Source organism: Pseudoalteromonas sp. CO109Y (genome assembly GCF_004208935.1).
GTDB lineage: Bacteria > Pseudomonadota > Gammaproteobacteria > Enterobacterales > Alteromonadaceae > Pseudoalteromonas > Pseudoalteromonas shioyasakiensis.
In genome coordinates, this window is the sequence record NZ_SGPD01000042.1 from 1 (window position 1) to 230,686 (window position 230,686).

210 protein-coding genes (1 of these 210 cut by a window edge) are annotated in these 230,686 nt (G+C 41.0%); 91 read left to right on the top strand and 119 right to left on the bottom strand.

Annotated features, from left to right (window positions below; all coding sequences use genetic code 11):
* Positions 1-79: 79 nt before the first annotated feature.
* From EXT43_RS17775 to EXT43_RS17785, 3 genes are all read right to left on the bottom strand, one after another.
* The gene (locus tag EXT43_RS17775) at positions 80-604 is read right to left on the bottom strand and encodes an RNA methyltransferase (RefSeq protein WP_130167587.1); all 525 of its coding nucleotides are present in this window, start codon (positions 602-604) and stop codon (positions 80-82) included.
* Entirely contained in the window at positions 604-1,101 is a 498-nt protein-coding gene (locus tag EXT43_RS17780) for a YcgN family cysteine cluster protein (protein WP_054552059.1), read from the bottom strand. Before EXT43_RS17780 ends, EXT43_RS17775 begins: the two co-directional genes overlap by 1 nt.
* Before the next feature lie 343 nt (positions 1,102-1,444).
* On the bottom strand, positions 1,445-3,268 hold the full coding sequence (locus EXT43_RS17785; protein WP_130167588.1) for a DUF885 domain-containing protein: 1,824 nt from the start codon (positions 3,266-3,268) through the stop codon (positions 1,445-1,447).
* Between the two features lie 147 nt (positions 3,269-3,415).
* Between EXT43_RS17785 and EXT43_RS17790 the strand changes: the two genes are divergently transcribed.
* Positions 3,416-4,684: an amidohydrolase family protein gene (locus tag EXT43_RS17790; protein WP_130167589.1), complete on the top strand. Its 1,269-nt coding sequence runs from the start codon at positions 3,416-3,418 to the stop codon at positions 4,682-4,684.
* A gap of 196 nt (positions 4,685-4,880) precedes the next feature.
* Positions 4,881-7,292 (top strand): TonB-dependent receptor, encoded by a 2,412-nt coding sequence (locus EXT43_RS17795; RefSeq protein WP_130167590.1) that lies wholly within the window; start codon positions 4,881-4,883, stop codon positions 7,290-7,292.
* 419 nt (positions 7,293-7,711) lie between these two features.
* Here EXT43_RS17795 and EXT43_RS17800 read toward each other — a convergent pair whose 3' ends face one another.
* The 6 genes from EXT43_RS17800 to adhP all read right to left on the bottom strand — a co-directional run bounded on the left by EXT43_RS17800 (position 7,712) and on the right by adhP (position 12,842).
* On the bottom strand, positions 7,712-8,110 hold the full coding sequence (locus EXT43_RS17800; RefSeq protein ID WP_063529930.1) for a hypothetical protein: 399 nt from the start codon (positions 8,108-8,110) through the stop codon (positions 7,712-7,714).
* Between the two features lie 129 nt (positions 8,111-8,239).
* On the bottom strand, positions 8,240-8,542 hold the full coding sequence (locus EXT43_RS17805) for a hypothetical protein (RefSeq protein WP_130167591.1): 303 nt from the start codon (positions 8,540-8,542) through the stop codon (positions 8,240-8,242).
* Positions 8,543-8,650: 108 nt separating this feature from the next.
* On the bottom strand, positions 8,651-8,896 hold the full coding sequence (locus EXT43_RS17810) for a hypothetical protein (protein WP_130167592.1): 246 nt from the start codon (positions 8,894-8,896) through the stop codon (positions 8,651-8,653).
* Positions 8,897-9,123: 227 nt separating this feature from the next.
* Positions 9,124-9,699 carry an MFS transporter gene (locus EXT43_RS17815; protein ID WP_130167593.1) on the bottom strand — a complete coding sequence of 192 codons (576 nt, stop codon included), beginning with the start codon at positions 9,697-9,699 and terminating at the stop codon, positions 9,124-9,126.
* A 408-nt stretch (positions 9,700-10,107) separates the two neighbouring features.
* Entirely contained in the window at positions 10,108-11,445 is a 1,338-nt protein-coding gene (locus tag EXT43_RS17820; protein WP_130167594.1) for a hypothetical protein, read from the bottom strand.
* A 386-nt stretch (positions 11,446-11,831) separates the two neighbouring features.
* Positions 11,832-12,842 carry an alcohol dehydrogenase AdhP gene (gene adhP / locus EXT43_RS17825; protein WP_054563854.1) on the bottom strand — a complete coding sequence of 337 codons (1,011 nt, stop codon included), beginning with the start codon at positions 12,840-12,842 and terminating at the stop codon, positions 11,832-11,834.
* Positions 12,843-13,093: 251 nt separating this feature from the next.
* Here adhP and EXT43_RS17830 point away from each other — a divergent pair, with 251 nt between their 5' ends.
* Both EXT43_RS17830 and EXT43_RS17835 read left to right on the top strand, forming a co-directional pair.
* Positions 13,094-13,651: a MarR family transcriptional regulator gene (locus EXT43_RS17830; protein WP_054552053.1), complete on the top strand. Its 558-nt coding sequence runs from the start codon at positions 13,094-13,096 to the stop codon at positions 13,649-13,651.
* Between the two features lie 297 nt (positions 13,652-13,948).
* Positions 13,949-14,362 (top strand): hypothetical protein, encoded by a 414-nt coding sequence (locus tag EXT43_RS17835; RefSeq protein WP_130167595.1) that lies wholly within the window; start codon positions 13,949-13,951, stop codon positions 14,360-14,362.
* 239 nt (positions 14,363-14,601) lie between these two features.
* On the opposite strand, the gene EXT43_RS17840 is transcribed toward EXT43_RS17835, so the two are convergent.
* Positions 14,602-15,627: a lytic murein transglycosylase gene (locus tag EXT43_RS17840; protein WP_130167596.1), complete on the bottom strand. Its 1,026-nt coding sequence runs from the start codon at positions 15,625-15,627 to the stop codon at positions 14,602-14,604.
* On the bottom strand, positions 15,620-15,901 hold the full coding sequence (locus tag EXT43_RS17845) for a YcgL domain-containing protein (RefSeq protein ID WP_054552050.1): 282 nt from the start codon (positions 15,899-15,901) through the stop codon (positions 15,620-15,622). Before EXT43_RS17845 ends, EXT43_RS17840 begins: the two co-directional genes overlap by 8 nt.
* 156 nt (positions 15,902-16,057) lie before the next feature.
* Here EXT43_RS17845 and minC point away from each other — a divergent pair, with 156 nt between their 5' ends.
* The 3 genes from minC to minE are packed head-to-tail and all read left to right on the top strand — an operon-like array spanning position 16,058 to position 17,842.
* The gene (gene minC / locus EXT43_RS17850) at positions 16,058-16,762 is read left to right on the top strand and encodes a septum site-determining protein MinC (protein ID WP_054552049.1); all 705 of its coding nucleotides are present in this window, start codon (positions 16,058-16,060) and stop codon (positions 16,760-16,762) included.
* 5 nt (positions 16,763-16,767) lie between these two features.
* Positions 16,768-17,577, top strand: coding sequence for a septum site-determining protein MinD (minD, locus tag EXT43_RS17855; RefSeq protein WP_054552048.1), 810 nt, complete (start codon positions 16,768-16,770; stop codon positions 17,575-17,577).
* A gap of 1 nt (position 17,578) precedes the next feature.
* Entirely contained in the window at positions 17,579-17,842 is a 264-nt protein-coding gene (gene minE, locus EXT43_RS17860; RefSeq protein WP_054552047.1) for a cell division topological specificity factor MinE, read from the top strand.
* Positions 17,843-17,881: 39 nt separating this feature from the next.
* Here the strand turns inward: minE and EXT43_RS17865 are convergent, their stop codons facing one another.
* Complete coding sequence (locus EXT43_RS17865) at positions 17,882-18,298, bottom strand: GNAT family N-acetyltransferase (protein ID WP_130167597.1); 417 nt, start codon at positions 18,296-18,298, stop codon at positions 17,882-17,884.
* Positions 18,299-18,371: 73 nt separating this feature from the next.
* Positions 18,372-21,161, bottom strand: coding sequence for a TonB-dependent receptor (locus EXT43_RS17870; RefSeq protein WP_130167598.1), 2,790 nt, complete (start codon positions 21,159-21,161; stop codon positions 18,372-18,374).
* A 390-nt stretch (positions 21,162-21,551) separates the two neighbouring features.
* Here EXT43_RS17870 and EXT43_RS17875 point away from each other — a divergent pair, with 390 nt between their 5' ends.
* Both EXT43_RS17875 and EXT43_RS17880 read left to right on the top strand, forming a co-directional pair.
* Positions 21,552-22,280: a copper homeostasis protein CutC gene (locus EXT43_RS17875; RefSeq protein WP_130167599.1), complete on the top strand. Its 729-nt coding sequence runs from the start codon at positions 21,552-21,554 to the stop codon at positions 22,278-22,280.
* A 2-nt stretch (positions 22,281-22,282) separates the two neighbouring features.
* The gene (locus tag EXT43_RS17880) at positions 22,283-23,143 is read left to right on the top strand and encodes a BadF/BadG/BcrA/BcrD ATPase family protein (RefSeq protein ID WP_130167600.1); all 861 of its coding nucleotides are present in this window, start codon (positions 22,283-22,285) and stop codon (positions 23,141-23,143) included.
* On the opposite strand, the gene EXT43_RS17885 is transcribed toward EXT43_RS17880, so the two are convergent.
* Positions 23,140-23,865 carry an AraC family transcriptional regulator gene (locus EXT43_RS17885; RefSeq protein WP_063528960.1) on the bottom strand — a complete coding sequence of 242 codons (726 nt, stop codon included), beginning with the start codon at positions 23,863-23,865 and terminating at the stop codon, positions 23,140-23,142. The two genes, EXT43_RS17880 and EXT43_RS17885, sit on opposite strands and share 4 nt — an antisense overlap.
* A gap of 162 nt (positions 23,866-24,027) precedes the next feature.
* On the opposite strand from EXT43_RS17885, the gene EXT43_RS17890 reads away from it, so the two are divergent.
* The 7 genes from EXT43_RS17890 (at position 24,028) to EXT43_RS17920 (ending at position 31,557) form a co-directional block, all read left to right on the top strand.
* Positions 24,028-25,188, top strand: a complete 1,161-nt coding sequence (locus tag EXT43_RS17890; RefSeq protein WP_063528961.1) for a Gfo/Idh/MocA family oxidoreductase — start codon at positions 24,028-24,030, stop codon at positions 25,186-25,188.
* Positions 25,189-25,194: 6 nt separating this feature from the next.
* Positions 25,195-26,247, top strand: coding sequence for a sugar phosphate isomerase/epimerase (locus EXT43_RS17895; protein ID WP_130167601.1), 1,053 nt, complete (start codon positions 25,195-25,197; stop codon positions 26,245-26,247).
* A 34-nt stretch (positions 26,248-26,281) separates the two neighbouring features.
* Entirely contained in the window at positions 26,282-27,502 is a 1,221-nt protein-coding gene (locus tag EXT43_RS17900) for an MFS transporter (protein WP_130167602.1), read from the top strand.
* 24 nt (positions 27,503-27,526) lie between these two features.
* The gene (locus EXT43_RS17905) at positions 27,527-28,219 is read left to right on the top strand and encodes a DUF1080 domain-containing protein (RefSeq protein WP_130167603.1); all 693 of its coding nucleotides are present in this window, start codon (positions 27,527-27,529) and stop codon (positions 28,217-28,219) included.
* Position 28,220: 1 nt separating this feature from the next.
* Positions 28,221-29,900: a GMC family oxidoreductase gene (locus EXT43_RS17910; RefSeq protein ID WP_062565634.1), complete on the top strand. Its 1,680-nt coding sequence runs from the start codon at positions 28,221-28,223 to the stop codon at positions 29,898-29,900.
* Between the two features lie 2 nt (positions 29,901-29,902).
* Positions 29,903-30,658, top strand: a complete 756-nt coding sequence (locus EXT43_RS17915; protein WP_130167604.1) for a gluconate 2-dehydrogenase subunit 3 family protein — start codon at positions 29,903-29,905, stop codon at positions 30,656-30,658.
* A 68-nt stretch (positions 30,659-30,726) separates the two neighbouring features.
* The gene (locus tag EXT43_RS17920; RefSeq protein WP_130167605.1) at positions 30,727-31,557 is read left to right on the top strand and encodes a sugar phosphate isomerase/epimerase; all 831 of its coding nucleotides are present in this window, start codon (positions 30,727-30,729) and stop codon (positions 31,555-31,557) included.
* 80 nt (positions 31,558-31,637) lie between these two features.
* On the opposite strand, the gene EXT43_RS17925 is transcribed toward EXT43_RS17920, so the two are convergent.
* Positions 31,638-31,889, bottom strand: a complete 252-nt coding sequence (locus EXT43_RS17925; RefSeq protein WP_130167606.1) for a hypothetical protein — start codon at positions 31,887-31,889, stop codon at positions 31,638-31,640.
* An 854-nt stretch (positions 31,890-32,743) separates the two neighbouring features.
* On the opposite strand from EXT43_RS17925, the gene EXT43_RS17930 reads away from it, so the two are divergent.
* Positions 32,744-33,190, top strand: a complete 447-nt coding sequence (locus EXT43_RS17930; protein ID WP_130167607.1) for a hypothetical protein — start codon at positions 32,744-32,746, stop codon at positions 33,188-33,190.
* 41 nt (positions 33,191-33,231) lie between these two features.
* Here the strand turns inward: EXT43_RS17930 and rnd are convergent, their stop codons facing one another.
* The 3 genes from rnd to EXT43_RS17945 all read right to left on the bottom strand — a co-directional run bounded on the left by rnd (position 33,232) and on the right by EXT43_RS17945 (position 37,041).
* Positions 33,232-34,362, bottom strand: a complete 1,131-nt coding sequence (gene rnd, locus EXT43_RS17935) for a ribonuclease D (RefSeq protein ID WP_062565640.1) — start codon at positions 34,360-34,362, stop codon at positions 33,232-33,234.
* 48 nt (positions 34,363-34,410) lie between these two features.
* The gene (gene fadD / locus EXT43_RS17940) at positions 34,411-36,072 is read right to left on the bottom strand and encodes a long-chain-fatty-acid--CoA ligase FadD (RefSeq protein ID WP_130167608.1); all 1,662 of its coding nucleotides are present in this window, start codon (positions 36,070-36,072) and stop codon (positions 34,411-34,413) included.
* Positions 36,073-36,189: 117 nt separating this feature from the next.
* Positions 36,190-37,041 (bottom strand): alpha/beta hydrolase, encoded by an 852-nt coding sequence (locus tag EXT43_RS17945; protein WP_063527641.1) that lies wholly within the window; start codon positions 37,039-37,041, stop codon positions 36,190-36,192.
* A gap of 110 nt (positions 37,042-37,151) precedes the next feature.
* Here EXT43_RS17945 and EXT43_RS17950 point away from each other — a divergent pair, with 110 nt between their 5' ends.
* Positions 37,152-38,441: an alkaline phosphatase gene (locus EXT43_RS17950; RefSeq protein ID WP_063527640.1), complete on the top strand. Its 1,290-nt coding sequence runs from the start codon at positions 37,152-37,154 to the stop codon at positions 38,439-38,441.
* An 81-nt stretch (positions 38,442-38,522) separates the two neighbouring features.
* Here EXT43_RS17950 and EXT43_RS17955 read toward each other — a convergent pair whose 3' ends face one another.
* The 5 genes from EXT43_RS17955 to EXT43_RS17975 all read right to left on the bottom strand — a co-directional run bounded on the left by EXT43_RS17955 (position 38,523) and on the right by EXT43_RS17975 (position 45,787).
* Positions 38,523-38,846 carry a hypothetical protein gene (locus EXT43_RS17955; protein ID WP_062565644.1) on the bottom strand — a complete coding sequence of 108 codons (324 nt, stop codon included), beginning with the start codon at positions 38,844-38,846 and terminating at the stop codon, positions 38,523-38,525.
* Between the two features lie 88 nt (positions 38,847-38,934).
* The gene (gene tsaB, locus EXT43_RS17960) at positions 38,935-39,627 is read right to left on the bottom strand and encodes a tRNA (adenosine(37)-N6)-threonylcarbamoyltransferase complex dimerization subunit type 1 TsaB (RefSeq protein ID WP_063527639.1); all 693 of its coding nucleotides are present in this window, start codon (positions 39,625-39,627) and stop codon (positions 38,935-38,937) included.
* Positions 39,628-39,637: 10 nt separating this feature from the next.
* Positions 39,638-41,554, bottom strand: coding sequence for an ATP-dependent DNA helicase (locus tag EXT43_RS17965; RefSeq protein WP_054563876.1), 1,917 nt, complete (start codon positions 41,552-41,554; stop codon positions 39,638-39,640).
* A 104-nt stretch (positions 41,555-41,658) separates the two neighbouring features.
* Entirely contained in the window at positions 41,659-43,494 is a 1,836-nt protein-coding gene (locus EXT43_RS17970) for a M28 family metallopeptidase (protein WP_130167763.1), read from the bottom strand.
* Positions 43,495-43,591: 97 nt separating this feature from the next.
* Positions 43,592-45,787 (bottom strand): pre-peptidase C-terminal domain-containing protein, encoded by a 2,196-nt coding sequence (locus tag EXT43_RS17975; protein ID WP_130167609.1) that lies wholly within the window; start codon positions 45,785-45,787, stop codon positions 43,592-43,594.
* Positions 45,788-46,175: 388 nt separating this feature from the next.
* On the opposite strand from EXT43_RS17975, the gene EXT43_RS17980 reads away from it, so the two are divergent.
* Together EXT43_RS17980 and EXT43_RS17985 are read left to right on the top strand one after the other, a co-directional pair.
* Positions 46,176-47,255 carry a mechanosensitive ion channel family protein gene (locus tag EXT43_RS17980; protein ID WP_130167610.1) on the top strand — a complete coding sequence of 360 codons (1,080 nt, stop codon included), beginning with the start codon at positions 46,176-46,178 and terminating at the stop codon, positions 47,253-47,255.
* A 225-nt stretch (positions 47,256-47,480) separates the two neighbouring features.
* Positions 47,481-48,764, top strand: coding sequence for a sodium:proton antiporter (locus EXT43_RS17985; RefSeq protein ID WP_130167611.1), 1,284 nt, complete (start codon positions 47,481-47,483; stop codon positions 48,762-48,764).
* A gap of 27 nt (positions 48,765-48,791) precedes the next feature.
* On the opposite strand, the gene EXT43_RS17990 is transcribed toward EXT43_RS17985, so the two are convergent.
* Together EXT43_RS17990 and EXT43_RS17995 are read right to left on the bottom strand one after the other, a co-directional pair.
* On the bottom strand, positions 48,792-49,757 hold the full coding sequence (locus EXT43_RS17990) for a sensor domain-containing diguanylate cyclase (RefSeq protein WP_130167612.1): 966 nt from the start codon (positions 49,755-49,757) through the stop codon (positions 48,792-48,794).
* Positions 49,758-49,847: 90 nt separating this feature from the next.
* Positions 49,848-50,081 (bottom strand): hypothetical protein, encoded by a 234-nt coding sequence (locus EXT43_RS17995; RefSeq protein WP_054563880.1) that lies wholly within the window; start codon positions 50,079-50,081, stop codon positions 49,848-49,850.
* 356 nt (positions 50,082-50,437) lie between these two features.
* Here EXT43_RS17995 and hisG point away from each other — a divergent pair, with 356 nt between their 5' ends.
* The 8 genes from hisG to hisIE are packed head-to-tail and all read left to right on the top strand — an operon-like array spanning position 50,438 to position 57,505.
* The gene (hisG, locus tag EXT43_RS18000; RefSeq protein WP_062565651.1) at positions 50,438-51,337 is read left to right on the top strand and encodes an ATP phosphoribosyltransferase; all 900 of its coding nucleotides are present in this window, start codon (positions 50,438-50,440) and stop codon (positions 51,335-51,337) included.
* A 6-nt stretch (positions 51,338-51,343) separates the two neighbouring features.
* Positions 51,344-52,645: a histidinol dehydrogenase gene (gene hisD / locus EXT43_RS18005; protein WP_062565652.1), complete on the top strand. Its 1,302-nt coding sequence runs from the start codon at positions 51,344-51,346 to the stop codon at positions 52,643-52,645.
* Positions 52,635-53,732 carry a histidinol-phosphate transaminase gene (gene hisC / locus EXT43_RS18010; protein WP_130167613.1) on the top strand — a complete coding sequence of 366 codons (1,098 nt, stop codon included), beginning with the start codon at positions 52,635-52,637 and terminating at the stop codon, positions 53,730-53,732. Before hisD ends, hisC begins: the two co-directional genes overlap by 11 nt.
* Positions 53,729-54,790 carry a bifunctional histidinol-phosphatase/imidazoleglycerol-phosphate dehydratase HisB gene (gene hisB, locus EXT43_RS18015; protein WP_054563884.1) on the top strand — a complete coding sequence of 354 codons (1,062 nt, stop codon included), beginning with the start codon at positions 53,729-53,731 and terminating at the stop codon, positions 54,788-54,790. The genes hisC and hisB overlap by 4 nt, the downstream gene beginning before the upstream one ends.
* Positions 54,787-55,377: an imidazole glycerol phosphate synthase subunit HisH gene (gene hisH / locus EXT43_RS18020; RefSeq protein WP_062565654.1), complete on the top strand. Its 591-nt coding sequence runs from the start codon at positions 54,787-54,789 to the stop codon at positions 55,375-55,377. Before hisB ends, hisH begins: the two co-directional genes overlap by 4 nt.
* Before the next feature lie 27 nt (positions 55,378-55,404).
* Positions 55,405-56,139 carry a 1-(5-phosphoribosyl)-5-[(5-phosphoribosylamino)methylideneamino] imidazole-4-carboxamide isomerase gene (locus EXT43_RS18025; protein WP_062565655.1) on the top strand — a complete coding sequence of 245 codons (735 nt, stop codon included), beginning with the start codon at positions 55,405-55,407 and terminating at the stop codon, positions 56,137-56,139.
* Positions 56,121-56,900, top strand: a complete 780-nt coding sequence (hisF, locus tag EXT43_RS18030; protein WP_062565656.1) for an imidazole glycerol phosphate synthase subunit HisF — start codon at positions 56,121-56,123, stop codon at positions 56,898-56,900. The genes EXT43_RS18025 and hisF overlap by 19 nt, the downstream gene beginning before the upstream one ends.
* On the top strand, positions 56,891-57,505 hold the full coding sequence (gene hisIE / locus EXT43_RS18035; protein ID WP_062565657.1) for a bifunctional phosphoribosyl-AMP cyclohydrolase/phosphoribosyl-ATP diphosphatase HisIE: 615 nt from the start codon (positions 56,891-56,893) through the stop codon (positions 57,503-57,505). Before hisF ends, hisIE begins: the two co-directional genes overlap by 10 nt.
* Positions 57,506-57,538: 33 nt before the next feature.
* On the opposite strand, the gene EXT43_RS18040 is transcribed toward hisIE, so the two are convergent.
* A complete protein-coding gene (locus EXT43_RS18040) occupies positions 57,539-58,429 on the bottom strand; it encodes a LysR family transcriptional regulator (protein ID WP_062565658.1) in 891 nt (296 codons plus the stop codon).
* Positions 58,430-58,540: 111 nt separating this feature from the next.
* Between EXT43_RS18040 and EXT43_RS18045 the strand changes: the two genes are divergently transcribed.
* Together EXT43_RS18045 and EXT43_RS18050 are read left to right on the top strand one after the other, a co-directional pair.
* On the top strand, positions 58,541-59,728 hold the full coding sequence (locus EXT43_RS18045; RefSeq protein WP_062565659.1) for an MFS transporter: 1,188 nt from the start codon (positions 58,541-58,543) through the stop codon (positions 59,726-59,728).
* A 195-nt stretch (positions 59,729-59,923) separates the two neighbouring features.
* Positions 59,924-60,886: an alpha/beta hydrolase gene (locus EXT43_RS18050; RefSeq protein ID WP_058584162.1), complete on the top strand. Its 963-nt coding sequence runs from the start codon at positions 59,924-59,926 to the stop codon at positions 60,884-60,886.
* A gap of 107 nt (positions 60,887-60,993) precedes the next feature.
* Here the strand turns inward: EXT43_RS18050 and EXT43_RS18055 are convergent, their stop codons facing one another.
* A complete protein-coding gene (locus tag EXT43_RS18055) occupies positions 60,994-61,908 on the bottom strand; it encodes an AraC family transcriptional regulator (RefSeq protein ID WP_062565660.1) in 915 nt (304 codons plus the stop codon).
* Between the two features lie 176 nt (positions 61,909-62,084).
* Here EXT43_RS18055 and EXT43_RS18060 point away from each other — a divergent pair, with 176 nt between their 5' ends.
* Positions 62,085-62,576, top strand: a complete 492-nt coding sequence (locus EXT43_RS18060; RefSeq protein WP_105181850.1) for a cupin domain-containing protein — start codon at positions 62,085-62,087, stop codon at positions 62,574-62,576.
* A gap of 14 nt (positions 62,577-62,590) precedes the next feature.
* Complete coding sequence (locus EXT43_RS18065; protein WP_062565934.1) at positions 62,591-62,938, top strand: cyclophilin-like fold protein; 348 nt, start codon at positions 62,591-62,593, stop codon at positions 62,936-62,938.
* 69 nt (positions 62,939-63,007) lie between these two features.
* Here the strand turns inward: EXT43_RS18065 and EXT43_RS18070 are convergent, their stop codons facing one another.
* From EXT43_RS18070 to EXT43_RS18080, 3 genes are all read right to left on the bottom strand, one after another.
* Positions 63,008-64,387 (bottom strand): serine hydrolase, encoded by a 1,380-nt coding sequence (locus tag EXT43_RS18070; RefSeq protein ID WP_130167614.1) that lies wholly within the window; start codon positions 64,385-64,387, stop codon positions 63,008-63,010.
* Between the two features lie 165 nt (positions 64,388-64,552).
* Positions 64,553-65,734, bottom strand: coding sequence for an NAD(P)-dependent alcohol dehydrogenase (locus tag EXT43_RS18075; protein ID WP_054563894.1), 1,182 nt, complete (start codon positions 65,732-65,734; stop codon positions 64,553-64,555).
* 11 nt (positions 65,735-65,745) lie between these two features.
* Positions 65,746-66,168 carry a cupin domain-containing protein gene (locus EXT43_RS18080; protein ID WP_054563895.1) on the bottom strand — a complete coding sequence of 141 codons (423 nt, stop codon included), beginning with the start codon at positions 66,166-66,168 and terminating at the stop codon, positions 65,746-65,748.
* Between the two features lie 188 nt (positions 66,169-66,356).
* On the opposite strand from EXT43_RS18080, the gene EXT43_RS18085 reads away from it, so the two are divergent.
* From EXT43_RS18085 to EXT43_RS18100, 4 genes are all read left to right on the top strand, one after another.
* Positions 66,357-67,094 (top strand): DUF4097 family beta strand repeat protein, encoded by a 738-nt coding sequence (locus EXT43_RS18085; RefSeq protein WP_062565662.1) that lies wholly within the window; start codon positions 66,357-66,359, stop codon positions 67,092-67,094.
* A 152-nt stretch (positions 67,095-67,246) separates the two neighbouring features.
* Positions 67,247-67,759: a hypothetical protein gene (locus tag EXT43_RS18090; RefSeq protein ID WP_055021702.1), complete on the top strand. Its 513-nt coding sequence runs from the start codon at positions 67,247-67,249 to the stop codon at positions 67,757-67,759.
* A 36-nt stretch (positions 67,760-67,795) separates the two neighbouring features.
* The gene (locus EXT43_RS18095) at positions 67,796-67,981 is read left to right on the top strand and encodes a DUF1289 domain-containing protein (protein ID WP_062565663.1); all 186 of its coding nucleotides are present in this window, start codon (positions 67,796-67,798) and stop codon (positions 67,979-67,981) included.
* Between the two features lie 64 nt (positions 67,982-68,045).
* Positions 68,046-68,840: a glycosyltransferase family 25 protein gene (locus tag EXT43_RS18100; protein WP_062565664.1), complete on the top strand. Its 795-nt coding sequence runs from the start codon at positions 68,046-68,048 to the stop codon at positions 68,838-68,840.
* A 20-nt stretch (positions 68,841-68,860) separates the two neighbouring features.
* Here EXT43_RS18100 and EXT43_RS18105 read toward each other — a convergent pair whose 3' ends face one another.
* Positions 68,861-70,642, bottom strand: coding sequence for a PDZ domain-containing protein (locus tag EXT43_RS18105; RefSeq protein ID WP_062565665.1), 1,782 nt, complete (start codon positions 70,640-70,642; stop codon positions 68,861-68,863).
* A gap of 202 nt (positions 70,643-70,844) precedes the next feature.
* Between EXT43_RS18105 and EXT43_RS18110 the strand changes: the two genes are divergently transcribed.
* From EXT43_RS18110 to ilvN, 9 genes are all read left to right on the top strand, one after another.
* Complete coding sequence (locus tag EXT43_RS18110) at positions 70,845-72,380, top strand: GGDEF domain-containing protein (protein ID WP_062565666.1); 1,536 nt, start codon at positions 70,845-70,847, stop codon at positions 72,378-72,380.
* A gap of 71 nt (positions 72,381-72,451) precedes the next feature.
* Complete coding sequence (ppnN, locus tag EXT43_RS18115) at positions 72,452-73,795, top strand: nucleotide 5'-monophosphate nucleosidase PpnN (RefSeq protein ID WP_062565667.1); 1,344 nt, start codon at positions 72,452-72,454, stop codon at positions 73,793-73,795.
* Positions 73,796-73,806: 11 nt separating this feature from the next.
* Positions 73,807-74,580 carry a flap endonuclease Xni gene (gene xni, locus EXT43_RS18120; protein WP_062565668.1) on the top strand — a complete coding sequence of 258 codons (774 nt, stop codon included), beginning with the start codon at positions 73,807-73,809 and terminating at the stop codon, positions 74,578-74,580.
* A gap of 71 nt (positions 74,581-74,651) precedes the next feature.
* On the top strand, positions 74,652-75,035 hold the full coding sequence (locus EXT43_RS18125; protein WP_054563904.1) for a DUF3192 domain-containing protein: 384 nt from the start codon (positions 74,652-74,654) through the stop codon (positions 75,033-75,035).
* Positions 75,036-75,041: 6 nt separating this feature from the next.
* Positions 75,042-76,739 carry a hypothetical protein gene (locus tag EXT43_RS18130; protein ID WP_138519533.1) on the top strand — a complete coding sequence of 566 codons (1,698 nt, stop codon included), beginning with the start codon at positions 75,042-75,044 and terminating at the stop codon, positions 76,737-76,739.
* A gap of 215 nt (positions 76,740-76,954) precedes the next feature.
* Positions 76,955-77,962, top strand: coding sequence for an isocitrate dehydrogenase (locus EXT43_RS18135; RefSeq protein ID WP_054563906.1), 1,008 nt, complete (start codon positions 76,955-76,957; stop codon positions 77,960-77,962).
* 232 nt (positions 77,963-78,194) lie between these two features.
* Positions 78,195-79,169 (top strand): transposase, encoded by a 975-nt coding sequence (locus EXT43_RS18140; protein WP_062565670.1) that lies wholly within the window; start codon positions 78,195-78,197, stop codon positions 79,167-79,169.
* A gap of 784 nt (positions 79,170-79,953) precedes the next feature.
* Entirely contained in the window at positions 79,954-81,678 is a 1,725-nt protein-coding gene (locus EXT43_RS18145; protein WP_062565671.1) for an acetolactate synthase 3 large subunit, read from the top strand.
* The gene (gene ilvN / locus EXT43_RS18150; RefSeq protein WP_054551998.1) at positions 81,678-82,175 is read left to right on the top strand and encodes an acetolactate synthase small subunit; all 498 of its coding nucleotides are present in this window, start codon (positions 81,678-81,680) and stop codon (positions 82,173-82,175) included. The genes EXT43_RS18145 and ilvN overlap by 1 nt, the downstream gene beginning before the upstream one ends.
* Positions 82,176-82,257: 82 nt before the next feature.
* On the opposite strand, the gene EXT43_RS18155 is transcribed toward ilvN, so the two are convergent.
* The 15 genes from EXT43_RS18155 to EXT43_RS18225 all read right to left on the bottom strand — a co-directional run bounded on the left by EXT43_RS18155 (position 82,258) and on the right by EXT43_RS18225 (position 93,470).
* Positions 82,258-82,533 (bottom strand): HU family DNA-binding protein, encoded by a 276-nt coding sequence (locus EXT43_RS18155; protein ID WP_004586404.1) that lies wholly within the window; start codon positions 82,531-82,533, stop codon positions 82,258-82,260.
* 204 nt (positions 82,534-82,737) lie between these two features.
* The gene (locus EXT43_RS18160) at positions 82,738-83,271 is read right to left on the bottom strand and encodes a DUF3833 domain-containing protein (RefSeq protein ID WP_130167616.1); all 534 of its coding nucleotides are present in this window, start codon (positions 83,269-83,271) and stop codon (positions 82,738-82,740) included.
* Complete coding sequence (locus EXT43_RS18165; protein ID WP_130167617.1) at positions 83,264-83,761, bottom strand: chalcone isomerase family protein; 498 nt, start codon at positions 83,759-83,761, stop codon at positions 83,264-83,266. The genes EXT43_RS18160 and EXT43_RS18165 overlap by 8 nt, the downstream gene beginning before the upstream one ends.
* 55 nt (positions 83,762-83,816) lie before the next feature.
* The gene (locus EXT43_RS18170) at positions 83,817-84,311 is read right to left on the bottom strand and encodes a DUF2878 family protein (RefSeq protein ID WP_130167618.1); all 495 of its coding nucleotides are present in this window, start codon (positions 84,309-84,311) and stop codon (positions 83,817-83,819) included.
* Entirely contained in the window at positions 84,289-85,551 is a 1,263-nt protein-coding gene (locus EXT43_RS18175; RefSeq protein WP_130167619.1) for a cyclopropane-fatty-acyl-phospholipid synthase family protein, read from the bottom strand. Before EXT43_RS18175 ends, EXT43_RS18170 begins: the two co-directional genes overlap by 23 nt.
* Positions 85,552-85,555: 4 nt before the next feature.
* Entirely contained in the window at positions 85,556-86,305 is a 750-nt protein-coding gene (locus EXT43_RS18180) for a DUF1365 domain-containing protein (RefSeq protein WP_062565675.1), read from the bottom strand.
* Positions 86,298-87,554, bottom strand: a complete 1,257-nt coding sequence (locus EXT43_RS18185) for an FAD-dependent oxidoreductase (RefSeq protein ID WP_130167620.1) — start codon at positions 87,552-87,554, stop codon at positions 86,298-86,300. Before EXT43_RS18185 ends, EXT43_RS18180 begins: the two co-directional genes overlap by 8 nt.
* Positions 87,551-88,261, bottom strand: coding sequence for an SDR family NAD(P)-dependent oxidoreductase (locus tag EXT43_RS18190; protein WP_063528406.1), 711 nt, complete (start codon positions 88,259-88,261; stop codon positions 87,551-87,553). The genes EXT43_RS18185 and EXT43_RS18190 overlap by 4 nt, the downstream gene beginning before the upstream one ends.
* Positions 88,261-88,707, bottom strand: coding sequence for a nuclear transport factor 2 family protein (locus EXT43_RS18195; RefSeq protein ID WP_130167621.1), 447 nt, complete (start codon positions 88,705-88,707; stop codon positions 88,261-88,263). Before EXT43_RS18195 ends, EXT43_RS18190 begins: the two co-directional genes overlap by 1 nt.
* Position 88,708: 1 nt before the next feature.
* Positions 88,709-90,100 carry a deoxyribodipyrimidine photo-lyase gene (gene phrB, locus EXT43_RS18200; RefSeq protein WP_130167622.1) on the bottom strand — a complete coding sequence of 464 codons (1,392 nt, stop codon included), beginning with the start codon at positions 90,098-90,100 and terminating at the stop codon, positions 88,709-88,711.
* Complete coding sequence (locus EXT43_RS18205) at positions 90,100-91,053, bottom strand: DUF523 and DUF1722 domain-containing protein (protein ID WP_063528409.1); 954 nt, start codon at positions 91,051-91,053, stop codon at positions 90,100-90,102. The genes phrB and EXT43_RS18205 overlap by 1 nt, the downstream gene beginning before the upstream one ends.
* Before the next feature lie 10 nt (positions 91,054-91,063).
* Positions 91,064-91,714 (bottom strand): ChrR family anti-sigma-E factor, encoded by a 651-nt coding sequence (locus EXT43_RS18210; protein ID WP_130167623.1) that lies wholly within the window; start codon positions 91,712-91,714, stop codon positions 91,064-91,066.
* On the bottom strand, positions 91,707-92,330 hold the full coding sequence (locus EXT43_RS18215) for a sigma-70 family RNA polymerase sigma factor (RefSeq protein WP_054562364.1): 624 nt from the start codon (positions 92,328-92,330) through the stop codon (positions 91,707-91,709). Before EXT43_RS18215 ends, EXT43_RS18210 begins: the two co-directional genes overlap by 8 nt.
* 62 nt (positions 92,331-92,392) lie before the next feature.
* On the bottom strand, positions 92,393-92,971 hold the full coding sequence (locus EXT43_RS18220; RefSeq protein WP_130167624.1) for an LON peptidase substrate-binding domain-containing protein: 579 nt from the start codon (positions 92,969-92,971) through the stop codon (positions 92,393-92,395).
* Between the two features lie 220 nt (positions 92,972-93,191).
* A complete protein-coding gene (locus EXT43_RS18225; RefSeq protein WP_054562366.1) occupies positions 93,192-93,470 on the bottom strand; it encodes a hypothetical protein in 279 nt (92 codons plus the stop codon).
* A gap of 258 nt (positions 93,471-93,728) precedes the next feature.
* On the opposite strand from EXT43_RS18225, the gene EXT43_RS18230 reads away from it, so the two are divergent.
* The gene (locus EXT43_RS18230) at positions 93,729-94,358 is read left to right on the top strand and encodes a hemolysin III family protein (RefSeq protein ID WP_130167625.1); all 630 of its coding nucleotides are present in this window, start codon (positions 93,729-93,731) and stop codon (positions 94,356-94,358) included.
* On the opposite strand, the gene EXT43_RS18235 is transcribed toward EXT43_RS18230, so the two are convergent.
* On the bottom strand, positions 94,355-94,663 hold the full coding sequence (locus EXT43_RS18235) for an MGMT family protein (RefSeq protein ID WP_062565681.1): 309 nt from the start codon (positions 94,661-94,663) through the stop codon (positions 94,355-94,357). The two genes, EXT43_RS18230 and EXT43_RS18235, sit on opposite strands and share 4 nt — an antisense overlap.
* Entirely contained in the window at positions 94,647-95,558 is a 912-nt protein-coding gene (locus EXT43_RS18240; RefSeq protein WP_055021070.1) for a LysR family transcriptional regulator, read from the bottom strand. The genes EXT43_RS18235 and EXT43_RS18240 overlap by 17 nt, the downstream gene beginning before the upstream one ends.
* 117 nt (positions 95,559-95,675) lie before the next feature.
* On the opposite strand from EXT43_RS18240, the gene EXT43_RS18245 reads away from it, so the two are divergent.
* Together EXT43_RS18245 and EXT43_RS18250 are read left to right on the top strand one after the other, a co-directional pair.
* Positions 95,676-96,761: an efflux RND transporter periplasmic adaptor subunit gene (locus EXT43_RS18245; RefSeq protein WP_062565682.1), complete on the top strand. Its 1,086-nt coding sequence runs from the start codon at positions 95,676-95,678 to the stop codon at positions 96,759-96,761.
* Positions 96,761-99,832, top strand: a complete 3,072-nt coding sequence (locus tag EXT43_RS18250) for an efflux RND transporter permease subunit (protein ID WP_062565683.1) — start codon at positions 96,761-96,763, stop codon at positions 99,830-99,832. Before EXT43_RS18245 ends, EXT43_RS18250 begins: the two co-directional genes overlap by 1 nt.
* Before the next feature lie 129 nt (positions 99,833-99,961).
* On the opposite strand, the gene rluF is transcribed toward EXT43_RS18250, so the two are convergent.
* The 11 genes from rluF to EXT43_RS18305 form a co-directional block, all read right to left on the bottom strand.
* The gene (rluF, locus tag EXT43_RS18255; protein WP_062565684.1) at positions 99,962-100,906 is read right to left on the bottom strand and encodes a 23S rRNA pseudouridine(2604) synthase RluF; all 945 of its coding nucleotides are present in this window, start codon (positions 100,904-100,906) and stop codon (positions 99,962-99,964) included.
* A gap of 89 nt (positions 100,907-100,995) precedes the next feature.
* Positions 100,996-102,087, bottom strand: coding sequence for an ABC transporter substrate-binding protein (locus EXT43_RS18260; protein ID WP_062565685.1), 1,092 nt, complete (start codon positions 102,085-102,087; stop codon positions 100,996-100,998).
* A 43-nt stretch (positions 102,088-102,130) separates the two neighbouring features.
* On the bottom strand, positions 102,131-103,213 hold the full coding sequence (locus EXT43_RS18265) for a DUF418 domain-containing protein (RefSeq protein WP_082710912.1): 1,083 nt from the start codon (positions 103,211-103,213) through the stop codon (positions 102,131-102,133).
* Positions 103,214-103,220: 7 nt separating this feature from the next.
* Complete coding sequence (locus EXT43_RS18270; protein WP_130167626.1) at positions 103,221-104,435, bottom strand: HDOD domain-containing protein; 1,215 nt, start codon at positions 104,433-104,435, stop codon at positions 103,221-103,223.
* Between the two features lie 91 nt (positions 104,436-104,526).
* A complete protein-coding gene (locus EXT43_RS18275; protein ID WP_130167627.1) occupies positions 104,527-106,065 on the bottom strand; it encodes a glycogen/starch synthase in 1,539 nt (512 codons plus the stop codon).
* 123 nt (positions 106,066-106,188) lie between these two features.
* The gene (glgC, locus tag EXT43_RS18280; protein ID WP_054562381.1) at positions 106,189-107,490 is read right to left on the bottom strand and encodes a glucose-1-phosphate adenylyltransferase; all 1,302 of its coding nucleotides are present in this window, start codon (positions 107,488-107,490) and stop codon (positions 106,189-106,191) included.
* Positions 107,491-107,508: 18 nt separating this feature from the next.
* Entirely contained in the window at positions 107,509-110,031 is a 2,523-nt protein-coding gene (locus EXT43_RS18285) for a glycogen/starch/alpha-glucan phosphorylase (protein ID WP_062565688.1), read from the bottom strand.
* On the bottom strand, positions 110,024-112,081 hold the full coding sequence (gene glgX / locus EXT43_RS18290; RefSeq protein WP_130167628.1) for a glycogen debranching protein GlgX: 2,058 nt from the start codon (positions 112,079-112,081) through the stop codon (positions 110,024-110,026). Before glgX ends, EXT43_RS18285 begins: the two co-directional genes overlap by 8 nt.
* Complete coding sequence (gene glgB, locus EXT43_RS18295) at positions 112,071-114,308, bottom strand: 1,4-alpha-glucan branching protein GlgB (protein WP_062565690.1); 2,238 nt, start codon at positions 114,306-114,308, stop codon at positions 112,071-112,073. The genes glgX and glgB overlap by 11 nt, the downstream gene beginning before the upstream one ends.
* Entirely contained in the window at positions 114,308-116,284 is a 1,977-nt protein-coding gene (gene malQ / locus EXT43_RS18300; protein ID WP_130167629.1) for a 4-alpha-glucanotransferase, read from the bottom strand. The genes glgB and malQ overlap by 1 nt, the downstream gene beginning before the upstream one ends.
* Before the next feature lie 8 nt (positions 116,285-116,292).
* A complete protein-coding gene (locus EXT43_RS18305) occupies positions 116,293-116,592 on the bottom strand; it encodes an isoamylase early set domain-containing protein (RefSeq protein ID WP_054562386.1) in 300 nt (99 codons plus the stop codon).
* Positions 116,593-117,784: 1,192 nt separating this feature from the next.
* On the opposite strand from EXT43_RS18305, the gene EXT43_RS18310 reads away from it, so the two are divergent.
* Both EXT43_RS18310 and EXT43_RS18315 read left to right on the top strand, forming a co-directional pair.
* Positions 117,785-119,707 (top strand): bifunctional diguanylate cyclase/phosphodiesterase, encoded by a 1,923-nt coding sequence (locus tag EXT43_RS18310; RefSeq protein WP_062565692.1) that lies wholly within the window; start codon positions 117,785-117,787, stop codon positions 119,705-119,707.
* Between the two features lie 42 nt (positions 119,708-119,749).
* Positions 119,750-120,673 carry a hypothetical protein gene (locus tag EXT43_RS18315; protein ID WP_062565693.1) on the top strand — a complete coding sequence of 308 codons (924 nt, stop codon included), beginning with the start codon at positions 119,750-119,752 and terminating at the stop codon, positions 120,671-120,673.
* Here EXT43_RS18315 and EXT43_RS18320 read toward each other — a convergent pair.
* Positions 120,667-121,830 (bottom strand): hypothetical protein, encoded by a 1,164-nt coding sequence (locus EXT43_RS18320; RefSeq protein ID WP_062565694.1) that lies wholly within the window; start codon positions 121,828-121,830, stop codon positions 120,667-120,669. The two genes, EXT43_RS18315 and EXT43_RS18320, sit on opposite strands and share 7 nt — an antisense overlap.
* 71 nt (positions 121,831-121,901) lie before the next feature.
* Complete coding sequence (locus EXT43_RS18325) at positions 121,902-122,330, bottom strand: Lrp/AsnC family transcriptional regulator (RefSeq protein ID WP_054554593.1); 429 nt, start codon at positions 122,328-122,330, stop codon at positions 121,902-121,904.
* A 204-nt stretch (positions 122,331-122,534) separates the two neighbouring features.
* Between EXT43_RS18325 and EXT43_RS18330 the strand changes: the two genes are divergently transcribed.
* The 6 genes from EXT43_RS18330 to EXT43_RS18355 all read left to right on the top strand — a co-directional run bounded on the left by EXT43_RS18330 (position 122,535) and on the right by EXT43_RS18355 (position 129,519).
* Positions 122,535-123,740 (top strand): aspartate aminotransferase family protein, encoded by a 1,206-nt coding sequence (locus EXT43_RS18330; RefSeq protein ID WP_062565695.1) that lies wholly within the window; start codon positions 122,535-122,537, stop codon positions 123,738-123,740.
* 46 nt (positions 123,741-123,786) lie between these two features.
* Positions 123,787-124,821, top strand: a complete 1,035-nt coding sequence (gene astA, locus EXT43_RS18335) for an arginine N-succinyltransferase (protein ID WP_062565696.1) — start codon at positions 123,787-123,789, stop codon at positions 124,819-124,821.
* 18 nt (positions 124,822-124,839) lie between these two features.
* Positions 124,840-126,312 (top strand): succinylglutamate-semialdehyde dehydrogenase, encoded by a 1,473-nt coding sequence (gene astD, locus EXT43_RS18340; protein WP_130167630.1) that lies wholly within the window; start codon positions 124,840-124,842, stop codon positions 126,310-126,312.
* Positions 126,313-126,352: 40 nt separating this feature from the next.
* Positions 126,353-127,156 carry a DUF1338 domain-containing protein gene (locus EXT43_RS18345; protein ID WP_130167631.1) on the top strand — a complete coding sequence of 268 codons (804 nt, stop codon included), beginning with the start codon at positions 126,353-126,355 and terminating at the stop codon, positions 127,154-127,156.
* Positions 127,157-127,211: 55 nt separating this feature from the next.
* Positions 127,212-128,042 carry a hypothetical protein gene (locus EXT43_RS18350; RefSeq protein ID WP_130167632.1) on the top strand — a complete coding sequence of 277 codons (831 nt, stop codon included), beginning with the start codon at positions 127,212-127,214 and terminating at the stop codon, positions 128,040-128,042.
* Positions 128,043-128,301: 259 nt separating this feature from the next.
* Positions 128,302-129,519, top strand: a complete 1,218-nt coding sequence (locus tag EXT43_RS18355) for a type III PLP-dependent enzyme (protein ID WP_130167633.1) — start codon at positions 128,302-128,304, stop codon at positions 129,517-129,519.
* Positions 129,520-129,609: 90 nt separating this feature from the next.
* Here the strand turns inward: EXT43_RS18355 and EXT43_RS18360 are convergent, their stop codons facing one another.
* Positions 129,610-130,890: a flavohemoglobin expression-modulating QEGLA motif protein gene (locus EXT43_RS18360; RefSeq protein ID WP_130167634.1), complete on the bottom strand. Its 1,281-nt coding sequence runs from the start codon at positions 130,888-130,890 to the stop codon at positions 129,610-129,612.
* A 79-nt stretch (positions 130,891-130,969) separates the two neighbouring features.
* Positions 130,970-131,836 carry a redoxin family protein gene (locus tag EXT43_RS18365; protein ID WP_130167635.1) on the bottom strand — a complete coding sequence of 289 codons (867 nt, stop codon included), beginning with the start codon at positions 131,834-131,836 and terminating at the stop codon, positions 130,970-130,972.
* 201 nt (positions 131,837-132,037) lie between these two features.
* Between EXT43_RS18365 and EXT43_RS18370 the strand changes: the two genes are divergently transcribed.
* The 6 genes from EXT43_RS18370 to EXT43_RS18395 all read left to right on the top strand — a co-directional run bounded on the left by EXT43_RS18370 (position 132,038) and on the right by EXT43_RS18395 (position 137,702).
* Positions 132,038-132,298, top strand: a complete 261-nt coding sequence (locus EXT43_RS18370) for a DUF3081 domain-containing protein (RefSeq protein ID WP_054554528.1) — start codon at positions 132,038-132,040, stop codon at positions 132,296-132,298.
* Positions 132,299-132,305: 7 nt separating this feature from the next.
* On the top strand, positions 132,306-132,605 hold the full coding sequence (locus EXT43_RS18375; protein ID WP_130167636.1) for a hypothetical protein: 300 nt from the start codon (positions 132,306-132,308) through the stop codon (positions 132,603-132,605).
* A 77-nt stretch (positions 132,606-132,682) separates the two neighbouring features.
* On the top strand, positions 132,683-134,278 hold the full coding sequence (locus EXT43_RS18380; protein WP_054562399.1) for an AbgT family transporter: 1,596 nt from the start codon (positions 132,683-132,685) through the stop codon (positions 134,276-134,278).
* A 112-nt stretch (positions 134,279-134,390) separates the two neighbouring features.
* Positions 134,391-135,356 carry a Solitary outer membrane autotransporter beta-barrel domain gene (locus EXT43_RS18385; RefSeq protein ID WP_130167637.1) on the top strand — a complete coding sequence of 322 codons (966 nt, stop codon included), beginning with the start codon at positions 134,391-134,393 and terminating at the stop codon, positions 135,354-135,356.
* 164 nt (positions 135,357-135,520) lie between these two features.
* A complete protein-coding gene (locus EXT43_RS18390; RefSeq protein WP_205990972.1) occupies positions 135,521-137,164 on the top strand; it encodes an amidohydrolase in 1,644 nt (547 codons plus the stop codon).
* A gap of 19 nt (positions 137,165-137,183) precedes the next feature.
* Entirely contained in the window at positions 137,184-137,702 is a 519-nt protein-coding gene (locus EXT43_RS18395) for a protein tyrosine phosphatase family protein (RefSeq protein ID WP_062565706.1), read from the top strand.
* 18 nt (positions 137,703-137,720) lie between these two features.
* On the opposite strand, the gene EXT43_RS18400 is transcribed toward EXT43_RS18395, so the two are convergent.
* From EXT43_RS18400 to dapA, 25 genes are all read right to left on the bottom strand, one after another.
* On the bottom strand, positions 137,721-138,227 hold the full coding sequence (locus EXT43_RS18400; RefSeq protein WP_062565707.1) for an Sbal_3080 family lipoprotein: 507 nt from the start codon (positions 138,225-138,227) through the stop codon (positions 137,721-137,723).
* A 24-nt stretch (positions 138,228-138,251) separates the two neighbouring features.
* The gene (locus tag EXT43_RS18405) at positions 138,252-140,498 is read right to left on the bottom strand and encodes a carbohydrate binding family 9 domain-containing protein (RefSeq protein WP_130167638.1); all 2,247 of its coding nucleotides are present in this window, start codon (positions 140,496-140,498) and stop codon (positions 138,252-138,254) included.
* Between the two features lie 208 nt (positions 140,499-140,706).
* On the bottom strand, positions 140,707-142,008 hold the full coding sequence (locus EXT43_RS18410; RefSeq protein ID WP_062565709.1) for a DEAD/DEAH box helicase: 1,302 nt from the start codon (positions 142,006-142,008) through the stop codon (positions 140,707-140,709).
* A 67-nt stretch (positions 142,009-142,075) separates the two neighbouring features.
* Positions 142,076-142,507, bottom strand: coding sequence for an excinuclease ABC subunit A (locus EXT43_RS18415; protein WP_130167639.1), 432 nt, complete (start codon positions 142,505-142,507; stop codon positions 142,076-142,078).
* Positions 142,508-143,338 (bottom strand): MipA/OmpV family protein, encoded by an 831-nt coding sequence (locus tag EXT43_RS18420; RefSeq protein ID WP_130167640.1) that lies wholly within the window; start codon positions 143,336-143,338, stop codon positions 142,508-142,510. It lies immediately after the preceding gene.
* Positions 143,335-144,561: a beta-ketoacyl-ACP synthase gene (locus EXT43_RS18425; RefSeq protein WP_130167641.1), complete on the bottom strand. Its 1,227-nt coding sequence runs from the start codon at positions 144,559-144,561 to the stop codon at positions 143,335-143,337. Before EXT43_RS18425 ends, EXT43_RS18420 begins: the two co-directional genes overlap by 4 nt.
* Complete coding sequence (fabG, locus tag EXT43_RS18430) at positions 144,561-145,286, bottom strand: 3-oxoacyl-ACP reductase FabG (protein ID WP_054562409.1); 726 nt, start codon at positions 145,284-145,286, stop codon at positions 144,561-144,563. The genes EXT43_RS18425 and fabG overlap by 1 nt, the downstream gene beginning before the upstream one ends.
* Entirely contained in the window at positions 145,283-145,738 is a 456-nt protein-coding gene (locus EXT43_RS18435; protein ID WP_062565713.1) for a hotdog family protein, read from the bottom strand. The genes fabG and EXT43_RS18435 overlap by 4 nt, the downstream gene beginning before the upstream one ends.
* Entirely contained in the window at positions 145,725-146,888 is a 1,164-nt protein-coding gene (locus EXT43_RS18440; protein ID WP_130167642.1) for a beta-ketoacyl-ACP synthase, read from the bottom strand. The genes EXT43_RS18435 and EXT43_RS18440 overlap by 14 nt, the downstream gene beginning before the upstream one ends.
* A gap of 2 nt (positions 146,889-146,890) precedes the next feature.
* A complete protein-coding gene (locus EXT43_RS18445; RefSeq protein ID WP_130167643.1) occupies positions 146,891-147,442 on the bottom strand; it encodes a DUF3261 domain-containing protein in 552 nt (183 codons plus the stop codon).
* A complete protein-coding gene (locus tag EXT43_RS18450) occupies positions 147,430-148,671 on the bottom strand; it encodes an NAD(P)/FAD-dependent oxidoreductase (RefSeq protein WP_130167644.1) in 1,242 nt (413 codons plus the stop codon). Before EXT43_RS18450 ends, EXT43_RS18445 begins: the two co-directional genes overlap by 13 nt.
* 3 nt (positions 148,672-148,674) lie before the next feature.
* Positions 148,675-150,894 carry a transporter gene (locus tag EXT43_RS18455; RefSeq protein ID WP_130167645.1) on the bottom strand — a complete coding sequence of 740 codons (2,220 nt, stop codon included), beginning with the start codon at positions 150,892-150,894 and terminating at the stop codon, positions 148,675-148,677.
* The gene (locus EXT43_RS18460; protein ID WP_130167646.1) at positions 150,891-151,409 is read right to left on the bottom strand and encodes an outer membrane lipoprotein carrier protein LolA; all 519 of its coding nucleotides are present in this window, start codon (positions 151,407-151,409) and stop codon (positions 150,891-150,893) included. Before EXT43_RS18460 ends, EXT43_RS18455 begins: the two co-directional genes overlap by 4 nt.
* Positions 151,409-151,834, bottom strand: coding sequence for an acyl-CoA thioesterase (locus EXT43_RS18465; protein WP_130167647.1), 426 nt, complete (start codon positions 151,832-151,834; stop codon positions 151,409-151,411). The genes EXT43_RS18460 and EXT43_RS18465 overlap by 1 nt, the downstream gene beginning before the upstream one ends.
* Complete coding sequence (locus EXT43_RS18470; RefSeq protein ID WP_171037138.1) at positions 151,827-153,371, bottom strand: aromatic amino acid ammonia-lyase; 1,545 nt, start codon at positions 153,369-153,371, stop codon at positions 151,827-151,829. The genes EXT43_RS18465 and EXT43_RS18470 overlap by 8 nt, the downstream gene beginning before the upstream one ends.
* A gap of 1 nt (position 153,372) precedes the next feature.
* Positions 153,373-154,341, bottom strand: coding sequence for an acyltransferase (locus EXT43_RS18475; RefSeq protein WP_063527228.1), 969 nt, complete (start codon positions 154,339-154,341; stop codon positions 153,373-153,375).
* Positions 154,341-155,078 carry a glycosyltransferase family 2 protein gene (locus tag EXT43_RS18480; protein ID WP_130167649.1) on the bottom strand — a complete coding sequence of 246 codons (738 nt, stop codon included), beginning with the start codon at positions 155,076-155,078 and terminating at the stop codon, positions 154,341-154,343. Before EXT43_RS18480 ends, EXT43_RS18475 begins: the two co-directional genes overlap by 1 nt.
* A 3-nt stretch (positions 155,079-155,081) precedes the next feature.
* Positions 155,082-155,435, bottom strand: a complete 354-nt coding sequence (locus tag EXT43_RS18485) for a thioester dehydrase (protein WP_054562418.1) — start codon at positions 155,433-155,435, stop codon at positions 155,082-155,084.
* Positions 155,419-156,777: a class I adenylate-forming enzyme family protein gene (locus EXT43_RS18490; RefSeq protein ID WP_130167650.1), complete on the bottom strand. Its 1,359-nt coding sequence runs from the start codon at positions 156,775-156,777 to the stop codon at positions 155,419-155,421. The genes EXT43_RS18485 and EXT43_RS18490 overlap by 17 nt, the downstream gene beginning before the upstream one ends.
* Entirely contained in the window at positions 156,764-157,330 is a 567-nt protein-coding gene (locus tag EXT43_RS18495) for a hypothetical protein (RefSeq protein ID WP_130167651.1), read from the bottom strand. The genes EXT43_RS18490 and EXT43_RS18495 overlap by 14 nt, the downstream gene beginning before the upstream one ends.
* An 8-nt stretch (positions 157,331-157,338) precedes the next feature.
* Positions 157,339-157,584: an acyl carrier protein gene (locus EXT43_RS18500; RefSeq protein ID WP_054554554.1), complete on the bottom strand. Its 246-nt coding sequence runs from the start codon at positions 157,582-157,584 to the stop codon at positions 157,339-157,341.
* A gap of 25 nt (positions 157,585-157,609) precedes the next feature.
* Positions 157,610-157,867: a phosphopantetheine-binding protein gene (locus EXT43_RS18505; protein WP_054554555.1), complete on the bottom strand. Its 258-nt coding sequence runs from the start codon at positions 157,865-157,867 to the stop codon at positions 157,610-157,612.
* On the bottom strand, positions 157,864-158,649 hold the full coding sequence (locus EXT43_RS18510; protein ID WP_062565723.1) for a lysophospholipid acyltransferase family protein: 786 nt from the start codon (positions 158,647-158,649) through the stop codon (positions 157,864-157,866). Before EXT43_RS18510 ends, EXT43_RS18505 begins: the two co-directional genes overlap by 4 nt.
* Complete coding sequence (locus EXT43_RS18515; RefSeq protein WP_130167652.1) at positions 158,639-159,349, bottom strand: beta-ketoacyl synthase chain length factor; 711 nt, start codon at positions 159,347-159,349, stop codon at positions 158,639-158,641. Before EXT43_RS18515 ends, EXT43_RS18510 begins: the two co-directional genes overlap by 11 nt.
* 106 nt (positions 159,350-159,455) lie before the next feature.
* Positions 159,456-160,370 carry a 4-hydroxy-tetrahydrodipicolinate synthase gene (gene dapA, locus EXT43_RS18520; RefSeq protein ID WP_062565937.1) on the bottom strand — a complete coding sequence of 305 codons (915 nt, stop codon included), beginning with the start codon at positions 160,368-160,370 and terminating at the stop codon, positions 159,456-159,458.
* Between the two features lie 160 nt (positions 160,371-160,530).
* Here dapA and EXT43_RS18525 point away from each other — a divergent pair, with 160 nt between their 5' ends.
* A complete protein-coding gene (locus EXT43_RS18525; RefSeq protein ID WP_062565724.1) occupies positions 160,531-161,184 on the top strand; it encodes a DUF6058 family natural product biosynthesis protein in 654 nt (217 codons plus the stop codon).
* A gap of 236 nt (positions 161,185-161,420) precedes the next feature.
* Complete coding sequence (locus EXT43_RS18530; protein WP_062565725.1) at positions 161,421-165,197, top strand: S8 family serine peptidase; 3,777 nt, start codon at positions 161,421-161,423, stop codon at positions 165,195-165,197.
* Positions 165,198-165,266: 69 nt separating this feature from the next.
* Here EXT43_RS18530 and EXT43_RS18535 read toward each other — a convergent pair whose 3' ends face one another.
* The gene (locus EXT43_RS18535) at positions 165,267-165,536 is read right to left on the bottom strand and encodes a hypothetical protein (RefSeq protein WP_054554596.1); all 270 of its coding nucleotides are present in this window, start codon (positions 165,534-165,536) and stop codon (positions 165,267-165,269) included.
* Positions 165,537-165,743: 207 nt separating this feature from the next.
* On the opposite strand from EXT43_RS18535, the gene EXT43_RS18540 reads away from it, so the two are divergent.
* Positions 165,744-165,995 carry a type B 50S ribosomal protein L31 gene (locus tag EXT43_RS18540; protein WP_058584106.1) on the top strand — a complete coding sequence of 84 codons (252 nt, stop codon included), beginning with the start codon at positions 165,744-165,746 and terminating at the stop codon, positions 165,993-165,995.
* 17 nt (positions 165,996-166,012) lie between these two features.
* The gene (ykgO, locus tag EXT43_RS18545) at positions 166,013-166,150 is read left to right on the top strand and encodes a type B 50S ribosomal protein L36 (RefSeq protein WP_058584105.1); all 138 of its coding nucleotides are present in this window, start codon (positions 166,013-166,015) and stop codon (positions 166,148-166,150) included.
* A gap of 52 nt (positions 166,151-166,202) precedes the next feature.
* Here the strand turns inward: ykgO and EXT43_RS18550 are convergent, their stop codons facing one another.
* Positions 166,203-166,589, bottom strand: coding sequence for a cytochrome b562 (locus EXT43_RS18550; protein WP_062565726.1), 387 nt, complete (start codon positions 166,587-166,589; stop codon positions 166,203-166,205).
* 312 nt (positions 166,590-166,901) lie between these two features.
* Between EXT43_RS18550 and EXT43_RS18555 the strand changes: the two genes are divergently transcribed.
* Both EXT43_RS18555 and EXT43_RS18560 read left to right on the top strand, forming a co-directional pair.
* Positions 166,902-169,748 (top strand): TonB-dependent receptor, encoded by a 2,847-nt coding sequence (locus EXT43_RS18555; protein WP_130167653.1) that lies wholly within the window; start codon positions 166,902-166,904, stop codon positions 169,746-169,748.
* Between the two features lie 149 nt (positions 169,749-169,897).
* Positions 169,898-170,941, top strand: coding sequence for an ABC transporter substrate-binding protein (locus EXT43_RS18560; protein WP_062565728.1), 1,044 nt, complete (start codon positions 169,898-169,900; stop codon positions 170,939-170,941).
* Between the two features lie 12 nt (positions 170,942-170,953).
* On the opposite strand, the gene EXT43_RS18565 is transcribed toward EXT43_RS18560, so the two are convergent.
* The 5 genes from EXT43_RS18565 to upp all read right to left on the bottom strand — a co-directional run bounded on the left by EXT43_RS18565 (position 170,954) and on the right by upp (position 177,707).
* Positions 170,954-172,723, bottom strand: a complete 1,770-nt coding sequence (locus EXT43_RS18565) for a sugar phosphorylase (protein WP_062565729.1) — start codon at positions 172,721-172,723, stop codon at positions 170,954-170,956.
* A 12-nt stretch (positions 172,724-172,735) separates the two neighbouring features.
* Positions 172,736-173,956: a hypothetical protein gene (locus EXT43_RS18570; RefSeq protein ID WP_054562434.1), complete on the bottom strand. Its 1,221-nt coding sequence runs from the start codon at positions 173,954-173,956 to the stop codon at positions 172,736-172,738.
* On the bottom strand, positions 173,949-175,691 hold the full coding sequence (locus tag EXT43_RS18575; RefSeq protein WP_062565730.1) for an HAD-IIB family hydrolase: 1,743 nt from the start codon (positions 175,689-175,691) through the stop codon (positions 173,949-173,951). The genes EXT43_RS18570 and EXT43_RS18575 overlap by 8 nt, the downstream gene beginning before the upstream one ends.
* 138 nt (positions 175,692-175,829) lie before the next feature.
* A complete protein-coding gene (locus EXT43_RS18580; protein WP_062565731.1) occupies positions 175,830-177,068 on the bottom strand; it encodes a uracil-xanthine permease family protein in 1,239 nt (412 codons plus the stop codon).
* A gap of 9 nt (positions 177,069-177,077) precedes the next feature.
* Positions 177,078-177,707 (bottom strand): uracil phosphoribosyltransferase, encoded by a 630-nt coding sequence (gene upp, locus EXT43_RS18585; protein WP_054562437.1) that lies wholly within the window; start codon positions 177,705-177,707, stop codon positions 177,078-177,080.
* A 192-nt stretch (positions 177,708-177,899) separates the two neighbouring features.
* Between upp and EXT43_RS18590 the strand changes: the two genes are divergently transcribed.
* A complete protein-coding gene (locus EXT43_RS18590; protein WP_130167654.1) occupies positions 177,900-178,718 on the top strand; it encodes an ABC transporter substrate-binding protein in 819 nt (272 codons plus the stop codon).
* Here EXT43_RS18590 and EXT43_RS18595 read toward each other — a convergent pair.
* The 11 genes from EXT43_RS18595 to EXT43_RS18645 all read right to left on the bottom strand — a co-directional run bounded on the left by EXT43_RS18595 (position 178,715) and on the right by EXT43_RS18645 (position 189,385).
* Positions 178,715-179,686 (bottom strand): Gfo/Idh/MocA family oxidoreductase, encoded by a 972-nt coding sequence (locus tag EXT43_RS18595; RefSeq protein ID WP_130167655.1) that lies wholly within the window; start codon positions 179,684-179,686, stop codon positions 178,715-178,717. The genes EXT43_RS18590 and EXT43_RS18595 overlap by 4 nt on opposite strands.
* A 2-nt stretch (positions 179,687-179,688) precedes the next feature.
* Positions 179,689-180,636 carry an aminoglycoside phosphotransferase family protein gene (locus EXT43_RS18600; RefSeq protein ID WP_062565734.1) on the bottom strand — a complete coding sequence of 316 codons (948 nt, stop codon included), beginning with the start codon at positions 180,634-180,636 and terminating at the stop codon, positions 179,689-179,691.
* A gap of 145 nt (positions 180,637-180,781) precedes the next feature.
* Positions 180,782-183,037 (bottom strand): acyl-CoA dehydrogenase, encoded by a 2,256-nt coding sequence (locus EXT43_RS18605; RefSeq protein ID WP_054562441.1) that lies wholly within the window; start codon positions 183,035-183,037, stop codon positions 180,782-180,784.
* A 253-nt stretch (positions 183,038-183,290) separates the two neighbouring features.
* A complete protein-coding gene (locus EXT43_RS18610; protein ID WP_130167656.1) occupies positions 183,291-184,823 on the bottom strand; it encodes a phospholipase D family protein in 1,533 nt (510 codons plus the stop codon).
* A 158-nt stretch (positions 184,824-184,981) separates the two neighbouring features.
* Entirely contained in the window at positions 184,982-185,176 is a 195-nt protein-coding gene (locus tag EXT43_RS18615) for a (2Fe-2S)-binding protein (RefSeq protein WP_054554573.1), read from the bottom strand.
* A gap of 304 nt (positions 185,177-185,480) precedes the next feature.
* Positions 185,481-185,954 (bottom strand): type II toxin-antitoxin system YhaV family toxin, encoded by a 474-nt coding sequence (locus EXT43_RS18620; protein ID WP_130167657.1) that lies wholly within the window; start codon positions 185,952-185,954, stop codon positions 185,481-185,483.
* Between the two features lie 2 nt (positions 185,955-185,956).
* The gene (locus EXT43_RS18625; RefSeq protein WP_062565737.1) at positions 185,957-186,286 is read right to left on the bottom strand and encodes a type II toxin-antitoxin system PrlF family antitoxin; all 330 of its coding nucleotides are present in this window, start codon (positions 186,284-186,286) and stop codon (positions 185,957-185,959) included.
* A 413-nt stretch (positions 186,287-186,699) separates the two neighbouring features.
* Complete coding sequence (locus EXT43_RS18630; protein ID WP_062565738.1) at positions 186,700-187,194, bottom strand: S1 RNA-binding domain-containing protein; 495 nt, start codon at positions 187,192-187,194, stop codon at positions 186,700-186,702.
* Between the two features lie 452 nt (positions 187,195-187,646).
* Positions 187,647-187,985, bottom strand: a complete 339-nt coding sequence (locus EXT43_RS18635; RefSeq protein WP_062565739.1) for a hypothetical protein — start codon at positions 187,983-187,985, stop codon at positions 187,647-187,649.
* Positions 187,986-188,181: 196 nt separating this feature from the next.
* Entirely contained in the window at positions 188,182-188,607 is a 426-nt protein-coding gene (locus EXT43_RS18640; RefSeq protein ID WP_062565740.1) for a hypothetical protein, read from the bottom strand.
* A gap of 181 nt (positions 188,608-188,788) precedes the next feature.
* Positions 188,789-189,385 carry a hypothetical protein gene (locus tag EXT43_RS18645; protein ID WP_062565741.1) on the bottom strand — a complete coding sequence of 199 codons (597 nt, stop codon included), beginning with the start codon at positions 189,383-189,385 and terminating at the stop codon, positions 188,789-188,791.
* Positions 189,386-189,942: 557 nt separating this feature from the next.
* Between EXT43_RS18645 and EXT43_RS18650 the strand changes: the two genes are divergently transcribed.
* Positions 189,943-190,641 (top strand): hypothetical protein, encoded by a 699-nt coding sequence (locus EXT43_RS18650; protein WP_062565742.1) that lies wholly within the window; start codon positions 189,943-189,945, stop codon positions 190,639-190,641.
* Between the two features lie 57 nt (positions 190,642-190,698).
* Here the strand turns inward: EXT43_RS18650 and EXT43_RS18655 are convergent, their stop codons facing one another.
* On the bottom strand, positions 190,699-191,115 hold the full coding sequence (locus tag EXT43_RS18655) for a hypothetical protein (protein ID WP_062565743.1): 417 nt from the start codon (positions 191,113-191,115) through the stop codon (positions 190,699-190,701).
* Between the two features lie 297 nt (positions 191,116-191,412).
* Here EXT43_RS18655 and EXT43_RS18660 point away from each other — a divergent pair, with 297 nt between their 5' ends.
* Entirely contained in the window at positions 191,413-193,686 is a 2,274-nt protein-coding gene (locus tag EXT43_RS18660) for a CHRD domain-containing protein (protein ID WP_082710914.1), read from the top strand.
* A gap of 86 nt (positions 193,687-193,772) precedes the next feature.
* On the opposite strand, the gene EXT43_RS18665 is transcribed toward EXT43_RS18660, so the two are convergent.
* The 4 genes from EXT43_RS18665 to EXT43_RS18680 form a co-directional block, all read right to left on the bottom strand.
* Positions 193,773-194,432 carry a hypothetical protein gene (locus tag EXT43_RS18665; protein WP_062565744.1) on the bottom strand — a complete coding sequence of 220 codons (660 nt, stop codon included), beginning with the start codon at positions 194,430-194,432 and terminating at the stop codon, positions 193,773-193,775.
* Between the two features lie 29 nt (positions 194,433-194,461).
* Positions 194,462-194,947: a DUF6436 domain-containing protein gene (locus EXT43_RS18670; RefSeq protein ID WP_082710915.1), complete on the bottom strand. Its 486-nt coding sequence runs from the start codon at positions 194,945-194,947 to the stop codon at positions 194,462-194,464.
* A 13-nt stretch (positions 194,948-194,960) separates the two neighbouring features.
* Positions 194,961-196,427 carry a methyl-accepting chemotaxis protein gene (locus EXT43_RS18675; RefSeq protein WP_062565746.1) on the bottom strand — a complete coding sequence of 489 codons (1,467 nt, stop codon included), beginning with the start codon at positions 196,425-196,427 and terminating at the stop codon, positions 194,961-194,963.
* 76 nt (positions 196,428-196,503) lie between these two features.
* Positions 196,504-197,058, bottom strand: coding sequence for an isochorismatase family protein (locus tag EXT43_RS18680; protein ID WP_062565747.1), 555 nt, complete (start codon positions 197,056-197,058; stop codon positions 196,504-196,506).
* Between the two features lie 253 nt (positions 197,059-197,311).
* Between EXT43_RS18680 and EXT43_RS18685 the strand changes: the two genes are divergently transcribed.
* Entirely contained in the window at positions 197,312-201,763 is a 4,452-nt protein-coding gene (locus EXT43_RS18685; protein WP_082710916.1) for an EAL domain-containing protein, read from the top strand.
* Here the strand turns inward: EXT43_RS18685 and EXT43_RS18690 are convergent.
* The 4 genes from EXT43_RS18690 to EXT43_RS18705 form a co-directional block, all read right to left on the bottom strand.
* Entirely contained in the window at positions 201,738-204,524 is a 2,787-nt protein-coding gene (locus EXT43_RS18690) for a response regulator (RefSeq protein WP_240701535.1), read from the bottom strand. The genes EXT43_RS18685 and EXT43_RS18690 overlap by 26 nt on opposite strands.
* Positions 204,525-204,587: 63 nt before the next feature.
* Positions 204,588-205,481 carry a cation diffusion facilitator family transporter gene (locus EXT43_RS18695; protein ID WP_055198783.1) on the bottom strand — a complete coding sequence of 298 codons (894 nt, stop codon included), beginning with the start codon at positions 205,479-205,481 and terminating at the stop codon, positions 204,588-204,590.
* Positions 205,482-205,741: 260 nt separating this feature from the next.
* Positions 205,742-207,676, bottom strand: a complete 1,935-nt coding sequence (locus EXT43_RS18700; protein ID WP_130167658.1) for a methyl-accepting chemotaxis protein — start codon at positions 207,674-207,676, stop codon at positions 205,742-205,744.
* Between the two features lie 229 nt (positions 207,677-207,905).
* Positions 207,906-208,871 carry an AraC family transcriptional regulator gene (locus tag EXT43_RS18705; protein WP_062565751.1) on the bottom strand — a complete coding sequence of 322 codons (966 nt, stop codon included), beginning with the start codon at positions 208,869-208,871 and terminating at the stop codon, positions 207,906-207,908.
* Positions 208,872-208,968: 97 nt separating this feature from the next.
* On the opposite strand from EXT43_RS18705, the gene EXT43_RS18710 reads away from it, so the two are divergent.
* The 11 genes from EXT43_RS18710 (at position 208,969) to EXT43_RS18760 (ending at position 220,013) form a co-directional block, all read left to right on the top strand.
* Positions 208,969-209,289: a DUF962 domain-containing protein gene (locus tag EXT43_RS18710; protein ID WP_054562470.1), complete on the top strand. Its 321-nt coding sequence runs from the start codon at positions 208,969-208,971 to the stop codon at positions 209,287-209,289.
* Positions 209,290-209,298: 9 nt separating this feature from the next.
* Positions 209,299-210,048 (top strand): class II aldolase/adducin family protein, encoded by a 750-nt coding sequence (locus EXT43_RS18715; protein ID WP_062565752.1) that lies wholly within the window; start codon positions 209,299-209,301, stop codon positions 210,046-210,048.
* A gap of 9 nt (positions 210,049-210,057) precedes the next feature.
* Positions 210,058-210,945, top strand: coding sequence for a bile acid:sodium symporter family protein (locus EXT43_RS18720; RefSeq protein ID WP_130167659.1), 888 nt, complete (start codon positions 210,058-210,060; stop codon positions 210,943-210,945).
* A 256-nt stretch (positions 210,946-211,201) separates the two neighbouring features.
* Positions 211,202-212,107 carry a GGDEF domain-containing protein gene (locus EXT43_RS18725; protein WP_062565753.1) on the top strand — a complete coding sequence of 302 codons (906 nt, stop codon included), beginning with the start codon at positions 211,202-211,204 and terminating at the stop codon, positions 212,105-212,107.
* 122 nt (positions 212,108-212,229) lie between these two features.
* Positions 212,230-213,183, top strand: a complete 954-nt coding sequence (locus EXT43_RS18730) for a slipin family protein (RefSeq protein ID WP_054562473.1) — start codon at positions 212,230-212,232, stop codon at positions 213,181-213,183.
* Between the two features lie 8 nt (positions 213,184-213,191).
* A complete protein-coding gene (locus EXT43_RS18735) occupies positions 213,192-213,644 on the top strand; it encodes an activity regulator of membrane protease YbbK (RefSeq protein ID WP_062565754.1) in 453 nt (150 codons plus the stop codon).
* Between the two features lie 103 nt (positions 213,645-213,747).
* Positions 213,748-214,584 carry a patatin family protein gene (locus tag EXT43_RS18740; RefSeq protein ID WP_062565755.1) on the top strand — a complete coding sequence of 279 codons (837 nt, stop codon included), beginning with the start codon at positions 213,748-213,750 and terminating at the stop codon, positions 214,582-214,584.
* Between the two features lie 88 nt (positions 214,585-214,672).
* The gene (locus EXT43_RS18745; protein ID WP_062565756.1) at positions 214,673-216,871 is read left to right on the top strand and encodes a hypothetical protein; all 2,199 of its coding nucleotides are present in this window, start codon (positions 214,673-214,675) and stop codon (positions 216,869-216,871) included.
* 200 nt (positions 216,872-217,071) lie between these two features.
* Entirely contained in the window at positions 217,072-218,697 is a 1,626-nt protein-coding gene (locus tag EXT43_RS18750; protein ID WP_062565757.1) for a methyl-accepting chemotaxis protein, read from the top strand.
* A gap of 36 nt (positions 218,698-218,733) precedes the next feature.
* A complete protein-coding gene (locus tag EXT43_RS18755; protein WP_062565758.1) occupies positions 218,734-219,540 on the top strand; it encodes a transporter substrate-binding domain-containing protein in 807 nt (268 codons plus the stop codon).
* Positions 219,541-219,542: 2 nt separating this feature from the next.
* The gene (locus EXT43_RS18760; RefSeq protein WP_062565759.1) at positions 219,543-220,013 is read left to right on the top strand and encodes a DM13 domain-containing protein; all 471 of its coding nucleotides are present in this window, start codon (positions 219,543-219,545) and stop codon (positions 220,011-220,013) included.
* 100 nt (positions 220,014-220,113) lie between these two features.
* Here EXT43_RS18760 and ahpF read toward each other — a convergent pair whose 3' ends face one another.
* The 4 genes from ahpF to EXT43_RS18780 all read right to left on the bottom strand — a co-directional run bounded on the left by ahpF (position 220,114) and on the right by EXT43_RS18780 (position 224,180).
* Positions 220,114-221,694 (bottom strand): alkyl hydroperoxide reductase subunit F, encoded by a 1,581-nt coding sequence (gene ahpF / locus EXT43_RS18765; protein WP_062565760.1) that lies wholly within the window; start codon positions 221,692-221,694, stop codon positions 220,114-220,116.
* Positions 221,695-221,849: 155 nt separating this feature from the next.
* Positions 221,850-222,419 carry an alkyl hydroperoxide reductase subunit C gene (ahpC, locus tag EXT43_RS18770; RefSeq protein WP_054553958.1) on the bottom strand — a complete coding sequence of 190 codons (570 nt, stop codon included), beginning with the start codon at positions 222,417-222,419 and terminating at the stop codon, positions 221,850-221,852.
* A gap of 208 nt (positions 222,420-222,627) precedes the next feature.
* The gene (locus tag EXT43_RS18775) at positions 222,628-223,131 is read right to left on the bottom strand and encodes a 2,4'-dihydroxyacetophenone dioxygenase family protein (RefSeq protein WP_054562481.1); all 504 of its coding nucleotides are present in this window, start codon (positions 223,129-223,131) and stop codon (positions 222,628-222,630) included.
* A gap of 47 nt (positions 223,132-223,178) precedes the next feature.
* On the bottom strand, positions 223,179-224,180 hold the full coding sequence (locus EXT43_RS18780) for an NAD(P)-dependent oxidoreductase (RefSeq protein ID WP_130167660.1): 1,002 nt from the start codon (positions 224,178-224,180) through the stop codon (positions 223,179-223,181).
* A gap of 148 nt (positions 224,181-224,328) precedes the next feature.
* Here EXT43_RS18780 and EXT43_RS18785 point away from each other — a divergent pair, with 148 nt between their 5' ends.
* The 8 genes from EXT43_RS18785 to EXT43_RS18820 form a co-directional block, all read left to right on the top strand.
* On the top strand, positions 224,329-225,348 hold the full coding sequence (locus tag EXT43_RS18785; protein ID WP_130167661.1) for an AraC family transcriptional regulator: 1,020 nt from the start codon (positions 224,329-224,331) through the stop codon (positions 225,346-225,348).
* A 97-nt stretch (positions 225,349-225,445) separates the two neighbouring features.
* Positions 225,446-226,126 carry an SDR family NAD(P)-dependent oxidoreductase gene (locus EXT43_RS18790; protein ID WP_130167662.1) on the top strand — a complete coding sequence of 227 codons (681 nt, stop codon included), beginning with the start codon at positions 225,446-225,448 and terminating at the stop codon, positions 226,124-226,126.
* A 9-nt stretch (positions 226,127-226,135) separates the two neighbouring features.
* Positions 226,136-227,671 carry an AMP-binding protein gene (locus EXT43_RS18795; protein WP_130167663.1) on the top strand — a complete coding sequence of 512 codons (1,536 nt, stop codon included), beginning with the start codon at positions 226,136-226,138 and terminating at the stop codon, positions 227,669-227,671.
* 98 nt (positions 227,672-227,769) lie between these two features.
* Positions 227,770-228,189, top strand: coding sequence for a DUF3429 domain-containing protein (locus EXT43_RS18800; protein WP_130167664.1), 420 nt, complete (start codon positions 227,770-227,772; stop codon positions 228,187-228,189).
* 54 nt (positions 228,190-228,243) lie between these two features.
* Positions 228,244-228,615 (top strand): hypothetical protein, encoded by a 372-nt coding sequence (locus tag EXT43_RS18805; RefSeq protein ID WP_130167665.1) that lies wholly within the window; start codon positions 228,244-228,246, stop codon positions 228,613-228,615.
* Between the two features lie 4 nt (positions 228,616-228,619).
* Positions 228,620-229,420, top strand: coding sequence for a class I SAM-dependent methyltransferase (locus EXT43_RS18810; RefSeq protein WP_130167666.1), 801 nt, complete (start codon positions 228,620-228,622; stop codon positions 229,418-229,420).
* 2 nt (positions 229,421-229,422) lie between these two features.
* Positions 229,423-230,409 (top strand): Gfo/Idh/MocA family oxidoreductase, encoded by a 987-nt coding sequence (locus EXT43_RS18815; RefSeq protein WP_130167667.1) that lies wholly within the window; start codon positions 229,423-229,425, stop codon positions 230,407-230,409.
* Between the two features lie 160 nt (positions 230,410-230,569).
* Positions 230,570-230,686, top strand: the 5' portion of a protein-coding gene (locus tag EXT43_RS18820) for a methyl-accepting chemotaxis protein (protein ID WP_130167668.1). It continues 1,560 nt past the right edge of the window; the window shows 117 of its 1,677 coding nt (coding positions 1-117); its start codon is at positions 230,570-230,572; the stop codon falls past the right edge of the window.

Sequence of the window (230,686 nt, forward strand, 5' to 3'; positions counted from 1 at the left end):
CAAGAGCGATAAAGCCTAAGCCATCAAAGTACCCACATAAAAAAAGAAATGCCAGTCAGCTTAACTGACTGGCATTGCGCTATTTAGCGCTCTTTTTTTGTTGCCATTTAAGTGAGTTGTTAGTGTCTCGACTATTACAAATTGTGTCGTTTGAACTCTCAATACCACCGAGCTTTGCAAGTCGGTCGTAAAGCACAACATTGCAGGTTGCGGCTAGGTTCATACAGCCTATGGTTGGCACATACACTACTTCATCACACCATTTCAGCACGTCTTTACTAACCGAGCCATCTTCAGGGCCAAACACATAAAATGCGTTTTCAGGGTGTTTAAATTCAGGCAGTGGCGTTGCACCTTCAACAAGCTCAATCACCACCATTGTGGCACCTTCAGGCTTTGCTTGCTCTAGGCTTTCAACTTGCGTAAGTGGAATATGCTCAAGCACATTTTTGGTATCGGTGTGGTACTTATTAGCGCGTAAATAGCGGCTACCAGTAAAAAGCACCTGCTTAGCGTTGTAACAACCCGCGGCACGTAATACCCCACCCACATTCGTTGGGCTTTTTGGGTTTAACAAGCCAATGCTTGCTTTAAGGGCGCTCATTAATCAATGTCTCTGGTTGGCCACTCGGCCACGTAAAGGTCAAAGTCATCTAGGTCTACATCACAGTCTTTTACTGTTTTGTCACGCACAGAAATACCCAGCTCATGCATCATATCTTTACTACCACCGTTCAGTAGCGGGTGCCAAGATGCAAGGCCACGGCCTTCGTAAAGGCGGCGGTAGCTACAGCTTTGCGGCATAAAAAAGATATCTTTGAGGTTTTCTTTAGTGAGCTTTACACATGAAGGCACCAAGGTTTGGCGATTCGCATATTCGCTACACCCACAGGTGTCGTTGTCTAGGTATTGGCAAACGATATTAGTGAAGATCAGTTCTTCACCCTCGCGAAGTTGATCCGTTGCGGTAAATTCATCTTCGTCTTCACTGTCGATAAATGTGTTTAAACAACATTTACCACAGCCGTCACAAATGGCTTCCCATTCGGGTTGTGACATTTGCTCAAGCGAGCGCTTAAGCCAAAATTGATCTTCTAACATGGTATTACTCAAAGCCCCTAAACAGCGCGCATTCTAGCGTAAAGCCAGCATGCGCGCAAAGTTTAGCGAGTTTGGGCGATACCCAAGCCATCTCAAGATGCAGAATTCAGCGTTTCACAGGTGCCTTAATATCAAGGCGTTACTTTGCAAGAATGGCATTCCCTTTTAAGAAGTAACAACGATGAGAGTAAGTGCCTGTGAAGCGCCCAAGGGGTTGGTTTAAAAGCGACTTATGCTGCGTTATTGATTTTAACAATAGAACCACTATTATTTGCAATCAATGCCTTGCCTAAATCGCTTTTAATTCCAACTGAAACTCGCACCTTGAGGTGGTTTGGGTATTTTACTTTTGCTCGTTAACCCAACGCTTAATTTTCTCTTCAAGAATTGGCATAGGTAATGCGCCATCAATCAGAACTTGCGTATGGAAAGCTTTAATGTCGAACTTATCGCCTAGCTCTTTGCTCGCGTAGTCACGTAGTTCTTGAATTTTGAACTGACCTAACTTGTACGACAGCGCTTGGCCCGGCCATGCAATGTAACGCTCAACTTCGGCAATAATGTCACTTTCGGCCATTGATGAGTTAGCCAACATGTAATCAATACCTTGTTGACGTGTCCAGCCTTTTGCATGGAAACCTGTATCAAGCACTAAGCGCATTGCACGTAATTGCTCATCTGATAAACGACCGTACCACATGTAAGGGTCGGTAAATAAGCCAAGCTCTTTTCCTAAGCTTTCTGCATACAATGCCCAACCTTCTGCAAATACCGTGTAGCCACCAAATTTACGGAATAGTGGTAATCCTTCAATTTCTTGTTGCAAGGCAATTTGAAAGTGGTGACCCGGTGCGGCTTCGTGAATAGACAGGGTTTCTAGTAAAAACTTAGGCTGTGCTTTTAGGTTAAAGGTATTGATATAGAAAATACCTGGGCGCGAACCATCTGGCGCTGGCGACTGGTAAGATGCACCCGCAGCTGATTCAGCGCGGAAATCTTCAACTGCTTTTACAACGTATGGCGCTTTTGGCGCAATATCGAACATTTGCGGCAGCTTAGCATCAATCTTTTCTTTTACAGCTTCGTACGCGGCAATTAACTCTTCTGGCGTATCGTAGTAAAACTCATCTGAGGTTCTTAGGTGTTCAAAAAACGCTTTTAAATCGCCTTCGAAACCGACTGTCTCTTTGACTTTTTTCATCTCAGATAAAATACGCGATACTTCGCTTAAACCAATGTCATGAATTTCATCGGCGTTTAAGCTCAGCGTTGTATGCTGTTTAATTTGGTACTCATACCACGCTTTACCATTTGGCAGGTCGCTGTAACCAATGCTTTCACGGGCATTTGGAATGTACTCATTCGCTAAAAAGTCAGCCATTTTTTGATACGCAGGCACTAAACGCTCGCTGATCATCGCCGTGTACGCGCTTGTTAGCTGTGCTTTTTGCTCGTCGCTGAAAGATTCAGGTAACTGAGCAATTGGCCCCCAGAATAATGACTCTTCTGGTTTTTCTACGATATGAGTTTGAAATTGCGGTAACAGTTTTTCAGCAAGCGGTTTAGGAAGAACCACTTTGTCTTTCATTCCTTGGCGCATTGATTGTTCAACACTGTCTAACCAAGCGATGAAACCGTCAGCACGTTTTTCAAATGCTTGATAATCTTCAACCGTGTTAAAAGGTTGTGCACTTTGTCCAGAACCTAACGCAGCAAAGGTATTATGCGCCCCGCCCATTTGGTTAATTGGCATTAAGTAACTTGGAAACTGAGCGCCTTCAATCGCAAGGTCTAAATCGCGGGCTAGAATTTCGTAGCTCAATAAAGACTGACCCGTTAATTGCGCTTTGTCGATATTTGCTAGTTTGTTTTTGTATTCTTTAACAAAGTTAAGCTGCTCGTCGCGGTTTGCTTTACTGATAGGTGCAATAAATTGGTCGTTATATTCGCTGCGACCAATGTAAGTACCACCAATTGGATTAAACTTTAGGCCTGCTTCAAAGTAGTCTGCTAGTAATGTATCAAGTTGCTCTGTGGCTGACGTTGCGCTTGGTGCTTGTTTGCTTACTTCTTGAGTTGGTTTTTCGTTGCTTGGCGTTGATTCATTACAACCAAGTAATGCAAACATCACCGCCGAACTAAGTAGTGCTAGTTTTACGTTTTTCATTCTTTCCCTGCCCTTATATTAAGTACGCGTAAATTATGAAGGTTTAGTTCCCTATTTAGCAAGTATCGCTGCAACTTATCGCAGTTTATTTACACTTTGTAAGCTGATTGCTAGAGTGGCGGCTCGACTTACCAATTTTGAATAAAAATGAAAAAGACAGCTCTTGCTATTAGCCTAGGCCTAGCTTGCCTAACCTCTTTAAATACCTACGCAACCACCTACTTATCGGCAAAAGCCATGGTAGATGTAAATTCAGGTAAACTGATTAAATCACCACTTATTAGTATAGATAATGGTCAAATTACAGCTGTACAAAGTAATAAACAGCCTAGCTTAAAAGACGGCGATAAGCATATTCAATTACCAGAACTGACTTTGGTGCCAGGCTTAATGGATATGCATGTGCATTTAACAAGCGACCCTACCGTGCCGCGCAGTGAGCGAATTGGTCAATCGATTCCGCGCAAAGCAATTAAAGCAGCGCACTTTGCCGAAAAAACACTGTATGCAGGTTTTACAACGCTGCGTAACTTAGGCGCAGAAGGCTACAGCGTGATTGCAGTACGCGATGGCATTAACGCAGGCGATATTGTTGGCCCACGTATTTGGGCGGCTGGCCCGTCTTTAGGTGTTACAGGCGGTCACTGCGATAACAACCGTTTACCACCAGAAATGAAATACACCGCAGAAGGCGTTGCTGATGGCCCTTGGGCTGTGCGCGCTAAAGTGCGTGAAAACATTAAGTACGGTGCCAATGCCATTAAGTTTTGTGCAACAGGCGGCGTATTTTCAAAAGGCACAAAAGTCGGTATTCAACAATATAGCCAAGACGAAATGAACGCCATTGTTGACGAAGCTCATTTACGTGGCCTAACCGTTGCAGCCCATGCGCACGGTACCAGTGGTATTAAAGCGGCCATTGTTGCCGGTGTAGACAGTGTTGAGCACGTTAGTTTTGTTGATGACGAAGCCATTAAACTTGCGAAAAAACACGGCACTTGGTTCTCAATGGATATTTACAACACTGAGTACACTCTTACCTTTGGTGAACAAAACGGGGTTGCAGAAGAAAACCTTAACAAAGAACGCCAAGTATCTAAAAAGCAACGTGATAGCTTTAGCCGTGCAGTAAAAGCAGGCGTAAACATGGTGTTTGGTACCGATGCAGCCATTTACCCTCATGGCGATAACGCAAAGCAGTTTTCACGTATGGTTGAGTTTGGTATGACACCGCTGCAAGCATTGCAGTCTGCTACCATCAATAGTGCCAAACTACTTAAAGCTGATGATCAACTTGGCCAAATCAAAAGCGGTTTCTTAGCCGATATTATCGCCGTAAAAGGCAACCCGCTTGAAAACATTGCAGTACTTGAAGATGTACAATTTGTTATGAAAGACGGTATAGTTTTTAAATAAGCTATTATGCTGGCTTTGCATTAGTGAAGTCAGCAATCTTCCTTTGTATCTATATTGTAAACAAAATTACCAACCATAAAATCAGTTGTTAGCAACTTGTATCTAAACAAAGAAATTACCCAAAACAGATAAATAAAACTTGAAATGAAAATAGCTCGCATTATCATTGCCGAAAAATTTCGACAATTTACCTATAATGACGACACATAAATACTCAATTTTAGCTCTAGCCTGCTTAAGCGCATTCAATGCAACCGCCAACGATTTAGATTCAGTTGAACGTATTACCGTTTACGACAAACAAAACCGAGTAGTACTTGAATCTGGCCTTGCCACTAAATCAAATATGACCCTAATGGAAACGCCAGCCCCGGTTGTGGTTGTTGATCAAGAGCTTATCAACTCGCAAGGTGCGACAAACTTACAAGACTTAGTGCGTAACATCAGTGGTGTTACCCAAGCCGGTAATAACTACGGTATTGGCGATAACTTAGTGATCCGCGGTTTAGGTGCAAACTACACTTACGATGGCATGTACGGCGGTGCAGGCCTAGGTAACACTTTTAACCCAACACGCTCAATGACCAACGTTGAATCTGTAGAAGTTCTTAAAGGCCCAGCAACGGGCTTATATGGTATGGGTAGCGCAGGTGGTGTTATCAACCTTATTGAAAAGAAACCGCAATTTACTGAGCAGCACACCGTTAATGCAGAGCTTGGTCAATGGGATAGCTACTCATTAGGCTTTGATAGCACAGCAGCATTAACCGACAATCTTGCTTATCGCGTTAACGCAAAAACTGCTCGTAGCGATGGTTACCGCGACTTAAAAGACGACCGTGATGAAATTTATGGCGCGTTAAAATATGTATTAAGCGACAAACAAGACATCATGATTTCGGCCGCTTATATCAAAGATGCCATTGCCGTTGATTCAATTGGCCACCCTATTCGTATTTTTAACAGCGACTCAGTGAATGGCAAAACCGCAGGTGCAGTAACCGCTGCCGATTTAATTAACGATGCAACGGCACAAGGCCTGCAACTAACCGATCAGCAACGCCAACAATTAGCTGACTCACTGGCAGCAAATGATGGCCTAACACCTTACACCTTTGGTCATAACGGTATTATCTCGCCGATGGCAAATGATAACGAAGGCGAAGAGCTACGCTTTAAGTTAACCCATAACTACTTCATTACTGATAATTTATTTTTAAATCAGCAACTACAATACCGTAATTACGAATCAAGCTTTGCCCGCCAAACGGGTGCTTATAACTATGTTTATTGGAACCGCAGAGGCGTGATCAATGCTGATCCGCGCGCTCCTTTAGTGGTTGATGACGTACTTTACCCATTTGCAGCGCGTCGCCAAGAATACCGCCAAGTAGAAGCTGACGAAAAATCATGGCAATACTTTGCTGACTTGCGTTATGACTTTAGCTTTGCCGGAATTGATAACGAACTACTGGTAAACGCCAACTACGAAGACCGCGATATTCGTTTTAAACAATACTCAATTTACGATGCCGACAAGGTCATTAAAAACAAAGATGGAGAGGTTATTTACCAAGGTCAATTACCTTACATTTTTGATATTCGTAACCCGAACTGGGGCGAAGGCAGCTTTTTTGATTACGACCCGCTAAAAACCAGCGATTACAATAAAAAGGTTCAGGCTTGGGGTGTGGGTATTCAACATGTTGCCTATATTCACGACACTTTCACAACCCGAGTAGGCGTTGCCTTTAACCGTATTAAACAAAGCTACGAACACTTTGGTGTAGATGCGCGCTACCGCGCCAGTGCCGCCGAGCCAACGCCAGAAGTAGATACATCAGACAGCGGTATGACCTACAACCTAGGTGCAACCTACAAACTGAGCGATGATATTTCGTTCTTTGTAAACCACTCTAAAGGCCGTACAGCCTACAGTGTACTTGGTAGTGTGTCAGGTAACGAAGCAGACCGCGATGACGCCGAGTCAGTCAGTAACGACATTGGTATGCGTGTAAAAGCCTTTGACGATCAACTACTAGCCTCACTTGTGGTGTTTGATAGTGCCCGTACAAACCTTGAGTATGCCAACCCAGATTACGAAGCCGGTGTATCTGATGCCTCAGTACCAAAAAGTTTTTACGATGGTGAAGAGCAAACCAAAGGTGTTGAACTTGATTTAAATGCCGATTTAAACGAGCAGTGGAAACTTAACGTAAACGCGGTTTATCAAGACGCCCGCGATAAGAAAAACCCTAACTCATCATCTTTCGATACTCGCCAAAAAGGTGTGCCTTATGTAACAGCAAGCAGCTGGTTAAGCTATGACGCTAAATGGTTTAATTTAGCCGAGCCACTTACAATTAGCGCAGGCGTGCAATATGTTGATGATCGCAGCACAAACTCAACCTCGTTTGGTATTCCTGATGGCTACGTACCTAGCTACACAGTTTACGACGCTGCAATTCAATACCAAACAGATGATTGGAAACTACAGTTAAACCTAAATAACTTGTTTAACAAAACCTATTACTCAAAAGCAATGTTCTTAGGTGGTATGCCAGGAGAAGAGCGTAATGCTAAATTAACCTTTAGCTACACACTTTAATTGTGAATTGATAGCAAAAAGCGCGGCTTAAGTAAGCTGCGCTTTTTTGTTTGGATTTTGATATTAAATATAAGATGATAGATTTTAGATGAAAGATGATTTTGCAGGGATTTTGTGAGTTTAAAGGCAATTTTTCTAGTTGCAACGCTAGTTTCATTTAAAGGAATCGCAATGGAAAACACATACTTCACATGGGCGGAGTTCTCCAAAAATTATAACAACGAAATCAATAGTGCAGATTCTGTTAATGCACTACTATCGGAATACTGCAGGAGTTAGATAGGCTATCAGTAATTCGCTTCAGTGCTTCCATGGATAACTCTCTCCTAATTAATAAATTTATAGTTCGCTGACACTGTTGAATACGGTGAAAACAGCCAACTGTTAATTTACCCACATACTGTCTTGTTATATAGCCTTTACTTACCTGTTCTTATTTGAGGGAGTTGTATTTGCAATATAACAAATGCAGGAATCAATGGTAAAAAAGCCAACCAAGATAATGGATTAACAACCCAAAACCAGATGAACCAAGCTTCTGCGATAATTAAAAGAAGTAATTTATTAACGCGCTTGAAAAGAATGCAGTCACCGATAGCTAATAAAGGTAAACCAAAACATAACGAGCCAAATAAGACTATAAATGGGTGCGGAGCCTCAATTTGAATGTTTTTTATCACAGAAAAGTAAAATTCGCTCCCATAGCTAGACAACAATGGGCTCATTAGTAAAAACACCCAAACTGCGCTCCAGCTAGCATTACGCTGATGCTTAGAGTGGATTTTATTTTTTTCTTGAAGCTTGCTCAATGCATCCATTTAACTCAGGCTCTCTCTAAGTAGATAACGAAAAACTATGTGCTACTATGTTTGGTTAAAATTAGTCACGAGAGCGCACGCCAAGGTTTTGCGTCCCAACGAGCGGTAGCTAGTGCCATAACTTGTTTGTTATAAGGCACTACTAACTACCAGACAAATCACAATAAAGAGGATTACCACGAAAGCTTGCTTTAGATCTGACTTCGCTTTTTTAATATACGGGTCTAGTTCTGGTCGATAAATGCTATAATTATCTGGTTTTCCGAAAATCAAACCCCAAAACTGGTCAAAGTATTTCAATTGGTTCTCGATTTGCTTAACAAGTCCCTCTTCACCAAGAGCTTTATTAAACAACTGACCTAAACTTATACTAGCCCTTATCCAAAGCCCAAATCCAATGCTAAAAAATATTAAGAAAAGAATAATTTCCAAATCATTGTTCCTTATAGCACCCTAGTAAGGAGCTGAAAATTCTTGGCTAAAAATCAGCGAGGAAGGAGCGTCAGCCAAGCTTTAGACGTCCCATAAATGATTGCTTTGTTATGTTTCGTGCATATTTTCACAAAAACTCTCAGTATATTTAAACCCTTTACTTACTTGAGCTGAATCACCTAACGTAAATAAAGCACCATCTTCAATGATTACATCAAATTTTATAGTTAAGTTTTGAGCTAAAGTAACACCTAAATTTTTTGCCCGCTTCCTAATTTGAGCGAAATCAGCTTTAAAATGGCAAGTTAACTCACCACAGCAGTATGTATGATTTTTTAAAAAGCTTAATTTCACCGTTACCAGAGAGTTTAAATTACTTAATGAAGTAACTTACACCCCATAATTATTTTCGAAATCTTTGCCAGTAAAATAGTTTACGAATAAGTCATTAATGGTTGCGACTTCAGGTTGCATAATTTTTTCAAGAAACATAACACCCCAAGAAGGGGTAATTACATGTGGGCTAAAATACGGAGCGCAGCGACGGGAGCCCACATGTAATTGTCCCACTTGCTTGGCTGTTATACGTTTTTTAACTTAATAGTTTCAAATAAAACCGGTAAGGCAGAACCGTCGTCAAAAGTACAGCTAGCTTTCACTGCGGCAATAGCTATTTCTTCGGATGTTTTTGTAGTTCCATAAGCGCAATGCAAGGCGCCTAGAGCATATCGCCTTCCAGAGCCTAGTGCCCAATATTTGGAGTATTCGTCAACGGCACGATAACTATCAAATTCATAGATTCCATTGGGGCTGATAATTAGACCGTCTATTTGTGAGGATTCGACTGGTTGCTCGTCATCTTCTCTGGTTTCTATGAAATATTCATCTTTCATTTTTTGATGAATCTTTAAAAGTGAATTAAAGATTTTAGACCTATCGGAGAATTCTAACTCCACAGACTTATCTTTCAGGATGTTTTCTAAAATATTATTGAAATTGTTCCAACCGACTAAACCAACATATGAATCACCGTGTTTAAAAAATTTATGGTTATTCACTTTGTTTTCAGGGCAAACCGTAGTTGAACCATCCGTAGAAAGTGAATCACATGCAATGGTCGCGTATCCGTTTTTTTTAACAACTACCAATGTACTCATGTAGCTCCCTTAACGTATAACAATTCAATAGTGCGCAAATCGCGCATATTTCTACCACGCAACTGCTCACTTTTATGATTACTACGTTTTTATCAAATTAGCTAACCTATTGCTAGTCAACAAAATACTTTAAATTAGTAAAGTGGTCTTACGACAAGAAAGTGCAAATTGCTCATTTTTTTGAATATAGGGGAAAGTTGTAAATTTTGAATATAAAGACTGTATCAAAAAAAATTTTCAATCTTCGTTTGAGGCAGAGCTCTAGAGCAGTTACGTTAACTCATTTTGGGGCAAGGCGAGTTATATTTATAACCCGTCTCTGGACAAAAACGTTTTAGGTAGCCGACTGAATTATATGAGTTTCGCATAAAAATTATCTACAGGCTAACGTCAGTTCGCGGGCCCCTTTTATGCATTGGTTGCCTCAACTTTCCAATTAATATAGAACTTGAATATTAGGTCTGTTAGGTAGAGGGTACTATCATTTACATATAGTATTGGCTTAGTTGCATTAGATGAAAGATTATCATTAATCTTATCAATGGCATTTTTAACCTGTGTGTTTACAGAGCTTTTAAATGACTGTTCGCTTTTGTAAGTACCATTATCAATGTATTTTTGTATTTTATCTGCAGGCATATTCGTCCAGGTAGTCGTTGATATAGTTCTATAGCCTATGCCTTTTTCTAGATCTTCAATAGTGAAAAACTTGATCGCTTTTAGAACTTCTTCATACTGGTTGAATGCCTTTGTTTGCTGCTGTGCTCTAGTTCCTGAAGCAATGGTGTTATATATACTCGAATAATCTGAATCAAGTTTTTTAGCAATCTCAATACAAGCTCTATCTACATCTTTAGGGTCTGAAATGATAATTTTATCTGGAGCAGTCTTTTTCACATTTTTTGATAAAGCGAGAATTCTGCATATATACTGAACTAAATACGCATTCTTCATAGAGCAATTTATTATTTGTTCTACTACATCTTCTTGAAAAGATATATTCAACAACTTACCACCGGCAGAGACAACACTCTTGACTTCTTCTCTAGAAAGATAATCAAAACTAATATGCCCCATGCGACCAGATAAATCAGGATTGTTTCTTAATGCTCTATTCGGACTACTCGGTATACCTATTAACAAAAATAAAATTTCTTCATCAAGAAAATGCTTTAAATCCTCCGATAGTATCTTATTAAATTCATTATCTACTAAATGATAATCTTCGAGCACGACTAAAACATTTTTTCTAGATAGAGTGTTACAGAGAAAATTGATATCTATATCTGATGTTGAAACATCAGAAGTTACATTAATCGAATTTTCGGTGGTGTCTACTCTTTTATCCCGCACATGACCTATATTTTTATTGCCTACTTGCTCTTCTTCTTCACGTTGATAAGAATTTGACCGTGTTTGCTGTAATTCCTTGACCTGAATTAAGCCAAGCTGGGTCGCTATTTGCTTGTATAGATCTGGAATAGTAGATTTGTTATTTCCACGATAAGTGACTAGTTTGAATCCTTTATCTTCAATATGCTTTTTACGAAATACCGTTTTTCCTGACTTTGAATATCCCAAAAACAGAAGAACACCATCTTTCGATTCTAAGTGCTCATCAATTTCCTCAGATAACATTTCTCTTTCGACGAAGGTATGTTCTGGAACACCGCTAATTTTAAATACTGTATTTGTTGATAATATGGGCTTATCTTCTTCTTTTTGCCCAAAAAATTTCATAATCATATAGTCTCAAGTTCCTTATAAATTCTGATACTTCTTTACATAAAATTTTAGTATTTATGCGACTCGTAGATTGTGTTGCATAATCGCATGTTGGGCTTAGGCACTAACTACTCAATGCATCAGAGTTGGTTATGTTTTTGCTTCGGGAATTTGATTTAGGTGGTTTTAAATTAGCTATTATTTCAGCACTCCCTGCAACGCTCAGCGTATGTTCAGTTATCATTACACCTAACTTTGGCTAGATATGCAATTTTATTTTAACCATTATGTAAATATTAGTTCGTAATTAAACAAGTTAACTTATTGATGCATCAGCACTATGAAAAACTGTCAGATTCAATTGAATCACTTAACCAAACCTGACAGTACTTAATAATAAACTCAGCTTAAAGCGTCATCACAATTCGACCTGTGATATCGCCTTTAAGCATGTCGTCAAAAATATCGTTGATATCTTCTAGGCGTTTTTCTTCAATAATGGCTTTAACTTTACCTTTGGCAGCAAAGTCGAGGCATTCTTGTAAGTCTTTACGCGTACCAACGATTGAGCCTACAACAGACACCCCATTTAATACGGTATCAAAAATTGGCAGTGGCATATCTTCTGGTGGTAAACCTACAAGCACACATTTACCGCCACGGCGTACGCTTTTATAAGCTTGCTCAAAACCGGGTTTTGATACAGCAGTACACACAACACCATGTGCCCCACCCACTTGTTCAAAAATGGTTTCTGAAGGCACTTGCTTCATAAAATCTATGGTGATGTCTGCACCAAGCTCTTTGGCCAGTGCCAACTTGCTCTCGCCGGTATCAACGGCAATCACATTAAAGCCCATTGCTTTTGCGTATTGCACTGCTAAGTGACCAAGGCCGCCTACACCGACAATTGCAACCCAGTCGCCTGCTTTTGCATCAGTCACTTTAAGCGCTTTATAGGTTGTAACCCCAGCACAAAATAGTGGTGCGGCTTCTGCAAAGCCTAATCCTTCAGGAATTTTAACCACGTAATCACCATGGGCTACACAGTACTCGGCGTAACCACCATCGACTGAATAACCTGTGTTGTGCTGCTCAAGGCATAAGGTTTCTTTACCTTCTAAACAAAACTCACAATGACCACAGGCACTGTATAACCAAGGAACACCGACACGGTCGCCTACTGATAAGTGTTTAATGTTTGCACCTACTTTTTCGATAGTACCTACCCCTTCATGGCCCGGTACTAATGGCATTTTCGGTTTGACTGGCCAATCTCCATGACAAGCATGTAAATCTGTGTGGCACACTCCACACGCGGCAATTTTAACTAGTACATCGTTAATTCCTACCTCTGGGCATGGGATATCTTCGATAGTTAATTTACCTTTGTACTCTTTATTTACTGCAGCTTTCATAACGTTCCTCCATGGTATAAATTGCGATTCAGCCTATACGATAAACTTATTAACTGTCACTATTATTGATCCACATCAAATAGCTAATCACTGCGGCATTTAATTAAACTATTATTTAAATTCAATAACTTAAATTTAAATAATCGCGTATCTACACTTTAGTAGTAGCAGATTGCATAGTGGCTATTTCTTTTAGTTATACCCCGAGCGTGCTAGCATTTAATTTCTGAAATTTTTGAATACTAAAAATTATGAGCCTATCTGAAAAAAACTTAGCTTTTGTTATGCACTGCGGTGAAATGGGTAGCCGTTGGGGCTTTAACCGCACCATTGGTCAAATGTGTGGATTATTAACCATTACTAAAGAGCCAATGACCGCCAATGAAATTGCCGATACCTTAAGTATCTCGCGCGGAAACGTCAGTATGGGCATTAAAGAGCTACAGTCTTGGCGCTTGATTAAAGTACATCATATTCCGGGTGACCGTAAAGAATACTACGGCCCTGCTGGCAGCATTTGGGATATGGCCAACCGCGTATTCGAAGAGCGTAAAAAACGCGAGATAGACCCAACCCTTAGCCTTCTTCGCGATAACATTTTAGAAGAAGCCCACAATGATGATGAGCGCTTTGCTCAACAGCAAATGCAAGAAATTCACGACCTACTTGAAACCGTTACTAAGTGGTCAGCAGAGCTACAACGCTTAAGCCCTGAGCAGCTTCAAAGCCTAATGAAACTAGGTTCAGGCATTGGTAAAGTGCTTGATTTTAAAGACAAGATTTTGAAAAAGCCGGGGAAAGGGGAATAAGTTAGCGAGTTACAAGGGGAAAGTTTCGAGTTACAAGAGTAAAGTTTGCAAGTTACAAGAGTAAAGTTTGTAGGAGGCGTTTTAACGCCGAACATGAAGCAGCGATTTTATATCGCGTCCCAGAGCCTAAATCCTAGAGCCTAATGTTTTCTATCTTAGGCGTGAAACTTGTTTCGCGCGCTCTCTTGTAGGTCGTGCTTTAGCGCGTTTTGAACGCGGCAATCATAACTACACTTGCCTTTGCTATACTAATAATTAAGTGTTTATTTACGTTCAGACTTAAAAGGATATTAATCTATGTATAAACAGACAGAAATAAATTACTCGTTAATTGTTATTTTATTAGTGATTAGTGTCTTTATAATTTTATCGCCTGAACTGGCTGACCTCAAAATAATTATATTATCGATAAACCTGCTTGTTACTTTGTTGTTCTTTTCACTAACAATAGTCATCAATGAGCAAACGCTTCGTTGGTATTTTGGGTTTGGGATTATTAGCAAAGATGTTGAATTATCTCAGATTGCAGAGACCTCAGCTTACAAAACAAAGTGGTATCAAGGAATTGGCATTCGTATGCTAAATGATGGCTGGTTATACAATGCGTCAGTTGGACAAGCCGTTAAAATAACTTTAACTGACGGAAAAAACATATACCTTGGCTGTAAAAACGTTGATGCACTGCAACAAGCACTCAAAGTTAAGGTTTAAAAATTGTATCGAGGGGAAAGTTTGCGAGTTTGTAGGAGGCGTTTCAACGCTGAACATTTAAAGATTCACGGCTGAAGCCGTTCCTACAAAAAATGTTCAAGATTGTGTCGCCATAAATAACGACCTACACCAATACAATTTCTCGACGTAGGAGGCGTTTTAACGCCGAATAAGTTAGCAAGTTGCTCGGGTAAAACTTGTAGCTTTACCCTTGGACCTTGCTAACTTTTATTACTCAATTACTTAATCGCTGGGTAACCGATGCGATCTGATAAGTAACCAACACTGGTTGCAAAGTAATACGAGCGATTCCAGTGCATAAGTGCTTTGTAGTTATCGTAGGCTAGATACATACGGCCGTTTACGTCATCTGGCATTACCATTGCAGCGGTAACATCAACGTTTGGTAGGTCACTACCATCCATTTTACGAACACCGATTGCTTGCCAATCAGCAAGGCTGCGCTCTGAATCTTTCCAATACTCTAACCATTGGCTGCGCGTTTTAGTGCCACGCTTAAGAATATTTGAGTTATCAAAGCCTTCAGGTAATTTAACTTGGCGACCCCAGGTTAAATCATCGTTCCAACCTGCTTGTTTTAAGTAATTTGCAATTGACGCAAATGCGTCTTCTTCTGTGGTCCAAATGTCTTTGCGGCCATCACCGTTGTAATCAACAGCGTAAGCGTTAAATGAGGTTGGCATAAACTGCGTTTGCCCCATTGCACCAGCCCATGAGCCTTTGAACTTATCAAGGGTAATGTGACCCTCTTTTAAGATATCAAGTGCTGCCCAAAGTTGGTTTTTGTACATGGTTTCGCGGCGACCATCAAAAGCAAGTGTAACTAATGATGCAATTACACTGTGACCACCTTGGATTTTACCAAAGTTACTTTCAAGGCCCCAAAGTGCAACAATAAAGCGTGCTTGAACGCCGTATTCTTTGGCTACTTTTTCAAGAACCTCTTGGTTTTCTTTGTATAGCTTACGCGCGCGGTCAATTTTCCATTGCGGCACACGTTTTGGTAAATAAGTTTCGAGGGTTTCTTTTACTTCTGGCTGATTTTTATCAGCTGAGATCACTTTCTTTTTGAATTTAGCTGTTGCAAGTGCTTGATCAACTAAGGCTTCATCATAGCCTTTTTCAAGTGCTTCTTTTTTTAATGCTGCAACGTAAACGTCAAAATCAGCTTGTGTCTTTTGTTCTGCCAATACTGAAGTACTTAGTGAAGCACTGAGTAAAATGACGGCAAGTTTTTTAATCACTCTCAACTCCCTTGTCTTTTTTAAATTGGGTTAACAGATTTTCTTCCGGCGGAGGTAATTGCAAGTAGAACCCTTGGTCAATTAACGCTTGCTTAACCGCATCTAAGTCTGCCACACCTAACTTTTCGCGGCTTGCTAGATTAATCATCATCACGTACTTAGGTTGACCAAACGTTTCTAGTAATGGTTCAGGTACGCGTGAGAAATCATCTCTTTTTTCTACAAAAAGGTATGTATCCGCTTTTTTAATACTTTTATACACCGCAGTTAGCATTATGGCCCTATAATATCTTGCTTAACGAAGGCGCACACTATAACATGAGTGATATAATAAGTTAGAAAAAATAGATTAGATTTTTACTGTATATGCCTTGTTCAGCCTGTGTTTATACTTAAATGATGCTAATCCAGACAATTCAATTGAGCGTGTATGTCGGAACAAATTTTTGAATTAAAAGGGAACCTTTTTACGTTATCTGTTTTACATTTATTTTCAGCAGATACAGCCCTTTTAAGTAAGCAGTTAGATGAGAAAATCGCCCAAGCACCTAAGTTTTTTGCCGGTGCGCCTATCGTAATCAACTTAAGCGACGTACAAGATGAAGCGCTTGATTTCTCTTTCTTAAAATCAATGTTAAGCGGCCTTTCGTTAAACCCTGTTGGGGTTTGTAATGGCTCTCAAGAGCAAAACGAAAGCGCAAAAGCTGCGGGCCTGTCGGTGTTAAATTATTCACAAGACGTTAAGGGTGCAACCGCTAAACAACAAACAAATACATCTATCGTTGAAAAAACCGTTCACCTGCCTGCGCAAGTTATTCATGGCACTGTACGTTCGGGCCAGCAAGTGTATGCAAAAGACCGCGACCTAATCGTAATTGGTGCTGTAAGTCATGGCGCCGAAGTGATTAGCGACGGCAACGTGCACATTTATGGCACCCTTCGCGGCCGTGCAATTGCAGGGGCTAAAGGTTACAACGAAGCAAATATATTTTGCCAAAAATTAGAAGCAGAACTTGTTTCGATTAATGGTAGTTATTGGATCAGCGACTCTCTACAAGGTGAACACTGGGGCAGCGCAGTACAAATCCAACAAAAAAATGATTCATTAGAAATTTCAGCTTTGGTTAAAGGATAAATCTCATGGCAAAAGTGATTGTCGTTACTTCTGGTAAAGGTGGTGTTGGTAAAACCACATCGAGTGCTGCGATTGGCACAGGTTTAGCGCTTAAGGGCTTTAAAACCGTTATTATCGACTTTGATATTGGTCTACGTAATCTTGACCTTATCATGGGTTGCGAACGCCGTGTTGTTTATGATTTCGTAAACGTAATCAATGGCGAAGCTAACCTAAATCAAGCACTTATTAAAGATAAGCGCGTTGATAAGCTACATATTTTACCTGCCTCACAAACCCGTGATAAAGACGCCCTAACCCGTGACGGTGTTGAGCGCGTATTAAACGAGCTGAAAAAAGATTTTGATTACATTGTGTGTGATTCTCCAGCGGGTATCGAAGCTGGTGCAATGATGGCAATGTACTTCGCTGATGAAGCGATTGTAACAACGAACCCAGAAGTATCATCAGTACGTGACTCTGACCGTATTCTTGGCATTTTACACAGCAAATCAAAACGTGCTGAAGAAGGCCTTGAAAGCGTAAAAGAACATCTACTATTAACTCGCTATAATCCTGAGCGTGTTGAAAAAGGCGAAATGCTTTCGGTAGAAGACGTACAAGAAATCTTAGCGATTAAACTACTGGGCGTTATTCCTGAATCACAAGCTGTACTTAGTGCATCAAACTCTGGTCAACCGGTAATCCTTGATGGTGAATCGGATGCAGGCCAAGCATACACAGATGCAATCAATCGTTTATTAGGCGAAACTGTTGATTTTCGTTTCTTAGACGTAGAGAAAAAAGGCTTATTTAAACGGATTTTTGGAGGTTAATGTGTCTTTACTTGACTACTTCCGCTCAGAAAAGAAAAGCAGTGCGTCATTAGCAAAAGAGCGATTGCAGATCATTGTCGCGCACGAACGTTCACAGCGTGGTACACCAGATTACCTACCACAGCTAAAACAAGACATCCTTGATGTTATTCGTAAATACGTGAATGTAAACACTGATGCTGTTCAGGTGCAGTTTGACCAAAACGAAGATGACTTAGCAGTACTTGAGCTAAACGTCACCTTACCTGACGAAGAAAAGAAATAGTCAAAATTGGGCGCTTAGTTTTTATAACAGCGCCCTTTTTTATTTCTGCCACTGCATATGAAACTCATAGTCGTCTTCGCCTAGAGTTTTAAACCCTGCCCGTTGATATAGCCCATAAGCTGGGTTCGCTTTTAGCACCGTTAAATTTATCTCTGCTGTTTGCGCTTTAAGTGCATCTAACACCTTAGTGCCTAACCCTTTGCCCTGCTCTTTAGGTGCAATTTGTAGCTGTAATAAACTGATTGCTTGGTCACTCACGATGAACTTTGCTGCACCTACACATTGCCCATCATTTAACACTAAATGACTGTGCTCAAAATGCTCAGCCACTCTTGCTTGATGTTGCTCAAGTGATAAAAATAACCCTTGATTCTCTAAGTGCTCAACCATGGTATTTAATCTTAAGTCGAGTAAATAGGCTTTGTCTTGCTCCGTTGTTTTTACAAATTCAATCATTATTGTCTTAAAAAAGAAAAAGGTACTTTAATAAAAGTACCTTTTTAGGTTGCAACAAACAACATCTCTTGGGTTAGAAATTATAATTTGCGCCTAGGTAAAAACGGCGGCCTGAATATTGGTTATAGGTAAAGCGATTGCTTTGTTTCCAATATCCTTCTTCTATTTCTTCTGTTAGGTTCACCACTGACGCGGTAAACGAAAGATCCTCTGTTAAGTTATACGAGGCATTCACATCTAGCTGACCATAGTCTTTGGTATATAAGTTGTAGCCTTGGTGAATACCGTTGGCACGGTCATCTTTCCAGTTGTAAGACGCACGAACACTAAAGTCGTCATTCTCAAAGTACACCGACACATTATATTGGTGCTTAGCGGTGCCTGGTATTTCGGCCTCTGTTTTTTGCCCGTCTGTCGAGACTTCGCTAGTGCTGGTATCTGTGTAGGTATAGTTAGTTAAAATACCAAAACCATTATCAAATGAGTGCTGGAAGAACAGCTCTAAGCCTTCTGATTTTGCATCACCCCCACCCACTTTGGTGTTCATTTCGACTTCGATTGGGCCGTTACAACAATCGTGTTCTCGCTCTACAATTTCTACTGTCGAGATTGGTAAGTTAGAAATATCTTTAGAGAATAACGTAGCGCCCAGTGCAGAACCATCGCCGTAATACCATTCAATACCTAAATCAAATTGGTCAGATAACATAGGTTCAAGGCCTGTGTTTACCGAGGTACCATTACCACGGCCTGTCCATGAATCTGGCGAGTTAATATTAACTGGAGGACCGTAAGACTCTGCTTGGCTTAAGTCTGAATAGCTCACTCTTGCCATAGTGCGTGCTGCAGCAAAGCGCACCACAAGATCTTCGGTTGCATCCCATGCAAGGTTAAAGCTTGGTAGTACTTCACTGCCATCGCTACTGCGCTCGTTTGGATCGGTATCGTCATCGTCTTGACCAATGACATCATCGTAGGTCAAGGTGCTAAGCTCTGTATTCACATAACGCACACCAACATTACCGCGTAAATCTTGCCATTCAAAATCAGCTTGTGTGTAAACAGACCAAATTTTTTCTTCTAGGGCGTACGTGCCCGAAAGTGTTGGCACCACTGTTTGGCTAAAGTTTTCTTTTAAGTAATCATCCAGCGCTCTAAAATCAAACGCTAAAAAGTTAAATGCGCCTGTATCACCCGCGCTGTTATCAACTACATAGTCGCTCACCAATGTTGGCGCATCTGGATGAAAATCTGGATTATGGAACCACTCAGTGCCTGGTAAGTAGCCGCGGTAACCGCCGTTGTCAGCGATGCCGTCATCCCAACGAAAGTCGTTACGAATACCTTTAATTTCGTGGTCGCGGTATTTAGCACCTACATACACACGGGTGAAAAAGTTGCCATCGAGGTCAAATTTTACATCTGTTTGAATGTAATCTTCTGAGTCTTCATTTTCAGATGAGTAAGAGTCAAACCAATCATAATACTGATATGCTTCTTTATCGGTGGCTAAATCAGTCGACACTTCGTAGCTTGGTTTACCGTTCTCAATTGACCATAACCAGCTGTTTACTGAGCCTAAACGCGCATCAATATTGGCGTAGGTTTCTTTTGAGGTGCCGCCTTCAGCCTCAGTATGACCCAGCTTTAATGTAACACTATAAGTATCACCATAATAAGTGCCTTCAAAATCATAGGTATTTGATTTTGACTCGCCAAAACGCTCACGCCCTGTTAACTGCGGTGATAACAAACCACGGCGAACAGCCACACCACCATTTACATCGGCATCACCCCAGTTATTATCATTGAGTAAACCATTATCGCCATTACCGTAGGCAACCACAGTATCGCCATCAAGCACAATGCAGTAATACGGGTTGTGGTTATCATTCCACTCGGCAAAAGTAATGGCTTGACTAGATTGGTCGTAACCTAGCTTGGCACCAAAATAGTTAAAGTTTAAATCAAGTCTGTCACTCGGTGCCCACTGCACAGCGACTTGATAACCATCGCGTGTACGGTCTTGGTTTGAGTTATTAACACTCATCGCACGAGGCGCCCATACATTGTTGTACACTTCGCCAGTGGCTTGGTCTACCAGCGCTGGACGCTCTGCCCCTTCAACGGTATCTGAGTGAAAACGCCAGTGTGATGCGTTGTTAGTGATAGTGGTTACGGTACGATCTTGACGAGTAAAACCGGCCAGTACACCAAAGTTTTCGTCGTCATTTTTCCATGAATACAGCACATTAACTTGCGGCTTAGTGTCTTCAGACACATCATCGTAAGTCACCTCTGCACTTAACGCCCCTGAGTTTGCTTCCATCTCAAGAGGTTTACGGGTGTGTAAAATAACTGTACCACCAATACCGCCTTCATCGATCCGTGCTTCAGCACTTTTGTACACTTCTACACTTTTGATCATGCTTGAAGGCAATAACGTGTAATTAAAACTACGGGTAGGAGTACCTGAACCTGATGAAGCAATATAGTTACCGTTTAATTGGGTGAGAGTCCAATCTGGTGACGTACCACGAATACTCACGCGGCTACCTTCGCCACCGTCGCGGTCAATCAAAACGCCCGATACACGTTGCAATGAGTCAGCGACGTTTTTATCGGGAAACTTACCAATATCCTCTGCGGTGATTGCATCAACTGTTGCCGTTGAAAGTCGTTTTATTGCTAAGTTTTCTGCGGTTGAAGAACGAATACCTCGAACTTCAATCACTTCTACATCATCATTTGCTTGCTCTGCTGCATAGCTTGTATTGATTGCCGCCAGTAGCGAAATCAAAATTGCATTACGCTTAAAATGCCTTCCTTGCCCTTTTGTTTTTATTACAGTTTGCTTGCCCATGCCTATCTCCAGTTGTGTGTTCTGTTTTTGTATAAGAGGTTTTAGCCCCTGCAAAAACGATTTATTGTTGTCGGTTTTTAAACTGATTATTGGTAGTTAACAGCTTGTTAAACTCAAACTCAGAATAGGGTGAGTGGTCAAAAAGTGATAATAAAAATTCGGTGAGAGATATGACAAAATCGGCGTTAGGAATATTTTATATTCATTTTTATACTTTCTGAATTATAGTTAAGCTCAGCGAATTTGAGTTAACTGGCTCAGCAAGACAAACTCAAAAATACATTTAAAATATTGATAATAAATAATAATTTAACATATTGCGTATTTATTGATGACTCAGAAATTGAGTGACTAAAAAATAGGTGTAATAGATATGGTAAAAACACGCCCATGAAAAATGGTAAATTTCTTGAAGTATGCCTAAACGAAGGGTGCTTTAAGCAGCTCGCTAACAACATTTCAATGGCTAGTAACTTAGGCGCAAAGCGCTTTGAATTGTGCAGTAATTTACACCTAGGTGGCTTAACACCAAGTGTTAATGCGATTGATTGCGCTGTAAAAAGCCTGACTAATAGTGCAGAGTTAGTGGTGATGATACGCCCCAAAGCAGGTAATTTTATTGTTTGTGCTGAGTGCCACCAAGTTATGCAAAAACAAATAACAATGGCAGCGAGTGCGGGAGCGCATGGCGTGGTATTTGGGGCAGTTAAACACGGCGAACTTGATTTAGAAGTGACCCGCTCTTTAGTTGCCACAGCCAAACAGCATGGCCTGATGGTGACCTTTCACCGTGCATTCGACACCCTAACAAACCCGTTAAGCGCACTTGATAAACTGATTAGTTTAGGAGTTGACCGCGTATTAACAGCAGGCACGCCGTGGCAAAGCGGCCAAAGTGCTGTTGATGGCCTAAATCAGCTCAACACATACTTAGTGCACAGCGCTAATCAGATAGAAATTGTTATGGGGGGTGGTGTGACCATAGAAAACGCTGAAGCTCTTTGGCAATTAATAAAAAACCATTCAGCCAATGCAGCTGTGCATGTACACTCATGTGTGCACAACGAAAACGGTGCAATTAACGCTGAGGCTATCAATAAGCTTCTTTCAAAGGATTAATCATGGCAACGTATTTTTTAGGTATCGATGGCGGTGGCAGTAAGTGTAAAGTTCGTTTAGAAAACGAAAATGGCTCACTACTTAGCGAAGCCATAAGTGGCTCAGCAAACGTGGCCACCAGCTGCCAACAAAGCCAAGAGTCAATACTTCACGCTACTGAACTTGCTTTTCATGAGGCAGGGCTTGCCTTAAGCGAGCTGAAAAACACTTATGCGCATGCAGGGCTTGCCGGTGCTAATATCGACTCTGCCTATCAAGCTATGACCAAATGGGAGCATCCTTTTGCCAAGTTTACCCTCTCAACAGACATGCTAATTGCCTGTAAAGGCGCACATCAACACCATGATGGCGCAGTGATTATTCTTGGTACGGGCTTTTGTGCGGGTTACCAACAACAAAACCAATTTAGCGAATTAGGTGGTTACGGATTATTACTGAGCGATGGTGCCAGTGGTGGTTGGTTAGGCTTACAACTTTGCCGAAAAGCATTTGCAGTACTTGATGGTGTTGCGCATAGTTCAGCGGCTATAGATGCCCTACTCACCCAACTTAACTGCCACTCAAGCCAAGCGTTAAGTCAGCGTTTAATATCAGCGCGCCCGGCTGAGCTTGCCAAATTTGCACCGCTTGTTTTTAGCCATTCTGACGACGCTTTTTGCCAGCAATTAATCAATGAAGCGTGCGCATACATTACCCGCTATATCGCTTACTTTGAAAAGCAAGGTATTGAAAACGTTACTTTGATGGGCGGTATTGCTAGTGCTATCACGCCTTACTTAACTGATGCTAGTAAAGCGCATTTAACCCCCGCCCTTGCCAGTGCAGAGCAAGGGGCTATTTTAATGGCAAGAGCTGCAATTTAATCAGCTAATTGCGAGCGCATTTGTGAAGGGATTTCACCAAACAAACGCCGAAATTGTTTACTGAAGTAACTCGGTTCAGAAAACCCGCACTGGTAGGCCACTTGTGAAATGGGCAGTTGCGTTTCAATCAGTAGCTTGCGGGCATTTTCGAGACGCACTTCGTTTATAAATTGATTAGGTGTTTTTGCTAAGTGTTTTTTAAAACGGCGCTCTAAAGCACTTACCGACAAGTGTGCAAGCTCAGCTAATTCATCAATGCTGATCTGACGATGATAATGCTCGCGAATAAATTTTACCGGCTCTTCAATTGCCCTTACATGAGAAAGCGCTTTTGAGGTTTTTTGTAAATGTCGGGTCACTCCGTAAGTGCCAATCACATTGCCATCGTGATCTTTTAAAGCATGCTTTGATGTAGAAAACCAACCAAGCTCACCTTGCTGGGTTTGGTTAAGCTCTAAACGGTCAGTCACTATATAGCCTTCCATCACTCGTTTATCGTCATTGACGTACTGAAACGCAAGGTGCTTTGGTGAAAAATCGAAGTCTGTTTTTAGCAATATTTGCTCCAGTGTTTTATAACCCTGATGCTCAATAAAATGCTGATTACAATGCAAGATTCTACTATCTGTGTCTTTTACCCAAAAGAGGATATCTGGCAGTAAATCAAATGCAGCAATTAGCTGATTTACGCCAGCTTTTTTTATTATTTCTTGAATATCCATCGCTTAATTTTGTCTCAATAAAGAACAGCCCTATATATTTTAAACGCCGATTTTGTTGCATTGTCAACCGAATTTTTATTAGCGCTTATTGGCTAAGCTTTCCTATTATCAATAACATGATATTAACAGTAGCAAACGCTATTTAAATTAGGAGCGCTTAAGATGAGCAAAGCTAAGATCCGCATGGCAATGGTAGGCGGTGGCGATGGTGCCTTCATTGGCGCTATTCATCGAATTGCAGCGCGATTAGACGGAATGATTGAGCTTGTTGCAGGCGCATTCAGTTCAGACGCAAACAAATGTAAAGCAACTGGCGAACTACTTGGGCTTGATAGCAGCCGTTGCTACGACAGTTACCAAACGCTTTTTGCCGAAGAAGCAAAATTACCTGCTGATGAGCGTATTGATTTTGTGGCTATTGTCACGCCAAACCACTTACATTTTCCGGTCGCGAAAATGGCGCTTGAACATGGTTTTCATGTGCTCTCAGATAAACCTGCAACGCTTACTCTCGCAGAAGCAGAGCAATTACAAAGCATTATTGCAAAACAGCAAGTTTTATATGGACTGACCCATACTTATACCGGTTACCCTATGGTCAAAGAAGCCAAGCATCGCGTTAAAGCTGGTGAGCTTGGCACCATACGTAAAGTAATTGTTGAGTACACTCAAGGCTGGTTAGCTCAAAGTGAAGACGAGGGCTCAAAGCAAGCGAGCTGGCGTCTAGACACCAGTAAGGCTGGCATTAGTTGTTGTATGGGCGATATTGGCGTGCATGCAGCTAACTTAGCCGAGTATGTCTCTGATCTCGAAATCACCGAGCTTTGCGCCGATTTAAATCATGTGGTTGAAGGCCGAGCCCTCGATGATGATGGCACTGTGCTGCTTAGATTCAATAATGGCTGTAAAGGCGTTTTACTGGCAAGCCAAATTGCTGTTGGCGATGAAAACAACTTACGCCTGCGTATTTATGGCGATAAAGCCAGCCTTGAATGGTCGCAACTTGAGCCTAATAGCTTATGGCTACGAGGCCACAATCAAGCTGCAACATTACTTAGAGCGGGCGTAGGTGAGTTACACCCTGACACGCAAAATGCCCTGCGCGCCCCTGCCGGTCACCCAGAAGGCTACCTTGAAGCATTTGCCAACATTTACAGCAATTTTGCAGCGCAGATCCATGCTTTTAAGCAAGGCGATAACGCAACAAATTCAGCATTTGATGTGCCAGGCATCAATGAAGCTGTACGTGGTATGGCGTTTATTGAGCATGTTGTTGCTTCATCGAAGCAAGATACAAAATGGCACAAATTACAGATTGGATAATAAAGAATGAATAAAATCAAAGGGCCAGCAATATTTTTGGCGCAGTTTATTTCAGAGCAAGCCCCCTTCAATAGTTTTCGTGGTTTATGTGAATGGGCAAGCGGTTTAGGTTACAAAGCGATTCAAGTGCCAACCTCAAACCCTGAAATTTTCGATTTAGAAAAAGCAGCTCAAAGCCAGCATTACTGCGATGAAGTCACTGGTATTGCCATGGAATATGGACTTACAATTTCAGAGCTATCAACACATTTGCAAGGCCAGTTAATTGCTGTGCACCCTGCCTACGATGAAATGTTCGATAACTTTGCCGCAGAGCATGTAAAAGGCAACCCTGCAGCGCGAACAAAATGGGCAACAGAGCAACTGATGATGGCTGCTAAAGCAAGTAAAAACCTTGGTTTAACAACCCATGCGACGTTCTCGGGATCTTTTTTATGGCATACCTTTTACCCGTGGCCACAGCGTCCACAAGGACTTGTTGAACAAGGCTTTAGTGAACTTGCTAAGCGTTGGTTACCCATTTTAGATTGCTTTGACAAGCATGGCGTGGACGTGTGTTATGAATTACATCCGGGTGAAGACCTGCATGATGGTGTGACATTTGAGCGCTTTTTAGCAGCAACCAATAATCACCCACGCGTTAATATTCTTTATGATCCGAGCCATTTTGTATTGCAACAGCTCGACTATTTAGCGTTTATCGATATTTATCATTCGCGCATTAAGGCGTTTCATGTCAAAGATGCCGAATTTATCGCAAATGGCCGCTCTGGTGTTTATGGCGGATTTCAAAACTGGCAAGACCGACCAGGGCGTTTTCGTTCTTTAGGTGATGGCCAAGTAGATTTTAAGCAAATCTTCAGCAAGTTAACTCAATATGGTTTTGATGGTTGGGCTGTACTTGAATGGGAATGCTGCTTAAAGCACCCAGAAGATGGGGCAAGAGAAGGCGCTGAGTTCATTAAAACACACTTAATAAACCCAACCGACAAAGCCTTTGACGATTTTGCCAGTGGCGCAACAAACACAGAGCGTAATAATCGAATTTTAGGTTTATAAAACCGACAACAATAGAACACACAGGACACACAATATGGACAACAATAATTATAACCGCATTGTCTTTCGGCTTTGCTGTATAGCACTGATTGTGACCTCTATGACCTTTGCCATTCGTGCTGGTATTTTAGGTCAACTTGGCAGTGAGTTTGGCTTAACCGACACCGAATTAGGTTGGGTTAATGCCATGGCATTTTTAGGCTTTCCGGTCGCGACTATGGTCGGCGGTATTATTTATAATGCCATTGGCGCGAAAAAATTAGTGGCGTTAGCGTTTATTTGTCATTTACTTGGCCTTGTTTTAACCATCACTGCTGATGGTTTTTGGGGCTTACTGGTTTCTACCTTTTTAATTGGTTTTGCCAACGGCGCTGTTGAAGCTGGCTGTAACCCACTAATTGCAGAAATGTACCCTAAAAACACCACCACTATGCTAAACCGTTTTCATGTTTGGTTCCCAGGTGGCATTGTAATTGGCGCACTTGCGTCGAACTTTATGTCGGGAGCGGGTTTAAACTGGCAATGGCAAGTAGCGTTAATTTTAATTCCTACTGTTATCTATGGCGCTATGCTGATCAAAGCACAATTTCCACGCTTTGATACGCGTACTCACTCTACCAGCAGCAATATTCGCCACTTATTTACGCCGTTATACATCTTTTTAATTGCCTGTATGACGTTTACCGCAACTACTGAATTTGGCACACAACAATGGATTGAGCGTATTTTAGGTTCATCGGGTGCATCTCCTATGGTGGTATTAGCCTTGATCACTGGCCTAATGGCGGTTGGTCGCTTCTTTGCAGGCCCTATTGTGCATAAGCTCAACCCTACCGGTGTATTACTTGGCTCTGCCATTTGTGCAAGCTTAGGTATCTTCATGATGAGCCAAGCCGAGGGCAGCATGATTTATATGGCAGCCATATTATTTGCACTTGGCGTTACCTACTTTTGGCCAACCATGCTTGGCTGCGTTGCTGAATACATTCCAAAGTCAGGGGCGCTGGGTATGTCGTTAATGGGCGGTGCAGGCATGTTTGCTATGAGCATCTGGAACCCTGTAATTGGTAGCTGGATAGATACGGCACGCTCATCGGCAGTAGCAAGTGGCGCAAGCGCTGAACAAATTGAAATTTTAGCCGGACAGGCTGTATTACAAAACCTACTGATCTTCCCAATTATTTTAATCGTCGCATTCATTGGGTTGCATCTAGTAATTAATAACAACAAACGCACCGAAAAATGTGCGTCTTAAGCAAGTAAATCGTCGAGGAACACTATGTTTAAATCTCTTAAAGCACTGACTTTAATGCTCACCGTTAGTAGCTGTGCACTCGCTAATGCGGCTGATAATCAGCTTACAAAACAAGAAAAGCAAGCTGGCTGGCAGTTATTGTTTGACGGCAAAGATATGTCGCAGTGGCGTAACTTTAAAAGCGAATCTTTAAATCCTGCATGGGTCGTTGAAGATGGCGCTATGACATTAACCAAAGGTGGTGGCGACCTACTAACTAAAAAGCAGTACCAAAACTTTGAATTACAGATCGATTGGAAAATCTCTACCAAAGGCAATAGCGGTATTTTTGTATTAGCTGATGAAACCGGACAGATGATTTACTCTCATGCACCTGAAATTCAAATTATCGATAACGAAGAACACCCAGATACCGAAATTGACTCGCACTTAGCTGGCTCAATTTACGATTTATTTGCAGCGCCAGTTGCGGCGCACAAACCAGCAAATAGCTGGAACCATGTACGCATTAAAATGCAAGACAACCACTTACAAGTTTGGCAAAACGGTATTAGCACCACCAGCATTGTGATTGGCAGTACAACATGGAACACCCTTGTTAAAGGCAGTAAGTTTGCAACTTGGAAAAACTTTGCAACGGCTGAACAAGGTCATATCGGGCTTCAAGACCATGGTGACAAAGTGTGGTTTAAAAATATAAAAATCAAGGAGCTATAAGATGTCTGATTTTAAACATAAGGTATTAGTTGTTGGCTCTGGTGCTGGCGGTGCAATGGCCGCATATACGCTAACTAAACTTGGCCACAAAGTGTTATTACTTGAAGCAGGCCGTAATTATGACCCGAAAACAGAAAGCCCGATGTTTCGTCGTAACAACGAGGCCCCACTTATGGGTGCAGGTAACAAAGACAAAAACTTTGGCTTTTACGATGCAACCGTTGATGGCGGCTGGCAAGTACCTGATGAGCCATACACCAGCGCCAAAGGAAGCGACTTTTATTGGTGGCGCGCACGTATGTTAGGTGGTCGAACTAACCACTGGGGCCGCTATTCATTACGCTTTAGTGAGCACGATTTTAAAGGCAAAAGCCGTGATGGTCATGGTGCCGACTGGCCATTTGAATACGCTGATTTAGCACCTTGGTACGATAAAACCGAAGAACTTGTGGGTGTATGTGGCACCAATACAGGCCATGAAGATATGCCAGATTCGTCACCGGGTATTTTACAGCCGCCACCAAAGCCACGTGTTCCAGAGCTTTTAATTGCTGCTTCTGCAAAGAAAATGGGCATTCAAGCAGTGCCGATGCATCGCGCGGTATTAACTCGCCCTAAAGATGATCGCATGGCCTGTTTTTATGCGACGCCTTGTGGCTCTGGTTGTTCAATTGGTGCTGCTTTTCAAACTACGACATCACTACTGCCTATGGCAAAAGCCACCGGCAACTTAAAAGTTATTACCGATGCCATGGTTAAATCAGTCAAAGTTGATGAGCAAGGTAAAGTTACTGGCGTCACCTATGTTGATAAACACACAATAACCGAACATGCTATTGATGCCGATGTGGTTATCCTAGCCGCCAGCGCCTGTGAATCAGCGCGTATTTTATTAAATTCAAAGAATAAAAAGCACCCTAAAGGCCTTGCTAACTCAAGTGGCCAAGTAGGTCGAAACTTAATGGATTCGACGGGTGCATGGTTAGGGGCGCAAATTCCAGCACTTAAAGGTCGCCCACGTTATAACGAAGATGGACATACCGCTAATCACTTATTTATTCCTTGGTGGGGTCATCAAGCACAAGCTAACAATGAATTAGATTTCCCACGTGGTTATCACTTTGAAATTGGCGGTGGCTTTAGACAACCAGGCTCGGGTGTATCGGGTGATAAACAAGGCTATGGCCCTGCCCTTAAACAGCAAATTCGTGATGCATATGGCTCTTACGTCGGTTTTGCTCTGCGTGGCGAGATGTTACCGAACAAAGATACCTACATGGAAATTGACGAAAACGTTAAAGACAAATGGGGTATTCCGGTATCAAAATTCCACTTTAAGTGGTCTGACAGAGAATTAAAGCAAATCGAACATGGTTTAAAAACCGCGAAACAAATTCTAGAAAACATGGGGGCGACCGTTGGCGAACTCCCGCCTGCTGAAAAAGCAATTTCAAAAGGTGGCGAAATCATTCACGAAGTGGGCACCACACGAATGGGCAGCTCAAAGAAAGACTCGGTCACCAATCAATGGGGTCAAACATGGGATTGTAATAACCTATTTGTAATGGATGCGGGCGTATTTGCTTCTAACCCTCATAAAAACTGTACGCTCACCATCATGACACTGGCAATGCGTAATTCAACTTGGCTTGCTCAACAAATTGATAACGGGGTACTTTAATTATGCATCATCGTAACGAACACGACTCATATAACTATGTTTCTAACATGAGCCGCCGAGAGTCTTTAAAATGGCTTGGCTTATTAGCAGCAGGCTCAGCGGTTGGTTTAACTGCAGGTTGCACAAAAGCACTTGAAGATGACGGTGCAGTCTCTGCAAAAGAGCATTGGCCTGATTTAGATATTAAGCCTGTGACCGCTAAAGGCTATGGTCAAGACCCTAATTTGGTGATGCCACCAGAATCACCTTGGCCACTAACCTTAACCGCAGACGAGCTTACGTTAGTAGCGCTATTAGCTGATTACATTGTGCCACGCGAGGGCGCTATTCCTTCAGCCAGTGAGCTAGAAGTACCAGCCGTTATTAATGAATGGGTGAGCGCGCCTTATGAAGGCCAACAACGCGATAGAATTAAAATTTTAAATTCATTAGCGTGGCTTAACGATGAAGCGCAGCTTCGCTTTAAAAAGCAATTTGTTGCACTTAATGAAAAGCAACATCGCGCTATTTTAGACGATATTGCGTTTTTAAACGAGCAAACACCTGCGCAATTTCAGCGTATTGGTAAAGCCTTTTTACGCTTTAAAGAGTTAGTGCTTGCTGCCTTTTTCTGTACGCCTGAAGGCTGTAAAGACATTGGTTACCTCGGTAATGTGCCTATTGCAGGTGATTACCCTGGCCCTTCTGATGAAGCAAAAGCCCATTTAGATCAAGTTTTAGCTGAGCTTGGTTTAAGCGAGTACGCCTATACCGATTAACTTTCCCCCTTGTGTTATTTGTAACACAGTGCAGGGGGTCACTCCCCTGCTTTTTTTAGGATTTAAGTATGTTTAAAACCCGCATTTTATTGCTCATTATTAGCCTTGTATTTAGTGGTCAATTATTCGCAAAACTGCCAGTGAGTGTGCAATTGTGGTCAGTCAAAGACACCTTAAAAAATGACTTTAATGGTACGCTTAAATCACTTGCCGAAATGGGATTTGACGGCGTTGAGTTTGCCGGAGATTTTGGCCCTTATTCTGATAACCCAGCGGCCTTAAAAGCAAAGCTCTCTGAATTAGGTTTAGTTGCCAGTAGTGCCCACATCGGCTTTGATGCTCTCACCGAAAGCACTATTGATAGCACACTGCTGTTTTACAAAACCCTTGGTGTTACCACACTCTATGTACCTTGGGATGAGCGAGCATGGCATCCTGAAGGGGTTAAGTCACTGGTTAAAGAGCTCACTAAAGTTAGTGATTATGCAACTCGTTTTAATATGAAGATCGGTTTTCACAATCATAATAAAGAGTTTAATGCATTTAATAACGCTACATTTTGGGATTATATTGCCAGTAACACTCCCAAGACCATGCCATTGCAGTTAGATATTGGCTGGGTTAATTACGCAGCTAAAGATCCAATCTACTTTATTAAAAAGTACCCTAACCGCACGCTTGCTACGCACATTAAAGTTCGTACGATTGAGGGTAGCAACATGAGCCCGATAATCGGCGAAAACAACATTGATTGGCCTGCCATCATCGATACTTTAGAGTCGCACGGCAACACAAAATGGTTAGTGCTTGAGCAAGAAGAATATCCAAGCGGATTAACCCCACTACAAAGCGTTGCTAAATCAAAACAAAACTTAGATAAGATTTTACTTGGTTTGTAGGGTTATTTTAGGAATGAGCTCGCTTTAAACACGTGAGCTCATGGCTTGGATTTAAAAAGTCGTTCTCTCATAGCTCTATATTAAGGTTCATCTTGCCAAGAGCTACTACCTTCAGTACGTTTTGCAAAGCTTTCTGGTTTCCTAATTGGTTTATCTATGCTTTTATAGAATATCAAGATTCCAGCTCCACCTATGACGGGGAGTAACCAAACCAGAACTATTTGTGCTACTTTTTGAAAAGTTTCAAAATCATTTCTTTTATAAATTACTAAACTAATCAAAATATTGAACACTATTAGCAACCCCAAGCCTGCTAGTGCATAGTTTTCCATATCTTAATCCTATTGATGTCAAAAACATTCAGTAAAAACGACCGAACGACGGCTTAAATTGTTTGTTATACGCTTTAAAACGAACAGCTAATCGTCCTTTCTTCGGTGTTTAAAGATAAATCGCCCAAATTGAAAACACAAAACTAAAAATACAATGAGAAATATAAGTCCATTTACCCACTCAGGCAAAAACTCCACAATCTTCGGAGCAATGAGTTTTAGAATACCGAAAACTGCTACGATGAGAAGAATGAATGCAGTCCCTTTCACAAAAGCACTCCTAAATTTCCGTTCTATGCATCTGTTTATATTTTAAAATACCAACGTCAAAATTAATTGCGGGAATATCCTTAAATGTACCACCCATCTAGCATAGGGACAAAAAGGATGGCTATATTAACAAGCGGGGACGATTCACATTCTTTAATCCCAGCATGTTCCTCCCAGATCTACAGCGGTTGGTTATGTGGCTTACCTCTTTGATATAGTTTTAACAAATTACTTAAGGCATTGCTATCACAAGTTTTTTAAAATCTTTTATGTAAAGTTAAATACATTAATATGCTCGCGTCGATCATTTTAATAAAAATATGTGCAAAGAACAGCTTGGCAGTTTTCAATGGCTCATTATCCTTAATGAAGATATATAACGGCTTATTCTACCAAGCTATTTTACATTCATTATTATCTCTTTTACCGTTCAACATCTTATTTAATTTCAATAAGCTAAATAAAACAAAGCATTAAAAATTAATAATAAAATATTAAAAATTGTGTTTACTTTCATTTGTTCGGCAGATTGTTTTATCTAAGTAGCGAAGTACTATATTAAAAAAACCTCTCAAGGACTGAGAATGAAAGTATTGAATTTAAGGAAGAGCTCTGAGAAAAGCACACTTGCGTTCCTCGTGACTTTAGCTGTTTTAACATTGTCTATTCTAAAAGCGACATCCCAAAAGCATCCGCTCTATGAGCTACTTTTGCTGGCTTTTATGCTTACATCGTTAATAATTATTTTATTGGTATTGAGCAGTAAAAATGAGCTGACTATATGTCGACACGGTATTTTTTATAGCTCAGCGTTTGGAAATGTTCATATTGAACCAAACAAAACTAAACTAATTAAACAATACTCTAAATATGGTTTTAATTGTGTAGTAATCATTGGCCATGGCTACTTTATATTCGCGCCATTTTATTATTTAACGTCGAAACAAAAACAACGATTAAAACGATATGATAATAACTTACTGCATTGGTTAGAGGTTACGCGTAAACGCAGTAAGTTTCAGGGCTTTTAATGCAAGTCAAAGCATAAAAAGCCCTTTAAAAAGTTAGTTACTTAGTTTTGCCACTCTTTAAGTACGTCTTTCACATACTCATAGCGCCATGAGTTAAACAGATCTGGCTTTGATGCAGCTTTACGCTCATCAGCATCGAGCTTCCAATTCCAGCTGATCAGTTGGTTAATCTGTTTTTTAGAGGCCAATACATCTTCAGGAATACCCTGCTCTTTTGCAGCTTTGGTAATTTTTTGTTTAATATCTTTAGCCGCTTTTTTGTATGCCGGAAAATCAATTAAACGTTTTAATTGTGCAGGTTGTTCGCTATCAGGAACGGCTTTACCACGCTCAATACATTTTAAAATTTCAACACCCGAACGGTTCACTTCCATTGGCTCAACACCCGGTACTCTGCGTAACGCATTTAGACTTGCAGGCTTACGCTTAGCAATTTCAACCATGTTATGCTCTTTTACCACGAAGTTAAGCGCGAGGTTTTTGCGCTCTGCCTTTTCACGGCGCCATGCGGCAAGTTCGCGTAATACTGCTAAGTCGTGCGGTCGTAATTGCCAAGCATTTTTAATATCTTTATAAAGCTGATCTGCTGGTGGTTGGTAAGCACGTTTTTGCGCGACTAACTCGCTTTCGCTGATCACGATGTCAAAAAAGCCAGCTTCATCAATTTGTTTTTTAATAATTTCAAAACAAGGCAGTAAGTGATACGTATCGGCAGCGGCATAATCTAGTTGTTTTTCTGTTAGCGGTCGCTGTAACCAGTTAGTGCGCGATTCGCTTTTATCAATTTCGATATCAAGCAACTCTTTAACCATGTGGGCAAAGCCCATGCAGTTACCATGACCTAATATTTGCAGTGCAAATTGAGTATCAAACAGCGGTGTTGGTACAAAGCCAGCGTATTTTTGAAACACTTCAATATCTTCTGACGGTGAATGCAATACTTTTAACACCTCTGGGTTTTTAAGTACTTGCCAAAAATCAAAAAGCGACAACTCAGCCAGAGGGTCGATTAACGCTAAATGCTCACCATCATATACTTGAATAAGTGCAACTTCAGGGTAAAGCGTACGACGACGCATAAACTCGGTATCAATTGCCAGTACCGGTTTTCCTGTTATTTTTTCTACAAAATCATTTAATTGATTTTGCGTTTCGATCAGTTGATATTGCACTTATACCCCTTTCTTTACCATAAAAAAGCCGGCTAATGCCGGCTTTAATTATTTTTCTTCGTCCTTTAAGGCTCTTCTTAGAATCTTACCAACGTTTGTTTTTGGTAGTTCATCTCTAAACTCAACGAGTTTAGGCACCTTATAGTTCGTTAAATTATCACGACAGTGCTTTATTATATCTTTTTCAGTTAAAGATTGATCTTTTTTCACGACAAAAACTTTAACTTGTTCGCCACTGACCTCATGAGGGATACCAATAGCTGCCACTTCAAGCACGCCTTCGTGCATAGCAACAACTTCTTCGATCTCATTTGGGAACACATTGAAGCCAGATACAATAATCATGTCTTTCTTACGATCAACAATATAGAAGAAACCTTCATCATCGTAAGTTGCAATATCACCCGTTGCAAACCAACCGTCTTTTAAGCATTCGGCTGTTGCATCTGGGCGGTTATAGTAACCTTGCATAACTTGTGGGCCTTTAACCCAAAGCTCGCCTGGCTCACCTTTCGCTGCTTCTTCACCATTTTCAAGCATAAGCTTAATATCAGTGCTAGGAGCAGGTAAACCAATTGAACCGTTATAACCTTCAAGGTCGTAAGGGCTAACAGTTACAAGTGGTGCACACTCAGTTAGGCCATAACCTTCCATTAATTTGGTTTTCGTTACAGCTTGCCATTTTTCAGCAACTGGGCGCTGTACCGCCATACCACCACCAAGCGACATTTTTAGGCTTGAGAAATCAAGTTCAGCAAAACCTGGGGTATTTAGTAAACCGTTAAATAGCGTATTTACACCTGTTACCGCAGTAAATTTGTGTTGTGATAACTCTTTTACGAAGCCCGGCATATCACGAGGGTTTGTAATAAGTACGTTTAAACCACCGTATTTCATAAATGTTAGGCAGTTCGCTGTCAGAGCAAAGATGTGATAAAGCGGCAGTGCCGTAATAACCACTTCTTTTCCGCGATCTAACACGTTATCTAGACAACCTGATACTTGTTCAAGGTTACCAACCATGTTGCCATGCGATAGCATTGCACCTTTAGATACACCGGTTGTACCGCCTGTGTATTGCAAAAATGCTAAGTCGTTTAAATCAACATCTGGCTTTTTATAGCTTGCTTCGTTACCAGCAAGTGTATCGGCAAATTTGATTACATTTGGCAATGAGTAGCTAGGCACCATTTTCTTAACGTGCTTAACCACAAAGTTAACGATGTGCTTTTTAAGGCCGCCCACCATGTCACCCACTTGGGTAACCACAATGTGCTTAACGTTGGTTTTTGGTAATGCTTTTTCTAGGGTATCGGCAAAGTTAGCAAGAATGAAAATTGCTGATGACTCTGAGTCATTTAACTGATGCTCTAATTCACGCACGGTGTAAAGTGGGTTTACGTTTACCACTACACAGCCTGCACGAAGAATACCTAAAATAGTCACAGGCGTTTGCAGTAGATTCGGCATCATCACCGCTACTTTATCGCCTTTTTTCAGACCAAGATCATTTTGAATGTACGACGCAACACGTTTTGTAGCACTGTCTAACTCACTATAGGTCAACACTTTACCCATGTTGGTAAAGGCTGGAAGGTCACTATAGTCAGCAAAACTTTTTTCAAACAAGTCGAGTAGCGAGTGATAATGCTCAGGGTCGATTGTTTCAGGCATACCTTCTGGGTAGCGTTTAAGCCAGATTTTTTCCACTCTTAGCTCCTGTTTATAATTATATTTTTTAATAACCTTAATCTAACTAAGGCCGTTTCTCAATGGAGTAAATACTCTAATGGTGCAGATAATCCCACATTTGGTGCAATTATACAATTAACTTGCTTTATACTGCCCAATAAATGCATGAATGTGCTCTAAGGTTAATGCAGGACTTTGCATATGGCAATGGTGACCTCCAGGTATCTCATGAATTTTTAACTCCTTGTAATATTTACCATATGCCTCTAGGTTATCCCTAACGAAAGGGTAACCCTTATCCCCTAGGATAAGCTGACATGGTGCGTTAATTTGTTTGATGGTTGCAATACATTGCGCCTCATCAAAGCGAAATCCTGAGTGATTTTTAAGCTTAGGATCGGTTGTTAAATACCACTTACCTGCTTTTTCGTAACTATTTCGTGTCATTAATAGCTCTGCTTGTGGGTAATCAAGGTCGCCACTTGCAAGCCTTGCACTAATAATGTGCGCTATTGAGTCAAATGCACGAGGGCCTTTGCTGTTTACCCGCGCTCTATTTAATATCGCTTTACGAAGTTGGCTGCTCATTTCATTGCTGTTAGTTGTAACGCAGCCAATTCCCTCAATAAAGTTTACCGATGCTACCATTTCAGGGAAGCAGCTCGCAAAAACGCCAGCGACCATGGCGCCCATAGAATGGCCAACTAAATGCACTTTCGTTACATCAAGCGACTCAATAAACTTATAGACGTCATCAATGTAGTCAATAAAGTAATAATGGGCGTCACTACTTCGCCAATCAGATAAACCATGGCCAGGAAAATCAAGGCAATACCAACGCTGATTTAACTGCGCGTTTTGTAACATAGGTATGTAACTATGTGCGTTATCAAGCCAACCATGTAAGGCAATCACAACCTCTTCGCCATGACCAAAGGTTAGGCCATGCATTGCCTGAGTGCCAGTTTGAAAAGAAAAAGGTTGCACAATTGCTCCTATTTATTAAGCGTTTCAACTTAAAGGCGTTTATTTATCGTCTGGCTAGTATACAATAATCCTCGCAGTATAAATAAGGGCACAATAATAAGGTTACATCAATGAAATTAAAATTAAGTCTTTTAGCATTATTATGCTCAGCAGGCTCAGTAATGGCTGAATCAGCACCAAAAAACATCATTTATATGATTGGTGATGGTATGGGCCCGGCGTACACAACTGCATATCGTTACTTTAAAGATGATCCAAATACTAAAGTTGTTGACCCAACTGTTTTCGATACTATTTTGCGTGGTATGGCACATACCTACCCTGACGATCATACCTATGTAACAGACAGCGCAGCAGGTGCAACAGCACTGAGCAGTGGTCATAAAAGTTATAATGGCGCAATTGCCGTTGATACTGATAAAAAACCAGTAAAAACCATGCTTGAGGTTGCTAAAGAGCGTGGCATGACAACAGCACTCGTAGCTACTTCGCAAATCAATCACGCTACACCAGCAAGCTTTGCTTCACACAACGAATCACGCCGTAACTACGACGAGATTGCTAACGACTATATCGATAACAAAATCGCAGGTAAATTACCGGTTGATTTAATGCTTGGTGGCGGCACGAAATATTACGTTCGTGAAGACCGTAATCTAGTGGAAGAGTTTAAAGCGGCTGGCTATCAGTACAGCGATGACTTCGCAGCAATGAATGACTTAAAGCAAGTTCCAGCACTTGGTTTATTTGCTGAAGTTGGTTTACCGTTTGCGCTTGACGAAAATCCAACGCGCCTTACGCAAATGACAACTAAAGCACTTGATTTACTTGATGGTCAAAATGACAAAGGTTTCTTTGTGATGATCGAAGGTAGCCAAATTGACTGGTGTGGTCATGCAAACGACATTGCATGTGCAATGGGCGAAATGGATGACTTTGCTAAATCGATTGAACAAGCAAAAGCGTATGTAGATAAAAACCCTGATACCCTGCTTGTTATCACTGCCGATCACTCAACAGGAGGCTTAACACTCGGTGCTCATGGTCAATATAAGTGGGAAACTGACGTTGTTAAAGGTGTTAAAGCAACAGCTGGCACTATCACAAAAGATCTACTTGAAAGCGATGACTTAAAAGCAGTATGGCAAAAGTATTCTGATATCGAGTTTACTGATGCAAACAGCATTAAGCTTAGCCAAGCTAAGAAAATGGGCGAGAAAGCGTTGCTACTTGCAGTAAAAGATATTATCAATCATGCCAGCTTCACAGGTTGGACTACTGGCGGCCACACCGCTATTGATGTACAAGTATTTGCCTATGGTAAACGTGCAGAAGATTTCTACGGTTCGCAAAACAATACTGCGATTGCCGACAAGCTGATTGATTTTATTAAGCAGTAATTTATATTGAATTCTGTCCAATCATAAAAAAGCCTAAACAATTTGTTTAGGCTTTTTTGTGAATTCAGTTTTACCAATTAGCTAAGCATATACATCAACGCCAATAAGGCTTTGCACTTCGGCGCGGCGTTCTAAGTTAGCAAATTCTGTATAGGTTGAAATAGCGCGACTAGTTTTTGGGTTGCTTGGTTTATCATAAATTGTTTGCTGATAGCTTTGCGACTCAGCTTTAAATTCATCAGCAATAGCAACAGCTTGAGGGCTTGATTTAACATACTCTGTTGACGATTTTTGCTCAGCCGTTTGGTCTGATATCGCTTTAGGCTTATCAGTAACGGTATTTTTACGGCTATATTGACCGGGAATGTCACCGGTATAAAAGCCTGAGCCAATAGGTAAAGTCAAACTCGTAATTCCACATCAAACATGACTAAATTATGTGCCATAACTGACGGGCACGCAAGTCCCGTTATTCTCTCAGTTAATATCTCAGTTACTCTCGGCCTGGTAGCTTTTTCCAAGTCACTGTATCACGAACATATTTAGGCTGCGCATTAGCTGCAGTCACTGTATCACCGTGAGCATAAGCAGTGGCAACCGAGGCCAGCATGTACTTCGCATCAGGCAGTAAAATGTTTTCATTTAAACTTACATTTGCTAGTTCTGTAACAAGTGCAGGATAGGTCTGCCAACCCGTACCCACCGCTGCCGCCGTTGTTTCAGGTAACGTTAGCAACTCAGGTTTAATGACTTGCTCTTCATCAACAAGCGTCATTAAGCCATTATCATCAGCTTTATAATGAGCGTAATAAATCTCACCCATACGTGCATCAATGGCAGAAAACACATCGCTGGCTTGGTCTTGTTCAAACGCTTGTTGCGCCATCATCTGCAATGTTGATACGCCAACCAAAGGTAAGCGTGCGGCATAAGCTAAACCTTGTGCAATCGCAACACTGATACGCACACCCGTAAAGCTACCCGGTCCTTGACCAAAACCAATTACATCTAAATCGGTTAGTTTACATTGCGCCTTTGCGAGTAACTCATCAATTAAAGGCAAAATCTTTTGGCTGTGCTGCTGAGGGCACTCTTCAAAATGATGAAATGTTTGCCCTTGATAATGTAGCACCAGCGATAAAGCTTCAGTTGATGCATCTAAGGCAAGAATATTGTGTTTAATCATCTAAGTTACTCTAATTGATCTGTTCTAAAAACGCGTTTGCCATTGCTAAGTCGCGCGTGCGGCGCATGGGTGGCAAACTTTTTAAAAATACTTGGCCGTAATGGCGTGTTACTAGGCGGTTATCGCAAATAACCAACACACCTTTATCTTTACTATCGCGAATAAGTCGCCCTACCCCCTGCTTTAATGCAATGACCGCTTGAGGTAATTGAATGTGTGCAAATGGGTCTTTGCCTTGTAACTGGCAATCTTGCATTTTTGCTTGCAATAATGGGTCATCTGGTGCGGCAAACGGCAATTTATCAATGATAACACAACTTAATGTGCTGCCTCTAACATCTACGCCTTCCCAAAATGAGGCTGTGCCGAGTAAAACGGCATTTCCATGACGGGTAAACTTCTCAAGGATAATGCGTTTAGACATTTGCCCTTGCATATAAACCGGATAATCCATTTGTGTGGTTAAACCTTCCGCCACTAAATGCATCATACGATAGCTAGTAAAGAGCACAAAGCAGCGACCTTTTGCTGATTTAATCAACTCAAGGGTCAGCTTGATAATAGCATGAGGCATATTATTCGCATGAGACTCAGGTAAGTAGCGTGGCAAACAAAGTAACGCTTGTTGTTGGTAATCAAACGGACTTTCAACAATCATGCTTTGCGTTGGTTTTAAGCCAAGGCTAGCGTTAAAGTGTTCTAATTCGTTATCGACCGATAAAGTCGCCGATGTAAACACAAAACCTGCTCCTGTGTCTTTCATCATCTGAGCGAATTTAGCCGATACATTAAGCGGTGTAATATTCACAGTTAGGTATCGGCGAGTGGTTTCGTACCAATAACTATAGCCCGTTTGTGCGGTATCAAATACCCGCTCTAACTGACCTTTAAAGGCCAATGTACGCTCAAACGGATGCTCTATTTTTTCACTACGGTCTAAGCATAACTTTAATACTTGATATAAAAAGTCGAGGTCGCTAATGACCCGGTGCAGTGCTGCACAAATATCTTTATCAGCCAGCTTTTCACGCCAATCACCTCGGCTACCATCAACCCCAAACTGCAAGCGTAAATCTGCCACGCTGGTTTCTAACTTGTTGAGGGTTTTACCTAATTGCAGCATATCAGGGATATCGGCACGGTAAATTGCTCGTAAGTCATTAATTAAATCCACCAGCTTTTTGGTGCTAACACTTTCACCAAAATAGTCACTGGCAATTTCACTGAGCTGATGAGCCTCATCAAAAATATAGGCGTCTGCCGTAGGCATTAATTCAGCAAAGCCTGTGTCTTTTACAGCCATATCTGCAAAGAATAAATGATGGTTGATCACCACCACGTCAGCTTCCATGGCATTTAAGCGGGCTTTACGAATATAGCAATCTTGAAAATCGGGGCACTCTTTACCTAAACAGTTATCAGCCGTTGAGCTAACATAAGGCAGTACTTTGGCGTCTTCTTCTATGCCAATACAATCTGCTAAATCGCCTGAACGGGTTTCACTGGCAAACTTTGCCACCATCGCGAGTTGATGCATTACATCAGGATCATCTGTTGGAACATGCGCAACATGCTGACTTAAGCGATAGGTACACAAATAATTCGCGCGTCCTTTCAAAAGGGCGACTTTTTTAGTGGCGCTCAGTGCTTTGACTAAGTTGGGTAAATCACGGTGAAACAACTGCTCTTGTAGTGCTTTTGAACCCGTTGAGATGATGGTTTTGCCTTTTGATTTTAACGCAGGCGCTAAGTAAGCATAGGTTTTACCCGTGCCTGTGCCCGCCTCAACCACTAATTGGTGACGTTTTTTTAAGGCATCGTCAACTGCAACAGCCATGTCAATTTGTGGCTGCCGAGGAGTATATCCATCAAGAGAAAGTGCAAGGGGGCCAGTGGCACTGAAAAGTTGTTTGATAAACTTCGCCAATAGATTAAAAGTGATGGGCAGATTTTACGTAACTGACTTGCCAAGGGCAAGACTAAATGAGGAAGCAAGGCTTCCTCATGGTTAAAAGTATGATTGGGTTTAAATCATTGTCCTTGAATCGTTAATGTAACGCCCGATGCAGCTCGGTAACCTTGTAAATCTATGTACCAAGTGCCAGCTTGTGGGTTATCAAATTGACAACTTTCTTCGTTACCATTTTTGTACGGCCGACATAGATAATTTGAACTTGTTGACGCTGAGCCATAGTTAACATACAAATCTGCATCGCCACTACCGCCTGAAATAGTCATTGTTAAATTACTTAGGCCTGCGGGTATTTGTTGAGTAAAGCGCTGCCAACTTCCGGTAGCCACACTCACGTTTGTCTCAGTTCGGTCAACGTTTTCGCCGCCACCTGAGGTGCTATAACTTCCCGTGAGTGACACATTCGAAATCTCATTCCACGCTTCAACCATAACATGATACATGCCAGTTTGAACTGACGAGATCACACAACTTTCATTACTTGTAGAGGTTGTACTTTTACAATCAAAGTCCTGTAAGGTCGGCTTACTACCAAATTTAACGTATAAATCGGCATCGCCCGAGCCGCCCTCGGTGACAAACTCAAGGTTACTGCTCATTGCAGGTACCTCAAGCGTAAAGAATAACTGATCTTTTGCTGCGCCCGACAAACCTGTTTTAGCTACGCCATTTTCAAGCTGATTAGTCGGCTCAGTTACCACATCACCAGCGTTCTTTGCCATTTCAGCAACATAGCTCACTGCCAATTTTGCAAATTTACTCGCGTGAGCCGCATCAAATTGGCCATCATTTGATGTGTGGATCAATGGGTTAATATCACTCATTGTTGATTCAAATGGCATTGAGGCGGCAAACCCTTGTTGATACCAAGAGGCATGATCTGAGCAGCCATAACCACATTGATCAAAGCCATAGCTCACTGTGGGCTGGTAAGCATCGAGCAACTGCGATAAATACTGATTTTGCGAAGAGTTTGTGTAATCGGTCATCATCACAATATCTGTGCTGCTGCCGTTATTGCCAGTCATATCAAACTGCACCATACCTACAACATTCTTACCCTGAGTTTTATAACTCTGAGCAATATCTTTTGAGCCCCTAAGGCCCACTTCTTCAGCGGCAAACCCCATAATTTGAATGGTTCGCTGAGGTTGGTAGTTATTTTCCACAATTGCTTTGAGGGTTTGTGTGAGCACTGCAATACCCGAGGCATTATCATCTGCACCAGGAGCTCGACCATTACTTGGATTAGACTGATTGATTGAGTCTAAATGACCACCAATAACGACGATTTCATCTGCTTTTTCTGCACCAGGAATGGTCACAATAACTGATGATTGCGAAAAACTATGGTTAAAATACTCCACGCTTATATCACTGCGGCTACTGGCTATTTGCTGCCAATGGCTCTTTAACCAATCAGCTGCATCAACACCACTTTGCACTGAATAATATCGGTTATGAAAGTTCATCATGCTATTAACCGTATCGCTCAGTTCGCTACTATCAATCGATGATATTAGTGCGTTAACTGTCGCGGCATTATCAATACTGTAGTTTACTAGGCTCGCATTCATAGCTGTCTGAGCTACAGTATTTAATTGCTGAGTATAGAGCTCGGCATCTGCTAATGAGTCATGGGCTACAAAACCACCGCAGCGATGATAGTTATCGTGCATAAACTCACTTAATCCAGCGATATCCTGCTTGTTAACGCGCATAAAATTAACTTGATTCAAAGCCGATTTTTGCATCGCAAAATTACTGCTTTGTTTACGTTTACTTACTGTATCTTGTTGAAAGTGCTCTGCAGCAAGGGCATCAATGGTGACCCAAATTGTTTCGTCTTGCGCTGCATAACTTAGTTGGCTCAGTGACAGTGTGGCAAAGCCCATTAAGCACTGTGTTAGACGGGTTGTCATAATCAATCCTTTTATGATTTGCATTTTAATGAAAATAAAAAAAGGGAGCCGAAGCTCCCTAAAAGGGTGGCTAGTTAGCCGAAATGGTGAGTGTTACACCACTTGCAGCGCGATAGCCGCGAAGGTCGATATACCAAGTACCCGCTTGTGGGTTTGTAAATGTGCAGGTTTCGCTATTGCCGTTTTTATAAGGACGGCAATCATAGCTAGATGTTGTCGATTGCGAACCAAAGTTCACATACAAGTCAGCATCACCAGAGCCACCAGAAATAGTCACATCAAGTGATGAATAACCCGCATCTAGCTCTTGCGTGAAACGAGTCCAGCTATTTGTGCCAACACTTAAGTTAGACTCAGTACGGTTTATTGGTGTTACACCACCACCGCTGCCCGAATCAAAGCTACCTGTAAGTGATACACCAGAAATTTGATTCCACGCTTCTACCATTACGTAGTAAGTACCCGCTTGCACATTACTAATAGCGCAGCTTTCTGTGCTAGTAGATGAAGTACTTTTACAATCAAAGTTGCTCAGTGTTGGTTTTGCGCCATACATAACGTAAAGGTCTGCATCACCACTTCCACCAGTTGTATTGAATTGTAAATTCGTTGCACCTGCTGGCACTTCAAGAGTAAAGAACATTTGATCTTTCGCCGCACCACTGATCCCAGTGCGTGCAACGCCATTAGTTAGTTCTTCATCACCGCTTGGAGGTGGCTCAGTCGTACCACAGCTACTACCCGCACTTAAGCTTGAAGTCACACCCACCGCCGCAAGTGCCGCTTGAACATCGGCTGGGTCATAGCTTAAATCACACGCCGCATCCATCACGCCATTACCTGCTAAATCCCAGTTTGTGCTGGCTGTCCAGTAAAGTTGGTTAGCACGCGCCATCACAACAAACGCCTTTTGCGTATCCCAACCTGGTGTGGTTGCAAGGTTATAAAATGCCTTGTTGAATACACCTGAGCTGTAATGTACATCCATACCAGAGTAATAGTTGTTTTGATGATCAATTGAGCTGCCATCTTGGGTTGGGTTATTCATGTAACGTAATGCACCGTTACCTTTAAAGATTTCCTGACCCACTAACCAGTCATTTGAGCCTTTCATGTAAAACTCGGCCGCTTCACCTGCCATATCAGAGAACGCTTCGTTCAAACCACCTGATTTACCAGAATAAACGAGGCCTGAGTTTTGTTCGGTAAAACCATGGCTTACTTCATGCGCTGATACGTCAAGACTAACCAGTGGATAGAAGGTATTTTGACCATCACCAAAGGTCATAGCACTACCATCCCAAAACGCATTTTCGTAATTACTGCCGTAATGAACGCGCATTTTTAATTGGAAAGTTAATGGTGCAGTGCCTACCCAATCGTTATACATATTAAAAATTACATTACCGAAATAATGCGCATCATTTAAAGGCGAGTACGCACCATTAATCTCTTTGAAGGTATTTTCAGGACATGTAAACGAATACGCTGTTGAACCACTTGTATTTCCATTTAAGTTAATGGTTCTTACATTGGCGTTATTCATCGTACAAGTATTGCCAGATTGGGTAACATCTAGACTATCAAAGTCAGTACCATAGATGTATTTACCGGTTTTTAAGTTACCACCTGGTCCTGTTGCACTGGCATGTTGTAAGTTATCGAAGCTAAATAAAACTTCACCGCTGTTGGCATCAATAATTTGATACGGACGAGATGGGTTATCACCATAAGTCACATAAGATACTTCATACACTAGGTGTGCAACGCTGTCTTCATCAAGCCAAATTGCTAAACGTGACTGTTCATTATGCTTTTTTAACCCAACCGATTTAATTCCAGCAGGTGAGTTCGCAAGGCCTTTCGCCATTGCTTTTTTCTTGTTAAGTGCCGGAGACACTGAGTCGATGTCGGCGGCGATATCATACACTGCTGCACCATGTGCACGTTTTAATTGGCCATTACCATCAAATGTTAGGCTAACCGTATCGCCGATAACTGGTAGACCTTGATACATCTGCTGATAACGACGCGTAGTGTTGCCGTTACTGGTTTTGATTTCTTTTAATACAACTAAATCATTCCCTGCACCTAAACCAACTAACTGATTTGGATTTGCACTCAATACTGATGACGCATTGGTTTGCAAAGCTTGGTTAATCCCTGTTTGTTCGTTTAGGTATTTCTTGTTCGCAGCTACTGCACTTGTTGCTTGAGTCAAAGCAAAAGCAGCAAGAGTTGCTAATGTGATTTTAGATAAATTCACGTTTACGCTCCGTTAGATTGTTATGTATTTAATATTTTCCTAGTAACCGGACTGCACTGTTCCCGATTAGTGACCAGCCTAGATTGAATGGAGCGAAATTGAAAATGAAACAAAAAATTTACAAATAAAGTATTAGCTCTAAAATAAAATTCCTTAATTAACAGTAGGATAATAAATTTTAAGTTTATTAATTGTTAACAGATAAGCCGACTGTGTAAATTTATTGATACAAAATAATAACATTTATTAAACATTTGTACCTTTTATTTGTTTTTATTTTGCTTACCTTATTATTTTTGATTCACAGCTAAAAGGATTAGATATCCATAAAAAAGTCTGGGTACATAACTTGCAGCAATGCCAAGTATCTAGGATTTAAGGACTAAGCATGATTACTGATCTGATACAAAACGAATGGCTAAATGAGCCATGGCTGGTCGTCATTGGTGGTACTGTATTAGCCGCCACAGCTTTGTTTTTATTAAAGTTTGTGATCATCTATTGCTTAAAGAAATGGACCCAACGAACCGACTTTGTTTTCGACTCGTTACTGGTTGACTCACTGTCTACACCATTGACCTTGTGCACAATGATGGTGCTTGTGATCATTTTTGGTCAGTTATTAAACACCACCGGCTTTATGGCTGAGCACCCCTTACCTATTGCAGCCACCGCTAAAGCCATTTGTATTTTTGCCTTAGTGTTATTTTTAGATCATTTCTTATTTGGTACCGTTGATTATTACAGTGCCCGCTCAGTAGTGGTTTCGAATAGTCATAGCATCATTAAAGGATTAATCCGCTGCGCAATTGTGTGTGTTGGCTTATTGGTGTTATTAGGCACGTTGGGTATATCAATCACTCCGATTATTGCCTCTTTGGGCATTACCTCTCTTGCCGTAGCTTTGGCTTTACAACCGACACTCGAAAACTTCTTTTCTGGCGTTCAGTTGGTGATTGATAAACCGATTCGGGTCGGCGACTTTATAGAGCTTGAAAGTGGCGATCAAGGCTTTGTTGAGAAAATCGGTTGGCGCTCAACCTGGGTAAAAATGTTGCCAAATAACATGATAGTCATCCCCAATAGTCAGCTGTCTAAATCGCGCATCATTAACTATTTTTACCCAGAAAAAGAGCTCAGCGTCCCCGTTGAAGTGGGTGTTCATTATGGCTCTGACCTTGAAAAAGTTGAGCAGGTTACGTTGGATGTTGCTAGGCAGATATTAAAAAGCCATGAATGGGGCGTTGATGATTACGAAACCTTTGTGGTCTTTCATACATTTGATCAATCAAGCATCAACTTTACAGTCATGTTAAGAGTAAAAGAGTATTTTAACCGCTTTTGGGTAAAATCAGCTTTTATTAAAGCATTACACCAACGTTACGCAGAAGAAGGAATTGTTATTCCTTATCCAATTAGGGCAATTAATACCAGCCAAGAATCAGCCCAATTTAAACAGACTGATTGACCTAACTGAACTTATCACTATTGCGCTTTTATCAGGTTTATTTTGTCTCTTTTGAGACATTATTAACAGCGATTATACATATGCAATCAGCGCCTTGAATTTTTACTCTAAAATGTCATAAAAATCGCATAAACACTGTGACATACCTATTTTAGAGGCGTACTATATGCGCCCAGAAAGTGACAGCTTTCTGCGTCTTGTTATACAAATATTTAAGGTCAAACAATGAATGCTTGGTACCTCATTTGTTTTCTTTCAGCATTAGCTATTTTTATTGCTTTTGCTAACCAATACATCCTCAAAATGCAAACCACGATTGCTATAACAACAGGCTCTGTTGTTATTTCTTTACTACTTATTCTTGCCGTTAAAATGCTTGGCGATACTACCGCCCTCGAAATGACCCAAATTGTTTCTAGTATCAACTTTAATCAGTTGCTATTAAAAGGCATGCTCGGGTTTTTACTGTTCGCAGGTGCGCTGGAAATCAACTTAGCAGCCCTTCGTAAGCAACGCTGGGAAATTACCGCATTAGTGTTATTTTCAACCATAACCTCAACGGTCATTGTTGGTTACTTAAGCTATTATTTGTTTGCTTTTGTTGGCTGGCCAGTACCGTTTATTTATTGCTTGTTGTTTGGTGCTTTAATCAGCCCAACTGACCCGATTGCAGTTTTAGCCATTATTAAACAAATGCGAGCCCCAGAAGGTATTTCTGTGCAAGTTGAAGGTGAGTCTTTGTTTAATGATGGTATTGGTTTGGTGATTTTCACAACGATATTTTCAGTGGCCTTTTATGGCACCGAAGCCACCTTTACTGACGTTGCTGAATTGTTCTTAGTTGATGCAATTGGCGGTATCGTGTTTGGTCTCGTGATTGCGTTAGTCGGGCATTTTTTAATTATTAATAGCCGCGATGTGAACATTCGTTTGCTACTAACCTTGACCATTCCAACAGCCGGCTTTGCAGCAGCGAATATTTGGGAAATCTCAGGTGCGCTTGCTATGGTCACCAGTGGTATTTTACTTGGCAATATTACTCGTTCAAAAGCAACAGAGCGTACGGGGCCTGAAGATACTCGCTACGTAAAAGACTTTTGGCATGCCACCGATAGCTTTTTAAATGCCTTGCTGTTTTTGATTATCGGTATGCTAATTGTCACTATGCCGATTACTCTTGAAGAAATTGGCTTAGGTTTACTGATGGTACCTGTGGTGTTGCTAGCGAGATTTATAAGTGTAGGTGCGCCATTTGTATTCTTTAAAAAGTATCGCCAATACGATAAGCACTCGGTGAAAATACTCACTTGGGGTGGCTTACGGGGTGGTTTAGCACTAGCAATGGCAGCTGCTATCCCACGCGATCAAGTGATGATTGCAGGCTCAGATCTTCACAACCTAATTGTTATTGTCACCTACGTGGTAGTGATTTTCTCGATTATCGTACAAGGTTTAACAATTTCGCCGCTGATCCAAAGTAGTATTCAATCAGCAGAAGCGAAAAATTAAGCACTGTTTTTTATTTTAAAGGCTCGTTTATCGAGCCTTTTTTTGTGCTTTTTCTGCATACATTCGCGCGTCTGCAACAGACAGCAATTTAGTCAGCGAGCAAGGCTGCTGATCAGAAAAATCAGCAATGCCATAAGAGAAACTAAGCTCAATTTGATTATTAAAGCTATTAGGTAAGTGACTGAATGATAATAACAAGCGCTGCATTATAGTGTCGCATTCACTGCTATTTAAATCTGTAAATAAAATCACAAACTCATCACCGCTCAAACGAGCAAGTAAATCCGCTTTGCGACAACAGTTCTCTAGTAATCCTGCAAAATCTTTCAGTACTCTATCGCCAGCGGCATGACCAAATTTATCGTTAATTGTTTTAAAATTATCTATATCAATAAACACTAATTTTGCTTTTAAGTGCTGGCGAATACATAAATCAAGGTAATGCTCTGCAGTGCCAATAAAGCCGCGACGATTAGGCAATAAGGTAAGCTCATCGGTAGTGGCTAACTGCATAATTGCAAACTCTCGCTCGACGATTGCAGCAAAGTCTATTAGCGCTTTAGTTTCTTGTTTGCTAAAACTGCGCGGTTGATGATCGATAAGGCACAAAGTGCCAATTCTATTTCCTGATTTAAGTGTAATTGGGCAGCCCGCATAAAAGCGAATATTTGGGTCACCCATTACCAGTGGGTTGTCTGCAAAGCGCTTATCGTTTAAAGCATTTTCAACCACAAGCGGGTCTTTGTATAAAATAGCATGGGCGCAAAATGAAATGTCTCTTGCGGTCTCTGTTACATCAAGCCCTACACATGACTTAAACCACTGTCTGTGCTCGTCAATTAAACTGATAACACAAATTGGTACAGAGAAAAATTGCTGGGCAAGGCGAGTGATTCGGTCAAAGGCGGGTTCACTTTGAGAGTCTAAAACATCTAATGAGCGAAGCTCTTCAAGCCTAGCTTGCTCATTTAATGGCACTGAGGGTCGTTCCATTGAATTGCCTTGTAAGTTACAACACAAGTGTTTCTTAACGTTAGCAGAAAAAACCGCACAGTTGCATAAAAACAAATTTTATATTGAGTATTAAGCCCATGTATCTAGGTGTTTATTACCCTCTTCATCTTCTTCTATGGCACTTTTGTTGCCTTTATCTTCTTTTTTTGCAGCTTTTTTACGGCGTTCTATTTCACGTTTTTGACGCTTTTCAAGCTCAATTCGCTGCACGTTCGCATCTTTTACGCCCGCAATATGAAACGCACCTTTACTTTCCAACTGTAAGCGCGTAATTCGACCTAAAAAGGGGATCATGATATCCATTTGTACCTCCTGCTGTACCTCCTATCTAACCATTATATATCGGCAGTTATAAGATATACTTTAATTTCGAAAAAAAATGCTTGCCAAAGATTAGCAAAGCATGTTTATCTATATACGTAACTTATTTAAACAGATATACGCACTGGTTTACAAAAACGAGTGCAATACAGGAAAAATTATGCGCTTCAATCTGACAACTATCCATCATCACCATCATTCACCGGAATAGCCTGTCAGGTTTTTCGCTGAGAGGTTATTCCTAAAAGGAACCTCTGGCGAGTAATCAACCAAATTATTTATTTTCGCCCTGAGGTTCCCTCGGGGTTTTTAGTTTTTGAATTAAAGGAAAATGAATAATGAGCAATACCAACCGTTTACGAATCGCCATCCAAAAAGGCGGCCGCTTATCAAAAGACTGCCAAGATTTACTAAAGCAACTTGGTGTTAAATTAAATCTTCGTGAACAACGTTTAATCGCACACTCTACCAACATGCCAATTGACGTACTACGCGTGCGAGATGACGATATTCCGGGCCTAGTAATGGACGGTGTGTGTGACCTAGGTATCGTTGGTGAAAACGTACTTGTTGAAGTTCAAGCCGAACGCGAACGCCAAGGCGTGGCATTCGAAGTAAACAAACTTTCTAAACTTGATTTTGGTTACTGCCGCCTAGCACTTGCATGGCCACAAGAACTTGGTCCACAAGATAAAAGCTGGTTTGAAGGTAAACGCATTGCCACTACCTACCCAGAAATCTTAAGCCAATACCTAAAACGTGAAGGCATTAATGCAAGCACCGTCATGTTAACAGGCTCTGTTGAAGTCGCACCGCGTGCTGGTTTAGCTGATGCAATCTGTGACCTAGTGTCTACCGGTGCAACCTTAGAAGCTAATGGCTTAATGCAAGGCGACACCATCTTAGAATCAAATGCATGTTTAATTCAAAACAAAGACCTTACTGATCAAAGCAAACTTGATTTAATCAACACGTTAATGCCGCGTTTACGTGGTGTGCGCCAAGCAAAAGAAAGTAAATACATCATGCTACACGCACCAAAAGCAAAGCTTGATGAAGTATGCGACTTACTACCAGGCACAGGCCAACCGACTTTACTATCGCTTGCTGGTAGCGACGATTATGTAGCACTACACATGGTTAGCAGCGAAACCCTTTTCTGGGAAACAATGGAACAGTTAAAAGCACTGGGTGCCAACTCAATTCTTGTTATGCCAATTGAAAAAATGATGGAGTAATTATCCATGTTTCGCTGGAATGAGGAAAATCAACAAGCACAGCAGGCGGTTCTTACCCGCCCTGCTGTTACTGCAAGTAAAGAGGTTGAAGCAATTTGTATCGACATCTTAAATGCAGTTAAAACTGAGGGTGACGCAGCGTTATTAAAAATGGCAAAAGAGTTTGATAAGCGCGAAACACCTCGCTTATTAGTGCCAATTGAAGAAATTAATCAAGCTGAGCAGTTATTATCAAACGAGTTAAAAGCCGCCATCGAAACGGCCTATGCCAATGTAAAACGTTTTCACCAAGCACAATTACCAAAAGACATTAAGTTAACAACGCAACCTGGCGTATTGTGTGAACTTAAATATCAAGCCATTGAAGCGGTAGGCATTTACGTGCCAGGTGGCAGTGCGCCACTGCCATCGTCAGTGATTATGCAAGGGGTACTTGCACAGTTAAGTGGTGCACAAACCGTTGTGCTTACTACACCTGTAAAAGCCGATGAAACTATCAACCCAGCCATTTTATATGCGGCAAAACTATGTGGTATTAAAACCATTGTAGAAAGTGGCGGCGCCGGAGCGATTGCAGCAATGGCATACGGTACAGAATCAGTGCCTAAGGTGAACAAGATTTTTGGCCCGGGAAATAGCTTTGTCACCATGGCAAAACAACTTGTTGCGCAAACTATTCCGGGCATGGCGATTGATATGCCAGCGGGCCCTTCTGAAGTGCTAGTGATTGCTGATGAGCGTGCAAACCCAGAGTTTATTGCGGCAGATTTATTATCGCAAGCAGAGCACGGTGCGGATTCACAGGTTATTTTACTGTGTAACAGCGAACGCATTATTGAAAAAACACAGCAAGCATTAACAGAGCAGCTAGCAAAGTTGAGTCGTAAAGACACTGCCGAGCAAGCCCTTGCTAACTCAAGCTTGATATTAGTCGACTCGGTTGAGCAAGCCTTTGCAGTGTCTGCTGAATATGGCCCTGAGCACCTTATTCTTCAGCTTGCTGATGCGCAGCCTTATTTAAGCTTAGTGAAAAATGCCGGCTCAGTATTTGTAGGTGATTACACTCCGGAGTCTGCCGGAGACTATGCATCGGGTACGAACCACGTACTACCAACGTATGGTTACAGTGCGACCTATTCGAGCTTAAACTTACTGGACTTCTTTAGAACTTACACAGTGCAAACCATCAGTAAAAATGGCTTACGTGAATTATCTAAAGCAATTTTACCTTTAGCTGCAGCAGAGGGGCTTGATGCTCACGCTAATGCTGTTTCAATTCGTCTTGAGGCTATGAACAATGAGCGATAATTCAAAAATAACAACGCTGTTGCCAGATAACATTGCAGCGCTTACAGCCTACAGTTCGGCGAAAAGTGAAAAGCTGACAGGCACAACCTGGTTAAATGCCAATGAAAGCCCTTATTCTCGTACGCCAAATATCAATTTAGCTGATTTAAATCGCTACCCAGATCCGCAGCCTCAGCAAGTGATCAATCGTTACGCTTGCTATGCTAATTTAGAGCCAGAGCAAGTACTGATGACTCGTGGCGCTGATGAAGGTATTGAGCTATTAGTACGTACTTTTTGTAGCCCAGCTAAAGAAAGCATCGCACTCTTTTTGCCAACTTACGGCATGTACAAAGTCACTGCTGATACCCACAACATTGCGATTAACGGTTTAACTCAAGAGCTGTTATTAAAAGGCACGGTTGATGAAATTGTCACTGCAGTTGCTGATTCAAAGCTGGTGTTTATTTGTAACCCAAATAACCCTACCGGCAGCATGACAAGCTTAGACAAAATCAGAAAAATCACCCAACAACTTGCGGGTAAAGCGATTGTAGTGGTTGATGAAGCTTATATAGAATTTTGCCCAGAACAAACAGCGGCAAGCCTAATCAACGAGTTTAGTAACCTTGTGGTACTAAGAACCTTATCAAAAGCATTTGCACTTGCAGGTTTAAGAACAGGCTTCACGCTAGCCAACAGCGAGCTGCTTGCACCTATTCGTAAAGTGATTGCGCCTTACCCTGTATCAACGGTGGTGGCGAGCATTGCAGCAGATGCATTAAGTAGTGACAACATCGCTTCAATGCGCCGTCAGGTGACTATTCTAAATAGCTTAAAAGGCAAACTGAAAAGCTGGCTTGAGCAATCACCTGCCGTTATCAAAGTACTGAGCGGTGAAGGTAACTTCGTCACCTTAAAACTAAAAGACAAACAATCATTTAATATCGCACTTGAGCAAGGACTCGTGATGCGTGCCTTCACCTTATATGGTGAAAATGATTGGTTACGAATTTCTATCGGTAACGAGCAAGAACTAGAACAAGTAAAAATTTGGTTAGATGGTTTATCACTGACCAGCAAAACAGTAGAACAGGAATTATCATGAGCAACCCGTATTTATTTATTGACCGCGATGGCACGATTATCGAAGAGCCTATCACCGACAAACAGGTTGATAGCCTAGAAAAATTAGTGTTCTTGCCGAATGTGATCCCTGCTCTATTACAACTTCAAGCGGCAGGTTACCGCCTTGTGATGGTTTCAAACCAAGATGGTTTAGGCACTGATAGCTTCCCGACAGCTGATTTTGATATTGCCCAAGACAAGATGATGGATATCTTAAACAGCCAAGGGATTAAATTTGATGAAGTTCTGATCTGCCCTCACTTTGATGAGCAAAATTGTGACTGCCGTAAACCAAAAACTGGTTTACTTACTGAGCTGATGCGCTCAGGTAAAGTCGATTTAGCACGCTCATTTGTGATTGGCGACCGCCAAACAGATATCGGACTTGCTAATAACTTATGCTGCGAAGGTATTTTGTATGATGGCAGTTGGGATGCCATTGTCACTAAGCTGACAACCGCGAACCGTGAAGGCCGTGTCACTCGCAATACCAAAGAAACGCAAATCGATGTGCAAGTTAATTTAGACCAAACAAAAAATGGCGAAATTAGCACTGGCCTTGGCTTTTTCGACCACATGCTTGACCAAATTCGTACACACGCCAATATCGGACTTAATATTCAAGCCACTGGCGACTTACACATTGATGAGCACCACCTAGTTGAAGATATCGGCATTGCACTTGGCCTTGCCCTTAAACAAGCGCTAGGTACAAAAACGCAAATTGGTCGCTATGGTTTTGCACTCCCTATGGATGAATGTAAAGCAGAAGCGCAAATTGACTTATCGGGCCGTGCCTCGTTTGTATTAAATGCTGATTTTAGCCGTGAAAAAGTCGGCGACTTAGACGTACAAATGGTTGAGCACTTCTTTAAAAGCTTAAGTGATAATGCCGCCATGAGCTTAATTCTGTCGGTTAGCGATGGTAATTGTCACCACCAAGTTGAAGGCCTTTTTAAAGCGTTTGCAAGAGCACTTCGCGCTGCGATTGCAAAAGATGCTTCGCAACAAACAGCAAGCTCTAAGGGGTGTTTATGATTGCCATAATTAATACCGGTTGCGCCAACATTAACTCTGTTCGTTTTGCCTTTGAACGCTTAGGAAAAACGCCTGAGGTTATCACCTCACCTGAGCAACTAAAAGGCTTTGAACGTGCCATTTTACCCGGCGTAGGTCATGCTTCTGTTGCCATGAAACGCTTAAAAGACGGTGGTTGGCAACAAGCAATTGATGAATATCAGCGTCCGTTGATGGGCATTTGTTTAGGCATGCAATTACTTTGCGACAGCACTGAAGAAGGCAATGTTGATTGCCTTGGCAAAATTCCAGGTATTGTTAAGCACTTAGATGTGGGCACATTAACTTCACCGCACATGGGCTGGAACGACCTAAGTGTATTAAAAGAGCATGCCCTCACCAAAGGGTTATCAGCGCAAGATCAAGTGTACTTTGTGCATAGCTTTGCTCACACAGTGAACGATGCCACCCTAGTTAGCGGTGAATACGGGCAAGCTTTTTCAGCAATTGTTGCCAAAGATAACTACGCAGGCATGCAGTTCCACCCAGAGCGAAGCGCCAAAGTAGGCACACGACTTTTACAAAACTTTTTAGATTGGCAGCTGTAAGCGCAGCAAAAAATAAGAGAAATAAACGTGATTATTCCAGCACTCGATGTATTACAAAACCAAATTGTGCGCTTATACCAAGGTAAGTATGATACCGCACAATTTTACCCTTACGAACTTGGCCCACGCTTACAAGAGTACGCAAATAGCGGCGCAGGCAAACTACACTTAGTTGATTTAGAAGGCGCACGCGATCCAAATAAAAAACAGTGGCAGCATATTCAAGCTGCAACCAAAGCGCTTAATGTTCCTTATCAAGTTGGCGGCGGTATTCGCTCTGAACAAGATGTTGCTGACTGGCTTGAAGCCGGTGCTAATCAAGTCGTGATCGGCTCAATGGCCGTTGAAAAACGTGAGCAAGTACAGGCCTGGATTGAAAAGTTTGGCAGTGAACACTTTGTTATCGCACTAGATGTTAATAAAACTGACAACGGCTGGGCACCAGCAACACATGGTTGGTTAAGTGAATCTGAGTTTGGCTTGTTCGAACTTGTTGATTTTTACGTGGCACTGGGTGTGGTTGATTTTCTGTGTACTGACATCAGCAAAGACGGCACCATGACCGGCCCTTCGTTTGCACTTTATGAAGATTTAACTAACCACAACAGTGAGATTAAAGTTCAAGCATCAGGCGGTGTAAGCTCACTGGATGATATTGCAAAGCTGAAAAAACTGGGTGTTGGCGGTGTTATCTTAGGTAAATCATTACTCGATGGTGCCTTTAATGTTGAGGAGGCGCTAGCATGTTATCAAAACGCATAATCCCTTGTTTAGATGTAAAAGACGGCCAAGTCGTTAAAGGCGTTAAATTTAAAGGCCATGAAGTGGTTGGTGATATCCTAACGCTTGCCAAAGCCTACAGCGATGCCGGTGCAGATGAACTGGTGTTTTATGAAATCAGTGCCAGCGTCGAAAAACGCCTACTTGATGTTAATTGGGTAGAGAATATTGCACGCCACATTGATATTCCATTTTGTGTAGCGGGCGGCATTAAATCTGTTGCTGATGCAGCACGTGTTTTAGAGCGTGGCGCAGATAAAATCAGTATTAACAGCCCTGCAATTGCTCGCCCAGAGCTTATCAAAGAATTACACGATGAGTTTGGTAAACAATGCGTGGTTGTGGGTATTGATAGCTTTTATGATGAAAACACTGACGAGTATTTAGTGTATCAGCTGACTGGCGACCCAAATGCATCAAGCCGTACTCGCTACAAAACCGAAGAATGGGTTAAGCGTGTGCAAGACCTAGGCGCTGGTGAAATCGTGCTCAATTGCATGAACCAAGACGGCGTGCGTAAAGGCTACGACAATGTTCAGCTATCAAAAATGCGTGCACTGTGCGATATTCCACTAATTGCATCGGGCGGCGCAGGTACGATGCAAGACTTTGTTGATGTGTTTCAACAAAGCCAAGTTGATGGCGCGCTCGCTGCCAGCGTATTTCACAAGAACGTCATTGATATTGGCGAACTAAAACAATTTTTAACTGATAATAATGTAGCGGCTAGACTATGCAATTAACCAAAGACACTCTTTCTCAAGTCGATTTTGCCAAAAGCGAGTTGATCCCAGCTATCGTGCAAGATGCACGCTCTGGGGTGATTTTAATGCAAGGCTTTATGAATCAAGATGCATTAGCTGCCACTTTCGACAAACAAAAAGTAACCTTTTACTCGCGCTCTAAAGAGCGTTTATGGACCAAAGGCGAAACATCAGAAAACTACCTTGAAGTAGTCTCAGTTCACACCGACTGCGATTACGACTCACTATTAGTCCTGGCAAACCCACTTGGGCCAACATGCCACCTTGGTACACAAAGCTGCTTTGGCGATGATGCTAAACCTAGCTTGTCGTTTTTAGCTGAGCTTGAACAAGTGATTGTTTCGCGTAAAGACGATGACCCGAGCAAAAGCTACACTGCGTCTTTGTTTGCAAAAGACTTAAGCCGTAGTTGCCAAAAAGTGGGTGAAGAAGGTGTTGAAGTTGCCCTTGCAGCCATGAAACATGATAACGATGAATTAACCAATGAATCGGCAGACTTACTGTATCACTTAACCGTGTTATTACAGCGCCAAGGCCTATCATTGGCTGATGTGGTGAACTGTTTACAAGGCCGCCATAAGTAATAAATATAGAGTGTGGTATCTAAATACCGCACTCTATTGCTGTTTTAACGCTTCTAACACAATTTTAAATGCAGGCGAAGGTTGCCTTCGGCTCGGGTAATACAAATAATAACCGGGAAATGCGGGGCACCAATCAGCTAACACTTTAATTAAATTACCATTTTTTATATGCTCACCAAACTCTTCTTCAGGTAGAAACGCAATACCTAACCCCTGTAAAGCCGCATCAACAATATGATGAGAGGTATTAAAGATTAATTGACCGCGTACATTCACATTAAGTTCTTCACCCTCTTTTTCAAACTCCCACGCATATAAACCGCCATGAGTCGGAAAGCGAATATTGATACAATTATGTGCAGTAAGATCCTTTGGTGTTTTAGGCTTTTGATGCTTAGTAAAATACTCAGGGCTTGCAACCGCTGCCATATTGAGCTCTTTACCAATAGGCACTGCAATCATATCTTTATCTATAGTTTCGCCAAGGCGAACACCAGCGTCGATACGCTGAGCAACAATGTCTGTGTAGCCATAGTTAACATTAAACTCAATATTAATATCTGGGTATTGCTTTAATACATTGGCCAGTTTTGGGAGTAATGTGTTCTGAATGATAAAATCACCACAAGTAATTTTTACCGTACCCGCAGGTTTGTCTCTGAGTTCAGTTAAGGCTTCTAGCTCATTTTCGATATCATCAAAACGATGCCCGATTGCATTGAGTAAACGCTCCCCGGCGAGTGTCGGTGATACGCTTCGAGTTGTTCTGGTTAACAAACGAATATCTAAGTTTGCTTCTAGTGAACGAATAGCTTGACTCAAGGCAGACTGAGTTACGCCTAACTGAGCAGCAGCACGCGTAAAACTGCCAGTTCTTGCCACAATGACAAAATAGTTCAATTCATTGAGGTTTTGTTTGATCATCCACCAGCCTATTAATAAGTATTACTAATAAAGCATATTAGTATTCATTAGCTAGTCTATTCAACCTATGTCTGAAAAAATACTCCATCACATTTAACTGTATGGACTAGCATGACAAGTTACTCAACCTATCAAGATGATCAGCCTATCGAGCAGCAAGCTAATTGGAGTGGGGTTTTTGCGATGACATTATGTATTTTCGCCTTAATAGCCTGCGAGTTTATGCCTGTAAGCTTATTAACACCTATGGCTGAAGATTTATCAATTAGTAAAGGCATGGTTGGTCAGGGGTTAGCAATATCTGGCTTTTTTGCGGTGGTCACAAGTCTATTCATGAGTCCTTTATTTGCTAAAAGTGATCGAAAAACCTTACTAGTCGCTCTGACCTTGATAATGCTACTGTCAACTTTAACAATCTCTGTAGCTGATAGTTACGCTGTTTATATGCTTGGTCGTGCGTTAATCGGCTTAGTCATTGGTGGCTATTGGTCACTTTCAACTGCTTCTGCAATGCGCTTAGTTCCCGAGGAAAAAGTGCCTAAAGCACTGGCAGTATTTAATGGTGGTAATGGTCTTGCCATGATAATTGCAGCACCAATTGGCAGTTATTTAGGCAGTGTTCTTGGCTGGCGAGGCGCGTTTATGTGTTTAGTGCCATTTATCGCTATTGCTGTATTTTGGCAATGGCAGGCTTTGCCTAGCATGCCAGCTCAGCAGCAATCAAAAGGACCTTTTTCTGCATTTAAGTTATTTAAAAAGCCACTCGTCCGTTTTGGTATGCTAGCTGTCGCGCTGCTATTTATGGGGCAATTTACTTTATTTACCTATGTAAGGCCCTTTTTAGAGTCAGCGTTTCAAGCCACCAGCCAACAAGTCTCTATGGTGTTATTTGTTATTGGTTTTGCAGGCTTTATTGGCACCTTATTGATCAGTAAGGTCATAAAACTCAGTTTAGCGTTTGCCTTAATAGCTGCCCCTACGGTTATGGCTTTAATAGCATTTTGTTTAGCTAATCAAATATCTCTTTTTAACATCAACATCGTATTACTTGGATTATGGGGGTTAATTGCAACTGCAGCGCCTGTTGCTTGGTGGAGCTGGGTAGCTCGTGCTTTACCAAAAGATGCTGAAGTTGCAGGAGGATTGATGGTAGCAATTATTCAATTTTCGATAGCGCTAGGCTCAACATTCGGCGGCATATTATTCGATGTTTATGACTACCCTATTACCTTCTTTGTTAGCGCAGCTATCTTATTTTTTGCAGCCATTGCCAGCTATTTCACTATAAAAACACCCTAAAAAATCATTAGGTGCTCATACTTGGGCTACCTAATGTTCATTTTAAGCACATAAAGATACAATCGACACTTTTAGGCAATAAATCGACTGTTCTAATATAACGCCAAACTGCACAAATAACCGACAATAACCTCATCAAAGCTGCATTGTGAAAACCAATTGCAGTCCCTGTTAATCAAAAAATAGGAGAGTGTTATGACAACCTCAACTGATAATTTTTACCAAAGCGATGCTGTTAACTTTGAAAAAGTAATTTTCAAAAACCAATTACAAATGAATGTAGTCGGTAATCTTTTTACACCTAAAAATGCAGAAAAAGGTGCGAATCTTCCAGCACTTGTAATTGGTCATCCTATGGGTGCGGTAAAAGAGCAAAGTGCTACTTTATATGCAACTAAACTGGCAGAGCTAGGCTTTGTAACTTTGGCAGTTGATCTTAGCTTCTGGGGCGAAAGTGACGGCGAACCACGTAATACTGTACTACCTGATTTATACGCAGAGTCATTCAGTGCCGGTGTCGATTACCTTGCTAGCCGTTCATACGTCAACAAAGAAAGCATTGGTGGTTTAGGTGTATGTGGTAGTGGTGGTTTCATCATTAGTGCCGCAAAAATTGACCCACGTATCAAAGCTGTGGCAACAGTTAGTATGTATGACATGGGTGGCGCAACGCGCAATGGTTTAGGCAACTCTATTGATCTTGATATGCGTAAAGATATGCTCGATGAGGCTGCAGAGCAACGTAATGTTGAGTACCTTGGTGGCGAAGTACAATACACTGGCGGCTGCCCCCATCACATTGATGAAAGCTCACACCCAATTGCAAAAGAGTTTTATGACTTTTACCGCACTGAGCGTGGTGAATATACACCAGAGCGTTCATCAGCAGATTTAACAACTCACCCAACATTAAGCAGCAATGTGCGTTTTATGAACTTTTATCCATTTAACGATATTGAGACTATTTCACCACGTCCATTACTGTTTGTTGCCGGTGAACACGCTCACTCATTTGAGTTTAGCCAACAAGCCTATGATTTAGCTGCTGAACCTAAACAATTATTGGTTGTACCAAATGCAGGTCATGTTGATTTATATGATGATGTGGGTTTAATTCCATTCACTAAAATTGCTGAATTTTTCACAGCAAGTCTTTAACTAAAACGTGTCATGGTAACGAATGGGACATAGGGATATGCCCATTCGTTTTTTATACCAATTCGCTTAATTAACTATTATTGCCCATTGGTATTATATGTAGCCGGCTATTTAGCCGTTGCTAAAAACGCCTCTACATCTCGTTTTGGTGATAAACCAAAAAACCGAGAATACTCACGAGAAAATTGTGAAGGGCTTTCGTAGCCAACCTTAAAAGCAGCACCTGAGGCATCCATACTCTCGCCAACCATCAACCTTCTTGCTTCCATTAACCTTAAACGCTTTTGATATTGCAACGGACTCATTGAAGTTAGATCTCGAAAATGATGGTGGAAAGTCGATTTACTCATTTTCGCAAGACCCGCTAAGTCCTCTACACTCAAGGGTTGATCATAGTTTTCTTTTAACCACTTAACACTACGTGCAATTCTAAGCCCTTGGCTACCTGTTGACACTATATGGCGAAGCTCTGCCCCATGCTCACTGTTAAGTACACGCCAAAAAATTTCGCGTTTAATTAATGGCGCAAGTACTGACATAGACTCAGGATCATCAACCAGATCAATTAATCGTGTAAAAGCGTTAAGTAGTGGCTCAGTCATCTCACCTAAGGTCATTCCCTTATTGAGTGATTGCTTGTTTAATTTGTCGAGCGGTATTTGCGAAATCAGTTCACCTAACATAGCCAAATCAAGCTTTAACACTAAGCCTAAATAAGGTGCGTCGTCTTTTGCTTCAAGAACTTGCATTTTTGCAGGCAAATCAATTGAGGTAATCAAGTACTTGTGTGGGTCATACTTGAAAACATCTTCGCCCAAGGTCATGCTTTTTGCCCCTTGTAGCACCAGTGCAATACTTGGTTCAACCACACACATTGAACAAGAGGTGGCGGCCTGTGTTTGTCGATAAAAAAACAAATCCTCAATCACGCTATCAGCGGTTTCTTGCTGGCCAATAAGCGGCGCAATCTTATCTGCTAAAGCAGCGCTCATTTTAGCAATAGCATCATAATCTGAATGCATAACCAACCCAATTAAATTCAAGATACTTAACTATACGCTCGGTTATACAATATTGACCAGTGGTAAATTTGCCGCCTCGGACTAATAGGCAATAACTTGCGTGCATTGTACTTTTTAAAGGCACAGTTTTTAGCCAAAATGAAGATTCGTTCGGTTACAAACACATGGAGAAAAGTATGAAGTATATTATCGGTACCCTTATCTTAACGATGAGTGCATTTAGTCATGCAGAAAACGCCTCTTCACAACGTTTAGAATTACCGCAAATCACAGTGCAAAAAAATGGCACTCAGTACCCAATGACTGGGCTCGACAAGTATTTCACGGGCAAAGTACGCGTCGAGCCTAGTTTCCAAGCTCATGGCGAAGCGAAAGCCGCTGGTGCCATGGTAACCTTTGAGCCAGGTGCTCGCACAAACTGGCACACTCACCCTGTTGGCCAAACCTTAATTGTTACATCAGGTATGGGTTGGGTTAATCAGTGGCACGGACAACCTCAGGTTATAAAACCAGGTGACGTTGTACATATTCCTGCTAATGTTAAACATTGGCACGGTGCTACAGATAAAACAGCCATGATGCACTTAGCTATTCAAGAGTCAAAAGACGGTAAGGTTGTTGATTGGTTAGAGCCAGTAACAGATAAGCAATATTTAAAAAAGCAGTAAAGATGGTAAGTGAAATGCAAATAAAGTTCACCAGTAACGGCAAAACTATGCAAGCGACTCTAGAAAGTAACAATGCCGCTAAGCATTTTTATCAACTTCTACCACTGACTCTAAAAGTAGAAGACTTTGCCAATGCTGAGAAAATTGCCACTTTACCAGAGAAATTAAATCTACAAGGCTTACCTGCTGGCACTGATGCTAACGCAGGAGACATTACTTATTACGCACCTTGGGGTAACCTTGCGCTCTTTTATAAGCAGCAAAGTTATGCAAATGGTCTGATAAAACTTGGTAAAATAACGGGCGATAGTCAGTTTTTTAAAAGTTTAGGCCAAGCGGATGTCACTATAGAGCCCTTGTAGTAGATACTAACTCTCCAGTTAGCAAAGCTGCTTCTGTACGCCACAAAGCAGCTTTTTTATTGCCTGACTTTATCTGCCCAGTGCTTTTAAAACATCACGAGCAAAATCATGCTCACTAAAGCCTTTAAGCCCTGCAAGGTCGTACCCTCGCCTAACAATCACTATCTGCTCGCTTGGAATGATCACTAAAAATTGACCACGGTTGCCTCGCGCTGCAATGGTATCGTTTGGTAACTCAGGAAAACGTTCGTTATAAAGCCACCACTGTGCGCCGTATCCTGGTGCCGTTTCTGGGGGTTGAGCAGGGGCTGGTTTACTAATATAACTTAACCAGTCTTTTGGTAATATTTGCTCACCTTGCCAGCGGCCATTATTCAGGTGTAATAGCCCTAAGCGAGCAAGATCCCGAGAAGTAGTCCACACTTGCGATGACAAAATATAGTCACTTTGCCAATCTGACTCTAAAAACGTGTGCTGCATGCCGATTTTATCGAGTAAATTGTCATATGGATAACGTAAATAGCTCGCTTCATCGTTAAACGTTTCTCGTAAGGTACGTAGCGCTAACATGGTGTCGTTATTAGCGTATTTCCAACGGCTACCTGGCTTAACTTCTAACGCAGTATGCGTTGCTGTGTCAGACACTAAACCTCCGCCCATATAGACACGATCCGTACGATTGCCCGCTTTATTACTGTCTAAGCCCGATGCCATATGAAGCAAGTTTTCAAGGGTAATTTCGCCGCGTGGGTCAAGCGGGTGAGACCAGCTTTCAAGCCCCGCAGGCTTAGTAACATCAAGTCGCTTTTGCGCTACCGCCACACCAATAATGCTCGCGCCAATACTTTTTGCAACAGACCAAGTACGCTGGGCGGTTTCAGGGGTAAAACCGGCTTTATATTGCTCTGCTAGAATCGCCTCAGGGCTTGCTATTAAAATTGCCGAAGTTCGTGCGCCTTCACCATAATGACGAGTAAAAGCCTGTGCAATAACCTCATCAAGCGCCTTATTGCCCGTCGCTTTATTAACACCATTTAGCGTTTGCCAAGGCTTACCATCATCCTTTTGATAGGCTAAGTTTTCTTTAAACGGTGCTTGCACGAGTGTTGCAGCTTTAAGGCTTACCCCTACGGGTAAATCAACACAGCCTAAACGAGGCCGCCACACCGATATACGTTGCTTATCTTTATCGTAATCAACAATGACTCGTTTATGCTCAGTATCAATGTTCGCTTTTAGTGTTTTTACAGTGTCTGCGATTAAAGGGTAAATACCGGTAAGTTCATCAATATCGATTTGATCTTTGCTTTTGCCAGCGTTAAACGTGGCACTACAGGTAAAATTGGCGACGTACCCAGCGGCATAAGCGTTCAAGGTTGTATCTGTTTCTTCGCTACAAACAAAAAAGCTAGTGCACAACAACGTACTCAGGAAGGTTATTTTTTTCATTATTACTCCATGGAGGCCAAAGAGTTTAAGTTAGCAAAAGAAAAAAATAATGATATGTTTTTACGTCAGTATTCGCTCTTTAAGCGATAAATCACCGAATAAAAAAGGAACAACAAAAAACGCCATACTGGGTATGGCGTTTGGCTTACTCAATCTAAAAATTATTTAAAATGTCGAGGCATCAATTACATAACGATAGCGCGCTTTTTTCTCCACCACGCTTTGCCATGCATTATTGATTTCAGAGGCTTTGATTAACTGGGTTGCTGGCAGAATATTATTCTTAGCACAGTAATCAACAACTTCTTGCGTTTCTTGCATATCACCAATTAACGAAGCATTAAAGTTTACCCGGCTTGCAGCCAATGCTAATGCATTCATATTTAATGAAAACTCTTCTGGCATACCCACTTGGGTATACGTGCCGAATGGTTTTACTAATGATGCATATTTAGCAATATCATATTTCACTGGCAAGGTATTAATTAAATAATCAAGCTGCGACTTATGTTCGTTGTAAGCGTCTTCACCGTCAACAACAACCACTTTAGCGCCAAAGGCTTTAATATCAGCTACTTTATCTTTAGAGCTTGTGAATGCATAAACATCAGCACCTTGCGACACAGCCAATTTAACAGCTAAGTGCCCAAGCCCACCAATACCAACAACACCTACTTTATCGCCTTTTTTCAAGTTAAATTTAAGCAACGGAGAATACGTTGTAATGCCGGCACATAATAAAGGAGCAGCATGCTCTAAACTAATGTTTTCAGGAATATGCACTGCAAAATGATCGCGAACAACAATGTTATTCGAGTAACCACCTTGTGTGATACCCGTCGGTGAGCGTTCATCAGGGTAGCCATAAGTGAATTTTGTTTCTGGGCAATATTGCTCGCCTTGATCTTTACAGCTATTACAGTCAAGACAGCTATCAACCATACAGCCTACACCAGCACGGTCGCCCACTTTAAACTTAGTCACATTCTTACCGACCGCAGTTACGATACCTGCAATTTCATGACCTGGTACTTGAGGGTATTGCTGTGCGCCCCAATGCCCTTTCATCTGATGAATATCTGAGTGGCAAATACTGGCGAATTTAATTTCGATTAAAATATCGTTATCGCCTACTGGGCGTCTTTCGAACTCCCATGGTTTTAGTAAGCCTGAATTATCAAAAGCCGCATAGCCACGAGATTTTATATTGCCATTTGCAAGCTGCTCAGATGATGCTGCAAATGAAGGCGCCGCAAAGCCACCTAATAACAGGCCTGCACCTAAAGCTGAACTCGTTTTAATAAAATTACGACGTGATAAGTCTTGCGTTTCATGTTTGTCACACATTTCAATGTACCTTATGCTAAATAATCTTCATCTGAAACAGCTTCGAACCAGTCAACAGGTTTACCATCGAGTGCTTCTTGAACTGCTACATGCTTCATTGCACTATCAGCAGTCGCACCATGCCAGTGACGCTTTCCGCAGTTACACCAAATTAAATCACCTGGATTGATGACTGTTTTCTCACCACCCTCGCACTGTGTCCAACCTTGACCTTCTGTAACTAATAAAACTTGGCCGAGTGGATGAGAATGCCAATTTGTACGAGCTCCTTTTGAAAACTCCACCACAGCAACACCAACGCGAGCAGGTGCTGGTGCATTAAATAAAGTACTGATTTGCACTTTACCTGTGAAACATTCTGCTGGCCCTGCGATTGGATCTTGAGAACCTGACTTAATTACTTGCATATCGCTTGTTTGCGCTGAATCACTCATATGTTTCTCCTTGGGTTGCTTAGTTTTTGGTCTACTATTTCAGTCTAAAGCATCGCGAAAAACCATAAATGCCTGAAGCTCGCGCTTTCTTGCCTATTTGTGTAAAAAAAGTTTTTAAAGCCTTTAAACCTTTTTTATCAGCACCTGCGACTAAGCTAATAACACCACACATATGAAAGGGAAGAACCATGTTAAGTACAGTAAAAACACTCTCACTAATTGCCGCAGGCTTATTATCAGCACAAACATTTGCTTGGGGTGATATGCCACTACAAGAAACAAAAAACCTAACGCTAGATGCAGCCTCATTAAGCGCTTTAAAAGTAGAAGCGGGCTCTGGTTTTTTACACATTACTGGTAGTGACAGTGATGAAGTAACCGTTAAAGCCGAGATTTATCAAGAAAAGCCTCATGATGAATATTGCTTAAACCTTGAAGCCAAAGGCAATAACGCAGCACTTAGTGCAGGCCAGTGCGATTACCACACCAATAAGCAAACTCGCATTGATTTAACCGTTGCGATCCCTCGCTCATTTAATGTTGATGTACACGATGGCTCTGGTGAAATTATCATTAGCAAAGTTGCGAATACTGTGATCAACGATGGTTCTGGTTCAATTACCGCAAATGACATTACAGGCACATTAGAAATCAATGATGGTTCGGGTAGCATAGAGGCACGTAATATCAGCCGTGATATTAAAATTCATGACGGCTCAGGTAATATTGATGTTGCCAACGCACAGGGCAATATTGAAGTACACGATGGCTCTGGTGGTATCGACTTAAATGATATTTCGGGTGATGTTGTCGTTTCAGATGGCTCAGGCAGCATTCGCGTTGATACTGCAGCAAACTTTGAGTTACTTAGTGATGGCTCTGGCTCAGTAAAAGTAACCAACATTGCAGGCAAAACCAAGATGTAAGCTTACGCTTTTATAGTTTTTAGCAACTAAAATGCCTTCCTTTGCGAAGGCATTTTAAATTGTAATAGCTAATCTTTATTAGCATTTTTACAAGGGCTTAGGTATCCTTTAGGAAACGTTTAAGGAACTGCTATTTAAAAGGATAGCCTGATATGAAAAAGCCACTCGCCGCCTTACTAACTGGCCTTGTTTTAACAGGTTGTACAGGACTAACAACTGAACAACAAACGGCCATTGATAACTTAACCCCTTGCGAGAAAATTAACGCCCTATTAGGTGCTTACGACAACCGCTTTGAAGGCTTAAAACGTAGCCGTGTAAATACTAAATACATGGAAACATGGACAGCGAAATACAACCTTATTGCCGATAACTGTCAAATCACGGCGCTTGATAAAGACAATGTTACCTACCGCTGTGTAGGCAATTACGAGCAACAGCAACAGGCTGTCGCCGATCACACCCGTGCGGTTAATTTTACCCAAGCGTGTTTAGCGGGTAATAATTGGCATCAAACACAAAAAGAGTCAGCTGAATCGTTACGTACCACGTTTGTGCTTGACGAAAACAACCCTGTTATCTCAATTCATTCGGGTAAAACCCTATCACGCAAACAGCCTTGGTCTACCACTCTTGAAATTGGTAAGCCAATTGAAGGCAAGTAATACACTAATGAAGGCTACATTAGCCTTCACATCACTATGACAAAATCAAAAAAACCAACCAGCCAATTTAAAACAGATTGCATCGGTCAATGTCATCGCCTAAATGGCTATTGCACTGGCTGTGGTCGCAGTAATGATGAGATTTTTGATTGGATCATTTTATCCGAGCAAGAAAAGCAATCTATTTTAAATACTCCTCGCCCTGACATAAAAGCGAAATAGTTCTGACACCCAAGCGTCATTAAAGCTTGTTAGCCTGATTCAAACTGACCATCAGGTAACGATAATGACCGCTATTTTTGTAATTAACTTAGCAAGCTCTACTGAACGATTAAACCGTGTTAGCCATGAGCTAAATGCACAAAATTTGGCATTTGAACGCCTTGATGCAATTGATGGTAGAGAGCTGTCTGATACAGAGATAACCAAGCACTATAGTGCTGATTTAAACCTAAAAAAATTCCATAAGCCCTTGAGTAAAGGTGAGATTGGCTGTTACCTGAGTCACAGAAAAGCATGGCAAACCATTGTCGATAGGCAATTAGATTACGCCATTATTTTAGAAGATGACTTTCTGCTCGACCGCTCTATTCACAGTGCAATTGAAAACATTAGTACATTAAAACAGCCTTGGCAGCTAATAAAATTGGCCGCTTATAAAGACCGAAGTCGGGAAATTGCCTTTACAAAACCCCTTGCTGATGAGCAACACTTAGTCATTCATAAAAAGCTTATGTCTGGCTGCTGTGCAACGGCTGTTAGTTTTGAAGGTGCAAAAGCGCTGTTAAAAGCCACTGCCGAATTTGGCCGCCCCGTTGACTGCGATTTACAGCATGTGTGGGAAACCGGTGTTTATGGATACTCTTTGCTGCCCTACCCGGTATCACAACCCGATAATGCACAAAGTGATATTCGGGATAGATCAACCAAAGTTAAAAAGTCATTTTGGCGACGTAAAAAACAGCAACTTCACAGTGCACTACTAAACACAAAGTACACAAAGCAGTTTGTAAAAGCGCAGCAAGTACCAAACAAAAAAAAAGGAGCCGCAGCTCCTCTCTTACCAATAAAAAATCATTAACGATTTATTTTGCTTAGCTGTTATTTAGCTTGATTTGGGTGGTCAACACCCATCCATGCTTTAAACAATGCCATTTGAGCTGGTGTTGCATCTTTTAATGCTTTGACCTTTTTCTCTTTATCAAAGTCTTCGCTAAGTGTTAGCGTTGTGCTTTGTAATGCATCGCGTCTAATGAAATCAACAGTCACTGTGTCGCCTGCTTTAAACGTTTCGAGGCTGGCTGTTAAATCTTTACCAACATGCTTTTTGTTAAACGCCACGATTTTGTCATCAGTCGTTAAGCCCGCTTGCCATGCAGCGCCACCACGGCGAACATGAGTTAGGGTTAATAACTCACCGCTGTTTTTTGCAAACGAATCAATACTAGGTACTGATTTTGCGCCTTCAGGGCGAATTAAACCTAAGCCTACTTTTGCAAGTAGCTCATCAAAGTCGATAGCAGCTGGCTCATCCACATTCGTTTGCCACCAAGCGCTGTAATCACGACCTGTTAGCTCTTTTAAAATTGCTTTAACATCATCTGGCGTAAAACCATCTGGTAAACGATGCTTGTTGTAAAGCGCGCGGTGAACGTCGCGGTAACTGATTTTGCCATCGCTGTTTTCTAGCAAATCAATATCAAGTGCCATTGAAATCAATGAACCTTCTAAATAGATATTGGTGCTGTAGTTGCGAGCGTGGTCGCCGCCTTGGTTGATCCACTTATCAAAGCTTGTTTCAGTTGCGCTTTGTACTTCGCGACCCGGTGTTTGTAAGTGACGATTAACGGTTTTCGTTAACGTACCGAAGAACTCATCAGTTGTTTCAATGCCCGCGCGCACCATTAAGTGATCTTCAAAGTAGCTGGTTGAGCCCTCTGCAATCCATAATGTTTTTGCGTAGTTAATATTGGTGTAGTCATACGGCGCAATACCTTTAGGACGGTATGCTTTTACGTTCCAAGTATGAATAAATTCGTGAGCTGCGGTGCTGATAAACGCAAGGTAATCTTTACGAGAACCAAAACGGTCACGTGGGCGCTGGATAATTGTTGAGTTTAAATGCTCTGTTGCACCGCCTGCACCTGACGTAGCATGTACCATAAATACATAACGCTCATACGGGTAGTTATCCCAAATTACGTTGCCCGTTGTCACTAGCTTTTTAAGGTCAATTAGCATTTGATCTACATCGTAGTTGCCTTCACCCCAAATAACGAGTTCGTATTCACGACCATCAACAGTGAACTTGTGTAGCTCATTGATACCCGTTTCGATTGGTGAATCAACTAAAATGTCGTAATCAGCGGCTTTAAAGCTGTGTTTAGAACCCGCATTTTCCATTCCCGATACTGAGCGCCATTCTTTTGGTACATTTAGCTCAACTTTAACTGGGTCTTGGCGGAATGATTCGCTGAACATGAAAAAGCCAGATGCATCAATGAAGGCATGACTGTCATCAATATGACGAGCACGTTTACCTAGCTCGTTAGCGTACACTTGGTAATCTACATTGACTTGAGTAGGTTCGTTTAGGTGAACACGCCAAGTGCTGTGGTCAATTTTTTCCCACTTTAATGCCTTACCATCATCATCTTTTGCTTCGAAAAAGCGCACACCATTGGCAAGATTTAAAATTTCGTAACGGCCAGTACGCCAAGCTGGAAGTTTAATATCTAAATGCGCTTGCGCTGTTTGCGGAAACTCAACACTTACATTACCTAAATGGTGCTCAGGCTGAGTGATAGACAGTGAGTAGTTCACATCTGCAAACGCACTGCTAGAACAGGCCGCCAAAATAGACATTGCCAAAAACTTTTTCATAACAACTCTTTTTATTACTATCAAAATTGCGAAACAGCCTAACAATTGCGAGAAAAAATGTGAATTAAAAACCGATAAACAGCCATTGCAACAAGTTTGATAGACAAAATAGCTAAGTTTTTGACTTGGAACCTACATTTCGTATTAATTTGTTGTAAACTTAGCGTATAGCAATTTGAATTTTTGATGGCGGTATTACTAGGTGCAGCAACAGCATGATGTTCTTAATAAAAAGCTAAAGCAAGCGATCGACGCTCGAACAGTGGTCGAAGATGCGCGCAAACATCAAGTTGAAGTTCTTTCTCAGTTTGCAGCGAAACTATCGCTAAGCTGTAAAGGACTAGACATTGAACTAGACAATCGTTTAGCGAAATTTAGAAATGCCCTTAAAAAAGGGGTTAAATTCGAATTACTCACCCCCTTTATCGATGATGTGCTTGGCCTGTTAAAACAACAAGAAACTAAGCAAATGGCACTGCAACGTGAGCTAAATGAAAGCGTCACTGACGCTGGCAAGCAACTGCAAAAAGTACGAGGCTTGCCTGAAGATGCTCGTCGCTCGCTACGTTACTTACTCGATCACGAATTAAATAATATTCAGTCTAATCATGACTTTGTGCCACTACTTTCAAAGCTGATTTTAATTTATCATCAAGCCTTACAAGCCAAGCTTGCAACAACAAATACAGCTGAGGCGCAAATAAGACCAGAGCTTGCCACACAGCTGCTTTCTCTTGCCAATGACTTAGTGCTCGAAGATGAAAGTGCCGAGCAAATTAAGACTATCAAAAGTAAAATAACCCATAATGATAGTGTTGACGATCTGCTTGATTCTGCACTGAATATTATCAGCATCGTTACGCGCAATATGAGCAAAGAGCGCCAATCAGCGCAAAGCTTTTTGATCTCATTAAATCAAACAATCGAAGATTTACATCATTCCATTGTTTCTACCAGCAAGCATTCAGAATCTCTGAGCGCTGAATACGACACGCTTAACAAGCAAATCGAAAGCAAAATTAAAAACCTGCATACGCAAACACAGCAAGCGACGTCTATTTCTTCGCTTAAAGAGCTTGTAGAAGAAGAATTAAAATCATTAAGTGATGATTTAATTGCGAAAGAAAAGCTAGAACAAACCGAACGCGAAAACTTACTAGCCAGCTTTAACGATATTAATAGCCGCATTAGTCATTTAGAAACCAAGCTTTCGACCTATAAGCAGCGCCTAAATGAACAGCGCTTTAAAAGCTTACTCGATGGCCTAACTAAGTTGCCAAACCGTGCGGCGTTTGATGAACGCTTTAATCATGAATTTAACTTATTTAATGTGCAAGAATCAGACATTACCTTTGTAGTGATTGATGTAGACCACTTTAAATCAATCAATGACCAATATGGCCACAGTGCTGGTGATAAAACACTGCAAGTAATTGCTAAAGCATTACAAAAATCAATTCGTAAATCAGACTTTATTGCCCGTTACGGCGGCGAAGAGTTTGTGTTACTAATGAGTGGAATGTCGATTGAAAATGCCACTGTGCCGCTTGAAAAAATGCGCAAAACAATTCAAGGCATTCCGTTTAAATTTAAAAATAAGCAAGTAGAAATCACCATTTCTCTTGGTGCAACCCAGTTGAAAAAAGGTGATACCCCGCTGATTGCCTTTGACCGTGCAGATGAAGCACTATACAAAGCCAAGAACGAGGGACGAAATAAAGTTTGCATTAGCAAATAAAGGCCTCATCTAGTATGTGAGGTCTTTGACACACAATGATAAAGGCTCATAGACGAGCCGGGAGAGTGCTTATGTTAAAACAACTGAATCCTACAGGTGTACTGGATTTACTATCGCAACTAGAAGTTGATCTACTCGAACAATCATCCACCAGCGAGCGCTATAAATTATTTAGGAACTGTGTGCTCGCTGTTCTCAATGTGGGCAGCCACACCGATTCAAGCTTAGAAATTTACAATAAATACGAAGACTTTGATATTCGCTTATTAAGCCGCGAACGCGGGATTAAGATCGAACTTGAAAACCCACCCGAATCCGCCTTTGTTGATGGCGAAATCATTACCGGTATTCATGAACATATCTTCTCGGTTATTCGCGATATTCTGTTTATTTGTCAAAAATACGAAAAAGATTTAACAGAGCAAAAAGCCATTACTCATATGGTATTCGATATGCTGCGAAACGCAGGCGCATTGAGAGTAAATAGTGACCCGAGCATGATAGTTTGTTGGGGCGGCCACTCTATTAATGAAGTGGAATACAAATACACCAAGCAAGTTGGTTATGAGCTAGGCCTTCGTGGCTTAAATATTTGTACTGGCTGTGGCCCTGGTGCAATGAAAGGCCCGATGAAAGGCGCAACCATTGGCCATGCCAAGCAACGTATTACTAATAATCGTTACTTAGGTTTAACCGAGCCAAGTATTATTGCCGCTGAGCCACCTAACCCGATTGTAAATGAGCTGGTGATTTTGCCTGATATCGAAAAGCGTTTAGAGGCTTTTATTCGTACAGCCCATGGCATTATTATCTTCCCAGGTGGGGCGGGTACCGCAGAAGAGCTGTTATACCTTTTAGGTATTTTGCTACACCCAGATAACGAAAAACAATGTTTACCAGTGATCCTTACTGGCCCTAAAGAAAGTGAAAACTACTTTATTGAGCTGTGTAAATTCGTTGAGAAAACACTCGGTAAAGCGGCGCTAGATAAGTTTGAAGTGATCATCGATGATCCAGAGCGAGTTGGTAAAACGCTTAAAGCGAAGATGGCTGAAGTACGCGAATACCGTAAAAGCCAAGGTGATGCTTACTACTTTAACTGGACGCTAAAAATCGATCATGATTTCCAACAGCCGTTTGCACCAACACATGCTAATATGTCGGGCTTAGATTTACATTTAGATCAACCAACTCAGCAACTCGCAGCTAATTTACGCCGTGCGTTTTCAGGCATTGTAGCTGGTAATGTTAAAGACGAAGGCTTACAAGCCATCAAACAACATGGCCGATTTGTGCTAAGTGGTGAACCTGCGCTTATGGCTGATATGGACAAACTACTGGCAGCATTTGTTGAGCAAGGCCGAATGAAATTGCCTGGCAGTAAGTATATTCCTTGCTATGAGATAAAAGCCTAACAGGAGCCTATGTGACAACCCAATTACTTTTAATAGATGCGCTAAATCTTATTAGGCGCATCTATGCTGTTGATAGTAATCAGAGTCATCACAGTGAAGAGCATATGATAAAAGCAAGCTGTGCCCGAGTGGCACATGCTTGTAAAAAGTTACGCCAGCAAACGAATGCGACTCACGCGATTGCCGTGTTTGATGGTGAAAGAAGTTGGCGTTATCACTACTTTGAGGCCTACAAAAGCACTCGTTCACCAATGCCTGACACCCTCAAGCAAAACTTATCACGCTTTAAACAAGCAATTGAAGACACTGGCATTGTGGTGTTTTCACCTGATAATGATGAAGCCGACGATATAATTGCTACTCTTGCTTACAAGGCCGCAACTAATAATGTGCCTTCTACCATCGTTTCTACCGATAAAGGGTTTTTGCCGTTTTTATCTGAGCAAATTACAATTTTTGATTACTTTAAAAAACAGTATATTGAGCTTGAAGATATCAAGCAGCGCTTTGGTGTACCAAAGCATCGGCTTGCTGATTTTTGGGCATTAGCAGGTGATAAAACCAATGATATTCCGGGCGTTAAAGGGATAGGTAATAAGTCGGCGCAGCAATTAATCAACGATTATGAGTCGATAGAAGCGGCCATGAACGATGATGAGCTAAACCCGACTCTAAAACGTAAGCTGAGTTCAGAAATGGACATGTTCGTAATATCAAAAAATCTTGTTATGCTGCGTACCGATATTAACTTAGGCTTTAGTTTAAAGCAGTTAAGGCTCAATTAGTCGCAATCTCGTAGCACAGTTTGCCAACTGAGCGTATACTGAAAATTCGCGTTAGTTTTATAGAGTTACACATGTTCAAAAAGGTTTTCCAATATCTGGTACTTGGGTTAGGTGTTTATGCACTGATAGCAACCCTAGTGATCACTTTTTATAAAGATGATCCGCAAGCCATGATCTGGCAAGACCGCGAAGCTTTTAATAAACGCTATATCGCAAAACTATCGATTGATAAGCCTGAAAACCTGAATGCGGTGCTTGATTATTTAGGTAGCCCCGATCTAACCTATGCTAAACGAGTCGAAGACAATGTTTGGCAGATTATTTTTTACCGCACTCAGCATGTTAAATCTGATGGCATAACCACCATCGATGAGTGCACAGGCCTACTATTTAAAAATGGTCAGCTGGTATTATGGGGGCCAAGTGCCTATGAAAGCTATCAACAAGAAACTTAACCGCTTATGATGGAAAACGTGACGCCACGGGAATTGGCACGCTTATTTGATAGTACACACCAGCTACTTAAGCTTTATCATCAAAAGCAAAAATGGTCACAAATTTTCCCTTTGTTAAGTAATCTAGCTGAGCGTTATTACCTGCTGTATCAAGCCTGCCCAAAAGGTATGCAAGCACAACTAAGCTTGTATGTACCGAACCATGGTTACACCACAAACTTAGTTGTAAACCAATGTGTTGTCGCTTGCATTTTGTGCCGCAGCCTTAACTACAACCAAGCCATTAGCGAACAAATTATTAGTTGCTGTTTAGCCAATTACCTTTGCGTTCAATCCCAAAGTAATAAGTTAGCGGCAGGACAGACCCTGACGGCTCAAGATAAAAAGCTTTGGCAGTGTCGCCATCAATTAGCAGCAAAATTACTAAAAGACTCAGGCCCACATACGCTTTCTATTCAGCATTTATTAGCGCGATTAAATAAATATAAACAAGCCCTATTAAGCGCGCCAAAAATTATGATTTACGATGGCGCAACAACCTTAGTTGCTTTGGCTAATATTATTGCCATGAATACGACTTACCGCGAGTCAGGTGGTCACATTAGTGTGCACAAAGCCTTAGCTGATATTTATTTACGCACCCCTAATGAATTTGCCCAAAATGCTATAAAAGCACTGATTGCGCATATTGGCCCATACATTCCGGCCAGTGAAGTAAAGTACGCCGAACAAGTACTTATTTATTTAGCCACAGATGAACATGGCCGCCATATATTGGTTGATGCCAGCCGCCCTGAAAAAATTCGTTGGCATCGCTTTAAAGCAAGCTTAACTATTTTTGACAAACAAAGGCATTGTAAAGACTCTCGTTTGCTATACACAGTTTGGTTTAGTGAAAACATTAACTTTGCTGAGCCACAGCCAATAAATCAGCAGCGTAGACAGCAGTATTTAGAGCTAATTAGCACGTTAAAAGTATCGCAGGAATATAGCTATCGTGGCTTAAATAAGCTTTTAAGCCCCTACCCTGAATTGATAACCCAGCTTACCGTTGCTTCTAAACCCTACAATAAAGAGCAGCAAAGAGCTAAAGACTTGCGCCATTGTTTGTCTATGGTCGGATACGATAACGCCCCTGCTATTATCCAAAAAGTATTATTTCAACGCTTGGTTGCAACCACATCACACCCGCTTTTTCAGCATATATCTAAGCGCCTTGAGAATATGGTGCGCATTATTCAGGCGCTATTTAAGCACAACGATTCAATTCAATTTGAGCAAGTTACTTTGCCCTTATATGCCTATGTTCTTTATCTTTGCGAACATCAAGCAACCTGTATTTCTCGTAAAACTGTATTTGAGCAGGCCGAAGAGCAAGTAATAAGTCCACCGCTTGCCTGTTTGTTTGGGGTTAGTCACTTAAATCAAGAGCCACTAACGGCGTATTTAAATCAACTGATTGGCGATAACAGTTGGACACAGCATTTACTTGGTAGTGAGCAACATAAAAAGCAAACACTCGATATCAATGAAAAACATTGGGTCGCGATTAAGCTATTTACTTATTATGTTTTTCAACCCAAAGCGCTATTTAGTAGTTGGCAAGAACAGATTATTTTCGACAGCTTATCGGCTGCTGGTTGGCAATCAAAAGCAGATTTTTATGCATATCTGAAAAACTGTGAATTTGCAGACAATTTTTAGATTGTGTTGTTAAAAAGTGCGAAAACGTTAAATAAATATGAACTTTAGTCTGTTTATAGTCAGTATTCACAGGATAAACTGGCAAAAAGCTGAATAAATTGCTATAAAAGCCGCTTAAATTTTCAAACACATCCACGTAAACCCTCTAACAAGTAAATCGCATGCTATTTCGCGATAAGTTTACGTGTTTATCTACTCATAAATAGGAAAAGTAAATGGCTAAACAAACCATCACAGTGATCAAAGGCGACGGCATTGGTCCTAGCATTATTGATTCAGCACTTGAGATCCTTAAAGCTGCAGGTTGCGATTTTGATTATGAATTCGTTGATGCTGGCCTTGCTGCCCTAGAAAAAACTGGTGAGTTACTTCCGCAAGAAACAATCGACACAATCGCGCGTAACAAGATCACTTTAAAAGGTCCTTTAACGACGCCAGTTGGTGAAGGTTTTACCTCAATCAACGTAACTTTACGTAAAAAGTTTGGCCTTTACGCTAACGTTCGCCCTGTTAAATCATTCGCAGGTACACAAGCTCGTTACGACGACATCGATATCATCACTATTCGTGAAAATACACAAGGCATGTACTCAGGTCTTGGCCAAGTGGTTTCTGAAGATGGTAACGAAGCAGAAGCAATGTCAAAAATCACCCGTGAAGGTGCAGAAAAAATCGTTACTTTTGCATACGAACTAGCGGTACGTGAAGGCCGTAAAAAAGTAACTGCTGTACACAAAGCTAACATCCTTAAATCAACATCTGGTTTATTCCTAAAAGTTGCACGTGAAGTAGCTGAGCGTTACCCACAAATCGAATCAACAGAAATGATTGTTGATGCAACTTGTATGAAACTAGTTATGACTCCTGATGAGTTTGATGTAATTGTTACTACAAACTTATTCGGTGACATCCTATCTGACCTATGTGCTGGTCTTGTTGGTGGTTTAGGTATGGCTCCTGGCGCAAACATCAGTGAAGATGCAGCAATCTTCGAAGCTGTACACGGTAGCGCACCAGACATCGCAGGCAAAAACCTTGCAAACCCAACGTCAGTGATCTTAGCATCTATCCAAATGCTAGAGCACCTAGGTATGGGCGACACTGCAGAGCGCATCCGCAGCGCAGTTGCTGATGTTATCAAATCAGGCGACCGTACAACTCGCGACCTAGGCGGCAGCCACGGTACTACAGACTTCACTCAAGCTGTAATTGAGCGTCTATAAGAGAATACTTGTTTAAGGCTTATGACAAGCTAATAACCCTTAAACACCTCCTTCCAAAAGCCAGTCTAAGACTGGCTTTTTTATACCCTCTATTAAATTGAATACTTAATTGGACATCCACTTTTATTTTTTTAGTAAAACCTCAACATAAAGCTAGACACCCATCTTTAAATTTCTCACTTCTCAAAATTATGACTAAACTTAAATTGTTCAACTCATGGAGGAGAAGAGCATGGCAACCCCACGTAGAAACTTAATTAGTGTTTCAAATACACCTTACTATCACTGTATTTCACGCTGCGTTCGTCGCGCTTATTTGTGCGGGCAAGACCCACTAACGGGTCGTTCGTATGAACACCGGCGCGATTGGGTTGAAAAGAAACTACTTCAACTTGGGCGAATATTTTGTATTGATATTTGTGCCTACGCAGTTATGAGTAATCACACACATCTAGTTCTTCACATTGATATAGCAAAAGCAAAGCGCCTAAATAATAAAGCGATTCTTATTAGATGGCACAAGTTATTCAAAAGTACATTCCTTTGCCAACGATTCTTAAATGGCGAATTGCTAACACAACCTGAACACGCTGCGGTTAATACCAGAGTAAATTTATATCGAGAACGGCTCAGCAGCATTAGTTGGTTTATGCGCGTGCTTAATGAAAGTATTGCACGAAAAGCGAATCAAGAAGATGAGTGCAAAGGTCGATTTTGGGAAGGTCGCTTTAAATCACAAGCTTTACTTGATGAAGCAGCACTTGCTGCATGCCTTGCTTATGTAGATTTAAATCCTGTTAGAGCAAAAGCGGCTGATTTACCTGAGCAATCTGACTACACCAGTATTAAATCTAGAATTAATGCAGCTCAAAATAATAAGCAACCGAAATCGCTTATGCGCTTTGCAGGTAAACCTCGTAAACATATGCCTAAGGGACTACCATTTGAGCTCAAAACATACCTGCAACTTGTTGATTGGACTGGGCGGTCAATACGAGAAGATAAGCCAGGGAAAATCCCAGAAAAGGCATTACCAATACTTGAAAGGTTAAACATTTGTACTGAAAACTGGCTCACACTCACCACTTCCTTTACCCGCTCGTTTAAAAATACTGCAGGTAAAGAACAAGCAATCACAGCTTATACTAATCATATGAAACGAAAACGAAGAAGCTCTATAACTAATAGCTTAGCCTTATTTACTTAGTTACGCATTCGACACTAGAAGTCAATTTTACAAATCCAATCCTTTTAATTCTAGAGGCATAACGACTACTGCGACTAGCGCTGACCAGTGTGTAAAACTAAAAAATTAACTCAGCACATAAGGCTGAAATTTAATTGATAACAATAAAAAATCACCATTCTTATAGCAATTCAACTTGTTCTGAATAATTCACATCTATCTTTAGCTGATTCTTATTAAAAATAAGATGGGTGTCTGGTTAAATATTTAAGTTGGCTGTCTTTTAAAAATTAACCAAACCTTATTGTAGCGAGGTGTTAAAGTGGGTGTCTAATTATAAAAAAGAATCCGATTCTGATAGTAGCTAAGTTATGCAAGGCAGTAACGTAAATGCATTATCTATTGGTATAGTTAGTAATTTGCCACACGAACAATTCAATGCATAGTTACACCCCAAAATAATGACAACTAAGCATCTAGATGCAACAAAAATATCAAAAAACTCAAATATAGAAAAATTAATGCAAAAAGCCACATTTGCGGTTGACATCAGTTTCCAAAACGCTTAAAAATACTCCTAACATTTTTTAAACAGCAGCCATCTAGTCGGCTGTGCATTTTTTAAAAGAAAATAAAAGATAATGAATATTCGCCGTCACCTTTTAGTCGTCAACGTTCTCGTACTGGTCTTAGTTACAAGCCCAGCGGGAGGCTATTAAAAGGTGAAAGCACGCTTTTTAAAAAACCCCCGCCCTATGCGGGGGTTTTTTTATGCATTTATGCTTGCACACACAGAGGAATGAGGATGAGTACAACTGAATATAATGGATCCGAACTAGTTGTTCGGGCACTTAAAGAATTGAATGTTAAGTATATTTTTGGCTACCCTGGCGGGTCTGTTCTTGATTTATATGACGCGTTATTTCAACAAGAAGATATTGAACATATCTTAGTACGTCACGAACAAGCAGCTACTCATATGGCTGATGGTTATGCCCGGGCTACCGGTGAAGTCGGTGTGGTGCTAGCAACTTCTGGCCCTGGCGCTACAAACTGTGTAACAGGTATCGCAACAGCATACATGGACTCTATCCCAATGGTGGTGTTATCTGGCCAAGTTCCTACTGGTTTAATTGGTGATGATGCATTCCAAGAAACTGATATTGTTGGTTGTTCTCGCCCTATCGTAAAGCACAGCTATAACTGTCGTAGCGCAAAAGATATTCCAACAATCTTAGCTAAAGCATTCTACTTAGCCAGCACAGGCCGCCCTGGCCCGGTTGTGGTTGAATTACCTAAAGATATGCTTAATCCAGAGTTAAAGTTCCCATTCGAATTTCCAAAAACAACTGAGCTTCGAACTTATAACCCGAACACTAAAGGCCACTCAAAACAAATTCGCAAAGCGGTTAGCGCAATTTTAGAAGCTAAAAAACTGGTTATTTACTCAGGTGGCGGCATTATTCTATCAAATACCTCTGAGCAACTAACTCACTTGGTTGAATCATTAAATGCGCCAATCACTAACACCTTAATGGGCCTAGGTGGTATCAGCGGTACTCACCCTAACTTTATTGGTATGTTAGGTATGCATGGTAGCCTTGAGGCAAATAAAGCCATGGCAAATGCTGATGTTATTTTAGCTTTAGGCGCTCGATTCGATGATCGGGTAACAAATAACGTTAAAAAGTTCTGCCCTAATGCCACGATTGTTCATGTTGATGTTGACCCAACCTCAATTTCTAAAACAATTAAAGCGCATATCCCGGTTGTTGGCTGCTTGAAAACAGTGCTTGAGCAGTTACAAACGGCGATTGATAAGAGCCCTATTTCAATTGATCGTTCGGCACAAGAAGACTGGTGGCGTCAAATTATTAGCTGGCGTGAACAAAAATGCCTAAGCTACAGCACTGATGGCGATAAAATCAAACCTCAAGCGGTTATCGAGGCAATTTACAAAGCAACCAATGGAGATGCTTACATTAGCTCTGATGTAGGTCAGCATCAAATGTTTGCTGCTCAGTATTATCCGTTTAAACACCCTCGCCAATGGATTAATTCGGGTGGCTTAGGCACCATGGGCTTTGGTTTACCTGCGGCAATGGGCGTTAAGCTTGCCTTCCCTGAAAAAGAGTCTATCTGTGTGACAGGTGATGGTTCAATTCAGATGAACATTCAAGAGCTATCAACTTGCTTACAATACAATTTGGCTGTGAAAGTTGTGTCGTTGAATAACCGCTCACTGGGCATGGTACGTCAATGGCAAGATATGATGTACTCTGGTCGTCACTCATCTTCTTACATGGAATCACTTCCTGATTTCGTAAAATTAGTTGAAAGCTATGGCCACGTAGGTATTCGCGTTGATCATATTGATGAATTACAGCCTGCGATTGAAAAAGCCATGTCTATTAACGACAGACTGGTATTTTTAGACATCTGTGTAGATGAAAAAGAACATGTTTACCCTATGCAAATCAAGCTAGGGGCAGTCGATGATATGTGGTTACGTAAAGGAGTAAAAGCATAATGCGCCGTATTTTATCAATCTTATTAGAAAACGAACCTGGCTCGTTATCGCGCATTGTAGGCTTATTTTCACAGCGCGCTTACAACATCGATAGCTTGACTGTTGGCACGACTGACGATCATTCTCTTTCGCGTATTACCATTACAACCATGGGTGATGATCGCATCGTTGAGCAAATTACTAAGCAAGTTAACAAACTGGTAGATGTTCTAAAGATTATTGACTTAACCGAAATGGCGCACATCGAGCGTGAGCTATTATTGGTGAAAGTTTTTGCCCAAGATGAAACCACTCGTGCAGCGGTAACGCGTGTTGCTGATGTGTTCCAAGGTGCTATTTTAGATATGGGTCGCCACAGTTACACACTGCAACTTGTAGCGAGCACAGAAAAAATTGAATCTTTCCTTGATACTTTGCGTCATGAATCAGACATTATTGAAGTTGTACGTTCAGGTGCGGTTGGTATTGGTCGTGGTGATAAAGCGTTAAAGGCATAAGCCTTTTTCGCTAGCGCGACAAAACTCCAGATACAAAAAAAGGGCTATAAGCCCTTTTTTCAATAATTAGTAAGTTACCCTATTAAGGATTAACTTGGTCTTTAAGACCTTTACCCGCTTTAAAGCTTGGGATAGTTGCTGCTGCGATTTGGATTTCTGCACCAGTTTGTGGGTTACGGCCAGTACGCGCTGCGCGCTCTTTTACTGAGAAAGTACCGAAACCAACTAATGCTACTGAGTTACCTTCTTTAAGAGAGCTAGTAACTGCGCCAGTGAATGCATCTAGTGCACGAGTTGCTGCCGCTTTTGAGATTTCTGCATCAGTAGCAATTTTTTCAACTAATTGAGCTTTATTCATTGTTAGATTCCTATTCGTTATTATTTTGCCTTCGCAAAACCTATCTTTATGCATTTTTGAGAAGTTAGCAACAGCAAATTGCTATTTTTACGTAATTTATTCAAAAATGACTACTATTTAACTATCAATCACAAGGTTAGTGATATCAGTATTAATAAAGACTTAATTTAACTTCCATCACAAAATTTTATGATAGCTAAACCATCATTCAATTTTCTCGATAACCAAGGTAACTTCCCCGACCTCAAAGCCAAACTTATCAATAGCGGTACGGTTTATCAAGCGTGATTGTGTTACCAAGTACATCCAATCATCGAAATTTACCACTAAAGTACTACCATCATATGGAAGCTCGACAGAATATGTCCAATGGAACACGCTTCCATTGCTCTCACCCTTTGCTTCGCCAATCACATCTGATGCTGTCCCTGTGATACTGCCATCATCATTAATTGTAATGTACCAAACACGCGTTTGCGTTTCGCCATCATCATAAACAAATTGCTCGTCAATCACTCCCTGATTGCCGTTCCAAGATGCTTGCATGTCAACAACCAGCTTACGTGTTAACTCACCCTTGTGGTCTTGCACAGCGCCGTAGGCTTTGAGCTCACCACTAAAAAACTGCTTAAAGTCAAACTTAGGCTCTGTTCCTTGATAATAATCAACATCAGGCGCAGAGCAGCTGGTAATTAACAGTACCATAGCGAAAATAAAGAGTGCTTTGAGCTTAATCATGTTTCCCTCCAATAAGCTGTTTACGAAGTGATGGTTCAGACGTGTCGGCGCTTAGCCAAATTGCTAAGAAGTTGTCAGCGAATCTATTATCATCGATCCGACCTAGCTTTTTATCATTAAAGTAAAAAGTACCGATCCCTTGCTCGTTGGTTTGAAACGACAACGAATCGTTTTTTTTGATATCAGGCCAAAGAGTTAATAATTGTTTATCGTAAGCACCTACCATGTCATTAAGCTTTAAATGTTGCCATTGCTCGTTGGTTGCTTTGACGATATCTTTCGCATCGAAATCCCGCAAATAAGTAAGTGTAAGTTTGCTGGGGTGTTGGCCAAACTGATACGAACCCGATGGGGTCTCTAATTGGGCGTTATAAACATCCCAAAACAGATACTCCATTTTCGCTTGGCCCACCGTTTTAAAGCCATTTGAATACACGCCCGCAGAGAACAATAACGCAGCAAATAAACTTAAATTAAGTGATTTTTTCATCAAACAATCCTTAAAGTTGTGTTGTTAAACACTACGTAAAACCACCTAAAACTGATCATTTAGCCGCTAAAAATCGCTTATTTATAGCGATTATAGACAGAAACATACTTGCCCAACCCAAACCATAAACCAACCAAAACTGCCAAAGAACGAGCTCAGTATTAAGCACTCCAAAGCGCATTCCAGCGTAGTAACTAGCAGGAGCAAATAACGCGCAAACACCCCAAGCAATATACCAAGGCAGCTTTTGTAGAAACTGCATCGAAGTATTAATGGTTAAAAGCAGTGCAGCCCAAAGTACAGCAAGCCATAAAGGAAAAGGGCTTACTTTAAAGGCAAGTAAGTTTAAGCTGCTGGCAAGCCATTCATAGCACAGTGCGAGAGGCAAGCCACATAAGAGTAGCCAACTATCTTGCTGGCGTTGCTTTGATAGATAAATCATCAAAGCGACAACAGCTAAAGCGGGTATCAGAGAGTTATGCTCAAGGAGTAAGGCCATAAACCAGACTCCTTGAAACAGAGCAAAATTAATAATCGAGCGCGATATCATCGCCAGAATGGCCAAAACGAGGTTTACGGGCAACTAAATGAACGGTACTGATAGCACGGGTTCTAAACGCACCTTCACAGTAAGCTAAATAAAATAACCATAAACGATAGAATCGCTGGTCAAATTTGACTTTATCTATTTCAGGCCAGCTAGCGACAAAGCGCTCGCGCCAATCAGCCAGTGTTCTTGCATAGTGAACACCAATATCTTTTACACTATGCACAACCATGTCTGTTTGCTGCTTTATTTGCTTATTCATTTCATCTAAACAAGGCAAACAGCCACCTGGGAAGATGTACTGCTGGATGAAATCGGAATTTTTAAGGTAATGGCTGTAACGCTGATCAGCTATGGTGATTGCTTGAATAAGCATGGCACCACTGTCTTTTAATAAAGACTGACATTTTGCAAAAAAGCCAGGCAAATACTCATGCCCGACAGCTTCAATCATTTCAATTGATACAAGCTTATCGTACTTGCCTTCTAAAAGACGATAATCCTGCTTTAATAAAGTAATTTTATGCTCAAGGTTAAGCTCTCTAACCTTTTGTTCAACATAGGCATGTTGCTCATCAGAAATGGTGGTCGTCGTTACATGGCAATCAAAATGCGTTGCTGCATAAATCGCAAAGGCGCCCCACCCTGTGCCAATCTCAATCACCGAATCACCTGGTTGTAAATCAACCTGCTCACAAATCAATGCTAGTTTGTGCTCTTGGGCCTGTTCAAGGCTAGCTTGTTTAGAAGGGTAAACAGCACATGAATACAACATTTCGTCACTTAAAAATGCACTGTATAAGTCGTTGCCTAAATCATAGTGCGCCGCAATGTTCTTTTTTGAACCGCTTGCTGAGTTTTTATTTTTAATGTGATTAACTCGGTGCGCAATGCCACTTAAAAAGGCAAATTTTTTCTCGAATGCATCTAGCTGGTCTTGATTTAAAGCGAATATTTCAATAAGTTTAGTGAGGTTGTCACAATCCCAATAGCCAAGAATATAAGCCTCTCCGGCACCCACACTGCCAGATAACGCAAATGACTTATACATAGCAGGATCATTTACCGTGACCGTTGCATGTAAATCACTTGTAATGTCACCGAATTGCTCTTTTTGATTACCCTCTTTTAGGGTAATGCAACCGACATTGATACTGTTGAATGCACCTATTACCAGTTTTTTATAAAGCTTTGTCATCCAGCCGGTCGTTTGGGCTTGTGTTAAATTTGATACTTTTTCCATCACATCACCTAGTTGAATTCTCTTGTTTGCCCGAGTGGCCAATAAATGGCACACGTTTGCAAAACAACTTCAAAGCATGAAGGTAAATACCTTTAAAAATACTTAACGTCATAGCCGGAAACTGTTTAAGCACGGCACTAACCTGCTCTTTCGTGAGAGGGTGCTTTTGCAAACGCAGGGTTGCATCAAACAAAAGAGTGTCGTCTTTTTTATTTTCAATATGAATCATGGTGTTATCAGAATTCATTCTAATATGCCAATGATAGTTCATATCTAAGTTCATGAAAGGTGATACGGAGAAAACTTTTTTAAAGTTCACTTTTTTTTCAAGAGGTACGACATAATAATGACGTTCATTCCAAGGTGTGTTGCTGACTTCAGCAAGCATGTGAGTGAAATCGCCATGACTAGTTTGAAAGAAGAAAAAGTTAACCGGGCTAAAATAAATTCCTAAACAGCGCACCTGTCCGAGCATAAAAACATGGGTAAATTCATCGTCAATGCCAAGCTCTTTAATTTTATTAAGTGCACGCTGTTTGAGTGGCAGCTGCATATCGGTTTGATAATTAAAATAGTCGCTCTGATTAAATTTAAGCGCCTTGAAACCACTTAAGCCAAGCCAAGGATGAACACCATTAAGCTCGTCAGGCTTAGCTAAATCGACCCACATCATATAAAGCGGGTACTTAAAGTGATGCTCTTTGACGGCAAAGCGCCTGTGGCGAACATCACCTACATATATGGCGCTATTCAAACTCGACTCCGAGTTGCTTTGCCACATTTACAGCACTTCTTACACCGTCTTCGTGGAAGCCGTTGTACCAGTACGCACCGCAAAAATAGCTATTATTTTTACCGTCAATAAGAGACTTTTGCTGCTGAGCGGCAATCGACTGTTTATTAAATACCGGATGATGATAAGTAAACTCACGCAGAATTTTGTCTTTTTTAATGCCTTCAAGGTGATTAAGCGTGACACAAAATTGCCTGTCGCTCTTAATGCCTTGCAAAATATTCATCTGATAAGTCACAACAGCAGCTTTGTCTGTGTTGTTATTTAACAGATAATTCCAGCTCGCCCATGCTGCTTTGCGTTTTGGTAGCAGTGTAGTATCAGTGTGTAGTACCACTGAATTAGCCGTATAAGGTATCGCTGAGAGAACAATTTTTTCGTCTTCAGTCGGATCTAATAACAGCTTTAAAGCTTGATCTGAATGGCAAGCAAACACAACTTTGTCGAATGTTTCACTATGGCCATCATCGAAATGGACATGCACACTATCATCTTTTCGAGATACCGAGCTGATATTACTTTTTAAACGAATTTTATTAGCAAAACCTTGGATCATAGGTTTAATGTATTCGCGAGAGCCACCCGGAATAACATACCACTGCGGGCGATTCGTGATATCCAACAAACCGTGGTTATAAAAGAACTTAACAAAAAACTCTACGCCAACTTGTGCCATCTCTTTAATGCTTGTTGACCAAATAGCAGCGCCCATCGGCAAGATATAATGAAAACGGAAGAACTCGTTAAAATCATGCTCGTCTAAAAACTCACCTAGGGTTTGATTTTCCTTGTAATTTTGTTCAGCATGCAATGATTTACATACATCATTAAAGCGAACAATGTCTTTTAAAAGTTTCCAGAATTTAGGGCGAAAGATATTGCGCTTTTGTGCGAACAAACTCCAAAAAGTATGGCCGTTATATTCAAAGCCGGTTTGTTCGTTATGCACACTAAAGCTCATTTGGGTTTTCTGACGCTCAACGCCCAAGCGCTTAAGTAGTTTTTCAAAATATGGGTAAGTTCGGTCGTTAAAGACAATAAAACCTGTATCAACAGCGTACTCAACGCCATCAACTTTTACGTCTATGGTTGCAGTATGGCCACCTATGTAGTCGTTTTTCTCAAAAACGGTTACATCGTAGTGCTTATGCAATAGGTGCGCACAGCTTAAACCCGCTATGCCAGATCCAATAACAGCCACTTTTTTCAACGTGATAATCCTTTTGCAAGCTTCAGCCAAAGTGGCGTAGGAAGCATTCTTAAAAATTTTAAAATGAAGGTAAAACGGTGCGGAAAGTGCACTTCTTTGCGCCTTTTCGCGACCCCTTTATAAATATAATTTGCCGCATTTTCTGCACTCACCGCCATTGGCATAGGAAAGTCATTTTTCTCTGTAAGCGGCGTTTTAACAAAACCTGGGTGAACTAAAGTGACATCGATATCTTTTAAATCAACCGCTAAGCTATTGGCTAAATAACTCACACCGGCTTTAGACGCGCCATAAGCTTGGCTGCGTGGTAAGGGTAAATAAGTCACACTAGAGCTTACGATCACCAGCTGACCACCGGGTTTTATCTTTGGTAGTAATGCCTCAAGGCAATAGCCCATACTGAGTAGATTAGTGGTGATCACACGTTCGAACAAACTGCTATCAAAATTACGAGCATCATCAATATATTCACAATTGCCTGCATTTAGAATAACCCGGTCAAATTGTGTATAAGCCACTGTGCTCGAACGTATATCCTGAAGGTCTGTTGCATCAAATTGGCAAGACTCAATGTTTTGATGTTGGCTCAATTTAGCAAGCTTTTCTGTATTCCTGCCACATGCAATCACATGCTCATTATTGTCTGCATAAAGCGTTGCTAATGACTCGCCAATACCGGAAGTTGCGCCTGTAATTAATGTTGTCATTATGCACTCGCCCTTTTATCAATAAATTTAACAGCCGAGCCAAGTACAGGGATATGCCTATAAAGCATAGCGCCTACATCAAAATAATCGCGATGATTAATTATTTTATCGCCAGCAAATTTTAAACGACTATGGCCTGCAACCGAGATTGCTTGGCCTTTATTGAGCTTTGGATGGCGATAATGCATGGTCCAATAAATAAACGCGATGTCATCTTTGCTCTGAATATTTTCAGTCACATAGCTGTCTTCGATAGCGAATTCGCAAGAAAGCACATTGGCATAAAGGTTTTTAAAATAGTCACGCAGCTCCCCAAGACCATTTACCGCATGCAAGGGATCTGCAAAGTGAATATCTTGATGATAAATTTCATTCAGTAACTGTAAATTGTCTTTATTGAGTGATTGATAAACATCAATAAACCTATCAAGGGTCGCCTTGTCCATGTCACACCTTAAATGCGTTTAGCGCTCGCTCTCGCGCGGCTTTATGATCAACAATTGCTGGCCAATAACTGCTCGACTTACCCTGTTTCGCTAAATAATCATGCGGAAAATGGATTTGTTTGGCAGGTATTTTTTCCAGCTCTGGTAGATATTTACGGATAAATTCACCATCTGGATCAAATCGCTCGCTTTGGGTGATAGGATTAAAAATTCGAAAATACGGTTGAGCATCACACCCCGTACTTGCAGCCCATTGCCAGCCACCGTTGTTAGATGCAAGGTCGCCGTCTATAAGATGCTGCATAAAAAAGCGTTCGCCTTTACGCCAATCAATTAATAAGTGCTTGGTTAAAAAGCTCGCGACTACCATGCGTAAACGGTTATGCATCCAGCCAGTTTGCAGTAGTTGCCTCATTGCAGCATCAACTAACGGGTAGCCTGTTTTACCTTCGCACCATGCTTTAAAGTCGCTTTCATCATCACGCCACTTCACAGCGTTGTATTTCTCGTTAAAGTTATCGTATTTATTTAGATTTGGATAAATCGCGATAAGATGGCGGTAAAATTCACGCCAAATCAACTCATTAACCCAACAAAATAAGTTACTTTTACTGCTGCGTAGTACATCTGGGTGGCGCTGTTGGATCAGTGCCAATAATTGATGAACGCTGATAATGCCAAGTGCTAAGTAAGGGCTTAAACCTGAGGTGCCTTTAATGCTTGGGATATCACGCTGGTCTTGATATGTTGCTAGCTTCTCTTCAATAAAGCGCGCGCAAACGTGGCTGAGCGTTTCATCATCGACAGGCCACTTTTCTGAGTTGCCGTCTGAGGCTAATAACTCACTTGGCTGCCACTCAATGGGTTCGAACATCTCTGGCGGCTCAGCAAAATAAAAGTGGGTGTCTTGATAAACTTTTAGCCATGCATTTTTAAATGGCGTGAATACTTTAAACATTTCGCCGCTTTGATTTTTGATGCTTCCCGGTGGCGCAATTACATCACCGTCGTATGCATAAAAAGCAATATTTTTACTGTCAGCATGCTGTAAAAAGGCTTTATCTCGGTTTACTTCATTAAGCTCATATTCGTTGTTGGCGTATACATTTTTTACTTGATGCAGCTCGCAAAATGACGCTAACTTTTCAACACAACCGGCGTAATCAGCTGCATCAATAATATGTAATTCAATACCTTTGCTAGCTAAAAGCTCCCCCAAGAAGCTAAGCCTACGCTTTAATAAATCTAACTGAATAGCAGCCACATCATGCTTTTGCCATTGCTTTTCAGTAATAAAAAACACTGCATCTTGGCAACCATTTTCGATTGCCTGATACAAAGCGTCGTTATTAAAAAGGCGCAAATCGCGCCTAAACCAAAATAATGTATTCATTAAATTCCGTAGCGTAGTTTTAATTCGTTCGGGTAGGGGTCAAGATACACTTGCTTAGCAAGATACTCGTTTGGATGCACTTTTAAATGATGCTTAATTAGCGTAAGTGGTACGTATAGTGGCACCAAGCCTTGGCGATATTCATCGATGGCATCACGTAGTTCTTGCTTTTCAATCTTAGAAAGTGATTTTTTAAAATAACCTTGCAAGTGCATTAATGTATTAGCGTTATTTTTACGTGAAGCTGGTTTTTTAAGGGCTGTCATTAACCCTAAAATGTATTCATCAGCCAAAGTTTGGATATCTTCGCCATCAAAAGTGCCAAGCAGATTTCCTAAGCTACGGTAAGCTTCGTAGTTATGCGCCATCAATAAGTACTTATATTGGGCATGAAACTGAGTCAATCTATGTACTGTGAGTGGTTGCTCGCTTAATGTTTGCCAGTGCTTATAGGTATAAACACGCATTACAAAGTTTTCGCGAAGATGCATATCATTTAAACGACCGTTTTCTTCACATGGTAACAATGGGTTATGTGCCATTATTTGCTCTGCAAAAAAGCCGATACCTTCTGAGGTATTGCCAGTTCCCGCTTCGTTATAAATTTTAATACGTTCCATTCCGCAACTAGGGCTTTTGGCACAAAATACAAAGCCGCTTAATTCTGCAGTTTGCTCTGTTGCCACTCGTTTGCCGTATTCAGTTAATTTAGGGCCAACATCACCAGTGCCATCTGGGCGGCACACTTTAATAGTATCGCCAACACGCACTTGACGAATAGTTGGTCGAGGGATTGGCAGACCTACCGCTACTTCAGGACAAAACTTTTTATATTCAACATGGTTAGCCAACTCATCCATGCAAAAATTAGATTTTTTGTGGCCGCTGTCAAAGCGAACCTTGTCGCCTGCTAAGCAGGCGCTTAAACCAATTTTAATTGTCGATTGCTGCATATAAACTCTACTAATAGATAAGATTACCAATTGGGTTCAGTAATTTACTAATACCTTTATTGAAGTGTAGGGCACTACTAACAACTGTAAAGCACAAGCACCCTTCAATTGTTTTTGGCGTGTGATTGTGACGACCATCTAACATCATAAAGTCACCTGGTACATAGTGTCCGTCTTCATCACTAAACTCCCCATCTAATAATAAAGTGAGCTCAAAACCCGTATGTGTGTGCTCAGGTATTTCACCACCCGCATCAATGTGCAGTAGACTTGCTCGTAATGGGCCGTCGTCTAAATCTATGCGAGAGCGAGCAAGTTTACCTATTTGCATAAAGTTACTGTGTCCGATACGTGTAAGTGCTCTAGGTAAAGTGTAGGTTTTATCTTTAACATCAACCGACACTTGTTCTTGCTCGTACACTTCATCAATTGATTCATCAGCGGTGATGGCATCAAAAAGTGTTTTATCGAACATATCATCCAAGTCGGTAGCTGATTCAGTAAATACATTGTCAGCATTTTTCGCTTCGAGCGCAGCGAGTTCTTTTTGACACACAGGGCACATTTCAACATGAATAGCGACTGCAACACTCAAAGTGGCAGGTAGATTACCTTCACTGAACTTGGCAAGTAATTCGTTGCTAGGATGGTGCTTAATCATGGTGATCTCCCATTTCATTGCGTAACTTCTGCAAGGCTAAGCGAAGACGAGATTTCACTGTGCCTACGGGAATGTTTAAATGCTCAGCAAGCTGTTCTTGCGACATATCTTGAAAGTACACCCCGCGCACAACTTCACGTTGCGCAAGCGGTAATTTATCAAGGTATTGTTTAATCTGTTTATCTTCTAAGTGGTCACTAAATTCGTGCTGGCCCGGCTCGGCTTCATCAATCAATGGCCAGATATCTTCACTAATACACTCTTCTTTACTGCTCTTCATTTTTCTTAGCATATCGAAAGAGGCATTACGCATTACTGTGTATACCCAAGTTGTCGCTGCACCTTTTTCTTTATGGTAAAGGTGTGCTTTACGCCAAACTGAGGTTAGTGTTTCTTGAACTAATTCCATCGCTTGTGCTTCAGAACCGAACTGCTTTATTCCAAAACGTTTAATTTTTGGTGAGAAATATTGGAAAAGTATTGCAAACGCACGTTTATCACGGTGCTCAGCAACAGCAAATAAAGCATCAGCAAGCTCTTTGCTTGGAGTATCTGGCATGGCAGAGTATTGACCTGTGTTAGGTTTACAACCTGTTTGAAGTTGTTGACTTACCATCTTTATGTCATCCAATTATTGTCGTTAGAAGTAATACGGCAAAAAGTTGATGTTAGATCACATTAATCAGTAAATTCGTTGTTGATTAGAGTATGGAGGAAACTTAGCAAGTTTTCAAAGTTAGATTTATAAGCAAGTTGTTGTTTTTTAACTAACGATATAGGCAAAATTTCAAGCCAGCGGGCAACAACCCAAGTAAGGTTATCGAATTGTGGGGCTTTGTATAGGCCTGCTAAATCCGGCTGATTTGCAAATACAGCACGAAGTGTGTCACTCAATAAAGTATTTTCGTCATTAATTGGCGTGCTTACGTACCATGAAGGTGACGTAATTATTTCGATGTCAGCATGTCGAAGTTGCTGCTTATCCTGAAAAGCGTTATGCATAGACACTGCATGCTCAGCATAAACATCAATTAATAATTGACCATTATCATCTTGATTGAAGTCGGTTATTTGCACTAAACAACCAATTTCGGGCAAGTTAAGATCTGTATCGTGTTGGTAAGTGCACAGCACAAAACCAGTGTTATCTTGTACAGCTTCTTTGACCATCGTTAAGTAACGCTGCTCAAAAATTCTTAGCTTGGTGAACCCTTCAGGTAAAATAAAAACCGGTAAAGGAAAAATCGCACGCTTCATAAAGTCTACTATTCTAAAACCACATGCCTTTAATTACGTGCGCTTTTAATCCGCCGATCAATATTTCATGAAATCTTAATATCTACTTTGTACCTTAGAAGTTGAACCATTGTGCAACGTTACGAAATAATTCGATAGATGCATATGCACTGAGTAAACTCAAAACCGGTGCAACCATAAGTAAAAATAAGCTGATTTCACTACTCATTGTCTTGTTTCCTTACTGCTTGTTTGTTGCTTTAGGAGCTTGAGCAACTTTTAACTCTTCTTCTTTCGAAGCAATTGCATCTTCACTCATGTAAGTATCTAGTAACTTTTGAGCATCAAACTCAATGCTATTCATTACGCTTTCCTTCAGCTCGTTACTCGCTTGTTGAACATAGCTTTTAACAGATTGTGTAATTGTGTTGCTGATATCTAATTCAAAGTCAGTAGCACTTGCTTGAGTTGACCCTAATACAAGTAACGCAGCAGTAGTTAATTTAAGTGAGTTATTCATAGTGGTATTCCTTGTCTCTTTAAGTAATTAGTCGTAATTACTTAATCAAAGGTTGTGCCACCCTGAAAATAAATTTTAAATTATTGATTTTTAATATTTTAATTGTTGATTGGTTTTTTAACCTTATTCAGGGTTGGTTAATAAAACCAATGGATTTAAATGTTTTGACCAACATTTAGTGAAAAAATAAGCATTGCCAATTTCAGCGCACACTTGTACACTGAAACTGTTTTATTCACTCATTTTTAGTAGATAGATATGACAGAGCAACTCCCTTATTCACGCCAAGAAGAACAACTTAACGTGCTTACTCACGGCATGGGAGTCCTGTTTGCGGTATATGTACTGTGGGACTTAGTTTCACAATCTAAAGCTATGTCAGCTACGGTAAGTGCCATAGTGTATGGCTCAAGCCTACTGGTATTATTTTTAGCCTCGACCTTATATCACGCCAGTACCAGAGAGCGTATACGAGCCATTTATAAAAAATGTGACCACTGTGCGATTTACTTGCTTATTGCAGGTACCTACACGCCTTATTTGGTTATTTCGTTATCTGGGGCTTGGGCAATTGCTGCTTTAGTGTTTATTTGGTCTTTAGCGCTTGGTGGTGTTGCATATAAATTACTGGTCAAAAACACGAATAAAAAAGTCTCGCTCGCTACCTATTTATTAATGGGCTGGTTTGCATTAGCACTTGTTTATCCACTTTATTTGAACCTTGATTTAAGCGCTTTATGGTGGCTGCTAGCTGGCGGGATTGCCTACAGTTTAGGCACTGTATTTTACAGCGCTAAAACCCGCCATTACAGCCATGCAATTTGGCATGTATTTGTGCTAGTTGGATGTGTTTGTCACTACTTATCAATTAGTTTGTATGTTTATTAGTCCCATTGATGCAGGCGCATATTAATTTTATCCTTATTAAAAGTAACACCTTCACTGAGTAGTTTTTGTCGTTGCTCAAGGTGTTTATTGCTGCCTTCTGGAAACGATATTTTACCTTGGCTATTAACCACCCGGTGCCATGGAATGCTTGATCCCTCGGGCATCACTTTTAATAACCGCCCCACTAACCTTGAGTTATTAGGGTATCCCGCAAGCTTTGCTACTTGCCCATAACTGGCAACTTTCCCCTCAGGAATGGTGCAAATAATGGTATAAATTAAATCTTCTTTAGTTGCCTGCTGCACGACTCGACTCCAAATACTGTTTACTGACCTCGCTAAAATCTTGCCAAATAGCTCTTGCAACAGGGCCATGATGAACTGAGTGCTGTCTAAAAACTCGAATTTCTGCGCCAAACTGGTGTTCACGATCGATAATTTTAATTTGTTGTAATAAACCAGCATCGATTTCCGCTTGGCAATGTTGCAAACTGATCATTGCCCAGCCCGCACCAGAGAGCAAAAACGACTTAACACTGGTTATATCGTCAATTTTCATTAACGCAGAGCCTAGCGTATAAGAAAGCCTATCACTGTCAAAACTCAAGTCACTTTCAAACATGGCTAAACACGGGTAATTTTGAATATCTGCAAAACTGATTTCACTTGGCACTACATCAGGCGCACTAACTATACCTATATCAAATTTACCAATCGGTAAACTTTCAAGGTCTCCTGTTGCATGAAACAAATCAAACCAAGGGCCAATTCCTAAATCAGCCTGATGACTATTAACCTGCTCTAGAGATACAAAGCGCTTACCTGAAGAAATACTAAACTCAGTACTAGCAAAACGTTTGAAGGTTTGGCTGATCACTTGGTTATAACTATTTTGATGGCAAAGTTGCTCGTAACAAATTTTATAATTGGCTTCATTACCTAGTGCCAGCTCTTTTGCAAGTGAGCTTAACTCACTGTTTGCATTAAGTAATTGCTTGGCCTCACGATAAAAAATACGGCCCTTCTCAGTTAAATGCAACCTGTATTGGCTTCGGTCTAGTAGCTCAAACCCTAGCTCTGATTCTAGCTTCTTAATAGCTAACGTGAGCGCAGGTTGAGTCTTATGCAATTTAAGTGCGGCTTGGCTCAAACTAGAGCTTTGCACAATAGCATCTAGAATGATTAATTGATTTAAATTCATTAATGGCAAACTATATAAATAAAACTTATGCTGTTTCTAAAATTTAATAATTTTTATTTTATATCTTTGCAGCGTATCCTGCAGCAAATTTATGCTTTCTTATCTATGGAGAAGACAATGAGATTGGCAACCGCCGCGTTAATGAGCAGCATGTTTTTGCTTCTTGCGGCATGTTCAGAGCAAGCACAGCAAGGTGAAGCAGAGCCGGTAGTACGTCCTGTTAAACTTTTTAATATTGGCAATAATTCAGAGCAAAGCATTCGCAGCTTTCCTGCTGAAGTGGTTGCTAACCAAGGTTCTTATCTCGCTTTTAGAGTAAATGGTGAGTTACTTGAGTTCCCTGCACTTGCGGGCCAACACGTTGAAAAGGGAGAGCTTTTAGCAAAACTGGATCCTGAAGATTTTCAACTGCAGTACGAAGAACGTAAAGCACGCTTTGAACTTGCTGCGTCTCAACTTGAGCGTGTGCAAAAGCTTTTTAACCGCTCTATTGCCAGTCAATCTGAGTTAGACCAAGCCCTTGCCAATAAACAGGTTGCTGAGTCAGCGCTAAAAATTGCCAAAACCAACCTCGATAATAGCGAATTACGCGCGCCGTTCGCCGGTACTGTAGCAAAGGTATTTGTGAAAAACTTTGAAAACATTCAAGCAAAACAAAATATCCTTCGCCTTGAAACCCGCGACCTAATGGACGTGGTTATTCAAGTACCCGAAAAACTCATTGCACGCATCGATAAAGACGTTCACTACCAACCTGATGTTGTATTTGATGGTTACCCAAACAAGTCATATCAATTAACGGTCAAAGAGTTTGATACCCAAGCCGACCCAATTACTTTAACGTATAAAGTTGTGTTTTCTTTACCTGTGCCAGAAGATTTTAATCTACTTGCCGGTATGACTGGCCGCGTTGATATAGATTTAAGCAAAATCACCAGCTCACAGTCACCTTATACACTACTGCCAGTTGAGGCGGTATTCTCTGAGCCTACTGAGTCTGAAAACGATAACAGCTATGTGTGGCTTTATGACGAAAACACCGGTTTAGTGCACAAACAAGCTGTTGAAGTTGGCCAATTACACCGTGATGGCATTGAAGTACTCTCAGGTATTAAAGAAGGCCAAATCGTTGTGGCTGCTGGCGTGCACTTTTTAGAAGAAGGCATGAAAGTGCGTCCATGGCAAAAAGAGCGAGGCTTATAATGAGCTTTGCTGCACTCGCTATTGAAAGAAAAGTCATTAGCTGGATGTTCGCGCTGTTTTTACTGATTGGTGGAACGGTCGCTTACTTTGGCTTAGGACAACTAGAAGACCCTGAATTCACCCTAAAAAAAGCCATGGTGATCACCCTTTATCCTGGCGCGTCACCACAGCAGGTTGAAGAAGAAGTCACCTTCCCTATTGAAAATGCAATTCAACAGCTGCCGTATGTTGATTACGTAACCAGTATTTCATCACCGGGTAAATCGCAAATTACCGTTGAGATGAAAAGCAATTATCGTAAACAAGACTTACGCCAAATATGGGATGAGTTGCGTCGCAAAATCAATGATCAGGCATCGTCGATGCCCTCTGGTGTTTATCCAAGCAAGATTATGGATGACTTTGGTGATGTATACGGAGTGATGTATGCAGTCACTGGCGATGGTTATTCTTACGATGAGCTAAAAGATTACGTTGATTATTTAAAACGTGAGCTTGTTTTGGTTGATGGCGTTAGTAAAGTAACCGTGGGTGGCGAGCAACAAGCACAAGTCATGGTCGAGATTTCAACCCGCAAACTGGCCCAGTTAGGTATTTCGCCTAATCGAATTTATCAGCTTTTACAAACTCAAAATAGCGTGTCGAACGCAGGTAAAGTCCGCGTTGGCGATGAATCAATTCGCTTACACCCAACTGGTGAATTTAAAGACGTAAAAGAGCTCGAAAACTTACTTATTTCTAAGCCAGGTGAAAATGAGCTTATTTACTTAGGTGATGTTGCTACCGTTTTTCGTGAGTACGCCGAAGTCCCTAACAATATTATTCGCTATAACCAACAGCAAGCATTACTGGTAGGCGTATCGTTTAGCACAGGCGTTAACGTTGTTGATGTAGGCGCAAATATTGATGCCCATTTAGCGTCACTGGAATATCAACGACCACATGGTATGGAAATAAACAGCGTTTATAACCAACCTGCCGAAGTTGAAAAGTCAGTAAGTGGCTTTATTATCAGCCTACTTGAAGCCGTTGCCATTGTTATTATCGTGCTTTTAGTCTTTATGGGCTTTAAGAGCGGCGTATTGATTGGTGTAATACTCCTACTGACCGTACTAGGTACCTTCATTTTCATGAAGTTATTTGCCATTGATTTACAACGAATTTCGCTTGGTGCTTTAATCATTGCTTTAGGGATGCTGGTAGATAATGCCATTGTGGTAACCGAAGGCATATTAATAAACCTCAAGCGCGGACAAACAAAACTGCAAGCTGCAACTAATATTGTTAATCAAACCAAGTGGCCATTACTGGGGGCTACGGTTATCGCAATTACTGCCTTTGCGCCGATTGGCTTGAGTTCAGATGCCAGTGGTGAGTTTGCTGGCAGCTTGTTCTGGGTGTTATTTATTTCATTGTTACTAAGCTGGATCACAGCCATTACTTTAACGCCTTTCTTCGCTGATTTAATGTTTAAACAAGCCACTGAAAAACAGCCACATCACGATGAAGACCCTTATCAAGGTGTTATTTTTAATGTTTATAAAGGCGTATTGCATACAGCAATGCGGTACCGTAAAACTACGCTACTGCTGATGGTGATCCTGCTTGTTAGCTCAGTTTATGGCTTTAAATTTATCAAGCAGTCGTTCTTTCCTGCATCGAATACTCCTATGTTTTATGTTGATTATTGGCATACGCAAGGCGCTGATATTCATACCACTATGGATGGTGTTGCAAAACTCGAAAAATTCTTACAAGCCGACCCACTGGTTGAAGAAATAACCACAACGGTTGGTCAAGGTGCACCGCGTTTCATGCTGACTTACGCACCTGAAAAATCATACCCAGCTTATGGGCAATTGATTATTCGAGTAAAAGACCGCGAAGCTGTTACAACCATGATCAAAAAAGTACGCGATTACCAACACGAACATGTACTTGATGCTCAGCTTAAAGTTAAACGTATGGAAATTGGCCCATCAACAGATGCAAAAATTGAAGCGCGTTTTTCTGGTGCAGATCCTGTTGTACTTCGCCAGTTAGCAAAAGAGGCGAAAGATATTCTGCATCAAGATGCGGGAGCATTTAATATTCGTGACGATTGGCGTGCTCGCTCAAAGTTAATTCGTCCGCAATTTAACGAGCAAAAAGCCCGTCGTTTAGGAATTGCCAAATCTGACCTTGATCAGCTGCTGTTAACTAGCTTATCGGGTAAACAAGTGGGCGTTTATAAAGACGGCACACAAATGCTGCCAATTATTGCTCGATCGCCTGCTGAAGAGCGCTTAAACGTTGAAAGCCTGCGAGACTTACAAATTTACAGCCCAGTGTTAGGTGTGTTTGTACCGGTGACACAAGTGGTTGACGACTTTGTTGTTGAGTGGGAAGACAGCTTGATCATGCGACGTGATCGTAAGCGTACCATCACTGTAATGGCCGACCACGATGTCATTGGCGATGAAACTCCAGCGAAGCTCTTTGCACGTGTTCGCAAAGACATTGAAGCTATTGAACTACCACGTGGTTATGAATTGCAATGGGGCGGCGAATATGAATCGTCAACAGATGCGCAAAAAGCTATTTTCGGTTCATTACCTCTTGGTTACTTAGCCATGTTCGCAATCACAGTGTTACTGTTCAATTCAGTTAAAAAGCCTTTAGTGATTTGGGCAACAGTGCCACTAGCCATTGTGGGTGTATCAGCTGGTTTATTACTAATGAATGCAGCATTTAGCTTTATGGCACTGCTTGGCTTACTGAGCTTAAGCGGTATGCTCATCAAAAACGGCATTGTATTAGTTGATCAAATTAATCTTGAACTCGATAGTGGTAAAGACCCTTACAAAGCAGTATTCGACTCAGGTGTAAGCCGTGTTCGCCCTGTAGCGATGGCTGCAATTACCACCATTTTAGGCATGATCCCACTGCTATTTGACGTGTTCTTCCAGTCTATGGCGGTAACCATTATGTTTGGTCTTGGTTTTGCGACAGTGCTGACACTAATTGTTGTGCCTGTGCTCTATACCATGCTGTTTAAGATCAAAGTACCTAAACAGCGTCACGCTAATTAATACAGATTGGCTCTCAACCAAAAGCCCTAACAGCAAACTGTTAGGGCTTTTTCTTAATTAGAATGACTGGTAACTAAAACTGCCACAGCTTAAAAAGCTATTCAAACACTACATTTTAAAAGCTCAAGCTTACTTTTTCAGGCTTAATGTACCTGTGCGTTTGGTGCTGCTACGTTTCGTTTGATTTGGTTTTGCTGAGTGCGAATTGCCAGCCTTTGCTCTTGATTGACCTTGTTTGGCATCATTACGTGCTTTTTTCACGTATTTAGAAAAATCGCGCTTTTTTTCTTCTTCATTGCGTGGTTTTTGCTTAGCACGAGCTTGCGTTGGCTGTTTGTTTTCATCAATTGAGCGCTCTTCTGTTTTACCTGAGTCGGCAATTGAGTTATTGATCTCTGCCATTTCTTGCTCGGTTAAATGACGCCACTGCCCTACTTTTAAACCTTTTAGGGTAACGTTCATGATACGTGTGCGTTTAAGAGTCACCACTTCATAACCTAAATATTCACACATGCGGCGAATTTGGCGGTTTAAGCCTTGTGTTAGCACTATAGTAAATTGCTGCGGGCCTGTTTGTTTAACCTTACATTTTTTAGTAACGGTATCTAGGATAGGAATACCGTTTGCCATCTTATTCACGAACTGGCGATTAAGTGGCTTATCAACCGTCACTACGTATTCTTTTTCATGATTATTACCAGCGCGAAGAATTTTATTAACGATGTCGCCTTCGTTAGTTAAGAAAATTAAGCCTTCTGAAGGTCTATCCAAGCGTCCGATTGGGAAAATACGCTCTGGGTAATTAACGGCTTTAACAATATTGCTTTGGATTTTTCGCTCAGTCGTACATGTAATACCAACAGGTTTGTTATAGGCAATATAAACCAGCTTAGGCTTTGCTTTTAAAGGTTTGCCATCAATAAGTACATCATCGGCTTCACTAACTTTTACGCCCATTTCAGGCAAGCTGCCGTTAACAGTAACACGACCTTCTTCAATATATTTATCTGCCTCACGGCGTGAACAAAAACCTGTTTCACTGATAAATTTATTTAATCGCTTTAACTCTGTCATGGCACACTTCTGTCTGGATTTTAAAGCCGCTAGTTTATACCAGAAGCCTTTACCAAGCTAGGTAGAATCTAGGCTCTTTCACTACACTTTTAGTGTTGCGCTGCGTTTTTGGGCTTTTCGCTCAATAAACTATGTAGCGTATCAAAATCGAAGGCGTACTCAGTGCTTTTGCTGTTTTGCAGTAAGAAGGTTTCAAAAGGGATAACCGACCAATCTTTGATGTTTCTTAGCCAGCTATAACTTTGAATATTGTGCTTTGTTATCACCCCAAGCTGAAACTTAATCTCATCGTGATTTTGCCAATAAGGGTTCCCATTATGATGATCGACCACGCTAATTAAAGCCCATGCTCCCATCATAAAATGCCCGCCAACACTGGCTGTGAGTTTTTGTTGTTCTATTAAGTCTAAATTATCATCAAGCCAATCAATGCCACCAATGAAATAGGCTTTATCTTTTTTACCTTTTACTGCTTCTAGGGCACCTTGCGCCATTAAATCAGACGCACACCAAATCACATTCGTATCTGGGTATCGTTGTAATAATCGGCTCACTTTATTCTCGGCTTCTTGCTTATTCCAACTGGCATACACAACTTGCTCAAGCTCAACATCTTGTTTTCGTAAATAATGGACAAGGCCGTCACTACGGGTGTCAGATTCAGTGCCATAATGGCCATTGATAGCAACAAAGTGAGGTGTTTGCTTTGTATTTATCGCCTCATCAAGTAAGGCTTTGCCAAGTTGCTCACCCGCTTTGAAGTTATCGTGAAATACTTCACCTAACCAATACTTAAAGCGCTGACGGGGTTTACCCACTTCGTCACGCTCTACGCCAACAATCGTTTCTTCAAGGGTGATAAAATTCACTTTATGTTGTTCAAGCAAGCTCATTGACTGCTCTGCACCACCTGGGTAATTGATTAAAATTGCGTAATCAGGTTTGGGCTTATATTGCAGGTATTGTTTGAGTTCGGCTAATTGAATGTGGCGATTTCCACCACCATAAATTGTTGTGAGAGAAACATTATTTTGCTTGGCAGCAACCTGCATCACATCAGTGACTTTTTGCCAAAATACATCGCTTTTAACTGAGGGATTAACTAACAGCACAGAGAATTGCTCGCCAGCATAAAGTGGTGAACAGCAAAGCAATGTAAAAACCAACAAGCAAACTCGCATTACCACTCCGCTTTGTTTTTCTTTGATTGTAGTATACGAGGAATTATCTAGACAATTTCCGCCAAATTAATTCACACGGACCATTTGTAAAGTACTGACTATACACTTTACAAAAAAACAATTGAAAAACAAGCACAATAGCAATAACCAACCAATAATCTATGCGATCAAAATTAAGTGCTGCGGTTGGATATGCGACTTTAAAAAACAGGATAAAAATCACTGTTTGCATTAGATATAGCGTTAATGACATGCGACCGGCTTGCTGTAACAGCAACCAGTTACTGGGGGAATTTTTAACTATTTTCACAATGATGTGGCAATAACAAATGGCCATAGCTAAAGCAGCAAGCCAATTAATCGGTTCAGCAATCGCGTACATGAATACACTTTGGTCAGGCTCTATCATCAACCTTAGGGCCGTAAAACTTATCGCTGCAGCAGTAATCAACTTAAGCTGAGAGTGTGTTAAACCTTGAACAAATACCCCTTGTTTATATAAATAAACGCCCACCAGCATTAACCCTGCAGCCATCCACATTGTGATGAGTGGCACAGCAATAAGCATTATTATAAAAATCAAAAAGTTACTGACGAATCCTGCAAAATAAGAAGAATAAGCCGCGTCATATGCCATTAAAAAACTCTCAGAGCTTCTCGTTACAGGGCTAAACTCTGGCTCTATAAAGGAGAGTAAAAATGAAATGAAGGCACCAAGAAGTAAAAACAGCATGCCCATACGCAGTATTTTTTCGTCATCTTGCTGGCTAAATTTAAGCGTTAACCAGCCTGCACAAGAATAAATAAACAAAATATCGCCAGCCCACAATAAAAAACCATGGGCAAGGCCTATAAAAGCCAAAACTTTTAGTCGCTTATGTTGCTTCTCGACGCTTTGCCAAAGCTGCCATTGAATAACTAAAGAGGCACCAAATAACAAGCAAAAAAGGCTCCTAAAGCGCCCATCAATAAAAGCAGTATTAAAAATGTATATTAGTGAATCTGAAAGTGGTGGCGTAGCACTTGGGGTATAATCGTACTCGAACACAGCAAAAGTGTAGATGTTCATAAACATCAAGCCGAGTACTGCAATACCCCGTAAAACATCCATATTTATATTGCGCATAAATCCCTTATAGGTTCTGTCTGCAGCTATCGCTCCAATTTACCGCATTTTCGTATATCTTGGGAAGGTCAGCACTTTCAATACTTAAATAGGCAACAGCCTGTTCAAGTGCCCACCAACTGCCAGTTTCGTAAGCTTTGACGGTTTCTAGTATGTAATAGAGGATATTTTTTTCTTGCATGAGAGCAGCATGAATTTCGTCAGGAAACGGCAATCGATCCAATAGCTTTTCCATTGGCTGATCTAATATGGCATCGAGCAACGAAAACAGTCCCGTTAAAAATGCCTCACCTGTTTGTTGCTTAGCAACACGCTGCGCTATTAATTCGCAAAAGCGCGCTCTAACAACACAAAGCCGAGTAAGCTCGGCTGGTTTTGACTGGGCACTGTGGGCAGTAATAATTAGGCTAACAAACTTTTTCAGTCGTTCATGGCCTAAATATACAAGCGCTTGTTTTAGAGAGCCAATTTTGCTTTTAATAGGAAACACGCCGCTATTAATTAAGCGCAGCAATTTATAAGCAAGTGCGGTATCTAACGAGAACAAGCCCGCAATTTCACTTATATTTGGATCTGGGCGCATGACTTCAGCATAAATTGATAATACCAGCGCGTAGTTGTAATCAATATCGCGATGCTGAATCATTTTGGGTTTAGCAAAGAAATAACCTTGAAAGAAATCAAAGCCCATTTTATAGGCTTTGTCGTAATCATCGGCTGTTTCAAGCTTTTCTGCCAAAAGCTTTATTTTTTTATGTTTTTTAAGCTTATTTACAACAGGGGCAATTTCTTCAAAGGGTGTTTGCTGAACATCAAACTTGATAAGACGAATAAGTTTTAAAAAGCGATCCCACTCAGGTTGGTAAACAAAATCATCCAGTGCCAACTTGTAGTTGTTGTGAAAAAGCTCGCGACAATATTCGTAATTTTCGTCGGTAGGTTCCATAGTTTCGAGTAACTCAATCACCACATCTTGAGTTGGCAAAAACGCACAAAGGTCCAGCTTCAAAGACTCTGGACCTATATTAATTAATGCTTTTTTGCCCGACGTAATATGACGGGTACCTAAATTGAGCTGGTTTTCCATAATCAGCCGAGCCGTTGCCGTACTCTCTGACACATCAGGAAAACTATTTTTTAAACTATCTCTAAATAGTAGCTCATAGGCGACAACTTGTTGACGACGATTAAAGACCGCTTGCCTAGCAACAAATATAGCCACTTTACCTACTTTTTATATTTTATCTCACACTAAGTAATTAATAGCTGAAATTGACAAAAAAGTCACTTAATTACCATGAATCACGCATTTTTTATTGATATAAGCCTGATAAATAGCCTTCTGCAACGGATTGCCACGTAAAACGGGCATTTTTAGCCTGTTCACAAATTGCACACCATTGTTCTGGTTGTGATTTTTTAAGCTCAAGCGCATCGCTAAAACTAGTAACAAGTTCGTAGCTTTGTGATGCTAAACTCTCACCTTGGAAACTAAAACCACTCACATGATGCTCTACCGTATCACGCAAACCGCCAACACCGTGGACTAAACATGGCTGACCTGCTCGCATTGCTAACATCTGACTGATACCACATGGCTCAAACGAACTTGGCATTAAAAATAAATCGCCTAAGTGATACATGTATTCGCCAACAAAATGTGCGTACCCTTTTAAAAATAGCAGGTTTTCTTGGCGAGCCATAACCGATGTCATAATTTGCTCAAGTTCAGCATCCCCTGAGCCTAAAATAATCATATAGCCGTTATGTTGTTTTAAGCGCTGACACAACTCATCTAACACCAGTCCTTTATCAAAAGGCTGGCGAAGTAACAGTGCTTTTTGGTCCGTTAAACGGCCCACACTGGTTACTAATGGCCCTGAAAACGGCTGAGTTTTAAATTTAAGTAAGCGTTGATGCGCTATGTAATAGCTTGAATCTAAAACAGGACTTTTTGCCATCCATTGAAATAATGCATTTTCGGCATGTTGATAAAGGCTCGCTAAACTAATGTCCTCAAGCTTCATTCCAGGGTATTCGCAACCATTAAGAATGCCCACTACGCGGCCTTGTTCATAAGCAGCTTGTAGGTCAGCTTCAAGCCCCTCACCACCAAAGAAGCCTTTTTCTGCATCACTAGGGCGCAATACTTCTTGGCAATAAGTTGGCGATACAAGATGAACTTTATCCACTAGATTAATTGCGCTGCGCATTGGGTTAAAACAATCAAAATAACGCGGATCGCATAACCTTTCGCCGTTATAACCTAGACTTGGGAACCAGGCTTCTAGGCTTGAGCTATCGCCTTTGAAAGGGCGTATCCCTTGCAATGCAAGGTTATGTACTGTGTAAGCTAAAAATAAGTGCGATAGTTTTTTATAGCGGCTATCTGTTTTAAGTAATAGAGCAACACAAGCACTGTGCCAATCATGTAAATGCACAACATCCGGCGTGCGGATAAGCCCTTGTAATAAAGCCTCGCAAACTGCAGCGTTGAAAAGAGCAAACTTACTTGCATCGGTTGCAAACGGGCGGCCTGGTTCATCATTACAATAAACAGCACCATTATGGCGGCTAAATTCCCAATGAGATATAAGCAGTTGCGTTACACCTTCATCACTTTTAGCGAGCTTCCACACATCCAGTTTTTGCATTTGACCTGCAAATGGCACATGCACAACACCTATGTGATGACGCTCCAAATAATCAAAGCCATAATCAGGGATCACCACATCAACACTAAGGCCTTTTTCAACTAAAGCTTTAGGACAATCTCTAACAACATCCGCTACACCACCGACTTTTGCATTCGGTAATGCATCATTCTCTGCAGCTACCATCAATACATGCATGCTTTGCAGTACTCCATAAAACTGTTATACCAATCAGCAATAATACTTAATTAAGCGAATTGGTATTATTCAAATATAAATAAGGGAGGGACATGCCCTCCCTTTTTCATTTAACGCGATTGCTTAAGCAAGTCGTTTATTATCTTGCTCTTGTTGTTTTAACTTTTTTGCAAGTTCATTCAACATATCACGAGTTACCAACACAATCCCTTTTTTCGAGACTCTAAAGCCATTTTCTTTGTCAGCTTTGTGATCGTAGCCAATTTCTAGACCTGCTGGGATCTCACAATTACGGTCAATAATAGCACGCCTAATTCGGCAATTTCGCTGTATTTTCGCACCAGGTAAAATCACAGACTCTTCAATTTCACAGAATGAGTGAACATATACATTCGAGAACAGCAGTGACTTTTTAACTTTAGAGCCAGAGATAATACAGCCACCCGAAACTGTTGAATCAACAGCCATTCCACGTCTGTCATCATCATCAAAAATAAACTTAGCAGGTGGTAACTGCTCCTGATAAGTCCAGATTGGCCATTTTGGATCATAAAGGTCAAGCTGAGGCTCTGGCATTACCAGCTCCATGTTAGCTTCCCAGAATGAATCAAGCGTACCCACATCGCGCCAGTATGGTTGACCATCTGTGTTAGAGTCTCTAAACGGATATGCAAACACGTTATGCTCTTCGATGATAGCTGGGATGATATCGTGACCGAAATCACGGCCTGAGCCTTCCGTTTCTGCGTCTTTTTTCAATTGTTCAAATAAGAACTCAGTATTGAAAATATAGTTACCCATTGATGCTAAGCAGGTTCCTGGTTTACCCGGTACAGACGTTGGCTCAGCAGGCTTTTCATCAAAACGACGGACACGATTACTTTCATCAACCGTCATTACACCAAATGTATCTGCAGCTTCTTCGCAAGGTACTTCAATACAACAAACCGTCATATCAGCACCTGTCTCAACATGTTTTGCCAACAAACCACCGTAGTCCATACAATACACGTGGTCACCAGAGAGGATCATGACATACTTAGGCAGTTCATGACGGATGATATCCATATTTTGGAATACCGCATCAGCTGTACCGCAATACCACTCGTCACCATATCGCTGAGATGCAGGTAAAATCTCTACAGATTCACCCAATTCTTTCTTAAAGTGACCCCATGCACGGTTTACGTGACGAATTAACGAGTGCGACTTATATTGAGTAGCAATACCAACTCGACGAATACCTGAATTAATACAATTCGACAATGGAAAGTCGATTATTCGGTGTTTACCACCAAAATAGACTGCTGGTTTAGCACGCCAGTCAGTTAATTCATGTAAACGTGAGCCGCGACCACCGGCAAGAATTAGGGCATACGTTTCTCTGGTTAAACTACTTATGTATCGGTTTGCATAACTTGGCATAACTCTCTCCGTCTTAAGCTAGCTGCTTTTCTTCTGTGTGTTTTGCTGTGCACTAGTATCCAGTAATGGCTCCAAATGCCAGATGTCGTCACTGTATTGACTAATGGTTCTATCGCTCGAAAACATGCCACTGGCTGCAGTATTCAAAATACTCATTTTGGTCCAGTGAGCAGTGTCTAAGTAGGCTTGTTCAACTTGCTCTTGCGCTTCTACAAAGCTGGCAAAATCATGAGCAACTAACCATGGATCGTGCGGGCTCTTAATTGCCGCAATAATGTCGTCAAATAAATTAGGCTCAAACAAATTGAAGTGACCGCTCTCAAGTAATTGCATTACTTTATAGAGGCTGTCAGTTTGGTGAATAATCTGCTCAGGGTTATAGTGCGCTTTGATATCATCAATTTGCTCTGCACGTGCACCAAATAAGAAGAAGTTGTCAGCACCCACAGCATCACGAATTTCGATGTTAGCGCCATCTAACGTACCTATAGTCAATGCGCCGTTCATCATGAACTTCATGTTACCTGTGCCAGATGCTTCTTTACCTGCTGTAGAAATTTGCTCAGATAAATCCGTCGCTGGGCAAATAGTTTCCATTGCTGTCACGTTGTAATTAGGTAAAAAAGCAACTCTTAAATACGGTTTAGCAAGCGGATCTTTGTTGATCACTTCTGCTACGTTATTAATTAATTTAATAATTTTCTTCGCCATGTAGTAACCTGGTGCAGCTTTGCCGCCCAATAGCACACAACGAGGAACAATGTTTGCTGTATCGCCTTGGCGAATACGGTCGTAAAGGTGAATAACGTGCAATACGTTTAATAGCTGACGCTTATATTCGTGAATACGTTTCACTTGCACGTCAAACATCATTTCGGCATCAAACTCTACGCCACAGCGGTTTTTCACTAACTCAACAAGGCGTTGCTTATTGCTGTGTTTTACAGCTTGCCATTGTTTATGGAATTTAGGGTCGTCATATAAACGACGTACCTGACTAACTTTACTAAAGTCTGCAACCCATTCATCACCAATATGTTGATTAAGCAGTTTAGCCAACTCAGGATTACAATGTGCTAACCAACGACGAGGTGTTACACCATTGGTTTTGTTATTAAACTTCTCTGGCCATAGCTGATAAAACTCATTGAATAGGCCCGCTTTAAGTAGCTCAGTGTGAAGTGCAGCCACACCATTCACCGAATAGCTACCAACAATCGCTAAATACGCCATGCGAATTTGTGGCTCAGGGCCTTCTTCTATAAGCGATAGCGCACGTTGTTTTTCAACATCACCTGGCCATGCTAACGCAACTTCAGCGAGGAAACGTGCATTGATTTCGTAGATTATTTCTAAAATACGCGGTAATAATCGAGCAAATAAAGATACTGACCACTTCTCTAATGCTTCAGGAAGCAAAGTGTGGTTTGTATAAGCCATAGTTTTAGTCGTGATAGACCAGGCTTCTTGCCAATCAAGCTCATACTCATCAACCAAAATACGCATAAGCTCAGCAACAGCAATACTAGGGTGCGTATCGTTTAATTGAAAAACATGGTAATCAGCAAAATCAGAGAAGTCTTCGCCATGTTTGCTAACCCACGTGTCAATAATGTCTTGTAAGCTCGCTGATGATAAGAAGTACTGCTGACGTAAACGCAGTTCTTTACCGTTCTCACTGCTGTCATTCGGGTAAAGAACCATGGTAATTTGTTCAGCTAAGTTTTTACGCGCTACTGCTTCTGAGTAACTACCCGCATTGAACTCACTCAAATCAAATTCGTCTGTTGCTTCTGATTTCCATAAACGTAAGGTATTTACAATATCATTCTTGTAACCCGGAATTGGCACATCATAAGGCACAGCTAAAACATCATGAGAATCTAGCCATTGACGGTGCTCACGACCATATTTATCAGTATAACTTTCAACATGACCAAAGAATTTTACGCGCTTTGATTGCTCAGGTGCACTTAGTTCCCACGGGTGTCCCTCACGTAGCCAGTTATCTGGTTGTTCAATTTGATGACCATTTTCAATAGCTTGATTAAACATGCCGTATTCATAGCGAATACCATAACCAACCACAGGTAATGCAAGGCTTGCACAGCTATCTAAGAAGCATGCAGCTAAGCGCCCTAAACCACCATTACCAAGGCCTGCATCATGCTCAGCCTCAGCAACTTGCTCGAGCTCTGTGCAGTATTCTTGTAACGCTTTAGCGACTTGCTCATCTAAGTCTAAGTTCAAAATCGCATTACCAAGAGCACGCCCCATTAAAAACTCAAGTGATAAGTAAGCTGTTTTACGGCGTTTTTGTTCATGGATTTGCTGTTTGGTCACACGGCAACGAGCAACTAATCGGTCACGAATAGTTAATGCTAATGCATGGTATAAATACAGCTGTGATTTACCCACTTTGTCACGCCCAAGGGTGTAATAAAAATGGCGTGATAAGTCATCATCTAGTGTACTTTCATCAACTGTAGGCGCATCCTGCCAGCCCTTTACAATACATACTTGATCGGCATTTTTAGCCATGATTTAGATCCTCTGAATTGGCGGTAAAAACCCAGCTGCTCATTGCAGCAATCTGGTGTTCCTTATCAACAAATTGTGTTGACATAGGATGAATGCTGGTCAGTGCTAACTGCCACTTTCCTTTTTCTAAACTCGGAAGTTGGCAAGTTACCGGCTCTGCACCTGCATTTAATATGATCAATAAAGCTTGATTTGTATGCTTGTCGGTCAGGCTGTATATCAACACTTGGCGATCACCTTGATGCCAATCGTCTTGTTGCATATTGGAGCCTGATTCGGTGAACCACGCTACGTCATAACGTGGGTCATTATCGTGAACAAAAAAGCGATGTTTAAAAATACTGAACTGCTTGCGAATGCGCAGAACATCGTCAATAAATCGAGTTAGAGGATGACTGAATTGTGAGTCTTTCCATGCAAGCCAGCTTGTGCGATTGTTTTGACAATAGGCGTTATTGTTACCGCCTTGTGAGTGTGCCATTTCGCTTCCTAATGAAAGCATAGGCACGCCTTTAGAAAGTAACAAAGTTAACAGCATATTTTTTTGTTGTTGTAAGCGTAATTTGCTCACTTGTGGATCGTTGGTAAACCCTTCGACACCACAATTGAATGAGTGATTGCCACCGTGGCCATCACGATTTTGCTCACCATTAGCTTCGTTGTGTTTATGCTCGTAGCTGACTAAATCAGCAAGCGTGAAGCCATCATGACTGGTGATAAAGTTAATACTGTTAAGTGGCCCACGTAGGTTGTGCTCAAACAAGTCAAACGAACCATGTAAACGTTTTGCAAGCTCGCCAATTACGCCCTGCTCTTGTTTCCAAAAGCGTCTTATCGTATCGCGATACTTATCATTCCATTCACGCCAAGGCGCAGGAAAAGCCCCTAATTGGTAACCACCTGGGCCAATATCCCACGGTTCTGCAATCAGTTTAACTTGGCTTAGTACTGGGTCTTGATTAATCGCTTGGAAAAACGCATGTGCCTGATTAAAGCCATTTGGGTTACGCGCTAAAATGGTTGCTAAGTCAAAACGAAAGCCATCGACTCCCATCACTTCAACCCAATAACGCAAGCTATCAAGTACCAGCTGTAAAGAGCGAGGCGAATCAATATTTACGGTGTTACCACAGCCGGTATCATTAATATAATGCTGGGGTTTATCAGCAACGGTGCGGTAGTAACCTAGATTGTCTAAGCCACGTAGCGACAAGATAGGTCCATCTGTGCCCGCCTCTGCTGTGTGGTTATAAACCACATCGAGTATTACTTCGATATCTGCTTTGTGAAGCGCCGCCACCATTTCTTGAAACTCGCTAATATCATCATTAACCAGATACTCTTTATGCGGTGTAAAGAAATTAAGTGTGTTGTAGCCCCAGTAGTTTTGTAAGCCTTTGGCTGTTAAAAACTGCTCACTGATAAAAGCATGAACGGGTAATAACTCTAAGCAAGTCACACCAATAGTACGTAAATGTTCTATAAAACTAGGATGGCTTAAACCTAAAAACTTACCTTGTAACGGTTTTGGGATCTCAGGGTGGCGGCAGGTTGCACCAACCACATGACACTCATAAATTACCGTTTTTCCCCAGCAGTGATTCGGTTTTTTACCTGTGTAAGGTGCCAGTTCACGGACTCGTGATTTTGGCATATCAATGGCATTATTAACCTGACTTAACTTTCCTACAGGCATTTGCCCATAGTGACGTTCACTCCAGGTAAACTCACCATACAAATCGCGGGCATAAGGGTCTAACAGCAATTTGTGATTATTAAAAAATAGTCCTTTTTCAGGTGCGTACTCACCATCAGCTCGAAAGCCATACAAGGCGCCACTTTTCAGAGGGCTCACTTTCAGTGTCCAGATGCCACCTTCGTTCATATGCATCGCAAGGGTAAGAATTTCTGAATGACCGCTGCTATCAAATAAGCACAGAGACATATGCTGTGCTTGTGGTGCGTACACAGCAAAGTTTACGCCCTCACCAACAACAGACGCCCCTAAAGGTGAGCTCACACCGACTTCTAGTTCGACACTATGACTCATCGCTCACCTTCTTAAGGTAAATTGTCGCAAGGCCAGGCAAAGAAATACTAATACTTTGATTAAAGCCATGACTTTCTTTCGCTTGGCTTACAATTATTTGCTCTGCATGATTAGTTGCTTCAACGCCGGAACCAAAATAATCCTCTTTGTCGGTATTCAAAATAACTTGATAGGTACCAGCTTTTGGCACACCAATCACGTAGTCGTGATACACCTGCGGCGTTAAATTACAGATCACCACCACAAAGTCTTCAGCTTTTTTTGCATAGCGAATAAAGCTAAACATACTTTGCTCAGCATTATTGCTATCAAGCCACGCAAAACCCGCAGGGCTTGTATCCTGCTCGTATAAAGCTGGCGTGCTAGTGTATACAGCATTTAAATCTTTAATCGTTTGCTGCATGCCTCTGTGGCTAATATGTTCAAGTAAATGCCAATCAAGCGATTGGTCGTGATTCCACTCTTTACGCTGGGCGATTTCTGCCCCCATAAACAATAATTTTTTACCTGGATGTGCCCACATAAAGGCATAATATGCACGTAAGTTCGCAAACTTTTGCCAGTCATCCCCTGGCATTTTTTCAATTAATGAGCCTTTACCATGCACCACTTCATCGTGGCTAAGCGGTAGAATGTAGTTCTCGCTGTAGGCGTAAACCATTGAAAACGTCATTTCATGGTGGTGATGCGAACGGTAAATTGAATCGCGCTGCATATAATGCAAACTGTCGTTCATCCAGCCCATGTTCCACTTATAACCAAAACCTAAACCATCATGGTCAACTTGGCGCGTAACACCAGGCCATGCTGTTGACTCTTCGGCCACCATCATAATGCCCGGATTTTTTGCATAGCAGCGCATATTGACTTGTTTTAAGCACTCAATGGCGCCTAAATTTTCTCTGCCACCGTATTGATTTGCAACCCACTGCCCTTCTTCACGGCTATAGTCTAGATAAAGCATTGAGGCAACCGCATCAACGCGTAAACCATCAATGCCAAATTCATGCAGCCAATACATTGCATTCGCAATTAGGAAGCTACGAACCTCTGCGCGATCATAATTGTAGATATAGGTATTCCAATCAGGGTGAAAACCTTGCCTAATATCAGCATGTTCGTATAGATGGGTGCCATCAAAACGATGTAAACCATGGGGATCACTTGGGAAATGACCTGGTACCCAGTCAAGAATAAGGCCAATATCGGCTTCGTGACATTGCTCGACAAAGTAAACAAAATCTTCAAAGCTGCCATAGCGACTGGTCGGGGCAAACAATCCAACAGGTTGATAACCCCAAGAACCATCAAATGGGTACTCGCTGATTGGCATTAATTGTAGATGCGTAAAACCGAGCTCTTTTGTGTAAGGAATAAGATTATCAGCAAGTTCACGCCATGTGAGATAGCGCTCGCCATCATCTCGTCTTTGCCAAGAACCCGCATGCACTTCATAAATACTAACAGGCGCATCAATACTGTTTCGTTTTGCACGATTTGCTAACGCCTTTTCAGAAAGCTGAATACCTGTTTTTAGCTTTTGTAGCACTGACGCCGTACCCGGTGCTTGTTGCATCTTAAACGCAAATGGATCGGCTTTATCAAGCACTTCTCCTGTTAGAGTGGTGATAGCAAATTTATAGCATTGATGCTCTTTAAGCCCAGGAATAAATAACTCCCATACCCCACTGGCAGGATGAAAACGCATAAAATGACGATTACGCTGCCAATAGTTAAATTCACCAATAACCGATACACTACTGGCATTCGGCGCCCACACTGTAAAGCGAACACCATCAACGCCTTGTTGAGTCACAAAATGTGCACCAAAATGTTGATACGCATGCTCTAAACTGCCTTCATTAAACAGATACATTGCCTGTTCATCTAAGCTGCTTTCAAAGCTGTACTCATCGTATTGTTGATGAGTAAATTCATTGCTATAGCTAACATCTAGCTGGTAGTCAGGCTTAGTTTTTGATTTGATATTTGCGATAAATAAATGACTATCACCTTGTTGCTGCGCAACGATTTTTTCTGTGCCAAGCAGAATCGAAACACTGCTTGCGCCAGGCAAAAAGCAACGAATTTCATAGCTTGTAGGGCCACTTTTATGCGCCCCAAGAAAGCTGAAAGGATCTCTAAAACAACCACTGGCTAATGCATCGATTTGTTTTTGATAAATAACAGGTTGTGCACTTTGCTCTTGACGAACACGACTTCGCATTATTGATTCCTTATCGAAATTAAATTGGCTAAGAATGACTGTTGCGCTTCGATAATCTGCGCCGCTGGACGCGACAATAAACGCCGCCAATTTGGGTACTCTTTATCAGTACCGGGGATATTTACAGGCAGTATTTGCTGATCTAAGTCATCTATTTGAATAGTAAATAGCTTTGCTGGTGCTGCCGCTAATGAGGATGCCAACGCTTCATAAACCGTAAAGGCATCTGTTTCTAACGATAAATGCTGATTTGACTCTCGTGCGATAAAATTAAGCATACGATGCTTTTCAATGTTTCTCGCATCGAATTGAGCCCGAGTTTGCTCATCATCAAGCAAACCACATTGTTGTTTAATCGTAATATCATGGCCAATCCACCAGCCTTTAAATGGTGGTACGTCATGGTTGGCTATCATTAAAAGACTATGAGGAGCAAAATGCTCAGCCGCTAAAAACTCACCTTGGTGGTCCTTTTCAAAGTAAAACAACCCGTTTGAATAGATTGCACTTGCTTTTAGTGCTTCACGCACTTCATTAGGTACAACACCTAAATCTTCGCCAATCACCACACATTGATTGAGGTGAGATTCAATCTTTAGAATTGCTAATAGTTGTTCAAAGGGATAATAGACATAACAACCATCTTGCTGGGAGTTATTTTCAAAACACCACCAAAGTCGGCGTATCGCCATAACGTGGTCAATTCTAAGACCACCAACATCTTCCATATTGGCGCGGATAAGTGAGCGATAAAAAGCAAAATTGTCTTTACTTAACTTTTGTGGATTAAGTGCCGGTAAGCCCCAATTCTGACCATGTTCAGCCCAAGGGTCTGGCGGAGCTCCAACATGTGCATTTTCGGCAAATAATTCATTTTGGCTCTTGAACTCACTACCATCACCTGCACAGCCAACGGCTAAGTCATTAATAAGACCAATTGCCATACCACTGTCACGGGCAGCTTGCTGGCAGATATTTAATTGAAGGTGAGCTTGCCATTGTAAATAGCTAGCATAATCACGGTCCCCAACCAACATAGTTGCAAGACTGTGTTTATGGGTTTCACAAAAACGAGTGAACTGCTGTTTTCGCTCTGCTGAGCCAAATTCACAAAAGTGTTGATATAAACAGCTAAACACTTGATATTTAAAGTCACTAACTGATGTATAATCAATGTAAGTCGCATCGGTTTGCGGTTTATCCGCTAACAATTTAATAAGTGCATTATTATTTTTGGCGTCTTCGCATAATGACACTGCAATATACAGCGGGTTCAATAACGCTCGGCTATTTGGACTATAGGGACTCGCCCTCTCTGGGCTGTGTTCAAACAGTAAATGCAGTGGATTAAGCAACACATAATCCATGTTTTTAGTCGCGGCTGCTTTAATAAGCTTTGTTAAGTCAGCGAAGTCACCAATTCCTAACCCCTCTTCATTGCATAAGCTATAAAGCTGAATGGATAAGCCCAAACGCTTTTTGTCATCAATAGAGAAGCTTTCTTTAGGTGTGATCCAAAGCTGACTGTGAGATTGCTGATCTGCCACAGTAATGAGTGCATCATGATAACCAATTGGCATTTCAGGAACTGGCAATGCAAGTTCAAGATAACGAATACCGTTTAGACCATAATCACCAAGAATAGCTAAACCTTGTAAGTTTTCACAAGTAAAATGAATATCAAGCGAAGGCACGCTTAGAGTACATGAGCGTGATAATAAACGCTCATCAACGCGTACTTTCAAAATTGGGTGGTGTGCCTCAATAATGCTTGTATGAGGCAACAAATTCAGCCATGTACCTGCATCCAATGCAAAATTAAGTTGGTTAATTGCATCAGTATCCTGAGTATCTACACCACAACAACTAAGTGCCTGCATGCGTGTACTTTCATCGAAAATAACATGCTCACCAGTGTATTTAGTATATTCATAGCCTATGCCATGCAGGTAATATAACTGCGAAAGTGACTGCATCAAAATACCTAAGCGCGTTGGGTATTAACAATGCTGTTATCAGTACCAAAACCGTTAGGAATATAACCATCTGCTTGGTGGTCATTGTCCCATGTTTCGCCATTGATTAAGTAACGGAAGTGAAATTCTTGATCAAGCGGTAAGCGCTGCTTGCATTTGAATACTTGTTCTTTTTTATTAAACTTCATTGGCACTGGCTGCCAATCTGTGAACTCTGCAACTAATTGCACATCATCAGCATCAGGGTGTTGAAATTCAAAGGTAACTTCTGTTTCGTCTTTAGTTTTAAAAAAACGTTTACTTAGCATAGTGGGCTCCAATTCAACCAATTGGTAAATTAATCCTTGCCACAGTACCGCATTCAACGACTCATTCAGCGGAAGCTGTGCGTTTCAGGTTTCTAAACTTGCTTACTAAAACATCAAGTTTGAATCTAGTAAACCAAACCTATATTTACGCATTATGACAGTGCATCTGTATGTTTTTCGCACCACCATAGTGCATAAAACACACAAAAACTACAACAATCATATTGCTGTATTATTACGAGCAATAACTGAACCAAGTTGATAATAAAATATACTTTATTTTCAGTACCTTTTTTATCAACCCTATTCGCAACTTATAAAAAAATAGATAACAATTTAGATTGGGTAAAGTGAATAAAATTGAAGTGAAAAGTTAGAGCAATCATACTAAAATAAACACAACTTCGTTCGTCAAAAATACACTGCCAACAATTTATAAAAACAAGACAAAACAGATTTACACCGTACATCCTCGTTAAATAAATTAACAAACAAGATGGTAATAAAATCTTTATTTTTGACTGATTTTTAATTTTTTATCACATGAAAAATGATAAAACGCAACGCAAATTTAATTTTATAAACCAGACGCTAATCCCGCACTACCCAATTAACGTTTTTAAAAATTATCTCAGTGCATATACAAACACAATAAGTAGAAAAGCGTAAATTCGAACGGACTACCAATCCCTGAAAGCATTAACAGTGCTGCTTTTCAGTAATGTTATAACCACTTTTTCTGACCACAAGAATAGCTAGGTTAAAACTAGCAGGCCACATCAAAAGTTGGTATATAACATTTAATAATTAACAATCAGCCGAAAAAATAATAAATTCCACACATGGCGAGAAGAGATAATAAAATAAATACTAAGTGGTGACTTATTGTTTAGCTAAACAATAACCATAAATATTATTAGTATGAAAGTATCTAAGCATTTTTATCGTACCAGTGCTAAAGTTTGCTCGATGAATAGCAACAATGCAGTATAAAAGTAAGACTTCAATTAACTAGCATAAGAAAAACATTTTAGAGTATTAACACTAATGACTATGAATTTTCACATTCTATACTCATCCATGCCCCAAAGTATGAGAAAGGTTTTGTCTAATCTAGATACAAACAATATACTCGATGTATTAACTGGTGAGGTTTTATTGTAAAACAAAGACACCACAATGGTAGTAATGTATGGCCAATGCTCTTCGAACTTTATCAATAAGTATTATAACTTTAATAGCTTTTATATATGGCTTAAATATCTTCTTGACTAAACAGGTCAATGATTTGATGTACGCGCCAAAAGGCTTAGAACTACATACCTTCCAAGGTACAGATGTTACAGTGGTAACAGCTCCTTGGTATAACCTCGTGTTAAGTGGCCAGCATTTAGTTTACGATAATAATATTTCTTATATTGTTATTAATACAACAAATGAGTCAGTCGTAACCGCGATGACTTCGGATCTTATACTCACTACATTATTCTCACCGGTAAACATTATCATTTTAATCTTGTTAGCATTAGCCATCAGTTGGTTAGTTAACTTAAGATTTCAAAATAATCATGAGAAATACACTCTCAAGATGCTCAATACTAAAGCAATTGAATTACTCAACAGCCTAAACTTAGCCAGTGAATCAGGTATAAACAAGCATACACAGCTTGAACAGTTACAAGTTAACTTTCAAACACTTACAACCCATATAACTAATTACACACGTGAATCTGAAGTCAGTATTTATCAAGATAAGTTAACCCACCTTATTGACCGACATGCCTATATAGAACACCTTGCCAAACAATTGAGACTTGCTGAGATGGATAAATTCAGCTGTGCTTTACTATTTATAGATTTAGATGGATTCAAACAAGTAAATGACTCTTTTGGTCACAGTTTTGGTGACGATGTGTTAATTCAAGTAGCAACACGCTTGAGCAGTGTTTTACGCCATCATAAAATAAGTAATATTTCCCCAATTAGTCAATTAGAACAAAACTTAGCACGCCTTGGTGGTGATGAGTTCTCTATTTTCATTAACTTAAAAGATGATAAAGACAAAGCATTAGAGGTTGCACAAAATGTGCTGCACGAAATCGAACGTGATTTTGTCTTAGGTAACAAGCTAATCAAAATTAGCGCTAGTATAGGTATAGCGGTTTACCCAGATAGTGCATCCACCCCACAAGCATTACTGCAGATGGCTGATGTTGCCATGTATCGAGCCAAAACAGATGGTCGTGGAATTTTTAAAGTCTATTCTCCTGAAATGGGTAAAAAGATTAGGCGCTATCATTACTTGCTAGAAGAAATGCGTCTTGCTATTGCTAGCAGCAGTTTTCATTTGTCTTTTCAACCTATTGTACATGTAGATGATTGTGCCATTGACTACTTCGAAGCGTTAGTTCGCTGGGATCACCCTGTTGAAGGCTCAATCACGCCTGATGAGTTTATCCCCATTGCTGAAGAGTCTAATCTGATACTAGAACTTGGTGATTGGATCATGCTGGAATCATGTAGGCAAATGTCTGCTTGGTATAATGCGGGGATGAAGAAAGTATCTATTTCTGTGAATATATCCGGCGTGCAATTAAAACATTACGATATTTATGAGTGGGTCATGGAGAAGCTTGCCAAAACGGGGCTGCCTGCAAAAGCGCTGATGCTAGAAATAACCGAATCAACCTTAATCAAAGCAAGCAACAAGATTATTCAATCGTTAGAAAAACTCAGAAGCGAAGGGATCACCATTGCGATTGATGATTTTGGTACCGGTTTTAGCTCGTTAAGTACTCTTGCAGACTTACCTATCGATGTGATCAAACTTGATAAACTGTTTGTTGCGCAAGCTAACGACAACCTTAAATACAATGAAATAATGCACTCTGTCAGTGAACTTGGCCGAAAACTCGGCCTTAAAGTTGTCGCCGAAGGAGTTGAAGAACTCGCTCAATTTGAACTAGTTAAATCGATGGGCATAAACAGTGTTCAAGGCTACCTAGTGAGCCACCCTGAGTCGTCTGTTAATGTTGGCCATAAAGTATTGCAAGATAACATTAACTTTATGTCTGTTACTGGAACAGGGGTTTGGAATATACAGCAACCGCTTTAGTAAGTTATACTAACGACATTATTCAAAGCCATTCCCTTGTTAATGTTAAAAAAAAGCTTACTTACAGTTTTTATCTTATCAGTCACCATCATTGGATTATTGGTCGGCTCTTCTATTTATACCCTTTACAGCAAAAAACGTTTAACGGTAGACCCAAAACTGAGAGAAATCTCCGGTATCGAATTTGATAAGTTCAATCGACTCTGGGCTATTAATGACAGCGGTGACGAGCCAAAACTTTACCGTCTTAATGAAGATGGCTCTATAGCAAAAGAAATTTTGGTAACCAATGCTAAAAACATTGACTGGGAAGATATGACACAAAACAAATTTGGTCACTTTTTCTTGGGCGACTTTGGCAATAATAAAAACGACAGAAAATGGTTAACTATTTATAAAATAGAAAACCCTATCGATATCAAAAGCGACACCACAGAAGCAGAGATAATCAAGTTCACTTATCCTGAAATGGACGGCAGCCCAATCCAACCAGATCAACGTAACTTTGATTTGGAGGCCTTTGTAGCCCTTGGCCGACACCTCTATTTATTTACTAAAAATCGCACTGAGCCATTTGATGGTATTACAAAAGTGTATAAAGTTGGCGATCATGCGGCTAACTTTGATGCACAATTAATAGATTCGTTTCAAACTTGCACCACAATGGAAAAACTTTGTTGGATCACTTCTGCGGCTCTAAGCCCTGATAGAACCAAGTTAGTTCTACTAGATTCAACCAGCATTTGGTTATTTGAAAACTACCAAGGCGATAAGTTTTTTTCCGGAGATGTATCTCGTATTGATCTCGGGATCGTAACGCAAAAAGAAGCAATCACTTTTTACGATGACAACACAATTGTTTTTACAGACGAAGAGTTTAAAGGCATTGGCGGTAATGCCTATGTTATAAAGCTCGATGAAGTCGAAAAGAAAGTCATTCGCAAAGCGCCCAAAACCAATCAATGACTAAGTGCGTTATTAGAGAGCGCTTTTTCGATATCTACACCTAATATCAGCACTCCCATGTGCTGATTTTCCTTATCAAATATGGGCACACTAAACTGTACCTGAAAGTGTTTAGTCGATTCATCAAACTCCACTGTATCAATGTAATAGTCATCATCTTGCTGGTACATATTTAAAAATTTGGCTTCATCACCCTGCCAATAGTCAGTTGTGACTTCACTAATAATGACATTTTTACCTTGTTTATCGCTGACAATTATTTCTGTAATAACACCTAGCATCTGCTTTTGCCATACTTGTAAGAATTGTGAACCTTCAAGTTTTAAGTAGCGCTCTGCCAGTATAGATGTATTGTCACGGACTTGTTGTGCCCACTGATGATCAAGCTGTTCGAGATCTTGCTGTGCGAGTGGTTGCTGATTACTTTTAATTACTGCTTGCTGCACCTGTTCTGAATTCGCTAATTGCTTTATTTTTTCTAAAAGCCCTTGCACTAAAGTAAGTTTTTCAATTTTTGACAACACAAAAGGGCTTTGTGAGCAGCTACTTATGTGGCTGTTAAAGGTTTTTAAAAACTCAGGAAACTCCTCGAGTGTTTTATTTGCTGCAAATAAACCCAAAGGTACGTAACGATAGAATGTTTGAGTATATTCATCCGGCTTTATCTGTAACTGCACAGCATTGAATTCAAACTCTTCTAAATCAAGCAAAATTCTATCTACCCGCTGCTTTTTAAATACTTTTATAAGCTCTTGGGTGGTATTGACTTCGACTTCAATTTTCCGATTAGTTAATTGATACCAATCCGCCTGATGACTCCCTCTTACTACGCCATAACGAAGATCGTGTTCGGCTATTGAAGCTGAATCTGCATGGGTAAACCAGTACCAGTTTTCTAAAAACATCGGGGCAGAAAGCTCACCATACTCTTGCATTTGCGATAACAGGTTTGCGGTAAAGTAACCATCGAGCCGATTTAGCTGCACTTCCCTTTTAGCCCTTAACCAAGGTAACTTCTGCAAGTGAAATGGCACATTGATTTGCTTGAAAATACATTCAACATGCGTAATTGCGTTGTGTGGTGCGTTAATTGGTAAGTTAGTACCTAACTGAAAAGGCTGAGCTACAGTGAGTGACAGCAATAATGAAGCAAGCATCAATACAAGCCTAAATAACTAACGAGTAACAGTTATTATAGACAAAAGAAGCGGTTTTACCTGATTAAGGGTTAACGCTTAAACTTTGTCTCTAAAATCACAGACGACGTTGTTCGCTCTACGCCATCTAAGTTACCTATGTCATCTAATAGGTGACTTAACTTTTCAAGGTTTTGCGCTTGCACAACAGCAATCAAATCAAATTCACCACTAATTGCATAGAGCTGTGAAATAGCATCAATCTGCTTTAGTTCAAGATTCGTTTTGGTGGTCAGTTTTTGTTTCACTTTAATCGAAACGTGGGCCGATACCATTTGGCTCAAATAGGCGTCACCATAGTCTACGCTGTAGCCTTTGATCACACCTGTTTCTTCTAATTTCAACATTCTGCTTTGAACAGTTGAGCGCGATAAATTAAGCGCTCTCGCTAGGTCAGAAATACTCGCACGCGCGTTGGTTCTTAAGATAGCTAATAGTTTTTCATCTTGTGAAGTTATCACTTTGACTACTCTTTTCGTTAATTTGCTTTTTATTTTAGTCATTTTTCACAAAATAGCACTGCAAATTTAAGTCCCTAACCCAGATAATAAGAAAAATAGATAAGAAAAATAATCTCATCGTGCTTAATTAGGCAGGAACGGCTTAACTGACCTATTTTTTGCAATTTAACTTTTTTCATACTAAGCCAGATTTAGGTGCAATAAATGCAAGTAACAAGAGAACTTTTTAACGACGTAATGGTACCAAACTACAACCCATCAGAGGTGATTCCTGTTCGCGGTGAAGGCTCACGTGTTTGGGATCAAAACGGTAAAGAATTTATCGATTTTGCAGGTGGTATTGCCGTTAATTGTTTAGGCCATTGTCACCCAGCTCTTGTCAATGCCCTAAAAGAGCAAGGCGAAAAAATTTGGCACTTATCAAACGTAATGACAAACGAGCCTGCACTTCGCTTAGCTAAAAAGTTAACTGACGCTACATTTGCAGATAAAGTATATTTTGCAAACTCAGGTGCAGAAGCTAACGAAGCGGCATTAAAATTAGCGCGTCGCTGGGCATTAGATGTACACGGCGAGCAAAAGAACCAAATCATCGCGTTTAACAAAGGTTTCCACGGTCGTACATTCTTCACTGTTACCGTAGGTGGTCAAGCTGCTTACTCAGATGGTTTCGGTCCTAAGCCTGCTGCAATCGATCACTGTGACTATAACGATTTAGCGGCGTTTGAAGCACTTATCAGCGACAACACGTGTGCTGTGATGATGGAGCCATTACAAGGCGAAGGCGGTATCATTTCGCCAACGAACGAATTTATTAAAGGTGTTCGCGCGTTATGCGACAAACACAATGCTTTACTTATTTTTGATGAAGTACAAACAGGTGTTGGCCGTACAGGTGATTTATACGCATACCAAGGTTTAGATGTAACACCAGACATCCTAACTACAGCAAAAGCGCTAGGCGGTGGTTTCCCAATTGGCGCGATGATCACAACAACTAGCATTGCAGAGCATTTAAAAGTAGGCACACATGGTTCAACTTACGGTGGTAACCCACTTGCATGTGCTGTAGCAGAAGCGGCTTTTGATACTGTGAATAGCGAAGAAGTACTTGCTGGTGTTAAAGAGCGTGAACAACTTTTACGCGATGGCTTTGCAGCAATCAACGAAAAATACGACGTATTTAGTGAAGTACGTGGTAAAGGTCTATTATTAGGTGCGGTTCTTAACAGCAAATTCGAAGGCCGTGCACGTGACTTCCTAGTAGCAAGCACTAAACACGGTTTAATGAGCCTTGTTGCTGGTACAAACGTTGTGCGCTTTACGCCATCTTTAGTTATTCCATTAGAGGATATCAAAGAAGGTTTAGCTCGCTTTGAAAAAGCGGTTGCAGACGTTGTAAACGGTTAATCCTAGTTGGCGCATGCTCAAAGCATGCGCCATTGGAGTGCACTTAATGCAAGTATTACGTCCTATAACAGCAAATGATTTTGCTGCGTTAAAACAAATTGCTGTTGAATCTGGTCATGGTTTTACCTCGTTACCGGTTGATGACAATTTACTACAAGAAAAAATTGAACGCGCTGAACGCAGTTTTGCAAAAGATATTAATAAACCACAAGACGAAACCTACTTATTTGTATTAGAAGACAGTGAAACGGGTGACGTTATCGGCACAACGGCTATCGAAGCTGCCGTGGGTATGTCGGTTCCTTTGTATCATTACCACCAAGGTAAAACTGTTCACCATTCACCTACTCTCAACGTATATAACACGGTTGATATTCTGAGTATGTGTAATGACTACACAGGTTGCTCTGAAATTTGTACCTTGTTCTTACGGGAGCAAAATCGCAAAGGCTTAACAGGTCGCTTTTTATCACGTTCTCGCTTTTTATTTATGGCCCAACACAGCGAACGTTTTGCTGACACCATTATCGCAGAAATGCGTGGTGTGAGTGATGAAGACGGTCACTCGCCTTTCTGGCAGTGGTTACAAGAGCACTTTTTTAGTATTGAGTTCCCACAAGCTGATCACTTAGTGGGTTTAGGCGATAAAGTCTTCATCAGCGAGTTAATGCCTAAGTACCCTATTTATGCCAACTTACTGAGCAAAAAAGCCCAAGCTGTGATTGGTAAGGTTCATGAAAAAACCAAGCCTGCGCTTAAACTTTTGGAAAAAGAAGGGTTTGAGCACCGTGGTTATGTTGACCTATTCGATGCAGGGCCAACGGTTGAAGCAAAGCTTGGCAATATTCGCAGTGTCCGTGAGTCACAAGTGTGCCCTATCAGCATTGGTGAGCTTGCGCATATCAATGAGCAAAGCTCAGATACATTAGCTATTTGCAACCAAGGCGTGAATGACTTTAGAGCCACATTCACCAAACATGCTCATTACAACCACGCTAAGCACACATTAATCGTCAGCCAAGAAGTGGCAGATGCACTTAAATTAAAACAAGGGGATGCAGCACGGTTCTTCCGTTTGTAACCACTTAAGGAGTTTAAAATGAGTGTAACAACTCAACTTATTGCTAACCAATGGCAAGCAGGCCTTGGTCATGATTTTAGTTCAATCAACCCAAGTAATGGCGAGGTTGTTTGGCAAGGTAAAACAGCCACTGCTGAACAAGTCGCTGATGCAATCAAAGCTGCTCGCAGTGCTCAGCTTGGCTGGGCTGATATGGCCCTTGAAGAGCGTATTGCTATTCTTGAAAACTTTGCAGCAGAGCTTAAAGAGCACAGCGAAGAGTTTGCAACGATTATCGCCCGTGAAACAGGTAAACCACTTTGGGAAACACGTACCGAAGTAGGCGCAATGACAGGTAAGATTGCCATTTCAATTAAAGCCTATTACGAACGTACTGGGACCACAGAAAACCCAATGCCTGGCGCCAAAGCGTTTATTCGTCATAAGCCACATGGTGTTGTTGCGGTGTTTGGTCCTTATAACTTCCCGGGTCACTTACCAAATGGCCATATTGTGCCAGCTATTTTAGCGGGTAATACAGTTGTATTTAAGCCATCAGAACTAACGCCTCATGTTGCTGAGTTCACTTTAAAGCTTTGGCTAAAAGCAGGCTTACCAGCCGGTGTCATCAACCTTGTTCAAGGTGAAGTAGATACAGGTATTGCTCTTGCATCTCACCAAGATATTGATGGCTTATTCTTTACGGGTAGCTCAAATACAGGTCACCTATTACATAAGCAATTTGCAGGTCATCCAGGTAAAATCTTAGCTCTAGAGATGGGCGGTAATAACCCACTGATCGTAAAAGATGTCGCAGATGTAAGTGCGGCTGTTCACGACATTATCCAGTCTGGTTTCATTACTTCTGGCCAACGTTGTACCTGTTCTCGTCGTTTATTCATTGAGAACTCGGCAAATGGCGATGCAATTTTAGAAAAATTAATTGCTGCAACAAAAAACATCAAAGTAGCCGACAGCTTCAGTGAAGATCAACCATTTATGGGGGCAATGATCAGCGAAAAAGCAGCACTAGGTATGGTTGCAGCTCAGCAGCAGTTACTTGATATGGGAGCAACTTCTCTTGTTGAACTTAAGCATCTTGAGCCGGGTACAGGTTTTGTAAGCCCAGGTATTATTGATGTAACCGCTGTTAAAGACATGCCTGATGAAGAGCACTTTGGTCCTCTTATCAAGGTTTACCGTTATACAGATTTCGATAGTGCGATTAATGAAGCAAATAACACCTCTTTTGGTTTATCTGCTGGTTTATTAAGTGATGATAGTGATGACTACCAGCATTTCTTAAAACGTATTCGTGCCGGTATCGTTAACTGGAACCGACCAATTACTGGCGCATCAAGCGCTGCACCATTTGGTGGTATTGGTGCCAGTGGTAACCACAGAGCAAGTGCCTATTACGCTGCTGACTACTGTGCATACCCTGTTGCTTCTGTTGAAGCCGAAAAAGTTAACTTACCACAGACCCTTGCGCCGGGCTTAATTATTGAATAATTGATTGGCGGCCTCGCCGCCTTAATTGAAGGAATTAAACATGCACACAGATGTAAACGCCCTATTTGAAAACCTATGGGACAACTATTTATCAGTTACGCCATCGGCGGTAAAAGTACATGAGTTACTTGGCTCTACACAACAAGATGACGTGATCAACGATCACATTGCTTTACGTACTTTTAACCATGAAAAAATCGGTTTAGAAAAACTAGCTGCGCACTTTTTAGCTGTTGGCTACAAAGAATGCGGCGAGTACCATTTCGAAGCGAAAAAACTATACGCAAAGCACTTCGAACACTCAGATCCTAAGCAACCTAAAGTTTTCATTTCTGAATTACTTGTTGAGCAATGCTCAGAAGAATTACAAGCTATCGTTAACGACATGGTTGAACAGATTGACGAAGACGCTGTAACAGCGGATAATTTCCTATATTCAGGTACACACTGGCAAGTAAGTTCAGACACTTACAAAAAGCTGCTAGCAGAAAGCGAATACGCAGCATGGATGTCAGCATGGGGTTACCGTGCTAATCACTTTACTGTGAGCATCAATGAATTAGCAAAATTTGATGATATCGAAAGTGTAAACCAAGCACTTAAAGATGCGGGTTTTGCGCTAAATACATCTGGCGGCGAAATCAAAGGTTCACCAGAGGTTTTACTTGAGCAATCTTCAACCCTTGCTGATGACAGCGAAGTTGAATTTAGCGATGGTGTTGTTGCCGTACCAAGTTGTTTTTATGAGTTCGCTCTACGTTACGCAAAACCAGATGGCGAGCTATATACAGGTTTTGTGGCAGCATCAGCTGACAAAATTTTTGAGAGCACCAATGCTCGATAATTAGCACATACCAATTCGCTTAACGCAATAAGCGAATTGGTACACAAGGAAATGTATGAGACTAATTGCGTTTATCGTAATTCTATTTACCCTAAACACAGCAAAGGCAACAGAAAAACCCAAGCTTACAATTTTGTCTCATGCATATTTTGCCAGCGAAGCAGATAAACTCAGTATTAACCTCCACCTTGCTGCGGTTATCAATCCAGCCCTTGCTGATGAATTCAATATAGACGTCGACTTTACCAATCATGCGCGCTTAATGAAGCGCTTATCTAGTAATGAGGCCAGTTGCACCTTTAACGCAATCAAAACCCCTGAACGGGCAGAGTCCATGGTATTTTCTAAAATACCCTCCTATATGCATATGCAGCGTCAAGTCTATGCACTTAAGAGCACCTTAAAGTCAGGTTCTGCGCCTATTTCTGTCACTAAGCTTCTCAAAAACAAAGGTAGTTTTGGCATTATTGGCTCCACCAGCTACCGTGAACTCGATGATGTTTTTGCTAATAAACAATACAACGTTGCGGCAATTTATGGAGAAAATGCGTTTTTACAATTAAGTCGACTATTACTCAATAAGCGTATTGATTACATTGTTGCTTACAAACAAGCACTTGAAGCGCACATTCCTGCTCATGAGCTAAGCCAACTCACATCAAGACGTATTGCTGAATACCCTGAATTTATTAATGGCTTTTTTACCTGCAGTAAGACCACGGCGGGTTATCGTGCCATTGCACTTATCGATGATTATATGAAAAGTGCAGAAATGGCAGCCTATATTCAGCAATTACACAGCCAAAGTAATCACCCTGATGACGCAAAAGCCATGCTTGATATTTATTCAAAAAGTTATGGAATACGCTTTGAAAACAGTAACTAAGTGACTATTAATTACTGTACAAAATTAATTCAAAAAATATTTAAAAAATACTTGCGCAAATAAAAAAGCAGATCTATTATCTCGCCGCTTCTTGATGATAGCCAATCCGAGTACATTACAAACTCTGTTTGTAGCAAGGCGATAGAGCAACTATCCAAGAGTGTATTTGATTGCACAGAACATACTGTGCGCTTAATAACACTCAACTGACTCGGACTTCCATTTTTTCTGAGCAGTTGCTTAATTGCCGGAGAGTAAAATGGCTATTTCAACACTTACACAAGACTTAACAATCAAAGTACCTGCAGCGTCGGTTGCTGCAAACGAACCAGTAGCACAACCATCAAACCAATTTATTGAACAGCTCGTTGCACAACATGGCGCGCCATTAATGGTGCTTGATTGTGAATCTGTTCGTCATCAATACCGTGCATTAAGCCGTGCTTTACCTGGCGTTGCTTTACACTTTGCATTAAAACCACTTCCTCATCCAGCGGTTGTTCGTACGCTTTTAGAAGAAGGTGCCAGCTTTGATTTAGCAACCAGCGGCGAAGTTGACTTAGTCGCCAGCCAAGGCGTACCAAGTGATCGTACTATTCACACGCACCCAATCAAACGTGATCGTGATATTCGTGATGCACTTGAATACGGTTGTAATGTGTTTGTGGTTGATAACATCAATGAATTAGAAAAGTTCATTGCATACAAAGACCGGGTTGAGTTACTTGTTCGCTTAAGTTTTCGTAATGCGGAAGCATTCGCTGATTTATCGAAAAAATTTGGTTGTAGCCCAGCAATGGCCGTTGAAATCATTAGCTATGCGCAACAATTAGGTATTCGTATCAAAGGGTTGTCGTTCCATGTTGGCTCGCAAACAGCAAGCCCAGCTAAATATGTCACTGCCATTGCTGCATGTAATCAAGTGATTAACGACGTAGCCACATTAGGATTACCTGCGCTTAGTACGCTTGATATTGGCGGTGGTTTCCCTGTGCCTTACAACAAAGATGTGCTGCCAATTGATGAGTTTTGTGCGCCTATTAATGATGCCTTAGCACAGTTACCAGAGACAGTTCGCGTAATTGCTGAACCAGGTCGCTTTATTGTAGCCAGTGCTGTAACCAGTGTTGCATCAGTAATGGGTCAAGCAGTTCGTGATGGCAAGCCTTGGTACTATTTAGATGATGGTATTTACGGCTCATTCAGTGGTTTATTGTTCGATGAAGCCTCGTACCCTATCGACTCGTTCAAACAATCAAACGAGCGCGTAGAGTCAGTATTAGCAGGCCCAACTTGCGATAGCATCGACGTAGTAAGTGAGTCAATCATGCTACCAAAATTAAACAATGGTGATTTAATCATCAGCCGTATGATGGGTGCTTACACATTAGCAACCGCAACAGATTTTAACTTCTTCAAACGTGCAGAAGTTATCGTACTGAATGATGTAGTGCAGGTTGACGCACTCACCGGTTAATCGTTTCCTCGACTAAAAGCATGTAAGGCAACATGCTTTAACTCTTAAAATGCAGCTGCTCATTCCAGCTGCATTTTTTTATTTCTTTGTTTAAAGAAAGAGTGGTTTGTAATCGTTTTCTAATTGTTCAAACGACAAGTTACCAATAAAACGACCAAAGCTTAGCCAGGTTGCTAGGCCTCGTAAGTCTTTAAAGTGTGGTGGAATAAATTTAGGGTCTTCAATCACACCTAAATCATGTAATTGCGATATCAGTCTAAAATCATCAATTGAGATTTTACCGACCAATAACAAGTGCAATTGATCAATTCGACCTAACTGAATGGCAACTCGTATAAGGTTATACACCAACACGAAACCTTTGATATAAGCGATATCTTTGGTAAAAGGTAAGCCTGTTGCTGTACTGCCTCTAAACACCCGTTGAGTAAGTGTATAACTGTCGTCTTTACTCAAACCTTGCGCTACATAATCACGATAAATATCAACAAACTCCGCGCCATCAATAACCTTAGTAATACCTTGAATACGGTTCACTAATTTTGCTAAACGTCGTGGCGTCGACTTTAAGGTAATAATTTCGGTCAATACCGCAAGGCCCTCTTGGGTCACTGTAGAGCTCGGTGTGCCTTTACTTAAACAGGTTAAATAGGGCTGAGCAAGACCATTTTGCGTCGTCCCGACATGGATCCAGCCTTCATGTACCTCAAGAATATCTAACTCTCTTTGAGAGAATTTAACATCTTGATTAAGTTTAATATTATTTGCACCTGCCGCAGCATCACTCACAATACCGTCACTCAGAATAACCTCAACATCGATGCCCGGCATCGTTTGAGCCACTTGTGATGCTAGAATTTTCACCGCATCTTGTGCATCTATGTTTTTTGGATCATCCGGTAAAATATCCGCATCAAGCATACTCTTTAGCGGCTGCTCAAGCATGGTGGCAAGTTCAGAAAGTGAAGGCTCTCCTGCATGGAATAAATCCTTGGGATGACCGAACAACTCAACTGACAAATCATGATATTCAGGGGTACCACGATATTCAATCATACTAAGTACGGTTTTATATTCAGTGCACATCTTGCTCATGTATTGGGCAATCGGGTTTAGCTGCCCTAACTGGCTGATGATATCGCGATTTAAATCAGAAAACGCGCGACGCAACTCGCTTGGTACAAAACCAAGATCACGCTGTTGGTAATAGGCTTGATCAACCGTTGGGTTCTTTTGGCATTTATGCTTAAAAAACTCTTCTTTGATTTGTTTATCCCAGTTGATCGCATCAAGAATACGAATGGGTGTTTGCAATGCGATTAATCGGTCAGATAACTCGCGTGTTTTTGCTAATAATGCCTTATCTATCATGCTCTAGGCTCACTGTTAAATGAGCCTTGAGCATAGGCTAAATTTGCATAATTACAAAGTAAAATTAAGCGGTTTTGAGCTAAAATTTAGCATGCTTAGAGACTAATTTTCCATCGTTGTAGAGAAGTAAACTGGGTACTGAATTAATGCCATTTTCGATAAATAAATCATTTCCATAATCGATAGAAACAGGCATAGTTGCAGCGAATTTATCAACATATTCTTGCACTGCACTTTGATCAGTCCACAGCTGACTCACTTTAACCTCGACATCAACTCCTTGCTCTGCCAGCTTATTAATGTGTTGCTGCGCTAATACACACTGTTTTGCCATTGCAGGGCGCGTGTCGGCTAAGTACCAGTCGCACCACGTAGCGGTGAACAGCACGGCTTTTTTACCTTTGTTCGGAATTACCAAAGGAGTCGCTTGGCCTTGCTTTTCGCCTAGTAAACGCGCTTTATCAACTTTGCCATTGTGTGATAACAAACGTAATGTGTTATCAAGCGGTTTATCAGCTTCGTGGCCTTGAAAAATCACCTTTTCATCACTATCAATCAACACATGAAACGGGGTGCCCATAAATTCATAATGTTTAGCAACCTGAGCTGTGTGATCAGTAAATAGTGGCATAGTGAGTGAAAAACGCTCTTTAACCTTAGCAACAGCGTGTGCGTCATCATTAAGGTCAATATTAATAGCCACAAATTGAATTTTATTACCATACTGCTCATAAGCATGCTGAAAATGCGGCATTTGCTCCATACATGGCTTGCACCAAGTAGCCCAAAACTTTATGTAAACGGGTTTTTCGCCCAAGTAACTGTCAAGCTTGACTATTTTCCCTGCTTCATTTTCTAAAACCAAAGGGGCTGTATTTGCCGATGTGCTTTGGCTTACAAGCAACAAGCCTGTTAGTAGTAACAGGGGTATAAACTTATATTTCATTGTGCGTCCCTAAAATAAAATCTATCTTAAGTTTAAGGTAAGAGAAAATATTGTAAATTTTCGACATCTGCTATCTAAATGTGATTTTAGTGATTTATCGCAAAGTAAGGTTATAAAAACACACAGCACGTTTAATACCTGCATAAAATAACACTAAACTTTTTATAGATCTGAAACGTATTACTTCAAAAAGGAGTCATCATGAAAAATGAGCTAGACGGTAAATTAATTCTATCTGTGTATGAAAAAATCATTCAACACGGTGAAGATCATGAAGATGGAAAGCTTTATGAGGGTATTTGCGCTTTTTCGGATATCGATGGTTATACGGTATATCTAAAAGGCAGTGGTGTGTTACTGCGCTTTGGCTTTCATAATACCTACCACCTTGACTATCAACATGAAAAGAACAAAGAGGACTTTTTAAAGAAAGTGCTTTATATCGCAGAACAGGAACTGTAAAGAAGTAATGAAACGACGGGTAAAAGCTGAATCAAAGCAACAGCAGGCATTTATCAACCAAGTTATTAATGAACTAAAAACTAACCCACGTAAGTTAGATATTATTCGCGAAAACCTTAGCTACTATCGCGAACAACAGTTCCTCAAGCGTGGCTTTTTGCTTGCTATTGAGCGCTTTGATTGGGTATTTGAAGCAAGTAACGATGTAGAACAAATCTGTGCGCAAATTTTAGCCGATGATTACATTGGCAAACGTTTGCGCCGCTACCCCTTGCTATATAAGGGTGTATTGGAACGTACCTATTAGATATCCCACCGCTAAAACATGATCTGTTCGGTAAAAAATGCTAGGTTAGCGCCATTTTGAAATAATGAGAACTGGACATGTCAAAAACTATAAACTCTCACAACACCCATGAGGGTGGTAATAATGGGTTGTTTAACCGATTTTTAGCCACCGTTGAATTTTTGGGTAATATGCTACCCCACCCTATCACTTTATTTGCAATGTTCTGCGTTGCCATTATAGTTTTTAGCGGCATTGCCGATTGGTATGGTTTAAGTGCTATCGACCCACGCCCTGAAGGCGCTGCTGGTCGAGACCCTGATGGTGTTATTGAGGTTGTAAGCCTACTTAGTGCCGAAGGCCTTCAGCGCATCGTTACTGGTCTTGTTACGAACTTCACCAGCTTTGCACCACTTGGTACAGTACTTGTTGCTCTATTAGGCGTTAGTGTTGCAGAGCACTCTGGTTTACTCTCTGCTGCTATGCGCGGCATGGTAATGGGCGCATCTAAGCGTTTAGTTACTTTTATGGTAGTGTTTGCTGCGATTTTATCAAATACGGCATCAGAACTTGGCTACGTCGTACTCATTCCATTAGCAGCCATGATATTCCACAGCCTTGGTCGTCACCCTCTTGCCGGTCTTGCTGCGGCATTTGCTGGTGTTTCAGGTGGTTACAGTGCAAACTTATTGCTCGGCACCATTGACCCGCTACTTGCTGGTATCACTACACCTGCAGCACAAATGATTGATCCAAATTACCAAGTTGGCGCTGAAGCAAACTGGTATTTCATGATGATTTCAGTATTTCTAATCGCTACTCTAGGTACGTTAGTTACAGAGAAAATCGTTGAGCCTCGTCTTGGCAAGTACAACCCAGATGAAGCAAGCAATGATTTGCCAAAGAACGACATTGCAGGGCTAACTGATAAAGAAAAGTCAGGTCTTAAGTGGGCAGGTGTTTCTCTGTTAGTGGTTTCATTATTACTTGCTTGGACAATTGTTCCTGAAGACGGCATTTTGCGTAACCCAGAAACAGGCCTTGTTGCACACTCGCCATTTTTAAAAGGCATTGTGGTCTTTATCTTTGTGACTTTCGGTATTCCGGGTTTTGTTTACGGCCGTGTCGTAGGCACCATGAAAAACGATAAAGATGTCATCGATGCCATGAGTAAAAGCATGAGCTCAATGGGGATGTACATTGTGCTGGTTTTCTTTGCAGCACAGTTCGTTGCTTTCTTTAAATGGACCAACCTAGGCACAATTTTAGCTATTAACGGCGCCGCTCTGTTACAAGCATTAAACCTTACTGGCCCAGAAGTATTTGTGCTCTTCATTTTAATGTGTGCTTTAGTAAACTTAAGCTTAGGTTCTTCATCTGCACAATGGGCTGTAACGGCACCAATCTTCGTACCAATGTTAATGCTCATCGGCTATGCACCAGAAACTATTCAAGCGGCGTACCGAATTGGTGACTCGGTAACTAACCTTATCACCCCAATGATGAGTTACTTTGGCTTGATACTGGCTGTTGCGACTAAGTATAAGAAAGACATGGGTATTGGTACATTGGTTGCGACCATGCTTCCATACAGCATGATCTTCTTTGTTGGTTGGGTTGCATTATTCTACTTATGGGTATTTGTTCTGGGCTTCCCAGTTGGCCCTGAATCACCGATTTACTATCAGCCTTAATCTTCTTAGAGAGGTAAAAAGCCAAGCATTAGCTTGGCTTTTTTGTACCTGAGATTGTTGAAAGCTAACTTTACGACTATTATTAAGACATTAATTTTTATTGTTATTTTATATGAAAAAGCTATTTAAGCTGTGGTTTCTATTGCACGCATTAAGTGTATTTAATTTATATGCCAATCCAACAAAGCAACTTGAAACCGCATTTGCAACGTCGTTGGTTTTAACGGATGGGGACAGTATTACCTTAGGTATGGGTGATTTTGACCCACAAACACTGTTTGACCCGCAACATAGCAGTAAAGATAAAGACAGTATCGCGCTTAGAAAAAAACTCAGACTCTACAGTATTCCTTATACTTGGCAGCTTGATGAGCCAATTTATCAACACAAACTCAGTGTGACCAGCAGGGTAAGCTATTTGAATCAATCAGATTTCATTTCGCTATTTGATAATGTGGCTGACGACTATATTTCAGAAACTGTATATAACGGCATGATCGGTTTTAATGCCGAAAAAGCACTTGGCTCTAAATGGTCATATCAATTTGGCTTCAATACTCACTACTTACATTACAACAATGACTATGAGTATAACTCTCCCGAGTCTAGGCGTAACTTTAAGCCTTTAGCTGAAAATCTTTACACCAACCTCAACAGTAATGCGCTGGTGTTAAACCCAAATGCGACCATGATCTATCGCTTACCTAGGCATTGGGGCTATTACGAGTACAAGCTTAATTTTAATTATTACTATGGTTGGGCACTCTCTCACCCTGATGGGGTAAGTAATGCAGCACCTGAAACATGGCGCACACTTAATGGTATTAAAGCTAAATTTAACATGTTCAAAATAGGGCTTTTTGAGCAAGCTTTTTACATCAAAGGCCAGCGAATCGATTTAGGCGGCGATAGTCGCGTAGCTTTTGGGACCGATCACTTTTATGAATACGGTATTGGCTTTTTATGGGACAGTAGAAAGTGGACGTCATGGTTTGACAACTTTGGTATCGGCATCAACATTCACAACGGAAGTAGCCTCGATGGTGCAGCTATTGTCTTGTACTTTAACGAAATTTAAGTCCATTTTTTAAAGACAAAATTTTAAAACAGACTATATTCTTAGCATAATCAAAATTCATGGAAGATTGATATGAAACATCACCTCGCAATCGCTTGTTCATTACTTGCCTTAACGGCTTGTGATAAAACCCCTAACAAACAGCTAAAACGCTACCACTGCAAGTGAGTGCTGCAGATACCATTTATTATGGTGGCGATATTCTTACAATGGCTGGCGATGAACCAGAATATGCGCAGGCTATTGCTACCCAAGGTGACAAAATCATCTTTGTGGGTGATAAAAACAAAGCGCTTGAGCATAAGTTTGGCAAAACAAAGCTAATTGATTTGCAAGGCAAAACCTTAATGCCAGGCTTTGTTGATGGCCATAGCCATGTCTATGGTGTTGGTTTGCAAGCCATGGTAGCCAATGTATTACCTAGCCCAGATGGAGATGCCAATAGTGTTGAGCAAATCGTTAATATTCTTACCGCCGCACAAAATAACCCTGACTACACCACATTTATTGAAAAAACGGGTGCTATTTTAGGCTTTGGTTACGATGATGCTGAGCTTGATAGATACCCAACTAAAATGGACTTAGACCGCGTTAGCACCGAAAAGCCAGTGATCATCATTCATACTTCTGGGCACTTAAGTGTTGCAAACAGTAAAGCTTTAGCCATGGCCAGCATCGACGAAAACACAGACAATCCTGACGGTGGGCTAATTCGTCGTATGGCAAACTCACAAGAACCCAATGGGGTGCTCGAAGAAAACGCGCACTTTGGTTTACTGTTTAAGCTCATGCAGTCGTTTGATCCTGACTTACAAGATTTAATGCTGCAAGAAGGGCAAAAACTCTACACAAAATACGGCTACACCACAGCACAAGAAGGCCGAGCAACTCAAGAAGCCTACGATTCGATGGTAAGAGCATCCAAAGCCGATAAGTTCGTCATTGATGTGGTTGCCTATGCCGATATGGCCACCAGCAGCAGTTTTATGGACTCACCCTATAACAGTAAAAACTACACAAATCATTTTCGTATTGGTGGTGTAAAACTTAACTTTGATGGCTCACCACAAGGGAAAACCGCTTGGTTATCTCACCCATACTTAAAAGCACCTGAAGGACAAGAGCAAGACTATGCAGGCTACCCTACTTTTAATGATGAACAAGCTTATCAGTATATTGAAACTGCCTTTGCCAATGACTGGCAAGTGATGACTCATGCAAATGGTGATGCCGCTATTGAGCAATTTTTAAATGCCGTTGAAAATGCCAATAACAAGCTTGGTAAAAAAGACCGCCGCCCGGTACTTATTCATGGCCAAACTATTCGTCAAGATCAGGTAAACCGTCTTAAAGAATTAGGCATATTTCCATCGCTCTTCCCAATGCATACCTTTTATTGGGGCGACTGGCATGTAAATTCGGTGCTTGGTCACCCCCGTGCAGATTTTATTTCACCCACCCATGCGGTTCGCAAACAAGGATTAATGTTTAGCACCCATCATGATGCACCTGTAGCTCTGCCCAATGCACTGCGTGTATTAGATGCAACGGTTAACCGTACGACTCGAACAGACCAAGTATTAGGCCCAGATCAACGCGTTTCTGTGTATACTGCACTACAAGCAATGACGACATGGCCGGCTTATCAACACTTTGAAGAAAGCTTAAAAGGGCAATTAAAACAAGGGATGCAAGCAGATTTAATTATCCTTGATAACAATCCGTTGAAAATAAAGCCTGCAGAACTACATAATTTACAAGTGCTAGAAACCATTAGCCGCGGTGAAACCGTCTACAGCAAAAACTAAACACTTTTCAAGGAGTAACATGAATAAGTTTATACAATTAGCCTGTGCTGCGCTGCTGTCATTTTCAGCGTTAGCAGCACAAACAGCTGCTACAAAACTGGATATTTTAAATCTTAAGGCGCAGTCTGAGCATGTGCTAACTTCTGGGCAGCCAAGTCAAACTGATTTTGCAAAATTAAAACAACTTGGTGTTGAGAACATTATCAACCTTCGTGGTGATAACGAAACGAATTGGTCTGAGCAAGAGTTAGTCACTGAGCTTGGTATGAACTATTACCATATTCCTGTGCAATCTAAAGCTGATATTACCATTGAAAATGCTACTAAACTTCAGGCTTTGCTCAATGAGCACCAACAGCAAACCACCTTACTGCACTGTGCTAGCAGCAACCGTGTCGGCGCTCTTGTAGCGCTATACAATGCCATAACCTTGAAAAAGCCAGTTGATGAAGCTGTTGAGATTGGTAAGCAATGGGGCTTAAAAAGCCTTGAAGGCGTGGTAAGAAGTAAAGTAAACGAAGAAGTTGGTCAGCTATAAGCTGACCAACATGCTGCTTTATATTGCCTTTTTCTGACTTTCTTGTTGTTTCTTAGCTTCAACTTGCTGAAACATCGAATCAACGAGCTCAATGATTTTTTCGTTCGCATCAATAAACTTATCTAAACCACCTCCCGTGCGATAGCTTGCCTGAGCAATTGTTTCAGTTTGGTCAACATTAGTGACCCAAATATTGGCATAGGCCATATAAAGGGCTAAATCCCAACGCCAGTTAGCAACATAAAACGCAACAGCATCACAACCATCTGTGTTAGCAGTTGAGATGTCTGTTTGATACGCTTGATGTTTCATAACGTAGTTGGCTGGGATCACACGCGTTTTCACGTTATGTTTTGCAAAGCCTGATTGTAGTGATGTTACAACACCTTCTTTTACCGCTTGATGCTCTGCAATACACACGGTTTTTGGTTTTTCCGCTTCAAAGCGACTTACATCTTGTTTCGCTGCACAACCCGCAAGTACAGTAGCTGCAACTGCAACAGCTGATATTTTTGCAATATTCATTATGATTTTCCTTTTTTATAATTTTTAAAGCTGCCATGCATAGCTTAGCTTAGTGAATAAGGTACGCTGATCTCGCTCAAGACTCTTCAACGAATCATCTTGATACCCTTTATCAGAATATCCTAAATAAAACAGTGTCTGCGAGTTAATCTTGTACGAATACACTAACTGACTGCCATAATCACGGTTAGTTTGGCTTACATCAAATCGATAAGCTTCGTTGTTTCGATCGACATCTTCAAACTGCAAAACGAGTTTCAGCATTGAACGCATATTAAATTTATAATAAACGCGTAGATCCGTTAAGTTAGCAGTATAAACACGCTCATTTTGCTCGTTATCTAGGTAGCTGTAGCTGTGCTCTAGTTGCACCTGCCAATGATCGTTTATATCCCATGTCATCTCAGGTTCAATGCGAACCATAGTACCTAAAGCTGCATTACTGTAATCAATTTTACTGCCATATTGAGCATACAATAAAAAGCTAATGTCACGAATGGGTCTAAAACCGCCGTAGATATAACCTATGTTTTGATTAAAAAACTCGCCAGCATAAAACTCATTACGATGGATAAAGCCAATTTCTGTTTGCGACTGCATCTTACCTTTAAAGGTAAAAAAGCCATCGTATTCTTCTTCGAGTAGGTCGCCATTTTGCGCCCATGTTTTATCCCACTCAACATTGTAGCTGTACTCTGTGATTGCATCATCAGCATCGCGATACCATGTTTGCCCACCACCTAATTGTACTTGCTCGTAATCAACTTTAGCTTGGTAACCTAAGTCTGAGCGGTATTCTTTACCTATATTTTCGTAATTAGCATAAACTTCGTAATCACGCTTAGTTCTTGTAAATTCAATAGCATAAGCTTGATCTGATTGATTTTTATCAATGCCATAATAATCAACTAAAAATTCTGAGTTAGTGGTATCTGTGCTTGCTACTTGATACTGCAAACTATCTGATTGATTAAACCAGTAACTACCATCTAAAGATAACACCGTATTATGATAATCATCATTTTCACGGTGCGTGCTCATCACACCAATTGTGCCTTTTTGGCCAATATCAAACTGATAACGCCCCGCTACTGCTTGCGTTTTATCTGCCAGATTAGCAAAGCCCGAGCCTTGATTTGTCGGAAGTAAGACACTGGTATTCTGATCGTCAGCGTACATAAAGCCATAGCTGTGCGCGCCGGTTTTACCTGTTAATTTTAAACCCACATCAGGTTCAGCAATCATTCGCGTGTATAAAAGCTCTAGTTGGCTGGTATCAAAATAAGACGCCCCATCTAAAAAGAATGGGCGCTTTTCAGCATAATAAATTGAGTAAGTGGTATTTACGTCAAGCTCAAGTGAATCTGCCTCGACCTGCGAAAAGTCAGGATTAATAGTGGCATTAATAACCGCATCTTGCGTCACCCCCCAACGTAAGTCCATGCCCGCTTCAGTATCAATATCACCATTTTGCCAATCACCCGGCACTGTATCTTTGGTATCATGGCGAAGAGCAGTTAAAGTGGGCGTAAGCTGAATATTTTGGCTTTCTGTCATGTTGGCAAAGCCTGTGAGTTTATCAAACTGGCAAAAGCTACATTTTACATCTCGGTCAAAACCAACATTCGACATTTGATAATACACATCACGCGGGTAATTACGCCATACTGCAAAACTCCAGGTTAACTCTGTTTGATCTTTTGGAAAGCGAAGTGCAGTGAATGGAATACGCATTTCAACCACATAACCGTCGTCAGTAATTTGCCCTGCACTATCCCAAATAGCGTCCCATGATGGATCTTCCACCCAATCATCAATATCGGTCATGCGCATATCGCCTTGCGCACCGAGTGGGTTTACATAAAACTCATAGCCGGTTCGTTCATCATTGAAGGTATCAATCATCAAGGCAACATTGTCGTCTTGCCAAAGCGTATCACGATCTCGAAGGGCGGCACGAATTTGCGAAGGGTCATTATCTTTTGCAATAAAACCAACATACAAGTATTTACCATCTTCATACATGTAGGCATCGGTTTGCACGAGCGGCGTGCCTTTTTCGGTTGGTTCATTCTGATATTTTAATGGCACTTTTGTGGCGTATTGCCAGTGCGACTCATCCATCACACCATCTACGCTAATAGACTCTTTAATGTGGGCAAGGGAGAATTGTGCTTTATCAAATGCATTGGCAGAAAAAGGCACACAGGCAACACTAAGTAAAAAAGTAGGGGCGATTATTTTATTTATTATTCTTTTTAAGTACTGCATAAACATCCATTTAGACACTGACGCGCTAGAAACGCTACTTGACTGATTTCAAAGCGATTGTAATTCAGCAAGGTACATTTGTTAATCTAATTTTCAGTTTTATGTCATAAAATTTAACAAAACACTCCATTTGTACTAATAAAAGAGCCAAAAAAGCCCCATTGCCAAACAGCAATGGGGCTTTTCATACGTTTGTTATCGAAACCTATTACTTTTTAAGGCTTAATTTATTGCCTTTCAAAGATTTGCGAACATTTGCGATTCGTGAACGGTTCTTTGCACGCGCTTCACCCGTAGCCTGACCCGAAGCCTTATTTGTACGGCTACGACGTAAATGCGACGGCTTCTTACCAATTTTATCAATCAGTACTTCACGGCTGCTTACTTCGTAACCTGGTAAAACAACACGCTTGATGCGCTGTCCGATTAGCTTTTCGATATCGAATAAAGTGTTTTCTTCTTCACGGCTGACAAACGAAATTGCTTGACCCGGCTTACCAGCACGACCTGTACGGCCGATACGATGCACGTAGTCTTCTGCAAGCCAAGGTAGGTCGATGTTAATCACACGTGGCAACCCTTCAATATCAATACCACGAGCAGCTACTTCAGTTGCGACCAGCACGCGAACTTTACCTTCTTTAAACTCGCGTAAAGCGCGGCGGCGGTTACCTTGGGTTTTATCACCATGACAAACAACAGCAGGAATCCCGTCAAGATTAAGCTCTTTTACAAGCTCATCAGCGGTTTCTTTCATGTTTACGAAAACAAGTACCTGCTGCCAGTTTTTCTTACCAATCAATTCAGATAAAAGCTCTTGCTTACGGCGCTCTTCAACTGGATAAACAACATGTTGCACTGTTTCTGCAGTACTGTTTGTTTGATCAACACGAATGATTTCAGGCTGCTTTAGTACTTTACTCGCAAATTGTTTAATTGCCGCCGGGAAAGTGGCAGAGAACAACAAGATTTGACGCGCTTCATCACAACCATTAATAACAGTTTGCATATCGCTGATAAAGCCCATGTCTAGCATACGGTCAGCTTCATCAAGCACTAAATGCTTAACATTAGCTAAGCTGATGTTACCTAAACGCAGATGATCAAGTAAGCGCCCTGGTGTTGCAACCACGATATCGACACCTGCTTTCAAATCGTTAGCTTGACCCGCTAGATTGATACCACCAAACAAACACACTGTTTTGAGTTCTGTGTATTTTGCAAACGCTTTAAAATTATTAGCAATTTGTTCAGCTAACTCGCGGGTAGGTGCAAGCACTAATGCACTTGGCGCATTATTTTCACTAACCGCTGATTCTGATAATTTTTGGATAAGTGGTAAAGCAAATGCAGCGGTTTTACCAGTGCCTGTTTGCGCACTGACAAGTACGTCTTTGCCTTTTCTTACCGCAGGAATTGCACTACGTTGAACGGGAGTAAGCGTTTCGAAATTAAGCTCTTCTAATGCCTGTAAAAGCTCAGAAGAAAAACTAAATGATTTAAAATTCATGCTGTATAACCTGCGGCCATCATATCAAGGGTCGCAAATTATACAGAAAAAAAATGACTTTAGTTAGTTATAACTTAACTAAAGTGCCTTTTAATGCCACGCCAGCAACAAATGTGCCCGCACCACATTGATATTCTGTTTGGCTAACAAACTCACGCTTCTTGTAATACGACTGAATATTTACAACTGCATTCATGCCTTCACGAACAGCCCGCTCTTGTAATGCTTTTAAAGCACTAAGCATTACCCACTCACACGCTTCTCGGTCAGTTTTATTAAATGCGTTGGTTTTCTTGTTGGTGATCACTTCACCATAATTGGTTTTAATGCTGTTATGACTTTGATCAGCAAAATACAGTGGAATATCTAACAGCGCTTGTTTCGCTTTGCTAGTTTCAAGTAGTGCTTGTACAGGTAGCGTTTGTATATCATCACGGGCAAAACTGTTTGTTGAACACAAACAAGCCGCTAAAACACATACAAGGGTCAATAACTTCATTTAAAAATTCCTTCTATAAAATTTCCATGCAACACCAAAACCAACCGAAACATTATAATCTTGCTTCACGAGTGGGCTTGCTTCTTGTTGACTGTTAGCAAGGTGATGATATTTAACAAAACCACCTAACCAATACTTTGGTGTGTCAAAATGTACCCCAATTGATACATCAGCGCCAGAAAAACCTGAACGACTTGAGTATGCTTGGCGAGTTTCATTGCTATGTAAGTCACTCACTCCATAGTAGTAATCAAGGTATTTATCGCTAGCAAAGTTGATATTGCCACGAAACGCTAATGAAAATTGTGAATCCGCCTTTTCGATGATCGGCACTCGATAATACACACTTGGCCCATAACGCCAGCCAATATCATCAATACCTGAGAAATCTGTCGCAATGGCTTTGCGTGCAAACAGGCTTAAATACAAATGCTGTTTAGCGTTTGGTTCACCTATTAGGTAGTAATTAAGTGAAGGCCCTAATTCAAACACCCAATCTAGATCATCCATACCTTCTCGGGCTTTGTTGTCCTCACTGTCTACTGCAAGACCTACGTTGGCAGATAAATCTAAATGGAGATTTTCTTGTTGCCACAAAAAGCCAGTGAAGTTATTACGGTCGATGGCCATTTTATCGCTTTGATAACGAAAATAAGGCACAGGCAATAGGTATTGCTCACTTTCATCTGAACCTAAATAATGGGGGATATCTGCATAAAAAAGGCCTGCACCGAACTCCATTTTTGCAGTGCCCTTTTCTACACTGTCTTCTGCAGCATAAGCATTAAAAGTTAGAATAAATAAAATACTTATGATGCAGCGCTTGATCATGCTTGCCACTTTTTAAAAATTAACGAGGTATTGATGCCACCAAACGCAAAGTTATTACTCATAATGTAATCTGTTTGCATTTCACGGCCATTGCCCTTGATATAATCTAAATCAGCACACTCAGGATCGACATCTGTTAAATTGATAGTAGGTGCAAACCAACCATCATTCATCATATTGATACTTGCCCATGCCTCAATGGCGCCACATGCTCCTAAGGTATGACCTAAATAACTCTTTAATGAGCTAATAGGTTTCTTACCAAGGGCATTGAAAGTCGCCAGAGACTCCGCAATGTCACCCCGATCTGTTGACGTACCATGAGCATTCACATAGCCAATTTGGTCGGCAGTAAGCTGTGCATCATTAAGTGCCATTTCGATAGCCACTTGCATAGTTTCTGCGGTAGGTTGCGTCACATGTTGACCATCTGAGTTGCAACCAAAACCGACGAGCTCCGCATAAATGGTCGCGCCACGGGCAAGGGCATGCTCATACTCTTCTAAAATGAGTGTGCCTGCACCTTCACCAATAACCAGACCATCACGATTTTGATCAAATGGTCGTGGCGTACTTTTCGCATCATCATTTTTTGTGCTGGTCGCATACAAGGTGTCAAATACCGCAGCTTCTGTGATGCATAACTCTTCTGCGCCACCAGCCACCATGGCTTTTTGGCGACCATACTTAATCGCTTCATAAGCATAACCAATACCTTGCGAGCCTGATGTGCACGCAGAGCTGGTAGTGATCACGCGGCCTTTTAAACCAAAAAAGACACCCACATTCACAGGCGCTGTATGCGCCATCATCTGGATGTAACTGGTGGCCGTTACGCCTGTCATTTCGCCTGTTTCCATCATTTTTGCAAAGGCAAGTAATGGTGGCGTTGACCCCGTAGATGAGCCAAAAGCAATGCCTGTAGAGCCGTCGGTTAGACTTGGGTGGTCTAATAGCCCGGCTTCTTCTAAAGCAAGCTCTGTAGTACGGGTCGACATCATAGCAACACGCCCCATTGAGCGAACTTGTTTACGCTTATAGTGGCTTGGTTTAGTAAAATGAGTAACAGGTGCTGCTAGTCGAGTGTTTAATTCAGGCGCCACATCCCAGTCAGTCATGTACTGAACGGCATTTTCACCTTTTTGCAAAGCGGTTTTAAATTCACCCCAGGTATCACCTAATGCAGTAATGGCAGACATGCCTGTAACAACAACGCGCTTCATTACACCATACCGCCATTCACAGAAATAACTTGGCGGGTGATATACGCGGCGTCATCTGAACATAAAAACGACACAGTACCCGCGACTTCACTAACTGACCCCATACGTTTTAATGGGATCATTTTTAGCATTTCATCAACCGGTAAATCGTCTGTCATTTCGGTTTCGATTAATCCTGGAGCTACGCAGTTAACGGTGATCTTACGTTTTGCAAGCTCAAGCGAAAGCGCTTTGGTCGCACCAATAATGCCCGCTTTAGCGGCACTGTAGTTAACTTGCCCGCGATTACCGGCAATCCCTGACACTGACGCCATAGTGACAATACGGCCACCTTTACGACCTTGCACCATTGGCATCACCGTTGGATGAACCACATTATAAAAACCGTCAAGGCCAGTACGGATCACTTTATCCCAATCATCACCTTGCATCGCTGGGAACGCCATATCATTCGTGATACCTGCATTACAGATCACCCCATAATACGCACCGTGCTCGGCAATATCAGCTTCAATTTGTTGTTTTGCAAGCTCTCTATCGCAAACATCAAATTGCAATAAGCTAGCATGACGACCAAGCGCACTGATTTCTTCACAGGTTTGCTCTGCTTCAGCCACACCACTGCGACAATGAACAGCAATATCAAAGCCATCGTTAGCTAATCTAAGTGCGATTGCTTTGCCAATACCACGGCTTGAGCCGGTGACTAAAATACGTTTTGTCATTGATTTTCTCTTATAAACTGCATTGGGTCTTGTGGTTGAAAAACATTAATTTTTGCTTCTGCTAAACATGTTTCATCGCTATGTATTTGACACTCAAATACACTTAACCCTGATTCTTCTTGATATAACTTTGTCACCGAGACTTTAAGCGTTTGCTCGTTTTTAAATACCGGTGCATAGGTTTTATATTTGCGCGTACCAATTAAAAAACCGATTTGTACTTCATTTCCTTTGTCTTTTGCCAACGCACCAGCATACGCTGCGATAGTTTGCGCCATATATTCACAGCCAATATAACTGGCAACGCCATTTAAGCTCTCGTCATAAAACGGGCTGTGTGAACTTATATCCACTTCACAACAACCTGACTCTTCGCTGTAATTGGATAGGCGATTGAGCAATATCATTGGTTCGCTATGAGGGACTACTTGCTCAATTTTATAGTGATTCATTTAGATGTCCTAGTACTACACTGACATTATTGCCACCAAAGGCAAACGAATTTGATAAACAAGTGTTAATTTCTGCCGTTTCTGGTTGTGTTATTAAACCAATTTCAGCCAATGATTCGTCTTTTATAACCTGATTGCATACTAATTGATTAAATTCTGGGTAAGCCAAATAGAGCCAACATAAGCCCGCTTCTAAGGCTCCTGCAGCGCCTAAGGTGTGGCCGGTCAAATGTTTAGAAGAACTGACCTTGGTATCTTTGCCAAATACCTCACTGATTGCCAGAGATTCCATCGCATCATTTTGCGGTGTGGCTGTTCCATGGGCATTAATGTAGTCGATATCTGAAGGCGTTAAATTCGCGTCTTGCAAAGCCGTTGTCATAGCAGCAATAGCGCCAGAACCGTCTGCAATCGGTGCTGAAATATGGTGGGCGTCGGAGCTTTCACCACCACCTAAAAAGGCAATACTTTGTTTTGTATGCTGCTCTTTACTCATAACAAATAACACTGCGGCTTCACCAATATTGATGCCTGCTCTGTCGCCACTAAACGGCTTACAAATTTCATCGCTGATAGACGATAACGAATCAAAGCCATTAATAGTGAGTTGGCACAAGCTATCTACCCCACCACAAATTACCACATCGGCTAAATCGGCATTGAGTATGGCGCGCGCACTAATAAGCGCCTTGGCACTTGAACTACACGCAGTTGAAATGCTGTAACTTGGCCCCTTCGCAGCGAGTTTTTTGGCAATATAATTGGCAGGTGCGACGAGCGCTTGGTCGTAATAATCAAATTCCTCTGGCCACTTTCCCTCAGCTGCATGGGCAATTCGGCCTCTTTCACCTTCTTGAATTGCAGCAGTACTGGTACCAATCACCACAGCAATACGGCTGCTCGGAATGTCTATGTTTGCTAATGTGTCAGCAAGTTGCGCCAGCGCTAAATCGATTAGCTGATAAAATCGCATTGATGCTGTTAATGGCAGTTCATTAACCAAACCCACAAAGGTTGGGCGCTGCTCAAATGCAAGCGACGTCACCTCTGTGAGTGTTTGTTTAGGTTGTAAGCTGATACTTTGCATTGTTTGTTGATGACCAACCCCCAATGCACTAACAATACCTAAGTCGTTAAGCCAAAATGGCATAATCAATTAACCCTTTGAAATTTAATTTTGTAATCCCGCTGAAAGTTTACAAGTTCTGTTGCACCGTCTAAATAGCGAATTTCACTAATTAACTGTTCACCTTGATATAAACGCCGTGTCGAGCCTTGTTCAACCAAGTTCAAACCATAAAGTTGCGAGTTCAGCACAGTAACCGGCCAGTGTACTAGCATGATATCAGCAAGAATATAGCGAGGATCAACCGCCTTGATAGGGAGCATTTTTTCGCTTTTAATCGGCCCTAGTGGCGCTTTTTCTAACTGAAAGATTGGCATACCTTGAGCCGTCATAACAGCCAAGTTAATACCCGTTTCACTGTTTAAACTCAGCTGCGCTAGTAATGTATGCTGCTCATCGCCATGGTGTACTTCAAGTACTTGCTGCCAATTATCGGCAACTAATGATGGCGGTGGATCAAGCAAATAAATCCCTGCATTTGGCGCTAAATCAACGCCCGTTTTTACTGCAAATTCACTGGCACAACTTGCCACTAATATGCTCAAAGATAAGAGCAAAGAGCGTGTTAGTCGCGACATAATTCAACCAACGTATTTAAGCGTTTGTTGCTTTGTTTTACAAATGGGTTTTGTAAATCCCATGCATAACCCGCAAGAATAGCACTGATCATCTCGCGCACTTGTTGGTTTTTCTCACTGTAAAAAATCACGTCCTGAAAGGAGCCATCATACCAAGCACTGACGTAGGTTCTAAAGCAATTAACCCCTTGTTGCAAAGGCTCACTGTAATCGTTTTTGAAATCAAGTTGCTCACCACGTAAGTAGCTATCAACTAAAGGAGCGACCAATGAGGCTGATTTTAATGCAATCGTCACTCCAGATGAAAATACCGGATCTAAAAACTCACCAGCATTACCAAGTAGTGCAAAATGCTCACCATACAAGCTCGACACATTAGCCGAATAGCCTTTGATAGCACGCGCTTCACCAATAGCTTCTCGATTGGCTAATAACTCACTTAAATAGCTATCTTGTTCAATAAATTCATTTAAACCAGCGAGTGGTTGTTTATCCTCAAGCTGCTCTGGTTTACCAACCACACCAATGCTTGCCGTACCATCACTAAATGGGATCAGCCAATACCAAATATCTTTATGCTCTGGGTGAACATTAATTAAGATTTTTTCACGGTCAAACTGGGTATCGCTAATATTATCTTTAAAATGGCTGAAAAAAGCCCAACGTACTGGGAAATTTGATGCTGACTCTAAATCAAGTAAGCGAGGTAATACCCTGCCAAAACCACTGGCATCAAGTACAAAACGCCCTTTAATTTGATAGCCTTGCTGGTTTTCATCCGTAACATCAAGTAAAGCGCCATCCTCACAATCGGTGAACGCTAACACGCTATGTTGGTAACGTATTTCAGCCCCTTGCTGCATGGCACCATCGGCTAAGCATTTATCAAAGTCAGCGCGTTTTACCTGAAAAGTCGTGCCAGGGCCTTCGCTAAATTTCTCGGTAAAATCGATTGTGGTGTGGTCGCCACGACGCTGAAACGCCGCACCATTTTTAAACTGAAACCCAAGTGGTTGTGCCTGTGCTTGCACCGCTTGCTCAAGGCCTGCTTCTGCTAAAAAGCTCATGCACTGGGGTAATAAACTTTCACCAATCGAAAAACGAGGAAAGATTTGCTGCTCTAACACCACCACATGCCAACCTTTTTTCACCAGTAAACTGGCAGCCACAGCACCCGAAGGGCCAGCACCAATAATAACAACATCAGCCTGTTGAACTTGATTATTCACCTATTATTTTTCCTTATTTTTAGGTAATGTAATACTGAGCGGCGCAAAGATATAGATACAAACTAGCCCCACTAATACCGTTAATCCGAAACTGAAAATGGCCGGTGTTATCGAAACGGCCAACATGCCAAATACCCACATCGATGATGCCGCTGACAAACTAATTGCGAGTACATTGCTCGAGCTTAAATTATTGACCTGATAAAACACCAAGTAATCGATTGCCAACGCTAATATCAATAAACAGCCTAACAAATTAAAAATCGATAGCTGAGATTGCAGCGCACTGCATAGTAGCAGTACAGCTGCGGTAGTTAGTACAAGTACTAACGTTTGTTTACACGCCGTTTTAAAACCAAATTTAACGCTAAAGAGTAATAACGCAAAGGTCATCGCAATGGCCAATGTCACCAGTAACGAATTTGAGTAATGACTTAAACCTTCGCTTATCATCGCGACTTTATCGTAAACAATTAAATCTGGGTAAGCGTTGGCTAAATCCATCAGCTCGGATTTATTTACACCGGTTACCATAAACCAGCTTGCGGTTAGTATATTGTTTGAGATCACTTGGTTAGCGATTAACGGCGCTAACGGTGAATTAAGTGCCCCGTTTAAATCAAGCATTGATGTTGAGAGCTCAACAGGCATCCCTGTCATTTGGCTAACTACACTCATAGCTTGCTGAGCTGAATGCAACTGCTCATAGTTTTGCTGTTGCAATTGTTTACTCGGCACTAAGTCACTAAGCATCAAGACACGGCCATTAAGGCCGAGAATAGTTGCTTTTAATGCTTCTTGTTGTACTAATAACTGCTGCGCATTATCGGCAAATAAAATCATGATTTGGCCATTATCTTTACCTAATAAAGACATATGCAGCGCTTCGTTTTGCATTAAATCAGCAGGACTTGCATTTAACAGCTTTACATCATCATTTATCACAGGGGGTTTTAGTAAAGCAAAGGCACTTAATAGCACTAACATCAGCATACTGAGTGCGACGCGGTAATGCGTTAAGCGTTTTAAATAACCACTTAACATGTTTGCAAACTGATGCGCAGCAGTGTTAATGGTTAAACCTGCTTGCCAATAAGGCAATAAAATACGGGTGCAAAGCCAAGCTGTAACTAGCCCTGCAACAACAAACACGCCAACTTGACTGAGTAACTGCACGGGTGAGAAAAACAAACTCGCGTAACCGAGTGTGGTGGTTAGTAACGATAACAACAGTGCCAGCTTAAGCCCTTGACTAAAACCTTGCGGCTGCTCGGTTAAATCAAGCATGCCATGAAATGCATAATCAATGGCAATACCAATCAGTGTCACGGCAAACACCATGGTTAATACATGCACCTGACTAAAAATACTGATCAGCGCAATGGTGCCGCCAATAGCAGCGCTTATCACGGTTACAGAGGCCAGCCACAATGCATTTATCGAGCGAAACACCCACACCACCATCACAATAAGCGCCAGCAAGCTCACCGAACCAAACAAGGTCATTTCAAATTTGGCTTGCTGCGCATTTGCTGCGGTGTGAAATAAAGCACCGGCATAGCGAATTTGTGTATCGGGATAGCGGCTTTCAAGCTCAGCGATATAGGCAACTATCCCATTGCTCAAAGCTATTGATTGATTTATTGAAAAGGCATTATCAGCACTTTGCACGAATAACATTAAATACTCATCACCTTGATAGTTAATGTTAATTCGGCCATCTTGCAGCTCAAATTGCTGCATGCGTGCCATAGCCTCAGATAAGAACCCCGCTGTGGCAAGTGTAGGGTCTTGGTTGATAGTACTTGAAACAAAAGGATCAGCGACTTTACTCAATTGGCTAAAGTAATACTGTTGAAAGCGATTAGCATCGCCAATCGCTTGCTTATATTCCTCGGAAACTAAATGCCCTGCGTACTTACCGTAAAATGCTGCCAACTGGGATATTTCGGGTAACTTAAAACGAGGCTCAATGTGTTTACTCGCCAGCCACTGATGTAAATCATCATAAGCTTTTACTGCATTCTCACCCCGAAAAGAAAAGCTCAACTGCTGTTTATTAGCCGCAAAAAAGTGTTCTTCGACTTGCTGTAAACGCGGTTCTGACTTTGGTAACAAAGCCAAAATATCATTATTCAACGTAGGCTGTTTTAGAATAAAAACAACCACTAAGGCGCTAACTAATAGGCTCAGCCAAGCGAGCGTTAGGCCCCATGCTTTCACTGTTTTTGCTCATTGTGAGGATACGCAAAGCGTAATACCGTAAAGTTACCATTTGCTTCTTGCAGACGCACACGGCTCACTTGCTCTGCTGCTACACATAATTCGAACTGACTAAATAGCTGTTTTAGCAAGTCATCTTTAGGCAATAAAGTCTGACAACCGGACTCTGCATGCTCTGCCATCGTAAATTGCTCAGCAAGTGCCACTTCATCATGCTTTAAAATTGCTTGCAGTAAATTAACGTAAGGCTCCGCGCCTTTTTGTAGCTGCGGCTCATTTTGGTCATTCAGGGTATATACTTGCCCTTGCTTGATTAATAGCGTGCTTTTAACCGGAGATTCAACCTGCCAAGTGAGGCCATCTTCAGTAAGTTCAAACGAACCTGTTGAAATAAAAGGTTTACTAAATCCTTTAAAATGCTTCTCTTGGCTAAATGTGCCTTGCTCTGTCACCGCGCTTGATGCAAACACAGGGAAAAGAACTAGCACACTCAGTAACAACACGCTTAATCGCATTAAATCACCTTTTGAAGTTTTTCATGTAGTACAGGCGGCGAAACAAACTGCATTTCTTTTTTCTGTATATCAACCGCAACTTGGATAGTCGTTGCTTTGGTTAACTTTTTACCTGTAGCACAATCAGTGATTACGTAATCAATACGTAATCGTGTTTCATATTCTTTTAAGTAGGCATCAACTCGGATTTTTTGTGTAAATAATGCTGAGCCGACGTACTTAATATGCATGTCAATAATCGGCCACGCATAGCCAGACTCTTGCATTTGCACATAATCATAATCAAACAAACGCAGTAATTCGCAGCGCGCGACTTCTAAATAGCGCGGGTAATTACCATGCCATACCACATTCATTGGATCGCAATCATGAAAAGGAATTTCAATCTCAACATGAGTGCTCAGCAACGAGCCACGACTATGCATATAAACTCCAACGTTTTGTTTGAATAGCGTCAACCGTAAAGCGAAGAACAGCCTCTAGAGGACGGTCTTCATCAAGCAGCGGAAAAAACTCGCTAATGTCTTGATACATACTTTGTACATCACTAGTTAAACTAGCAAATTCAAGCTCACCGCTATTAATACGTAAACGCAAACCTTGAATACTCGCAAGCAAGGTACTTGCAACCACTTGCTCAGTTAGCTGCAGTATACGCAAACAATCTCGTGCAGCGATGGTTCCCATGCTCACTTTATCTTGGTTGTGACACTCGGTTGAACGAGAAAACACACTTGCAGGCATGGTCAGTTTTAATGCTTCAGCCGTGTATGCACTGGCACCAATTTGTACCGCTTTAAAACCATGGTTAATGTAACGACGTTCATCATTACTCGCCGATAAATTAGAAGGCAAACCATTGTTATAGCGCGTATCAACTAAGGATGCGATTTGTCTGTCTGCTAAGTCAGCTAAATTAGCAACAGCGGTTTTCATGCTATCCATTACCATTGCAATATGACCGCCATAGAAGTGACCACCATGCAGTACGTGCTCACCTTCACCATCGATGATTGGATTATCATTTGCCGAATTTAGTTCATTTTCAATCATTTGCCTAAACCACGGCAAACTATCTTGAAGCACACCAATAACATGTGGAGCACAGCGAATTGAATACCTATCTTGTAAGCGGTCAGCATTACGCGGGTGTTCTACATGGTTTAAATCTCCACGGATCCATGCAGCTACTTGCTGCTGCCCTGGATGTGGCTTCACTGAAAACAAAATATCATCAAAGTGATGACTGTTACCTTTTAATGCAAGACTTGCAAGGGCTGTTATGCGGCTAGTCAGTTTAGCTAGGTAATCAGCTCTATCATAAGCAAGGCATGCCAAAGCTGTCATCACAGCAGTGCCATTCATGACTGCCAGCCCTTCTTTTGGGCGTAGCTTTAATGGCTGTAAGCCAAGTTCTTGCATCACCTCTAGACTGTTTTTAATTTCGCCTTTGTAATACACATCACGCTCGCCAACCATAGCACCAGCTACATATGAAAGTGGCGTTAAATCACCACTGGCTCCTACAGACCCTTCTTGTGGGATCACCGGTACGATATTGTGATTTAAAAAGTCACGTAATAAATTCAACATCTCCCAGCTAACGCCAGAATAACCTTGTGAAAGCGAAGTTAAACGAGTCGCTAAAATAGCGCGCCCTTGGGCTTGATTAAACACATCGCCAAGGCCACAACCATGAAAACGAGTAAGATGCAGTGGTAACTCATTGACTAAATCAAGTGGCACTTTTACGGTTACTGAGTCGCCATAACCTGTGGTAACACCATATATCACGCCATCGTCTTCAAGCAACTTATCTAAAAAGGCCACGGCGCTGTCTATTTTATTAGCAAATTGACGGTCTGATGTTAACGCAACAGCACCTTGCTCTAATGCAATATGAACAATATCTTCGATTGATAAACGCTGTTGGCCAAAAACGGTAGTCGAGTGCTCTGACACCTTAGTTCTCCTTGTTTTGACTACGAGACACTTGCTCGTCATTTTGCCAAAAATCATAAAAATTAAACCATTGATACGGATAGGCCGCAGCATAAAAACTGAGCCTTTGCGCATAATCGCTAACAATTTGTTGTAATGTTTGTTGCCTCGTTTTACGCGGTAAAACGAGCTTGTCGGCGTATTTTTCAAAAATCACGCGGTAAAATGTTTCGCCATTGGGCTTTTTATCTTTTAAACAAAACAGATGAAACACCGGGCAATCTAACAGCGCAGCTAAAATGAATGGCCCTTGTGAAAAAGGGGCTGGCTTACCTAAAAAGTCAGCTTCGATAACTCTTCCTGCGGTGGTGGTACTGGTTCTATCACCGACAATCACCACAATTTCACCCTGCTCGACTTTTTCTTTGAGCATAATTGCCATATCAGGGCCAAGATCTGTTACTTGAATGAGGTTTACCGCAACATCCGGATTAATACTTTTTAGTAATTTATTAAACTCAACGGCATGATGAGTAAACACCAACACATTAATTGTTTTACTGTTTCGATGTTGGCTAAGAGCTCTACATACCTCTAAGTTACCAAGGTGTGAGCCGATAAAAATAGCCCCTTGCTGTTGCTCATCGAGTTGTTTAAACAACGCTTCGTTGGTGTAAAGAATATTATGTTGCTGAATTCGTCCAAGCCAGGCATCTATTTTGTCAAAGGCGCTGTCAGCAAAGCAGCGAAAATGACGAAAGCTATCGCGCCAAGTAACCGCTTTGCTATTGCCATTCACTTTACGCGCTTGGGTTAAGAATGCATGTGACGCTTGGCGGGCAGTTTTGCCTGTTAAAAACAAATAAAACACCACCGGAAACAACACCAACCACAAGCCTTTTCGACCAAATACGCGATAGCACACGAGCAATATTTGCATGCCTAAGCGATTGCCACGTTCTTGCATTTTTGACCAATGTTTTACAGCCATTAGCCTGCCACCTTACGCCAAAGCAGCTTAGGTGAGCGTAGCAACATGCCAAAGAATAGACGCGTATGCAGCCACGAAATTCCCACGTTATCGTGTAAGGCTCGAAAATGAGATACGCCATTTTCAGGGTAAATGACCTGGGTTGGCAAAAACGTGACCTTAACACCTTGCCAATAAAGCCTGACTAAAATTTCAATATCAAAGTCCATGCGCTTGCCAAGCGTTTGCTTAGCCATTAATTGCTCAACGGCTGCTAAGGGATAAACCCGAAAACCACACATTGAATCAACAATATCAAAGCTAAGCGTTTCAACCCAAACCCAAAAATGGGTGATGTAACGACTTAAATAACGGTGCTTAGGCACGGAGCTATCATAAATAGGACAACCACTGATCACCTTGTTAGGTGATGCATTACTTAGTTCAATCAACTTACTAATATCTGCTAACGAATGCTGGCCGTCAGCATCAACCTGAATGGCATGGCTAAACCCTTGCTGGTAGGCAGCCATCAAGCCAGTTTGAACTGCGCCACCCTTACCTTGATTTTCAGCATGGCTTATCAAGGTTAAAAAGTCGTACTGTGCGTTAAGCTTTGCAAATACTTGCTTGGCATCAGCGTCACTGCCATCATCAACCATGATTATCGGCAGCTTTAACTCTTTTAGCTCATCGAGTACAGCCGCGATAGCATGGGTGTGATTGTAATTAGGAATAACAATACAAAACTGGTTCATGGCTTAATCACAAAATACAATTCGACCAGACGCATGCTGGCCTTTTTCTGATTGATAGCTAAACAAACATTTGCCTTTAGCATTGCGCTCAAGGGTTAGGTTTACCGTCATATCAGGGGTTGTTACTACCTGAAACTTTAACACTTCTAAATCTTGTACTAGTTTGCCAAAACCCAAATATTGCTGAGCATATTTTACTGCCCAATCCAGCTGTACTACGCCTGCTAAAATTGGTGCATCAGGAAAGTGGCCGCGAAAATAATCTAAATCAGCCGCAATGGTTAACGCTAAACTCACGCTAGTTTCTGTTTGTGATAAAACGGCCACCTCTGGGGTCACGTTATTCAGGCTTGGCAAAATACTGCTCCAATGTTTTTAAACTTAATTTAGCTTGGCTGTTAAAAGGAAGTGCATCGATGTAGCGCCATTTACGTGGTAAGCAAATACGTTCAAAGCGGTTTGAGAGGTGTGCTTGTAAAGCGCGGTTAATTGCCAATTTACCCTGTTGTTCAAGCTCTTTATTTGACTCATCACTGAGTACAACCACCGCACCAATTTGCACGCGCTTAGCTGGAATAACCACCACTTTTGCTTCTTTTACCCAGTCATGGCTTTGCAGATAATTCTCAAGCTCATCAAGGTTTAAACGTTTTTCTTCAATTTTTATCGTTCTGTCTATACGGCCCAACAGTTTAAATTGACCATTTTTATGAATAAGCGCTCTATCATCTAACGGGAAACTCGATTGCTCTAAAATCGCAGAATCTAGCATCAAGCGCCCTTCATGATTCAACGATAAATAATTACCATTAAATGGCTGCCATGGTACATCAACCGCCGCCTGTGTAACTTGTCGATAAGCAATACCGCCGGTTTCGGTACTACCAAATACTTGGGTAGCTGGGCGAGCTAACTGGTTAAATAAAGTTTCGGCATGTTCATTGTTGAGTGGTCCGCCAGAGGAAAATAACCACTTAATTTTGTCGCGTTCAGGAATTAACACATTATCAGCACATAAACGACCAAGTTGCGCAGGGCTTGAAACGAGCGCTGCATAACGAATATTTTTTAGTCTTTGCGCAATATGTTCAGGATACTGAATTTGTTCACTATCAATTATATGGCCTTTCGCCAACGGCCAAAGTAAACGAAATAATAAGCCGTAAATATGCTGATGCGAAACAGTTGCTAAAAACGTAAATTGGCTGGGTAAGTCAAATGACATTGAAAGTACTGCAAGCTCTCGATTTAATACCCGCCACGGTTTCACTATCGGTTTAGATTGTCCTGATGAGCCTGAAGTATAAAATATAACCGCTGTGTTTGTTGGCCATTGTAAACGGTTAGTTTGCAAAGGCGTGTGACCAAGACTTTGCTCAAGGTTAGTAAAAAGCACATCATCATTGATATTGGTCGCATCGCCGGCAAAAAAAGCAGACTGAGCAAGCAATAAGCTTAATGTTTCATGCTGACCATTAGGTGGCAAAATAACATTATAACCACTACACGCTAAGGCAAATAAGCGCACTGCAAATTGGTAGGTATCAGGATGGAATAACACCACATGGCTGCCAGCTTTAAGCGCTGTGAGCTTACTTTGATAAGCCGCTATATCAGCAAAAAACTGTGTTTGTGTTATTGGCTGCCCTGCAACAACAAATGCAGCGTCTGGGTGAAATTTCAGGTTACTCGCTACCATTACTTTTAACCTTTTGTCTTACAAGCCATTCCACAAGGCCTAAGAGAGCTATCAAAATATAGGCTATTAATCCGTTGTACAGAGTCCATGTCTGTAACGAAGTAAATAGGCTAGTGTATAACGCAATACTGCCATTAATAATAAAAAACGCGCACCATACTTTAGTAACTTGGCGCGTGTAATTAACCCCTTTTTCATCAAGATCAGGCTCTTTAATTCGAGCAAAACTTTCAATGACTGTTGGGCCACTTTTCAGCGAATAAGCAAAGGTTATTGCCATTACTGTATTTATAATGACTGGGTAAAGCTTTAAGCCCAGATCACTGTTAAAAAACTGTGTTGTTGCTAAAGCGATAATAGCCAAAATAGAGGCTGGCTTTATCCATGGCATAGATGTCAGTAACTTCTTGCTAAGTAAAAGCCTTAAACCTAACAATACCATCAATACCAAGCTCACTTGCCTTAATGAAATATGCTGTAATCCAAAATACACAATAAATGGGTATAAAGATAAGCATATTAAGAGTAGTGTTGTGGTTATCGCTTTGAGCATAGTAATGTTTATGAAACGAGCTTTTCTACTTCGTTTACAACATCTTGCACAGTACGCACTTGCTTAAATGCATCTGGCTCAATTTTCTTACCAGTGATTTCGCGTAGTTTTACAACTAAATCAACAGCATCAATGCTATCAAGATCTAGGTCTTGATACAGGTGCGCATCTAGGCTGATATCATCAGCATCGATCTCAAATTCATCTACTAAAATGCCCTGTAAAACGTTGTAAATGTCAGCAGCGGTTTTCATGCTTATTCCTACTTCTAAGTCTGTATTATGATTGGTGTTGGTTAATAAATTCTGCCAATGCATCTACCGATGCAAAATGGGCTTTTGTTTGTTCTGAGTTTGCGTCAATCTTAACGTTAAACTCTTTTTTAATGGCTAAGCCAAGCTCAAGCGCATCGATGCTATCTAGGCCTAAACCATCAACAAACAAAGGTTGGTCATTTTCAATATCATCCACGGTAATATCTTCAAGATCTAAGCTGCTAATGATTAATTGTTTTATTTTGTTCTTTAGTTCAGTCATAGGTGCCTGAGTTCCTCTGAAAAGTAATGTTGCAAATCACGGGTTAATTGTCGTGCTTGCATGGCGGGTTGTTCATTATTAAATGTGTCGTTAAACGTAAATGGGTCAGTGGCAAAGCGCATCTCAAAATGCGCTTTTGTTGCGGCAACGCAATACCATGGTGTGCCTTTGGTCAAAGTGCTGGGTTTCATACTAATCAGCACTGAGGTAATTGGGGCTTCACAACGCGCAGCAATATTCGCAGCGCCACGCTTAAATTTTAACTGTTCACCTGGGGTTGTGCGGGTGCCTTCAGGAAAGATAATCAGGTTATTTCCAGCAGCGAGTGATGCTTCACAATCATTAAGTAACTCTTGCGGGTCTTCATTACTAATATAACCTGTGCCTTTAATGACACCGCGCATAAATGGATTTTTAAATAGGTGTGCTTTGACCACGCAGTCAGCATTTTTAATCACAGATATCAGCACCACAACATCAATTAATGAAGGATGATTGGCAAGTACTAACTGCCCTTTAAGATCATGAAATTTCTGTTTATCTTGCACAGAGAAATGGATAGCACCGGTGTAATGCATTAAGGCAACAAAGAATTTAAAACTATAGTGAACCGTTAAACGGGCTTTTTGCTTACGTTTCGCTTGGCAAGGTTCAAATAAACGTTGTAGAGGCAAAACCAACAAGGTGAGTACAATACCGCCAAAACCAAATACAGAAAAACAAAACCCGGTTGCCAGTACCCGCCAAATTTTATTCAACTTAATGTAAACGTTAGTCGCCATGGTACTGTAGCATCCAAGCTGATTGTTGATGTGAAAGCAGCGATTGTGATCCTTTGCTTGTTAAAGCAGCTGCTAATTGCAAACTCAGTGGTAAACACGAGTCACTTTGAGTATGTTCTGATTCAGGAAGTTTCGTTAATTCAAAATATGGCTTACCGGTCTGCGCTGTTGATAATACGAACGATACACTATGAGCAATTTGTTGCTCGTCGCTAAATGCTAAGTACTCATCTGGTAATACACTTTCGGCATGAGCAATCAAAATTTGCTGTTCAATACCACTATGAACACGCGCAAAACCATCTATCATGGCTGAAATAATACTGTCTTGACCACCAGCAATAGCATTCATCGGGGCTTTATTTTTTGCAATAATCGAAAATAATCCGGTTGCAGCATTATGTACACTCAAACCAAATGCGGTCGGAGAAAGAGGTTCTTGTTCGACAAGTGAATGTAACAGTTGCGATGTTTTTGGTAAGTCGCCATGACGCGATGAAAAATTAACAGCTAGCTGCTGATACTCACCTTGCGCTTGATGCATAGTATGAAGCGCCATTTTCATAAATGGGCTTAAGCGGCGGCGCTGCATCGGTGCAACCCAGCTTAAATCAAGGTCAGCAAGATTGAGATGGCTTAATTCTGCTATTTGTTGCTCGGGTGCAACCCATAAACTCAAATTCTCAACAACAAATTTCACAAATATTATTCTTATAACGCCAAACGATTGCTAATTTTACCTATTAGCTACAAAAAAGTAAAACAATGGTGCTTAATTACAGCCGTAATTAAGCACTCATTCATTTTTATCGTAAAATAACGTCTTTTTCGGTTAAAAGTTGTGCTTTTTCACCTACTATATCAGCAACATCGAGTTCGTTAATGTAACCTAAACCGATTTGTTGCTGAGCACTTGTTAGTGGCACATAAGGAAGACGGAACACAGGATTTACCGCGCCTGTCATCATAAGTGCCGTATTGATTGCAATTGGATTAGGCTCGCAGAATAACCAGCCCATAAGTGGCTGTAGTTTTGCATTAAGTGCATCATTTTGCTCATCCATTAACTGACGGAATAAGCCTGGAATAATATTAGATGTAACCGAGATAACACCGTGGGCTTTATGAGTGTGTCTTGCATCATGCGCTTCATCGTCGTTACCTGACCAACAAGCAATACCTTGCTGTTCATAATGAGCAATACGCTCATTGCCACCGCACTCTTTTACACCGATAAAGTTTTCGTGCTTCGCAAGTGGCTCAATGATATCGGGTGTTAAGTCTTGGCCTGTACGACCTGCTACGTTGTAGATAAACGCAGGACCAATATCAAGTAAACGGTTAAAGTGCTCTTTCACGCCCGCCAGCGACGTACGTCCGTAATAAGGGTTAATTTGTAGCGCTGCATCCATACCGGTGGCAAAACCATACTCGGTTGCTTTAATCGCTTCGCGTGTATTGTTGCTACCTGTATTACCGACAATTAATAAACGGTCAGAGAATTTGCTAACACTGTGAGCAATTAGCATTAAGTGTTCTTCCCAATTCATTAATTGCCCTTCACCTGTGGTACCACCGACAATAATGCCATCAACACCAGCTGCAATTTGCTGTTCAACAAGGTCGTCATAACATGCAAGATCAATTTCACCATTGGTTAAATAAGGTGTTTTTATAGCGGTGATCAAACTTGCTTGTTTAATTGTTTCTAGGTTGCGCATAACTTTTTTAATGTTTGGAAAATTTGCGCTAGTTGTATCACAAACACAGGCATTTTCCGAGTAGTGTGCTGCAATAAATAAAAATACTTGAGAAAAAATCAAAGTTAAGCCAAAATCAAACACTGTATAAATTAACAGTGTTTATTGTGAGTATTTGATAATGCAACTTTCAAAATTTTTGGCAACCTACTTTTATACCACCGAAGAGCTGTGCCATACCCTCTCAATTGATGAGGAGACGCTATCGGCATGGCAACAAAGTAGTTTATTTCCAAAGCCGAGTTACTGTTTGCAGAGTCAATTAGAATGCTGTTCGTATTCGGGCATTTATCAATGCGAAGAATATCAAGACTATTACCCTCGTGGTGCCGCTAGCTGGGGGCAATTAATTATCAAACATGACATAAGCTCATCCTGCCAAGCATTTAATTATTTTGCTCAGCAATATTCAAATCAACTCAGTAAGCTTGCTGAGCAAGGCTTTGCTATCGATGAAGAATTATTTGGCAGTGAAATTGACGAGCACTTACAGCAAGTTTGGCAGCAGTTTTTATGCAGTAAATACGGTGTGCTAACACAAAATGGCTTAGTTGAAGAAGCCGTACAGCTCGATGTGGCTAAATTATTAATTGATGATATTACGGAATTACGCACAAAAACGGGTTTAAGCGTGGAAGAGCGCCAAAGCTTACATAAAGCGCTCAAATTAATGAACCGCGCGTTAAGCCATGGTACGGGCAACGAAGGTAAAAACACCTTGCGCCATCGTTATATTGATGACGTAGTGGCAAAGTACGATCTATCGGTAAAATAACCTCTCATTTTTGCGCTTAAAATGAAGCTAAACTGAATGACCGCACAAAGTTACAACAGTGTTTATTTTGTTATAAATAGGTTAATACAATTTGCTACCTTTGTTTTGTAGGTTTTCATCTGCTTGATCGATAGATTGGTCTGGTTGAGTTATTGCTCTTGTCATATTTGTTATTTTGACAGCTAGCAATAACTCCTTTCTTCCAAACTAATTACATCAAAATAAAGGATGAAAAGATGAAACCTTTTCCAAGGCTTGGTCGCTTAAAGGCGACCTACTTAGCCATGCTCGGCTTATCGATTGCCCAACCAGCAACCGCAGAAGAAACATTTGTTACACAACAAAGTAAAGCGGATGCCCTTACATTCACTTTGATCACTGGGGACAAAGTATCGGCTGTTGTCAATAAAGACGGCAAGCTAGGCGGCATTCGATTAGTGAATGCAGATGGTTCAGATACATTCACCAGTATCTTTAAACGTGGTAACAACACCTATGTTGTTCCAAACCATGCTCAAGCCTTAGTTGATTCAAATGCGATCGATTTAGAGTTATTTAACATTAATAAGTTATATGAATCGGGTTACGATGATGCATCAACCGACGCGCTCCCCGTCATTGTTGAATACCGCGACGGCACCCTTGCAGGACCTGCAGTCCCAGCAACGCTTGCTGGTATGTCATTAACCGGTGAAATTGAGCTAATCGACAGCGCCGCATTTGCAATCAACAAAGACAAAGCAGCGCAAACTTGGCAAACCCTGGTTGCACAAGCTGACGTTGAAGGTATTTGGCTTGATGCTGTCGTTCATGCTCACAAGGTTACCCAGTCAGAAACACTGACTCCAACAGTCCCACTAACCGGCGCATATGGTGAGTCAGCGATTAACTATAATGGCGAAGGTATTAAAGTTGCCGTACTTGATACAGGCTACGACACCGAGCATCCAGACTTACTAGGTCGTGTCATTGCATCACGTGATTTTACGTATTCGAGCAACGGTGTAGATGACTTAAATGGTCATGGAACTCATACAGCCTCAACCGTTGCAGGCAATGGCCATGAGTCAGCAGGCAAATGGGTCGGTGTGGCACCAGCCGCCGATTTAATTATCGGTAAAGTACTTGGTAATACAGGAGGAGGATCAACCTACGGTATTTTAAATGGCATGCAATGGGCGGTGCTTTCAGAACAAGCTGACATTGTAAATATGTCATTGGGTGGCACAGCAACAACCTGTAGTGGCCCATTGGTTGAGATGGTTGAAGCGCTTAGCGATAAAGCTTTATTTGTTATCTCTGCGGGCAATAGCTTTACCCGTGAAACGATTGGTTCACCGGGCTGCGCGCCAAGTGCATTAACCGTGGGTGCTATTGATCGTGATGGTAATACGGCGTCGTTCTCTTCACGCGGTCCATCGCCAGATGGCCACTCAGCAAAACCAGATATTGCCTCGCAAGGTGTCTCTGTGGTTGCCGCGGCTTCTGGTGGCTTAGGTGATACGGCCTACCGCGTGTATTCAGGTACATCAATGGCTGCCCCTCATGTTGCCGGTGGTGCTGCAATTGTAATGCAAGCTCGCCAAGACCTTACGCCAAAAGAAATTAAAGACGTGCTTACATCATCTGTATTTAGTAGTGATGCTCACGTCCTTGAGCAAGGTGCCGGTGCCATGAATATCGACCGTGCCATTGACCAAGCTATTGTGGCCCCTGCAAACCGTGAACTTGGCTACTTTGATAATGCCAATAGTGCATTTACCGAAACACAGATCACGTTAACAAACACCTCTGATGAAAATATTAAATTAAAATTGAAATTAGATTTAATCGGTGAAGATGGCAAAACACAATTACCGGCGACCTTGGCAGGGTTAGATGTTAAATCTGTAACAATCCCAGCCAAAGGTGTTGCTCAAGTCCCTATATGGATTGACCCTAGTGTGGCACTTAATAACAGTGCTTATGGTGCAATTACAGGTCGTATCACAGGCACAACCGTTGGCAATGCAGATCAGCAAGTGACTGTACCAGTGTCATTTTGGATTGACCAACCTCACGTTAATTTAACAGTAAACCTAACTGATCGCTGGGGTAATCAAGCAGGCTCGCCATCTAAGCTTTACTTAATTAATGAAGAAGATGATTGGGGCAGTCTTGTTAGGCTCACTGGCGGTAAAGCCAATATCGATGTACCTGCTGGTTACTATACGTTGATTGCTAACATTATGACTTACGATAACCCGCAAACCAGCTCTGGTTTAGTTGAATCAGCGGCACAAATGGCTGTATTAAATCGTAAGATTGATGGCAAAACAGAGATTAACTTTGATGCACGCAACGCTCAACCTGTCACCTTTAAAGCTGACCAGCCTCTTGATCCACAAGGTTATTCATTTGGCTTTACTTACGCGATTGACGATCAAGAAGTTGCGAAGCTTGCAGCTATCGAAATGGCTCCTGATTACGTAAATGATATGTATGCTTGGTCACAAGGTCATGACGATCGCTTTCGCTCATTTATCACCACCCGCGCAGTGGCTCCAGAAACAACCGTCACAATGCAAAACGGGGTTGAACTTGATTACATCAAACAAGGTTTAGCACTGTCTTTTCATGGTGAAGGCTCTGCAGAAGTCGTGCCAGTAGGTGATGCTGGTTACAGCACTGACTGGAGCCAATTTGAGTTAGACGGAAAAATTGCGCTTATTGCTAACCCTAATTACCTCACGTCTTACATGGTCGGTAATGCAATGAAAAATGGTGCCAGCGGTGTGATTTTTTATCGTCCTGGTCGTGGCGGCCGATATAAAGGCGCGATCACAGGCACACCAAAAGTACCCGTGATTGGTATTAGTACCGAACAAGGTGAAGCCTTAATGGCAGAAATCGAAGCTGGCAACAATATCGTTAGCTGGTCTGGTATTGCGGCTGAACGCTCACCTTATGCTTATTCAATAAACCATATTACTGATGGCCGAATTCAATCTGGGAAAATCAATATTGCTGAACATAAAATGCATAAAATAAGTGCGTCTTATCACTCGCAAAATGATGAGCGCCCTGCATGGACTGATGTTATGGCAATGACCAACAGTACCGGAGAGTTCTACTCAACAGGTAGCTCACAGTTAATTATGTTGCCTCATCAGCGTGATGAATATTACACAGCAAGTACAAAAAATGCATGGACGAATGTCGTTATGCCAAACTATCAAATTCAAAGTGCTGGCGCTTATTTTGATGGTCCACGCGCTATGACTGAAGGTGCAGAGCAAAACACCACTTGGTTTAAAGGTCCACGTGCTGGTAGCTTAGGCAGCAGTGGCTCGGCGATTATTAGCCGCGATACCAACGTTCTTTACTTTAACCTTGCCTCGTTTGGCGATGCCGCAAACCATGATGGTATTTTTGGCTTTATGGGTAGCTCAGCCTTTGGTTTAAAAGTAAATGGTGAGCCAGTATCTCCGTATCAAGGTACGTTAACTCTTGAGCCGGGCTCTCATCAAATTACCTTAGAAATGCGTTCTTATGCCCGTGGTGTTGGTGAGCGCTCTCCAGTCAATGATAAGCTAGGTTCTCTTTACCAAGGTTTCTATACATTTACGGCTGACGAGCAGCAACAAGGTGTTCAGCCAATTTTAGTGCCTATGGTTGATTTACCTGTTGATATTAACAACAGCATGAAAGCAGGTGAAGCGGCTCAAGTTAAGTTAACAGGTTTACTTGACGGTGTAGGTGAAGTGGCGCTGGCAGATGTACAGTTCCAATATGCGTACGGCCAAGAATGTACGATTGCTAACGTGCCTGCTTATATCTATTGCCCTGTATCAACGAAGTTCTCAAGCGAAAACTGGTTAGATGCACAAGTTGAACACATTGACGGTGAATGGGTAGCTACGATCCCTAATACTGGCAACGTCGGTGACTTTGTCCATATTCGTACGATTGTTTCAGATTATGGTTCAAGCCAAGCCGAGCAAATTACCATGCGAGCTTACATGTTAGATTAATTAGTTAGCGCTAATCAGCAAAGCCGCCTTCGGGTGGCTTTTTTCATGTAAAAACAACATGATCAAGTATTAAGAATCTAAATGCTCGTACTGACCACGATACACTTCGAAAGTCTTCACAACGGTGTGTTGCTCTTTACTTAGATTATCAAACCAGGTATCGAAACGCTCATCATCATCTTGCTCACTCAGAGCTAAATACTGTGCCAACAACTCAATAATATCGTTGTGAGTACACGACAAGGTGTCTACATGATTAGCTAAAACAGAATGGTCTTTATCGCGAAGCGTGTTCATTACATTTTGATCTAGTTCTTCACGGCTAGTTTTATCATTCACTTCCTTATCCTTCTTTAAAATAAGCACGCATACCTAGTTATAACAGCCTTACCGACAATATCCAGCTTTTTAAATCTAACTGCTTATTGATTGTTCAGCTTGTACAAAATTAAGACAACCCAATATAAATAAGAATCATTTTTATCTTGACCCAAATAGTCAACCACTCTATACTTGCTACATTATCACATAACAAAAAGGTGCATTATGAAGCCAAATATCCACCCTGATTACCAGCAAGTCGCGTTTCATGATACAGCGGCAGACAGCTATTTTATTATTGGTTCGACAATTAAAACTTCGCGCACAATTGAACTTGAGGGAAAAACCTACCCTTATGTGCCAATTGACGTATCAAGCGATTCACACCCGTTTTATACCGGTAAGCAAAAAGCCGTTGCAAGCGATGGCCGTGTTGCTGCGTTTAATCGTCGTTTCAAAAACTTAGCGAGCAAGTAGTTGCTATAGGTAAGAACATGAAAGTATTAAGTTCATTAAAAAGCGCGAAGAACCGCCCGGGCTGCCAAATCGTAAAGCGTAAAGGTCGTGTCTATGTTATTAATAAAGACAATCCGCGCTTGAAGGCAGTTCAGGGTAAAAAGAAAAAGCGTTAAAAAAGGTGCCTCGGCACCTTTTTAAAATTATAGTAAATCTAACTCAATAACTTTACTTACCAAATAACAACTCCCAAAAACCTGGCGGCTCATGTAGCTCATGGTATTTCTTACGTAGCTCATCAATAGATTTAAGCGGCGCTTTTGCAGCTTCAAGGCCACGGGTCGTTGCAAGTTGCTTAGCTTGCTTTGCTTGATTTATGACTTTATCAAGCCCTTCTAAAGACGCTGTTTTATGCTGTTTAAAATCAGCTGTTTTGGCTGTCTCTAACAACTCAATAAATTCATCGATAGCGGTATTAAAGGTGGCTAAATCAGTTGCTCGCACTGAGTTTTTATAAGCAAGCCCCATGTTTTTCATATTGGCCTCAAGGTCAATATTGTTGGCCGCGCTCAGACTGGAAAAAACGATTAAAAAACTAATAAAAATGGCTTTCATACACTCTCAACCAAATACAAATTATGCACCCATTATAAAGCGAAACGCTACGTAAACCTAATGCCATTAAAATACCGAATACAGCAACAAAGTAAATATTCTGTAATCACCTTTTCACAACAAACAAAAAAAACACCTAAACCCCACAAAGAACCTAACACACTGTTTAAATTGAAATTAGATGTGTACAAATTGATACGTAGTTTTTGTTTGCAAATAATAGGGACAATGATAAAGTGCACCGCGTTAACATTTTAAGAACAACCGTTAACAACCCTTTAAGGGATAAAATAAAAACTAACAGGTGAAACAATGAAAAAACATAACATCTTAGGTGCAAGTATTAAGCTTGCCCTGTGCACATCTGCACTTGCAATTTCAGGTCAGTCATTTGCTGCTGATGAAGAAGGTGTACAAACAATCGACCGTATCGAAGTAACAGGTTCTCGTATTTTACGTGAAGGTGCTATTGCCCCTGCGCCAGTGACAGTTATCACTGGTGATGACTTAGTTAACACAGGCGCGGTTAATATCGGTGAGGCACTTAATAAATTACCAGCTCTTGGTAATACTTTTTCACTTTCAAACTCTGGCCGTTACATCGGTACTGCGGGTTTAAGTATTCTTGACTTACGTAATATGGGTACTGACCGTACGCTAGTACTTGTTAATGGTAAACGTCACGTTTCTAGCTCTGCAGGCTCTCAATCAGTTGATACAAATACAATTCCAAGCACATGGGTTGAGCGTGTTGAAATTATCACCGGTGGTGCGTCAGCTGTATACGGTGCCGATGCTGTAACGGGTGTAGTTAACTTCATTCTTAAAAAGAATATCGAAGGCTTTAGCGCAAGTGTAACTCGAGGCGAATCAGACCTAAGCGATTACAGCAACGAAAAAGCAACACTCTCTTACGGCACAAACTTCGATAATGATCGCGGTAACGTGGCATTCTCTGTTGAGTATTCGGGTCAAGATACTTTAAATGCGTTAGACCACCCTTGGACTGATGGCTCTTACCGCAATATGCGCAACACAGCTCAAACAGCTGAAAACAAAGATGATCCAGCTTTTCCTGACTACATTTATACGCCAAATGCAGGTTACTATGCGATTAATAACGCAGGTGTGTTTGCGCTAAGTAATGGCTTTGTAAATTCATTTAACCCAGATGGTACTTACCGCGAACTTAACATTGGTGACCAAGTTGATGGCCTTGCATGTGCTAACTGTGATTCATTTAACCTAGCACAGTTTAACCAAATTCAACCTGAGTTTGAACGCTACAACATTAACTTCAAAACGAACTACGATATCGCAAAGGGCATGAATGCGTATCTTGAAGCAAAGTATGTTAACAGCGAAGGCCAAAGCATTGGTCAGCCTGCATTCTTCTTCTTTAACCCAAATAACAGCATCAAGATTGATAACCCTTACCTTGACTCAAGCGTTAAAGATCTAATGGAACAAGAAGGTGTTAGCTCAATCATGGTTAACCGCATGATGACTGACTTAGGTCGTCGTGTTGAAAACAATACACGTGAAACAACCCGTTTTGTTGCAGGCTTAAAAGGCACGGTATTCAATGACTGGGAATTAGATGCGTCAGTTGTATATGGCCAAACTGATTTAGAGCGTGTTAATGGCGCTAACATGATCATGGCAAACTACTACAATGCCCTAGATGCTATTGATGATGGTTCAGGCAATGTTGTTTGTCGCAGCGAAGAAGCACGTGCTGAAGGGTGTGTACCTGTTAATATCATGGGCTTTGGTGCACCGAGCCAAGAAGCGATTGATTACATCAATACTGTTTCAGTAGGTACTTCAAAGATTACCCAAACAGTTGTGTCTGCTTCACTTGCAAATTCAGCAATTTATGAATTACCAGCTGGTTACATTGGTTTTGCAGCGGGTGTTGAATACCGTAAAGAAGAAAGCGAAACTGAAGAGCCAGACAACGCAGCCGGTACCTTCTTTAACGCGCTTGGCGAAGACAAAGGTGAGTTTGATGTAAATGAAATTTACTTCGAAGCATCAATCCCACTTCTTTCTGACTTACCTCTTGTTCAAGATCTAGTACTAGATACAGCGGTACGTTACGCTGACTACAACACAATTGGTGATGCAACAAGCTGGAAACTTGGTTTAGATTGGACTGTAAACGATCAACTACGTGTACGTGCAACACAATCAGAAGCACTTCGTGCTCCAAACATTGGCGAAATCTTTGGTGCACCGAGCCAAACATTCTACAGTGTTGACGATCCATGTTTAGCTGATAACTTGAATGATCTACAAAATTCAGAAGTACGCCGCGCGAACTGTGCAGCTCTTGGTGTACCTGCTGATTTTGAATCAGACTACGATGCGCAAACACTTGAAGGTTTAGTAAGTGGTAACCGAGATGTGAAAGGTGAAGAGTCAACCAGTACAACAATTGGTTTTGTTTACCAACCTTCATTCATTGAAAACGCTGTAGTGACAGTTGACTACTGGAAAATTGAACTTGAAGATGCGATTTCGACCATCGGTTCACAAGACATTCTTGACCGCTGTGTAGATGCAGAAGGTGGTATTAATAACCAATACTGTAACCTAATCACGCGTGATAGCAGCTCACATGAAATTACACTTATTCAAAACTCAGTTCTGAACGTGTCTGGTCAAGAAGCATCAGGTGTTGACTTTGAATTAGGTTATGACTTTGATGCACTAGAAGGCAACTTCTCAACACGTTTAATTGGTACGTACTTAATTGAGCGTAAAACTTTCCCATTCCAAGACCAACCGAGCGACTACTATGAGTACGCAGGCACAACTGGCGAAGCGAAATGGCAAGCAAACCTTTCAATTTCTTATAAGCGTGATGGCTTCTTTACAACGTTTGATACACGTTATCTAGATGAAGTAAGCCTTTACACAGACCAAGAACTTGCAGATAACCCGAATCCAAATAGCTTAATGACATTTGGTACTTACGTTATCTCTGATGCAACAATTGGTTATAACTTTGAAAATGGTTTTGGTGTGAAGCTGGGTGTAGATAATATCTTCAACCGCAAACTTCCATACGGCACGTTAGGTACAGGTTCTGGTAGTGCAAGTTACGACAACATCGGTCGTTTCGGCTACTTAAGACTATCTTACGATTTCTAATCGTAAAATATTTGATTCTCTTGGGGCTGCACATTTGTGTAGCCCTTTTTCTATCAGATATTTAAAAACTATCCTATGCCAATCATTTACTTAAAACCTGACAATTCAAGCTATACTCTTTCCTATCGGCCTTTTAACTTAATAAGACTATGCTCAAAACGGTATTTATCATTATCTGCCTATTTTGCTTACCAAGTGTTTTTGCCAAGCAAAAAATTATTTTTATAAACCCAGGTCATGCCGATACCAATGTCACAGGCCCGTTTTGGTTTGAAGTGTCAGAGTTGATGCGTGATGCTGCTAAAGACTTTGATCTCGATTTAACAATTCATTATGCCAACCGAAATCATATTGAAATGAAGTCATTAGTGGCTAATGCGATTAAAGCAAAGCCAGATATGCTGATTTTAGTTGATGAGAAAAGTGTGCTTACCCAACAACTTTTAAGCTTAAAGCACATCTCTACGCCCATCTATTTTTTACTTAACCGCCCATCAGAACAAGAGCTAAAACGTTTGATTGATCATGGCATTAATATCGCTGGTAGTGTGGTGCCCGATAACAAACAAGCGGGGCAACTATTAGCCGAAAAGCTATTTGAACAAGCTCAGCACACGGCAAATATTCTCGCGATTAATGGTGATTACACGACCCATGCAGCACTTGATAGAGAACAAGGTTTAGAGCAAAGTGTTCAAGCGTATGATAATGCTACTATTACCGCTAAAACAGTCGCCAACTGGTCAGCAACACAAGCGTATCGCCAGAGTCTTGGCTACTTTAGCCATCAATCTAACATCAATATGGTTTGGGCTGCCAATGATGCCATGGCATTAGGGGCTATTGCAGCGCTTGATGAGTTAAATAAACGCAAAGATGTATTGGTTGGCGCAATAAATTGGCCACTCAGAGTTGTGGCAGAAAAAATAGACGTCACTATCGGCGGTCATGTCACACTAGGAGCTTTAGCTATAGTAAATGTTCATGATCTACTCAATAATTACGCAACCGGAACTATGCATCATGAAGTGGCCATTTTCAGCCAACATAGCGAACAAACGCTTAAGCTAGTTGAACAAATTCACAGTGATAACTTAGCAATTAACTTTCGCGTTTTCAGTAATGCGAATAAAAATGCCCTTCCCTTCAGTGTTGAATCACTTCTTTTAGAGGTAACCAATAGCAAACTGTAAAGGGCATTTACATTATTTATTACTGAGCCAAACTGCTTGATATGGGGTTAGCGACATTGTTTGTGTTTGCTCAGTAATTTGCTCACCGCTAATTAAATCTCGCCATTGCTCGGTACCAATCAAATTTAAGTCGGCAAGCGTAAGCGTTTGCGGCTCGTCACTAATGTTATAAACACAAAACATACTTTGCGAACGGTTGATACTTTGTCGCCAAAAACCAAAGAGCCCTTCGCTTAAATGTAACGTATATTGCGTCGCATTAGGGTGAAATGCACTTTGCGCCTTACGAATAGCCATTAGGTTTTTCATCGCTTTAAACACAGTACGATGATGGGCATTTTCATTACTCAGCTTTGCTAGTAAATCTGACTCTTGCCAGCGGTGTCGGTTAATCGCTCGGTTATGTTGGCTGTTTTCAAAGCGTTCATAATCATTGGTGGTACCGAGTAAGCTATGAATATACAAACCTGGAATACCTTCAAGCGCAAACATAATGGCATGCGCACATAAAAAGCGTGCAACACCCCATTTATCTGGGCCTTTATGGGTACCTTGCAACGCATCAAATAAGGCAATGTTTAACTCATAAGGGGTATTGGTGCCATCTGGGGCGGTACGTAATGAAACTTTTCCGCCATATTTCGCAGTCGTATTCACCATTTCGGCAATTTCACTTTGCTCTAACAAGCCTTCAACGGGGCGCAAGCCAATACCATCATGTGAAGCTATAAAGTTAAAGTATGCCGTCCCTTCTTGAGGAGGAGGCATACTCATCATCCAATGTTTTAATGCGGTGCTGTCACCACTGAGTAAAGTGTGTAATAACAGCGGTGGTAATGAGAAGTTATAGATACAGTGCGCTTCATTGGCATTACCAAAGTACGATAAGTTTTCACGGTTCGGGATATTAGTTTCTGTGATAATAATCACATTAGGCTCAAAATGCTCAATAAGGGTGCGAAGCAGCCTGATCACTTCGTGCGTCTCAGGCAGGTTAATGCAGCGGGTATTGAGTTTTTTCCATAAAAAAGCCACCGCATCAAGGCGGAATATACGCACACCGTTATCTAAATAATGACGAATAATGCTGACAAATTCATTGAGCACATCTGGGTTAGCAAAATCAAAGTCGACTTGGTCATGACTAAAGGTACACCACACATGTTGCAAACCGTCTTTAGTTTCAACCGCCTGTAAAAGGGGTGATGTTCTCGGGCGAACAACTTGCACAAGGTCATCACTCTGGCTTGCCGTTTTAAAATACCCTTTTCCCGGCTCTTTGCCCTGAATAAAGTTTTCAAACCAAACGCTACGGCTAGAGCAATGGTTGATCACCAAATCTGCCATCAACCTAACATCCGCTGAAATATCGCGGATATGTTGCCAACTACCTAACGCTTCATTCACTTGCACATAATTCATTACCGCGAAGCCTTCATCTGAGCTATATGGGTAAAACGGCAAGATGTGTAGTGCATTAAGCTCAGGTAAGCATTGGTTTTTTACAAAGCGATGTAACGTATGCAAAGGCGGCTCTTCAGGCTTAGCAACTGCTTCATCCGTATTAGCATGACGAATAATCGAATCACCGTAGGCAATTAAAATCATATCTTGCTCATCCCAACGGTTTTTATGCGGCGTTGGGTCTCGAACAGGATCATCACCTAACATGGTATTGATTAATCTATCTGCGAGTTGTTCAAGCGTTGTTGATAACTCAACTTCGCCGTAGATGCAGGTTAAATGCTGAATAACCCTTTGTTGCAAAAGCTCTAAAGTCACGTGCCTTCCCCGTTAAATATATTCTTTGTTATCAAGCTCTACGGCTTCTTCTAAGCGAGCAAACACCTCCGGCATTGCCGAAGCTACTCGGTTCCAACTCGGCACAAAGGGTGCTTCCATTGGGTTTTCTAAAAAGTGCTGACCTGCATTCATAATATTTTGAGCAAACATTTCAACGGCTTTTTCTTCATGATGAATATCAAGTGTTAAGCCATTCATTAACGCATCGTTGTGATAAGTTTCAATAAAATCGAGAGCAATACGGTAATAGGTTGCCTTTAATGAGCGAATCGTTTCTGTCGTAAAAGTCACCCCTTGGGTAGCCAGCTTTCTGAATAAAGCTTTGGTGATATCAATCGACATTTTCGACAAGCCCGCCGCTTGGTTTTCTAGCGATAAGTCTTGGTGTTTGTGATCATAGTTATCAGCAATATCTACCTGACATAAACGGTTATGCGAGTAATTACGATACATCTCTGATAGCACGCCAATTTCTAAGCCCCAGTCACTTGGAATACGAATATCATTAAGTACATCACGACGGAATGAAAACTCACCCGCTAGCGGGTAACGAAATGAATCCATATATTCTAAATAATCGTTGCTACCTAAAATTGTTTTAAACGAACGCAATAACGGCGTTACCAGCAAACGTGACACACGGCCATTAATTTTGCCCTCAGCGGTGCGCGGATAAAACCCTTTACAAAATTCATAGTTAAAACGAGGGTGAGCAACGGGGTAAATTAAACGTGCTAATAGCGCTCTGTCGTAAGTCAAAATATCGCAGTCATGCAGTGCAATTGACTCTACTTTTGAGGTTGCCAACTTATAGCCCATGCAATACCAAACATTGCGACCTTTACCTAGCTCTCGTGGCGCAACGCCCAATTTTTGTAGTTCTTTATCAAGAGCTTGTAAACGCGGGCCATCATTCCAAAGTACCTTATGAGGCTGATCAAGCTCCGCAAAAAACTGCAGTGCATGGCGATATTGGCTTTCATCAGCGCGATCTAGACCAATGGTAATTTGCGATAAATAAGGCACATGTTTCAGCTCAGCAATAATATTTTGCAGAGCGGGTCCTTCTAACTCACTGTAAAGCGAAGGCAAAATCAGGCCCATTGGGCGTTGTTTTGAAAAGCCCAACAACTCTTTTTCTAGTTCTTCTACTGGGCGGTCAGCAATATTGTGTAAGGTCGTGATAATGCCATTTTGATAAAAATCAGCCATGAGATTGCTCCTGTTTTGCTGCAAAACGCGCTTTGATGATAGTTAACGCAGAAACTTCTTGAACCCAACCTGCTGGGGCGGGCTTTTCGCTGAGCTGCCATGCTTTTTGTAATATTTGTGATTGCACTTGGCTGCCAGGGTTATTGATTAAAATAGCGGTGTCGGCCGCCTTTAGCATGGCTACATCGTTTTGACTGTCGCCAAGCGCTATCACAGTAAAAGGATTGCGATAGGCTTTTTTGAACTGATTTAACAGCCACTTTTGTGCAAGTCCTTTATTGTTACCTTTGGTTAAATGGATAAAACGCCCGCCAACAAGCACTTCGTAGCCTGCTTGGCTCATTGCATCTATCAAACCTTGCTTTTCTTCCTCACTACCCGAAAAACAAACCGGATCTGAGTATTGTCTTTGTAGAGCCAATTCACTTTTATCGACGGGGAGTCCTGTTAACTCGGCTATTTCTTGTGCACTAAATTGGCTAAACAAACGTACACAATGACTAAATTGGCTAGCATATTGTTTAAGATCTTCATGCAATTTATCGGTACTTTGCGTCATGGCAAAGCGCCAATAACCTTTATATTCATCACAGCCAATCGGCTTTACTTTGAAATAGTCTTTCGGGATATAAACAGCAGCACCATTTTCCACAATAAAGGGCTGGTGATGATCCAAACCTTTTTGAATATCAGTGACTTCAGCAAAGGTTTTGCTGGTGTTAAAAATCACATTGACACCGGTATCATTCAACTTTGCCAAAAATGGTTTGATCACCTCACATTCGTAACTATCGTGATCGAGCAATGTGCCGTCTAAGTCAGTAAAAATAAGTGGCTGAGCAATCTGGTCAGCGAGAAGTTCCATCTTGGTGATATCACGCTCGGTATCAAGCAATAATAACGCATCCACGCTGTGCGCAAGAGTGGCTAAGTTTTCCCGCGTAATACGTTCAAAATGAGAGATAAAACGCTTTAAACTCACTTCGTCAAACGTGCCCTGCCCCTGGCCTTTTTTGGCAATTAGTTTATGCTCTTGCTCTAAGCGCCACGCATACACATCTTCAAATGAAGGCGCTTTTAACATAATGGTGTAATCGGCCATTGCGAATACATTTTGATATTCATTCGCTAAGCAACTATTTACGCAGCGACGCCAAATGCCGTCGGCATCTTCTAGTTGCTCTAATTCATTTACCGGAGTTTGCAGTTGATAAGGCTGCTGAGGTGTACTGGCTACACACCAGCCTTCAAAAAACAGGATATCAATCGGTTTTTGGTTGCTAGGCCACTGGTCTTTTGGCACCGGATCATCAGTTAGTTTATCAAATTGAGGTAATGGCACTTCCACTTTACCTGCCAACAAAGCTGATAAGGTTTGTTCCATTAATTGCGTATCATGCGTACCCGGTACACCACGACTCGCAAACAAAGGATGAACATCTTTAGCAAGCTCGTTGCGTGCATCACGACTTAAATAAAAGTCATCGATTGATAATGACACGCTATTAAATTCGGTATTGCTATTAACCCAGGTCACTAAGAAATCAGCGAGGGTCGTTTTACCTGAGCCTTGGCAGCCATTAATCGCCACCAGCATAGGTTGGCCGGTCATTTTTGCGCTTAAGATATCGTGCGCGAGAGGTATAAAAAACTGCTCACTTAAGTATTGATACTTGAGTGGTAACTGATGCTTCGCTAAAAACGGGGTAATATCCACAACATTTGCCTCTTGCATAATCGCTCCTACCAGTATGACATAGAGATAAATGCAGTTAGTAGACCAGTTTTATAATTCCTTATTTTTTAAATGGTTACAAAAAAAGCGCATATTTAATGCGCTTTTTTGGTGCAATATTCAAGCAGTTTTTAAGTTCTAATCAGCTTGTTGCACTGCTTTGGGGAGAACAGCATTTAAGATAATCCCCAAAATTGCGCATAAGCTCACACCTTGCAAACTAAACTCATCACCACCGATATGCATACCACCAATACCAAACACTAAAATCAGTGCGATGATAGTCAAGTTGCGAGGCGCGGTAAGGTCTTCACCTGATTTTACTAAGGTATTTAAACCAACAACGGCGATAGAGCCAAATAGCAAAATCATGATGCCGCCCATCACCGGTACCGGAATCGTTTGTAAACCCGCGCCCATTTTTGCCACAAACGCCAGCACAATAGCGATGATTGCGGTCCAAAGCATCACTCGAGGGTTGAAGTTACGTGTAAGCATTACCGCCCCCGTTACCTCAGAGTACGTTGTATTAGGTGGACCACCAAAAACCGATGCCGCAGAGGTTGCTAAGCCATCACCTAGTAAAGTGCGGTGTAAACCCGGTTTCTTTAAATAGTCTTTACCTGTTACTTGGCTAATAGCCATCATGTCGCCAATATGTTCAATTGCTGGCGCAATAGCCACAGGCACCATAAATAAAATAGCCTGCCATTTAAACTCAGGATAAGTAAATGCCGGTACCGCAAACCAGTTTGCTTCGGTGACCGCATTAAATTCAACAATACCTATAAATAACGAAGCAAGGTAACCTGCTACCACACCAGCAAGAATAGGAATAAGTTTAAATACACCTTTACCCCATACCGCAAAAATCAGCGTAACCAGTAATGATAAACCAGAAACCCAAATTGCTTGCTCATAAGGAACTAATTGTGCACTGCCATCCCCTGCTTTACCCATTGCCATATTCACAGCGACTGGGGCTAAGGCTAGACCAATCACCATGATCACAGGGCCAACAACCACAGGCGGTAACACCTTGTGCAGCGCATTCACGCCTTTAAATTTTACTATCAAGCTAAGCGCAACATAGCAAAAGCCTGCCACCATCAAACCGCCCATAGTTGCGGGAATGCCCCACATTTGCACCGAGGCGATAATAGGTGCGATGAAAGCAAAAGACGATGCTAAAAAGATGGGAACTTGGCCTTTAGTAACCACATGAAACAGTAAAGTTCCTAAACCTGCGGTAAATAAAGCCACATTGGGATCAAGGCCTGTTAGTAACGGCACAAGTACTAGTGCGCCAAATGCTACAAACAGCATTTGCGCGCCAGTTAGAATGGTTTTTAACGAAAATGTTTGATGATTTTCCACGTGAGCGCCTTACACTGTGCCAAAAATCTTGTCACCGGCATCTCCTAAGCCTGGAATGATATATCCTTTTTCGTTTAAATGACTGTCTAAAGATGCTGTGAAAATTTCAACATCAGGGTGGGCTGCAAGGGTTTTTTCTACGCCCTCTGGTGCTGCCACTAATACAATCACTTTAATATCTTTACAACCTGCTTTTTTAAGCATATCGATAGTTGCAATCATTGAACCACCGGTTGCAAGCATTGGGTCAATAACAAGGCTTAAACGCTCATCAATTTTACCAACCAGTTTTTCAAAATAAGGCACTGGCTCCAATGTTTCTTCGTTACGCTGAAGACCAACAACACTTACTTTTGCAGCAGGTAATAACTGCATAACACCATCCATCATACCAAGGCCGGCACGTAGAATAGGCACAACAGTAATTTTTTTACCTTTGATATGTTCTACATCTAATGTTGAACCATCCCATCCAGTGATTTGTACGCTTTCTAATGGTAGGTTTTTTGTTGCTTCGTAAGTAAGCAAAGTACCTACTTCAGACGACAGCTCACGAAAACTTTTAGTACTAATACCTTCTGCACGCATAAGGCCAAGTTTGTGTTGAACTAACGGATGAGTAATTACATGGATAGACATAAGTAGAACCTAAATGAGATAAATTACGCCTATTTTAGCGCAAAATAGTCTTCTCGACTGCAAAAAATGCATGTTCATCGCATTAATTCTTTGAATTGGTCTAAAATTACACTATCAGCTGCAAATATTAATTTTTTTGCAACAACACGCACCGGCAATGTTTAACATTTTATTTATTTTGGGCCTGCAGTAATGAAAACGTTTATCTTCACTTCGATACTACTTTTGTGTATTTGCCTACCGGTCCACAGTGAAACACTCGATATTCAAGTTATGGCAGACTTTGTTCCGCAAGATGGCGGTAACCCTGAAAATGAGGCCACCACGTTTTTGCTGGCTGCCGCAGCTGAATTAGGCGATGAAATCAGCCTACATTTTATACCTGCAAGCCGCTTAAGAGAGTGGCAGCAATTAAGAAAAATGAACAATGTTTGCTTGTACAATAAATTAAAAACCCCAGAGCGTGAAGCTCATGCTGTGTTTAGTCAGTACCCTCTGATGGCATTTCCTTCAAATAAACTGGTGGTATTTAATAAGCCCACCATTCCAGACGCTATTACCCTACTACAAGCTATCTATTACTATGACTTAACAATTGGCGTCACTAAAGGCCGTTCATACTCAGAAGAGATTGATAAGTTTGTTCGTTTAAATGATGAGCACTTTTTTATACTCGATGGGGCAACAAATGCACCAAGGCTCGGGCAAATGTTATTTCAAAATAAAATTGATGCCGTTTTAGAATACCAAACTGTATTTAGCAACCGTTATAAACGTTTCCCCGGTCTGAGTAGTATTCGTTATATAAGCCTTAAACCAGAAAAAGCCGCCGTGTTTGGTTATATTGCTTGTTCACCAACAGAGGTCGGCAAACAAGCAATCGCGCTGTTCAATAAAGCGCTTAAAACTGAAAAGGTACGCACATTAATTAGTGAGCGCCTGATGGAGTTATTTCACGAAGGTGAAAACACACAAATAGTAAATGCCTTCAATGCAGCGTTTGAGCACTAAGCCGATAAAATCTGCTCCATAACCCAACTTGTGTGTAGTGCGCTCTCACCGGTTGATGGGTGGGGTTGCTGAGCATGAAAATAGTTCGCCATATTTTCAACATGATATTGTTGAATATGTGCAGGGTTATCAATTACGAACTGTTGTTTGCCCTGTGCGTTGTTAAGCACAATCGGTTTTTCGTCAAACACACTAAAGCTAAGCTCGCCTTCACTGCCATAAATCATCACATCATCAAAACGATTTGCTGAAGCAAAGTTCCAGCTCCCGGTGCCGGTAACACCAGATTGATGCTGCCAGTGCGCGGTAATAGCATCGAATGCTGAATATAAGCCCTGTTGATTAGCACATAAACCATGCACCGTACTAAAGTCACCTAAAAGGTAGGCAAGTAAATCAAGACCATGGCTGGCTAAATCGTCGAAGTAACCTCCTCGTGCCACATTTTGATCTGTGCGCCAGTTGTACTCACCCGATAAATCAAGAGCGTTAGGAGCTTTACTTAAATGCCAACTAACATGACGAGGCTTACCAATCGCACCTTGCTCTAATAACTGTTTAACGTGATTAAAGCGTGGTAATGAACGGCGATAATAAGCCACAAATAGCGGCTGTTTAGCCTCTTTAAACGCTGCAACAATATCAAGGCTGTCTTGATAACTTGGCGCCAGTGGCTTTTCAATACAACAAGGTTTACCTGCCGCAGCAACCTCAAGAGCATACGCTTTATGGCTATCTGGCGGCGTGGCAATATACACGGCATCAACACTGGTATCGTTAATGAGTTCGCTTGGCGATGCGAACACCTTTGCGACATTATGGCGTTTAGCGTAATCATGTGCTTTTTCTAAGTCGCGGCGTGTCACCCCAATAAGCGCAATACCTTTTGCTTGTTGATAAGCAGGGCCGCTTTTCACTTCAGTTACAGCACCACAGCCGATAATGGCAAATCGCATTGGCTTATTCATTGCTAATCCTTTATTTTTAAATACGTTACAAATTGCTGCTGCATGTAGCCGTTTATTTTTGCATGATCAGGGCTCCAACCTGCTAAAAAGCGATAAAAATCGCTCCATGCGTAACACCAAAGCGCTCGCCAACTGCTAACAACATGCGCTGGGTTTACATTCGGTTGATAACGTTTTAGTGCCTGTATGAGGGTGTCAAAATAGCGATTTAAATAGTCATCTGCAACTGATTTTAATGCCGTATCATCTAAGCAACTGCCTAAAAAATACATTACATCAATCACCCCAACACCCTTGCCAACATATTGAAAATCATAGCCAAGAACATGCTGGTTTTGTGGCGCAATCGCAAAATTGGCAAGCTTAGCATCACCATGAATTAATGTTTGGTAAGGTGACTCATTCAACGCTATATCAATAGCGTGCGCCTGCGCTTTTAAGCTTAAATCGCTCATACGCTTTAGCTCATCGGGCCGCGTTGCTAAATGCCAATAACTACCTCGCGGCCAAAGGCCATCGGCAGAGCTTGCTAAATGAAAAGCATGAAAGTGTGCAAGCCAGTTTATAATTGCTTGAATGTCGCTGTGTGTAGCACTTGCAGGCTGGTAGCCAAGCGCACTGAAATCACTAAATACCAGCGCTTGTTTACTGCCCTGTTGTATTGCCTCAATACAGTGGATAGCCGCAGCTTCATGGGGTAATTGCTCTGCGTAATGCCGATACCAATTAAATTCGAATAAGTAAGATTGGCGCTTTCTGGCAAGTGCAAAATCACTTTGTTTTATACGACTATGATTGATCTGACTAGGCACTTCAATCGCTTTAATTACCGCAGCAGCACCATTCATTTGGCAACGAATAATCTCACCGCATCCACTCCATACTGATGCAGCTTGCTGTAGCTCTGTAATATTTGAAAAGTGACAAGTAACGAATTGCCTAAGATCCATAACGCTCTGTAATTTATATAAACCGATGGCAATGGTAGGTGATATTGGCTATTGGCACAACGGCCTATAGGCAATAAAAAACCCGTGCTAAGCACGGGTTTTCGAAGATAAAGTCCTAATACTACTCAGGACTTGCATTGTTGAATTACTCGTTTACCACACTTTTAAGTGGGTTTACTGGCTTTGCATTGTCATCCAGTAGGTTCATATCAAAGTCGAACTCATCAACACGAATCGCTTTTTCACGCTTCTTGTTGTAATCAATCAGTTTTGCATATTCTTCTTCGTTGATAACACTTGCAACAAGTGCATTATCAAGCGTTTCTGCAAAACGAACGCCCGGCTTAATAGTTTTAGCACGCAGAGCTTTTTTAACTTTCTTAAGTAAATCAAGGCACGCCATTTTCGCTTTGTACGCTTGCTCATTGATGTAATGACCATCACCTTCAATTGGGTTAACCAAGTGAGTGATTTGCGCTTTAAATGCCGTATCCATTTGCGCTTGAGTCGCAAGTTCACGGATTAAATCATCGCTGATCTTAGGCATTTTCATTGAGTAGTTCATCGTAATGAAACGCATAAATTTACGAGTACCACTTGCAGGGAAGTTATCTAAGAACTTATGCAATGCTTCTTCAGCGCTTTGTAGTGCAAAGCGAGTCGCATAGTGGAAGTAAGGCGCAGCTTGCTCACGTTCACTGCTTGCTACTTTTTGCTCGTAGTATTTAATTGATGCCATCGCCGCATATAAGAAGCTCATTACGTCGCCTAAACGTGCAGATAACATTTCTGCTTGCTTAAGTTTGCCACCTAGTACCAATAACGAGAAGTCAGCGTAAACTGCAAGTTTTGCAGATAATTTATGCGCTGCTTTTTCGTATTCACGTACTTCTGGTAGTGACGATTTAGCACCCGCAGTAAACGGTAATACGCCTAAACGGAAAGCTCGTAAGCTATTAGCTACGCTGTAACCCACTGTTTTACGTAAGATGCTGTTGAATTCTTTATCTGCATTTTTGTCTTCGCTGTGGATAGACTCAACCATAGTTTGTAGGTAAGGGTGACAACGCATTACACCTTGACCAAAAATCATAAGGTTACGAGTAAGAATGTTTGCACCTTCAACCGTGATTGCGATTGGTTGTGCAACATATCCACTTGCTAATGTATTTTGCGGACCATTTTGAATTGCTTTACCTGCTTGAATATCCATTGCTGAATCAAGCACGTTACGACCAATTTCTGTCATGTGGTATTTAGCAATCGCAGTAACTACAGATGGTTTTAAGCCCATGCCTAAACCTTCTGTTGTTAGAACACGCATTGCTTCTTGAAGGTAAGTTTTACCTGCGATATCAGCAAGCTTCTCTTGGATACCTTCGAATTGACCAATCGCCAGACCAAACTGCTCACGTACTGCTGCGTACTCAGAAGCACCTTTGAATGCCACTTGTGATGAGCTAACACCTAATGCCGGTAGAGAGATACCACGGCCTGCACCTAAACAGCTAACCAGCATTTGCCAGCCACGACCGATGTTCTTTTGACCACCAATGATGAAGTCCATTGGTACAAATACTTTTTCGCCGCGAGTCGTACCGTTGTAAAAACGGATACCCATAGGATCATGACGATTACCAAGTTCAACACCTGGGTGATCTTTAGGAATAAGCGCACAGGTGATACCTAAGTTTTCTTTACCACCTAGTAAACCATCAGGGTCAACTACCTTAAATGCTAAACCTAATACTGTCGCAATTGGCGCAAGTGTGATGTAGCGTTTGTCCCAGGTAATTTCTAAACCTAATACTTCTTCGCCATTGAACTGACCACGTTTAACAACACCGATATCTGGAATACCACCCGCATCTGAACCCGCTTCTGGGCTAGTTAGTGCGAAACATGGAATATCACGACCATTTGCAAGACGCGGTAAGTAGTGATCTTGTTGCTCTTTAGTACCAAAGTGAAGTAATAGCTCACCTGGGCCTAAAGAGTTAGGAACCATCACGGTTACCGCAACCGCAGAACTCTTAGTCGCGATAGTCGCAACGATTGTTGAGTTTGCATAAGGGCTGAACTCTAAACCGCCGAATGATTTAGGAATGATAAGCGAGAAAAAACGCTCTTTTTTCAAGAAATCAAGAATGTAGTCAGGAAGATGAACACCGTTTTGAATTTCAGAATCATCAATCATAGATAATAATTCTTTCACTGGGCCATCTAAGAATGCTTGCTCTTCAGCGCTCAGCTTAGCTGCTGGCACGTCACGAAGTGCATCGAAATCAGGTTTACCTTGGTAGATTGAACCTTCTAACCAAACATCACCCGCATCTAACGCTTCTTGTTCTGTAATTGAAATACTAGGTAATACTTTTTTTAATTTTGTACGTAAGCTCATAATAAACTCATCCGACCAGATAGTAATACCTACATTACGTCATAAAACGAGCAATAGATCAATTGGTCCAACCAGTTTTTTTAACATTTTTTTATATTTATTTTTTCTTTGCACGCTAAGCACTTGAATACAATGGGTTTACACGTGTACGCTCAAACGCCTTTTTTTATCCCGAAATGGTTAACAACTAAAGGCTGAAAACAAAAAGCCCAACTAAAAAGTTGGGCTTAGGTATAAATACTGAAGGAATGGCTTAGAGCTCATCTTCGATAGGGAATAACGAAATAAACCACACTTGAAAACGTCGCCACGAAGACGTTTGTGGCTCTTCATCAAACTGCTCATTACTCACTGTGTCGAGCCAAACTAAGTCATTATCTTTAAGCTCGACTTTCCAGGCATATTCAGGCATTTGCGTATCAACCCAATGGGCCAAAAAGCGGCTAAGCTTTTCGCTTTCGATTAAAACGCCCATCTCGGTATTTAAATCAAGCGAGCGAGGGTCGAGGTTCATGGTGCCCACAAAAATCTTTTTATCATCAAAGGTCATGGTTTTTGCGTGTAAACTTGCTTGTGATGACCCAGTTACTTTACGCCCCGCTTTGCGCTTAATGGCCATTAAATCACTGGGTTTTAACTCCCACAGCTTAACCCCGCCTTTTACGAGATCTTCTCGGTACTTTTTATAACCAGCATGCACCGCAGATACATCGGTAGCAGCTAAAGAATTAGTCAGTACAGTGACATCAACACCCTGCTTTGCCCAATTGGTCAGTAATTTAACGCCCTGCTCACGAGGAATAAAATACGGCGACACAATAATTGCTTTTTGTTTCGGCTCGCCCATTTCTTTAAACAACATTGGCGACATATTGGCCGATTTTTCACTGACGTCGTTCATTACCTTATCGGGATGATCATAAAACAACACAGACTTTTGCCAATCGAATTCTATTTCATCGTGCAATAAGCGTTTTACAAAGGCGCTTTCGCGTAACTGCTCAACGTAATTACTCTGCTGATTCTGCTCAACATAGGTCGATAAGGATTTAGTGATATCAATAAGTGATTGCTCATCACGTTCACCGTGCAAATCTTCAACAGGGTAAGACAGCTGATGATTCCAATATAAATCAAATGCTTTTGATGCCTCTGGCACAATTTCGCCAACACTCATAACATCTAAATCAATAAATTCAGAATGATCTTCAGCCGAGAAATACGCATTACCTATGTTGCGCCCACCGGTGATAAAAATCCGATTATCAACGATAAAGCTCTTGTTATGCATGCGTCTAGAAAGCTGGCTAAAGTTGGTAACAAAACCAAGCGCTCTAAAACGACGGTTAGGAAATGGATTAAATAATCGAACTTCAATATTAGGGTGAACAGCCAGTGCTGCTAAATCAAGCTCACTGTCGGCTTGCGATAAGTCATCAAGTAACAAGCGAACTCTTACTCCCCTATCTGCGGCTTTTAATAAAAAGGCCGTAAATAAAATGGTGGTTTGCTGTCTGTGGTATAAATAGTACTGCACATCAATAGTGTGCTCTGCAGAATCAATGAGTGCCAACCTAGCTACAAAGGCATCGACCCCATCTGCTAAAGGATAAAACCCTGATAACCCAGGATGATTATTACCCACTGCATCTCCTATGGTACTGGGTGTATCCGCTGCAATGGCATAGCTTGGTTGAATGGACTCTCGTGAAGGTAACTGCGCACAGCCCGCGGTGATTAAAATGAGTACTGCACAAAAAAGTGATTTTGAAGAGTCTATTATCATGGCTTCCTACCAATGACCGTGTGATACACGTATCTGCTTTGTTATAACCCTAATAAATGAAGGGGTTAAAAGCAAATAAAAACTCGTAAGTATGGGGATAAATTAGAAGAATTAAACGAAGGAAAAATTGTTAAGCACGCATGCTTAAGAGCAAGTAATTAAGCTACTTGCTCAGTGATATCTGCAATTTCGATCAGTTTGCGATTAAGTATTTTTTTACAACAACCACAACACTTGCCGCACTGGCTACCCACTTGCAGCTCTTTAGATAAATCGCGCATCGTCATAGCGCCATCATCAATTGTTTGTTCGATTTTTTTATCAGTCACACCATGACATAAACAGATATACATGAATGCAAACCACTCTCATTTCTCTTGATGGTCAGCATATTAATCTAAACGGTAATAGTTCGCAATAGTGTTATAGGCAATATTTGCATAACTTTTATACCTAAAACTCATAATTAGCACACAACTAAAAATTTTCCCTTATGATTTGGGCAGTTAGTTAAAAGCGAGCAAAGAAAAAATTTTTAACTTTTTTGAGAGGGTTTGGTTTGGAGTTGAAAGAAAAAGAGAGGATGGCTCAGATACAGAGCATTGGTAAATAACAGAGAAGCCGACACTTCAACAACTGGAAAAACATGCGCCTTGATTAAGGGAAGAGCAACTCGTCCTTAGCTGCTTTTAAAAGTTCATTCCATCCCTCAGGTGGATGACCAGAATTTAACATCTTTTCGAATACTTTGTAGGCATCGGTTTTACTACCGTATGCACGTTTATTATTTTCATCATTGACCCATGCATAAACGATGATTTTTGACCCTAAATGATATCGAAAAAACAAACGGTATTGTTGGAAGAACTTTGCTCTAAACCAGTGCTTGTTATCATCACCTAATGTGCTTCCTTGGCGAAATTCAGGGCTGGTAGGATCGTGCGGTATGAGTTCAAAGATTAACCGTTGAATAGCGGCTAATCGTTTCGTGGCATTTTTTTTAAGGTAGCCCTTTGGATCTTTATTCCGAAGAGCCTCAACTTGAACTTTAAGGCTTATGTATTGCTCTTTAAACAATGGATGAGTGTAAAGTGTCCAACCATTTACGACCATTGGTATCGTTTTTTGCAAACTTACTCGTCCTCATCCAATAACGGAGCATCTAAATCGATTTCAACACCTTCAATCAAAACATCAACGTTTTCTCGCATACTTGCTGATAACGGTTCTATTCTTTCAGGATGAGCCTGCATATCACGCGCTATGAATGATAAGAACTCGCCAAGCACAGGATCGCTTTCTTGCACTGCTGCACGCGAAATAACAACGCTGCCATCAGATTGAATCGTGTATTTAATTTTATCTTTTTTACCTAAGTGCAACGCCTTACGAACAGGGCTAGGCACCGTAGTTTGAAAACGGTCTGTCAATGTTGATTCAGTTTCTAAAGCAACTTGTGCCATAACAACCTCTGTCTTTTATTTGCTTCATTAGCTTTGATTTTAGTACGAACGAACAGGCAATGCAAATGCATTACCCTTTAAAAATGAGCTAGAAAATACTCAAGTTGCTTAATGCTGTAAGGGGGGACTTGTCTAGACACTCAGCTAGCTGAGTGTGCGCTCATTCCCTCACGACGTAACATGATACAAAGCACCTGCAAACTCTAATCGTAGTAGCCTAGCCATCCTTTCACGTATCAATCTTGGTTAGTTAATAACTAAAAATTAGGCTTCAATAATCTTAAAGGCAAAAAGAAAGACCTGACCCTGTTTGTTTTTCCTTTGCCGATTTCAAGCCAATCTGGAGCTATTGCTTGTCTCATTAGTGGCTCCGACACAGATTGCACAATCAGCTATTAGTGTAGTGCACTGTTCTACTGGGGTTTATTGCTATTATTTTCAGGAAAAACATAAGAAACAACAATCTTTTTCTTTTCCTGATCAATGGAGTTAATTTTAACTGAAACAATTTCACCTTCAGACATCTCAGGTATAGACTTTTCATTATGTAGCAGAGCTCTCAATCCTTTTTCTAGTTCCAGAAAATAGCCAAAATCAGTTCTCGTAACTACTTTTGCTTTATGAATAGTATTTATTAAATATTTACTTACTTTATTCCACGGACTTAGCTCTGGGTGAGCGTCTTTAAAAGAGGCATTAAAGGGTACTGTTGAGCTATCAAGCACCATTGCATCTAAAATATCACCTATGGAAAAATAGTTGCTCATTCCCTTTTGAACTCCATAAATATTCCATGATAAATTAGGAATAAGAACAATCCCTTCATAACCATCAGCCTCTACTAGAACACCATATTGCTCAATGCTTTTAACTTTTACTGAAATAATTTCATTCGATTGAATTTTCAAACCAAAATCCTCACTAAATATTATTTAGCATTAAAAACGGAGCATCTATGGGGCAGGTATTTCTTTTGCCACTACCCGACTCAAGTTTGAATAGTGTAATTGAAAATAATCACCCAATTCTTTTTTTTGCTCGACAAATAGCGCAAACTTAAGGCTTGATGTTGCTTTAGATTTTCCAAATAGGGGTAACACTTTGCCGATTTCAAGCCATTCTTGAGCTTGTGCTTGCCCATCGTAAAATGCCCTACACGTTGAGAACTTCTATTAAACCATTGCTTATATGACATTGGACGAGCTAATAGGCAAAAAAATACCTGACCCTATTGGTTTATATGAAAATAGTGCTTTAAACCTAGAGTAAGTTTTAAGTCCTGACTGTCACTAATAACTAAAGTAATTTGCTCATCAAAATTTGTAAAACAGTAAGACTTAACCCCACTTAGTATACATAATCATCCCATTTCTAAAAAATATTGTTGCAACTTTTTCAATTGGACTAGTGAAAGAAATCCAAGTATCAAAATGGTAATAGTTTTCCAGTAATGAGGTTTAGAAAACATATCAACTGCTGCAAATAAAGCAATTACAACAATATACGATACAAAAACATGCTTATCTAATGTTCTGACATTACTACGAATATTTTTAATGTAGGGCAAAAAGCTATAGCTACCCAAAAACAATAAGCACATCAAAATACCTAATTGCCAGCCATGTTTAGCTAAAAGTACAAGGGGTGCACCATACAAAATAAAGCAGGCTAATGCTTTGTTATTTGAAGATTGCTCCATTGAATTACCTATATTCCTTTATTAATTATGCAAGTGTGCGATATGCACATATGAGGTCTGGGCTTGTATTTTTCTCTCAACTAATAGCTTAAATTTAAATGGTTTTCATAATTCAGTTAGGGAAAGTAAAGCTTAACCGTATTCTCAAATTTTGGTGTACATTTTTTATGATGATGGTAGAGATAACCATGTCTCTTTACTTATCAAAATTACACTTATAATTGACTTTCCCTCCAAATTCAGCACCGGCATATTCAGCGCTCGTCTTCAAAACCAATACCTTCTCTCCTCTAAACTTTGCTGAAATAAGGCAATAATCAGAAAAACCCAAAAACTTTTCAAAAAGACTGACTTCTATAATTAAAAGCCCACCGTCAAAAAATAAAGTACCACTTTCAAATTCATCTCCGGCGCCAATCAATACTGATTTAAAACCTTGATCATAAGTGTACTCAGAGTAGGCAACACCTTCCTGTGTTCTTATTGAACTAAATTCTGTATCAAAGTGAAAATAAAAAGGCTCAAACTGATTTTTAATAAATACACCAGCATCTTTTGTTATGTACCAAAATAAAGTTAATACAATAAAGATAACTAAAAATAGTTTTCCAAAGACTTTCATAAAAACACTCATTAAATTTGAAAAACAAAATCGAGATTATGGATTATCAATACAACGGCCAGCCTACATAGCTGAAGGTCTTTCATATTTACCTCAACTAAAGACTAAACTGCATTGGTTATTATGATTTAGAAGGAAAAATGTAGCTTGACCTCTTTGGATAGATAAAAGCTACTTACCATTATTCTTTATTTTTAAAGCTTAAATCATTTTGACAAAAAGCATCTATTAAACCATCACTATCCGCTTTATTTATTTTTGCTTCTTTAGGGAGCTCTATATACAAATAATCATAGTTATATTTACCTTCATCAGTCATTCGATTAAGTTTATATCCAATCATGAATTTATCACCTCTACTGTAATCTAAAACTGATATGTTACAATGAGTTGTGTAGTTAATCGAAAATACTAATGAAGCTTTAGCATCTTCGAATTCATCATAGCTCCCAAATAGAGGCACTGAGAAACTATCTATCACTCCAGTGTATTCATCAAAAGCTTTTTGTTTATCTAAAAATGAATCTACTTCAGAATTGACAATATTGATAAACTTTTCTATTGAAGGTTTAATATCATCGAATTCAATACTTGTGTTTCTATTCTTAAAGAAAGTCATATCCTCAGCAGTGTAACCATATACTAGGCATTTTTTTGCTGTAAAAATATCACCTCCGATTCGGCCTAACAGATAAGAGTCTTCACAATATTCTGATATAGGCTGTAACGCCATGCAAATGCCACTTTGGAATAAAAGGATAAAAATTAAATACTTCATAGTATCTCCACCATTTAACTTGAGTCTCTTCGATTAGCTCAGAAAAAAACTGTTACGTTTTTGGCATAGTGCTTAACCATAATCCACGAAAGAAAAACAAGAACCGACTCCTAGCTCTGTTGAATTCCATTCAATTTTATTAAAAAAACCATAATGAAAAACATTACTACAATTGCTATAGATGAGTATTTAATGGCTTTACAAGCCCAAACTTTGTCTTCCCGATAGGATTCAACTTTGAACAGCTTAAAACCATGATAAATTGCACCTGTTCCGCCGTAGTAGTTTATGAAAAGCTCTTTTTTGCGTATTTTGGAGCTAAGATAAACAAAACCATTACAAACAAAAATAAAACAGCCGAAAGTACCATCAAAATAATAAGAAAATAATCTATCATTTCACCAGTTCACATTTACATATTTATCAGTAACTTACTATACCAATAAAAAGCAAGTTGTGCTCCAACCAAACTTAAACACAATCTGGTGTTTTTAGTTGATAGTAAGGTACTGCATTTGTTATTTTACTCCTAATACTAAATATGTAATCGAGGACACATGGAAGCGCCTACTTTTGAATTAACCCGTGATAACTTTAACTTAATCTTTTTTCAGACTTTCATAAAAACGAAAGTGCAAGCTGAAATACCTATCTTGAGATGCGCAGTCCCTTTACCTAAAGCACAGAAATTCAAAGCAAAATTAATCACCGGTGCTATATTCATCATTGCTTGCCACCTTGTTTGGAAAACACAATCCGGTGCAGGTGCAATTGCCGCTGTGATCATTACATATCTCAGTTACTTTTTAGTTCAAATGTTTATCGCCAATAAGCGTTACTTCATCCATGAATCCCCGTTGTGCGAAATTAAAATAAACCAAGAACAGGTTTACCTGCCTGCACTTTTATTCGATGACAGAAAACCACGAACAATTAAAAGAGAAGATTTACTTAATGTTGAGGCCATATGGAATTTTACACGCACCAAAAGCGGCTACGATATTAACGATCCACAACCTAGGCGTGCCTATCTATTTTCTGTTATTTTTAAAACTCGCTATGGTGATTCAATTCCTTTAAATGACTGGAGCTTAGAACATCCTGAGCTTTTCAAGAAACTTGTTGAGTATGATTACCCAGTAACTATGATCAGAACAGCCAAACGCGGGTCACCAATAACAGTTCACATAAAATGGTTCTTCCTATTTACCTTTATATGTACTCTCATCTACTCACTTATAAAGTATGTAATTTAGCGGACTTATAAATATGCAATTGGCAAAGTAACTGCGAACAAGCGCTTTGCCTTAAACTTACGCTTTATTGTTAAACAGCATACCAGAGTGATTACTAGAAGTAGGAGCAAACAATAAGTTTATCATCGTAGAAACATTACTTTTTACGGCAAGCTGGACTGCATTTATTTCTTCATCAAGTTGTTCATTAAGCTCTAGCAACTCACTTTCTCGTTGTTCTGGAGCTAGGTCTTTGTTGCTTTTTAAACTATTAATCTTATTTTGTAACTCCTTTATTTTCACTACTAGCTCTTGCTGTGTTTGTGATGTCTTTGATTGAGCTTCTGCTTGTGGATCAGAATCAACGCCCGCTTCTTGTTGTTTAGAGCCTTGAAGGTTTGTTGCTTTTTCACTTGCTGGGTTTAGCTCATTTTTATTTTGCTGATCTAATAATGGCTCTTTTAGGAATGAGGATATGTACGAAGTTAGCTGCATAGTTTTCCTATCGTTAATTTTTTGACGTTTAGCTATAAACCTTTTGAAAACAAAATAGATGCACAATCCGTACCTATTTACCACCCAAAACTTTTATGTTGCTAAGCATGTTTTTTCCTTTAAAGTTAGCGATATTAAACTTTAACTATTAATCCCCTCTTTCAACAAACCAATACTAAAGAATCAGTTTTTAACTTTTAAATAACCTTTTGTGATCTCTTTTTAAACACCTGCCGTAAGCCTTATTGAAATGGACACGTCGTAACGTCCGAACATACAAAGATATAAGGAAGAACGATGAAATACATACTCCTGGCTAGCAGCTTACTTTTTCTCACCGCGTGTAGCGATGATGATGACGATAATACCGAAGTTGTTACCCCTCCCCCAGTTCAAGAATTCACTCCAAGTAAAACCTATTCTGTAACTTTAAGTGGCAAACAAGAAGTGCCAATGAATGACTCAATGCAAACAGCAACTGCAACGGTAGAGCTTGACGAAAGTTTAATGCAATTTCGTGCAACACTTGATGCAAGCTCAGTCGAAGGTTTTAGCGCAGCACACATACACGACGGTGATTTAGGCGCTAATGGTGATGTTGCTTTTGCATTTGAAGCCACTACCGATGGTATGTATGAAGTCGCAATTACCGACCTTGATGAAAGCTTGATTGCTGATTTAATGGATGGCGATTGGTACATTAACCTTCATACCGAACAATATGCAAACGGCGAACTTCGTGCGCAAATTGTGCCTGATACAACCAGCATCATCACGTTTGTTTTAAATGGCGATCAGCAAGTGCCTATGAACGACAGTGACGCAATGGGTTACGGCTATGCATCTTATGATAGCGCCACGACAGAATTACGACTTCGTGCGGTGACTATGGGTGTTGATGACGCTACAGCAGCTCACATCCATACAGGAAAATTAGGTTCAAATGGTGATGTATTTGTGACTTTAGAGCAAGACGACGAAGTCATGACTGACTGGGTTGTACCTGAAGATACCATGATAGACAGCGACACTCTGGCAGTACTTTTAGACGGCGGTCACTATGTTAACGTTCACACACCAGAATTTGCCGGTGGCGAAATTCGCGGCCAAATCTTAACAGACAACTATGCAGTTGCGACCTTTGACTTGAGTGGTGCACAAGAAGTGCCTATGGTCAGCACCATGGCTGATGGTGATGGTTATGCCCTTGTTGATACAACAGACTACAGTGTAGAGCTTACTGTTGTCACGTCAGGCTTAGACGATGCAAGTGCTGCGCATATTCATACAGGTCGTATAGGTACTAATGGCGATGTATTAGTAGCTCTTGAACAATCAATGGACGACAGTAACGTCTGGATGACACCAAGCAACACGCAAATCAATGCAGATATTTTTGCAGTGCTGGCTTCTGGCGGTCACTATGTCAATGTTCATACACCTGCTAATGCTGGCGGCGAGCTTCGTGGGCAAATCCTAACCAGTAACTATGGCTTTACGAGTTTTAAACTAAGCGGTGAGCAAGAAGTTCCTGCCATCGAATCTGATGCAAGTGGTGAAGGTTATGCATTAATCAACATGGATAACTATGCCTTAGAGCTATTAGTAAACACAATGGGTGTTGATGATGCGACAGGTGCACACATTCACACTGGCCGAATTGGCACGAATGGCGACGTACTCGTTGCACTTGAGCAGTCAACAACTGACGCGGGCATGTGGATGACACCAGCAAATACCATGATCAACGCAGAGATATTTGAGGTACTTGCATCAGGAGGTCATTACGTTAACGTACATACGCCTGCTAACACGGGTGGCGAAATTAGAGGTCAGATCCTAACAGACAACTATCAGCTCGTTACTTTCCCACTCAGTGGTATGCAAGAAGTTCCAGCGGTTGATACGATGGCATCAGGTAGTGGTTATGCCTTAGTCAATATGGATAATTACCATCTAGAATTAAGAGCGTTAACCGAAGGTGTGAGTGATGCTACTGCTGCCCACATTCATACAGGTCGTATAGGCACCAATGGCGACGTTCTTGCCGCGTTAGAGCAATCAAGCGATAACATGAACCTGTGGCAAACACCTGAAAACACCATGATCAGTGCAGATATTTTTGCAGTACTCGCATCAGGTGGTCACTACGTTAATGTGCATACTCCAGCTAACCCAGGTGGTGAACTACGTGGTCAAATCCTTACCGACAACTACGTGTTTGTAACCTTCCCGCTTTCTGGTGAACAAGAAGTACCCGCGGTCACAACGGATGCATCTGGTGATGGTTATGCGCTAGTGAATACCAATGATTACAGTGTTGAGCTGCAAGTATTAACATCGGGTGTAATCGATGCAACTGCTGCACACATTCATACCGGTGTAGCCGGTGAAAATGGCCCTGTGTTAGCTCCTCTTGTACAAGACAGTGATGATATGAATCGCTGGATGAGTAGCACAGGCTTAATGATAGATGCCGATATCTTTTCAGTTTTAGCTTCAGGCGGTCATTATGTAAACATTCATACGCCTGCAAATCCAAGCGGTGAGATACGAGGCCAAATTCAATAATTTTATAAAGTCAGAGGCCAATATTTTTGGCCTCTTTTATGACTAAGCATGAGAACATTACTTCATAAAAAGTTATACCATTAACTTTATTGGCTCATGATATTTGGCACTCTAATCCGCTCTGATTCACTCTTATCTTTATTCAAAACTGCGAGTGTCTCATTATCAATCCATCTAATATCGCCTAGTAAGCCATTAAACAGAAACTCATCAGGCTCAGCACTAAATAAACGTTTTGAAAACAGCACTTCCCCGATTTTATTTTTGATTTTTACAAAACAATCAAAGCTCATCGATTCGTGATGGCACTCTAATTCTGCAATAAGTTTTCTGTTACGGTTATGCTTTTTTCGAAAGGTATAATGGTTAACAAAACTATCTCTCAAAACCGCTGCATATGCTTGATTAAACGGCTCTATTGGCCATTCATACATTACTGTTAATTTAACTAATGCTTGCTGCAACGTATCTAATAGGCATAGTTTCTTTTCATTCTCACCTAATCTATTAAATGCTATAAAATCAAAAGGTTGATAAAATTTAAGCACAGAACTACTTAACTCTGTGGTCCCATCACGTTTATCCGATTCACTTAACTTAATAATTACTCGGTAAATTCCGTTAGTCTCTATCTGACAAAAATACCGTTCATAATGGGCGTATACACTTCTAGAAAATAAGATAAATTTTCTACATTCGGCTAGCTCTTGTTTAAAGGCCCACAGATCAAATTCTTTTAATTTCATGTTTATTTTAACGCTGCTTTTTTAATAGCTCAATTAATCTCACAATAGCACCCCTCAGCATCTGAGTTAATAAACTGGCTATTAAAACCCGCACGTAAGTTTGCGATTACTAGCTCAACAAAGCCATTCTGACTTGAACAGGCGAGTCCCTTTGATAATGGCCCTGCATACACAAGCTGTTGATTTTCTGAAACAAGTACTGCGGCAGGTTGAGCGGGTAATATTGCAGCAACCGCAGATGTTGGTTTAAGTTTTATTACTTCAATACCTTGCTCTGCTGCATAGCTGCTAAGGCTTGTTATGTGCGGTTGTGAGCGCTCTGAGCATACACAGGTATTTTCATCAATAATGTACAAGGTATCGGCATTGTTGATGTCAAGCCGCATACTTTGTTGAAAAGCAGGTAACCAATTAGCTGTGGCTAGCTTTTTATCTGGATCAAAGGTGCTTGCTTGTTGAGAATAAGCAAACACCAAGGCTAATGCTACAGAGGCAACCCAAAGTAGAGTTGCCATTATCAGCCATTTGCTATTTGAATTTAGCAATACCTTGCTCCAGTACATCGATACTTACATCAATTAACTGTACGCGATCGGTGAGCTTTTCAATCATCAAGTTGTCGTTGGCTTGGTTAGCAATTAAGGCTTGTGAGTTCTCGGCAATAGCACGTGTATTACCCGCTTGATTTTGCACTACATGAGCAACCGATTGTGAGCTACTTGCGGCAACATTCACCTGCTCTGTCATCTCGGTAATTTGCAGTTTCATCTGCGAACTAATGGCCGACAACTGCTCTATAAGCGCAACACTACCCTGCATCGACTTAGTTGATGAGGCACTGTTTTGCATCAAGCTTTCAAGCGTATTAGTTATTTTATCCGTCGTGTTTTTACTGCGTGTTGCCAAGTTTCTAACTTCATCAGCCACTACCGCAAAGCCGCGGCCTTGTTCACCTGCACGTGCAGCTTCAATTGCAGCGTTAAGCGCAAGTAAATTCGTTTGCTCAGCAATTGACGAAATTTCATTAAGTAATTCTGAGATATGCGAACATGCACTCACCAGTTGGCCTATATTTTGATCTGCTTCTTGAAGGTTATTAGCAAGCTCAGCCGTTTTGCTGTCTGTATTCGCCACTTCATTTAATGCCTCTGTAGCACTTAAATGGAGCTGCTCAAACTGTGTTTGTAGCTCATTACTTTCTTGTTCAACATGAGCAAAGCCTTCGGCGACTCGTTCACCTGACTGCGCGATATCCGTCGATAGCTGCTCACGATTAAGTGCTTGCTCATGCAGTTCGTCGTGTACTTCAAGTAATTGTTTAGACTGGTTTTTTAAAACACTACTTTGGCTTTGAACATCACCAATCACGCTCGATACAAAACCTAGTAAGCGGTTAAAACCCGCCACGGCTTCACTGTGGCTATCATCCGCTCTTAAGCTAATATTTATGCTGTTTTCGTCGGCCATTATCTGCTCTGTAGTTGTGCTTAACGATAAGCCAGAACTACGTTCAAGATGAAGGGTTTTTGCAATGTAGCCAGCTACAATCGCTTCAACAATGGCATACACGGCATGGATAAGTACGGTGCTAAAATACAATCGATCTGGGTCAAAAACGTATAAACCGACTTCGTTTATCTGTAAAAAGTAAAAGCTCAAATGGTGAACTGCCACAAAAGCAAGTGCAGTAATAAACACGCGCCATTCAACAAACATGATCAACACGGCCATTAAAATAAATATTTCAAAGTGAACTTCAATTAAGCCGTAGCTTTGTTGGATGTGTAAAAACGAAAACATCATGCAACCGGCAGCCACAACATGGGCTGTTAATTTGCTCGTTGGGTATTGATGGAGCATCCAAAGCGGTAAAGATAGCAATAATAAACCGGTTACCACACCTGTAATTAGGGTCGAATAGATAAAACCCAAAACTAAAGATTCAACAAACAATAAAAGGAACAAATAAGTAAAAAGGCGGCGCACACTCGTCATAGATAAAGCCTTAATTATTAAATAATATACAAAAATACAATTAATCGAGCCAATACGGTTTGATGCGCATCATGGTTCACTTTATTAATTGCAATAATGCTCTAAATTGATCAGTCCCTGCTTTTTCTAGCCATTGAAATATCAAACTTTCTGTACAAGTAATAATAGCACCTGCTGCCGATAGCTGCTTAATTGCTAACTCTTTGTGTTTTTCGTTACGTGATGCAATGGCATCTTCCACTACAAACACTTGGTAACCATTGGCAATTAAGTCTAAACATGTTTGCAGTACACACACATGCGACTCTGTACCCGTTACCACTATTTGCTTACGGTTAAAGCCAGCCAATAGGTTGTTAAATTGAACCTCTTGGCATGCGCTAAAATGTATTTTGTGATGGCAGTTAGTGCCACTTATAAAAGGTAAAAGCTGTTCACTACTTTTACCTAACTTGGTTGGGTTTTGTTCGGTAAATAAATAGGGAATATCTAAAGCTTTAGCTGCTTTTATTAACTTTTCGGTCTGATTAACAGCTAAGCCAAAGTCGTTAATTACCGGTTCAAGCCCTGCCTGAAGGTCAATAATCAATAACAATGCATTACTTTTTTGGCTTATAAATGAATGGCGCATCACGTTCTCAAATTGCTGATAATTGAACTAGTTATAGCATAGGTTTCAGTTTCAGCAACAAGTAGACCTTATTACTATTTTTTCTTTTCAGAACCATTAATTACGGTCATAATTGTGCTATATTTTGTTAAAAATTATGCGCAAATAATAATTTAGGGTTAATCAGTCAGTGCCTAAACTTTTTCTTTTGATTTTCAGTTTGCTGTTCTTCACGCTTTCCTCTTCGGCGTTGGCACAAAACTATGCTTTGCAAATGCAGCGTATTTCAACCGATGAAGGCCTTACGCAAGGCAGTGTAACTAAAATCGTGCAAGATGATTTAGGCTTTATCTGGATTGGTACCTATCAAGGCTTAAATAGGTATGATGGTTATCAGGTAGCGCCTTTTGCTGGTGAGTACATACTTGATCAGCGACAAATTACCGCAATGCATAAAACTGACGACGGAAACATTTTCGTCAGCACTGAGTTTTCAGGTGCTTTTCTAATAGACCCAAAAACACTAAAAGTTGAAAAAATCTATTCTGGCAAACTAGACCCTGAAGATGTTTTCTTTTCGCCTATTTTAGCAATCACTGAAGACGATTACTTTTTTTACTTCGCTATTGCTCAGCACGTTTATTCATACAACAAGCAATCAAAAAAGTTTTTGCATGAGTTTTCTATCAATAAAGAAGAGCATATTGTTCGGGCACTCACCCTGCACGACAACTTTTTATATATCGGCACATCAAATGGGCTTTTCTCAAAAAACCTTGCAGATGATCATATTTCGCATATTCCGCTAACCGATAAATCTCAGGTCACCGAAGATAATAAAAACGTAAAATTTTTAAGGGTCGATGCGCAACTGGGCTTATTTGTTGGCACTGTAGAGGGCATGTTTGATATACCTTTTAACGCTAACCGTTTATTGGCATTTGATAAGGTAAGGCTGTTAATCCCTAACTTAAATATTTGGGACTATTCTGTTAGCTCATTCGGTGAATATGTTGTCACAGAAAAAGGATTGTTCGAATTTAATCGCCAAACAATGTCGGTTGAGTTCATCTTAAACTTTGAACAAAGTAAGTTTTTGATGTCTGACAATTCAATTCAAGATGTCATGATTGATAAAACAGGGCTGCTGTGGCTTGCCTCTCGCTCACAAGGTGTTTTTACTTGGTCAACACTCGCAAGACGTTTTAAACATATTGAATTAAAAAATAACCAAGCTCGCTTCAACAATAATGTCTGGTCGGTATTACAAGATCAAAACAATACCGTTTGGATAGGTACAGATAATGGCCTAATGAAGTACAACCAAGTTACTAAAGATATTACACCCTACTTAGTTAGTAACGATGAAAAAGCCTTTCATGGTGAGCATGGTATTTATGGTATTACCGAGGCTAACATTGATGACAACAACCGTTATCTGTGGCTAATGAAATACATAGGACTTGCCTTGTTTGATAAACAGACCGGCGAACTAGTGCCTATAAAAGGCAATGCTGAGACCATGCACCTCATAAATTACGGCCCAAACTGGGGCTTTCGTGCTATGGGTAATGATCAATTTGCATTTTTAGATGAGCAAAATTTTTATAAGTACAATGGTAAAACAGGCGAACTTACCACTATTAAAGGATTAAAAGAACAAGTTGACCTAGTTAATGCCCATGCTTTTTTAAAGCCACTGCCTGATCATCCTGATGAATATGTACTGAGTATGTCTGGAAAATTGTACCGCTACAATGAGCAGACTCAAAAGTTAACACTGATATACCAAACAGATAACTATAACCCTTTAGCGTTCACAACAATTGATGACTGGGTGATGGATTATAACAATACGCTTTGGCTTGGCTCGGCTGACGAAGGACTTATTGGCATAGATGCTAAAACTTACGAAGTTAAACACCGTATTAATATACAGTCGGGCTTAAAAGCTAAATCTGTTTTTGCATTGCAAATAGATCGTTTTGGTTTTTTATGGTTAGGGACTCAAAATGGCCTTTACCGCCTTGACTTAAGCTCCTTAGAACTTGACCGTTACTTTATTCGCGATGGTTTAGCCGTTAATGAATTTAACATTGATGCCGACACCACCTTACATAACGGACAACTTGCATTTGGTAGTACCCGAGGCGTACTTTTACTTTCACCAGAAGACTTTTTATCGTCGCCTGTAGAGGCTGGTAATATAAATACCGAAATAACCAATGTAACTTTGCTTTCGCGAGAGCTTAACTACCATCCATATAAATATGTGAATACGCCTCTGCAGATCACCTATGATGATATGGGCTTAGCAGTCACCTTTTCTAATTTTGATACCATCAATAAAGATAAAACATCGTACCGAGTGACCCTTGATGGGCCAACCTCACTGCAATACGACAAGCTAACAACCAATGAGGTCTTTTTCACTAAGTTACCGCCTGGTGATTATGTGTTATCAGTGTCGTCGTCAACCGAGTTAAGCGATGCAATATCAGCGTCTAGACAACTAAGATTCAATGTTGCACATGCACCTTGGTCATCCCCTTCTGCAAAAGCAAGTTATGTCATTATTGTTTTAGCTGTTTTGTTTTTCCTATTTTGGCAATACCGTGCTCGTCAGCAAATGATCGGCCGTGCGCATGCAGAAGCTGTAAAATCACAACAACAAACCGAACTCGCTTTAAGTAGTACTAAAAGTGGTGTTTGGGAGATTAACCTAGCAGAACAATTTTTAAGAACGACTCGCTTTTCTGCTGAGCTGGGCTATGCCGAATATAAAGATGGTATAAACCTCAACAAGTTTGTGGGCTTAGTGCACCCGCACGATCGCAATAATGTAACTAGCCAGTGGCAACTATTTTGTAAGCAAACAAATAACCAACAATGGAATACCACTTACCGTTTAAAACATAAAAATGGTAGCTGGCTTTGGTATGAAGACATTGGTCGTATTGTTGCAACCGATGAAAACAACCGCCCATTAAAAATAACCGGTATTTATACCAATATTACTGAGCAACGCGCTAATGCCCAGCAAGCCAGTGTGCTCGGCGAAGCATTTGGGCAAATAAACGACTGGTTGCTAATTTTAGACAATCAACTCAAACCATTTTCTGCTAATGCCAGTTTTGGTGAAGCATTCGCCACGCCAAACAATGTTGCAGAGCTTACTAGTCGCGACTTTATTGCAGCCATAGGCCGTGCAAAATACCTTGAATATATAGACGTATTAAAAACACTTAAGCCAAAGCAAAACTGGAAAACAGAAGCTGTTATTCGCACGCTAAAAAGCCCTGCACACCCGGTTCATATTAGTGTCACGGCTGTAGCCAAGGAAAACCAATCAATTAGTCATTATGTAATTGTAATTTCAGACTTAACAGAGCAAAAACGCGCTGAAGACGATTTGCGCTATTTAGCAAATTATGACCCGTTAACGGGCTTGCCTAACCGCTCCCTAATGCATACAAAAATTAGTAACTGTATAAATAACGCAAAAAAATACAATAAACTAGCTGCATTATTGTTTATTGATTTAGATAAATTTAAGCCTGTAAATGATTCATTCGGTCATGCTGTCGGCGACCAATTACTTTGCGATATCACGCAAAGAGTAAGCCTAATGTTACCTGATAACGCCGTAATAGGCCGTCAAAGTGGCGATGAGTTTTTGGTACTTGTTAAAGATTTACACTCCCCGCAAACACTCAGTGAGCTCGTTAAAAAGCTCACAGAAGAACTGGCAAGCAAAGTTATAATTGACGACTTTTCAATCAATATTTCTGCGAGTGTTGGTGTCGCTCTTTACCCATTTGATGCGAAAACAGCAGATGATTTAATTAAAAATTCAGATATAGCCATGATGCACGCCAAGCAATCTGGCCGTAACAATTTTAAATATTTCACTGAGCAGATGAATAACCAGCTAACCAAAAAGCTGTTACTTGAAAATGCCTTGAAAGATGCGTTTAAAGACGATGAGTTATTTAATAACTATCAGCCTATTGTTAATGCTAAAACTAAAAAAATAAACGGCGTTGAGCTTTTAATGCGCTGGAAGAACGAGCAAGGTTTTGTATCACCTGCTGAGTTTATCCCTATTGCCGAAGAAATTGGTTTAATCGATGCGCTGACTGAGCAAGCCCTTGATAGATCGCTAACAGAGCTGCTACCTATGCTGCGTGCTAACCCTCAGTTTTATTTATCATTAAACCTGTCACCGACGCATATTTTAAAATCGAACTTAACTGAACGTTTATTACTTATTTTGAATAATCACATGGTTAAGCCGGTTCAACTACGTCTTGAAATTACAGAAAATACGCTTTTAGAAGATAAAGAGAAAGCCTCTAAGCAGCTGCAAAAACTTAAAAATGCCGGCTTCAAACTATTACTTGATGACTTTGGCACAGGTTACTCGTCACTAACTTACCTAAGTCAATTCCCGATTGATGTGATCAAAATAGACCAAAGCTTCGTGCGTAATATCGGCCAAGATAAAAGTAATGAATCGATTATTAAAACCATCCATGCGCTGTCATCGAACTTAGGCTTATATTGTATTGCTGAAGGGGTTGAGACAGGAGAGCAAATCAGCTTCTTAACAGAGATGGGCTGCGAAGATTTACAAGGTTACTACTTCGCGAAACCCATGCTGGCCGATGACCTCATTGCAGAAAGTACGATTCAGGCAATCATTGATCGACTAAACGCGCTTTAAACCATTTATTTAAGCAGCGATAAAGCTCATCTTTATTTATGGGCTTTGAGATAAAGTCATCCATACCCGCTACAAGGCAACGTTTTTGGTCCTCTTCAAAGGCGTTCGCCGTAATAGCAATAATGATAGCTTCGCCATACAGCGCAGGATTCTGTTTTATTTCTTGTGTACATTGATAGCCATCCATGTGAGGCATTTGGCAGTCCATCAAAATAATATCTGCCGCAAAGCTTTTAAGCTGCTCAAGCGCCTGTAAGCCATCGTTTGCCATTTTGATAGAACACTGGGTGTCTTGCATCATTTTTTGCAGCACGATTTGATTGACAGGGTTATCTTCAACAATTAATACATTTATGCCACTAAGTGTTGGCTTGTCTGTACTTTGTTCTGCCGTTGCTTCTGCGTCGCTCACAGTGACTGGGATGGCAACAGTAAACTCACTGCCCTCACCTTCTTGACTCACCAAAGAAAGCTCTCCATCCATCAACTCTATAATACGTTTACTAATGGTTAGCCCAAGCCCAGTACCACCATATTTACGGGTGGTCGATATATCGGCTTGAGTGAACTCTGTAAACAGTTTGGCCTGTTGATTGGCTGAAATACCAATGCCTGTATCACGAATTGATATTTCAAGAGCGCCATCGACCATTTGGCATTGCATGTTTATTTCACCTGACTCAGTAAATTTACCCGCATTGCTCAAAATGTTATTGATTACTTGGCTAAATCTTAGCGGATCTAAACGGATATACTCAGGTATATCGTTTGCTATGCTTAAGTTAAATTCGACACCTGTTTTCACGCTGGTATTACTAAATACTTTTGCTAACTGTTGCAATAAAGCCTTAATCTCAACGGCGCGGTTTTCTAATTTAAGTGCACCCGCTTCAATTTTAGAAAAATCTAAAATATCATTTAAGATCAATAGCAAATTATTAGCGCTTTGATGGATCATCGCCAGCTCATCACGTTCAGTTTCGGGCAGTTTAGGGTTTTCTAATAGCAGTTGAGTCATGCCTAAAATACCATTGAGCGGGGTGCGGATTTCATGGCTCATGTTCGCTAAAAATTGCGACTTAGTACGGTTAGCTTGGTTCGCTAAGCGCACAGCTTCGACTAGCTCATTAGTTTTATCATTAACTTGTTGCTCGAGCTGGGCATTAAAATCGGTCAATTTGTTATTCAACACTTCGTTTTCGTGATTCGCTTGATGTAAGCGATTAAAATTAAGCGCCAGCTTATTTGCTAAACTCGAAAACTGCGACTGCAAACGACTCACTTCTAGCCAAGTTTGTGGTAAGTCGGTATCTGTGATTGCCCGCTCAGGTTCAAATTTGTCTATTTGTTCAGCTAACTTTTCGATAGGAGCAATTAACCAGCGGCTTAACTGCGTTATAAACACACTGGTTAATAAAATAATGAACAATATCATCACCAAAGACTGACCCCATGCACTCACCGCAACATTGTTGGCATGTTTGCGATTGAGCATGGTCATTACAATCCAGTTATGCTCTGTTGAGCGAGCTTCTCTGGCGTAAAACTGCTGCTCGTTCTCAGCATCAAACATTTTAAAGCGTGCTTCGTCTGCAAATGAATCTATTTCTTCATCTGTTAATTGTTGTAACTCTTTAAAGTCATCTAATGTGCTAAATACCACTTTGTTGCTGGCATCTAAAATCAACAACTCGCCTTGGTGACTAAATAGACTGGGCCTAAGGCCTGCAAAATAATCAAACATCAGTGAGCCTTCAACGACGCCGGTAAAGGTATTTTCAATATAAATCGGTGCTGATACCGCAACTATAGGTAAAGAGCCAAAACCGCGGCCCTTAAATATTGTTGAGATATAACCAAGCTCATTATTAGGCGCATTGATAAAGTAATCTCTATCTGCCACATTGGCGCGAATGTTTGACTGCTGCAAACTAATCGCTAACGATTGTGGATAAAAGTGAGTGACATCAGCAAGGGCATCAACAATGATTTGTGTTCTAAAATCAGGGTATAGATTTGCCATATTTTCAAGGGCAATTTGACGAGGAACTCCATTGGCTATACTTCTGGCAGTAAGTACCACCCCTTTTTTATGGTGATCGAGGTGACCATCAATTGTGCGTGCGATTTCTTTGGCTTTTTCTTTTAACTGTGCATTTATCTCATACTCAATGCGCGCATAATGGTTATTGGTTAGTACTACTGAGGTTAATATAACTACCAGCACAACCAGCAAAGTAACAACATAATTAAGTATTTTATAGAGTGACGAATAATGTTTATGCCACGAATAGCGGCTAAAGAAGAAGCTTAGTAAATCAATAACAGATAAGTAAATTGCCGCATTTAAGCAGTATTTAGCAAGTGCGATGGCAATGGTTAAAATTGGAAGACCTAAAAAGAAATGGCCAAAACTCCAAAGTAGGGGTAAACCAATTACAAACCAAAACAGCATGCCTCGTAAAAAAACTGGCCGCGCTTTTGACAAACAGAATACCTGCAAGCAGATCAATTCTAAGGCAAATACAATGGACGGCCAAGCATGCCCCCAGCGGTAAAAAATAAACCCTGTACTTAAAATAAAGGTGATTATTGCGAACCGCCAACCGAATAGCAGCAAGCTTAAGATCACAAAAAACTGACCAAGAAGAAATTCTGAGCTATCTAAAAACCAAATTGGTAATAAATTAACAACTCCCGCAACACAACCAAGCAGTACTGCGGCTAAAAAGTTGAAATATGAAGGCTTATTTTGAAGCAAAAAAGGTATCCTAACTTCATAGTGATACCTTTAAATTAAAAGAAAATTAAACTTTTTGCCACTTTAATTAACATGGTGGCATTCATGACTTTCTATTTGCAGCACACTTTTTCCAATTTTAAAGCGCGATTGCAATAGTTTTTCGACCTTTAAGCGACATGCTTCGTCATGCTTTTCAACGGTACAATGCTGTTTTAAAACAACGTGCGCGCCAACAATAATGTCTTTGTCTTGGCGCATTACCGTGACATTATGAACATTTTGTACATGTTCAACCGAAGCGATACTTTGTTCAATATCAGCTACATTCGGCAGCTTACTTCTATTTTCAAGTAAGCCTTGAATACAACGAATGATCACTTTAACCCCAGTAAACAAGACAAAGGTAGCAATCAACATACTCGAAATAATATCAATTTCGGCCCAGCCAGTTAGGTGGATTAAAATACCAGCGAAGAAGGTTGAAACCGTTGAAATTAAATCAAAAAACGAGTGTAAAAACACCGCATACACATTAATGCTTGCTTTGCGCCCTTTGTATAGCACCCATGCTGCAGCACCATGAAATAAAAAGCCTATCGCCGAAATCACCGACATCAGATAGCTATTAATTTGTAAATCATGACCATCGCTATGATGAAGGTAGCGCTCACCCCCTTCATAAAGAATAATTAAGCTAATGCTTAAATATAAGATGCCATTGATCAAGCCACCCGTAAGCTCTGCGCGCTGATAGCCATCATTAAAGTTTTTTGCAAAATATATCGCCATGCTTGAGGCAATAAGTGCAATAAATAAAGAACTGTTATGAACAAACAAATGCCCAGCATCAGCAAGTACAGCAAGCGAATTCGAATAATAGGCGCCAATAACCTGTATCACCATAAACGAGCACGTTATGGCTAAGGCAATCAACAAGCGGCGTCTAGATGCTTGGTGTGTTGTAATATCTGTCATGAAGAAGTGAAATACCTATCAGCTGGAAATGCGGTAATGATATAAAGTCTCAATTGTAATACGCAGCGCACTTAAACGCACTAAAAACTTAGTTAATAGTCCCTTTTTGAAAGTTTTTTGCACGATGTGTTGCTAATAAGAAAGGAATTAGCAGCGAATAAGTAAACTGAATCACTCACTTGTAAGCTAAAAAATAGTAAGGCGTTAACAACACGTGTTGTTAACGCCTTTTACTCGAAGCAGATTTAAAAAGCAGGCTATTAAACTTTAAACTGACTGACTAAATCTTTAAGGTGCTGAGCACGCGATAATAAGCTTTGCGTACCACGCTGTTGTTGCTCAGCGTTATCATGTATTTGCATTGCACTGTCTGAAATATCATGAGCCGACTGATTGATATGCTCAACCACCGTGCCCTGCTCTTCTGTGGCTGCTGCAACTTGGTGATTGCCTTGGCTTATAATCTCAAACTTCTGCTGAATAGACTGAAGTGCAGACACTGCAATATGCGTAAGTTCTGTGACCTTTTGACTACTTTGCGTACCTTCGGCAATCGCTTCTTGTGATTGCAATGATGAGCTTTGTAAGCGCGAAATCTGTTCCCTAATTTCAGAAGTCGATGTTTGCGTACGCTGTGCAAGTGAGCGTACTTCATCAGCAACCACCGCAAAGCCACGGCCTTGCTCACCCGCCCTTGCTGCTTCAATTGCCGCATTGAGTGCCAATAAGTTAGTTTGCTCTGAAATTGCATTGATCACTTCAACAACCGAGTTGATCTCAGCTGCTTGATTAGCAAACTCACCGATACTTTTATCAACCGTGATCAAAATATCATTCAATTCATTCATGGTTTGTGCTGTGGCAGCCATACTTTGATTGGTTTGCACGGTTTCTCGTACCGCTTCTTCCGTGTCACTTGCTGTACGATGAGCAATATCAGACACCTCGTTAATAGTTTGCCCCATTTCTGTAATAGCTGTGGCAACTTGATCGGTTTGCGCGCGCTGATCTTCGGTAGCAACAAAGGTTTTATTGGCAAAGCTCGCAAGATCGTCGATCCCTTCTCGCATCGCTTGCTCTGTGACACTGATTTCATCCACCAGCTCGGCTACTTTACCAATAATGGCATTAAAGCCCTTAGCAAGATGTCCCAGCTCATTATCAACACTGTCATCTAAACGTTTTGTTAAATCACCGCCGTGACCTGCCATGCCCAGTAGTTCATCACCAACACTGCGTATTTTCTTACTTAGCCAATTAGCAAAATAAAGTGTAAGCACCAAAAAGATACCCGCAAGCACGACACTTACGATAATCGACATCCAAACGACTGTATTAATCGCGCTTGATATCTCTTGCTTAGGCTGAACCGCTACAAGAGTAAGGCCTGTTCCTTCAATTGGCATAACCCCAGCATAAACATCTTCATCTGCGAGCTCGACTTGCGATAGAGTAAAGCCAATATGTTTGCTGCTCAAAAAGCTTTGTAATGCGCTTAATGAAGCGACGCTTGTGACTTGTTTACCAATATAAGCATCGTTTGCGTGTGCAATAATTCGCTTGCTGTCATCAATTAAGAATAAATACCCTTGCTCACCAATTTTACGCGACGTAACAATGCTAGAAATATCTGAAATATCATAACCAAGCCCTGCCACACCGAGGCGTTGCCCTGCAATTTCAACCAAGGTGTTAACGTATAAAGTGAGGTGTCCACCCTGCTCACTCACATCTAAGGCGAGCGCTTGGCGTTTATCTGAGCTAATAAAGTCAAAAAACCAACTGTCTCTTGGCTCACTTTGTGAGATTGATTTGAAAAAGCCGTCTTGTGTGTAATAACTCATTGAGTTTTTGCTTACCCAAAACACCGATGACGCACCGCTTTTTCTTTGTAAGTCAGCAAAGTACGCCATAACACGTTGATGAATTGGCGAGCTTTTCTCACCTTCGTTCATCCACGTATGCAGAATTTGGTTTTCAGCTAAAGACTGTGACACAGAGATCGGGTAACGCATTTGAGCGTCAATTTCGGCAGCCACTTTACCCACAGCGTCAGGCAATAATTGCTTTTCGGTTTGTTGGTAATAAAGCCGAGAAAATTGGCTGGTATTGATTAAGGCGCTAACCACAGTGACAACAAACAATGCAATTAACACAAAACTAATAAAAATAGTGCGCAGCGATAGATTTCGCATTCAGCAAGCCTCATACTTAATGGTGGAGTTTTGGTTTTAGATCATCCTTGCGTCCTATCAATAATTTTAGGTAACAAGTCTGTGTTAAGCAATTGCTATTTAAGCTTTTACTGTTGTTTTTGTATGAATAATTATCAAACTCAAACAGAATAGGAACAAACGCCAACTTGTACCTTTTTTCTAGTTAAAACAATAGATACAAACAGCTCACTGAAAAAAGCCGTGCTTATTATGACCCTGCTATTATTGCCATTTTTTGCTTGTAGGTTTTTGGCGACATGCCATACCAGCGATGAAATGCATGATGGAATGCGCTAATTTCAGAGTAGCCACATAGAAAGGCTATTTCTGTGACTGAGAGATCTGTTTCGTTTAACAATGACACACTTTTTTGCTGTCTTAATCTTGCTAATTCGTTACTAAAATTTGTACCCTCTTTTGCAAGACGGCGCTGCAGTGTTTTTTCACTCATATTAAGTGCTTTTGCCATTGCTTTACTGGTAATTTGGCCTTGAATTAAATGCTCTTCAAGTAAAATTCTAAGTACCTGTGTCACATTCGTTTGTGTCACCAGTTTCATCTGGCTTGATAACACAGGTTCACTATCGGTATTTTCGCTAAAAAACAGGCTATGGGTCGTTGCGCCGTATTCAATTTTGCAATTAAAGTGCGTATTAATCTCACTGTGTGGCTCTTTACGTTGCAAGCAAATTCGCGTTGGGTGCCAATCTTTTCCCTTTACAGTGCGTGCTATTTTTACACAAAACGCCATGGGCGCTTCGTAGCTTAGCAGTGACATATCACGTTCACCATCACTAAAGTTAAAGCGAAGCTCATACTCACTACCGTGATCGATCAAAGATACATTATGGGTATCGCCCATTAATTTTTGATAACGCAATATCAGCCGAAAAGCACTCAATAACTGAGTTGACTGAATAATCGCCATGCCTACCACCGGAATAGCGCGTACATTCATGTTACTGCCAACATAAAGACCTAAATGGGTGTTTGGTAACATGGCTTGCGCCTGCTTCCAAAGCATACTGACACTGGCTTGTGGGTATCGGGCTGTTTGGCTACTTAATTCTGCCAAAGGAATATTTGCCGCTGCAAACAATTCATTAATTGGTAAACCCTGCCACTTAAACGACTCAGCCATAGCACGAAGCCACCAGCTTGATAAGGTTCTCATGCACGTCCTAAATAAACAATTTAATGACCTATATTATCAAGTAAATAAAAGAATAAAAGCCTATTGTTAACCTGTAATTAACAACGGAGACAACAATATGGGCACTGTAGCAAGTAAACGCGAGTTCGCGAGCTTTAAAGAGTTTTACCCCTATTACTTACAAGAACACAAAAATAAAGTCTGTCGACGCTTACATTTCATTGGCAGTTGGATTGTTTTGGCTATTTTGTTTGCCGCTATTTATCAGCAGCAATATAGCTGGCTAATTTTATGCCCAGTTGTGGGCTATGGCTTTGCTTGGGTTGGTCATTTCTTTTTTGAAAAAAATCGCCCCGCTACTTTTACACACCCTTTTTATAGCTTTATTGGTGATTGGGTCATGTTTAAAGACATTATTATTCGCAAAGTACCATTTTAGGAAAACACCATGACCATGAAACACACAGTATCAGAGCAAGAATGGCAAGCCCGTGTTGAGCTCGCTGCCGCGTATCGCCTAGTTGCTATATATGGCTGGGATGATTTAATTTTTACCCATATTTCAATGCGTGTTCCCGGCACAGATAACGAATTTTTGATAAACCCGTATGGCATGATGTTTCACGAAATTACCGCATCAAGTCTTATCAAAGTAGATCAACAATGTAATAAGCTGCATGACAGTGAATACCCAGTTAATCCTGCGGGGTTTAATATTCATAGCTGTATTCATATGGCGCGTGATGATGCCCATTGCGTTATTCACACCCACTCACTCAATGGCACGGCAGTGTCTGCTAACAAAGACGGCTTATTGCCTATCTCTCAGCAAGCTGTTGTTGTGCACTCAGGTTTGGGTTATCACGACTACGAGGGCATTGCCCTTAACCCTGCTGAGCAAGACCGTTTAGTGAATGACCTAGGTTCTAATAACTTTCTAATGCTACGTAATCATGGCCTATTAACAGTAGGTAAAACGGTCGCTGATGCATTTTTGTTTATGTATGTTTTTGAAGCTGCATGCGCTGTACAAACTCGTACTTCACAAAATACCGAGCAACTCGTACAAGTACCTAGCGCGATTATTGAGGGTATCAAAGGGCAAACTGAAGTTGCTACTAAGGGACTGGGTGGCGCAATTGCTTGGCCTGCCTTACTGCGCTTACTCGACAATAAAAGTCCGGGTTACGATCAATAAGGATATACCATGCAAATTGATATCATGACTAAAATAGTGCTGCCTTTAGCACTATTTATCATCATGTTTGGCATGGGGTTAGGGCTTAAAAAGCAAGACTTTGGGGCATTATTTATTAGCCCCAAAGCACTTTCATTAGGCTTAAGCTGCCAACTACTGTTATTGCCAAGCGTTGCGTTTTTATTAGCAATGAGTTTTACCCTAACCCCAGAGCTCGCTATAGGTCTGATTTTAGTAGCTTGCTGCCCTGGCGGTGTGACCTCAAACCTTTATACCTATTTATTCAAAGGGGATGTTGCGCTGTCAATAAGTCTAACAACGCTAGCCACATTTATCTCACCCTTTACCTTGCCACTGATTATGCATTTTGCCATGCAAACATTGAGTGTGCCGGGCCACGAATTCGCTTTGCCAGTGATTAAAACCATAGTGCAAATGCTGATGATAACGGTGCTTCCTGTTTGCTTAGGAATGGTATTTAATCACTTTAAACCCCATTTGAGCTTGAAAATAGAACCCTTTATACGTCGTTTTTCGAGTGTGTTCTTAATTGTGATAGTGCTTAGCATTATTCATAAAAATGCTGACCAAATGCTGAGTTTTTTTGCGACCAGTGGCATTGCAACGCTGACATTAAACCTCAGCACGCTGTTACTAGGGCTGTTTTTTGCAAAAATATCGGGCTTAGATCACAAGCAACAAATGAGCATTGCGGTTGAAGTTGGGCTACAAAATGGCACTCTTGCCATTTTAATTGCGAGTACCTTAATCAATAATGCCGCCATGGCAATTCCTGGAGCAACCTATAGCTTATCAATGTTTGTAACGGGTTATATTTTTTGTCGCTTATTTAGCGCGCATCATACAAAACACCTTGCCATTCTCAACAAAGCATAAAAGCCAAAGTGATGACTAAAAACAAGGAAGTTTTTAATCACACAGTAATAAAAAATAGTTAAAATTTGAGATAACCAAACGAGTCTAAAACACACCTAATAACAAAGTTCATCACCCATTCCAACTATTAATTTTTTATTTATTTTTCAAAACTATACATAAATCATTAGTTATAATTTTTGCTCTGTGGTCAGTCTTGTTTAATAATATATTTTCGTTCACTATCAATTTATGGCTTGTTATATAGGGACATATTGTGGCCGAACTTAATAACTCTAAATTGCCCGTTCATGTTGCTGAATTAAAGTTTGCACTTGATAACGTACCCGCATACGTTTACATAAAAAATGAGCTCGGGCATTACGTTTATGCTAATAAGCTTACCTTGAGTTTATTTGCTTGCTCTGAGCAAGAATTACAACATAGAAGTGATGTGGACTTTTTCCCAATTCCTGACGTAAAAAAGCTAGCCAAAATAGACAAGCGGGTGCTCAGCGGTGAGCGTACCCGTGAAGAAGTTGAGCTTACCTTTCCCGACGGACACCAATATATTTTCTGGGAAGTGAAAACCCCTATTATTTGCGACACAGAGCCTAACAAAGTCATCGGCATTTTAGGTATTGCAACAGACATTACCGAACGAAAACACCTTGAAGAACAACTCCTCTACGCTGCCTCCACCGACCCGCTAACTGAACTTTTAAACCGCCGCTATTTTTATATTCGCTTATCGCTTGCGTTACAAATGAGCAAGCGCGACCAAAACTATGGTGCAGTAATATTTATCGACCTCAATAAGTTTAAAAAGTTAAACGACCAATATGGCCACAATACCGGCGATGCTTACCTTGTTGAAATTGCTAATCGAATGAAAACGGTTGTGCGCGAAAAAGACTGTTTAGCTCGCATTGGTGGCGATGAGTTTGTTGTATTACTTGAAGGGCTTGGTCGTGATGAGCAAACAGCCAAACAAAATGCCTATCGCGTTGCCGATAAACTGCAAACAGCCATCGAAGTTGAGTTTATTCACCAAGATCTTAACTATAAGGGCTCAGCCAGTGTCGGCGTCACCATGTTTTTAGGTACACAAAAAACAGCCGATGAAATCGTCGCACAAGCTGATCAGCACATGTATTTGATAAAACATGCACTTAAGTATTAATACAAATCCTAAATAATTGGACGGTTTTTAAGCTGGTTGCAATTACAAATCATTGGCGCAGGTTGCTTTGTGGTGGTAATCTGAGCAGTGAAAAATAATATTAATTGTATTAAGGAAAGTACATGGACCCCGTTTCTAGCATTTTAGACCTGTTGTTAAATGTAGAAGTCTTTCTTCTAATTTTTGTTTTAGTACTACTAAAAAGTAGCGTTAAATTTGTGCCGCAAAATCGTGCCTGGTTAATCGAGCGTTTTGGTAAGTACCATTCGACCAAAGAAGCCGGCTTAAACTTTATTGTGCCATTTATCGACCGTATTGCCGCTGACCGCAGCTTAAAAGAACAAGCGCAAGATGTGCCTTCGCAGTCTGCTATCACTAAAGATAACATCTCGCTTATCGTCGATGGTGTGCTGTATTTCCGCGTGCTTGACCCGTATAAAGCCACGTATGGTGTTGATGACTATGTATTTGCGGTTACTCAGCTATCGCAAACAACGATGCGTTCTGAACTTGGTAAAATGGAACTAGATAAAACCTTTGAAGAGCGCGACATGTTAAACACCAACATAGTTACCGCGATTAACCAAGCATCTGAGCCTTGGGGTATTCAGGTTTTACGTTACGAAATTAAAGATATTGTGCCACCTAATTCTGTAATGGAAGCCATGGAAGCACAAATGAAAGCTGAGCGTGTAAAACGTGCGCAAATTTTAGAGTCTGAAGGTGACCGTCAGTCTGCCATCAACGTGGCAGAAGGTAAAAAGCAAGCCCAAGTCCTTGCTGCCGAAGCTGAAAAAGCCGAGCAAATTTTACGCGCTGAAGGTGAAGCGAAAGCGATTATCGCCGTTGCTGAAGCACAAGCAGATGCACTACGTAAAGTAGGTGAAGCCGCTGACACCGAACAAGGCCAAAAAGCAATTCAACTCGACCTTGCCACAAAAGCCATTGCTGCTAAAGAAGCCATTGCTCGTGAATCATCTGTGGTATTACTTCCTGAGAGTGGTACTGACGCAAGCTCGCTTGTAGCTCAAGGTATGTCTATTATTAACTCTTTGAATAAAAAGCAACAAAGTTAGGTGAGCTAATGGCATTTTTAGATACCCATTTAGCCGAAGCACTGATGATTATAGGTGTTATCGCGCTAATTGTTGAAGTTGCTGTACTGGGTATGAGTACCTATGTATTACTGTTTTTAGGCTTATCTTTATTTGCCAGTGGCTTACTAATGAATATAGGTCTACTTGATACGAGTTACACTACCGCGCTTTGGAGCAATATCGTGTTTACTCTTGGTTTTGCACTCGTGCTTTGGAAACCTCTCAAACGCATGCAGGATAAAACCGATACTAAGCCGATACATAGCGATTTTGCTGAGCTTACCTTTGTCGTTAATGCCGATGTTGATGATAAAGGGTTAACCACACATCAGTATTCGGGTATTACATGGCAATTAAAAAGTCAGTCTCCCATTGCTGCTGGTAGCACAGTAAAAGTAACCGACAAACAAGTTGGCGTACTTTGGGTAGAGGCGCTATAACTCAGCAATAGTTAAACCTCATTTAGAGCCAAAACTCTATTTAGTTTTGTAACCGTGTTTGCTATGGTTAGAAGCACTCACGGTTACAAGCAAGGTTGCAAAAATGAACAATAATAAGGCACTCGTTGTAGAAGGTGGCGCAATGCGTGGTATTTTTGCCACTGGCGTACTAGATGCTTTTATTCAAGCCAATTACCAACCTTTTAATCAATGCTATGGTGTTTCTGCCGGAGCCACTAACATTGCTGCCTATTTGTGCGCCCAATACAAACGTAACCATGCAGTGATCACCGATTACTCTTGCCGGCCAGAGTTCATCGATTTTGTTCGTTTTATCAAAGGTGGTCACCTGTTTGATTTAGACTGGCTGTGGCAAGAAACCATCCGTGATATTCGTCTAGATCTCGACACCTTCGAAAAACAAGCTAGTGAATTTTATATTGTCACAACCAACATACAAACTGGACAGGCAGAGTACTTAAAAGCAAATGCAACTCATCTTGAACAGCAATTAAAAGCCTCTTGTGCGCTGCCGATTGCTTATCGAGAATTTCCTGTTATCGACAATTTGCAACTTACTGATGGTGGCGTGGCAGATTCTATTCCAATCCGTAAAGCATACGAGATGGGCAATAAGGAAATCACCGTTATTTTATCTCAGCCTCTTGGCTATAAGAAAAAGCCTTCAAAAGCGCCTTGGTTCGTCAAACGTCTTTATAAAAACACCCCTGCATTAGCAGAAGCCACCTTAAGACGCGCAGAAAATTACAATCAAAGCATTGATTTTATTACCAACCCACCAAGCGATTGTAAAATTAATATTATTGCACCGCCACCCAACTTTGCAGTTGGTCGAACAACAAAATCATTTGAAAAACTCAGTGCGGGCTATGAAATGGGCTTAAATGCGGGCTCAAATTTTTTAACTCAAGTTGCCTAAGCTAACGCTTTAAAAATAGGAACAATTTTTAAGCGTTTTCGATGTCATTGGCTATACTTTTAAGAGTTATGTTAGCCAAGGATTGACCATGAAACTCCCCCTACCTTTTATTATTGCCTGCAGGCTTTTAATACTCTCTTTTCTATGTTTGTTTTCATTTTTTAGCCAAGCCATTGAGTGGCCTCAACAAGTGCAAACGTCACAAGGCACACTCATTGTTTACCAGCCACAACCCGAGAAACTAAACGGTAATACTTTAACAGCCCGTGCAGCGATGTCATTTTCGGTTTCAGGCAATGACGCTGTGTTTGGCGTATTTTGGTTTAGAGCTAAACTAGATACTGATCGCGAAAACGATACCGTCACCGTTCGCAATATCACTGTCACCGATGTACGCTGGCCTGAATCAAAAGATGCAGAAGAACAAAAATTTACTGCTGTCGTTAATGAAGCAATAAAAGCCAGTCAATTCGAAACCTCGCTTTCGCAACTCACCGCCAGCCTTGAAAGTGCAGAAGCAGCAGAACAAAGTTTAACGCAATTAAAAACCGACCCTCCAACGATTATTTTCAAAGAGCAACTGTCGGTATTACTGAGTTTTGATGGTGAACCTAAGTTTAGTAAAATTGAAAACAGCCAATATGAGCGTGCTTTAAACACCGCTATGACAGTGATTAAAGATAGCAAAAGCAAACTTTGTTATCTCACCGATGGGCAATTTTGGTATCAGGCAAAACAAGCCAAAGGGCCTTATGACTATACTCAGTCGCCACCGGCTGAACTTGTAAAAATGCTTCCTAATGATACCGAAAGCTCAGATCTAAGTGCACCACCAGCCATTGTTGTAGCAACTAAACCCACCGAACTTATTGCAACTGATGGCGCAGCTAAATGGAAAAGCTTAACTGGTGGCGAGCTCATGTATGTGTTTAACACTGAAACCCCGTGGCTACGTGAAATGCAAACGAATAACATGTATGTCTTGTTATCTGGGCGCTGGTATCGTGCAAAACAACAAACAGGCCCATGGACATTTGTACGCGGCGATGAACTACCAGAAAGCTTTGCCAATATTCCACCTGAATCAGATTTAGGGGGCCTCAGAGTTTCAGTTGCCGGTACTGAAGAAGCTGAAGAAGCTGTATTAGATGCAAAAGTGCCGCAAACAGCGGCTATCAGCCGTAAAGATACCAGTTTAACTGTGTACTATGATGGCAAACCTAAGTTTGAACGGATCCCGGGCACGCAAGTTTCTTATGCGATTAATACGGATGCACAAGTGCTGCAAATTAAAGGCAAATATTATGCAGTCGATAATGCGGTGTGGTTTAAGGCAGATTCCGCACAAGGGCCTTGGCTTGTTGCTGATAGCATTCCAAAAGATGACATCGCAAAAATTCCTCCAAGTTCCCCCGTATACAACGTCACTTACGTCGAGATATACGAATCAACTCCTGAGGTGGTGTATGTTGGTTATTACCCAGGTTACATGTGGTCATACCCTTATTATGGCGTGCCAGTGTATGGTACAGGTTGGTATTACCCACCATACTGGGGCGGTGGCTACTACTACCCTCGCCCACCGACTTGGGGTTTTAATATTGGCTATAACAACTGGACAGGTTGGTCGTTTGGCTTAAGTTGGAGCAATGGTTTTTTAAATTTAGGGATGAATTGGAATGTTGGATGGCCAACCCATTATCGACCTTATCATTGCTGTAATGGCTGGTATGGCGGTGGTTACCGCGGCCCAGTTATTATTAATAATGGCAATATCAATATTGGTAACAAAATTAATGTCGGTCATAAACCGGGCCACCATAATAAGCAACCAAGGCATAATATTTATAAACGCGATCAGAGTAAGTCTCGTCTCGCTTCAAAGCAGCAAGTGAAACGCGATTTAAAAACAGCCATCAGCCAACGCGATAAAGCAAACAACGTGTTTGCGGATCAAAAAGGTAACGTGCTCAAGCGTGATGCCGATAAATGGCAACAACGTGTTGAGGGTAAATGGCAAACATTACCTACCGATAAACAGCAACAAATCAAAGATCGGGCACAAAATATTGACCGCCAACAAGTGCAAAATAAATTGCAAAGCATAGATAAAAGTAAAGCGAAGCAAACATTGCAGCAACGCCAGCACACTCAAAATAGGCAACAAAATCGTATGCAGCAATTAAATAGGGCAAATAGAGCACGTCAGCAAGGTATGCAGCGCCAACAAATGCGCCGTAATACACAAAGACAAATGCCTCGGCAAATGCCTAATCGCGGTCATTAATGTACAAATAGGAACAAAACAAAGCCAGTGTAAATACTGGCTTTGTTATCTTAACCAGAGCCAACGCACCTCTGTGGCTACCTTTAAGTCGTTATAGATATTTATCTCAAGAAAAACCCTGCAAAACAATTGCAAAAACTTGCTTAAAACTATTTCTCTATTAGTTTTAATACTAAGTCCTTACAAAAATTTGCACGCTCATGTTAAATAACTACACCGTTCGTACGCGATTAGCCGTCTTGGCTTTGTTACCGGTTACAGTTTTTGTGATCACCTCTATTTTTACAATGTCTATTATGTCGGGCATGGTAAAAGGCATCGACAGTTTGTATGACGATAGAGTCATCCCCCTTGAGCAGATAAAAACAGTATCGGACAATTACGCAGTTAGCATTGTTGATCTATTCCATAAATACCGCGCTGATCAAATTTCAAAAACTGACTTTCTATCCGCCGTTGAAAATGCAAAAAATGTTGCTGATAGCAAATGGAAAAGCTACTTAGGAACCAAGCTAACCACAGAAGAGCAGCGCTTAGTTAATATCGTGGAAAAGAATCTCGCTGTAGTAGAAAGCGAACTAAGCACATTTTTAAACCAAGTAAAAAGTGACCAACTTAAAGCAGTACCTAACGAGGTATTCGTAAAAAATCTTTACGATGTGTTTGACCCACTCAGTGAAAGCTATCAAGGGCTAATAAGCTTACAAATCAATGAGGCTAACAAGTTTAAAAACGCCGCAGATAAAGATTTTGCTCAAGTCAGTATCGCTATGACTGCCTCTATCACTATATTAATAATTTTATTATTGGCTATTGCCTTTATTATATACCGCTCTATCCATAACCCATTGTTATCGTTAAGTGAAACGATAGGTTCTATCTCTGAAAATGCCGACTTACGTCTGCGCGCAAAAACCCATGGTAATGACGAAATAGCCCAAGCAGCACATCATTTTAATGCCATGATGGAGCGCATTCATGCATTAGTAAATGATGTAACGAGCGCCACTCTCACCCTTTCATCTGCTGCTGAGCAAATGAACTCAATTAGCGACCAAGTTGCAAGCACAGCCACAGAGCAAGAGCATCAATCAGCAATGATTGCCACCGCCATTACACAAATGAGTAGTGCCATTGAACAAGTGGCCGCAAATGCATTATCAACATCAGAAAAAGCCACTCACACTGATAAAACAGCCAAGCTGGGTCAGCAGTCTGTGCAAGAAAATATCGATGCAATAAACCGTTTATCACACATCGTTAATGCGAATACAAAACTAATCAATGAGTTAAATACACAATCAACCGATATCAATCAAGTGGTGATGATGATCCAAGGTGTTGCAGAACAAACCAATTTACTCGCTTTAAATGCAGCTATTGAAGCGGCACGCGCTGGTGAGTCGGGTCGCGGTTTCGCAGTAGTAGCCGATGAAGTAAGGCAGCTTGCACACAACACGCAAAAAGCCACAGCCAGTATTAACGAAATGATCAGTAAACTACAAACAATGGCGCAGCAAGCAGTGACCGCCATGGGTAATGCTGACGAAAGTGCTAAACAAAGTGTTGAATACGCAGAGCGCTCATCACAATTACTGACTGAAATTACTCAAGAAATGGCACTTATCGCCGATATGAACAACCAAGTATCCACCGCAACGGATGAGCAAACCACTGTTGCTAACGAACTAAGTTGTAATATTAATGAATTTAGTAGTAGCATTTCACTGGTTAGCGAAAGCTCGCAGCAAAATGCTCAAGCCAGCCAAGAATTGGCCTCACTGGCTTCGCGTCTACAACAACAGGTGCATGTTTTCAAAGTATAGTCGTATAAACGTGCGCTCAAAAAAGGACTTAAATTAATGAACAGAGCAATACTGATATTTCTAATGACATTTGCTCTGTCGAGTCTACAAGTATTAGCTCATGAACAAATTGTTATTCAGCTTGCTAAACCTAGTTATAACGATGCGGCGAAAAATCAATATATTCACGATATTCTCGACAAAAGTTTTGCCGCAATGGGGGCGGATGTTGTACTGCTTTACAATATTAAGCCTATGAATAATAAACGTGTTGTAGAGCAGCTAAGCCATAATAAAACAATTACCTTAGCATGGCTTTCTTTACCCCAGCAGCAAACTGATTCATTAGTCAGAACGACTATTCCTCTCTACAAGGGCTTACACGGCCAACGTTTGCTTATTATCCGCCATGAAGATCAAGAAAAGTTTAGCAAAATCGAAACCCTTGCTGATTTAACTCCCTTGGTTGGCCTACAAAAACAGAGCTGGTCTGATTATAGCGTACTGAAAAACAATGGTTTAACAGTCAATGGCGAGCTTGATTACCCAGGCATGATCAAAGCCCTTGAAACTGGACTCGGTGATTACTTTCCACGCTCAGTACTAGCTATTGGTAGCGAACTAAATAAACTAAAGCAGTTCAATTTTGTTATTGCACCAAACATTATGTTGCAATACCCCAGTGACTATTACTTTTACTTAAGTAAAAGTAATAGTCACATTAGAGATATGCTAGAACAAGGTATGCAAAAACTGCAGCAATCAGGTGAACTTGAGAAGCTCTATTTGCAATACTTTGGAGATGTTGAAAAACAATTTTCTTTAAAGCAACGTCACATCATAACGCTAAAAAATAAGGAGTAAGCATGCTAAAAGCGCTGATAATCATCATTATGACATTGGCGATTTTTGCTGCGGGTTTTATAGCTGGAGTGTACAGTTTACCTATTTTAACTGAACAACCAGCACCCGATATTGCTATTTTGAAGCAGCATCAAGGTCGATCGCAGTTTAGTGCAACGTTTAAGCCCGGCCTCAAAGGCTCAGATCGCTTTCATTATGGTGATGGCATGGTGTATCTAACGAATGATGCTATTTCTATGCAAGGCACGTTATCACCAGGTCCCGACTATCAACTTTATCTATCACGAAATTTCATTGATAACGAAGACGATTTTTTAGCACAAAAAGGCACCATGCAGCGTATTGCGGGGGTACGTTCGTTCAATGGCTTTAAATTAGTTGTACCACAAGGTATCGATGTCAGTGATTACAATACAGTAGTTATTTGGTGTGAAAGTTTTGAGGAGTTTATTACTGCAGCACAGTACCAATAGCTGTATTAATAAAAACAAAGCCGCCTTTGGAGAGGGCGGCTTTAAAGCGGCAGCTATGGGTGTGAGCTGCCTAATCAAGAGTCATTGTTTATGCAACTAATTAGGCTGCATCTTCTGTGCTTTGAGTTTCATCGCTGTGGCGAATTAAGTAATCAAATGCACCTAAGCTTGCCGTTGCACCACTGCCCATAGCAATAATGATTTGCTTAAACGGCGTTGTTGTTGCATCACCTGCCGCGTAAACACCCGGTAATGATGTTGCACCTTTGCTATCAATTTCGATTTCGCCAAAGCGAGTCAGTGATAACGCTGAATCTTTTAACCATTCAGTGTTTGGCACCAAGCCGATTTGCACAAAGATACCTGCAAGCTCAAGTGATTTTTCATCGCCAGAGATGCGGTCAATATAGCTTAAGCCTGTTACTCGTTTACCATCACCAACAACTTCTGTCGTTTGCGCGTTTTTGATAATAGTAATGTTGTTTAAGCTATTTGCTTTACGAATAAGTACTTCGTCAGCACGTAAGGTATCAGCAAATTCAAGCACAGTGACATGCTCAACAATGTTTGCAAGGTCGATTGCAGCTTCAATACCAGAGTTACCACCGCCGATAACAGCTACAGCTTTGCCTTTAAATAACGGACCATCACAGTGAGGACAATAAGCAACGCCATGACCGCGATACTCTTTCTCACCTGGCACGTTCATTTCACGCCAGCGTGCACCGGTTGCTAACACCACTGACTTAGCATTTAAGACCGCGCCATTTTCTAGCGTAATTTGATAATTATCTTGCTTAGTAAGCGATGCCGCACGTTGGTTTTGCATTACATCAACATCGTATTCTTTTACGTGCTCTTCAAGTTGTGCAACCAATTTAGGGCCTTCGGTCGCTTTAACTGATATAAAGTTTTCAATTGCTAATGTGTCTGATACCTGACCACCAAAACGCTCTGCAATCACACCCGTATTTAAGCCTTTACGTGCTGAATAAATTGCCGCAGAAGCGCCTGCAGGGCCACCACCAACAACAAGTACATCGAATAACTCTTTATCGTTCAGTGCTTCGGCTTGTCGTGCAGCCGCTTTGGTATCTACTTTATTTAAGATATCAGTCAGGTTTACAGCGCCTTGGCTGAATAACTCACCATTTAAGTACACAGCCGGTACTGCTAACACATTACGCTCGTTCACTTCGTCTTGGAACAAGGCGCCATCAATCATCGTAGCCGTAACATTTTCATTGTGTGCCGCCATCAGGTTAAGTGCTTGCACTACTTGCGGACATGTTTGACAACTCAATGAAATATACACTTCAAAGTTAAGCGGCCCAGGCAATGATTTAATTTGTTCAATTTCAGTCTCTGATGCCTTACTTGGATGACCGCCTGTATGCAGTAGAGCAAGGATCAAACTGGTGAATTCGTGGCCCATAGGCACACCCGCAAATGTGATTTGCGTATTGTTAATAGGTGAAGATACCACCACAGATGGACGACGCACATCTTGGCTAGGGTTATCTCGCACCGAAAATTTGTCGCTTAACGAAGCTAAATCGTTTGCTAAGTTTTTAAGTTCTGTTGATTTATTGCTGTCATCCAAGGCGATAAGCAGCTCAACAGGGCTGGTAATAGAAGCAAAGTGGCTTGTTAATTGGTTTTTGATATTCGTATCTAACATGGCTTAGCCCTTGAGTTCAGAATAAATAATCTAGAAAAATTTTAGGGATAACTGCCCATCACCCGCTAATGTGCTTAATGTGAGTTGTGATGGGCAATTAAGGTTGCATTGAGATAGCAAAGCAAAGCTTTGCTATCGTTTAATGCTGTGGCAAATTAGATTTTGCCAACTAGGTCTAGTGAAGGAGCAAGTGTCTCTTCACCTGGCTGCCATGATGCAGGACATACTTCACCGTCGTGGTTAGCAATGTACTGTGCAGCTTGTACTTTACGTACTAACTCTTTCGCGCTACGGCCGATGCCTAAGTCGTGAGTTTCGATTACTTTAATTTCGCCTTCAGGGTTCATTACGAATGTACCGCGAAGAGCAAGACCTTCGTCTTCAATCATCACACCGAAGTTACGTGTAATACGACCTGTAGGGTCACCAATCATTGGGAATTTGATTTTACCAATTGTGTCAGACGTATCGTGCCATGCTTTGTGAGTGAAGTGTGTGTCAGTAGATACTGAGTAAACTTCAACACCCATTTCTTGAAGTTGCTCGTAGTAATCAGCAACATCACCTAGCTCTGTAGGACATACGAAAGTGAAATCTGCTGGGTAGAAGAAGAAGATTGACCACTTACCTAGCACGTCTTTTTCTGTTAGTTCTACAAAGTCACCGTTGTGGTAAGCTGTTGCATTGAATGGTTGTAGTTTTGTGTTAATTAATGAAGTGCTCATAATATTCCTCATTGATGTATTTAAAAAAGTTTAATTAACGCAGCCTTGCGTCTGCTTGATTAATACAATAGAGGTGTGAGCGATCAAAATAAAATTGATTGTTTAGATTAAATTGATTTGTTTTTTAGATTGAAATACACAGAATAGCAAAAACTATAAAGCCCTCAATTACTTATGTAATCAAGGGCTTTCACTTCAGGGAATAAAATTACTTACTAAAACCATATAAACTCTTTGGTTTAATGTAGTTAGGCTCAATTCCTTGCTCTTTCGCGGCTGCTAACATCACTTGCTCAATCCAACCTGCATCCATAATGTTCATATAGTTACCATCTGGGTCAAAGTTAATGTTAGATCCCATAACCACCATAAAGGTATCGGTCACTTCAGTGTTGTCTGCTGGTACCTGAAATTGATGAATAGAACCGCCTGGCTCAAACAAATAGCTACCAGCCACTTGTAAATCGTCAGGGTATTCTGTGTAGTGCCAGCTGCCTGCTAGGGTATATAAATGTACAACCCCAGTATGAAAGTGCTTTGGCAAAACTGTACCCGGCTCAAATAAAACACGTAATACCCATACCCCATTTTCAGAATCGAGCATGAGTGGATAAATGTGCACGCCTGGTAAAGCGTTTTTAATTAGCTTTTCATCATTTGTATGAATAGTCAGTAAGAAATCTTGATGATTAATAATATCTGGTAATGCCATATGTGTGCCCTCTTTTCACTTGCTTTCAATAAGTTAACTAGTTGCCTTTAATTTGCTGTGGCGGTATCTGTGCGTGGTTCTTCTTTACACAGCCCTTGTTCATACGCCCACTGCAATGCATGTTGCATACCTTGCTGTAATGTAAATTCTGGTTTATAACCAAAAATGTTCTGCGCCTTTTCATTACTGTACGCTGCACTTTTACGACTTAGCATGCGCATGGTCGACGGATTGATATCTGTGGTTTTACCAACTAGGTGATAACACCACTCAATGAACCCTGTTAGCTTTAACGCTAAAGCCAAATTCACTACTGTGACGTGCTTTTTCCCTTGTGCCTGTGCCAAGTAATTAAAATAAACTTGATTAGTCACTTGTTCAGGGCCTGATAGATTAAAAATTTCACCGCTTGCATCGTCGCTCATGGCACTTTGGTAAATGCCTTTGACTAAATCATCAATATAAACAGGTCCAAACATGCCCTCTGGTACCATAAACTTGCCTTTGGCGATTTCTTGTAATGGGTAAGCTATCCACGGTCTTGAGCCGGGCCCATAGACATCGCCAGGGCGAATTATTGTGACATTGAGTTTTTTACTGGCGTGATAGCTTAGTGATAAATGCTCGCTCATCATTTTCGAATCGTTATAGGCTCTGCCATCAGGGAACAAAAGCGCATCTTCTTTAATATCAGTTTGCCAATCACTACCATAGACGGCCGTCGACGATATATGAATAAAGCGCTTTACTGTGTTTGCAGCCACCGCTGCATCGAGTAAGTTTTTCGTCCAACCCACATTCGCCTGCCATGTTTGTTTATAGCTAAACGCATTTGAAACAATTGCCGCTGTATGAATAACTAAATCGCAGTCATTCATTAATGAGCGCCAACTCGCTGGCTCATTCAAATTACCAGCAACAATGTTAAATTCTTCACAGGGTGTTAAATCAACGCCGCATACATAGACCCCATGCGCTTTAAAGTAGCGTGCGAGAGTGCGGCCAATAAAACCATTGCCGCCACTAATAAAAACTTTTAAATAGTTCATTGTGTGTTCCTCTAAGCACGTTACAGCCTTAATTGCAGTTAACAGGCCAACCAGTTAATACATTGTTAAACTTTAATGACCTGTATTACTTTACTTTTAACGCAATTTTTTTTACTTTTTACGCCAACGCACTAAAAAAGAGCACACTATGCCCCGATTAACACAAGCACCCGATCTAATTAGAGCATCTGCTCTACACGGCTATATTGAACTGATCGAAAGTAAATTGGTGAACCCTGACGCACTACTATCGCGCGTTGGTTTAGACAGAAAACAATTACAAGATGCCAATAACTTTGTGCAGTATCAGCAACTCATTCAGCTATTAGAACTCACGGCCAAGGAATTAAACCTGCCCTATTTCGGGCTAGAGTTAGGCCGTTGGCAAAGCTTGAATATTTTAGGGTCTGTTGGTTATTTGATGGGCAATTGCGACACCCTTGAAATGGCGCTAAAAAATTTAACTAAGTACTATCATGTTCATCAAAATAGCGCTGATTTACTCCTTGAAGTAGACCAAGACTATGCAAAGCTATCGTTTTTTGTTCGCACGAGCCTAAAGGTGAGTGTTTATCATGGTGCCGACTTAGCCTTAAGTGTTGGGGTCAATTTATTAAAGCAGTTAACCGATGATCAAATAAAACTGTCTCGTTTGGAGCTTCCCCATAGCTGTGATGACAACCAAAGTGTTTATCGCCAAGCGCTAGGGCAAATTCCAATATTTAACTGTGCACACACCGCAGTGGTATTTGAAAGAAAATACCTAAAGCTCCCTATTAAGAACTCAGATAAGCAACTGTTTTCTATACTTAGCCAACAGCTTGGACAGCCAGCAGACACAAAACGTGAAAACATTGCAGATAATGTTGAAGTACTGATCAAGCAATACTTACTGCACGAAGAATTTGGCGTAAACCTAATAGCCGAAAAGCTATCAATGAGTGCTCGCAGCTTGCAGCGTCACTTAACAAAGCATGACACAACGTTTCGTGAATTAGTTGATGATGTACGCTGTAATCTGGCACATCAATATTTAACTGAATCTAGCCTCAGTTTATCGAACATCTCAGATATCTTAAGCTTTTCTAATTACAGCGAGTTTACTCGCGCTTTTAAGCGCTGGTATGGCATTCCACCAAAAGATTATCGTAAGTCACACTCGAGCTAATGGCGCAAAAAGTTAAAAACGGGTCGTTTAAAGCTAAGTTTTCTGTTAACAATTTATATATATTGACTAGCTAGTTTCGCTAATTAGTGGTCGTGCAATGTTAAGAAGAGTGTTTATTACCGGTGCCAACAGTGGCATTGGGTTCGAATTGGCAAAGCAATATATTAGCCGTGGTGACGATGTTGCGTTATTTGACGTACATTTCAACGAACAAACAAAACAATCGTTAAGTGAGCTTGCTGATGATTACCAATACATTGAGTTTTTTGCTACGCATATCTGCGATAATGAAGCGCTGCAAACTCAAGTAAATAATGCAATCGCAGCGATAGGAAACCCTGATTTAGCTATTTTTAGCTGCAATATCAATGAGCAACTAAGTAAAGAAAATAGTATTGCTTGTCAGCACTTTGCAACACTAATAACGCCACACTTAAGCATGAATGGCCACCTAGCAATTACATCCCCCCTTATTGATGCAACTAAATTTACTCCAGAGCCAAACGCCTTGATTTTAGCCAAAAAGCTACGCAAGAAATTTAAGCCAAACAACATAAAAATCAGCTTAATTTGCGCAAGCAAAACATCTAAAGCCATAACAAACCCAGCCAATACTGCAAAACACATTTTGCGCAGCTTAGATAAACAAAAATTAATGGTGATCCTAAGCTTACAATCTAAACTAACCTATATCATGAGTCGTTACTTACCGAATTGGATAATGGGTTCTGTGATGGATCGCCTCATCAAACAACAATTAATAAGAACAACACGCTAAGGAATCCCCATGAACACACATGATAACCTAACGCAATTAATAGAGCATACTTGTCAGACTTATGCCGACCTTCCTGCCTATAACAGTGCAGGTAAAACACTCAGCTATGCCCAAGTTGAACAACAGTCTCGCTATTTGGCACAGTGGTTTCAACAACAAAGTGGTCTTGTTGCTGGAGACAGAATAGCCATTCAATTACCTAATATTGTTGATTACCCTATCGTTACCTATGCAGCATTTCGTGCAGGTTTAATCGTAGTCAATACCAACCCGCTTTATACTGCCCGTGAAATGCTACATCAGTTTAATGATGCAGATGTTAAAGCCATTGTTATTCTTGATGCTCTTGCCGATAAATTAGCAACGGTTATCAAGGATACGTCAATCAAAACCGTTATTGTTGCAGCGGCTGTTGCTGAGCCGACATTGCAAGAGGGTCAATTTTCGTTAAACGAACTCATTCGCCAAGGTGAAAGACTCGCTCCTCTTGACGCTCATCAAGCAAGTCGTGACGATATTGCTGTTTTACAATACACCGGCGGTACCACAGGAGTTGCCAAAGCAGCGATGCTGAGTCATGGCAACATCTTAGCCAATGCCGAGCAAATGAATGAGCGCTTTGACGACATTTTAAAGCCAGGTCAAGAAACGGGTATTTGCCCGCTTCCGCTTTATCATATTTACGCCTTTACAGTGAATATGGTTGGCCTATTTGCCATGGGACAATTTAACGTACTGATCCCAAATCCTCGTGATTTAGATGCGTTAGTTAAGCAAATCGAACCATTTGAGATTAATTACTTTTCAGGGATTAACACCTTATTTATTGGCTTGTGTATGCACCCAGGGTTTAAAGCACTTAATTTTTCAAACCTAAAAATGACCGTTTCAGGGGGCGCAGCTTTAACACATGCTGCAGCTGATGCGTGGATGAATACCACAGGATGTACAATCACAGAAGGCTACGGCTTATCAGAAACCTCGCCTGTTGCAACCTTAAACGACTTTAAAAAAGAAGAAATTGGCAGCATTGGCCGCCCACTCTCTAACACTGCTATCGAAATTTGGGATGAAAACGACGAGCCTGTTGCTGACGGTGAGTCTGGCGAAATTGTTGTTAAAGGCCCGCAGGTGATGATGGGTTATTGGCAGCGCCAAGATGAAACCGACAAATGTATGAAGCGAGGTTTTTTCAAAACCGGTGATGTGGGTCTAAAACTACCAAGTGGTAATTACAAAATTGTAGACCGTTTAAAAGACATGATTATTGTTTCTGGCTTTAACGTGTACCCTAACGAAGTTGAAAACGTACTTTGTCAGCACCCAGCTATCTGTGAAGCAGCCGTTATTGGTGCAAAAGATGAAAAAACCGGTGAGCGTGTCTGTGCCTACATTACTTTAAAAGAGCAGATTGATGAGCAACAGGTGAGTGACTATTGCCGCGAAAACTTAAGTGCTTACAAAGTGCCTAAATCAATCATTTTTATGGAACAATTGCCTAAATCGACGGTTGGCAAAATTCTACGTCGAGAATTACGCCAATAATAAAGCGATCGTTTTAGCCGCCTAACTGGTATAAAATAGTTATTAAATAAAGCATACCGTTAGGTATGCTTTTTAATTTAAGCGGTTTAAAGGTCATTATGGAAAAGTTTATTAATCACATTCAACTTGGTTACTTAGGTTTACTACCATTTTTAGGCTGCGTAGGTTGGCCACTTATTGCAGGAAGTAATGCCGTCAATTTAGACTTTTTCACTTTTTATAGCATCGCTATTTTAGCCTTTATGGCTGGCAATTTATGGCATGCAGGTCAGCAAACGCATGCTGATGCTATTAAAGCAATTATTCCTATCTTACCGATTGGCTTTTTAAGCTTTTTACCAGCAACTTGGACACTGGCTTGGCTCGCAGCAAGTTTTTGGTTAGTACTGTTATTTGAAAAAAGCTCACCGCAGTGGCAAACCTATCACGTTGATTATCAAAAAATGCGTTTTGTTTTAACGTCTGTGGTGTTTGTATGCCACATATTTGTAATTGGCATGAGTATCTATCCTGAGTAGCCCTTTTCTTGCGTTTGCGGTAACATCCGCGGCTCAGTTTTTTAAGGACTTGCTATGATAGATCAACTGCGCGCTAAACTAGACCACCTTGGCGAAAATTACGTAGAAAAAAACGCCCACTTTAAGGTAAAAGTGATCCCATTTTTTTGTGCGATTCACATTAAAAAAGATCATAAAAACCAAGGCAGCTTAAAGCTATATTCTAATCAGTTGATTGAAATATTTTTAGCTACCATGTTCTTGTTATTCGGCTTAATGCTTTTTGATACAGACGCAGGTTTTACCCATGGTCCTATTCATATCGTTATTGCCGTACTAATTAGTTTTAACTTAATCTTTAAGCAAATAGCCATTGAAGGGCTTAAAACTCGCTTAGCCCTTTGCCCTGAAATCGCACAAGAAACAACGCCAGCACAAGGCAAATAACAGCATGTTTTTAGACCCTAGTTGGCGCATATTAACGGTTGGCGATGGTGATTTATCATTTTCACACTCTATTGCGCGTTATATAAAACCGGCCAAGCTTGTTGCTTCAACTTATGATGATGCAAACACCATAGAACAAAAATATGCCGACAATGCACTTAGCGCCTTGCGACAACTTAACATTGAAACACTCACTGAGTTTGATGTAACAAATCCAGACTCGTGGCAGCGCTTAGATGGCGCTTGTTTTGATGTGGTTATTTTTCAATTTCCACTGATACCTGCATTTAAAGGTGAAGCTGCATTTAAAGCAAATACCCAACAAGGTGGTATGAATGTTTTAAACCGTGCTTTGTTGCATCGCTACCTAGACTACGCAAGCCAGTTCGCATTAGATAAAAACGGCCCGATGCTCTGCTTCATCACCTCTAAAGATGTAAAACCTTACCGCGAATGGAATATTGAAGGCAGCTTAAATCAAGGGCTAAACTGCGATTATCTAGGGCAAATGCCATTCGATATTAATTTATTCCCAGGCTATAAAATTCGCAATGTAGATCGCGATAAACACGTTAAAGATACCAGCGGCATTACCTATGTATTTAGCGAAAAAACTGACAATAGCATTACTAAAAAGCTGACTTTACCCGCTTATTTAGGTGATAAACACTGTGCATTATGCCGCGTAGGCCCTTATATGGCTCAAGAAGATGAAGACAAACATTTGTTAAGCAAAAAACATAAACAAATGGAAAAGTTTGAACAGGATTGGCAAGCATGGCTTGCACAAAACAGCGAGGAGTAACCATGAACTTTGTGATTGTAGGTACCAATTTTATAAGCGATACACTACTGAGTGCAGCTAAACAAATTGAACAATTCTCCTTATATGGTGTGTGCTCTCGAGAGCAGCAAACAGGCGAGGCTTTCCTTGCAAAGCACGACGTTCAAAACGCTAAGGTGTTTACCAATATTGAGCAAGTATGCGAAGACCCATTAGTCGATGCTGTCTACATTGCTGCGCCAAATAGCTTACACAAAGACTACGCTGTAATGTGTTTAAAAGCCGGTAAACATGTTTTAGGTGAAAAGCCTTCGGCTGCTAACAGTAAAGAACTAGAGGCTATCATTCAGGCGGCAAAAACACATCAACGCTTATACATGGAAGCGATGATGACCACCCATTTACCAAACTTCGCACGCTTAAAAAATGCCATCGAAAAAATTGGCACACCCCGCAAATATATTGGTCAATATAGTCAGTACTCATCACGTTACGATAAATATAAAAATGGCGAGCGGCCAAATACTTTCTTGCCAGAATTTGCTAACGGTGCATTAGTCGATTTAGGTATCTATCCGCTGTATATTTTACTCGCATTATGGGGCGCGCCTCAGAGTGTAAAAGCAAGCGGCGTGTTACTAGAGACCGGCGTTGATGGAGCTGGCGATGTATTATTAAATTACGCTGATAAGCAAGCGGTGATCAGCTATTCGAAAATCTCGCAAGGCGATAATTTTACTGAGATACAAGGTGAAAAAGGCCGTATTCGTATAGAAGCAGTCTCTTTATTAAAGCGTATGCAATACATAGGTAACGATGGCACGGTTGAAGAACTCTCTGAGCCATTTGATGAACACTTTATGCGCCATGAAGTAAGCCACTTTATTCAAGCAGCGAATGCCGGACAAATTGAGTCTTCAGTTAATACTCATACGCTGTCAAAACAAGTTATGGCGGTGCTTGATGAAGCGCGAAGCCAACTTGGCGTTGTGTACCCCGCCGACCAATAAATTTAATATTCAAGGGCAGTTGACACTGCCCTTGTCATTTTAAGCCTCTTTATTACAAGCTTAAATGATGACCTCTAATTAACTTACTCGTAATTTTTATTGAAATTAGATTTTTGTACTATGGTTAATAATATTTACTTTCAATGAGAAGGGTAATATTTTGACTATTCGCTTTTTACTCAGAGCTGTTTTCACAGCAACCATTGCCCTTGCAGCAGGCCTACTCCTCATTATTCTATTTTTGCAATCAGGCCAAGACGAAAGTATAGAGTCGGCC

What these genes read in the sequence shown, in the direction of transcription:
- EXT43_RS17775 (WP_130167587.1), bottom strand. Translation starts at nt 604, where the DNA reads ATGAGCGCCCTTAAAGCAAGCATTGGCTTGTTAAACCCAAAAAGCCCA.
- EXT43_RS17780 (WP_054552059.1), bottom strand. Translation starts at nt 1,101, where the DNA reads ATGTTAGAAGATCAATTTTGGCTTAAGCGCTCGCTTGAGCAAATGTCA.
- EXT43_RS17785 (WP_130167588.1), bottom strand. Translation starts at nt 3,268, where the DNA reads ATGAAAAACGTAAAACTAGCACTACTTAGTTCGGCGGTGATGTTTGCA.
- EXT43_RS17790 (WP_130167589.1), top strand. Translation starts at nt 3,416, where the DNA reads ATGAAAAAGACAGCTCTTGCTATTAGCCTAGGCCTAGCTTGCCTAACC.
- EXT43_RS17795 (WP_130167590.1), top strand. Translation starts at nt 4,881, where the DNA reads ATGACGACACATAAATACTCAATTTTAGCTCTAGCCTGCTTAAGCGCA.
- EXT43_RS17800 (WP_063529930.1), bottom strand. Translation starts at nt 8,110, where the DNA reads ATGGATGCATTGAGCAAGCTTCAAGAAAAAAATAAAATCCACTCTAAG.
- EXT43_RS17815 (WP_130167593.1), bottom strand. Translation starts at nt 9,699, where the DNA reads ATGAGTACATTGGTAGTTGTTAAAAAAAACGGATACGCGACCATTGCA.
- EXT43_RS17820 (WP_130167594.1), bottom strand. Translation starts at nt 11,445, where the DNA reads ATGATTATGAAATTTTTTGGGCAAAAAGAAGAAGATAAGCCCATATTA.
- adhP (WP_054563854.1), bottom strand. Translation starts at nt 12,842, where the DNA reads ATGAAAGCTGCAGTAAATAAAGAGTACAAAGGTAAATTAACTATCGAA.
- EXT43_RS17830 (WP_054552053.1), top strand. Translation starts at nt 13,094, where the DNA reads ATGAGCCTATCTGAAAAAAACTTAGCTTTTGTTATGCACTGCGGTGAA.
- EXT43_RS17835 (WP_130167595.1), top strand. Translation starts at nt 13,949, where the DNA reads ATGTATAAACAGACAGAAATAAATTACTCGTTAATTGTTATTTTATTA.
- EXT43_RS17845 (WP_054552050.1), bottom strand. Translation starts at nt 15,901, where the DNA reads ATGCTAACTGCGGTGTATAAAAGTATTAAAAAAGCGGATACATACCTT.
- minC (WP_054552049.1), top strand. Translation starts at nt 16,058, where the DNA reads ATGTCGGAACAAATTTTTGAATTAAAAGGGAACCTTTTTACGTTATCT.
- minD (WP_054552048.1), top strand. Translation starts at nt 16,768, where the DNA reads ATGGCAAAAGTGATTGTCGTTACTTCTGGTAAAGGTGGTGTTGGTAAA.
- EXT43_RS17865 (WP_130167597.1), bottom strand. Translation starts at nt 18,298, where the DNA reads ATGATTGAATTTGTAAAAACAACGGAGCAAGACAAAGCCTATTTACTC.
- EXT43_RS17870 (WP_130167598.1), bottom strand. Translation starts at nt 21,161, where the DNA reads ATGGGCAAGCAAACTGTAATAAAAACAAAAGGGCAAGGAAGGCATTTT.
- EXT43_RS17875 (WP_130167599.1), top strand. Translation starts at nt 21,552, where the DNA reads ATGAAAAATGGTAAATTTCTTGAAGTATGCCTAAACGAAGGGTGCTTT.
- EXT43_RS17880 (WP_130167600.1), top strand. Translation starts at nt 22,283, where the DNA reads ATGGCAACGTATTTTTTAGGTATCGATGGCGGTGGCAGTAAGTGTAAA.
- EXT43_RS17885 (WP_063528960.1), bottom strand. Translation starts at nt 23,865, where the DNA reads ATGGATATTCAAGAAATAATAAAAAAAGCTGGCGTAAATCAGCTAATT.
- EXT43_RS17890 (WP_063528961.1), top strand. Translation starts at nt 24,028, where the DNA reads ATGAGCAAAGCTAAGATCCGCATGGCAATGGTAGGCGGTGGCGATGGT.
- EXT43_RS17895 (WP_130167601.1), top strand. Translation starts at nt 25,195, where the DNA reads ATGAATAAAATCAAAGGGCCAGCAATATTTTTGGCGCAGTTTATTTCA.
- EXT43_RS17900 (WP_130167602.1), top strand. Translation starts at nt 26,282, where the DNA reads ATGGACAACAATAATTATAACCGCATTGTCTTTCGGCTTTGCTGTATA.
- EXT43_RS17905 (WP_130167603.1), top strand. Translation starts at nt 27,527, where the DNA reads ATGTTTAAATCTCTTAAAGCACTGACTTTAATGCTCACCGTTAGTAGC.
- EXT43_RS17910 (WP_062565634.1), top strand. Translation starts at nt 28,221, where the DNA reads ATGTCTGATTTTAAACATAAGGTATTAGTTGTTGGCTCTGGTGCTGGC.
- EXT43_RS17915 (WP_130167604.1), top strand. Translation starts at nt 29,903, where the DNA reads ATGCATCATCGTAACGAACACGACTCATATAACTATGTTTCTAACATG.
- EXT43_RS17920 (WP_130167605.1), top strand. Translation starts at nt 30,727, where the DNA reads ATGTTTAAAACCCGCATTTTATTGCTCATTATTAGCCTTGTATTTAGT.
- EXT43_RS17925 (WP_130167606.1), bottom strand. Translation starts at nt 31,889, where the DNA reads ATGGAAAACTATGCACTAGCAGGCTTGGGGTTGCTAATAGTGTTCAAT.
- EXT43_RS17930 (WP_130167607.1), top strand. Translation starts at nt 32,744, where the DNA reads ATGAAAGTATTGAATTTAAGGAAGAGCTCTGAGAAAAGCACACTTGCG.
- EXT43_RS17950 (WP_063527640.1), top strand. Translation starts at nt 37,152, where the DNA reads ATGAAATTAAAATTAAGTCTTTTAGCATTATTATGCTCAGCAGGCTCA.
- tsaB (WP_063527639.1), bottom strand. Translation starts at nt 39,627, where the DNA reads ATGATTAAACACAATATTCTTGCCTTAGATGCATCAACTGAAGCTTTA.
- EXT43_RS17970 (WP_130167763.1), bottom strand. Translation starts at nt 43,494, where the DNA reads ATGGGCTTTGCCACACTGTCACTGAGCCAACTAAGTTATGCAGCGCAA.
- EXT43_RS17980 (WP_130167610.1), top strand. Translation starts at nt 46,176, where the DNA reads ATGATTACTGATCTGATACAAAACGAATGGCTAAATGAGCCATGGCTG.
- EXT43_RS17985 (WP_130167611.1), top strand. Translation starts at nt 47,481, where the DNA reads ATGAATGCTTGGTACCTCATTTGTTTTCTTTCAGCATTAGCTATTTTT.
- EXT43_RS17990 (WP_130167612.1), bottom strand. Translation starts at nt 49,757, where the DNA reads ATGGAACGACCCTCAGTGCCATTAAATGAGCAAGCTAGGCTTGAAGAG.
- EXT43_RS17995 (WP_054563880.1), bottom strand. Translation starts at nt 50,081, where the DNA reads ATGGATATCATGATCCCCTTTTTAGGTCGAATTACGCGCTTACAGTTG.
- hisG (WP_062565651.1), top strand. Translation starts at nt 50,438, where the DNA reads ATGAGCAATACCAACCGTTTACGAATCGCCATCCAAAAAGGCGGCCGC.
- hisD (WP_062565652.1), top strand. Translation starts at nt 51,344, where the DNA reads ATGTTTCGCTGGAATGAGGAAAATCAACAAGCACAGCAGGCGGTTCTT.
- hisC (WP_130167613.1), top strand. Translation starts at nt 52,635, where the DNA reads ATGAGCGATAATTCAAAAATAACAACGCTGTTGCCAGATAACATTGCA.
- hisB (WP_054563884.1), top strand. Translation starts at nt 53,729, where the DNA reads ATGAGCAACCCGTATTTATTTATTGACCGCGATGGCACGATTATCGAA.
- hisH (WP_062565654.1), top strand. Translation starts at nt 54,787, where the DNA reads ATGATTGCCATAATTAATACCGGTTGCGCCAACATTAACTCTGTTCGT.
- hisF (WP_062565656.1), top strand. Translation starts at nt 56,121, where the DNA reads ATGTTATCAAAACGCATAATCCCTTGTTTAGATGTAAAAGACGGCCAA.
- hisIE (WP_062565657.1), top strand. Translation starts at nt 56,891, where the DNA reads ATGCAATTAACCAAAGACACTCTTTCTCAAGTCGATTTTGCCAAAAGC.
- EXT43_RS18040 (WP_062565658.1), bottom strand. Translation starts at nt 58,429, where the DNA reads ATGATCAAACAAAACCTCAATGAATTGAACTATTTTGTCATTGTGGCA.
- EXT43_RS18045 (WP_062565659.1), top strand. Translation starts at nt 58,541, where the DNA reads ATGACAAGTTACTCAACCTATCAAGATGATCAGCCTATCGAGCAGCAA.
- EXT43_RS18050 (WP_058584162.1), top strand. Translation starts at nt 59,924, where the DNA reads ATGACAACCTCAACTGATAATTTTTACCAAAGCGATGCTGTTAACTTT.
- EXT43_RS18055 (WP_062565660.1), bottom strand. Translation starts at nt 61,908, where the DNA reads ATGCATTCAGATTATGATGCTATTGCTAAAATGAGCGCTGCTTTAGCA.
- EXT43_RS18060 (WP_105181850.1), top strand. Translation starts at nt 62,085, where the DNA reads ATGAAGTATATTATCGGTACCCTTATCTTAACGATGAGTGCATTTAGT.
- EXT43_RS18065 (WP_062565934.1), top strand. Translation starts at nt 62,591, where the DNA reads ATGCAAATAAAGTTCACCAGTAACGGCAAAACTATGCAAGCGACTCTA.
- EXT43_RS18070 (WP_130167614.1), bottom strand. Translation starts at nt 64,387, where the DNA reads ATGAAAAAAATAACCTTCCTGAGTACGTTGTTGTGCACTAGCTTTTTT.
- EXT43_RS18075 (WP_054563894.1), bottom strand. Translation starts at nt 65,734, where the DNA reads ATGTGTGACAAACATGAAACGCAAGACTTATCACGTCGTAATTTTATT.
- EXT43_RS18080 (WP_054563895.1), bottom strand. Translation starts at nt 66,168, where the DNA reads ATGAGTGATTCAGCGCAAACAAGCGATATGCAAGTAATTAAGTCAGGT.
- EXT43_RS18085 (WP_062565662.1), top strand. Translation starts at nt 66,357, where the DNA reads ATGTTAAGTACAGTAAAAACACTCTCACTAATTGCCGCAGGCTTATTA.
- EXT43_RS18090 (WP_055021702.1), top strand. Translation starts at nt 67,247, where the DNA reads ATGAAAAAGCCACTCGCCGCCTTACTAACTGGCCTTGTTTTAACAGGT.
- EXT43_RS18095 (WP_062565663.1), top strand. Translation starts at nt 67,796, where the DNA reads ATGACAAAATCAAAAAAACCAACCAGCCAATTTAAAACAGATTGCATC.
- EXT43_RS18100 (WP_062565664.1), top strand. Translation starts at nt 68,046, where the DNA reads ATGACCGCTATTTTTGTAATTAACTTAGCAAGCTCTACTGAACGATTA.
- EXT43_RS18105 (WP_062565665.1), bottom strand. Translation starts at nt 70,642, where the DNA reads ATGAAAAAGTTTTTGGCAATGTCTATTTTGGCGGCCTGTTCTAGCAGT.
- ppnN (WP_062565667.1), top strand. Translation starts at nt 72,452, where the DNA reads ATGTTAAAACAACTGAATCCTACAGGTGTACTGGATTTACTATCGCAA.
- EXT43_RS18125 (WP_054563904.1), top strand. Translation starts at nt 74,652, where the DNA reads ATGTTCAAAAAGGTTTTCCAATATCTGGTACTTGGGTTAGGTGTTTAT.
- EXT43_RS18130 (WP_138519533.1), top strand. Translation starts at nt 75,042, where the DNA reads ATGATGGAAAACGTGACGCCACGGGAATTGGCACGCTTATTTGATAGT.
- EXT43_RS18135 (WP_054563906.1), top strand. Translation starts at nt 76,955, where the DNA reads ATGGCTAAACAAACCATCACAGTGATCAAAGGCGACGGCATTGGTCCT.
- EXT43_RS18140 (WP_062565670.1), top strand. Translation starts at nt 78,195, where the DNA reads ATGGCAACCCCACGTAGAAACTTAATTAGTGTTTCAAATACACCTTAC.
- EXT43_RS18145 (WP_062565671.1), top strand. Translation starts at nt 79,954, where the DNA reads ATGAGTACAACTGAATATAATGGATCCGAACTAGTTGTTCGGGCACTT.
- ilvN (WP_054551998.1), top strand. Translation starts at nt 81,678, where the DNA reads ATGCGCCGTATTTTATCAATCTTATTAGAAAACGAACCTGGCTCGTTA.
- EXT43_RS18155 (WP_004586404.1), bottom strand. Translation starts at nt 82,533, where the DNA reads ATGAATAAAGCTCAATTAGTTGAAAAAATTGCTACTGATGCAGAAATC.
- EXT43_RS18160 (WP_130167616.1), bottom strand. Translation starts at nt 83,271, where the DNA reads ATGATTAAGCTCAAAGCACTCTTTATTTTCGCTATGGTACTGTTAATT.
- EXT43_RS18165 (WP_130167617.1), bottom strand. Translation starts at nt 83,761, where the DNA reads ATGAAAAAATCACTTAATTTAAGTTTATTTGCTGCGTTATTGTTCTCT.
- EXT43_RS18170 (WP_130167618.1), bottom strand. Translation starts at nt 84,311, where the DNA reads ATGATATCGCGCTCGATTATTAATTTTGCTCTGTTTCAAGGAGTCTGG.
- EXT43_RS18175 (WP_130167619.1), bottom strand. Translation starts at nt 85,551, where the DNA reads ATGGAAAAAGTATCAAATTTAACACAAGCCCAAACGACCGGCTGGATG.
- EXT43_RS18190 (WP_063528406.1), bottom strand. Translation starts at nt 88,261, where the DNA reads ATGACAACATTAATTACAGGCGCAACTTCCGGTATTGGCGAGTCATTA.
- EXT43_RS18195 (WP_130167621.1), bottom strand. Translation starts at nt 88,707, where the DNA reads ATGGACAAGGCGACCCTTGATAGGTTTATTGATGTTTATCAATCACTC.
- phrB (WP_130167622.1), bottom strand. Translation starts at nt 90,100, where the DNA reads ATGAATACATTATTTTGGTTTAGGCGCGATTTGCGCCTTTTTAATAAC.
- EXT43_RS18205 (WP_063528409.1), bottom strand. Translation starts at nt 91,053, where the DNA reads ATGCAGCAATCGACAATTAAAATTGGTTTAAGCGCCTGCTTAGCAGGC.
- EXT43_RS18210 (WP_130167623.1), bottom strand. Translation starts at nt 91,714, where the DNA reads ATGATTAAGCACCATCCTAGCAACGAATTACTTGCCAAGTTCAGTGAA.
- EXT43_RS18215 (WP_054562364.1), bottom strand. Translation starts at nt 92,330, where the DNA reads ATGGTAAGTCAACAACTTCAAACAGGTTGTAAACCTAACACAGGTCAA.
- EXT43_RS18220 (WP_130167624.1), bottom strand. Translation starts at nt 92,971, where the DNA reads ATGAAGCGTGCGATTTTTCCTTTACCGGTTTTTATTTTACCTGAAGGG.
- EXT43_RS18225 (WP_054562366.1), bottom strand. Translation starts at nt 93,470, where the DNA reads ATGAATAACTCACTTAAATTAACTACTGCTGCGTTACTTGTATTAGGG.
- EXT43_RS18230 (WP_130167625.1), top strand. Translation starts at nt 93,729, where the DNA reads ATGACAGAGCAACTCCCTTATTCACGCCAAGAAGAACAACTTAACGTG.
- EXT43_RS18240 (WP_055021070.1), bottom strand. Translation starts at nt 95,558, where the DNA reads ATGAATTTAAATCAATTAATCATTCTAGATGCTATTGTGCAAAGCTCT.
- EXT43_RS18245 (WP_062565682.1), top strand. Translation starts at nt 95,676, where the DNA reads ATGAGATTGGCAACCGCCGCGTTAATGAGCAGCATGTTTTTGCTTCTT.
- EXT43_RS18250 (WP_062565683.1), top strand. Translation starts at nt 96,761, where the DNA reads ATGAGCTTTGCTGCACTCGCTATTGAAAGAAAAGTCATTAGCTGGATG.
- rluF (WP_062565684.1), bottom strand. Translation starts at nt 100,906, where the DNA reads ATGACAGAGTTAAAGCGATTAAATAAATTTATCAGTGAAACAGGTTTT.
- EXT43_RS18260 (WP_062565685.1), bottom strand. Translation starts at nt 102,087, where the DNA reads ATGCGAGTTTGCTTGTTGGTTTTTACATTGCTTTGCTGTTCACCACTT.
- EXT43_RS18265 (WP_082710912.1), bottom strand. Translation starts at nt 103,213, where the DNA reads ATGCGCAATATAAATATGGATGTTTTACGGGGTATTGCAGTACTCGGC.
- EXT43_RS18275 (WP_130167627.1), bottom strand. Translation starts at nt 106,065, where the DNA reads ATGCATGTATTGATGGTAGCTGCAGAGAATGATGCATTACCGAATGCA.
- glgC (WP_054562381.1), bottom strand. Translation starts at nt 107,490, where the DNA reads ATGCCAAGTTATGCAAACCGATACATAAGTAGTTTAACCAGAGAAACG.
- EXT43_RS18285 (WP_062565688.1), bottom strand. Translation starts at nt 110,031, where the DNA reads ATGGCTAAAAATGCCGATCAAGTATGTATTGTAAAGGGCTGGCAGGAT.
- glgX (WP_130167628.1), bottom strand. Translation starts at nt 112,081, where the DNA reads ATGAGTCATAGTGTCGAACTAGAAGTCGGTGTGAGCTCACCTTTAGGG.
- glgB (WP_062565690.1), bottom strand. Translation starts at nt 114,308, where the DNA reads ATGCGAAGTCGTGTTCGTCAAGAGCAAAGTGCACAACCTGTTATTTAT.
- malQ (WP_130167629.1), bottom strand. Translation starts at nt 116,284, where the DNA reads ATGCAGTCACTTTCGCAGTTATATTACCTGCATGGCATAGGCTATGAA.
- EXT43_RS18305 (WP_054562386.1), bottom strand. Translation starts at nt 116,592, where the DNA reads ATGCTAAGTAAACGTTTTTTTAAAACTAAAGACGAAACAGAAGTTACC.
- EXT43_RS18310 (WP_062565692.1), top strand. Translation starts at nt 117,785, where the DNA reads ATGGCCAATGCTCTTCGAACTTTATCAATAAGTATTATAACTTTAATA.
- EXT43_RS18315 (WP_062565693.1), top strand. Translation starts at nt 119,750, where the DNA reads ATGTTAAAAAAAAGCTTACTTACAGTTTTTATCTTATCAGTCACCATC.
- EXT43_RS18320 (WP_062565694.1), bottom strand. Translation starts at nt 121,830, where the DNA reads ATGCTTGCTTCATTATTGCTGTCACTCACTGTAGCTCAGCCTTTTCAG.
- EXT43_RS18330 (WP_062565695.1), top strand. Translation starts at nt 122,535, where the DNA reads ATGCAAGTAACAAGAGAACTTTTTAACGACGTAATGGTACCAAACTAC.
- astA (WP_062565696.1), top strand. Translation starts at nt 123,787, where the DNA reads ATGCAAGTATTACGTCCTATAACAGCAAATGATTTTGCTGCGTTAAAA.
- astD (WP_130167630.1), top strand. Translation starts at nt 124,840, where the DNA reads ATGAGTGTAACAACTCAACTTATTGCTAACCAATGGCAAGCAGGCCTT.
- EXT43_RS18345 (WP_130167631.1), top strand. Translation starts at nt 126,353, where the DNA reads ATGCACACAGATGTAAACGCCCTATTTGAAAACCTATGGGACAACTAT.
- EXT43_RS18350 (WP_130167632.1), top strand. Translation starts at nt 127,212, where the DNA reads ATGAGACTAATTGCGTTTATCGTAATTCTATTTACCCTAAACACAGCA.
- EXT43_RS18355 (WP_130167633.1), top strand. Translation starts at nt 128,302, where the DNA reads ATGGCTATTTCAACACTTACACAAGACTTAACAATCAAAGTACCTGCA.
- EXT43_RS18360 (WP_130167634.1), bottom strand. Translation starts at nt 130,890, where the DNA reads ATGATAGATAAGGCATTATTAGCAAAAACACGCGAGTTATCTGACCGA.
- EXT43_RS18365 (WP_130167635.1), bottom strand. Translation starts at nt 131,836, where the DNA reads ATGAAATATAAGTTTATACCCCTGTTACTACTAACAGGCTTGTTGCTT.
- EXT43_RS18370 (WP_054554528.1), top strand. Translation starts at nt 132,038, where the DNA reads ATGAAAAATGAGCTAGACGGTAAATTAATTCTATCTGTGTATGAAAAA.
- EXT43_RS18375 (WP_130167636.1), top strand. Translation starts at nt 132,306, where the DNA reads ATGAAACGACGGGTAAAAGCTGAATCAAAGCAACAGCAGGCATTTATC.
- EXT43_RS18380 (WP_054562399.1), top strand. Translation starts at nt 132,683, where the DNA reads ATGTCAAAAACTATAAACTCTCACAACACCCATGAGGGTGGTAATAAT.
- EXT43_RS18385 (WP_130167637.1), top strand. Translation starts at nt 134,391, where the DNA reads ATGAAAAAGCTATTTAAGCTGTGGTTTCTATTGCACGCATTAAGTGTA.
- EXT43_RS18395 (WP_062565706.1), top strand. Translation starts at nt 137,184, where the DNA reads ATGAATAAGTTTATACAATTAGCCTGTGCTGCGCTGCTGTCATTTTCA.
- EXT43_RS18400 (WP_062565707.1), bottom strand. Translation starts at nt 138,227, where the DNA reads ATGAATATTGCAAAAATATCAGCTGTTGCAGTTGCAGCTACTGTACTT.
- EXT43_RS18405 (WP_130167638.1), bottom strand. Translation starts at nt 140,498, where the DNA reads ATGCAGTACTTAAAAAGAATAATAAATAAAATAATCGCCCCTACTTTT.
- EXT43_RS18410 (WP_062565709.1), bottom strand. Translation starts at nt 142,008, where the DNA reads ATGAATTTTAAATCATTTAGTTTTTCTTCTGAGCTTTTACAGGCATTA.
- EXT43_RS18415 (WP_130167639.1), bottom strand. Translation starts at nt 142,507, where the DNA reads ATGAAGTTATTGACCCTTGTATGTGTTTTAGCGGCTTGTTTGTGTTCA.
- EXT43_RS18420 (WP_130167640.1), bottom strand. Translation starts at nt 143,338, where the DNA reads ATGATCAAGCGCTGCATCATAAGTATTTTATTTATTCTAACTTTTAAT.
- EXT43_RS18425 (WP_130167641.1), bottom strand. Translation starts at nt 144,561, where the DNA reads ATGAAGCGCGTTGTTGTTACAGGCATGTCTGCCATTACTGCATTAGGT.
- fabG (WP_054562409.1), bottom strand. Translation starts at nt 145,286, where the DNA reads ATGACAAAACGTATTTTAGTCACCGGCTCAAGCCGTGGTATTGGCAAA.
- EXT43_RS18435 (WP_062565713.1), bottom strand. Translation starts at nt 145,738, where the DNA reads ATGAATCACTATAAAATTGAGCAAGTAGTCCCTCATAGCGAACCAATG.
- EXT43_RS18440 (WP_130167642.1), bottom strand. Translation starts at nt 146,888, where the DNA reads ATGCCATTTTGGCTTAACGACTTAGGTATTGTTAGTGCATTGGGGGTT.
- EXT43_RS18445 (WP_130167643.1), bottom strand. Translation starts at nt 147,442, where the DNA reads ATGTCGCGACTAACACGCTCTTTGCTCTTATCTTTGAGCATATTAGTG.
- EXT43_RS18460 (WP_130167646.1), bottom strand. Translation starts at nt 151,409, where the DNA reads ATGCGATTAAGCGTGTTGTTACTGAGTGTGCTAGTTCTTTTCCCTGTG.
- EXT43_RS18465 (WP_130167647.1), bottom strand. Translation starts at nt 151,834, where the DNA reads ATGCATAGTCGTGGCTCGTTGCTGAGCACTCATGTTGAGATTGAAATT.
- EXT43_RS18475 (WP_063527228.1), bottom strand. Translation starts at nt 154,341, where the DNA reads ATGGCTGTAAAACATTGGTCAAAAATGCAAGAACGTGGCAATCGCTTA.
- EXT43_RS18480 (WP_130167649.1), bottom strand. Translation starts at nt 155,078, where the DNA reads ATGAACCAGTTTTGTATTGTTATTCCTAATTACAATCACACCCATGCT.
- EXT43_RS18490 (WP_130167650.1), bottom strand. Translation starts at nt 156,777, where the DNA reads ATGGTAGCGAGTAACCTGAAATTTCACCCAGACGCTGCATTTGTTGTT.
- EXT43_RS18495 (WP_130167651.1), bottom strand. Translation starts at nt 157,330, where the DNA reads ATGCTCAAAGCGATAACCACAACACTACTCTTAATATGCTTATCTTTA.
- EXT43_RS18500 (WP_054554554.1), bottom strand. Translation starts at nt 157,584, where the DNA reads ATGAAAACCGCTGCTGACATTTACAACGTTTTACAGGGCATTTTAGTA.
- EXT43_RS18505 (WP_054554555.1), bottom strand. Translation starts at nt 157,867, where the DNA reads ATGACTGAACTAAAGAACAAAATAAAACAATTAATCATTAGCAGCTTA.
- EXT43_RS18510 (WP_062565723.1), bottom strand. Translation starts at nt 158,649, where the DNA reads ATGGCGACTAACGTTTACATTAAGTTGAATAAAATTTGGCGGGTACTG.
- dapA (WP_062565937.1), bottom strand. Translation starts at nt 160,370, where the DNA reads ATGCGCAACCTAGAAACAATTAAACAAGCAAGTTTGATCACCGCTATA.
- EXT43_RS18525 (WP_062565724.1), top strand. Translation starts at nt 160,531, where the DNA reads ATGCAACTTTCAAAATTTTTGGCAACCTACTTTTATACCACCGAAGAG.
- EXT43_RS18530 (WP_062565725.1), top strand. Translation starts at nt 161,421, where the DNA reads ATGAAACCTTTTCCAAGGCTTGGTCGCTTAAAGGCGACCTACTTAGCC.
- EXT43_RS18540 (WP_058584106.1), top strand. Translation starts at nt 165,744, where the DNA reads ATGAAGCCAAATATCCACCCTGATTACCAGCAAGTCGCGTTTCATGAT.
- ykgO (WP_058584105.1), top strand. Translation starts at nt 166,013, where the DNA reads ATGAAAGTATTAAGTTCATTAAAAAGCGCGAAGAACCGCCCGGGCTGC.
- EXT43_RS18550 (WP_062565726.1), bottom strand. Translation starts at nt 166,589, where the DNA reads ATGAAAGCCATTTTTATTAGTTTTTTAATCGTTTTTTCCAGTCTGAGC.
- EXT43_RS18555 (WP_130167653.1), top strand. Translation starts at nt 166,902, where the DNA reads ATGAAAAAACATAACATCTTAGGTGCAAGTATTAAGCTTGCCCTGTGC.
- EXT43_RS18560 (WP_062565728.1), top strand. Translation starts at nt 169,898, where the DNA reads ATGCTCAAAACGGTATTTATCATTATCTGCCTATTTTGCTTACCAAGT.
- EXT43_RS18570 (WP_054562434.1), bottom strand. Translation starts at nt 173,956, where the DNA reads ATGGCTGATTTTTATCAAAATGGCATTATCACGACCTTACACAATATT.
- EXT43_RS18575 (WP_062565730.1), bottom strand. Translation starts at nt 175,691, where the DNA reads ATGCAAGAGGCAAATGTTGTGGATATTACCCCGTTTTTAGCGAAGCAT.
- upp (WP_054562437.1), bottom strand. Translation starts at nt 177,707, where the DNA reads ATGTCTATCCATGTAATTACTCATCCGTTAGTTCAACACAAACTTGGC.
- EXT43_RS18590 (WP_130167654.1), top strand. Translation starts at nt 177,900, where the DNA reads ATGAAAACGTTTATCTTCACTTCGATACTACTTTTGTGTATTTGCCTA.
- EXT43_RS18595 (WP_130167655.1), bottom strand. Translation starts at nt 179,686, where the DNA reads ATGAATAAGCCAATGCGATTTGCCATTATCGGCTGTGGTGCTGTAACT.
- EXT43_RS18600 (WP_062565734.1), bottom strand. Translation starts at nt 180,636, where the DNA reads ATGGATCTTAGGCAATTCGTTACTTGTCACTTTTCAAATATTACAGAG.
- EXT43_RS18605 (WP_054562441.1), bottom strand. Translation starts at nt 183,037, where the DNA reads ATGAGCTTACGTACAAAATTAAAAAAAGTATTACCTAGTATTTCAATT.
- EXT43_RS18610 (WP_130167656.1), bottom strand. Translation starts at nt 184,823, where the DNA reads ATGATAATAGACTCTTCAAAATCACTTTTTTGTGCAGTACTCATTTTA.
- EXT43_RS18615 (WP_054554573.1), bottom strand. Translation starts at nt 185,176, where the DNA reads ATGTATATCTGTTTATGTCATGGTGTGACTGATAAAAAAATCGAACAA.
- EXT43_RS18625 (WP_062565737.1), bottom strand. Translation starts at nt 186,286, where the DNA reads ATGGCACAAGTTGCTTTAGAAACTGAATCAACATTGACAGACCGTTTT.
- EXT43_RS18635 (WP_062565739.1), bottom strand. Translation starts at nt 187,985, where the DNA reads ATGGAGCAATCTTCAAATAACAAAGCATTAGCCTGCTTTATTTTGTAT.
- EXT43_RS18640 (WP_062565740.1), bottom strand. Translation starts at nt 188,607, where the DNA reads ATGAAAGTCTTTGGAAAACTATTTTTAGTTATCTTTATTGTATTAACT.
- EXT43_RS18645 (WP_062565741.1), bottom strand. Translation starts at nt 189,385, where the DNA reads ATGAAGTATTTAATTTTTATCCTTTTATTCCAAAGTGGCATTTGCATG.
- EXT43_RS18650 (WP_062565742.1), top strand. Translation starts at nt 189,943, where the DNA reads ATGGAAGCGCCTACTTTTGAATTAACCCGTGATAACTTTAACTTAATC.
- EXT43_RS18655 (WP_062565743.1), bottom strand. Translation starts at nt 191,115, where the DNA reads ATGCAGCTAACTTCGTACATATCCTCATTCCTAAAAGAGCCATTATTA.
- EXT43_RS18660 (WP_082710914.1), top strand. Translation starts at nt 191,413, where the DNA reads ATGAAATACATACTCCTGGCTAGCAGCTTACTTTTTCTCACCGCGTGT.
- EXT43_RS18665 (WP_062565744.1), bottom strand. Translation starts at nt 194,432, where the DNA reads ATGAAATTAAAAGAATTTGATCTGTGGGCCTTTAAACAAGAGCTAGCC.
- EXT43_RS18670 (WP_082710915.1), bottom strand. Translation starts at nt 194,947, where the DNA reads ATGGCAACTCTACTTTGGGTTGCCTCTGTAGCATTAGCCTTGGTGTTT.
- EXT43_RS18675 (WP_062565746.1), bottom strand. Translation starts at nt 196,427, where the DNA reads ATGACGAGTGTGCGCCGCCTTTTTACTTATTTGTTCCTTTTATTGTTT.
- EXT43_RS18680 (WP_062565747.1), bottom strand. Translation starts at nt 197,058, where the DNA reads ATGCGCCATTCATTTATAAGCCAAAAAAGTAATGCATTGTTATTGATT.
- EXT43_RS18685 (WP_082710916.1), top strand. Translation starts at nt 197,312, where the DNA reads ATGCAGCGTATTTCAACCGATGAAGGCCTTACGCAAGGCAGTGTAACT.
- EXT43_RS18695 (WP_055198783.1), bottom strand. Translation starts at nt 205,481, where the DNA reads ATGACAGATATTACAACACACCAAGCATCTAGACGCCGCTTGTTGATT.
- EXT43_RS18700 (WP_130167658.1), bottom strand. Translation starts at nt 207,676, where the DNA reads ATGCGAAATCTATCGCTGCGCACTATTTTTATTAGTTTTGTGTTAATT.
- EXT43_RS18705 (WP_062565751.1), bottom strand. Translation starts at nt 208,871, where the DNA reads ATGAGAACCTTATCAAGCTGGTGGCTTCGTGCTATGGCTGAGTCGTTT.
- EXT43_RS18710 (WP_054562470.1), top strand. Translation starts at nt 208,969, where the DNA reads ATGGGCACTGTAGCAAGTAAACGCGAGTTCGCGAGCTTTAAAGAGTTT.
- EXT43_RS18715 (WP_062565752.1), top strand. Translation starts at nt 209,299, where the DNA reads ATGACCATGAAACACACAGTATCAGAGCAAGAATGGCAAGCCCGTGTT.
- EXT43_RS18720 (WP_130167659.1), top strand. Translation starts at nt 210,058, where the DNA reads ATGCAAATTGATATCATGACTAAAATAGTGCTGCCTTTAGCACTATTT.
- EXT43_RS18730 (WP_054562473.1), top strand. Translation starts at nt 212,230, where the DNA reads ATGGACCCCGTTTCTAGCATTTTAGACCTGTTGTTAAATGTAGAAGTC.
- EXT43_RS18735 (WP_062565754.1), top strand. Translation starts at nt 213,192, where the DNA reads ATGGCATTTTTAGATACCCATTTAGCCGAAGCACTGATGATTATAGGT.
- EXT43_RS18740 (WP_062565755.1), top strand. Translation starts at nt 213,748, where the DNA reads ATGAACAATAATAAGGCACTCGTTGTAGAAGGTGGCGCAATGCGTGGT.
- EXT43_RS18745 (WP_062565756.1), top strand. Translation starts at nt 214,673, where the DNA reads ATGAAACTCCCCCTACCTTTTATTATTGCCTGCAGGCTTTTAATACTC.
- EXT43_RS18750 (WP_062565757.1), top strand. Translation starts at nt 217,072, where the DNA reads ATGTTAAATAACTACACCGTTCGTACGCGATTAGCCGTCTTGGCTTTG.
- EXT43_RS18755 (WP_062565758.1), top strand. Translation starts at nt 218,734, where the DNA reads ATGAACAGAGCAATACTGATATTTCTAATGACATTTGCTCTGTCGAGT.
- EXT43_RS18760 (WP_062565759.1), top strand. Translation starts at nt 219,543, where the DNA reads ATGCTAAAAGCGCTGATAATCATCATTATGACATTGGCGATTTTTGCT.
- ahpF (WP_062565760.1), bottom strand. Translation starts at nt 221,694, where the DNA reads ATGTTAGATACGAATATCAAAAACCAATTAACAAGCCACTTTGCTTCT.
- ahpC (WP_054553958.1), bottom strand. Translation starts at nt 222,419, where the DNA reads ATGAGCACTTCATTAATTAACACAAAACTACAACCATTCAATGCAACA.
- EXT43_RS18775 (WP_054562481.1), bottom strand. Translation starts at nt 223,131, where the DNA reads ATGGCATTACCAGATATTATTAATCATCAAGATTTCTTACTGACTATT.
- EXT43_RS18780 (WP_130167660.1), bottom strand. Translation starts at nt 224,180, where the DNA reads ATGAACTATTTAAAAGTTTTTATTAGTGGCGGCAATGGTTTTATTGGC.
- EXT43_RS18785 (WP_130167661.1), top strand. Translation starts at nt 224,329, where the DNA reads ATGCCCCGATTAACACAAGCACCCGATCTAATTAGAGCATCTGCTCTA.
- EXT43_RS18790 (WP_130167662.1), top strand. Translation starts at nt 225,446, where the DNA reads ATGTTAAGAAGAGTGTTTATTACCGGTGCCAACAGTGGCATTGGGTTC.
- EXT43_RS18795 (WP_130167663.1), top strand. Translation starts at nt 226,136, where the DNA reads ATGAACACACATGATAACCTAACGCAATTAATAGAGCATACTTGTCAG.
- EXT43_RS18800 (WP_130167664.1), top strand. Translation starts at nt 227,770, where the DNA reads ATGGAAAAGTTTATTAATCACATTCAACTTGGTTACTTAGGTTTACTA.
- EXT43_RS18805 (WP_130167665.1), top strand. Translation starts at nt 228,244, where the DNA reads ATGATAGATCAACTGCGCGCTAAACTAGACCACCTTGGCGAAAATTAC.
- EXT43_RS18810 (WP_130167666.1), top strand. Translation starts at nt 228,620, where the DNA reads ATGTTTTTAGACCCTAGTTGGCGCATATTAACGGTTGGCGATGGTGAT.
- EXT43_RS18815 (WP_130167667.1), top strand. Translation starts at nt 229,423, where the DNA reads ATGAACTTTGTGATTGTAGGTACCAATTTTATAAGCGATACACTACTG.